We start from the raw sequence: 221,789 nt of genomic DNA on the forward strand, positions 1-221,789 counted from the left end.
GCCCTTGGCGCGGCGGGTCTGGATGAAGAACACGTCGCGGTTGGCGGCGTTGATGTCGCTGCCGACATCGGCCTGCGCCCAGAACCAGCGGTTTTCACCCGGGTCTATGCGCTTTTCGTAGGTGTCGGTGATCCGCGCGATATCGGTCTGTGGCAGCGTGTAGTGCAGGAACGCCGCCACGAACAACCAGAACAGCGCGATCAGCGTCCATTTCACGTATCTCATCGGCGGGCCCTCAGGTGAAATTGGTCAGGTAGAGGATGAGCAGTATAAGCCCGGTGGGCACGATGTAGACGCCCAGGATCAATTTGCGGCGCAGCGACTGGTCGTAATCCTTCAGCCCTTCGCGCACGAATTCCTCCATCTCGCCCTCGCGGCCTTCGTCGTGCCATCGGCTTTCCAGCTTGGCGCGGCGCACGGCACGGGAATAGAGCGACAGCGATACGTAGATCACCGTCAGCACGACAAACCCGATAACCAACAGACGCGCCAGGGCCAGCATCTCGACACCCTCCTCTTGCATCAGGTGACGTCTCGGAGCGGGAAAATCAACCGCGACGTCACCAGCGTTCGGTTTTCCAGCGTCGCGGCGCGGTCGAGACCGCCAGGATCAGCACCGGGCCCCAGATCAGCCCCGCCTTCAGGCCCAGAACCAGGAAATGCCGCGCGCCAGAGCCGGGCAGGACGCCCAGCAAATCCGCAACCTCGGGCGAGCGCCAGAGATAGGACAGCGCAAATCCTGCCGCCGAGAGCAGCCACAGCATGATAGCCGAACCGATACCGAGCGCGACCAGCCCAACCAGCGTTTCGGGAACCAGCCTTTCGCCCAGCCGCGGAACGGCGAGGGCGAGCGCCATCAGGACAAGGGTCGGCAGGGCAAGCTGGGTCAGCACGGGGCGCGGTCTCCGGCCAAGGGGGTGCGGGCGGGCATGGCACAAAGCGGCCCGTCCGCACAAGCCCGGCTAGCCCACCACGTTGAATTCCGGGCCGTAGGGGTAGCCGGTGATGTTCTCGTTGCCGTCCGCGGTGATGATCAGGATGTCGTGTTCGCGGTAACCGCCGGCGCCGGGCCGTCCCTCGGGGATCGTCAGCATCGGCTCCATCGAGATGACCATGCCCGGTTCGAGGACGGTGTCGATATCCTCGCGCAGCTCCAGCCCGGCCTCGCGGCCGTAGTAGTGCGACAGGATGCCGAAACTGTGGCCATAACCGAAGGTCCGGTATTGCAGCAGGTCTCGATCGGCAAGAAAATCGTTGATCCGCGCGGTGATCTCGGCGCAGGTCGCACCGGGTTTCAGCAGACCGATCCCCAATTCGTGCGCCGCCACGTTGGCCTGCCAGATCGCCAGCGAGGCCGGGTCGACATCGTCCAGGAAAAGCGTGCGTTCCAGCGCCGTGTAATACCCCGAGATCATCGGGAAGGTGTTCAGCGACAGGATGTCACCGCGCGACAGCATGCGGCTGGTGACGGGGTTATGGGCGCCATCGGTGTTGATGCCGGACTGGAACCAGACCCAGGTGTCGCGATACTCGGCATCGGGAAAGCGCCTGGCGATCTCCAATTCCATCGCGTCGCGCCCGGCCATGGCGATGTCGATCTCGCGGGCGCCCGGTTCGATCGCGTCGCGGATCGCAAAGCCGCCGATATCGGCCACCTGCGCGCCTTGGCGGATCAGGGCGATCTCGGCCGGCGATTTGTGCATCCTCTGGCGCATCGTCGCCGGCGCGATATCGACGCTGCGAACCGGCGACAGAAACTCGGCCATAAACGCGCTTTGCGCCAGGGTCAGGTGGTCGCCCTCGTATCCGATCGCCCTGCCCTTTCCGGTGACCGAGAGGATCGCGCGCCAGTAATTGTTGCGCTGCCAGTCGGTATAGGTGATCGCATCGCCGGCCGACCGCCGCCAGGGCTGCGCCGCGTCGATCCCGGCGCTGATGGTGACGCAGTCGCCGGCCGTAACGACACAGGCATAGGGCCGCCCGAAGGCGCAGTAGAGAAAACCCGAGTAGTAGGCGACATTGTGCATCGAGGTCAGGACACAGGCGTCCAGCCCCTGCTCGGCGAGGATCGCGCGCAGACCGCGCAACCGTGCCTCGTATTCGGATGCGTCAAATGGCAGGATCCTTTGACCCTGGTGAAAGCGGTGAAACTGGGGACGTTCCATTGAAACCCTCCTTTTCGCGGAGGGTCGGCCAAGGCCCCTTCCCCTACCGCATCGGCAAAGCAAGGTCCCGGCGTTCAGGACGGATGGGGGCTGATAGGTGACGACGCCATCGTCGGCCCCTGTTGGGAATAGAGCCGATCACTGGCGTTTGGCAAGGGGGCGCAGGGTGTTCAGTCTGCCTTGGCCAGCCAGATCTTGTATTGCAAGACGACGCCATCGCGTTGCGCCGCGCGGATCTTGGCCAGGAAAAGGGTGTAGGCGCGGCTGGGGTCGCGATGGTCGTCCCAGTTTTCGCCTGGGGGGTCGGCGCCGAGGATTTCCCAAGACGTGTCGCGCGGCGGTTCGGTAAAGCGACGGGTCGACGCCTCCATCAACGAGATGCCCAGGCCCCGGCCCATCGCGTGACGGGCCAGGGTTTCGGCGTGGCGGGCCTGAAGCCAGGGCGTGCCGGCACCGGTACGGGCCGCCGCGACCCACGCATCCAGCGCGGTTTGCGATGGCAAATCGTCCGGGTCGTCGGGCGCGCCGCTGGCCATCACACCGTCATGCAGATGTATTTGAGTTCGAGATAATCCTCGATCCCGTGATGGCTGCCCTCGCGGCCCAGGCCCGATTGCTTGACCCCGCCGAACGGGGCCACCTCGGTCGAGATGATGCCGGTGTTCACGCCGACGATGCCGTATTCCAGCGCTTCGGCGACCTTGTACACGCGGCTCAGATCCTTGGCGTAGAAATAGGATGCCAGGCCGAAGATGGTGTCATTGGCCATCGCGATGACCTCGTCCTCGTCCTTGAACCGGAACAGCGGTGCCATCGGGCCAAAGGTCTCATCCGTGGCCACGGCCATGTCCTGGGTTGCGCCGGTGATGATGGTCGGCGGCAGGAAGTTGCCCGTGCCCTCCAATGGCTGGCCGCCTCCCAGGATGACCTTGCCGCCCTTGGACAGCGCGTCGGCCACATGTTCCTGCACCTTCTCGATGGCGTCGGCGTTGATCAGCGGGCCCAGGTCGGTCCCGGCTTCCAGCCCGTCGCCGACCTTCATCTTGCCCACCTTCTCGGCCAGCTTGGCTGCGAATGCGTCATAGACAGCGTCCTGAACATAAATGCGGTTCGCGCAGACGCAGGTCTGGCCGTTATTGCGGAACTTGCAGATGATCGCACCCTCGACCGCGGCATCCAGGTCGGCGTCGTCGAAGACGATGAAGGGCGCGTTGCCGCCCAGTTCCATGCTGCATTTCATCACCTGGTCGGCGGCCTGTTTCAGCAGGATGCGGCCCACTTCGGTCGAGCCGGTGAAAGTCAGCTTGCGCACCTTGGGATTTTCGCAGAACTCCTTGCCGATTTCCGAACTGGACGACGACGGCACGACGTTGAACACGCCCGCCGGGATGCCCGCGCGGTCGGCCAACACGGCCAGCGCGATGGCCGACAGCGGCGTTTCCTTGGCGGGCCGGGCGACGAAGGCACAGCCCGCTGCCAGCGCCGGACCGGCTTTGCGGGTGATCATCGCGTTGGGAAAATTCCAGGGCGTGATCGACGCGGCCACGCCCACGGGCTGTTTCAGCACCATGATGCGCTTGTCGCGCTGGTGGCCGGGAATGGTTTCACCGTAGATGCGCTTGGCCTCTTCGGCGAAGAATTCGATGAACGACGCGCCATAGGCGATCTCGCCCTTGGCCTCGGCCAGCGGCTTGCCCTGTTCGGCGGTCATGATCGTGCCCAGGTCGTCCTGGTTGGCCATCATCAGGTCGAACCACTTGCGCAGGATCGCGGCGCGTTCCTTGCCGGTCATCGCGGCCCAGGTCTTTTGCGCGGCACAGGCGGCGTCGATCGCCTTGGCGACCTCGGCGCGGGTCAGGTCGGTGACCTGCGCGATGACATCGCCGCGGGCGGGGTTGGTGACGTCGAATGTCTTTGAGCCCTCGACCCAGGCACCGTTCACATAGGCGCGGGTTTCCAGCAGGCTGGGGTCCTTGAGCAGGCTGGCCAGGTTGGTGGCTTGATCGAGCATCGTGTCTCTCCGGGAATTGCGTGTCTGGCGACAGCCAGAGCTTCTGCTATGGAAATACTGCAGACCCGGAGGGGAGGGAAGCCATGGAACTCGACGACGCCTATGCAAACGCGGCCTACATCCCGGATGCGGACGGGTTTCTCGCCCGTTGGCCGCAAGAGGCGGCGGATTTCCGCGGTCACATGGATGCCGAAGGACGCGCGCGGCTCGGGCTGATCTATGGGCCGTCGCCGCGGCAGGCGCTGGACCTGTTCCTGCCGCAGGATGATCCCGAGGGGCTGCTGATCTTCGTTCACGGCGGGTACTGGCTGCGCTTTGACCGGTCGTTCTGGTCGCATTTCGCGCAAGGGGCATTGGCGCGCGGCTGGGCGGTGGCGATGCCGTCCTACGATCTGTGCCCGGTCGTGCGCATCAGCGACATCACCCGGCAAGTGGCGCGGGCCGTGACGCTGGCCGCCGACATGGTGGCCGGTCCGATCCGGTTGGCGGGCCATTCGGCGGGTGGTCACCTGGTGGCACGGATGCTGGCAAAGGCGATGGTGCCGAAACACGTCTCGCATCGCTTTGCGCATGTGATGCCGATTTCTCCGCTTTCCGATCTGCGCCCTTTCCTCCGCACCTCGATGAACGCCGACCTGCGTCTGGACGAGGTCGAAGCCATCGCGGAAAGCCCGATGATGCAGCACGTTCCCGACATTCCGGTCACGGTCTGGGTCGGGGCCGAAGAGCGCCCGGTCTTCCTCGATCAGGCGCAGTGGTTGGTCAAACGCTGGAACTGTGGTCACCATGTCGCGCCGGGGCGACATCATTTCGATGTGATCGATCCGCTGCGCGACCCGGACAGCGGGATGATCGCCACGCTGCTGGACACGTGAAAAAATCCTCGCCCCGCGCCAAGGATCCGTGCGCGCGCAGCGTCCAACCCGTGTGATGCGCATGGATGCAAGTGACGAATCGCTGGCCAGGGCCGCGGCGCAGGGCGACCGCGCCGCCTTTGCCGCGTTGCTGGACAGGATCTATGATCCCCTGTTCCGGCTGGCCTTTCGTCTGACCGGAAGCCGGGCAGAAGCCGAAGACCTGGTGCAGGACATCTGTTGCACATTGCCGGGCAAACTGGCCGGGTTCCGCGGGCAGGCACGGCTGACAACCTGGCTGTATCGCATCGCGGTCAATGCCGCGCATGACCGGCGCCGACGCTTTGCCAGCCATGCCCGAGCCGCCGACGGCTGGGGCGAATGGGAACTGGATCGCCGCGCCGCCGAGGCCGAAGACGCCGAACGGCTGGACTGGCTGCGCCTGGCGATGGACGCGCTGACCCCGCCCGAGTTGCGCGACACGTTGGTTCTGATGCTCGAAGGGCTGAGCCATGCCGAGATCGGCGCGGTGCTGGGCGTGTCCGAAGGCACGGTCAGCTGGCGCCTTTCCGAAGCCCGAAAGAAACTCCGCGCGATGAAGGAGGCGGTGCTATGACCGACGAATTCGACGATCTCAAGCGCGCGCTGGACGCCGCAGCGCCAAAACCCGACGCAACGCGCAAGGCCGAAACACTGGCCCGCGCGATGGAAAATTTCGACAAGGCCCAAGGAATGGCCAGGCAGGCGCGTCCCACCTCTGATCGCCCCGGTTGGGGTCTTGTCAGAGGAGTAGGACAGATGTTTGCACAAATCGGATCGCGCGGCGCTTTGGTCGCGACAACGGCGGTGGCGGCGCTGGCCATGGTCGCGCTGGTGCCGGCGTTGCGCAATGCCGGACCGGAGATGCCAGGCCTGGCCGTGACCGAAGCCGAAGCGCCCGTCCGGGAATCGGTGGTCGTCGAAGACCTGGCATATGACGGGCTGGCAGACACTTCCCTGTCGCCCGCTCCGGCGCCGACGGCGACACTGCGCAAGGCCGCTCCGGCCGAAAGCGTGCTGCAATCGTCCGACCTGGCCGGCGCGCCAAGCGGCTCCACGTCCTCGGCGGAACCCAGGCTGTGGCCGGATCGCCGGCATGGTTCGCCCGTTGCCGAAGCCGACACCGAGGCGTTTCCTGAGGTCGAACCAAACGGCCTGAAGGTGACGATCGAAGAGCCGGTTTCGACCTTCTCGATCGATGTCGACACCGCGTCGTGGTCGATCATCCGCAACTCGATCGCCAACGGCTTTCTGCCGCCGCGCGACGCCGTGCGGATCGAGGAGATGGTGAACTATTTCCCCTATGCCTATCCCGCGCCGGACGGCGATGTGCCCTTCCGTACCTCGGTCGGCATGAGCGATACCCCCTGGCGCGACGGTACGCGGATCGTCCAGATCGGGCTGCAGGGCGCCATGCCCGCCGAACGTCCACCGCTGAACCTGGTGTTCCTGATCGACACATCGGGCAGCATGGACCAGCCGAACAAGCTGCCTCTGCTCAAGCAAAGCTTTCGCCTGTTGCTGGGCGAGCTGACCGCGCAGGACGAGGTTTCGATCGTCACCTATGCGGGCAGCGCCGGACAGGTCCTTCCGCCCACCAGCGCCGCCGACCGCGACACGATCCTGGCCGCTCTGGACCGGCTGTCGGCTGGTGGCGGGACAGCGGGACAGGAAGGGCTACAGCAGGCCTATGCCACCGCCCGCGGCATGGCCAAAGACGGCGAGGTCAGCCGGGTGATCCTCGCCACCGATGGCGATTTCAACATCGGCATCAGCGACCCCGGCGCGCTGGAGGACTACATCGCCACCGAACGCGACAGCGGCACCTACCTGTCGGTGCTGGGTTTCGGACGTGGCAACCTGGACGATGCGACGATGCAGGCCCTGGCCCAGACCGGCAACGGCATGGCCGCCTATATCGACACGCTGGCCGAGGCGCAGAAGGTGCTGGTGGATCAGTTGACCGGCGCGTTGGTGCCCATCGCCGACGACGTGAAGATCCAGGTGGAATGGAACCCCGCCATGGTCGCCGAATACCGCCTTCTGGGCTACGAGACCCGGGCGCTGCGGCGCGAGGATTTCAACAATGATCGCGTCGACGCCGGTGAGATCGGCGCCGGCCACCAGGTGACCGCGCTTTACGAAATCACGCCGGTCGGGTCGCCTGCGCGCCTGACCGACCCCTTGCGCTATGCCGAAGCCGGGGCCGGGCAAGGTGGTGAGCTGGGCTATCTGCGGCTGCGCTACAAGGCACCGGGCGCAGAGACATCGCAGCTGATCGAAACGCCGATCCTGCCGGATGCCGCACCGCTGCCGGATGCCCGCTTCGCCATGGCAATCGCCGGGTTCGGCCAGATTCTGAGCGGGTCCGAGATGATCGGTGACTGGTCGTTTGGCGATGCGATCGCGCTGGCCTTGCAAGGCCGCGGCGAGGATCCCTATGGCTATCGGCAAGAGGCGATCACATTGATGCGACTGGCGGGCAGTCTTATGCGTTGATCCCCCGGTCGCACCGTCACGATGCGCGCAACAGCCTGGGGATCGCGTCGACCAGCGTGTCGAAAACCAGACGCACACGGGGTGACGTGCGCAATTCGCGATGGGCCACCAGCCAGACCGGAAAGGTGAATTCCTTGATGTCGATCTCGACACGCTGCATGTCGGGGTCGGCATCGCCGAGCCCGCGCGGCACCACGCCAAGCCCCAGGCCGGCGCGCGCCATTTCCCAGTTGACGATGTGGTTGCCGGCGGCGACGGGAAAGCTGCTTGCGGTGACCGGGATCCCGCGTTTGACAAGCGCCTGCATGAACATCGTCTGATCGGCGAAACCGATGAACTGGGCACGACCCAGATCCTCGGCCGTGTCGAACGGGCCCGCGCGGGCGATGTAATCGCGATGCCCGTAAAAGCCGCCCTGATCTTCGGCCACCAGGCGTCCGATCAGGTCGGGCTGGTCGGGACGGGCGTTGCGTATGGCGATGTCGGCTTCTCGGCGCTTGAGATCGCGGATCTCGTTCGACGCGACCACTTCGATCGTGACCCCCGGCGCGGTGTCACGCAGAAGGCGCACCAGACGTGGCATCAGCCACCACGAGTAGATTTCGGAGGCGGTGATCGCGACGTGGCCTTCGACCGACGTCGCCTGCCCGCTGGCGGCCAGCGAGACGCCTGCAGCCGCTTCGCCCATGGCGCGGACATGGCTCAGCAATTCCATTCCGGCATCTGTCAGGCTCAGCCCGCGCCCGACGCGTTCGAACAACGACACGCCCAGCTCGTCCTCGAGCGCGGCCACCTGCCGCCCCAAGGTGGGCTGGGTCATGCCAAGAGCGCGCGCCGCGGCCGACAAAGACCCTTCTTCTGCGGTCACCAGAAAGGCGCGAGCCCGGTTCCAGTCGAATTTCACCGATCTCCAATCCATGCAGATTTGCATAGCACCTCTGGAGATTCGGTCAATGTTCGGGAATCGCCGTATGGCGTATGTCACCCGCATTGCAGGAGAGATGCCATGAAAGCCGCCATTTACACCCGGTACGGGGCGCCCCAATCCGTGTCGGTCAAGGACGTCGCCACCCCCGCGCCGGCACCGGACCAAATCCTGATCCGCGTGCGTGCCAGCACGGTGACCACCGCCGATTGGCGCCTGCGCGCATCGGCCTTTCCGGGTTTGCTGTGGCTGCCGGGGCGGCTGATGACCGGTCTTGTCGCTCCGAAGAACCCGATCCTCGGCCTCGAGGTCGCGGGCGAGATCGTGGCGACCGGGCGAGATGTCACGAGGTTCCATATCGGCCAGCGCGTCTTCGGTTTTACCGGCGGTGGCGCGCATGCCGAATACCTGGCTCTGTCGCAGGATGCCGCTGTTCTTCCGATCCCGACGGGCATGAGCGATGCCGAGGCCGCGGCCTTGCCCTGGGGCGCGGTCGCCGCGCTGGTCTTTTTGCGCGATGTGGCGCGTGTGAAACCGGGACAGGACGTGCTGATCGTCGGGGCATCGGGTGGCGTCGGCGTTTATGCCGTGCAGATCGCCAAGGCGATGGGGGCGACGGTGACTGGTGTGTGCAGCGCCGCCAATGTCGATCTGGTCCGTGACCTGGGTGCCGATACGGTGCTCGATTACCGCAAGACGGACATCAGGGCGGCACGCAACGCCTATGATCTGGTCTTTGATACGGTCGGCGCCACACGCTACCCGAAGATGATCGGCGCACTGCGCAAGAACGGGCTGTTCCTGCCGCTCAATTTCGGCGGGCGCGAATTGTGGCACCTGGTGCTGTCGCGCTTGATCCGCGGACCGCGGATCAAGCTGTTCGTGAACGGCGACAGCGCCGAGGATCTTCGGGCCGTGCTTGCGATGGTCGCAAACGGGCAGCTTCGCCCTGTCGTCGACCGGCACTTCGCTCTGGACGACATCGTTTCTGCCCATGCCTATGTCGAGGCACGGCATCGCAAGGGCGCGGTGATCGTCGACATGGCCCGGGCGGGAGACGCCCGCGCCATCGCCTGAGCCTGTCAGCCGCGTGGCTTGGTGCGGTCGAGATCCGGGCCGATCGGGATGAATTCATCCGCGTCACCGGGTGGTAGACGAAAAGGGCCATGATCCCAATCGGCGCGTTTCCAGGCTTCTTTTGCCTCTTCGATCCGGTCCTTGGATGACGATACGAAGTTCCACCAGATGTAGCGCGGCCCGTTCAGCGTTTCGCCGCCAAGCGCCATAAGCCGCGCGCCCTGCGATCCGGCCCTGACCGAGACCCGGTCTCCGGGGCGGAAAACCATCATGCGGCCGGCGTCGAACGTGTCGCCGGCGATCTCGACCGAGCCCTGTACCACGTAAAGCCCGCGATCCTCGTGATCGTCGGGCAAAGGAAAATGCGCGCCCGGCATCAGAGTGACATCGGAATAGAAAATCTCGGATTGCATGGTGACCGGGCTGGCCTGGCCCCAGCCGGTTCCCAGGATCAACCGCGCGGTCGCGCCTTCGGACTCGATCACCGGCAACGCCGCCTGCTTGTGATGTTCGAAGTCCGGCGCCATGTCTTCGCGATCCTCGGGCAGGGCGACCCAGGTCTGGATGCCGAACAGCTTGTGCCGCGTGGCGCGGGTTTCGGCGCTGGTGCGTTCGGAATGGGTGACGCCGCGCCCGGCCAGCATCCAGTTGACCTCTCCGGGATAGATCATCTGGTGGGTGCCCAGGCTGTCGCGATGCTCGAATTCGCCCTGATACAGGTAGGTCACCGTGCCCAGCCCGATATGCGGATGCGGGCGCACATCGATGCCGCCATCGGTGATGAACTCGGCCGGGCCCATCTGGTCGAAGAAGATGAACGGCCCGACCATCTGGCGTTTCGGCGAAGGCAGGGCGCGCCGCACCTCGAAACCGCCCAGGTCGCGGGCCCGGGGAATGATCAGGGTTTCCACCGCGCCGGTCTCGGGGCAATCGGGCGTATGGGTCGGGTTCCAACTCATGGCAGGGCTCCTGTCTGTCGCACAACGATATAGGATCGCGACGCAAAAAGGCCCCGGAATTCACCGGGGCCTTCGACTCGTCGCGATGTCAGGCGCTTCAGTTGACGGCTTCGGCGTCGACCACGTCTTTGTCCACGGCGGTCGTCGCGGCCTTGGCGATCGCGATCCGGCGCGGTTTCAGCGCCTCGGGAATCTCGCGGACCAGGTCGACATGCAACATGCCGTTTTCATGGGTCGCACCGGTGACGCGGACATGGTCGGCCAGCGCGAACTTGCGCTCGAACGCGCGGGTTGCGATGCCGCGATGCAGGTAGGTCTTGCCGGTCTCTTCCTCGGCCTTGCGGGCCGAGACGACCAGCGCCTGTTCCTTGACCTCGACCGACAGGTCGTCATCCGAGAACCCGGCGACGGCGATCGAGATGCGATAGGCATCGTCGGCGGTCTTTTCGATGTTGTAGGGCGGATAGGTCTGGGTCTGCACGTCGTTGGTCAGCACCCGGTCCATCAGGTCGGCGATCTGGTCGAAGCCGACGGTTGCGCGGTAGAGCGGCGCAAAATCAAGGGTTCGCATGGGTCATCCTCCTAGAAGCGATACCGTTATGTGCGGCGCCTTCCCATCCGGGACAGGCGTCTTGGATCACCGGAACCCTGACAGGCGTCCCGGTGCGAACGATGTGGGGGCGGAGAATCCGGGTTTCAAGACCCGCCGGGGCGGACGAACCGGGCCCCTCCCGATGCGCGTTCGCCGACCGTGATCCGGCGCGCTCCCGCGCCTGGCTGCGGACGCGCCGCATCCCGACGCAAGATGCGCATCAAGGCCGTGACCTGCTCGGGCAGGACCATGCCATAGGCGGTGCGGCGACCCTCGCGAACGTCGCCGACGGCCGAGATCACCGACACGATCCGCAAGCGGTCGTCGATGCGGGCAAAGACCGGCGCGCCGGAAGATCCGAAGGTGACGTCGCAGTCGAAGCCGAACACCCCGCCATGATAGCGGTGGGTGATTTCGCAGGATGGCTCGCGCGACAAGGCCTGGTCGCGGCCCTGGCCATAAGACAGAACGCTGACGCGCGCGCCGTCGGGCAGAGTGTCGGCGACCTGGAACGGATCCGCCTCGGCGCTGAAGATGTCGTGGTCCAGTTGCAACAGCGCGATGTCACGGGCGATCATCGTGCCGGTGTTGCGGCCATCGGAACCGGGTGTGTAGCCATCCGAGACGATCCAGCGGGTTACACGACGGTCGGCGATCTGCTGGCCGTGGTGATACCCGGCGCGGAACCGGATCGCGGTGGCCGGCACCGGTGCCGCGCTGGCCCTGTCGAACAGGCAATGCGCTGCAGTCAGAACGATATCGCGGGCGATCAGCGTACCCGTGCAATAGCCGGTCGGGGTGTCGATGCGGCCCACCGCTTCCCATCCCAGCAACGCCCCGCGCCCATCCAGGACGTCGAAGGCGGTTTGCGACTGGCCCGGTGCCGACCCGGCAGCAAGGCTCAGCCAAACCGCTGCGAGATATGTCAGGGCCGGACGAATTTCGCGCCCGTCTCGTTGCGGTTGCCCGCCTGCATCCGCGCCAGGCCGGGCGCAAGGCCCGCACCCCGTGCCAACGCGCCGCGCAGGTCGCGCAAGGGCGCTTCCAACGCGGTGCCCAGAGAAACCGGCCGGCCGTCGGCTTCGGCCTTGGCGGAAACGACCGATACGATCTGCGGCGTGCCGTCATCGCCAAAGCTGAAAACCGGCGATCCCGAGGCGCCGAAATCCACCGAGCAAGACAGGATGAGCACGCCGTCCTGGCGCGACATCACCTCGCAGGTTTCCTGCAGCGACGGTGCTTCGGACCGGTCGAAGGCATAGGACACGACCCCGACATTGTCGCCCACGTCGGGGCGATGATCGGTGACGAACGGCTTGATGGCATTGTTGCGGATGGGGTGCTGCAGCTCGATCAGGGCGATGTCGTTGCGAACCCGCGAGGCGTCTGGCGGGCCGTTGAAATCATAGGCCGGATGCGAAACAGCGCGGCGAACACGCCGATAGGCGGCGGCGCGGCCATTGCGCCACCCGGCCAGGAACTGGATGTCCTCGGTCGGCACGGCGGCTCCGGTGGCGGGATCGAACAGGCAATGCGCCGCGGTCAATACCAGATCGGGCTCGATCAGGGCTCCGGTGCAAAAGGCCACGCCAGAGATCTCCAGCCGCCCGACCGCTTCCCATCGCCGGCCGTCTTCGCGGCTCTGCATGGAAAACAGGCCTTGCGCCTGTGCCACGCCGCCCCAAAGGACAGCGGCTATCACCAACCAACGCACGTGTTTTTGCTCCGCCACTTCGGTGCCCTTGATAGTCGGAAGTTTCGGCGAAATTGGGGCAAATCGGAAAAGAAATCGTTACGTCACGTCGTTTCCACCAAGGCGCGAGGCTTTGGTCCCCCGGTTGCCCAATCCAAAAGCTCGACCGTGTGCACGATCGGAATCGCCGTGCCCGACCCGATCTGCATCATGCAGCCGATATTGCCGGCCGCGATCACGTCGGGCTGTCTGGCCTCCAGCGTGCGCACCTTGCGGTCCTTCAGCTTGGCGGAAATCTCGGGTTGCATCAGGTTGTAGGTGCCGGCCGACCCGCAGCAAAGATGGCTGTCGGCGGGCTCCACCACCTCGAACCCCGCCTTTTTCAGCAGGTCCTTGGGATAGGTCTTGATCTGCTGGCCGTGTTGCAGCGAACAGGCGGCGTGATAAGCGACCCTGATGCCCTTCGCCGCGCCCTGCGGCAGGTCGAGCTTCATCAGCACCTCGCTTACATCCATCGCGATGTCCGCCACCTTTTTCGCGCCCTCGGCCAGCCCCTCGGCGCGGAACATGTGGCCGTAATCCTTGACCGTCGTGCCGCAACCGCTGGTGTTGATGACGATGGCATCCAGCCCGTCGGCATCCATCTCGCGGTTCCAGGCGCGGATGTTCCTGGCGGCGGTGGCGTGGCTTTCGGCGGTCTTGCCCATGTGATGGGTCAGCGCTCCGCAGCACCCCGCACCCTCGGCCACCACCACTTCGCAGCCGAGCCGCGTCAGCAGCCGGATCGTCGCGTCGTTGATGTCGGTGTTGAGCGCCTTCTGCGCGCAGCCGGTCATCAGCGCCACGCGCATCTTCTTCTCTGCGACCGGAGCGAACGTTTGCGGATCGTCGTTGCGGCTGACCGGTGGAATGCGCTTGGGTGCCATGGCCAGCATCGCGCGCAGCCGCGCATCCGGGATCAGCGGGGCAAAGGGCTTGGCGATCTTCGCCCCCAGCATCGCTACGCGGAACCGGTAGGGATAGGGCAGGATCCGCGCCAGTATCCAGCGCAGGGCCTTGTCGTGCCAGGGCCGGTCGTAATGCTTCTCGATATATTCGCGGGCATGATCGACAAGATGCATGTAATGCACGCCGGACGGGCAGGTCGTCATACAGGCCAGGCAAGACAGGCAGCGGTCGATGTGCTTGACGGTCCTGGCGTCCGGCTTGCGCTCGTTCTCGAGCATGTCCTTGATCAGGTAGATGCGCCCGCGCGGGCTGTCCAACTCGTCGCCCAGAACCTGGTAGGTCGGACAGGTCGCGGTGCAGAACCCGCAATGCACGCAGGTGCGCAAGATCTCGTTCGCCCGCGCAGTGCCCGGATCTTTCAACTGCTCTTCGGTAAAGGTCGTCTGCATGAAAAGCCTCGGTGATTGGGCCTATCGTCGATCAAGCGCGCCGTGGCTCTAAGGCGGGCAGCGCCGGCGATTGGCAAAGAACGAAGGTGCGGGGTCGAGAGGGCATCCGGCTAGGCCATCAGGCCGGGGTTGAGAATGCCGCGCGGGTCGAACCGAGTTCGCAATCCCCGGCCAATGGCGGCGACAGGGGCCGGTTCGGGGTGAAAGACCGCAAGCGCGGCGCGCGCCGCGTCGCTGCCGCGGATCAGCGTGGCATGGCCGTCGAAGGCGCCCAGCCGGGCACGGGCATCGGCGCCGTCCGGCAACTCGGCCCAGATCAACCCGCCGCCCCAATCCAGCAGCAGCGCATCCGCGTTCAACCGGTCACACAGCGCCGGCGCGTCCGACGGCCTACACGAGATCCGCCAGACCGCGCCGTCGCTGCCGTGCATCGGCGCCACGTCGCGCACCCATCGCCAGCCTTCGGCGACCTTCTCCGCATCGGTTTCGACGCGCACTGCCAGATCCGGGAACAACGCTTTGACCTGCTTCGCGCGATAGGCCACCGATTGCTCAAAGCCTTCGATCCGCAGCATCGTCACCGCTGTACCGTCCAGCCCCCGCGGTGTATGCGCCGCGCCGGAAATGTCGAAGGGCGATCCCAGGGCGCGCGCCATCGCCGCGACGGCATCGGCGATCGACAAGCCGTCGATCAGCACGCAGGCCGCAGCATCGGGCTTTGGCAGCACCTTGAGGCTCACCTCGGTCAGCACGCCCAGAGTGCCCCAACTGCCGGTCAGCAGCTTGACCAGGTCGTAGCCGGTGACGTTCTTCATCACCCGGCCGCCGTTCTTCAGCACGGTGCCCTGTCCGTCGACGAACCGCACGCCCAGCATCTGGTCGCGGCAAGCGCCCGACTGGATGCGGCGCGGCCCGCTGACATTGCCGGCCACCACGCCGCCGATCGTCGGCTCGCCCTCGGTGCCCAGCAATCCGCGGTGGTCCATCGGCTCGAAGGGCAGGCGCTGGCCTTCGGCATCCAGCGCCGTTTCCAGTTCGGCCAGCGGCGTGCCGGCCTGCGCCACCACGGTCAGCGCACCGGGTTCATAAAGCGTGATTCCCGACAGCCCGCCGGATTCCAGAACCTCGCCCGCCACCGGCTTGCCGATCCGGCGCGTGCCGCCGCCGCGGATATGCAAGGGGCCCTTGGCGGCCGCGATCATCTCGGCCAGTTCGGCCTCTGTCCCAGGTCTCATGCTTCTTCTCTTTGAAAAATACGCAAATGCGCTCACTCGGCCGCAAGCGCCATCGCGCGGCGGCTTTCGGACGAGGCCAGCGGAAACACCTTGGCCGGATTCAGCAACCATTTCGGGTCGAACACATCCTTGACCGCCATCTGCACTTCGAGGTCCGCGGGCGCGAACTGGTCGATCATCAGGTCGCGTTTTTCGATCCCCACACCGTGTTCGCCGGTCAGACAGCCGCCGACCTCGACGCACAGCTTGAGGATCGCGGCACCGAACGCTTCGCAGGTTTCCAGGTCGCCGGGCTTGTTGGCGTCGAACAGGATCAGCGGGTGCATGTTGCCGTCGCCGGCATGGAACACGTTGGCGACGTCCAGTCCGTACTCCTTCGACATCTCTCCGATGCGTTTGAGCACATGCGGCAGCGAAGAGACCGGGATCGTGCCGTCGAGGCACATGTAGTCGTTGATCTGTCCCATCGCGCCGAAGGCGGATTTCCGCCCCAGCCAGATGCGCCCCGCTTCGTCCGCATCCCGGGCCTCGCGCAGCTCGACCGGATTGTGCCTGCGCGCGATCTGCAGAATCAGTCCCAGCTGTTCATCGATCTCGGCCTCGCTGCCCTCGACTTCGACGATCAAGAGTGCCTCGCACATCGGGTAGCCGGCCTTGGCGAACGCCTCGGTCGCTTCGATGCAGGGACGGTCCATGAATTCGATCGCGACGGGCAGAACGCCCGCCTTGATGATGTCGGCCACGCAGGCGCCTGCGACCTCGTTGTCGTCAAAACCCATCAGCACCGGCCGCGCGCCCTCGGGCTTGCGCAGAATGCGCAGCGTCGCCTCGGTCACCACGCCCAGCTGGCCTTCGGACCCACAGATCAACCCCAGCAGGTCATAGCCGCCCGCATCCAGATGCGCGCCGCCCAGTTCCATCACGGTGCCGTCCATCGTCACCAAGGTGACACCCAGCAGGTTGTTGGTGGTCACGCCGTATTTCAGGCAATGCGCCCCGCCGGAATTCATCGCGATGTTGCCCGCGATGGCGCAGGCCAGTTGCGACGATGGGTCGGGCGCGTAGAAGAAATCGTTCTCTTCGACCGCGCCGGTGACCGACAGGTTGGTGCGCCCGGTCTGCACGCGAATGATGCGGTTGTCGTAATCGGTTTCCAGAACCGCGTTCATGCGCGCCACGCCGAGGATCACCGAATCCGCCGTTGGCAGCGCCCCGCCCGCCAGCGACGTGCCGGACCCGCGCGGCACCACCGGCACGCCTTCCTCGTGGCAGATCTTGAGCACCGCCGCGACCTCTTCGGTCGAGGAGGGCAGCACCGCCGCCAATGGCGGGCACTTGTAGGCGGTTAGCGCGTCGCATTCATAGGCACGCGTCTCGGCTTCGTCGTCGATCACCGCGTCGGCGGGCAGGACGGTGCGCAGGCGGTTCACGATCCTGGCCTTCTTCGACAGGATCCGGGCGTTCGGTTTGGGCATCTGCATCGGGGCATCTCCGCTTAATTGGTAAGATTATATAACCAAAGTACCCATGTGGCGAGTCTTAAACTGCCTCACTTGCCGCGATATCTTGCGCTTTTTCGCGTCGCAGGGCAGGTCGGGGCATGGCCTGGGTCAAGATCATACACATTCTGTGCGTCATGGGTTGGATGACCTCGATTTTCGCGGTTCCCCGCGCGCTGATCTACTGGAAACGCGAATGGGCCCGGCTGGGCGAATTCGGCCCGCTGGGCGACCTGACGATCCGGCTTTACCGGTTCTCTGCCGGGCTCGCGGTGATCGCGGTGCTCACCGGGCTCTGGCTGGGGTGGTGGCTGGGCTGGCCGGGCTGGGTGCATCTGAAACTGGCGCTCGTTGTGGCGCTGGCGGTGCACTACGCCTGGACCGGCCGTCTGGTGCTGCGCGCCCGCAAGGGCGTTTTCGACGAATCCGACCTGTTCCTGCGCATCTTCAACGAGATCAGCGTGATCGGCGCCATCGCCGTGCTCTGGGTCGTCGTCGTGCAGCCGTTCTGAGTCATGACCTGGATCGACCGCCTGTCGCTGTTTTCGCCGCTGGACTATGTCGCCCTCGCGCTGCTTGTCTGCTGCTGGCTGGGCGTGTCCTGGCTGATCGAGCATCCGCCCGGCGCGCGGCCCTCTACCGCGCATCTCATGGCGGATTACCGCCGCGAATGGATGCGGCATTTCCTGACCCGCGATCCGCGGATCTTCGACAGCCAGATCATCGGCAACCTGCGTCAAGGCACGGCATTCTTTGCGTCGGCCTGCATGATCGCCATCGGCGGCGGGGTCGCGCTGCTGGGCAATGCCGAGCGGCTGGCAGGTGTCGCCGGAGATCTGACACTGGACCAGGCACCGATCTTCGTCTGGGAGGTGAAGGTGATCGCGATCCTGCTGCTGACCACCAACGCCTTTCTGAAATTCGTCTGGGCGCACCGGTTGTTCGGCTACGGCGCGGTGCTCATGGCGGCGGTCCCGAATGACCCCAACGATCCGGTCGCCAGGGCGCGGGCAAACAAGGCGGGCGAGATCAACGTGCTGGCGGCCCGCAGCTACAACCGCGGCCTGCGGTCGGTTTATTTCGGCATCGCTGCGATCGCCTGGCTTGCCGGGGCCTGGGTTCTGGTGGTCGCGACGCTGTTTACCCTGTCGGTCGTCTTGCGGCGCGAATTCGGTTCGCATTCCCGCGCCGTCCTGCTGGACGACAGCGACCGCACAAAGCTGTGACCCCGCCGCCGCGCGCCCCGTGCTAGCCTCGCCGCATGAGACAGCTTGCCCTTCTTTTCCTGTGTTTCGGGGTTCCGGCGCTGGCCGATCCCCCGCAGATCACCGCCGCGCAGGCCGATTTCGATGGGTCGAACTGGCGGTTTTCCGTAACGCTGGCCCATCCCGACACCGGCTGGGATCACTATGCCGACGGCTGGCGCATCGAGGATGCCGACGGCGCGATCCTCGGCACGCGGGAATTGCTGCATCCGCATGTCAACGAACAGCCCTTCACCCGCAACCTGACCGGCGTTGCGGTTCCGGGCGATCTGCAGACGGTGTTCATCCGCGCCAAATGCAGTGTCGACGGGTGGTCGGATAGGCGGCTGGAAATCCCGCTTTCGCGCTAGCCCTCAGCGCCGTCCTTCGCGCAGCCAGGCCGCGAGGATCATCGCCGAGGCCAGCAAAAGCGTCAGCCAGGCGGGCAACAGCGGCGTCTGGCGCACGTCCACGGTTTCGAAAGCCTCGCGCGGTGTGATGCCGATCCAGCCGCGACCTGCGGCGGGCCGTCCTTCGGACACCGCGCGGATCGCCGGAACGCCGTCCTCGAGCCGCGGAATACCGCCGCGCAGGCTGTCGATCAGCGGCTCCAGTGCCTCGCCGCTGGCGATGGTCTGTTCGAATTCCCGCGGTGCTGACGGGCCCAGGCCGACCACCGCCGACATCGCATCGTCCGCCAGCCGGTAAAGCCCGATTTCGGGGCCGTCATACACTGTTTCGAACCGGCCCGGGGACACCTCTTCGAGCGTCACGATTTCGGTTTCGCCGTCGGGGCGGGTGACCGTCACCGATCCCGCCTCGTCCGACAGCGACCGGCGGATGATGCGCATGGTCTGGCCGGTCGGTTCGGCCCACAGCGCCTCTTCCTCCAGGTCGGGCTCTTTCATCATCCAATGCGCCAGCCGCCGCAGCAATTCCAGCTGCGGTCCGCCGCCTTCGTAGCCGCGGCTCCAAAGCCAGGCATGGTCGGATGCCAGCAGGGCAACGCGGCCTTCGCCAACGCGGTCCAGGATAAGCAGCGGGCGGTCGTCGATCCCCGACATCACCACGTCGCCATCCCGCGGATCGACCTCGACCTGGCGCAGCCAGCGCCCCCAGCTTTCGGCGCCCAGCAAACCGGCCGTCACGGGGTGCCGCTGGCCCAGATCGGTCACGGCCGGGCGATAGCCCTGTTCGACCACCCGGGCGGTCGGCTCTGCGGGCAGAATGTCGGCAAGCGGAGAGCGGTAAAGCGAGTCCGCGCTTGCGAAATCCGGACCCGCGGCGATCAGCACCGCGCCGCCGTTTTCGACATAGGCGCGCACGTTGTCCAGGTAGATCGCGGGCAGGATGCCGCGGCGCTTGTAGCGGTCGAAGATGATCAGGTCGAAATCCTCGATCTTCTCCAGGAACAGTTCGCGCGTGGGGAAGGCAATCAGCGACAGTTCCGTTACCGGCACACCGTCTTGTTTTTCCGGCGGGCGCAGGATGGTGAAATGCACCAGATCGACCGAGCTGTCGGATTTCAGCAGGTTCCGCCAGGTGCGGCTGCCGGCATGCGGCTCGCCCGAGACCAGCAGCACGCTCAGCCGGTCGCGCACACCGTTGATCTGCACCAGCGCGGTGTTGTTGCGATCGGTCAGTTCGTCCTCGGCCGCCGGGACCGAGAACTGGATCACGTTCAAACCGCCATGCGGCAGGGTGATCGGCAGGTCCATGTCGGCGCCGATGGGCACGGTGAATTGCTGCGGCGTCTCGCCGTCGACCGAAATCAGCAGATCGGTGCTGACCACGCCAGGTGCGGCGCCGTCATCCTCGACCCGGATGGTCAGGGTCACCGGTTCGCCCAGGATGGCGAACGCCGGGGCGTTGCGCACGATCAGGCGGCGGTCCCAGTCGGTCTCGCGCCCGGTCAACAGCAGATGCAGCGGCGCAGGCAGGTTCGGCGCCCGTTCGAGATCGTGAAGCCGACCGTCGGACAGCAGGAAGATACCGGCAATGCGGCCGCTGGGTTCCTCGGCCAGCGCCGAAGACAAGGCGGTCATCAATTGAGTTCCGGCATCGCCGTCGCCATCGCCGACGCTGATCCGGCGCAGTTCGGTATTGGGCCGCGCGGCGATCCGCGCCTCGAGCGCTTCGGCGGCCTGCTGGGTTTCCGCAATGCGGTCGCCCAGTTTCTGCGAAGCACTTTCGTCCACCAGCATCAGCACGATGTCCGACAGCGGTGCGCGGTCCTCGACCTGGTAGGACGGCTGGGTCAGCGCCAGAACCAGCACAAGGCCTGCCAGCGCCCGGAACGCCCAGCCCGGCAGGCCGCGCCACAGCGCCAGCGCCACGCCCAGAAACGCGACGCCCGCAAGCGCCCAGATCGCGGGCCAGGGCAGCAGCGGGTCGAAGATCACCGTTCCGGTCATTGGCCCAACCTGTCTAGCAACGCAGGCACGTGGACCTGGTCGGATTTGTAGTTCCCGGTCAGCACATGCATTACCAGGTTCACGCCGAACCGGTAGGCGATCTCGCGTTGGCGTTCGCCGGTAAAGCCGCGCCCCACGGGCACCAGCGGGTTGCCGCGCTCATCCATCGCCCAGGCCGCGGCCCAGTCGTTGCCGCCGATCACCACCGGGGTGACGTTGTCGTTGAGGTTGCGGAACGGCATGCCCTCGACCAGTTCGGCATCGGGGGGCGCGGCTTCGACCCACACGTCGCGGCCGGTGAAGCGTCCTGGGAAATCCTGCAGCAGATAGAAGGTGCGGGTCAGCACGTGGTCGGCCGGCACCGGTTCCAGCGGCGGGATGTCCAGCGGTGCCGCCAGTGCCTGCAGCTTGCGGCCGTTGGGGCTGGAGGTGCCGAACCCGGCGATATCGGCGTCGCGGGTGTCGAACAGGATCATGCCGCCCGACCGCAGGTAGGTGTTCAGCTTGGCATAAGCCTCGGCCGAGGGCGTGGTCTGCCCGCTGGTGATCGGCCAGTAGAGGAACGGGTAGAAGGCCAGTTCGTCGCGTTCCAGGTCGACGCCTTGCGGGTCTGCCGGTTCGACCGAGGTGCGAAAGAACAGTGTCTCGCTCAGACCGCGCAGACCGGCCTGAGAAAGCGCATCGATGCTGTCATCGCCGGTGATGACGTAGGCCAGAACCACCTCACCCGTGGCGTCGATCGCCTGCTGGTCGGCCTGGGCGGCACCCTCGGTGGGTGCCAAAGCCAGGGCGCCCAGAACGATCGCCGCGGCGCGTGCGCCCCGCAGACGACCGGACAAGGCCAGCGTGGCCAGCACATCGGCCAGCAACAGCGCGATCGCCAGGCCCAGCAACCAGCCCGCCAGCGGTTGTTCCTGCGGGCGCGAGAACCCCTCGATCCGCAGCCGCGACGGCCACACCGCCGGTTCGAACACCATGTCGGGCGTGACGACGTTGCGGGCAAGGCTGCGATCCTCGCCGGAATAGATGCCCGGTCGCAGGTCCGGACCAAGCGTGCCCTCCACCAGTTGCGGGCCCGGCACTCCGGGCAGCGTGCCCGCGTCGCGCAACGTGCCGAAAGCGTCCAGCACCTGTTCCGGTTGCCAAATCGTGCCTTCCAGTTCGTCGGCTTCCGGCGTGGTTACCGCCGACGACACCGCCAGCCGTTCCAGCATCTGCACGAACAGGCCCGACAAGGGCAGGCTGGACCATTCGGCATTCGCGGTGACGTGGAACAGCACGATCTGGCCCAGACCGACCTGTTTGCGCGTGACCAGCGGCGTGCCATCCGCCAACTGCGCGATCACCCGGTCGGCCAGTGTCGGATCGGGTTGCGCCATGACCTGGCTGTTGACCGTGACATCGGCGGGGATGGGCAGTCCGGCGAAGGGGCTATCTTCGGCGAACGGCGCCAGCGCCTTGGGCTCGCCCCAGCTCATCGCGCCGCCGACACTGCGGCCGCCGGCGCGCAGGCGCACGGGCATCAGCGGGTCCTCCTCGGCGCGGCTGACATCCGACGCCGCCAGCCGAGGCCCCGCAAAGCGCAACAGCGTTCCGCCGGCCTCCAGCCAGTCGGTCACCGCCTGCTGTTCCCCGTCGCTCAGCGTGGCGACATCGGCCAGCACGATCACGTCAGGGTTGGCTGGCAGAACATCGCTCAACGCGCCATCCAGCAGTTCGGCGGTCGGGATCAACGCCTTTTCCAGGAAATGCAAAGGCGACAGCAGTTCCAGCCCTTCGCGATTGTCGCGGGCGGCGATCAAGGCCACCTCGCGTCGGCGCAGGCTGTCATCGGGCAGGGTCACTGCCCCGGCGCTGCGGGCGCCTTCGACTTCGAACCGGGTAACGCGGGCGCGCAGTTCCGACGGCAGGCTCAGCTCGACGCTGGCCTGCAGGGCATCGGCTTCGAAGCGCAGCGGCACGCGCGCCAGAACGGCGGGGTTGCCTGCCGGGTCGCGGCCATGCACGGCCAGCGATGCATCCGCCGCCGGGCCCGGGCGCAGGCGGCGGGCGTCAAGAACGATCACGCCATCCTCGACCCGGGCAGGCGACAGCGCGTATTGGGTGCGCGGGCTTTCGAAAATCGTCACCGTGCCCCGATCTTCAAGCACGGCCAGCAGTGCTGCGCGGTCCTCGCGCGCCAGCCCGTCCGAAAGCCAATGCGTGTCGAAACCGCTGTCGGGCAAGGCAGCGATGGCGGCGGCAGTGCGGTCGGCATCGGGCGCCCAGGGTTCGGGCTGGATGCCGGACAGGCGGCTGCGCAAGATGTCGGCGCTCTGGAACTGCGGAGCTTCGGGCGCGGTCAACCGCATCAGCGCCACCGGGCGGCTTTCGCGCGCGGCGCGGGTCAACACCGCGTCCAGCGCGGTTTCCTGTGCGCGCCAGTCACCGGCGCTGGCCCAACTGGCGTCCATCACGATCAGCAGCGGCCCGTCACCAGCGGTGGCATCCTCGGGCTCGGGGTTCAGCACCGGTCCGGCAAGTCCGACGATAACCGCTGCGGCCGCCAGCATCCGCAGAAGCAGCAGCCACCATGGCGTGCGGTCGGTGACCTGTTCATCGTCCTTCAGACCCAGCAGCAGCACGACGCCGGGAAACAATCGTCGGATCGGCGCGGGCGGCACGGCGCGCAGCAGCAGCCACAGGATGGGCAGCGCCAAAAGTCCCAGCAGCAGCCAGGGCGCGGTAAAGCCGATTGTTCCGAACAACGTCATGTGCGTCCGCCCTCCAGCGCCCGGAATATCCATAGCAGGGCGACTTGCGCGCTGTCCGATGTGTGATGACACAGGTATTGCCATCCGGTCGTCTCAGTCAGCGCCCGCAACCGCGCCTTGCGCTCGGCCAGTCGGGCCAGATATCGCTTGCGCAGATCGGCGGCTTTCAGCGTCTCATGGGCGAGCGTGCCGCCGACGCTTTGAAAGATCGTGCGCCCGTCGAAGGGAAAGCTTTCCTCGCTGGGGTCGAGCACCTGCACAATGACACCGCGCACGCCGCGGTCTGCGGCCTTGGTCAGCGCCGCTTCGACAGGACCGATATCGGCAAGGAAATCGGACACGAACATGGCGCGGGCATGGGGCAGCATGCCGCGTGCCTCGGGTTCGGCGTAATCGGCCTCGCCGTCTTCGGAAAACATCTCGGCCAGGCGCAGGGTCTGGATGTCGCCCCGGCGCGGCGGCAGGCGCCATCCGGTCAGGCCCACCCGTTCACCGCCGCGGATCAGCAGGATCGCCGTGGCCAGCGCAATCAGCCGGGCGCGGTCGGCCTTGGTCGGCAGGTTCTTAGACGACGAAAACCGCATCGAGGCGCCCGGATCGACCCAAAGCTGCACGCTTTGGGCCACCTGCCATTCGCGTTCCCGGACAAAGCGGTCATCGCCCTTGGCTGACCGCCGCCAGTCGATCTGGCGATAGCTGTCCCCGGCCCGCAGCGGGCGATATTGCCAGAAATCGTCGCCCAGCCCCGCACGCCGCCGCCCGTGTTCACCCAGCAGGACAGTGCCCGCAAGGTGTTCGGCCCGGGCCAGAAGCGCCGGAAAACGACTGGCTTCATCCTGGGCGCGGGACCGAAGCTGGGCGACGGTGTCGGTCAAGCGGCGGCCTCGCTGGCCGCGAACCCGGCCGCCACTTCGTCGATCAGTTTGCCCAGATTTTCGCCGCGGGCCCGCGACGAGAAGGTCAGCGCCATCCGGTGCACCAGCACCGGCCGCGCCATCGCGATCACGTCCTCGGGCGCGGGAGCCAACCGGCCCTGCAGCATGGCCCGGGCGCGCACGGTCAGCATCAGCGCCTGCGCGGCGCGTGGTCCGGGGCCCCAGGCGACGGTGTCGCGCACGCGCTGGCTGGACGACGGGTCTTCCGGACGGAAGGCGCGCACAAGGTCCAGGATCATTTCGACCACCGCATCGCCCACCGGCATCCGCCTGAGCAACACCTGCGCCTGCATCAGAGTGGTAGGATCGAACACCTGATGGCTGATGTCTTCTTCCACGCCGGTGGTGGCCAACAGGATGTCCTTTTCGGTGCCGCGGTCGGGATAGGGCACGTCGATCTGCACCAGGAACCGGTCCAGCTGCGCTTCGGGAAGCGGGTAGGTGCCCTCCTGTTCGATCGGGTTCTGCGTGGCCAGCACGTGGAATGGCGTGTCCAGCTTGCGGGTCTCGCCGGCCACCGTGACCTGCTTTTCCTGCATTGCCTGCAAAAGCGCCGACTGTGTCCGCGGGCTGGCGCGGTTGATTTCGTCGGCCATCAGCAACTGGCAGAAGATCGGGCCTTCGATGAACTTGAAGGCCCGGCTGCCGTCCTTGCCGGTCTCCAGCACTTCGGAGCCAAGGATATCGGCCGGCATCAGGTCGGGCGTGAATTGGATCCGGTTGCCACGCAGGCCCATGACCGTCGACAGCGTCTCGACCAGCCGTGTCTTGCCCAGGCCGGGAAGGCCGATCAGCAAAGCGTGGCCACCGCACAGCAGTGCCGACAGCGTCAGGTCGACGACGCGTTCCTGGCCGATGAAGCGTTTCGTGATCGAGGCGCGCGCCTCGGCCAGCTTGTCCTCCAGTGCCTCGATGTCGGCAACCAGGTCTTCGGCCATGACGGACCTCCCTTGAATTCTATGTCTTGAGATAGGAGTGTATCGCGCGGTTTGAAATTGGCAAAAGTTATGAGCGCACAAAAATCCGTGACACCGTCCGCCGAAGGGCTTGCCGCATCGGTTCGCGCCGCAGGCAAGAAAGGCCCGCCGCCTGTGCATTTGTGGAATCCCCCGTTTTGCGGCGACCTGGACATGCGGATCGCCCGCGACGGCACGTGGTTCTACCTGGGCACGCCGATCGGGCGGTTCGAACTCGTGCGTTTGTTCTCGTCGATCCTGCGCAAGGACGGCGACCGCTATTTCCTTGTCACACCAGTGGAAAAGGTCGGGATCACGGTGGATGACGCGCCTTTCGTGGCCACGGATTTCACGGTGCAGGGCGCGGGCAAGGAACAGGTTCTGACCTTCACCACCCATGTCGGGGACAGCACCATCGCCGGGGCGGAAAACCCGATCCGCGTCGAACGTGACGCCGAGACCGGCGAGCCATCGCCCTATGTGCATGTCCGCGCCGGGCTGGAGGCGCTGATCGACCGAAAGAGTTTTTATCGCCTGGTCGACCGGGGCGCCCATCACGACGGCTGGTTCGGGGTTTGGTCGTCCGGTGTTTTCTTCCGGATCATCCCGTCGGACGAACTGCCCGATTCCTGACCTGCGACGCCCGGGCGCGTTGATGTCGCATTCCGATTCGCAGATATAAGAGCTGCCTTTGTAACGGAGCCTGCCATGATCCCGCCCCGCCTTGCCCCTGTCGCCTTCGGCTTTCTGGTTTCGGGGTTGATGTCGTTCATCGTGTCGCTGGTCGCCACCCTGCGCGCGGTCGGACTGGCCGACGGGATCATCGGTTTGTGGATCACGGCGTGGCTGGCCGCCTGGGCGGTGGCGTTTCCCACCATTCTGGTCGTCGCGCCGCTGGTCCGCCGATTCGTGGAGCGCAATACGCGAAAACCGGCCTAGCGGCGCTCAGTCGCCCAGCTTGGCGTGGACCTCGTCCAGGTCGATCTCTCCGGTCGGCATCTTGTTCGACGGGTCGTCGAAATCGTATTTGAACAGCTGGAAGTCGCGCCAGTAGATTTCCTTGATCAGATGCATCGACAAGTCGTCGAAGTAGTCTTCGACCGGATGCGCGCGCTTGGGGCCGTGACCTTCGGATTCGTTGAAGCGCGGGATCTTGGCCAGGTCGATCGCGTGTGGCGTTTCAACGGCATCCAGAACCTGCTGCATGCCGTCGTTGAATTGCTCGGTCCAGAAGATCTTGTTGTAGCGGCCGCCGTTGACGATGAAGGTGCTGACATGGCCCGACATGGCCGACCAGTGGATGTCAGGCTCCATCGGGCGGCGCCAGCGGATGGTGTCCCGGGTAAAGAGCAGGAAGCGCCGGAACGACTTGATCTGGTCGAAATCGTCCTTGCCGTCCTCACCGCCCACTTCGATCCCGTATTTCTGGATCAGCAGGGGCACCAGGTTGCCGCGATAGCGCCGCCCGTTGCGCTGGATGCCGCAGATCTTGTCGAAGAAGGATGACAGGATGCGGGTATAGGGGTTGCGCACGCAGGTGAAAGCATAGGTCGTCTGTGTCTTGACGTTGGCCTTGATGGCGTCCTGGCTGTCCTCGCGCGCCCATTTGTGCAGCCCGCTGGTGGCATCGTGGATGTCGCCATCGAAGAACGCGCCATGGTCCGAGTAATAGAGAATTTGACCGATGGTCGAACAGGCGCATTTCGGCACCACCCGATACACCATGCTCTGGCTTTCGGTCATCCATGTGCCCGGGAAACCCATGCCTGCCGCCTCCGAACCCTGCCCGTCTGTTGTTGTATTGCGTCGACGCGCTTTACAAAAAGCAAAGAAAGCCGGTTTATTCAACGCCCGATCGCCACTATCAACATAATCAATCGGGCGAAAATAGGGCCGTTGTTTCCCCTATGGCAAAAATTGCCTTCATCTTGCTGTGCCACAAGGACCCTGACGCCATCATCAAGCAGGCGCAGAGCCTGACCGCCGTCGGCGACTACATGGCGATCCATTTCGACGCCCGCGCCAAGCCCCAGCACTACAAGAAAATCCGCGCCGCGCTGGACGACAACCCCAACGTGGTCTTCGCCCAGAAGCGCATCAAATGCGGCTGGGGCGAATGGAGCCTGGTGCAGGCGACCATCCAGGCGGTCCGCGCCGCGGTCGACGCCTTCCCGCGCGCGACGCATTTCTACATGTTGTCGGGCGACTGCATGGCGATCAAGTCGGCGGAATACGCCCATGAATTCCTGGACCGGCGCGACTGCGACTACATCGAAAGCTTCGACTACTTCCAATCCGACTGGATCAAGACGGGGTGGAAGGAAGAACGCCTGATCTACCGCCACTGGTTCAACGAGCGCACGCAGAAGCGCCGGTTCTACGCGATGTTCGAGATGCAGAAGCGGTTGGGGCTGAAGCGCGCGATCCCGGATGATCTCGAGATCATGATCGGCTCGCAATGGTGGTGTCTGCGACGGCGCACCGTCGAATGGATCCTGGATTTCATCGGCCGCCGCCCGGACGTGATGCGCTTCTTCCGCACCACCTGGATTCCGGACGAGACGTTCTTCCAGACGCTGGTGCGGCATCTTGTGCCCAGCCACGAGATCCAGAGCCGCACGCTGACCTTCCTGATGTTCACCGATTACGGCATGCCGGTGACCTTCTACAACGACCACTACGACCTGCTGCTCAGCCAGGATTTCCTGTTCGCGCGCAAGATCAGCCCCGAGGCGACCGAACTGAAACGCCGCCTTGGCGTGCTGTATTCCTCCGAAGGCGCGCGGTTCCAGATTTCCAACGAAGGCCGGTCGCTGTTCAAGTTCCTGACCCAGAAGGGGCGCATCGGCAGGCGCTTCGCCACGCGCTTCTGGGAAACCGAAAGCACGCTGGGCCGCGAACGGGAATTGCTGATCGTGGTCTGCAAGAAATGGCACGTCGCCAAACGTCTTCTGGACCGCATTCGCCAGATGACCAACATCCCCGCCATCGAATACCTCTTCAACGAGGAAACCTGCCTGCTGCCGGATCTGGGCGGCATCCAGTCGACCATGGGCAAACGTCACCGGCACCGCCGTGCGCTTATGCGGATGCTGTTCGACTATTACGAGACCGACCGCTTGATCGTCTGCATGGACCCGGCGAACCTGGACCTGCTCGAGGATTTCGGCCGCGACCGGTCGGTCACGCGACTTCTCGAGATCGAGTGCCAGTTCAGCGACGACTACCTGATCGGCCATGCGATGCGGGTGGGCCTGGCGGGTGACCGGACGCCGTCGGAAACGATCCAGCGCCTGCTGCCCACGGTGCGCAACGACATGGTGCACGAAAGCGACCGCATCCGTGACGCCGATTTCGCCAATCACAACCGCATGCGCGAAGCCGACACGCCCGAACAGAACGCCAAGGCCATCGCCGCCTTTCTGTCGCTGCCGGAAGACAAGGCGCTGGAGCTTGCCAAGACCGAGTATCTGTTCGCCGATTGATCCGGTTTCCCTTGCCGCCGGTTGCCGCTATGGCTGGAGCGACCGCGACCGGACGGCGACGCGGCGGCGAGTATCGGAACAGGGCGGAGACCATGGCCTACAGCTACGACGACCAGAACATCTTTGCGAAGATCCTGCGCGGCGAAATCCCCAACAGCACGGTGCTGGAAACCGAGCACAGCCTGGCCTTTCGCGACATCCAGCCCCAGGCGCCGACGCATGTGCTGGTGATTCCGAAAGGCCCCTATGTCTGTTTCGACCATTTCGCGCAGGCGGCGTCGGATGCCGAGATCGTCGACTACGTCCGCGCCGTGGGCGAGGTCTGCAAGATGGAAGGGCTGGAAGCGGACGGTTTCCGCCTGATCGCCAATGCCGGCCGCGACGGCGTCCAGGAAGTGCCGCATCTGCACGTCCATATCCTGGCGGGCCGGCCGTTGGGCCGGATGCTGAGCCGCGCCTGACCACATCGTGCGGGCTGGCGCCCGCGCAGGGTTTCTCGGGTTTGGCCCGGGCCAAACCCTGCGGGTGGGCGCCATGCGGCACGCCGTCCCTTGCCCCCGGCGCGGGGCTGTCGCATAACGCGCCAGCGTCCGCACCTGCCCGAAGAGACTGTCATGACCATCGAAGCACCTGAGACCCGGATCGTCGACAGCTACCGCATCGCCTGTGACGGTGGCGAGGGGGCGCTTGGCCACCCGCGCGTCTGGCTGCAGATTCCGCTCGACGAAGGCTGGGTCGAATGCCCCTATTGCGACTGCAAGTTCGTGCACCGCGATTTCGAGGGCAAGGTCTGAAGGCAGCCGCCGGACCGGCGTATTTTCAAAAGAGAAGAAGCGACAGGCTGGCGCAGGGCGGCCGGTCGTGGCACATCTGAACGCGGGTCCGAGGGAGGGAAAGGCATGGCGTTCGGCAAAGGCTGTCATCTGCATCTGATCGACGGGTCGGCCTATATCTTTCGGGCCTACCACGCGCTGCCGCCGCTGACCCGCAAGTCCGACGGCCTGCCGATCGGAGCGGTCAGCGGTTTCTGCAACATGCTGCAGCGCTACATCGACGGCAATTCCGGAGCGGATGCCCCGACCCACGTCGCGGTGGTGTTCGACAAGGGCAGCCACACGTTCCGCAACGAGCTTTTCGAGGACTACAAGGCCAACCGAGAAGCGATGCCCGAGGATCTGCGCCCGCAGATCCCCCTGACCCGGCGCGCGACCGAGGCGTTCAACATCGCCTGCAAGGAAATCGAGGGCTACGAGGCCGACGACATCATCGCGACGCTGGCCTGCCAGGCGCGCGAGGCCGGTGGGCGGGTGACGATCCTGTCGTCGGACAAGGATCTGATGCAGCTGGTGGGCGACGGCGTCGAGATGCTGGACCCGATGAAGAACCGCCGCATCGACCGCGACGGCGTTGTCGAGAAATTCGGCGTGCCGCCGGAACGGGTGGTGGATGTGCAGGCGCTGGCCGGCGACAGCGTCGACAACGTGCCGGGTGCGCCGGGCATCGGGATCAAGACCGCGGCACTGCTGATCAACGAGTTCGGTTCACTCGAGGAATTGCTGGACCGCGCAGAAGAGATCCCCCAGCCCAAGCGGCGCGAGACGCTGACCACGATGCGGGCGCAGATCGAGCTGTCGAAAAAGCTGGTGATGCTCGATTGCGAGACCCCGCTGGACTTTACGCTGGACGATCTGGAGGTGCGCGACCCCGACCCGGACAAGCTGATGCCGTTCCTGGCCGAGATGGAATTCCGCACCCTGACCAAGCGTGTCGCCGAAGCGCTGGGGGTCGAGCCGCCGGCCATTCCCGACACCACGCCCGAGGGCGCCAACCCCGACGACAGCACGGCCGAGGCGCCGCCGATCCGGCCCGAAGCCTACGAGACGGTGCGCGATGCCAGGGCGCTGCAAGATTGGATCGCCCAGGCGCAGGACCGCGGCTGGGTCGCGGTGGACACCGAGACCACCGGGTTGAACGAGATGACCTGCGACCTTGTCGGGATCTCGCTCTGTGTCGAGGTGGGCCGCGCCTGCTATGTCCCGCTGACCCATCGCGCCGCGGCGACGGACGACCTGTTCGGATCGGACGACCTGGCCGACGGTCAGATGAAGCTGGACGAGGCGTTGGCCCTGATCAAGCCGCTGCTCGAGGACCCGGCGGTGATGAAGATCGGCCAGAACATGAAATACGACGCCAAGGTTCTGGCCCGCTACGGCATCGACATCGCGCCGATCGACGACACGATGCTGATGTCCTATGCGATGAATGCCGGGCTGCATGGCCACGGCATGGATACCCTGGCCGAGCGCTATCTGAGCCACACGCCGATCCCGATCAAGGACCTGCTGGGCAGCGGCAAGGCGCAGGTCACGTTCGACCGGGTACCGGTCGACGAGGCCACGCGTTATGCCGCCGAGGATGCCGACATCACGCTGCGGCTTTGGCAGATGTTCAAGCCGCAATTGCACCGCACCCAAGTGACGCGGGTCTACGAAGGGCTGGAGCGTCCGCTGGTTCCGGTTCTGGCGCAGATGGAGAGGGCCGGGATCCGCGTGGACCGTGACGCGCTCAGCCGGATGTCCAACGCGTTCAGCCAGAAGATGGCGGGGCTCGAGGCCGAGATTCACGAACTGGCCGGCGAGACCTTCAATGTCGGCAGCCCCAAGCAACTGGGCGAGATCCTGTTCGACAAGATGGGAATCGAGGGCGGCAAGAAGGGCAAGACCGGCGCCTATGCCACCGGCGCCGACGTGCTCGAAGACCTGGCGACCGAGCATGAATTGCCGCGCAAGGTGCTGGATTGGCGGCAGTTGTCCAAGCTCAAGTCCACTTATACCGATGCGCTGCAGGAACACATCAATCCTGATACACATCGTGTACACACATCGTATTCCATTGCGGGCGCCAATACCGGCCGCCTCGCCTCGACCGATCCGAACTTGCAGAACATCCCCGTGCGCACCGAGGAAGGTCGCCGCATCCGCGAAGCCTTTGTCGCCGAGCCGGGCAAGGTGCTGGTGTCTCTCGACTACAGCCAGATCGAGCTGCGCATCCTGGCGCATATGGCCGGGATCGACGCGCTGAAACAGGCCTTCCGCGAAGGCCACGACATCCACGCCCTGACCGCGTCCGAGATGTTCAACGTGCCGCTGGACCAGATGACGCCGGATGTGCGGCGGCAGGCCAAGGCGATCAATTTCGGGGTGATCTACGGCATTTCCGGCTTTGGACTGGCGCGCAACCTGCGCATCCCGCGGGCCGAGGCGCAGGGTTTCATCGACCGTTATTTCGAACGCTTCCCCGGCATCAAGACCTATATGGATGACACCGTGGCCTTCGCCAAGGAACACGGACATGTCGAAACGCTGTTCGGGCGCAAGATCCACACGCCCGAGATCGGTGCCAAGGGCCCGCGGGCGGGCTTTGCCTGGCGCGCGGCGATCAATGCGCCGATCCAGGGCACTGCGGCCGACATCATCCGCCGCGCGATGATCCGCATGCCCGACGCGATCGACGGCTTGCCGGCCAAGATGCTGCTGCAGGTGCATGACGAATTGCTGTTCGAGGTCGAAACCGGTGCGGTGGACGACCTGATCGGCGTGGCGCGCGACATCATGGAGGGCGCCGCAGACCCGGTGGTCAAGCTGGATGTGCCACTGGTGGTCGATGCCGGGCAGGGGGCGAACTGGGCCGAGGCGCATTGATCGACGCCTTCACCGAAATGCCCAGTTTTCGCCACGGGCGTTTCGCACACCATCCGCAAGCTGGACGCACCCGCAATCCCAACGGCCCGCCATGTTCCGCCGTCTGATTTCCCTTGCCCTTGCCCTGTGCCTGCTGGTCCCGTCACCCGTGGCGGCCGAAGTGCCCCGGGTGCTCCTGATCGGCGACTCCCTTCTGGCCAGTCACAAGGTGTCGGGGCGGTCAGTGGCGCATTACCTGGAACGCTATCTCGAGGCGCCGGTTCGCAACCGGTCGGTTCTGGGTGCCCGCATGATCTACAAGTTGCCGGTCACTGGTGCGCTTGGTCTGTCGATTCCGGCGCAATTCCGCACGGACGAGGATTGGGACATCGTCATCGTGAACGGCGGCGGCAACGATTTGTGGATGGGCTGCGCCTGCCGCCGCTGCGACCGCAAGATGAACCGCCTGATCAGCGAAAGCGGCACGCGCGGCGAAGTGCCCAAACTGCTGGCCCGCATCCACAAGACAGGGGCGCGGATCATCTATGTCGGCTATCTGCGCAGTCCGGGCATCGTCACGCCGATCGAGGCCTGCAAGGATGAAGGCGACGCCTTCGAGGCCCGGATCGCGACGCTGGCAGGCAAGGTGCAAGGGATCGACTACCTGTCGCTGCAGGATCTGGTGCCGCATGGCGATGCCTCGTGGCTGGCGCTGGACGGTGTGCATCCGGCGACCAAGACAAGCCGCGAGATCGCGCGCCGCCTGGCGGACATGATCAAGCCGGTGGACTGACGGCCAAGGCGCATCGGGGCCGACGCAAGACCGCGGCAGGCCACCGACCCGCGACAAGCGGATCGCCGACATCATGTCCTTGGCGGGCCGGGGTCTGCGCCCCAGCCCGTTCCTGGGTCAGCCCACCAGCGGCTGCGGCGACTGCACCAGCCCGTGCCCCACATCCGCCAGGTCGACCGCAGGGGCCAGCCCGGTGCGCGTGGCGGTGGCGCGCAACTGCGCCGTGACCGCTGCGGCGTTGCGCGGACGGCCGGTCTGCGCCTGCGCCTCCCACCACAGGGCGGCGACACCGGCGACATGGGGACAGGCCATCGACGTGCCCCGCAACGGCCTGAGGCCACCGCCGGTCTTGGCCGACACGATCCCGACACCCGGCGCCGCGATCACCGGGTTGGTGTTGGAAAACTCCGCCACGTTCAGCCCGTTCGGCGTCTGACCCAAGGCCCCCACCGAGATCACACCGAAGGCCGCCGCCGGCACCGAGGCACTGACCTCGAATTGCGGGTCGATTTCGCGGCGGCTTTCATTGCCCGCCGCGGCCACGACCACCGTCCCGCCATCGAACGCCGCCTGGGCGCGGAACATGTCCATCAGCGCATCGAACATCCGCAGGTTGGTGCGGTAGCCTTCCAGCGCGATCGAGGTGGCCAGTAGCTCGGGCAGGCCGTCGCGGATCAGGTCTTCGGCGAATCCGGGAAAGTCGAAGCCCAGCGACATCGAGATCACCTGCGAGCCTTCCGAGGCCGCCCACCGCATCGCGTCGAACAGCATGTCGGACGACCCCGACCCGTCATCGCCCAGAACCTTGCCGATCAGCGCCGTCGTGACGCCGCGCGCCACCCCGATCCGCGTCCCGTCCACGTCGCGACCAAAGACCGTGCCGGCGCAGTGGGTGCCGTGGCCGTTGGCATCCTCGATACCCGATCCGGAAAAGTCGCGGGTGATCAGCGACACGCCGGCAAAGGCGGGGTGGTCGGTGTCGATCCCGGTATCCAGCACCGCCACGCGCACCCCCGCGCCGGTGGCCGAAGACGTGTCGGCCCCCACCGCCGTGATGCCCCAGGCCGGCGTGGCGGCCGCAGCATCCGCATCGTCCAGCGGTTCCGGCGCGATCAGCCGTGTCGGCATGACCCGCGCCATGCCCAGGATGCTGGGATCGCGCATGGCAGAGCGCATGTCGGCGGGGCTCATGTCGCCCACTTCCAGCATCGGATCGGGCGGCAGGGATGTGCCGATGGTTTCCTCGCCCAGAATCGCCGGTCCCATCGGACGCCGCCCGGACGGTGACAGCGGCGCGTTCCGCCAGACGGCATTCGCGTCGCGTAAAACAACATACTTGGTCATGAAATCCCCCTTGGTTTGCTCGTCGGCGCCGAAATAAACGCCCAGGGACAGGATACACCCTTGAGTTGCATCACCAGAGGAGTTTTTCGTGAAAACCGCGTAATTCGCGGTGATCAGCCGATCGGCAGGCCGTTTTCGGCAAACAACCGTTTCAGATCGGCTTCGGGGCGCGGCCCCAGATGCCCGATCACTTCCTGGGCGGCCAGGCAGCCCATGCGCCCGGCCGTGGCCATGTCCCGGCCGGTCACCAGCCCATAGAGGAACCCCGCCGCGAACTGGTCGCCCGCGCCGGTGGCGTCGACCGGCACGACCTTGCGCACCGGCACGTCGGTGCGTTCACCGTTGCGAATGATCGTCACCCCGTCGCCCGAACGGGTGCAGACCACCAGCGGGCAGATCGCGGCAACGGCGGCCAGGTCGTCCTCCAGCGTGCCGTTCTCGAACAACGACCGGATCTCGGCCTCGTTGCCGATGACATAGTCCATCTCGTTCTCGATCAGCGCCAGGAAATCGCCGCGGTGGCGTTCCACGCAGAACGGATCGGAAATCGCGATTCCGGTCTTGCCGCCCGCCGCCCGGCAGGCGCGCGCGGCCTTGAGAAACGCGTGTTTTCCCTTGTCCTTGTCGAACAGGTAACCCTCGAGAAAGATCGCTTCGGCCTGCGCTGCGACGGCCTCGGTCACATCGTCGGGGCCCAGTTCGGCCGAGATGCCCAGATAGGTGTTCATCGACCGCTCGCCATCGGGCGAGACAAAGATCATCGACCGCGAGGTCGGCAATTCGCCCCCCGCGACCGGTGCATTCACGAAGTCGATGCCGTCATTGACCATCGCCTCGGCATAGAAACGGCCCAGATCGTCATCGCGCACCCGGCCGATAAAGGCGGTCCGCAGCCCCAGGTTGCCGCCGCCCGCGATGGTGTTGGCGACCGACCCGCCGGGCGTCTGCACCCGGTTGCCCATGGCGTGATACAACGCCTCGCCGCGGTCCTGTTCGACCAGCTGCATGATGCCCTTTTCGATGCCCATTCGGGTCAGAAACGCATCGTCCGCGCGCGCGATCACGTCGACAACGGCATTGCCGATGCCCACCAGCTGATATTTCTTCATTCGGTCTTGTCCTCGAACTGGCACAGGTCGGCGATCAGGCAGGCCTTGCATTTCGGTTTCCGCGCGACGCAGGTGTAGCGGCCGTGCAGGATCAGCCAGTGATGCGCGTGCTGCTGGTAGTCGACGGGGATGTTGTCTTCGATGGCGCGTTCCACCGCGACCACGTCCTTGCCGGGGCAGATGCCGGTGCGGTTGCCGACGCGAAAGATATGCGTGTCGACCGCCTGCGCCGGGTAATGCCACCACATGTTCAGCACCACATTGGCGGTCTTGCGCCCGACGCCGGGCAGGCTTTCCAGCGCGGCGCGCGAATTCGGCACCTCGCCGCCATATTCTTCGACAAGGATGCGGCTCAGCTTGATGACGTTCTTGGCCTTGTTGCGGAACAGGCCGATCGTCTTGATGTGTTCGATGACGCCGTCTTCGCCCAGGGCCAGCATCTTTTCCGGCGTGTCGGCCACCGCGAACAGCCCGCGGGTGGCCTTGTTGACGCCGGCATCGGTGGCCTGCGCCGACAGTGCCACCGCCACCACCAGCGTGTAGGCGTTGACATGCTCCAGCTCGCCCTTGGGTTCGGGCTCGGCTTCGTGGAAGCGGTCAAAGATTCGGCGGATCGTGTGATAATCAAGCTGCTTGGCCATGATCCGCTTTTGCCTCGGCTCTGCGGGATGCGCAACAATCGGGTCGTGCGGTCGCCCGCCCGGCGTTACATTTGCGCCAACAGGAGAGACCCGATGCCCAAGGATGACACCGATAGCTATCATTTCCACGTCATGCGCCGTGCCATCGACCTGATCGACGGGCTGGGCGAACAGGCGACGCTGGACCGACTGGCGGCCGAGATGAACATGAGCCCCGCGCATTTCCAGCGCCTGTTCACCCAATGGGCGGGCGTGTCGCCCAAGCGCTACCAGCAATACCTGACATTGGGCCACGCCAAGGCGCTGTTGCGCGATCGCTTCACCACGCTCGAGACCGCCCATTCCGCCGGCCTGTCCGGCGGCGGGCGGCTGCACGACCTGTTCCTGCGGTGGGAAGCGATGAGCCCCGGCGACTATGCCCGCGAAGGCGCCGGGCTGACGATCTACTGGGGCTGGTTCGAAAGCCCCTTCGGCCCGGCCCTGGTGACCGGCACCGACAAGGGTATCTGCGGTATCGCCTTTGCGTCCGAGACCGGTGAAGAGGCGGCCTTTGACGACCTGATGGGGCGGTGGCCGCGCGCCGCCTTCGTCGAAGACCCGATGCGCCTGCGGCCCTGGGCGCTGACCGCCTTCGGTGTCGAACAGCAGGGCGAGGTGCCGCTGTACCTGATCGGCGCGCCGTTCCAGATCAAGGTCTGGGAGGCGCTGATGCACATCCCGTCGGGCCATGTGACCACCTATTCCGAGATCGCCGAATCCATCGGCAATCCCAGGGCCGTGCGCGCCGTCGGAACCGCGGTCGGGCGCAACCCGATTTCCTACCTGATTCCGTGCCACCGGGCGCTGCGCAAATCCGGCGGTCTTGGCGGCTATCACTGGGGGTTGCCCGTCAAGCGCGCGCTGCTGGCCTGGGAAGCGGCGCGGGCCGAGGCCTGAGCAGGGGGCTTTTCCGGCTATGAGCGATCCTCCGCCGATTTTTCGGGAACTCCCGGGCGGTTTCGTGCATTGTTTTTGAATATCAACCGACAATCCCCCATGAAACGGGGGCAACTAATCATGAGGCAAACCATGATCCGGGCTAAACTTCCCGTTCTTCTTTCCGTCGCCGTGCTGGGCCTTTCGGCCTGTACCACCGGTCCCATGTTCGATCAGAACGATCCCAACCAGCGGGCCAAGACCGGCGCTTTGGTCGGCGCCGCCACCGGCGCGATCGCCGGGCGTATCGTTGGCGGTGACGACAAGGGCGAACGCAACCGCGCCACCGTGGCCGGCGCGCTTGTCGGCGCCGCGGCGGGCGCCGCCATCGGCAACCAGCTGGACAAGCAGGCCGCCGAACTGCGCCAGCAGCTAGGCAACGACGTGTCGGTGCGCAACACCGGCGATCGCCTGATCGTGACCATGCCGCAGGACATCCTGTTCGCGACCGACAGCGCCACGCTTCGTCCCGACCTGGTCGGCGATCTGCGCGACGTCGCCGCCAGCCTGCAGGCCTATCCCAACACCACGGTTCAGGTCATCGGCCACACGGACAACACCGGCGGTGCGGCCTACAATCTCGACCTGTCGCAGCGCCGCGCGCAATCGGTCGCCAACGTGCTGATCGGACAGGGCGTGCCGTCCTTCCGCATCGCCACCTTCGGCCGCGGCGAAGACCAACCCATCGCGTCCAACCTGACGCCGGAAGGCCGCGCGCAGAACCGCCGGGTGGAAATCGTGATCCTGCCCAACGCCTGATCTGCGCATCCGCGCACAGGACATGGGGAAACGCCGCGGGTTGCCGCGGCGTTTTTCCGTTGTAGGTCTTGGCAAACGCAAGACACGGAGTTTCTCATGCCCGCCTACACTCTCGTCGGCCTGTGCGGATCGCTGCGCGCAGGGTCCACCAACCGCCTGCTGCTGAACGAAGCCGCGCGGCTTTTCGACCCCATCCGCTACACCGAAGGCGACCTCCGCCTGCCGCTGATGGATGCCGATCTGCAAGACCGCGACGGAATCCCGGCATCGGTGCAGGCGCTGGCCGATCTGATCGCCGGGGCCGATGCGGTGATCGTGGCCACGCCCGAATACAACAAGGGCATTTCGGGCGTGCTCAAGAACGCGCTCGACTGGATCAGCCGGGTCGACGGCAATCCCTGGCGCGACAAGCCCGTGGCGCTGATGTCGGCTGCGGCGGGCCGCGCCGGGGGCGAGCGTGCGCAGAACATGGCGCGGCTGTGCCTGAACCCGTTTCGTCCGCGCCTGCTGAGCGGACCCGAGGTGTTCATCGCCGCCACCGCCCAGCAATGGGGCGAAGACGGGCGGCTGACCAACGAATTCGGCGCCAAGCTGCTGGGCGAATTGATGGACGGGCTGCGGGCCGAGATCGGGCGGTCGTAGGCTGCCGCTCAAACCCGGTTGGATATCTCGATCAGGTTGCCGTCGGGATCGCGGACATAGAGCGACCGGATCGGTCCGGTCGCCCCGGTCCGGCCCACCGGCCCTTCGATGACCGCGATCCCGGCCTGCGCCAGGTGCGCCTGCCAGTCCTCCAGCGGCGTCTCGCTCAGGAAACACAGATCGGCGCTGCCGGGTGCCGCGTGTCGGGCCCTGGGCTCGAATTCGCGTCCCTGAACATGCAGGTTGATCTTCTGCACGCCGAAAACCAGCGCCCAGCGGGTGCTGCCATCGGCCGGCCGGAACACCTCGGCCCGCATCCCGAGCACGCCGTAGAACGCCGCCGTCGCGTCGATATCGGCGACGGTCAGAACCAGGTGGTCGAGCGACTGGACGGCGGGCGGCAAGACGGCGATACCTCGGGCAGGACAGGAGACGACCGATGCAGGATGCCGCAGCCACCCAGACCCGTCAAACCGACATCCTCGATCCCGCCCGCGCCCGGGCCTTTCAGGTCGCGCTTGGCGATGCCGCCACGATCGACACCGGCGCGCCGCTGCCGCCGTTTTTCCACCAGCTCTATTTCTGGGATCCGCAGCCACCGTCCGGCCTGGGCCGCGACGGGCATCCGAAGGTGGGCGGGCTGATCCCCGATCTGGGCCTGCCGCGACGGATGTGGGCCGGCGGTTCGCTGCGCTTCCACGCCGCCTTGCACGCGGGGCGACCCGCGGAAAAAACCAGCCGCGTAACACAGGTCACCCGCAAGGATGGCCGCACCGGCCCGCTGGGTTTCGTTACCCTGACGCACGAGATCACCCAAGGCGGGACGCTTTGCGTGACCGAACGGCAGGATCTGGTCTATCGCCAGGATCCCGACCCGGCCGCGCCGCGCCCCGTGGCACCGCAGGCCCGCACCGATGAAACCGACCTGGCCCAGGCCGCGTTCACCTCGACCTTGCTGTTCCGCTACTCCGCGCTGACCTTCAACGGCCACCGGATTCACTACGATCTGGACTATTCCCGCGACGTCGAAGGCTATGCCGGTCTTGTGGTCCACGGCCCGCTTCTGGCCCAGCAATTGATGCTGATGGCCGAACGCCAGGGGCCGATCCGAAGCTTTTCGTTTCGGGCCGCCTCGCCGCTGATGCATTTCGAGACCGCCGCGCTGTGCCGGAACGGTGCGGATATGTGGGTGCGCGGCCCGGACGGGCGGCTGGTCATGTCGGCCGAAGTGACGGGCTGAGCGGGTATCAGCAGCCCGTGCCGCGCAGCACCACCTGCACCGTCTTGAACAGGACCTTCAGATCGGTCTTGAAGCTCAGTTCGCGCAGATAGGCCGTGTCGAAATTCGCCCGCTCGGCAAAGCTCGACTCGTTGCGCACCGATACCTGCCAGAACCCGGTGACGCCGGGCCGAAGCGCGTAGTAGGCGGTGCCGGGATAGATGTCCTGTTGATCGAGCATCATCGGGCGCGGCCCGACCAGCGACATGTCGCCCCGCAGCACGTTCCAAAGTTGCGGCAGTTCGTCGATCGACGATTTCCGGATGAACCGGCCGATCGCCGTGATCCGCGGATCTCTCCGCAGCTTCTGGGTACGGTTCCATTCGGCGCGCGCCTCGGGATCGGCGGCCAGATGCGCCTCGAGCAGGCGGTCGGCGTCCTGCACCATGCTGCGCAGCTTGAACATGTCAAAGCTGCGACCACCGCGGCCCACGCGTTTCTGGATGTAGAACGGCGATCGTCCGTCGCGCGCCACCAGGATCGCAACGACGCAGACGACGATCAGGACGGGAAGCGCAGCCAGCAGGACCAGCACGATGTCCAGCGCGCGTTTCAGAAATTCACGATAAAGACCCGATGTCGGAGCGTAGCTCAGCGCGTCGTCGATCAGCTTGTCGAGTTCGGCCGATGGCAGCGGCTGGCGAATATGTAACGTCAAAACGACCTCCCGAAGGACGCATTGCAGCGGGTCACGTGCATGCAGGTCTGGAACCCGAACAACACAAATCTACTGTGTGCAAACCATTGGCTTGCTTCAAAAAATTCTCTGGGTTTGCACCCGCACAGCGTAGTGAGTTGTTTACGTCCGATCAGAACTCAGCAGACTTACCAGTTACCCCTAGGTGAACGCACCAACCCCCCAGTGCCGTGTATCGAAATACGGCAAGATTGTGTCCCACCGACCGACAGATCGGTTATGCGCGTCTGTCTTCGTTCCGTCAATGAGCCGCGCGCGACACAACTTAGGGTAGATTACACCTGTTCGTTCACTGCGTGAATCGTGATGCCGAAGCTGTATTTTTCCCCGTTCGCGGGATATGCGGACAGCTGCGTTTTCGATGCGTCCGGTCCTGGGGCATGCTGCGCTTTGTGACCTGCAAAGGCTGCGGCGATCGCGAAACACAAGAAACAATGTCGACGAGTCAACAGGTTAATTGTTTCCTGAAGGCGAACAAAATTTCGCGTTCGATGCTTTCGGTCGCCGGTCGCATGGAATTGTAGCAATTTTTCCATCTCGCCCTTTCCCACGAACCGCGAATGCGCGAAACAATCGTGCGATGGTTGACTCGCGCGAATTGGTGAATGGATCGGCCCTTTTTTGCGGATATCCCGCGCTGTTCCGCACCTTGTGACGTTGCGTCGGATTTCGCGTAATCGCCGCCGCGGTGACACGTCTAGGACGAATGGCCGTGTTCACGCATTGTATCATTTTGAAACCTTGCGTGAGGCGGTTGTCCGAATTCCGGCGAATTGATGCCACGCGATTGCCATAATTCCGCCGAATCGCGGCAGGATTGGGGCGGATCTCCGCCGAAAGCAGCCCGGGCCGCGCTTTGCGGGCTTGGTTGCGTGGCACGGTGGGGGCGGATATGCCATCGCTCAGTTCCATGACCCGAGGCCGACCATGACGATACACCTGCATCAGCGCGATCTCCCCGCCGGGCTCGATCTCGGGCCGGCCGTGGCGATCGATTGCGAGACCATGGGCCTCGACCCGCAGCGCGACCGGCTGTGCGTGGTGCAGCTGTCGTCCGGCGACGGCGATGCGCATCTGGTGCAGATCGCGCGCGGTCAGACCGAGGCTCCGAACCTGACCCGGCTGCTGACCGACCCGTCGGTCCTCAAGCTGTTCCATTTCGGCCGGTTCGACATCGCCGCGCTCTACCACGCCTTCGGCGCGCTGGCTGCGCCGGTCTACTGCACCAAGATCGCCAGCCGGCTGGTCCGCACCTATACCGACCGCCACGGGCTCAAGGTGCTGACCAGCGAATTGCTGGGCGTCGACATTTCCAAGCAGCAGCAGTCCAGCGATTGGGGGGCCGAGACGCTGACCGAGGCGCAAAAGGAATACGCGGCCTCGGACGTTCTGTATCTGCACCGGCTGCGCATGGCGCTGGACGCCATGCTGGCGCGCGAAGGCCGGACCGACCTGGCGCAGGCCTGCTTCGATTTCCTGCCGGTGCGCGCGCAGCTCGACCTGGCCGGCTGGCCCGAAACCGACATCTTCGCGCATGCCTGACAGCGGGACATCCTGAGCCATGGCGCGTGCCGAAGGGGCCTATTCCAGCTTCATCGCCTGGCTCAAGATCCTGCTGCCGATCGCCGCTCTGGCTCTGTTGTCGACGATCTTTCTGTTTTCCCGCAGCACCGAGCCGGTGTTCAACGTGCCCTTCGCCAGTCAGCTCGAACTGGGTGAAACCGCGCAGGAACAGGTCAGGGCACCATATTTCGCGGGTACGACGCAGCGCGGCGACGTGGTGACGATGACCGCAGAAAGCGCGCGCCCCGTGGACGCCAGGACAATCGAAGCCGATGCCCTGTCGGCCCGGATGGTCCTGGCGGACGGCAGCACCATCGACCTGCGCGCCGACAAGGCCACATTGCGCAACGACAGCCAGAACATACGCCTGCAAGGCGGCGTCGAGGTCGTCAGCAGCACCGGCTACGTGATCGCCACCGAAACGCTGGTCACCGCCATCGACCGGATACACGGCGAAAGCGAAGGGCCGGTGACCGCCACCGGCCCGGCGGGCACGCTGGAAGCCGGGCGCATGGTCATCACCGCCGAAGACGGCGACGCTGACGTGCATTTGCTTTTCACCGAAGGCGTAAAGCTGGTATACGACCCGCAAGATCAAGAGTGACCTTTCGATGACCCGCACCATTTCGCTTGCCTTCGCGCTTTGCGCGTGCACCTCGCTTGCCACGGCACAGGGCGCCCAGGTCGCCTTCGGCACGATGCAGCAGGACACCAGCGCCCCGGTCGAGGTCGTCGCCGACAGCCTGTCGGTCAATCAGAAGGACGGCACCGCGCTCTATTCCGGCAACGTGGTGATCGCGCAGGGCGACATGCGGCTGGCCGCGCCGCGGGTGCTGATCGTCTACGCCGAAGAGGCCGGTCGCATCGAACGGATGGAAGCCACCGGCGGCGTGACCCTGGTCAGCGGCGAAGAGGCGGCCGAAGCCGAGCGTGCCGATTACGACATCGACGACGGCATCGTGGTGATGTCGGGCAACGTGCTCTTGACGCAGGGCGGCAACGCGCTGACGGCGGAACGCATGAATGTCGACCTGGAAAACGGCACGGCGCAGATGTCGGGTCGCGTGCGCACCGTGCTCCAGCCGCAGGACGATGCCGCGCCGGGTGGAAACCGCTGATGGTCCGCCCCCAGCTCAGCGTCACCGAAGGCAGCAGCGGCCTGCGCGTCACCCATCTGCGCAAAAGCTATCGCAAGCGCGTGGTCATCCGCGACGTCACCATGACGCTTGACCGCGGCGAGGTCGTGGCGCTTCTGGGCCCGAACGGGTCGGGCAAGACGACGTCGTTCTACGCCATCGCCGGCCTGGTGAACCCCGATGCCGGCCAAGTCACGATCGACGGCCGCGACGCCACCTTTCTGCCGATGTATCGCCGCGCCCGCCTGGGCATCGGGTACCTGCCGCAGGAAATGTCGATCTTCCGCGGTCTCACGGTCGAGGACAACATCGCCGCGGTGCTGGACATCGCGGTGTCCGACCTGCACCGCCGGCGCGAGCGGCTGGAGGAACTGCTGGGCGAGTTTTCCATCGAACACCTGCGCCGCGCCCCGGCGCTGGCCCTGTCGGGCGGGGAAAGACGCCGCGTGGAAATCGCCCGCTGTCTCGCGGCCGACCCGAAATACCTGTTGCTGGACGAACCCTTCGCGGGTGTCGATCCGATCAGCGTGGGCGATATCCGCCACCTTGTGGCCGATCTCAAGACCCGCGGGATCGGCGTTCTGATCACCGATCACAACGTCCGCGAGACGCTGGAAATCGTCGACCGCGCCTATATCCTGCATGACGGCCAGGTGCTGATGTCCGGCACCCCGGACGAGGTGGTGCGCAACGAAAACGTGCGCCGCGTCTACCTCGGGGACAACTTCCGCATCGGCTGACGCGGATCGGCGTCAATCCTTTCCTGTTTTCCGCGCGGCGCGGCGCCGGTTTCAATTGACAGCATCCCGCCGCTTTCATCAAATAAAGCCATGACGCTCTGCTCTACCGCAGTTCACAGTGCGATTCCCCGCCGTTGGAGGGTTTTTGCGGCGAACGGTCAGACAGACATGTCATTCCCCATCCGGTAAACCAGACAGAAAAGGGTGCAGACCCTTCGTGGTGCCGGGCCATAACAAGAGAAGGATACACCATGCGCTACCAGATCACGGGAAAGCACATCGACATCGGCGAGGCGCTGCAGAGTCACGTGAAGACCGAACTGGGCGAAATGATGAGCAAGTACGCCGGCCGTCCGACCGACGCGACCGTCGTTTTTTCCAAAAGCGCGCATGAATATGTCTGCGAGACCATCGTGCACCTGTCGACCGGGCTGACCGCGTCGGCCAAGGCGCATGCCACCGAGATCTACGCCGCGTTCGAAAGCTGCTGCGAGAAGATGGACAAGCAGTTGCGCCGCTACAAGCGCCGGTTGAAAGACCACCACAAGGAGCGCGTCGAACCGGTTGAAATCACGCAGGGCGCTTCGTATATCCTCGCCGGAGATTCGACGGAAGAGTCCGAACCGGATACGCTTCAACCGATCATCGTGGCCGAGATGGAAACCAAGATCCCCTCGCTCACCGTCGGCGAAGCCGTGATGCAGATGGAGTTGGCAGGCGCACCTGTGCTGGTGTTCCGCAACGAGAAAAAGGACGGTGTGAACGTCGTGTACCGCCGTGAAGACGGCAATATCGGCTGGATCGATCCATAACCTTCCGCGCGAACCGCGCGGTGTGTGAGCAGTAGGCAACGAATGAAGTTTCTGGACATTCTCAAGCCCGAGGCCGTCAAGGTTCTATCGGCCGTATCCAGCAAGAAACGGCTGATGCACGATATTGCCGAACTGGCCGAGGACGCCTACGGGATCACGGCGGAAACCACCGTGGATGCATTGCTCGAACGGGAATCGCTGGGGCCGACCGGTGTCGGTCACGGCGTCGCCCTGCCGCATGCCCGGCTGGCGGACCTGCAGGAAGTCGTGGGCGTGTTCATCCTGCTGGAAAAACCCATCGATTTCGATGCGGTTGACCGGCAACCGGTGGACGTGGTCTTTGCGCTGTTCGCGCCCGAGGATGCCGGCGTCGAACACCTCAAGGCGCTGGCCCTGGTGTCGCGCAACCTGCGCGACGCATCGCTGTGCGCCAAGTTGCGCGCCAATCACGACCCGGCGACGCTGTTCACCATCCTGACCGAAACCGAATCCGTGCGCGCCGCCTGATACGCGGCCCGGACGGATCGGCAGCGAAAGCCCCGTGCAATCGCAGGGCTTTTTCCTGTACGAGTCCTTTGCGATTCACGCCCAGTCGTCGAAACCGAACATCAGGTAATCCCTGCCATAGGCGTCGCGGGCCAGTTTCTCGATCCGATCGTCATAAATCTGGGCCAGGGCATGGGGCGCGGCGATGGGCAACGGTTCGGGATCGGCCGGAGCAGGGTGGCCCACCTGCATGGCCAGTGGCGGCAGATAGGTGGCCATCTCGTCCTCGCGCACGATCATGTCGGGCAGGGTGAATTCGGCAAAGCCCTCGAGAACCTGCGCCTGGCTGGCCCAATGGCCGTCGACCCGCACGCCGGTCTGGTTCGACAGGTTGGCCTTGAGAAAGGCCAGGAACCCCGTGAAAGCCTCGCGATGCGCCGACAGGTCATAGCCGTCGTCCAGGTCGCCCTCGGGGATCGGCAGGTTGTGGGCGCGGCGCAGCGTCTTGCGGATGCCGGCGAACGATCCCTTCCCGGTGCCCAGGATCTTGGTGCAGAACGCGTCATGGGCGCGGGCCACGGGATGCCGGATCACCGTGAACGACCGGTGCCCCGGGCGTTCGCGTTTCCACTGTTTCAACGAGGACTGGTTGAAATCGCGGGTCAGCGCGTCTTCGTCCACGCCGTCCAGCGCCGCCAGCCAGCCGCGCACCGCCGCCTCGGGTCCGGAACGGATCGGCAGGTACAGCAGCGGCGTCTGCGCGGCGGCCAGGTAGGTCGGCACGACCGCCCCGCGGCGCGGTTCGAAATTCGGCGTGCGCGTCAGGTTGAACCGGTCCAGCCGGGACAGCGCGCGGGCCATCTCGTCGGGGTTCGACACCTTTTCGGTGATCGGCTCGGGGTTCTGACGCTTGAGCGCGGAATTCAGGCTGTCCAGCTGCGACCGCGCACCCAGCCATCGCGCCAGCCCGTTCATCACCCCGACATCCTGCAGGTCTTCGTAGGCGACGTAAAAGGCGGTCTGCCCGCTGCGCTGCAATTCGTTCATCAGGAAAACCTGGAATTGCTGCAGCGCCGCCAGGTGTTCCTCGAATTCGCGGGCGTCGAAGCGCACCTTGGCATCCTTGCGCTTGGCGACATTGGTCAGCTTCCATTGCCCGGTGGCCTGCGCGATCTTCCAACTGACATAGCTGTCGGCAGGATTGCGGGTCAGGATGATCTTGGCGGTGCGCTCGTCCTCCAGGATGCGGGGCAGGATGCGCGGATCATGGTCGTGGAAGAACCGGAACCCGCCGATCCCGCCGGGCGTCGCCTTGCGGATCTGGCCCAGCAGGCGCGCCGGGTCGGCGTCGCGTTCGGCCTGGGTGACGCCCAGGATGTCCTCGGACGTGGGATAGCCGATGAAATGCGGGTTGAACGCCTCGCCATGGCAGGTGATGCCGTCAAAGGCGTTCAGGTTCGCCTCGAGAAAATTCGACCCGGTGCGCATCTCAGCGAAGACGACGAAAAGATCGAAACGGTCGGACATCGCGGCTCAGTTCTTGACCAGATAGGGTTTTCGGGGCCGGCCGTTCTGCGCCGGCGGTATCGGATCGACCGGGAAATCACCCATCAGGTAGGGATGCATCCCCTGGTTCTTGAGGTTCTGCAGGAACTGGCCGAACCCGGTCAGGTCCTCCAGTCTGGGGGCCTCGGCCAGGCGGCGCAGGCTCTTCTGGCCGATCTCGTCGATGATGACCTGCAGCGGTTCCATGGGGGATTCGATGAATTCGGCCATTGTCCAGATGCGGATCCGTGCCTTGGTGTCGGGCGACCGCAACTCGTCCAGCATCCGGCTCTCGATCTTCTGCAGCAGTGCCGCCTCGGCGCGGATATCGGCAAAATTGGCGTTCGACTTGAACAGCGGCACCGCCCAGGCGCCCGAGATCACGCTGATCTGCGCGTTGGGGTCGCGCGACATGTGCCAGTTGATCGACGTGGTGTCGCGCGGCCCGTACTGGAAACATTGCCGTTCGCCGCGGGTGTTCCACAACAGGTTGGTCAGAAACGCCTTGGGGTTGGCGTCGCGCAGCTTGGCGTTGTCGGACAACGCGCCGTTCAGCACGGTCTGCCCGCCCGCGAACTCGGCCCGGCCCGGCGCGAAGAGATGGCCGTGCACCTGCGCACCGGTGGCCCGCGTCAGCCAGTCCTCGAAATTCGCGAACAGCTCGGTGAAGCCCTGAAAGACCGAATACTTGCCCGCCGTCACCCCGTTTTCCCAGCCCCAGTTGGGAAAACGGCTTTGCATGTACAGCCCCGATCTGCCCCGGGTCCGGCGTTCGACCGCCTTGGCGAAGATCCGGTCGATCTTGCCGGGGTTCGGCTCCTGCCCGTTCTCGGCGCCGATCTCGTCGCTCAGGAAATGCGTGTAAAGCCGTTCCGCATACGGCCAGATCTTGCGCGCGACGAAACAATCCGACCGGCGCAGCAATTGCAGATGGTCGTCGTAGAAGATGTGCGGCTTGCCCTGGAAGTCGAACTTGGACAGGGTCAGCGACCGGCTTTCGATATTGGTCGAATACAGCCGCGCCAGGGTCTGGAAATAGCTTTCGTCGGGGATCCAGACCTGCCGGAAATAGCGGTCATGCGCCCGGCGGTTGGGATCCTGCAGGATCGCCGAAAGGGTCTGCCGGGTCAGGCACCACCACTGGCTGCCCATATGCGGCACCACGCCCCCGGGGATCTTGCGCCGAATGCCCAGGCGGCGCTGCATGTCGACGAACTTGTCGAACAGGTAGCGGTGCTTGCGCCACGAGAACGGGAAATACAGCGTGAACCGTTCGCGATCCAGACCGCCCACCGTCCAGGGCACGTCCGCGGTGGTGGCGCTTTCGATGAAATCGGTGCGCGGCCGGTCATCCAGATAGGCGATCAGGTCTTCGACCGGACGCAGGGGCAGGCAGGCGCCCGAGGCCAGATAGACATGGCGGACATCCGGGAATTTCTCGAGCATCAGCTCCGACGCGTCCTGGCTGGCGGCGACCAGCCCCCAGGTGCCCCATTCGCAGCGGTGGCGGCGCGAGAACAGCAGGTCCGGCACGTCGCCCAGCCTGCGCACGAAATCCGCGTAAACCGGTTTGGGGACGTTCCTGTCGACATGGATCACCACCGGACAGCCGGCCTTGGACCAGTGCCGCGCCACCTGCTCGGCCCGGCCAAGCGCGGTATGCACCAGCATGATGATGCCCAGGCTCATGCCCAGTTCCCCTTGGACATCAGTCCCAGGATTTCCAGTTGCCGCCAGTTGATGAATTTCTCCGACCACTTGCACCACAGGTCGGGGTTGTCCTTGATGCCCTGCGCATAGGCCAGGTATTCCTTGGATCCGGCGTAATGCTGCTTGCGCTCCAGCTCCTCCTGCGCCTTGACGCTGAAGGTGTCCAGGAACTTGGTATGCAGCAGCAGGCCGCTGGCCTTTTCGCCGCCCCATTCGTCATAGACCAGGTTCAGCCCGCGCGGCAGCAGGTTGTGGGTCGAGCTGACATAGGTATAGCGCCGGTCCCATTTCACCAGCGGGATCTTGTTCAGCGCCGGCGCCGCCTCGGGAAGATCGGTAAAGAACATCCGCGCCCGCGGCCCGCCCTGGATCCACAGGTTGCCGAAGCGCGGGTTCTTCTGGATCGTGTAGTTGCCGGCATCGAACCACGACGCGATTTCCAGCGGGTTCTGTCCGGCCCGGTAGGGCTGCGCATCGATCCGCCCCTTGGGGTACATGTCCAGCAGCATCGCGCTGAACGACTTGATCGAACTGGCATCCAGCCAGTCGGTCAGCGCGCGCAGGGGGCGGGTATCGCAGAACGGGTACAGGAACAGTTCGTCGGGATCGACGGTCAGGCACCAATGGCCATGGCCGTGTTTGCGCAGCAGCCAGTTCATCCAGTCCATGCCGAACCGCGCGCGCTTGTAGCTTGCCGTGGTGGTCCAGACCGACACGTCGGGTTGGCGAGCCAGGTAGTCCAGCGATCCGTCGGTGCTGTCGTTGTCGACAAAGAAGAAGTGGTTGACGCCCATGTCCCGGTAGAATTTCAGGAAATAGGGCAGGCGGACGCCTTCGTTCCGCTGCGTCGAAAACACCAGCAGGTCCGAGGGCCGGACCTTTTCCGTGCGCAGGGCGACCGGATGCAGGTTGCGGCGCTTGCGCAGCGCGCGGATGCGCCACCGCTTGCGCTGAAGCCTCAGCCGGTATGACTGCCAAACGCCCAATCGTGCCCCTCTTGACCGGCGTACCGGTCCAAACCGTTATCGCGGCTATCAGATCAGCGTTAACACGGTGTTGAAGTGCGCGTCCCAGCCGGGTGCCCGAAACCTTGGTGCCGTGCCGCTCTTCCGCCCTTCGCGATGATCGTCAACCAGTCGTTTTATCGTTGTCAGCCAAAGATAGCGGTCCGATACATCAGCGTAAACGGGAATATCTCCCACGATCTCTCGATAGACCTCCAGATCGTTGCACAAAACCGGCACTTCCAGCGCCGCCGCCTCGGCAGGGGGAAAGCCGTAGCCCTCGGCCAGGCTGGGATGCAGCAGACCGGCCGATTCCCGCAAAAGGCCGAAAACATCCATATCCGGGAGGCCGGTCAATTCGTGGATCCGAGGATGGCCGCGGTCCAGCGCGGCAAAGACCGCCGCGTTGTTCCAGCCGCGGTTGCCGATCACCAGCAGATGGGCATCAGGCACCTCGTCCCACAGGTCCAGCAGCAGGGCGTGGTTCTTGCGCGGCTCGATCGTGCCCAGCGTCACGAACCAGGTCTTGCCGGTCCAGGGTCCATCCGGCGGCGGCCCGGCAACCGGCGGGGTCACCCCAAGGGGCGCCACCACCGTTTCGGGCGTCAGGCCCAGCGGGTCCAGATGCGCCGCCAGCCGGTTGCGCGTGTGCTGCGAATTGCAGATCACCAGGTCGCTCAGCGCGCCCGCGCGCCGCAGAAAGCCGCGAAACGGCTCGACCGTGCCGGGTCGCTGGAAATGCGGAAAATCCAGCGGGATCGCGTCATGCACCATCACCGCCACCCGCGCCTTGCGCAGCCGCAGCGCGCTCAGCACCCGTTCGGTCAGGTTGGTATGGCCGGTGTTGATGTAATGCACGCCCTCGGGCAGGTGCCGGGCCAGCATCCGCGACAACCGGACGGCCAGGCAACGGTCCAGGCAGATCCGTCGCAGATCGGCCTCGGCCCGGGCGCGCATCGGGTCCAGCTTCGGCTTGATCCGCGCCAGCCGGTCGGCCGGGCCCCAGCCGCCGCCATCCAGCCGCGCCTTCAGCCCCGCGCAGCCGGCCCGGTCCAGCAGCACGAACCCCAGCGACGTCCGCACCAGCCCGAACAGCGGCGCCGCGCCCTCCAGCAGCCGCGCCAGATAGGCATATTCGACACGGTCCACCCCGGTCTGCACCTGCCCCGCGCGGCTGACCAACCGGGTCAGGTCCAGCAGGCGGGTGGGTTCAGCGATCGTAGGGGCCATGTTTGTGCCAGCGCCAGGCATCCGCGATCATGTCGGGCAGGGTCGACCGCCGCGGCCGCCAGCCCAGTTCCTGCCCGGCCCGCGTCGATCCCGAAACCAGCTTGGTCGCGTCGCCCGGCCGGCGCGCTCCTTCGGTGAACGGCACCGCCCGGTTGGTGACGGCGCGCGAGGCGTCGATCACCTCGCGCACAGAGAAACCGGTGCCGGTGCCCAGGTTGAACACCCGGCTCGGCTGGCCTTCGCGCAGCCAGCGCAGGCCCAGCACATGGGCCTCGACCAGGTCCCAGACGTGCACATAGTCGCGGATGCAGGTGCCGTCGGGCGTGTCGTAATCGGTGCCGTGGATGGTCAGCGCGTCGCGCTGGCCGTCGATCGCCTCGAGCATCACCGGGATCAGGTGCGTTTCCGGGCGGTGGCATTCGCCGACCTCGCCATCGGGGTCTGCGCCGGCGACGTTGAAATAGCGAAAGATCACGTGCCGCAAGCCGAACGCGGCTTCGAAATCATGCAGGATGTTTTCGACCGCGCGCTTGGACGCGCCATAGGCGTTCAGCGGCTCTTGCGGGGTGTCTTCGTCCAGCACCACTGTGTCATGCTCGCCATAGGTGGCGCAGGTCGACGAAAAGACGAAATCCAGGCAGCCCGCGGCGCAGGCCGCCTCGACCAGGGTCAGCGATCCGCAGACATTGTTGCGCCAGTAAAGGCCGGGCTTGGCCATCGCCTCGCCGACCTGGCTGAGCGCGGCGAAATGCATCACCGCCGCCGGCTGCCAGCGTTCGAACACCGCGTCCAGCCGGGCGCGGTCTGCCAGATCGCCCTGTTCGAACGGGCCGAACTTGACCGCCTGTTTCCAGCCGGTGCTCAGATTGTCATAGGTAACGGGCGTGAACCCGGCGGCCACCAGCGCCTTGCAGGCGTGCGAGCCGATATAGCCGGCGCCACCGGTGACCAGGACCGTCGTCACCGGTTCATTCCGCCGCTTTGCGCGCCGCCAAAAGCTCGTGCAGATAGGTTTCGAGGTCGTCGCGCAGGTCGTCCCGCGCCAGGCCGAAGGCCACGGTGGCCTGCAGGAAACCCGCCTTGGACCCGCAATCGAAACGCTGGCCGCGGAAGCGGTAGCCATAGACGCCCTTTTCGGTGCCGATCTCGGCGGCGATGGCGTCGGTCAGCTGGATCTCGCCCCCGGCGCCGGCCTTGATCCTGTTGAGATTGCGCAACACGTTGGGATGCAGGATGTAGCGACCGATCACCGCCAGGTTCGACGGCGCTTCGCCGGTCTTGGGCTTTTCGACCATGCCCTTGACCGACACCATGGCGCCCATGTCCTCGCCGATGTCGAGAATGCCGTAGGCGTTGGTCTTGTCCGAAGGCACCTCCATCGCGGCGACCATGTTGCCGCCGGTCTCGGCATAGGCTTCGACCATCTGCTGCAGACAGGGCTTTTCCGCCGCGATCACATCGTCGGGCAGCATCACCGCAAAGGGTTCGTTGCCGACCAGGCGCCGCGCGCACCACACCGCGTGACCCAGCCCCAGCGCCTTGTGCTGGCGCATATAGGCGATCTCGCCGCTGTCCATGTTGGTCGATTTCAGGATTTCCAGCAGTTCGGTCTTGCCGGCCTTGCGCAGCGTCTGTTCCAGTTGCGGCGCCTCGTCGAAATAATCCTCCAGCGCGCTTTTCCCGCGCGAGGTGACAAAGATGAATTCCTTGATACCGGCGGCGCGGGCTTCGTCGATGGCGTATTGCACCAGCGGTCGGTCGACCAGGGTCATGATTTCCTTCGGCACCGATTTGGTGGCCGGCAGAAAGCGCGTGCCAAGCCCGGCAACCGGAAAGATGGCTTTCGTGACCTTGTTTCTCATTCGGCTGCTCCTTCATCCCCATCGCGTTTTCGCGGTGCGGGGCCGTTTTCCGGCACGATACAGGGTTCGGCCCGTCTCTAAAACGATATTCTCCGGACATTAAGGGGAATTCTCGTCTACATTTGGTCACCGTCGGGCCCTTGCGCCTGCCGCACCGGGGCCGTGCGCGCGATTTCCCGTCGCAACCGCCGGGCGAAAGTGGTCAGGCGCAGCGGCGGGTCCGTCCGGTCGCTGCGGCCCAACAGCCCGCCGGTCTGTTCCCAGACGCCGTCTTCGGTAAAGCGCACCCGGTGACGGCGCGCGGTGGGCGAAAACAGGTAAAGCGACACGATGGCCCCGTCGCGCGCGGCCTGCGCCGCCTCGGCGCGCTTGCGCGTGGCCTGCCAGACGCGCCCGGCGATGACGCGCCGCGGCGCCTCCGGGCGGCCGGGATAGGGGCGGAACGGCTGCGTGGCCTGCGGGATCGGCGGCAGCGGCGCGGGCACGCGGGTCAGGCCGTCGCGCACGCCCTTGCGAAACCGCCGCATCAGCCGCGCCACGTCATCGGCCCCCAGCGGGCCGCGCTGCATCGCCCGCAGGCAACGCATGCGCTGTTCGGCCCGGTGCTTGGCCAGCGCCACCTTGCGCGCGCCCTTGCCGCAATGACGCTCGAGGAAAGCCGCGACCGACGCGCCGATCTCGAACAGGTCGCGCGGGCTGCGGTCGGCGGCGCGCTGCGGGCTTTCGGCAAAGCCGTGATGGACCTGTGCCAACGGCACCAGTGCGGTGGCGCGCCCGGCCTTCGCCAGCCGCAGGTTCAGGTCGGTTTCGTCCAGGTAATAGTGAAACGCCGGGTCGAAGCCGCCGATCGCGGCCAGAACGTCGCGCCGCACGGCCATGTTGGTGCCTTCGGTCTTGACCGCCAGACCGGGTTGGCCGTGCAGCACCGTGGGTTCCGCCGGGTCCAGCTCGACATCGGTCGTGCGCCCGTTGCCGTCCACCATCCGGCCCCGCCACTGAAAGGAAATCCCGTTGCGCCCCAGCACGAAACCACCCGCCGCCGCGACCTGCGGATCGGCGAAAGCCCCCGCCAGGTGGCTGAGCCACAGCGGTTCGGGCACCGCGTCGTCGTCGATGAAGGCCACGATATCGCCCGACGCCTCTGCCACGCCGATGTTGCGCGCGGCCGAGATATTGGCCACGTCGCAGGCCGCCAGCTTGATCGCCGCCGCATCGTCGCGCGCGGCGACCGCTGCGCGGCCCGCCTCGCAGGCCACCACGACCACCTCGAATTCGGGGTAATCCAGTTGCGCCACCGCGGTCAGGCAACGCTGCAACGCCGCCGGGCGGCCCCGGCTGACGATCACCACGCTGACCGGCGGCGCCATCGCTCAGCCGCCCTTCAGCTCCACGCCCGGCGCGTAGGCGATGAAGAAGGGATTGCCGAAACCCGGCTTGCCATAGGCCAGCGGCGTGTGGTCGTCGAAGCGGATCACGTGGCCGCCCGCGCCGGCCAGCACGGCATGGCCGGCGGCGGTGTCCCATTCCATCGTCCGGCCCAGGCGCGGATACAGGTCCGCCTCGCCCGTCGCCACCAGGCAGAATTTCAGCGACGACCCGGCGCTGCGCATGTCCTTGACGGCGTATTGCCCGATATAGTCGTCGGTCGCCTGGTCGCGGTGCGATTTCGACGCCACCACCATCAGCGCGTCGTTGTCGGGCTGGCTGACACCGATCGGCGTGGTCTCGCCCGGCGTCTCGGGGTCGAACGGTCCGGTCTCCTCGACCGACTGGCCGGTCGCGGTGGTGTAGAACATCCGCCCCTTGGCGGGGGCATAGACCACGCCCCGGCGCGGGGCGCCGTCCTCGACCAGCGCGATGTTGACGGTGAAATCGCCGCGGCGGTTGATGAATTCCTTGGTGCCGTCCAGAGGATCGACGATCAGGAAGGTCATCGCCTCGACGCCGTGGCTGTCGGCCTGTTCCTCGGTCACCAGCGCGACATCGGGAAACGCCGCGCGCAGACCGGCCGCGATCAGCGCATCCGCCGCCTCGTCGGCCTCGGTCACCGGGCTGGCGTCGGACTTCACCTTCACGTCGAAATCGTCGGACTCGTAGATCGCCATGATCTTCTCGCCCGCCTCGATCGCCAGTCGGCGCATCACCCGTGTCAGCTCGGAATAATTCACGATAGCGCTCCATCCGCCCGCGCCGCGACGCGGTTCATTGATTTGCAATCCCGCGCCCCTTATGCTGCCGCGAAATCAAAACGGCAAGAAAACTGCCGGTCCCGCGTCATCGGAGCAGTGCGCAGATGTTTCAGACCCACGCCAAGCGGACCCGCCTGGGTTCGGCGCTCTACATCGCCGAACTGGTCTATCACAACACGGTGCGGTCGGTGCGCAAGGCGCATGGCAACGCCTTCATGGCGATCTTCATGAACATGCTGCAGACGATCATCTTCGTCATGGCCTTCTTCTTCATGTTCCAGATCCTCGGCCTGCGCGGCACCGCGCTGCGCGGCGATTTCATGATCTACATCATGACCGGGATCTTCCTCTACATGACCCACACCAAGACCATCGGCGCGGTGATGGGGTCCGAAGGGCCGGCCAGCCCGATGATGCAGCACGCGCCGATGAACACCGCCATCGCCATCGCCGCGGCGATGCTCAGCACGCTCTACATCCAGATCCTGTCGCTGTTCGCCATCCTGTTCGTCTACGACGTCGCCTTCAATCCCTTCGTCATGCAGGAAATCCACGATCCGATCGGCTGCATGGCGATGGTCCTGCTGGCCTGGTTCTCGGGTGCCGGCATCGGCATGGTGTTCCTCGCGCTCAAGCCCTGGTTCCCGACCCCGGTCAGCATCATCTCGACCGTCTACCAGCGCGCCAACATGATCGCCTCGGGCAAGATGTTCGTGGCCAACACGCTGCCGACCTACATGCTGGTGATGTTCGACTGGAACCCGCTGTTCCACACCATCGACCAGTCGCGCGGCTATGCCTTCGTCGACTACAACCCGCGCAACTCGACCTGGGAATATGCCTTCTATGTCGGCGTCGCGCTGATCATGATCGGGTTGATGGGCGAGTTTTACACCCGCAAGCACGCCTCGGCCTCGTGGGGCGCACGGCGCTGAGCCACCGGGCCGCCGCTCAGCCGGAAAAGATCCGCACCAGGATCGGCTGATAGGCCGCGCCCAGCGCGCCCGACCGTTCGCCCAGGCAGCCCTCGTGCACACGGATGGCGTTCAGGCCCTGCTGGTCGATCCGGGCGATCTCGGCCTCGACCATGGCGCGGGCGCGGGTCCGGAAGACCGGCGGCAGCACCCCGTCCAGCACCACGTCCGACACGTCCAGCACCGCCGCCACCGCGACGATGGCCTGCGCCAGCCCGGTCGCCGCGGTCTCCAGCCAGGCGCGCACCTCGGTCTCGCGGTCGAACCACAGCCGCTCCTCGGCGCGCAGGTTGACCGGGCGTCCCAATGCGGCGGCCATCTGCCGTTCCAGCCGATAGATCGACGCCTGGTGGATCAACTGGTGGTCGGGCCGACCGGTATCGCCGACCGGGATGCTGCCGAAGGCGCCGGCATTGCCGCGCCCGCCCTGCATGACCCGGCCGTCCAGCACCACCGCGCCGCCGACAAAGGCCCCCAGGTAGAAATAGGCGAAATCCGTCAGGTCGCGCCCGACGCCGAACATCACCTCGCCCGCCGCGGCGAGGTTGACGTCGTTGCCGACAAAGACCGGCAGGTCGGTAAAGGCGGCAAACGCGTCTTCAAAGGCATGATCGCGCCACAGATCGGCGCTGTCCTTCGGCGCGCCCAGCCCCTCCAGCCAGTTCCAAAGCTCGAACGGCGCGGCCACGCCGATCCCGGCCACGCGCGTCATGTCGGGGCAATGCCCGGCGCCGGCGATTTCATCCAGGCCGTCCCGGACGAAATCGTCGATCGCGATCGGGGTCGGATAGGGGTAGCGGATGACGCTGTCCCAGACCGGTTCGCCCAGCAGGTTCACCAGGGTCAGCTCGGCACTGCGCCGGCCCAGCCGCAGCCCGACCGAATACGCCCCGTCGGCACGCAGCGCATAGGGCACCTGCGGCTTGCCGACCTTGCCCTTGACCGGGTCCAGCCGTTCGACAAAACCGCTTTCTTCCAGGGACCGCAGGATGACCGAGGCGGTCTGCGCCGACACGCCCAGCCCCTTGGCGATGGACGCGCCCGACGACGGCCCCATATTGCGCAGCAGCGTCAGCATCTCGCGTTCGTTGTGGCCGCGCACGTCCGAAGTCGTGCGGCCCATGCCGTTGCCGGACCTATCGCGCCCCAGGGTCATGATGCTGTTCACGGGTCTCTCCCTGATCCGCATTCTAGCCGTATGCGAATAAATAAATCAATCTGATTTAAATATTGACGCAAGGTAAATCTTTGGCCAGCATCAGCATCAGCCGGGTGCCGAGTCGCCCCGGAAAACTGGGAGGAAAACCATGAAAAGACTTCTCGCCGGAACGGCGCTGGCCGTGACCGCTCTGACCGGGGCCGCGCAGGCCGGCAGCCATGCCGTCAGCGCCTGCCTGATCACCAAGACCGACACCAACCCGTTCTTCGTCAAGATGCGCGAAGGCGCCGAGGCCAAGGCGGCCGAACTGGGCATCACGCTCAACAGCTATGCCGGCAAGATCGACGGCGACCACGAAACCCAGGTTGCGGCGATCGAGACCTGCATCGCCAATGGTGCCAAGGGCATCCTGCTGACCGCCTCCGACACCTCGTCCATCGTGCCCGCCGTCCAGCAGGCCCGTGACGCCGGCATCCTGGTCATCGCGCTGGATACGCCGCTCGATCCCATCGATGCCGCCGACATGACCTTTGCCACCGACAATTACCTGGCCGGTCTGCTGATCGGGCAATGGGCCAAGGCGACGCTGGGCGATGCCGCGGCGGATGCCAGGATCGCGACGCTGGACCTCAACGTCAGCCAGCCCACCGTGGACGTGCTGCGCAACCAGGGCTTCCTTGACGGCTTCGGCGTCGACCTGGCCGACCCCAACGTGATCGGTGACGAAACCGATCCGCGTCTGGTCGGCAGCGACGTCACCGACGGCAACGAAGAGGGCGGCCGCCGCGCGATGGAAAACCTGCTGGCCAAGGATCCGACCATCAACGTCGTGCACACCATCAACGAACCCGCCGCCGCCGGCGCCTACGAGGCGCTCAAGGCCGTGGGGCGCGAAAACGACGTGCTGATCGTGTCGGTCGATGGCGGCTGCCCCGGCGTGCAGAACGTCAAGGACGGCGTGATCGGCGCGACCTCGCAGCAATATCCGCTGCTGATGGCGTCGCTGGGCATCGAGGCGATCGCGGCCTGGGCCGCCGACGGCGTCAAGCCGCAGGCGTCCGAGGGCAAGGACTTCTTCGACACCGGCGTCGCGCTGGTCACGGACAAGCCCGCCGAGGGGGTCGAATCGATCGACACCGCCAAGGGCATGGAGCTGTGCTGGGGGTGATCGCACAGACCCGGCGGCTCTGCCGCCGGGCGAACCCTCCGGTGGAGGGTTCGGTGCGATCACGGGCGAAGCCCCGGGGATTGAACCCGGCGGCTCTGCCGCCGGGCGAACCCTCCGGTGGAGGGTCCGGCGCGATCACGGGCGTAGCCGCGGGTGTGAACCCGGCGGCGCAACCCGCGCATCGTTCGATACCGCATCGTCCGACATGATGACCGAAGGGCGGGCCGCCGCCCTTCGGCACGACGCAAGACCAGGCAAGGGGCCGCAAGCATGAGCCAGAGCGACAACTACGAATCCGCCGCCTCGCAGGCCGCGACCGAGGTCGCCTCCTTCGACGAACATCAAAAGGGCCTGCTGGGCAAGTTCCACCACGCCCTGCACGTGACGCCCGCGCTGGTGCCGCTGATCGTGCTGGTCAGCGCCATCGTCATCTTCGGCCTGCTGCTGGGCTCGCGGTTCTTCTCGCCCTTCGCGCTGACGCTGATCCTGCAGCAGGTGCAGATCGTCGGCATCGTCGCCGCCGCGCAGTCGCTGGTGATCCTGACCGCCGGCATCGACCTGTCGGTCGGCGCCATCGCGGTGATCTCGTCGGTGGTGATGGGCCAGTTCACCTTCCGCTACGGCCTGCCGGTGGAAATCTCGGTGCTTTGCGGGCTGGCCTTCGGCACCGCCATCGGCGCGCTGAACGGCTGGCTGGTGGCGGCGATGCGCCTGCCGCCGTTCATCGTCACGCTGGGCATGTGGCAGATCGTGCTGGCGGCGAATTTCCTCTATTCCGCCAACGAAACCATCCGCAGCCAGGACATCGCCGAACAGGCGCCGCTGCTGCAATTCCTGGGCACCAAGTTCAACATCGGCGGCGCCGTGTTCACCTATGGCGTGATCTTCATGGTCGCGCTGGTGCTGGTGCTGGCCTACGTGCTGCGCCACACCGCCTGGGGCCGGCATGTCTATGCCGTCGGCGACGACCCCGAAGCGGCGGAACTGTCCGGCGTCAACGTCAAGGCGACGCTGATTTCCGTCTATGCCATCGCCGGGCTGATCTGCGCCTTCGCCGGCTGGGCGCTGATCGGGCGCATCGGGTCGGTCTCGCCGACCTCGGGCCAGCTTCTGAACATCGAATCGATCACCGCCGTGGTGATCGGGGGCATCTCGCTCTTCGGCGGGCGCGGGTCGATCCTGGGCACCTTCTTCGGCGCGCTGATCGTCGGCGTGTTCACGCTGGGCCTGCGCCTGGCCGGAGCCGACGCGCAATGGACCTTCCTGTTGATCGGCGTGCTCATCATCGCCGCTGTCGCCGTCGACCAGTGGATCCGAAAGGTGGCCGCATGACCCAGCCCATTCTCTCCGCCAAGAACCTGGTCAAGCGCTACGGCCGCGTCACCGCGCTGGACCATTGCGACTTCGAACTGATGCCGGGCGAAATCCTGGCCGTGATCGGCGACAACGGCGCCGGCAAGTCGACGCTGATCAAGGCCGTGTCCGGCGCCGTGATCCCCGACGAAGGCACCGTCGAGCTGGAAGGCAAGCGAGTGAATTTCCGCTCGCCCATCGAGGCCCGCGAGGCCGGCATCGAAACGGTCTACCAGACCCTTGCCATGTCGCCCGCCCTGTCGATCACGGACAACATGTTCATGGGCCGCGAAATCCGCAAACCCGGCTGGCGCGGCCGCATCCTGCGCCAGCTCGACCGCAAGCGGATGGAGGACATCGCGCGCCAGAAACTCTCGGATCTGGGGCTGATGACGATCCAGAACATCAACCAGGCGGTGGAAACCCTGTCCGGCGGCCAACGCCAGGGCGTCGCCGTGGCCCGCGCCGCCGCCTTCGGCTCCAAGGTCATCATCCTCGACGAACCCACAGCCGCGCTGGGCGTCAAGGAAAGCCGCCGGGTGCTGGAACTGATCCAGGACGTCAAGGCGCGCGGCGTGCCGATCATCCTGATCTCGCACAACATGCCGCATGTCTTCGAACTGGCCGACCGCATTCATGTCCATCGGCTGGGAAAACGGCTGTGCGTCATTGACCCCAGGAACCACAGCATGTCTGATGCGGTGGCGTATATGACGGGCGCCAAGCTGCCCGACGGAGTGGAGGGTTGATATGGCGAACGCAGTCGAAACGATGGCCGAGGCCGTTCTGGCGCAACCGGCACAGGGCCGCCGCAGGCTGGTGGCGGTGGTGGGCGCACCGGGCAGCGGCAAAAGCACCTTGGCGGGGCAGTTGCGCTATGCGCTGAGAGAGCGCGGCGAAACCGCGCGCGTGGTGCCGATGGACGGCTTCCACCTCGACAATGCCACGCTGCAGGAACGCGGCCATCTCGACCGCAAGGGCGCCCCCTGGACCTTCGACGTCGCAGGCTTCGTCGATCTGTGCAAACGGCTCAAGACCGACGACCAGGTGACCTTCCCCGAGTTCGACCGCGACACCGACAACGTCATCGCCGATGCCGGCGAAATCGGCCCCGGCGACAGCACCGTGATCGTCGAAGGCAACTACCTGCTCTACGACGAAGACGGCTGGCGCGACCTCGCCCCGCTTTGGGACATGTCGATCCGGCTGATCGTGCCGATGGAAGACCTCGAACGCCGGTTGACCGAACGCTGGACCGGGCTGGGGCTGGATGCCCAGACGACGCGGCAGAAGGTCCTGGGCAACGACCTGCCGAATGCCAAGCTGGTCTATACCCATGCGTTGCCGGCCACGCATGGCCTGCGCCCGCCGGAAACCCAGGCCGCGCAAAACTCTTGAAGAAAGAGTTTTGCAAGAATTTTTCTGAAAATTCTTGCCCGCGCGGGTCGCCACCCGCAGCGCCCGAGCCGCCCGGTGCCGGGCCGGTTCAGCCCTTTCCGGCGGTGTCGATCGCGGCAATGTCGGTCGTGTGCATGGCCGGCATCACCGCCCGCCAGGCGCCGGTCCGGCCCCGGTCATCGGCCGCCACCGGGCCCGCAAACGCCGCGCCGCCACGCATCAGGCATATCCGGTTCCCCGGATATGCGGGTCGTGATGCGGCCTTTTCCTGTCTTGCGCGCCCCGGTCCCTCGTTCGCCGATCGCGCGGCGCCGCGCCGCTCCGCGCTCAGGTCACAACCCGCAGCGTCAGGTTGATCCGCCCGCCCCTGGGCAGCAGCGTGGACGATCCGAACCGGATGCGGTCGACGCCGTGATGGGCCAGCCGCGCCGCGCCGCCCATCACGACCACGTCGCCCGACCGCAGCCACAGCGATTCCGTCGGCCCGCCGCGTTCGACATTGCCCATCCGGAACAGCCCGTCATCGCCCAGCGACACCGACAGGACGGGACAGCCGAAATCGGCCTCGTCGCGGTCCTGGTGCAGTCCCATCCGCGCGCCCTCGCCATACCAGTTGATCAGGCAACATTCGGGATCGCGCGGGCAATCCGCCAGGGCGCGCCACAGCGCCAGCACCGCGTCCGGGATCGGCGGCCAGGCCATGCCCTGCGGATGGCGCTCGGCATAGCGGTATCCCGCCCGGTCGCTGATCCAGCCGAACCGTCCCGCGGCGCTCATCCGGACCGACATCGGCTGGCCGCGCGGCGTGACCTGTTGCACCAGCGGCGCCCGGGCCAGGATTTCGCGCAGCTCGGCCACCAGGTTTTCCTGCGCGGCCCGGTCCAGCGATCCGGGAAAGATCCGGAATCCGCGGCGCTCGATCACCGCGGTCATCGCATGCCCCGTCCGCCGTCAGTGACCGAATGCACGGGTTTTCTCCCCAATTTGCCGCAACAGGTGGATGCAGGCCGCTTGCAGGCCCAAATCGACCTACTTATATACCGTCCGAACGCGCGGGGGCACGCCCCTCGCGCATGTCCAAGAAACAGCGGGGCCGGATGCCGTAACGGGTCCTTCGCCTCGTGACATCGCCTGATGAAGAAAGGGATCGAACCATGGCCAAAGTAATCGGCATCGACCTCGGCACCACCAACTCCTGCGTCGCCATCATGGACGGCGCGCAACCCCGCGTGATCGAAAACTCCGAAGGGGCGCGCACCACGCCCTCGATCGTCGCCTTCACCGACGACGAACGCCTCGTCGGCCAGCCCGCCAAGCGGCAGGCCGTCACCAACCCCGAAAACACCATCTTCGGCGTCAAGCGCCTGATCGGCCGCCGCATCGACGACGCGGCCCTGTCCAAGGACAAGAAGAACCTGCCGTTCACCGTCATCGACGGCGGCAATGGCGACGCCTGGGTCGAATCCAAGGGCGAGAAATACAGCCCCTCGCAGATTTCGGCCTTCATCCTGCAGAAGATGAAGGAAACCGCCGAAAGCTATCTGGGCGAAGAGGTGAAGCAGGCGGTCATCACCGTCCCGGCCTATTTCAACGACGCCCAGCGTCAGGCGACCAAGGACGCCGGCAAGATCGCCGGCCTGGAAGTGCTGCGGATCATCAACGAACCGACCGCCGCCGCGCTGGCCTACGGTCTGGACAAGAAGGAAAGCAAGACGATCGCGGTCTACGACCTCGGCGGCGGCACCTTCGACGTCACCATCCTGGAAATCGACGACGGCCTGTTCGAGGTCAAGTCGACCAACGGCGACACCTTCCTGGGTGGCGAAGATTTCGACATGCGGATCGTCAACTACCTGGCGGACGAGTTCAAGAAAGAGCACTCGGTCGACCTGACCAAGGACAAGATGGCGCTGCAGCGTCTCAAGGAAGCGGCCGAAAAGGCCAAGATCGAACTCAGCTCCAGCTCGCAGACCGAAATCAACCAGCCGTTCATCTCGATGGGTGCCAACGGCCAGCCGCTGCACATGGTGATGAAGCTGACCCGCGCCAAGCTGGAAAGCCTGGTGGGTGATCTCATCAAGGGTTCGATCAAGCCGTGCCAGGCCGCGCTCAAGGATGCCGGCCTGTCGACCTCGGATATCGACGAGGTGGTGCTGGTCGGCGGCATGACCCGCATGCCCAAGGTCATCGAGGAAGTCACCAAGTTCTTCGGCAAGGAACCCCACAAGGGCGTCAACCCGGACGAAGTGGTCGCCATGGGCGCCGCGATCCAGGCCGGCGTGCTGCAGGGCGATGTCAAGGACGTGGTGCTGCTCGACGTGACCCCGCTGTCGCTCGGCATCGAAACCCTGGGCGGCGTCTTCACGCGTCTGATCGACCGCAATACCACGATCCCCACCAAGAAATCCCAGATCTTCTCGACCGCCGAGGACAACCAGTCGGCGGTGACCATCCGGGTCTTCCAGGGCGAACGCGAAATGGCGGCCGACAACAAGATGCTGGGCCAGTTCAATCTCGAAGACATCCCGCCCGCTCCGCGCGGCATGCCGCAGATCGAGGTGACCTTCGACATCGACGCCAACGGCATCGTGTCCGTCGGGGCCAAGGACAAGGGCACCAACAAGGAACAGAAGATCACCATCCAGGCATCCGGCGGCCTGTCGGACGAGGATATCGACAAGATGGTCCGCGAGGCCGAAGAGAACGCCGAGGCCGACAAGGCCCGCCGCGAACTGGTCGAGGCCCGCAACCAGGCCGAAAGCCTGATCCATTCGACCGAGAAATCGGTCGAGGAACACGGCGACAAGGTCGACCCGTCGACCGTCGAGGCGATCGAACTGGCCGTGGCGGCACTCAAGGACGATCTCGAAAAGGACGACGCGACCGCCGAAAAGATCAAGTCGGGCATCCAGAACGTCACCGAGGTCGCGATGCGCCTGGGCGAGGCGATCTACAAGGCCCAGGCCGAGGAGGCCGGCGAAGAACCGGCGGCGGCCGATGCCGCGGGGGCGGCCGACGACGACAGCATCGTCGACGCCGATTTCGAGGATCTCGACGACAACAAGCGGGCCTGAGGCCGGCGTGGAACCGATCGGGGCCGGCCGCTGCGCCGGCCCCATGCGTTCCACCCCAAAGGAGAACGTGAATGTCCAAGCGTGACTATTACGACGTGCTCGGCCTCTCCAAAGGCGCCTCCGCCGAAGAGATCAAGAAAGCCTACCGCGCCAAGGCCAAGGAATTTCACCCCGACCGCAACACCGACAAACCCAACGCCGAGGCCAAGTTCAAGGAGGTGAACGAAGCCTACGACGTGCTCAAGGACGCCGACAAGAAGGCCGCCTATGACCGTTTCGGTCACGCCGCCTTCGATGGTGGCATGGGCGGCGGGCCGCGGCCTGGCCAGGGGGGCTTCGGCGGCGGCAATGCCGATTTCGCCAGCGCCTTTTCCGACGTGTTCGACGATCTGTTCGGCGATTTCATGGGCGGTCGCCAGGGCGGCGGACGCCAGCGCGCCGCGCGCGGCGCCGATCTGCGCTACAACCTGCGCGTGACGCTGGAAGAGGCCTATGCCGGCCTGCAAAAGACCATCAAGGTGCCGACCTCGGTGCAATGCGGGTCGTGCAACGGGTCGGGCGCCGAAGGCGGGGCGGAACCGTCCACCTGTCCGACCTGTTCGGGCATGGGCAAGGTGCGCGCCACCCAGGGCTTCTTCACCGTCGAACGCACCTGCCCGACCTGTTCGGGGCTGGGCCAGATCATCAAGAACCCCTGCAAGACCTGCGGTGGCAACGGCCGGGTCCACAAGGATCGCGCGCTGTCGGTGAACATCCCCCGCGGCGTCGAAACCGGGACCCGCATCCGCCTCGCCGGCGAAGGCGAGGCCGGGATGCGCGGCGGGCCGCCGGGCGATCTCTACATCTTCATCGAGGTCGAGCCGCACAAGATCTTCGAACGCGAAGGCACCGAACTGCATTGCCGCGTTCCGGTCTCGATGGGCGTCGCCGCACTGGGCGGCGATATCGAGGTGCCGACGATGGATGGTGGCCGCTCGCGCGTCAAGATTCCCCCCGGCAGCCAGTCGGGCCGCCAGATGCGTCTGCGCGGCAAGGGCATGCCGGCCCTGCGCGGCGGTGCGGTGGGCGACATGTTCATCGAACTGGCCGTGGAAACGCCGGTCAACCTGACCGCGCGGCAAAAGGAATTGCTGCGCGAATTCGAGGATCTGTCCGAGGACAACAACCCGGAATCGAAAAGCTTCTTCTCCTCGGTGAAAAGCTTCTGGGATTCGATGAAATCCTGACGCGGGCCGCCGCGTCGTTAACCCAAGCTGACGCAGCGTCATCCGGGCCGGTCCGCAAGGGCCGGCCTTTTCGCGGCAATCCGTCCCGAACGCCGTCCGAATCGGACGGATTGCTCGGATCGGGTCCGTTTCCTGCCCGAATCGGTTCGGGCAATCCGTCCTGAAATCGCGGGATTCAGGACGGATTGCCGGCGCCGTTTCTGCCGCTGCGCGCCGCTGCGCCGCGGGTTTCGCCCGGTTAATGCCCTGGGCCGTTGCGCTCAGCTTTCGTTAACCCGGTCTTCATCACCCCTGCGCCACCCTGCCGGACATGACACGGGGACCGCATTTTTCCGACAGCCAGGCGGCGCTGTTCGACTTCGACGAGGCGCGCAAGACCGTCGCTGCCGCGCGCGGCCGACAACCCTCCTACATCCGCGATCACCGCGCCCGCTTGCGCGAACGGTTCCTGGTCGGCGGCGCCGCCGCCCTGCCGGATTACGAATTGCTGGAACTGGTGTTGTTCCGCGCCATCCCGCGCCGCGATGTCAAGCCTCTGGCGCGGCAACTGCTTGAAACCTTTGGGGATTTCAACGGTGTCCTGTCGGCGCCCCGGTCCCGTCTCGAAGACGTGCCGGGCGTGGGCGAGGCTGTCGTCACCGAACTCAAGATCGTCGAGGCCGCGGCGCATCGGCTGGCGCAGTCGCGGGTGCTGGGCCGTCCGGTCATCAGCTCCTGGGATGCGCTGATCGACTATTGCCAGGCCGCGCTTGCCCATGGCGAGATCGAGCAGTTCCGCGTGCTTTATCTCGACCGCAAGAACGTGCTGATCGCCGACGAGGCGCAGGCGCGCGGTACCGTCGATCACGTTCCCGTCTACCCCCGCGAGGTGGTGAAACGGGCGCTGGAACTGAATGCTACCGCCTTGATACTGCTGCACAATCACCCGTCCGGCGATCCGACCCCCAGCCGCGCCGATATCGACATGACCGCCCAGGTCCAGACCGCGGCCGAGGTTTTCGGCATCACGCTGCACGACCATCTCGTCATCGGCCGCGCCGCGACGCTCAGCTTCCGCTCCGAAGGGCTGCTCTGACGGCTCAGCGCACCCAGACTTCGACCCGCCGGTTGACCTGACGGCCCCAGCCGGTGTCGTCGCAGGCCATCGGCATCGCCTCGCCGAAGGCTTCGGTGTGGATGGTGATCTGGTCCGGGTCTGCGTCCTCGGCCGCTTCCAGCACTGCCTCGCGCACCGCCTGCGCGCGTTTGCGGGCGATCTCCAGGTTGGCCTCCGCCGGTCCCTGGCCATCGGAAAACCCAACGAAAACAAGGGTCCGCCCGTCGTAATCCCGCTGCTCCAGCGACCGTGCCAATTGCTGGACGTTCGATCGCGACTGCGCATCCAGCCGCGCCGATCCCGCCTCGAAGCGGAACGATGTGGTCAGCCGCCGCATCGGTTTCAGCGTGGTGACCATGCGCTGCAACTCGGCGAACCCGGCCGGGTCCGCGGCCACCGAGATCGCGTTTGCGAACCGGTCGCCCTGCAGATCGATGGGCACCTCCTCGGGCGCCTGGTCGACAAAGCCGGCGCGCCGGATCACGATCTGCGCGGGGTCGGATCGCGTGTAGGTCAGGAAGTCGCGTGCCAGCGCCGGCAACCTGCGTGCGGGCAGGTAAAGAAACATTGGGGAAGTCAGCGGATAGTCCTCGGTCTTGATGCTGCGCCGCGCCGCCCGCATCTGAAATCCGCAACTCCCTGATAAGACAAGAGATTTCGTGTTTCCCGTCTCCGAGTAGCTGGCCAGCCCGATGCCGAACGGATCGCGCGCCACCGCTCGCGCCAGCCCGGCATTGGTATCGTGCCGCACCACGTCATCGGGCAGCATCAGACCCACGTTGCGCAACAGCCGGTCCTCGATCCCTTGCGCCAGCCCTGAGGCGGCGTCGCGCAGATGCAGCGTGACCGGCGCGTCCGGCCCGCCCAACTCGCGCCAGTTGGTCAGTTGGCCAGACAGGATGCGCGACAGATCGCGCAGCGAAATCGCATCGACCGGGTTGGCTGGCGCCACCACCGGCACCATCGCATCCAGCGCCAGGACCCTGCTGCGATTGACATCGGTCAGGCGCCCCAGCCCCACCTCCTCGGCCAGACGGACCTCCGAGGCGCGGATCTCGCGCAGTGCCATGACGATATCGGCCTCGTCGGCCAACAGATCGGCGAAACCCTCGTCGGTATTGGTCACCCGGAACTGGAACCGACCCACGATCTTTCCGGTTTCGCTATTGGCCAGAACATAGGTGAAATGGGTCTCATCCAGCGTTTTCCGCTCGGTCGTCAGGCCGTTGCGCAGTGCGAAGCCTTCGATCAGCGCCGGCATCAGGACCGATCCGATCGTGGCCGATCCCGAAATCTGCAGTTCCGCCACGAAATCGGTCAGCGACGGGCAGCCGGGCCCTTCGCAGGTCACGCCGGACCCGTCCAGCGTCAGTTCGCCGAATTGCGACCGGATGCGATAGAATTCACCGTCGAAGCCCAGCAACGTCCCGCTGACCTCGATCGCGCCATCGCGCGACCGCAGGGTCACATCCTGAGCGGCCAGGGCCGAACCGAGCGAAAAAAGGAAAAGTGCGGCGAAGACCGCCGCACGCAATACCCGCATGTGAAGCCTGTGAAATCCCGTCTCAGTTGGACGCGATTTTCAGGTCTTCGACAACGTTTTTCAACACCAGAAAATCCCCGACGCCGTCGCAACCGGGCATCTCGAGCGTCAGGTCATGCACCCGCAACCCGTTTTCGCCGCGCAGTTCCAGGGTCTGGGCCTCGACAGTGGTGTCGCAGTTCGCCGCGGTGATCTCGGCCTCGACCGAAACCGCGATTTCGCCGACGCGCTGCGCTGTGCCGGCAGGAAAGCTGTAGATTTCTGCCAGCAGCGCCTCGGGCGCATTGCTCGTTCCCAGCCGGGTCAGAAAGCCGCTTTCGCCGCGCGCGGTGGCGGCCAGGTCGCCGGTGGATGCAGCCCAGACATGGCCTTCGCCGAAATAGTCGGCGCCGAATTCGCGAGCATGAAGCTGCAAACCGGCTTCGCCTTTCCACTGCAGAACGACACGATCGTAGAACGGCAGCGAGCTGACCTCGGCCGTTGCCATCGCACCTTCGCCATCATTGAACGCGGCGATGAAGACAGCCTGTTCGGCCAGCGCGGGGATGCGCAGCGACAAGGTGCCGTCAGGCTGCATCGTGTCGGTGACCATCATGCCGTTATGGTGCAATGTCACCCGTTCGCTGCCGTGGCAGGGTGCCGTGATCGACAGATCGACCTGGGCACCGGCTGTGGCCTGGGCGGTCATCTCGACCGCGCAGGCCAGTGCCTGGGGTTGCGTTTGCGCGGGCAGCGAAGGTTCGATCGGAACGTCGACCGAAGCGGCGGTGGCGACCGGTGTTTCCGGCAAATCCGTCAGCGCGGGTTGTTCCGCCGGCATTTCGGGAACGGCGAGGGCAGTCGAGGTCGGCGTCACCGAGGTGACGGCGAGCGGCGGGGTATTCGTCTGTCCGGCCGAGTCGGATGGCTTGGCCGCCGAGAATTGCATGTAGGCGCCAAGGCCCAACGCCACGGCCAGGGTGCCTGCGGCCAGCGCATATGTCTTGAGGTTTTGCAGCAGAGCCATCCCGCCCTCCGTGACCATCACATCACGGTATCCTGACGGTCAAAGGTGGCGTCGATGGGGCAACGCGTGGGAGTCATTGCGGCGGGTTGCGTGCCGAGTTCACCAGATGTTGTGGTCAGGCCAGGCGGCCGTGGCAATGCTTGAATTTCTTCCCCGATCCGCAGGGGCAGGGATCGTTCCGGCCGGGATTGCCCCAGGTTGCCGGGTCGGTTTCGTCGAAACCGTCGACCAGCGGTTCGGCTACCGCCAGTGCGGCTCCGGCCCCTGCATCTGCCGAAGCCGGTTGCGCGGGTGCATCGGGTGTGGCGGGCCGTGTCGGAGCGGCACCGGCGGCACGCTGCTGCATTGCCGCCTGCTGCTGCGCCAACTTCTGCATCAATGCCTGCTGTTCTTCCTGGGTCATCGGACGGACCTGCGCCAGCTTTTGCGTCACCTCGGCGCGCAGGCTATCCAGCATCGATTCGAACAGCTGGAAGGCTTCGTTCTTGTATTCGTTCAGCGGATCGCGTTGGGCGTATCCGCGGAAGCCCACGACCGAGCGCAGGTGCTCGAGCGTCAGCAGGTGTTCGCGCCACTTGCCATCGATGGTCTGCAGCAGAACCTGCTTTTCGATCTGGCGCATTGTCTCTGGGCCGAATGCCTCGGCCTTTTCGGCCATGTACTTGGCGGTTTCGTCTTCGAGCCGCTCGCGGATCACGTCCTGGTCCACGCCGTCCTCGTCTCCCCAGGCGATGATCGGCAGATCGACGCCCAACTGCTCCATCACGGCGGCGTAGAGCCCCTGCATGTTCCACTGTTCCGCATAGGTCTTGGGCGGCGCGTAGGTGTCGACCAGATCGTCGATCACCTCGTTGCGCATGTCCTCGGTGACCTCGGACAGGTCTTCGGCCTCCATGATCTCGCGGCGCTGTGCAAAGATCACCTTGCGCTGGTCATTCATCACGTCGTCGAACTTGAGCAGCTGCTTGCGGATGTCGAAGTTGCGTCCTTCAACCTTGGCCTGCGCGCGTTCCAGCGACTTGTTCACCCAGGGGTGCACGATCGCCTCGCCTTCCTTCATGCCCAGCGTCGAGAGCACCTTGTCCAGCCGTTCCGAACCGAAGATGCGCATCAGGTCGTCTTCCAGAGACAGGTAGAACGACGATTTTCCCGGGTCGCCCTGGCGGCCCGACCGGCCGCGCAACTGGTTGTCGATCCGGCGGCTTTCGTGGCGTTCGGTGGCCAAGACGAACAGCCCGCCCGCATCCTTGACCGCCTGTTCGTCGGCCTTGTGCGCGTCTTCGATGCGGCGGCGGATTTCCTCGGGGTCGCCTTCGGGGTCGGCGGCGATGGCTTCCATCACCTTGAACTCGACATTGCCACCCAGCTTGATGTCGGTGCCGCGGCCAGCCATGTTCGTGGCGATGGTGATCGCGCCCAGCTTGCCGGCATCGGCGACGATCTGCGCCTCCTGCTCGTGCTGACGGGCATTCAGGACGTTATGCGTGAGCTTGGCGGCGGTCAGCATCTGGCTCAGCATCTCGGATTTCTCGATGGATGTGGTACCCACCAGCACCGGCTGACCGTTGGCATGCGCTTCCTTGATCTTTTCGACGATGGCTTCGTATTTCTCGCGCGCGGTGCGGTAGACGGCGTCGTCCTCGTCGATCCGGGCAACCGGCAGGTTGGTCGGCACCTCGACCACGCCCAGCCCGTAGATCTGCTGGAATTCCTCGGCCTCGGTCGACGCAGTGCCGGTCATGCCGGCCAGTTTTTCATAGAGGCGGAAGTAGTTCTGAAAGGTCACGCTGGCCAGCGTCACGTTCTCGGGCTGGATGTTGCAGCCTTCCTTGGCCTCGATGGCCTGGTGCAGACCGTCCGACAGGCGGCGGCCCGGCATCATGCGGCCGGTGAATTCGTCGATCAGCACCACATCGCCGTCGCGGACGATGTAATCCTTGTCCTTCTGGAACAACTTGTGCGCACGCAGGCCCTGGTTGACGTGGTGCACCACCGTCGTGCTTTCGGGGTCGTACAGCGATTGTCCTTCGGCCAGAAGGCCGCGAGCGTGCAGGTTTTCCTCGAGGAACTCGTTGCCCTCGTCGGTGAAGGTCACGTTGCGGGTCTTTTCGTCCAGCGAATAGTGCTCGTCGGTCAGGTCGGGGATCAGCTTGTCGATCGCGACATACAGCTCGCTTCGGTCCTGCGCCGGGCCCGAGATGATCAGCGGGGTCCGCGCCTCGTCGATCAGGATGCTGTCCACTTCGTCGACGATCGCGAAATGGTGGTCGCGCTGGAACATCTGACTGAGTTCCGACTTCATGTTGTCGCGCAGGTAGTCGAAGCCCAGTTCGTTGTTGGTGGCATAGGTGATGTCGCACGCATAGGCGTCGCGCTTTTCCTGCTCGGGCTGCTGCGGATAGACGACTCCACAAGTCATGCCGAGGGCGCGATAGACCTTGCCCATCCACTCCGCGTCGCGGCGGGCAAGATAGTCGTTCACCGTGACGATATGCACGCCGCGGCCGTTCAGCGCGTTCAGATAGGCCGGGAATGTGGCGACCAGCGTCTTGCCTTCGCCGGTCTTCATCTCGGCGATGTTGCCCTGGTGCAGAAAGATGCCACCCATCAGCTGCACGTCGAAGGCGCGCAGGCCAAGCGCCCGCTTGGCGGCTTCGCGACAATTGGCGAAGGCTTCGGGCAGGATGTCGTCCAGCTTGGCCCCTTCGGCAACCCGCGCCTTGAGTGCTTCGGTCTTGGCGATCAGGCCGGCATCGTCGAACTTCTCGAACTCGGCTTCCAGCGCGTTGATCTTCTCGACCAGCGGGCGGGTGGCCTTGACCTTGCGGTCATTCGGGCTGCCGAACACCTTGCGCGCGATTTTTCCCAGCATCGAGGATTTGCCCCACCTGTTTGTTTGTCTGACGCCGTGCGTCTATGGCTTGCCCGCCGCGCGGTGAGCCCATATGTCAACAGACAGGAACGACCGGCCGCGAAAAGCCTACCGGGGCGATGTAAGGGGCGGGTCAGAGCGTGTCAACGCCGCCCATGTCGCGGCCCCACAGGGAACATCCATTCCATGCAGAAACCCCTCATGACCCTGGCCGCCACGGCGGTCGCACTGGTGCTGGCCCTTCCGGCCGCGGCCCAGGACGAAGCCAATGCCGAAACCGTGGTCGCCACCGTCAACGGGAAAGACATCACCCTGGGCCACCTGATCATCGTGCGCACGGCGCTGCCCGAACAATACCAGCAACTGCCCGATGACGTGCTGTGGGACGGTATTCTGGAGCAGCTGATCCAGCAGGAGGTCATGGCCCAGGATCCGACCGCGGCCGACACCAAGCGCGTGACCCTCGCGCTGGAAAACGAACGCCGGCAATTGCTGGCCGCCGAGGTTGTGGCCAAGCTTGCCGTCGAAGCGGCCAGCGAAGACGCGCTGCGCGCGGCCTACCAGGCGCAGTATGTCGACGCCGAGCAGCCGATGGAGTTCAACGCATCGCATATCCTGGTGGAAACCGAGGACGAGGCCAAGGCGCTGGTCGAGTCGCTGAACGGCGGTGCCGATTTCGCGGAGCTGGCCAAGGAAAAATCCACCGGACCGTCCGGCCCCAACGGCGGTGCGCTTGGCTGGTTCGGCCCCGGCATGATGGTGCCGCCATTCCAGGAAGCCGTCGAAGCGATGGAGCCGGGCACGATCTCGGGGCCGGTTCAGACGCAGTTCGGCTGGCATGTCATCCGCCTGAACGAAACCCGCCAGACCGAGGCGCCGGCGTTTGACGAAGTGCGCGAGCAACTGATCAGCGAAGTCCAGGAAAAGGCGGTTTCGCAACGGATCGAGTCGCTGCTGGGCGCAGCCGAAATCACCAAGACGACGGCGGCCGATACCGACCCGTCGCTGCTCAACAAGGTCGAGCTTCTGGAGGACTAATTGGCCAAGACCTATCAGCGGTCGCCCCTGGCGCCGGACACTTTCCCAGACCTTCCCGTGATAGACGGGCTGCGTCTTGCCACCGCCGAAGCCGGTGTGCGCTATGCCGGCAGACGCGACGTGCTGCTTGCTGTCCTGTCGCCCGGGACGACGATGGCGGGAGTTTTCACCCGCTCGGCGACGCGGTCGGCGAATGTGCTGGATTGCCAGGCCAAGATCGGTGCGGACAGCGATGCGGGCGCGGCGATCGTCGTGAACTCGGGCAATTCCAATGCTTTCACCGGCAAGGCAGGGGATGGGTCGGTCGCGGCGATCTGCCAGGCGGTGGCCGAGCGCACCGGCCTGCCGGCATCGCGCGTCTTCACCTCGTCCACCGGTGTGATCGGCGAACGCCTGCCGCATGACCGCATCATCGCCAAGCTGGATGCGCTGCTGGGTGCGCTGGACCCCGCCAAGATCGACGAGGCCGCACAGGCCATCATGACCACCGACACCTTTCCCAAAGGCGCCTCGGCCACGGTCGAGATCGGCGGCAAGCCGGTCAGGATCGCGGGTATCGCCAAGGGGTCGGGCATGATCGCGCCGGACATGGCGACGATGCTGGTCTACATCTTCACCGATGCAAGGATCGCGCGTGCCGACCTGCAACCCATGCTGAACCGGCTGACCGATCTGACCTTCAACAACATCACCGTGGACAGCGACACGTCGACGTCGGACACGCTGCTGCTGGCGGCCACCGGCGCCTCGGGTGTCGATGTGACCGGTCACGCGGTTTTCGAGGATGCGCTGCATGCGGTGATGCTGGATCTGGCCCATCAGGTGGTGAAGGATGGCGAAGGCGCGACGAAATTCGTCACCGTGCGTGTCACCGGGGCCGCGAGCGATGCCGACGCGCGCGTCCATGCCTTGTCCATCGCGAATTCGCCTCTGATCAAGACCGCGATCGCGGGAGAGGACCCGAATTGGGGCCGCGTCGTGATGGCCATCGGCAAGTCGGGCGCCGCAGCCGATCGCGACACGCTGTCGATCCGGTTCGGCGATATCCTGGTCGCGGAAAACGGTTGGGTGGCAGAGAGTTACAAGGAAGCTGACGGTGCGGCCTACATGAAGAACCAGAGCCTGACGATCCATGCCGATATCGGTCTGGGGCAGGGTCAGGCCACCGTCTGGACATGTGACCTGACCCACGGTTACATCTCGATCAACGCCGATTACCGGTCGTGACATACCGGGCGGACGCCTGGCGTCTGCCCGCTTCGGAGCCTCTCATGAAGACCGTTCTCGTTTCTGCCGTGGCGCTGATCGACCGTGACGGACGCGTGTTGCTGGCGCAACGCCCCGAAGGCAAGTCGATGGCCGGTCTGTGGGAATTTCCCGGCGGCAAGGTCGAGCCGGGCGAAACCCCCGAAGCCGCGCTGATCCGTGAACTGGAAGAAGAACTGGGCATCAACACCTGGGCGTCCTGCCTCGCGCCGCTGACCTTTGCCTCGCACAGTTACGACGATTTCCACCTTCTGATGCCGCTGTTCGCCTGCCGAAAATGGGAAGGAATCCCGCAGTCGCGCGAAGGGCAAAGCCTGTCCTGGGCCCGTGTGGGGGAATTGCGTGACTACCCGATGCCGCCGGCCGATATCCCGCTGATCCCGATCCTGCGCGATTGGCTGTGAGGACCGCGTGTCGCGATCCGAAAAGGCTTGGCCGCCCGTGCCAACCGCGAAGGCCGGTCGCTACGACAAATGTCGACTCGCTTTGTTTACCAATCCGGCCTAACTAAAGGCATGTCATTGACCTGGGGAGGAATTGACATGCTTCGCACCATCGTTCTGGGCAGCTGCGTGTCCGTGCAGGGCTTGTTCGAAAAGTCGCTGCCGGACGGCCGCATTTCGATCCGCGTGGACAACAAGATCTTTACCGGTTTGCCGGTCGCCAAGGCCGCCTGACCCGGCACGCGCTGGCACAAAAAAGGGTGCCGCAGAGGGCACCCTTTCCGGTTCGATTGCGACCGCTTAGTCCAGCGTGCGTTCGACTTCTTCGCGTTCGAAGATTTCGATCACGTCGTCCGGGCGTATGTCGTCGTAGTTCTCGAACGCCATGCCGCATTCCTGGCCGGACTGTACCTCGGCAACCTCGTCCTTGAAGCGCTTGAGCGTCTTCAACGTGCCTTCGTGAATCACGACGTCGTCGCGCAGCAGGCGGACACCGGCCGACCGGCGGGCGACGCCTTCGGTGACGAGGCAGCCGGCGACCTTGCCGACCCCGGTGACCTTGAAGACTTCCTTGATCGTGGCATAGCCGATGAACTTTTCGCGGATTTCGTTCGACAACAGGCCCGAAGCCGCCGCCTTCACGTCGTCCACCAGGTCGTAGATCACGCTGTAATAACGAATCTCGACGCCTTTCTGGTTGGCCACGTCGCGGGCCGCCTTGTTGGCGCGGACGTTGAAGCCGAAGACCGGCGCGCCCGAGGCTTCGGCCAGGCCGACATCGGTTTCGGTGATCGCGCCGACGCCGGAATGAAGCACCCGCACGCGGACCTCGTCGTTGCCGATCTTTTCCATCGCCTGAACGATGGCTTCGGCAGAACCCTGCACGTCCGCCTTGACCAGGATCGGCAGCTCGGAGACGTTTTCGTCTTCCTTGGCCTTGGCCATGAGCTGTTCCAGCGTCGTGGCGGCACCGGCCGCGGCGCGCTTTTCCTTGGCGACATTGGCACGGTACTCGGCGATCTCGCGGGCCTGTGCTTCGGTTTCGGTGACGTTCAGGACGTCGCCGGCCTCGGGTGTGCCGTTCAGGCCCAGAACCTCGACCGGAACCGACGGCCCCGCTTCTTTCACGCGCTCACCCTTGTCGTTGATCAGCGCGCGGACCTTGCCGTACTGTTCGCCCACGACAAAGATGTCGCCCTGGCGCAGCGTGCCGTTCTGCACCAGAACGGTGGCGACGGGGCCGCGGCCGACATCCAGCTGCGCCTCGATCACGGCGCCTTGCGCGGCGCGGTCGGGATTTGCCTTGAGTTCCAGGATTTCCGCTTGCAGCGCGATGGCCTCGAGCAGTTCGTCCAGACCCTGGCCGGTCACTGCCGAAACCTCGACATCCTGCACCTCGCCCGACATCTCTTCGACGATGACTTCGTGCTGAAGCAGGTCGGTGCGGACCTTGGTGGGGTTGGCCGACGGCTTGTCGATCTTGTTGATCGCAACGATCATCGGCACCTTGGCTGCCTTGGCGTGGTTGATCGCCTCGACGGTCTGCGGCATGACCGCGTCATCCGCCGCGACAACCAGCACCACGATATCCGTCACCTGCGCACCACGCGAGCGCATCGAGGTAAAGGCGGCGTGGCCCGGCGTGTCGAGGAAGCTGAGCGTCACGCCATCCTTCGTCTGCACCTGGTAGGCGCCGATATGCTGGGTGATGCCGCCGGCCTCGCCCGCGGTAACCTTGGTGTTGCGGATCGCGTCCAGAAGCGACGTCTTGCCGTGGTCGACATGGCCCATGATCGTGATGACCGGCGGGCGCGGCTTGAGATCCTCGGGCTTGTCCTCGACGGCCGTGATGACGTCTTCGACGTCGGCATCGGACACGCGCGTCACGCGGTGACCGAATTCCTCGATGATCAGTTCCGCGGTGTCGGCGTCGATCGATTGGTTCTGCGTGGCCATGATGCCGTTGTTCATCAGTGACTTGACGACATCGCCCACGCGTTCAGCCATCCGGTTGGCCAGTTCGGCCACGGTGATCGCTTCGGGCAGCTGCACGTCGCGGATGACCTTTTCGCGGTTTTGCTGTCCGCCCATCGCCTTTTGACGGGCGCGCTCCTGTTTGCGCTTCATGGCAGCCAGCGATTTCTGCCGCCCGCCTTCGCCGCCCAGGGCCTGGTTCAGCGTCAACTTGCCCGCCCGGCGACCGCCATCGTCCCGACCACGGGCCGAGCGACCGCGATCCTCGCGTTCGCGTTCGGCCTTGCGGGGTGCGGCTTCCTTCGGTTTGGCCGCAGCGCGAGCCGGCGTCTCTTCGCGTGCCGCGGCTGGCGGAGCGCTGGCGCGCTTGGCCTCTTCTGCGGCCTCGCGGGCCTTGCGTTCGTCTTCCTCGGCCTTGCGCCGCGCGGCTTCTTCGGCCTCGCGTTGCTCGCGCTCTTTCTGTTCCTTCTCGGCGCGCAGGCGCTCGCGCTCTTCGGCACGGGCCTTTTCCTCGGCTTCGCGTTGCGCGGCGTCTTCGGCTTCGCGGGCCTTCGCAGCCTGCAAGGCTTTCAGGCGGCGTTCCATTTCGGCATCCGAAATGCCCGCGGGGCGTTTCGCGCCGGAGGCCGGTGCCGCTGTACCGGATGCAGCCGCGGCCTTGCCCGCAGCGGCGCCCGGTTTCGGGACGACCACGCGCTTGCGCTTGGTTTCCACCACGACGTTCTTGGTCCGGCCATGGCTGAAGCTTTGCTTCACGTTCCCCGAACGGGCGCCACCGCGCAGTCCCAATGTCTTTTTGCCGTCGTTATCGCTCATGTAGTGTCTTTTCCTTTCCGACGGCCCCTGCCGCCGTGATCCGCATCAACCGTTCCGACGCGTATGCCCTTCAAACGTTGGGCTTCCTCTACAACACGCTGCGTGAGTCCGCCAGCGCCAAGCGCGGCGTGTATCACCTTTTGTCGCCCGAAGGCCAGTCCCAGCTCATCGGCGGTCAGCCAGCCGATGTATTTGCCGCCATGGGGCGTGCTCAGCTTCGATTTCCCGCGGCCCGACCCGTCTTCAGCCTGGATCAGCACCCTGGCTTCCTCGCGGTCGAGTTTGGCCTTGACCTTTTCGTAACCGGAAACCGCGTCGCCAGATTTTCGGGCCAGGCTGATCAGGTCCACGACCCGCCTGGCCAGCATCGCTTCGATCCGTTGGACGAGATCCTCGGGAACCGTGACGGTCTGACGCGCGGCCTTCGCGAACAGGCCTTTCGAAGCGGCCTTTTCGAGAATCCCTCGGTCGGCTGTCACATATAGGCCCCGACCTGGCAGTTTACCAGCCACATCCGGGACGATACCACCCTCCGGGCCCATGACAAAGCGGACGAGACCGGTTTTGCCACCGGTCTCTCCAGTCACGATGCAGCGCCGTTCCGGCCCCGTATCGCGATCCTTGTCGTGGCCGCCTCGGGTCATGCCTGTGTTGCTTCCTCGGCTTCTTCCTCGCCTTCCTCGGGCTCGGCCACCAGATCGGCAGGATCGACCCAGCCCAGCATGACGCGGGCGGTCATCACCATGTTCTGCGCCTCTTCCAGGCCGACGTCGAACTTTTCAAGGATGCCGTCATCCTTGACCCGCTCGCCGTCGACCGTGGTCCAGCCGCCGGCCAGTTCCCAATCGGCGCAGGTCGCGAAATCTTCCAGCGTCTTGACCCCGTCCAGGGCCAGGGCCTCGACCATCTGGGGCGTCAGACCCTCGAAGGCGATCAGGCTGTCTTCGGCACCCAGTTCTCGGGCGCGTTCCAGTGCCTTGCGGGCCTGTTCTTCCAGGAATTCGCGGGCGCGGGTCTGCAATTCGTTGGCGGTGTCCTCGTCGACGCCGTCGATGACAAGCAGCTCGTCCATCTCGACATAGGCGACTTCCTCGAGGTTGGTGAAGCCTTCCGACACCAGCAGCTGGGCAAAGAATTCGTCCACGTCCAGCGTTTCCATGAACAGGTTCGTGCGCTCCTCGAATTCCTTCTGGCGGCGCGCCGATTCCTCTTCCTCGGTCATGATGTCGATATCCAGACCGGTCAGCTGCGAGGCCAGGCGCACGTTCTGACCACGGCGGCCGATGGCCAGGCTGAGCTGTTCCTCGGGCACGACGACCTCGATGCGCTCGGCGTCTTCGTCCAGGACGACCTTGGTCACCTCGGCCGGTTGAAGCGCGTTCACCAGGAAAGTCGGGACATCCTCGTTCCACGGGATGATGTCGATCTTTTCGCCCTGCAATTCGTTCACCACCGCCTGAACGCGGCTGCCGCGCATGCCGACGCAGGCGCCGACCGGGTCGATCGAGTTGTCGTAGCTGATGACGCCGATCTTGGCGCGCGAGCCGGGGTCGCGGGCGACGGCCTTGATCTCGATGATGCCGTCGTAGATCTCCGGCACTTCCATCTTGAACAGCTCGGCCATGAATTCTGGTGCAGTGCGCGACAGGAAGATCTGCGGGCCGCGGGCCTCGCGGCGGACGTCCTTGACATAGCAGCGGATGCGGTCGCCGGGGCGATAGCTTTCGCGGCCGATCTTTTCGTTGCGGCGCAGGATCGCTTCGCCGCGGCCGACGTCGACGATGACGTTGCCGTATTCTTCGCGCTTGACGGTGCCGTTGATGATGGTGCCGGCGCGGTCCTTGAATTCCTCGTACTGACGGTCGCGCTCGGCTTCGCGGACTTTCTGCAGGATCACCTGCTTGGCCGATTGCGCGGCGATGCGGCCCAGTTCGACCGGCGGCACTTCTTCGACGAAGGTGTCGCCGACCTTGGGGTCTTCCAGGTACTGCTTGGCCTGCTCGACCGTCATCTCGGCCTGGTAGTTCTCGACAGCGTCATCCTCGACCACGGTACGAACGCGGGTGAAGGTGGCCTTGCCGGTCTTGCGGTCGATCGACACGCGGATGTCCATCTCGGCGCCGTAGCGCGACTTGGCGGCCCGGGCGAGGCTTTCTTCCATCGCCTCGACCACCAGCGCCGGGTCGATCATCTTTTCGCGCGCAACGGCTTCGGCCGTCTGAAGCAGTTCCAGCTGGTTGGCTGATGTAATGGCCATTATTGATCCTCCGCCTCCGAGGGTTCTTCCTCGATTTCGTCATACTTGGTTTCGTCGATGATGCCGGCGGCCTTGCGTTGCCGCAGCATCTCCTTGATCAGGTCATCGGTCAGGACGAGCTTGGCGTCGCTGAGCCAGTCGAAATGCAGGCCGACGGTGCCCTCGTCGATGTTGATCAGAACCTCGTCGCCCTCGACACCGGCAAGCACACCCTTGAAGCGCTTGCGGCCGTCGATCATCTGGCTGGTCTCGATCCGCGCCTCGTAGCCTTCGAACGTGTCGAAATCCTTGAGCCGGGTCAGCGGCCGGTCGATACCCGGGCTGGAAACCTCCAGGTTGTAGGCATCGGTGATCGGGTCTTCGACATCCAGCGTGGCGCTGACCATGGTCGAGATCTCGGCGCATTCGTCCACTTCGATACCACCTTCGGGACGTTCGGCCATGATCTGCAATGTCGGCGTGGCGCCGCCCATCAGCCGAATCCGCACCAGTTCGTATCCCATCCCTTCGATCACGGGGGTCAGGATTTCGGCCAGGCGCTTGTCCATCGCGGTCTTGGCGATCAGGTCGGTCATGGGTCCTCGGAACACAAAAAAACGGGCCAGCGGCCCGTCGGAGATTTCGGTGGGCGCCGGGTGTGGACCCCGACGCGCCGCTGTTGCCACGCATATAGGGATGCGAACGGCGACTCGCAAGCGAAATGTCAGGCCAGGGTTTCGGCCATGTGACGCAGAGCCAGTCGATAGCCGTGGACACCGGCGCCGGCGATGACCGTGTCGGCCCGGTGACTGACATAGGAATGGTGCCGAAACGCTTCGCGTTTGTGAATTTGGCTAATGTGGACTTCGATCACCGGGCCGTCGAACGCGTTCAGCGCATCCAGGATCGCCACCGAGGTATGCGAATAGGCCCCGGGATTGATGACGATGCCTGCCGCCTCCTGGCGCGCCTGCTGAATCCAGTCTACCAACTGGCCTTCCCAGTTCGATTGCTTGGCGGTGACGGTCAGGTCCAGCGTTCGGCCGAATTCGACGCTGTCGGCCTCGACATCAGCGAGGGTCGTCGCGCCGTATATCTCGGGCTGGCGTTGTCCCAACAGGTTCAGGTTCGGCCCGTTCAAGAGCAGGATGGCATGTGGCATGGCGCGCCCCGGATTGTTCGCGCCCTGATTGCCAGCAAAGACGTCCTCTGGAAAGCCCGTCGTCCTCCGAAGTCGTCCGGGCGCGGCATTCCGGGCACGCCGAAACAAGGCGGCGGGATGCGGCCGCGCAGCGGAAATGGCCTCTGATTTGCACCACCGATCCCGTTTTTCCGGGGAAAACGAGCCGGCGTTTCCTCGCGAGAGGGGCTTGACTCGGTGTCCTCGACAACTTTCGGTCGAAGTCTTCGCACTTTTTGCGGACGGTGTGTCGACTTGGTGTCGGTGGTCCGAACTTTTGCCGGTTTTTCGCCGCATGCACGGCACCGGGCATTCGACCTAAAGCTGTATTGCAGGGCAACGATTATCGGAAATTGTGCCCCAGCACAGGCCAGTCGTTTCCGAGCCGGACGATTGTGCAACCACAGCGCGTAAAACGACGGCCGCTGCCCCGAATATGCCGCAATGGGACATTGTGCGACGACGCGTACAAATCCCTTTGTCACCATATTTCCGGCGTAGGCGACTGGCATGTTTGGAGATGTGACGTGTGCGTAAAGGTTGCCGTCGGTTCGGCACGTAAGCGGTCAGAGTATGAGTATTGCCAAATCCTGGTGCGTAAGTCAGCGCGGTGCTTCGGAGCGCGATGCCCTCGCGGTTTCCCGTCCGGACCGCCGCGCTGTTCAGTTCTCCGGTCCCGTGATCCCCGGCCTCGCGGCAGGGACCAAGATCAAGGGTGCTGGGGGCGAAGTCGATGTGGCCGACCTGCGGCCGGGCGACCCGGTTCTGACACGCGACAACGGATATCAAGCCCTTCGGTTCTGCGGTCCGCTGTCCACGACGGCGGCGTTCATGGAAGGTGGTTCTTCCTCGCGTCCGATCCGGGTGCGCGCCGGTGCGCTTGGCTCGGGTCGCCCGGAACGCGACGTGTTGATCAGCCCGATGCAGCGCATTCTGGTTTCCGGCAGCCGGGTCAAGAAGCTGGCCGGCATGTCCGAGATGCTGGTCGCGGCTGGGCATCTGAGCCATCTGAACGGCATCGACCGGGTCGATTCCCCGGCCCCGGCTTTTGTCGCGATCGCGTTCGACCATCATGAACTGGTGATGGCCAACGGCCTGTGGATGGAGAGCCTCAGCGCCGATTGGTGCCACATCGATGCGGTCACAGTCGGCGGCCGGAAGGGTATTGAACGCGATGGGCAGACAGGCGAACAAGACCGGTATTCCCCGAACCGCGAAGCGCGTCGGACCCTGCCCGCGTCACAGGCCCTGATGCTGGCGTAACGACGCGCTTTCCAGTTCGGGCGATGCCGCTTCTCGGGATTTCGTCGGTTCTGGAAAGTGGTGCCCAGGAGAGGACTCGAACCTCCACGGCCGTTAAGCCACTGGTACCTGAAACCAGCGCGTCTACCAATTCCGCCACCTGGGCAGGTGTCGTGAGCAGGGCGTTTACGCGCGCCGCAAGACCGTGTCAATCGCCTTTTTCCGCCGCCATGGCGCGCGGCAATCCAGCACCTTGCCGGTCCTGCCTGGGATGGGTATTCCTGCCGGTAACCTACGGTCCAGGAGGCGGCTCATGTCCAAACTCGTCACGATTTACGGAGGCTCCGGATTCGTCGGGCGCTACATCGCGCGGCGCATGGCGAAACAAGGCTGGCGGGTACGTGTCGCCGTGCGACGCCCCAACGAGGCGCTGTTCGTCCGTCCCTATGGCGTGGTCGGCCAGGTCGAGCCGGTCTTCTGCAACATCCGTGACGACGCCAGCGTGCGGGCCGTCATGCAAGGCGCCGACGCGGTCGTCAATTGCGTCGGCACCTTCGACAAGAGCGGCAAGAACAACTTTGACGCAGTCCAAAACGACGGCGCCGAGCGCATCTCCCGTATCGCGGCGGAACAGGGCATCACGACGATGGTTCACCTTTCGGCGATCGGAGCGGACGCAGACAGCGACAGCGATTACGCGCGCACCAAGGCTCTTGGCGAAGAAAGCGTGCTGCGGCACATGCCGAATGCGATGATTCTGCGGCCATCGGTCGTTTTCGGCCCGGAAGACCAGTTCTTCAACCGCTTCGCCGGCATGGCGGCGATCAGCCCGGTCCTGCCGCTGGTCGGTGCCGATACCCGTTTTCAGCCGGTCTATGTCGACGATGTGGCGCAGGCCGCGGTGTTGGGTGTGACGGGGCAGGCCAAGCATGGGATCTACGAGCTGGGCGGTCCTGACACCAACACGTTCCGCGAACTCATGCAGCAGATGCTGACGGTGATCCGCCGCCGCCGGCTGATCCTGAACATCCCCTTCGGGATCGCCGCGATCATCGGTTCGGTGTCCGATTTCGTCCAGCGGCTGACGTTCGGACTGGTTCCGGCACAGATCACCCGCGACCAGGTGCGTAGCCTTCGCCGCGACAACGTGGTTTCGGACACGGTACAGGGCTTCGCCGATCTCGGCATCGCGCCGGTCGCGCTCGAGGCGATCCTTCCGGACTACCTGTGGCGCTTCCGTCCTTCCGGTCAATATGCGGCAATCAAGGAATCGGCCGAGAACCTGCGTTCGCAATAGGCGCGACCGCCCAAGGCAATCTGTCGTGGCTTATTGAACCTGCCGACGACGCAACTGATCCAGAACCGTTGCGTTGCAGCACCCCGGTGGTGCTGTAACCTGCGGACCCGGGCCTTTCGACAGCCATTCCTCGCAGGCTTCGACCAAAGCGCATGTCCGGCATTTCGTCACCATCTCGGCATAGGTCTCGGGCGCCAGTTGGCGCGACAGGATCGCGTCACCCAGGCTGACACCCATCGTCTTGGCCACGCTGCGGGTCATCCAGAAATGGCGTTCTGCGTCACCGAGAATGGGTCTCATGGCGTGATTTCCTCGATTGCTGATTTCATCGCGGCAAATCGCTTGGCGTTGATGCAGCTCTCCGGTGCGTCGCGCAGTCCCACCGCATCGAGATCGGCCAACCATTTCGAGCAGCCGTCAGGATTCTGACAACCGCGGCATCGCGTGACAATGCGGGACCAATCGTCTTGCGTCATCTGATCGTCTTCCATGGCTTTGACCAGATCAACGCCGGTGGCCTTGGCCATGCGCATCACCAGCCAGTAGTGACGCGACTTCGGGCCTAGCGGGCGCGGAGCGACCTGGCCGCTCATGATGCGGAGCCTCGCAATTCGCGGAACAACTCGGCGTTCCGGCAGTAATCCGGTGTGTCCGCGATGGTTTCGGTGGTTCCGGCCAGAAACGCTTCGCACGCGCAGGGCTGCGCGCAACCGGTGCATCGCAGCACCGCGTCGTCCAGCTCGCCGAAGGTCAATTCGCCTCGCAACATCCGTTCTTCCAGGTCAAGACCGACGGCCTCGGCCATCTGGTCAACGAGTTTTGCGTGGCGTTTCAGTGTCTTGGGCGGTTGCATCCGGCATTCCCCCTCCTGATGGAATGGGCAAAACCTAGCTGCTGGTCGCGAACCTAGCCTTGATGCATATCAATCAGAGCTTTGATGCCACCCGGCGAACGGCCTCGATCCGGGCAGCATTCGGGGGGTGCGAGCCAAGGAAGCGGTTCCCGGGATCGGGCAGGCGGGTAAAGAAAGCGGCACCCCGGACCGGGTCGAAACCGGCCCTGTGCGCGATGACTGTTCCCAGTTCGTCGGCCTCGATCTCGAAATCCTTGGAATAGGTGCGCGCGCCAACCGCGGCCCCCAGGTCCTCGGCGGAACGCACCCCTTGCGCATCGGCTCCGGTCATCGCCGCGATGCCGGAAAAGATCACGGCACCCACTGTCGCATTCTGTCGCTGCCGATCAAGATGCGACAAGATGTGATGGGCCGCTTCGTGCCCCATGACAAAGGCCATTTCGTCGGTGTTGCGGACTGTCGCGATCAGCGCGAGGTTGAAAGCCAGGATCGGCCGGCCGGACCGGTCGACGGTCTGAAAGGCGTTGGGCGGCTGGCCGGGCCGGTCGTCGACGACAATCAGGAAATCGCAGTTCATGCCCCGCGTCCGTGCGCGGCATTCCCGTTCGGCAATCGGTTCGACCCGTTCGACGACTTCGACGAAACCGCGGGCCGCCTGCTGCGCCTGGCTCCGCACCTGCGGGCTTGGCACCGCCGGTGCAGCCACTTGTGTGGGTCGTTGCGGTGCAGGGCCGGTCGTCACGACCACCGGTTCGCAAGCGGCCAGCACCGCTGCAACGGCCATCAAAAGGAATGCGCGCATCTCTCATACCCCGTGCGTGTCGGTGTAACGATAGGGTGCCGAGACGGTCAGGACCAGACCCTTGGCGATCACTTGGCAGTGCGCAGCCGACGCCTATCTGACAGGGTATGAGCAAGGACATCACGGTCATCTACAACGACACCTGCCCGATCTGCGCCCGTGAGGTCGCGGGATACCGCCGCCTGGCCGAAAAGACCGGCGGCGACATCGCCTTTTCGGGTCTGAGCGAAGGGGCTTTCGGCGATTACGGGCTCGATCGCAACAGCGCGGCACGGCGATTTCACGTGGTGGCGGACGGGCGGTTGGTCGGCGGGGTCGAGGCGTTTGCGCTGCTTTGGGACCGCCTGCCGCGGCTGCGCTGGTTGGCCCGGCTGGTCCGGCTGCCGGTCATCGCCCCGTCGGCGCGCCTGGTTTACGACCATGTTCTGGCCCCGGTGCTCTTTGCGCTGCATCGGCGGCGCGAAAGGCTGGGCAAGGCACGTCGCATTGGCTAGGCTACCGGCATGTTCAGCATCGAGCACGAATTCGACGCCACCGTCGTGACCCTTGTGGACGAGGGCGAAACGCCCCTGCAGGAGGACGTGATCGTGTCGTCATTCGAGGAATGCGTGACCGTCGAGCAATACGATCCGCGAACCGACAGCGTGCAGAAGATCACCCTGTCGATCACCCAGATGCGGGATCTTGCCGCCGCGATTTCGCTGCCCGAAGGCGTCTACACCCGCCGCAAGTGATCGGTTTCTTGGCCGGACCATGCGTTCCGCGACATGTGGCCGTGCGCAGGCGTCAAAGCCGGCCGCCCGATACCAAGCGCGCGGGCCCGCAACCTGTGAACGGCCCCCTGGCCCTGGCCGTTCTCGGGCGGGTCGAAAATGCTTTTTGCATCCCGAGAGCGTATCCGCGAGACGAACCAACGCGCGGCGTGACGTGTCAGGCAAACACGGCGCCGGGTTGCGCCAGAAGGCCAAGAACAGGCGATTTCTGCGATCGGCTTGGCATCGGGCGAAAAACCCGCAAGATCGGCGGTTGAATCCCGGCGCTTGCGCGCTGACATAGGGACCAGTGAAACGAGGTGCCCATGCCGCAACCCAACCAAGCCGCGCTGGATTTTCTTCTGACCCGCCGGTCCCGTCCGGCGAAGACGCTGACGGCGCCGGGCCCCGATCGCGAAACGCTCTTGACGCTTTTGACCGCCGCTGCGCGCAGCCCCGACCACGGCAAGCTGGAACCCTGGCGGTTCATCGTGCTGGAACGCGCGGCACTTGGCCGGCTGGCGTCCGCCGCCGAGCAGCGGGCCACCGAGATGGCCCTGGATCCGGATCAGGTAGTCAAGTTGGTCGCGGCCTTCGGCGATAGTCCGCTATGTGTCGCGGTCGTCGAGGTGCAAAAGGAAAGCCCCAAGATCCCGGCGGTCGAGATGACCTATTCCGCCGGTGCGGTCTGCCTTGCGCTGCTGAATGCGGCACTGGCGTCGGGCTGGGGGGCGAACTGGTTGAGCGGTGTCATGGCGCATGACAGGCGTTTCGTCGAAACACATATGGGCCTTGCGCCGAACGAACGGATTGCCGGTTTCATTCATATCGGCACCGAAACCGCCGCGCCGCCTGACCGGCCGCGCCCCGATCTGGACGCCATCACGGAATGGGTTTCGGAATGATCCTGGCGTCGGTCCTGTCGGCCTTGCGGCAGATGAGCGACGGCCGGTTCCAGCGTGTCCTGCTGTTGGGCGTCGGCCTGACCATCGGGCTTTTCGTCGCGATCTACCTGGTATTCGTCACGGCCATCGGCTGGTTCGTCGGCGACAGCGTCAGTCTGCCATGGATCGGCGAGGTCACCTGGGTCGATGATGCGCTCAGCTGGGGCGCGCTGCCGCTCATGCTGGTGTTGTCGGTTTTCCTGATGGTGCCGGTCGCTTCGGCGATCACATCCGTCTTTCTGGACGAGGTGGCGCAAGCGGTCGAGGACCGTCACTATCCCGGCGCCGGCCCGGCGCAGACGGTGCCGCTGGGGGACGCGTTGCGCGATACGGTGGGCTTTCTGGGCACGCTGGTCGTCGCCAACCTGCTGGCGCTGATCCTCTACCTGTTCTTCATCCCCTTCGCGCCGCTGATCTTCTGGGCGCTGAACGGGTTCCTTTTGGGTCGGGAATATTTCACGCTGGCGGCGATGCGCCGTGTCGGCCGTGCTGGCGCCAAGCAATTGCGGCGCCGGCATTTCCTGGCGATCTGGGCTGCTGGTGTCGTGATGGCGCTGCCGCTGAGCGTTCCGCTGCTGAACCTTCTGGTGCCGGTGCTGGGCGCGGCCACGTTCACCCATCTTTTTCACCGGCTGAACGACCGCGTTCAGGTGCCGTAAAGCCAGCGCGAGATATCGGCGACCGTGATCAATCCTGACAGGATGATCCCGGCGATGATCACCCACAGCACCAGCGACACACCGGTCGTGATCCAGGCCTTGCGGCGCAGGTGATGTATCTCGGGCGCACCGGCCTGGGTGCCCGGCACGATTTCGCCGCGGTCGCCCTGGGTGACGACGCGGATGGGAAGAACGACCAGCCATGTCATGAACCAGATGACCGCGAACAGGACCAGCGCCGATGTGATACCCATGGAAATCTCCCTTTTGCGGGATGATAGTTCAGACCTGCTCCAACTCCACCAGGCAACCGTTGAAATCCTTGGGATGCAGAAACAGCACCGGCTTGCCATGGGCGCCGATCTTGGGTTCGCCGCTGCCCAGAACACGGGCGCCGGTGGCCTTGAGGTGGTCGCGTGCCGCAAGGATGTCGTCGACCTCGTAGCAGACGTGATGGATGCCGCCCGACGGGTTCTTTTCCAGGAAACCCTTGATCGGGCTGTCGTCGCCCAGCGGGTAGAGCAGCTCGATCTTGGTGTTTGGCAGTTCGATGAAAACCACCGTCACTCCATGATCGGGTTCATCCTGCGGCGCGCCAACCTTTGCACCGAGCGCGTCGCGATACTGCGCAGACGCGGCCTCGAGGTCGGGCACGGCGATGGCGACATGGTTCAGACGTCCGATCATGAAGGCACTCCTTGCTGCGTTGCGGCGTTTATGGCGTGCCACGCGCTTCCGAACAAGCGGGATGCGGCCATTAACCGCCTGTTCACCTTGCCGCGCCAAAGCTGAACGGGATCCGTATGGGAGGCCAGGATGGACGATTCGGATATCTTTGACACGCTGCCCCGCCCCACCGCCACACGCCCGCTTTTGGGCATGACCGTGCTGGTGGTCGAAGACAGTCGCTATGCCTGCGACGCGATGCGGCTGTTGTGCCTGCGCTCGGGCGCGCGCATTCGTCGGGCCGATTGCCTGCGTTCGGCGCGCCGCCACCTTCAGGTCTACCGCCCGACGGCGGTGGTCGTGGATATGGGGCTGCCGGACGGTTCCGGCGCCGACCTGATTTCCGAGCTTGCCGGCACCACGCCCCGCGTTCCGGCAATCGTCGGAACCAGCGGCGACAGCTTTGCCGAAGACGTGGCGCTCGCTGCGGGCGCGGATGTCTTCTTGGCAAAGCCGATCACGTCGGTCTCGGTGTTCCAGGAGGCGATCATTGCCGCGCTTCCCGCCGATCGGCAACCCAGCGGTGTGCGCCTTGTCAGCGACGATCCGATCCGGCCCGATCCGCTGGCCTATCGCGATGACATGGCCCATGCGGCGGACGTGTTGGGCGACTATGCCGACGACCGGATCGTGCGCTACGTCACGCAATTCATTTCGGGCGTGGCCCGCAGCGCCGGCGATGTGCCGCTTCACGAAGCGGCCGAGGATTTGGCCCATGCCCAAGCGCGCGGCAAGCCGTTGCAGGCCAACCTGGCAAGGGTCGCAGCCATGGTTCAGGATCGCCTGACCGACAAGATCGCGATCTGAAACGCCTCAGGCCAGCAGGCCGGGATCGGAACCCAGGTCGACGCCGGGAAAGACCCGCGTTTCGATCGCGCCGACCGGCAGGCCGAACAGGCCGTGGATCAGCCAGCCCGCGATCGCCCGGACATCCCGTGTGGGCATCAGATCGCGGCGCGCATACAAATCCGCTTCGGCCAGGCCCGGCCATTCGCCGAAGACCCGGCCGCCGCGAATCGCACCTCCCGCCAGCACCATCGCGCCGCCGGTGCCATGATCGGTACCGCCGGTGCCGTTCATGCGGACGGTCCGACCGAATTCCGTCATCGCGATCACGGCGGTGTTTCGCCATGCTCCGTCTCCCATCGTGTCGCGCAATGTCGTCAATGCCGTGACCAACTGCGCCAGGGCTCGTGGCAACGCGCGGTCCTGGGCATCGTGTGTGTCCCAGCCGTTCAACGAAAAGGTGGCGATCCGCGCATCGCCGCGCAGCTGTTGCGCAGCAAAGGCCGCAATCCGCTCTGCGGCCGGTGCCTGGCGCCCCGTCGCCATGTCGGCGCGCAACATGTCCATCATGTCGGCGGTATCGCCCGAAAAGGCGACCGGATCGCCGTCGCTGTCGGCGTTGACGAAGGCTTGCGCCATCGCCTCGGCAAAGGCCGGATCGTCCTGCATCACAAGTTCGGCAAGCCGCAGTGCCTGCGGGCTGAGCGCCAGGTCGACCTCGGGTGTCCATCGCGAAAACGGCGCTGCGCCGGACAGAACGAACATCGGTTCGCGACCAAGCGCATAGGCGGTGCGGGTGCTGACGCCCGGCATTTCGCCGAGCATTCGGTTCAGCCAGCCGTCGCGCGTCAGACCGGATGACAGATCGGCAATCCCGGCCTCCAGTAAATCCTGTCCGTCGAAATGGCTGCGTTTGTCGCGATAGGGCGTCGAAACCGCATGCACGAAGCCCAGCTGACCGGCGGCCCAAAGCGGAAGGAGAGGCGACAAGGCGGTGTGCATCGCGAAGAACCCGTCGAGATCCACGGCGCCGTCTTTTCCGCCAAGGGTCACCGTTCCACGCGCCGAAACAAAATCCGGGTCGCCGTGCGGCATCAAAACGCCCAGCCCGTCCATGCCGCCACGCAGGATGATCACGACCAGGCGCTTTTCTCCCGGAGTGGCGGCCCAAGTCACCGGCGTGACCAGTGGACTGGCGGCCAGCGAACAGCCGATGACGGCAGAGCGGGTCAGAAAGGCGCGGCGCGACAGGCGGGTCGACATGGGTCACATCCTCTGGAAGGCCGGCGAAGCCAGAACAAGCCCGATCCCGTCGGCGCGGCTTTCGGCGGCCTCGGCGGCGAACCGCACAGCGGGCGAAGCGAAGGATCCGAGCGCGGTCTCGACGAAGTCACGGGGATCGGGCAGGGCCGGCACCAGGCGTTCCGGCATGGCGATGGCCCATTGCAGACGCGCGGCCACGCCTTGCGGTGTGATCCAGGCGGAATCCTCTTCCGGAAGTCCGTCGGGTCCGTCCGGTTCCTGCCAGACCTGCCCCATCAAGGCGAGCGGATGAAGGATGGTCAGACGCAGCGGTCGTTCCTTCAGGGCGGCCAACCGCACGGCCGGTGCACCTAGCGCGCGAAGCGCGGAGGCGACGAAATCGAAAGGCGGCTTGACGTTCCGCAGCACCGGCGACCACGCCACCGGATGTGTCAGCAGGGCTTCGTAGACCGTCAGCAAATTCCCGCCGGACCGCTGGTACGCCGCGTCCAGTGCCGCGACCAGCGCGGGATCCGGCTGGTCGGCCACGAAATGCACGGCCAGTTTCGTCGCGATGTGGCGTGCGGTCGCGGGGTGGCGGGCAAGGTCGCGCAGCACCATTTCGATATCCCGGAACCCGGGCTTCGCGCCGCCATAGGATCGTCCCAGCACCGTTTCGGGCCCTGGTTCGGCGAACGCCTTGCGAAAGGTCCGGCCCGATTTCGGGCTCAGCCCCAGACCCGTCAGCAACTTGGCCAGTTCGGTCACGTCGTCCTGAGTGTAAGGCCCGCCCACGCCCAGCGTGTGCAGTTCGAGCACTTCGCGCGCCAGGTTTTCGTTCAGCCCACCCGTGCCGGTTTCCACCGACCGCGCCGAGTTCGGCCCGACAGAACCGGTCTGGTCGAGGTAATGCACCATCAGCGGATGCGTGACCGCCGCAATCAAGAGGTCTTCGAACGACCCGGCGATCCGTGGCCGGATCGCGCTTTCGATATATGGCGACGTTCCGCGGCGGATCACGTTCGACTTTCCCGTCGCGGTGAAATGGTCGGCCCAGAATGCGACCAGCCGTTCGCGCAGGCCTGTCCCGGTCTCGATTCGGCGTGCAAGCATGGCAGCCATCCACGATGCCGAGTCCCGGCGCGCCTGCACATTGATGTCGCGCATCGCCATGCGAGCGGCTTCGCCGATCTCGGTTTCCCGGTTCTGGCGATAGATGCGGGCGTGCTGCATGCGGTCCTGAATGCGCAGGAGAAAGGTATCGAACTCTTCGATCGGAAACCGCTGTGCCATTGCGTCGGGTTCGGTCAACCCGCGCAACACGTCCCGCACCGAGCCCGGTGGCGCTGACCGAGGTGACAGGCCGCAGCCGAACCGGATTTCCGCAAGGGTTGGGTCGAACGACATCTGCGCAGCGCCCGCGATTGGCAACGCCACGAACATAAGCCGAACCGCGCATCTATGCACCGCCCGCGACGCGAACGTGAACGCGCTTGGCGAAAAGGCGCTGTCAGTCCTGCGGGATCACCCGCAAGCCCAGCTCCATCAACTGATCGCTGGTCGGATCGGATGGCGCGTTCATCATCAGGTCTTCGGCGCGCTGGTTCATCGGGAACATGATGACCTCGCGGATGTTGGCGGTGTCGGCCAGCAGCATCACCATCCGGTCGATGCCCGCCGCGCAGCCGCCATGCGGGGGCGCGCCGAAACGGAAGGCGTTGACCATGCCGCCGAACCGCTTGCGAACCTCATCCTCGCCATAGCCGGCCAGTTCGAAGGCCTTGAACATGATCTCGGGCTTGTGGTTCCGGATCGCGCCGGACACCAGTTCGTATCCGTTGCAGGCCAGGTCGTATTGATAGCCCAGAACGCCCAGCGGATCGCCGCTCAGGGCGTCCATGCCGCCTTGGGGCATGGAAAACGGGTTGTGGCTGAAATCGACCGCGCCGGTTTCCTCGTCGGCCTCGTACATCGGGAAATCGACGATCCAGCAGAAGGCGAAACGATCCTTGTCGGTCAGGTTCAGCTCTTCACCGATGGTCACGCGCGCCTTGGCTGCGACGCGTTCGAAACTGGCGGGCTTGCCGCCCAGAAAGAAGGCGGCATCGCCCTTGCCAAGGCCCAGTTGCTGGCGGATCGCCTCGGTGCGTTCGGGGCCGATGTTCTTGGCCAGGGGGCCGGCGGCTTCCATCCCGTCCTCGCCGTCACGCCAGAAGATATAGCCCATCCCCGGCAGGCCCTCTTTCTGGGCGAATGCGTTCATCCGGTCGCAGAACTTGCGCGAGCCGCCGCCGGGCGCCGGAATGGCGCGGATCTCGGTGCCGTCCTGTTCCAGCAGCTTGGCGAAGATCGCAAAGCCCGAGCCGCGGAAATGGTCGGAGACGATCTGCATCTTGATCGGGTTGCGCAGGTCGGGCTTGTCGGTGCCGTACCACAGCGCTGCGTCGGCATAGGAAATCTGCGGCCAGTGCTTGTCGACCGGGCGGCCGCCGCCGAATTCCTCGAACACGCCTTCGATCACCGGCTGGATCGTGTCGAACACGTCCTGCTGGGTGACAAAGCTCATCTCCATGTCGAGCTGGTAGAAATCGGTGGGCGACCGGTCGGCGCGCGGGTCTTCGTCACGGAAGCAGGGCGCGATCTGGAAATACTTGTCGAAGCCCGACACCATGATCAGCTGCTTGAACTGTTGCGGCGCTTGTGGAAGGGCATAGAACTTGCCCGGATGCAGACGGGACGGCACCAGGAAATCGCGCGCGCCTTCGGGGCTGGACGCGGTGATGATCGGCGTCTGGAATTCGCGAAAGCCCTGGCCCCACATCCGCTTGCGGATGGATGCCACCACGTCGGACCGCAGCACCATGTTGCGTTGCATCGCGTCGCGGCGCAGGTCGAGATAGCGATAGCGCAGGCGGGTTTCCTCGGGATAGTCCTGATCGCCGAACACCATCAGCGGCAGTTCGTCGGCAGCGCCCAGAACTTCCATATCGCGGATGAAGACCTCGATCTCGCCCGTCGGCAGTTTGGGATTGACCAGCGATTCATCGCGCGCCTTCACGTTGCCGTCGATCCGGATGCACCATTCGCTGCGCACCTTTTCGACCTGCTTGAAGACCGGGCTGTCGGGGTCGCACAGCACCTGCGTCACCCCGTAGTGGTCGCGCAGGTCGATGAACAGCACGCCGCCATGGTCGCGGATGCGGTGCACCCAGCCGGCAAGGCGCACGGTGTCGCCCACATTGGCTTTGGTCAGCTCGGCGCAGGTATGGCTGCGATAGGCGTGCATGATGGTCTGCCCTCGGAAAATTTGTTTTAAAGTCAGGCGCGGATACACCGCTCCCCGCCCGCGAAGTCAAGTCGCGCCCGACCGATTTGGCGGGAATCACCGCCTCTGATACGATTTCCTGTGCATTGACGCCATGCCAGGCAGCATTCACGGGGGGTGAGTGATGTGGACCGCAACAATGTCGCGCATGCTCGAACGATTGGTCACGATCGGTCGGTTGCGTGTCGTCTATCCGGACGGCACCCGCCGCGACTACGGGCCGGGGGGCGGGATCGAGATCGAGATCGCCATCACCGAGCACCAGACCGTGCAGGCGCTGTGCCTGCGCCCGGTCCTGGCCCTTGGCGAGGCTTACACGGATGGGTCGCTGACCGTGGCCGATGACCGGCTCTACGATTTCCTGACGCTGCTGGTGCGCAACCAGCAGAAAGGCGGCGGGATGCCCGCGTGGTTCCGCGGCTGGCAGGGGCTGCGCAAAGCCGTGCGGCATCTGGTGCAACGCAACACCGACAGCACCGCGCGGCGCAACGTGGCGCATCACTACGACATCTCGGATGATTTCTATCGGCTGTTTCTGGACCGGGACATGCAGTATTCCTGCGCGTATTTCGCGCGGCCCGACATGACGCTGGAACAGGCGCAGGCCGCCAAGAAGGCGCATATCGCCCGCAAGCTGCGGATCGAACCGGGGATGCGGGTGCTGGACATCGGCTGTGGCTGGGGCGGGATGGGGCTGACGCTGGCGGGCGATTTCGGCGCACGGGTCACGGGCGTGACCTTGTCGCGGAACCAGCTGACGACCGCGCAGACCCGGGCGCAGTCCGCGGGATTGGCGGATCGCTGTGATTTCCGCCTGCTGGACTACCGCAAGCTTACCGACCGCTTTGACCGGGTGGTCAGCGTCGGCATGCTGGAACATGTCGGACTGCCGCATTACGATGAATACTTCGACAAGGTGCACAAGGTGCTGGAGCCCGACGGCATCGCGCTGATCCACACGATCGGTCGGGTCGCGCCGCCGTCACCCACCAGCCCGTGGATCGACAAGTACATCTTTCCCGGTGGCTATATTCCGTCGCTTTCCGACCTCGTGCCATCGATCGAACGTGCCCATCTTTGGCAGGCCGATATCGAGGTCCTGCGCGGTCATTACGGCCCGACGCTGAAACACTGGCGCCAGCGTTTCGAGGCGGCGCTGCCGAAGGTGCGCGAAATGTATGATGACCGGTTCATCCGCATGTGGCGGTTCTACCTGGTTGCCTGCGAAATGGCGTTCGAGGAGCAGTGGCAGGTCGTCTACCAGTTTCAGCTGTCGCGCCAGCAGCACGCCGTCCCGGCAACCCGCGACTATCTCTACGGCGATGCGGACAAGACGGCCTTGCAGGCGGCCGAGTAGCGTCGGGCGTTGCCATCCGACCGCGGCGGGTCACTCCACGCGCAGATCGAATCGGCAGGCCGGGTCTCCGGTGGCGGCGCAGGCCACCTCGCGGCAGCGGACACCCGGATGGACCAGCCGGCGATAGAGCGTTTCGAACACCGCCGCGTGCCAGCGGCAAAGCGGTATCGGCGATGACGCGCCGCGGATCAACGGGTTGTCGTGCAGGGCGAACTGCCAGGACGAAAGACGCCGAAACCGCCCCGATCCGGCAAAGGTCCAGGCATGGCGAGCGATGGCGTGCGACAACAGGGCTGCGGCGGCGGCCGGCGGCAAAGCCCGCAGCATCGTTTGCACCGGGGCGGGAATACGGTGGGTCAGGATGTAGTTACCGGTGTGACGCCCCGCCTGAGCCGCGAGCCCGCCCGACCGGGCGCCGAAACGGGCGCGCAGGGCGTCGTGCAGCCGGGCGGCCTGCGCCTCGCAGATCATCGAACCGCCGTCGGGCACGATCACACCGGCCCGGGCAAGAAACGCCGTGGTCGCCGTGACACCCAGCCGTGCTTCGATCACCGGAAGCATCTGCAACACCGCGTTCGGACCGATCAGGCCCGGTTCGCCCGGTGACGGCGCCACGGCAAGGTCGCGCGGCATCTCAGAGGTCGCTCAGCTGTTCGGTTCCGCCCCCGCAGGCCTTGACCGCCGCGTCGCCCGGCATCCGGAACGCGGCGCGTTCCTTCATCTGCGCCTTGACCGCCTCGCGCCGTTCCTTGGCGCGCGCGGCGCGGTCGGCCGCGGCTTCCCAGTCTTCCAGTTGCGCCTCGGCCAGTTGCCGGGTGTCGTCGAAATCGAAGTGCACCGTGTTCTTGGTCTGCGGACCCCAGTACCCGGCCTTGCCCAGGTCGTAGAAGGTGCGCTGCACCCCGGCCTTGAGAAACGCCTTGAGACACCCCAGCAGATAGCGCCGGCGATACCCGGTGCCGCGCCACGGGTAGTGGAACAGCGCCTTGCGCATGTAGAAGCGGCGGTAGTTCTTCATCACCCCGTCCAGCAACTCGCCGCGCGTCATCGCGTCGGGTTTCATGATCGGTGTGACGAAGTTGTACTTGGAGAAATCGAAGATCTCGACCTGGTCCCGCAATTCCTGGAACAACGGCGTGAACGGCCAGGGCGTGTACATCGCCCAGTTGGCCAGGTCGGGCTGCCAATCCCAGGCCATCTGGAAGGTTTCCTCGAGCGTCTCCTCGGTCTCGTTGTCCAGACCCACGATGAACTGCGCCTCGGTAAAGATATCGGCCTCGCGCAGCAGGCGGATCGCGGTCTTGTTCTCGTCGACCTTGGTTTCCTTGTTGAAACGGTCGAGTTTCAGCTGTGCGGCCGCCTCGGTCCCAAGGCTGACATGCACCAGCCCGGCCTTGCGGTAGAATTTCAGCAGATCGCGGTCGCGGTAGATATCGGTGACGCGGGTATTGATGCCCCATTGCACCCGGCGCGGCAGGTCGCGGGCGATCAGTTCTTCGCAGAACTGGATGAACTTCTTGCGGTTGATGGTGGGTTCCTCGTCGGCGAGGATGAAAAAGCCGACGCCGTGGTTCTCAACCAGGTCCTCGATTTCGTCCACCACGGCGATGGGGTCACGCACGCGGTAGTCGCGCCAGAATTTCCATTGCGAACAGAACGAACAGGTGAACGGGCAGCCGCGCGCCATGTTGGGAATGGCCACGCGGGTGCCCAGCGGAATGTAGATGTATTTCTCCCACTCCAGGATCGACCAGTCGGGCTTGATCTTTTCGAGATCCTTGACGGTGCTGGCGGCCTGGGTTGCGACGATGTCGTCGCCGTCGCGAAAAGCCAGCCCGTGGATGCGGCGGCGGTCGGCGGGCCAGCGCCCGTCGCGGATCGCCTCCATCAGGTTGACGAGGATCTCTTCGCCTTCGCCGCGGACGATCACGTCGATCCAGGGGGCTTCGGACAGGACCTGCTTGTACATGAAGGTCGCGTGCACCCCGCCCAACATGCGGATGGCGTCCGGAACTGCCTGCTGAGCAAGGCGCAACACTTCCTCGGCGCGGTAGATCGACGGGGTGATCGCCGTGACGCCGACCACGTCGGGCCGCAACGCGGCAATCTGTCGGCCGAGGTCGTCATCGGCGATATCGTTGGTCATCGCGTCGATGAAATGGATGTCGTCGAACCCCGCCTGGCGCAAGTGCCCGGTCAGGTAGGCCACCCATGCGGGCGGCCAACTGCCGGCGATCTCGGCGCCGCCGGACCTGTAATTCGGGTGGACGAATAAGATGCGCATGGCCGACTCCCTGTTGTAAACTTCAGTTTACAGTCAACACGTCTACTTAACTTGACATAGATCAAATCCGGACGGTTGGTGGCAAAGGCTTGCACGCAGGCAGCGGATGCGTATAACGCCGACAATTTGCGTTTGGGGGTCCGGGCATGCCGAAAAGAACCGATATCAGTTCCATCATGATCATCGGCGCCGGGCCAATCGTCATCGGGCAGGCCTGCGAGTTCGATTATTCCGGTGCCCAGGCCTGCAAGGCGCTGCGGGAAGAAGGGTATCGGGTGATCCTGGTCAACTCGAACCCCGCGACGATCATGACCGATCCCGAACTGGCCGACGCCACCTATATCGAACCGATCACCCCCGAAATCGTCGCCAAGATCATCGCCAAGGAAAAGCCCGACGCGCTTTTGCCGACGATGGGCGGCCAGACCGGCCTGAATACCGCGCTGGCGCTCGAGGAAATGGGCGTGCTGGCGGAGCACGGGGTCGAGATGATCGGCGCCCGGCGCGAAGCCATCGAGATGGCCGAGGACCGCAAGCTGTTCCGCGAGGCCATGGACCGCATCGGGCTCGAGAACCCCAAAGCCACGATCGTTACCGCGCCCAAGCGCGCCGATGGCAAGCGCGACCTGACCGAAGGGCTGCGCATGGCGATGGACGCGCTGGACGATATCGGCCTGCCGGCGATCATCCGCCCGGCCTTTACCCTCGGCGGTACCGGTGGCGGGGTGGCCTACAACCGCGAGGATTACGAATATTACTGCCGCTCGGGTATGGATGCCTCGCCCGTCGGACAGATCCTGATCGACGAGTCGCTGCTGGGCTGGAAGGAATTCGAGATGGAGGTCGTCCGCGACAAGGCGGACAACGCGATCATCGTCTGCGCCATCGAGAACGTCGATCCGATGGGCGTGCATACCGGCGACAGCATCACCGTTGCGCCGGCGCTGACCCTGACGGACAAGGAATACCAGATGATGCGCAACGGCAGCATTGCCGTGCTGCGCGAGATCGGCGTGGAAACGGGCGGATCCAACGTGCAATGGGCGGTGAACCCGGACAATGGCCGCATGGTGGTGATCGAGATGAACCCGCGGGTGTCGCGGTCGTCGGCGCTGGCGTCCAAGGCCACCGGCTTCCCGATCGCCAAGATCGCCGCCAAGCTGGCTGTGGGCTACACGCTGGACGAGTTGGACAACGACATCACCAAGGTCACCCCGGCCAGCTTCGAGCCGACCATCGACTATGTCGTCACCAAGATCCCGCGCTTCGCCTTCGAGAAGTTTCCAGGCAGCCAGCCCAATCTGACCACCGCGATGAAATCGGTGGGCGAGGCGATGGCCATCGGCCGCACGATCCACGAATCGCTGCAAAAGGCGCTGGCCAGCATGGAAACCGGCCTGACCGGGTTCGACGAGGTGACGATCGAAGGCGCGCCCGAGAAATCAGCAGTGGTCAAGGCGCTTTCGGTGGCCACGCCCGACCGGTTGCGCACCATCGCCCAGGCCATGCGTCACGGCCTGAGCGACGACGAAATCCAGGCCGTCACCCATTTCGATCCGTGGTTCCTTGCCCGTATCCGTGAAATCGTCGATGCCGAAGCCCAAGTGCGCAAGGACGGCCTGCCGGTAACCGAGGAAGGGCTGCGCGCGCTCAAGATGATGGGCTTTACCGACGCCCGGCTGGCCAAGTTGACCGGCCGCGACGAAGGGCAGGTGCGACGCGCGCGCCGAAACCTGGGCGTGTCGGCCGTGTTCAAGCGCATCGACACCTGCGCCGCCGAATTCGAGGCGCAGACGCCCTACATGTACTCCACCTACGAAGTGCCGATGATGGGCGAGGTGGAATGCGAAAGCCGGCCGACCACCGCGAAAAAGGTGGTCATTCTCGGCGGCGGGCCGAACCGGATCGGGCAGGGGATCGAGTTCGACTATTGCTGCTGCCACGCCTGCTTTGCGCTGTCGGATGCGGGTTACGAGACCATCATGGTCAACTGCAACCCCGAGACGGTCAGCACCGATTACGACACGTCCGACCGCCTGTATTTCGAGCCGCTGACCTTCGAGCACGTGATGGAAATCCTGAATGTCGAGCAGCAGAAGGGCACGTTGCACGGCGTGATCGTCCAGTTCGGCGGGCAGACGCCGCTGAAGCTGGCCAACGCGCTGCATGACGAGGGCATCCCGATCCTCGGCACCACACCCGATGCCATCGACCTGGCCGAGGACCGCGAGCGGTTCCAGGCGCTGGTCAACAAGCTGGGGCTGAAGCAGCCGAAGAACGGCATCGCCAGCACCGATGCGCAGGCGCTGGCCATCGCGGAACAGATCGGCTTTCCGCTGGTGATCCGCCCGTCCTACGTTCTGGGGGGCCGCGCGATGGAGATCGTCCGCGACATGGCCGGGCTCGAGCGATACATCAACGAAGCGGTGGTCGTGTCCGGCGACAGCCCGGTGCTGCTCGACAGCTACCTGTCCGGCGCGGTGGAACTGGATGTCGATGCGCTGTCGGATGGCGACGCCGTCCATGTCGCCGGCATCATGCAGCATATCGAAGAGGCCGGCGTGCATTCCGGCGACAGCGCCTGTTCCCTGCCGCCCTATTCGCTGGACCCCGCGATCCTGGCCGAGGTCAACCGCCAGACCGAGGCGCTGGCCCGCGCTTTGAACGTGGTCGGCCTGATGAATGTGCAATTCGCGATCAAGGCCAACGAATCTGGAACACCCGAGATCTACCTGATCGAGGTGAACCCCCGTGCCTCACGCACGGTGCCCTTCGTCGCCAAGGCGACCGACAGTGCCATTGCCTCGATCGCCGCGCGGATCATGGCGGGCGAAAAACTTTCGGCTTTCCCGATGCGCCCGCCCTATCCGGAAAACGCCGATTACGACACCGTGCTGCCGCTGGCCGACCCGATGACCTTGGCCGATCCCAACATGCCCTGGTACTCCGTCAAGGAGGCGGTTCTGCCCTTTGCCCGCTTCCCCGGCGTCGACACGATCCTCGGACCGGAAATGCGGTCGACCGGAGAAGTCATGGGCTGGGACCGGTCCTTTCCCCGGGCGTTTCTCAAGGCGCAGATCGGCGCGGGCACCCATCTGCCGACCGAAGGCGCGGTGTTCTTTTCGATCAAGGATGACGACAAGACCCCGCAACTGGTGGAAACCGCACGGACCCTTGTCGAACTGGGCTTTTCCATCGTCGCCACCGGCGGCACGGCGGCGTTCCTCGAAGGTCACGGCATCGCCTGCGAGTTGGTCAAGAAGGTCTATGAAGGCCGCCCGAACGTCACCGACCTGATGAAGGATGGCGGCATCCAGCTGGTGATGAACACCACCGAAGGCGCCGCCGCGGTCGAGGACAGCCGTTCGATCCGGTCGATCGCGCTGTATGACAAGATCCCCTACTACACCACCGCCGCGGGCGCCCATGCCGCCGCGATGGCGATGAAGGCGCGGGAAGAGGGCGAGCTTGTGGTCAAGAGCCTGCAGGCCTGATCCGCGGCCGCAAAGAAAAGAGCCCGCCATCTCTGGCGGGCTTTTGGCTTGACGTGGCGCGGCGTGTCAGAACCGCAGGTTGAACTTGCGCACCAGCATCATGCTGAAACTGCCCTGGTCGCGGCTGCCATCCTTGACGATCGGCGACTCGGCGACGTTGTCGGACAACCGGCTCCAGCCCAGCGTACCCTGCACCGCCCAGGCATCCGAAATGTCGCGGCGTAGGGTCATCTCGATCCCGGCCGATTTCATTCCGGCATCGGCGTCATGAGCGGCCAGCGCGGTCGCCGTGGCCGGTACGGAGAAATAGGTGTCCATGTATTCGCCGTTGGCGAAGGACAGGCGCGGGCCGACACGCAGGGTGGTCTGCGCATCCAGCGGGATGATCGCATCCGCGCCCAGGTCGCCGACCACACCGTCATGGCCCGTCAGGCCCTTGCGTACGGCGGCAAACACCTCGGCGTTTTCCCAGCGATAACTCAGTTTCGCGCCAAGCTCGAACGCGGCGTCGACGTCGTCGATCCCGTCGAGGATCGGGGTGTCGTCCGCAGTGCGTTCACCCACGAAGCGGAACGAAGGCGCGAAGCCGAACCCGGTGCCGCTGCCCGGCTGGATGTTGATCGACCCCAGTTGCAGCGCGCCCAGTGACCCGGTGCCGGTGGGTCCGGTTTCGTACTCGTCCGCGCCTTCGTAGATCGGCGCATAGCGCAAGCCGGCGCCCAGCTCGAAATTCAGGATGCGCTCTTGTGCAGTGGCGAAGGCGGGGGCGAGCGCAAGCAGGGCAGCGGCGGTCGCGATATGGCAGCGCGTCATAGGAGGTCTCCACCTTGCGAACGAAGGGCCGATTCGGCCCTTCGCAATTCGGAACGGTTATCAGGTATATATCTCAACCTTCGGTCGGCGCCAGTGTCAGCGAAGCCAGGCCCAGTGCAAGGTTGACGCCCTGCACGCCCTCGACGCTGACCGGTTGAAGGCCGATCTGCTTGTCCGAGCCGCCGACCAGCGCGTTGGCACCAAGTCCGATCCCCAGCGATGCACCGGCCGAGACGCCGACATAGGTGCCAGCCAGGGCGTTGTCGCCGGGCTTGTTTTCGGCAGTGGTGAACACCACCCAGGTCATGTAGCTTTTCTCGGTCTTGCCGATATCCAGCCCCAGCTTGTCCATCGAGCCGGTATACGCCTCGACCGAACCGTCGGCATGGGTGAATGCGCAGGTCACGCCCTTGGACGACCCCAGGAACATGCCCCAGCCGCCTTCGATTTCGCAATCCAGGGTGCCGATCTGCTGGCCCTGCACTTCGCTGGCGGGCTTCACGGTGTCCATCTTGTCTGCGACGGTCTGCTGAGCCAGCACGGGGATGGCTGTCAAGACGGCCAGGCCGGCGATGATGGTGAGTGTCGGACGGATCATTTCTTCCTCCTCAGGTGGGGCCGGGCTGGACGAGGTAAACAACCAGCCCGGCGCTCTGGTGACGTTTCCTTGCGGTGGCGCACCAAGAACCTGTGGGAACTGTAGAGACGCCGATAGAAACAGGAAAACGAATAATAATTGTCGTTGAGGTGACAAATGCGCATATAAAAGCGATCGTGACGCTGCGCGGTCTTGCGACGATTGTGCCCGATCAACGCGCCTCGGTTTCTGGACGCTAGGCTTCGGCACTGATACATCTCGCGGCGACCGCCCTTCCGGAAAGACCCAGCTCATGTCGAAACCTGTCATCCTGTGCATCCTAGACGGCTGGGGCCTGCGCGAAGACGCGGCCAACAATGCGCCAAAGCTGGCCGACACGCCGACCATGGACGAGTTGACCGCGACTTGCCCGCACGCGGAGTTGATCACCCACGGCCCGGATGTGGGCCTGCCGACCGGCCAGATGGGCAATTCCGAAGTCGGCCACACCAATATCGGGGCGGGGCGTGTGGTGGCGATGGACCTGGGCCAGATTGATCTGGCCATCGAGGACGGCAGTTTCTTCGAAAACGACTCCATCCTCGACTTCGCGGCCAAGGTGAAGGCGGCGGGCGGCACCGCTCATGTCATGGGACTGACCTCGGACGGCGGAGTGCATTCGCATTCCAGCCACGTGCTCGCGGCGGCAAAGGTGTTGACCGATGCGGGACTGCCGGTGTCTTTGCACGCGATCACCGACGGGCGCGACGTGCCTCCGCAATCCGCGGCCGAGCAAGTGGCGGCATTCGAAGCCGCATTGCCGGAAGGCGCCCGGATCGTCACCGTATCGGGACGCTACTATGCCATGGACCGCGACAACCGATGGGAACGCGTCGAACGCGCATATCGCCCCATGGTCGAAGGTTCGGGCGAAACACGCGCCAGCGCCGTGGCCGGGATCGAGGCAAGCTATGACGCCGGGAAAACCGACGAATTCATCGAGCCTTTCGTGATCGGCGACTACAGTGGCATTCAGCCGGGTGACGGTGTCTTTTTCGTGAATTTCCGGGCCGACCGCGCGCGCGAGATCCTTGCCGCGATCGGGGCCCCCGATTTCGACGGGTTCGATCGTGACAGACCGGCGCTCAGCGCGTTGCTGGGCATGGTGGAGTATTCCGACGCCCACAACGCATACATGACGACGGCCTATCCCAAGCGCGAAATCGTCAACACCCTGGGCGAATGGGTGGCCAAGCACGGGTTGCGGCAATACCGGCTGGCCGAGACCGAAAAATACCCGCATGTGACGTTCTTCCTGAACGGCGGGCAGGAAGTGCCGGAAGTGGGCGAGGACCGCTTCATGCCGAAATCTCCCAAGGTCGCGACCTATGATCTGCAGCCCGAAATGAGCGCGCCCGAAGTCACCGAAAAATTCGTGGCCGCAATCGAGGCGGGCTACGACCTGATCGTCACCAACTACGCCAACCCGGATATGGTCGGCCACACCGGCGATCTGGGCGCTGCGATCAAGGCCTGTGAAGCGGTCGACCAGGGCCTCGCGCAAGTGGTCGCCGCGACCAAGAAGGCCGGCGGCGCGCTACTCATCATCGCCGATCATGGCAATTGCGAGACGATGGTCGACCCGGAAACCGGTGGCCCGCACACTGCACATACGACGAACCTCGTGCCGGTGATCCTGTTCGGCGGACCAAAGGGGGCATCGTTGCGCAACGGCAGGCTGGCCGATGTGGCGCCGACGCTGCTGCAGTTGATGGGTTTGCCGAAGCCCGACGAGATGACCGGAGAGAGCCTGATCGCGTGAGACGCCTCGCTCTGGCATTGGGGATTGTGGTTGCAACCGGCGCTCTGGCGGATGGGCGCGCTGCACAGCAGGCCGCGCAGGCCTTGACAGAAGCGGCGCAGAAACTCGAAGCCGCGGACGGCGCGCGCGACCGCGTCAAGGCCCTGACCGAAACCGTGCAGGCCTATGAGGCGGGCCTGGCCGCGATGCGTGAAGGGTTGCGGGCCGCAGCGGTCCGGGAAACCGAACTGAGCCGCCGGCTGGAGGCGCGTGAGGCCGAGGTCGCCGGGCTGTTGGCCGCCCTGTCCGGTCTGGGCGCCGGGGCGTCTGCCGGGTCGCTCCTGCATCCGCAGGGGCCGGTGGGCGCAGCGCGTGCCGGTATGCTCCTGTCGTCGGTGACACCGGGCCTGGCAAGCCAGGCCCAGGCTCTGCGCGCCGACCTCGACGAAGCGCGTGCCTTGCGGCAGATCCAACAGGACGCGGCCGATCAACTCAACGCGGGGCTGTCCGGGGTGCAAACGGCCCGGACCGCGCTTAGCCAGGCGGTGGCCAACCGCACCGATCTGCCACGCAAGTTCACCGAGGACCCGGTGCGCACGGCGATCCTGATCGCGTCGGCCGAAACGCTGGGCAGTTTCGCCCGCGATCTTGACCGGATCGCCCTGGACGAGGTTCCTGTGGACCTCGATGTGCTGGACGACCGCAAAGGCGTTCTGCCCATGCCGGTCCAGGGGGTCGTCCTGCGCGAATTCGACCAGGCCGATGCCGCCGGGGTGCAACGGCCGGGCCTGGTGGTCGCCACCGGGGCACGTGCCTTGGTCACCACACCCGTCGCTGCGACCATCCGCTATCGCGGGCCGCTGCTGGACTACGGGCTGGTCTCGATCCTGGAACCGCAGGCGGGTGTCCTGTTCGTTTTGGCGGGTCTGGAAACCGCGTTCGGCGAGACCGGGCAGGTGCTGCCCGAAGGCGCACCGGTGGGTCTGATGGGCGGGACGGTGCCGGATGCCGACAGCGTGCTTTCACCTTCCGGTGAAAGGGGTGGCGCCGACCGGACGGAAACGCTCTATATAGAAGTCAGAGAAGGCGACGTGCCTGTCGATCCACGCGCGTGGTTCGCAACCGACAAGGGATAACGACAACCATGAAGAAATTCCTGATGGCCGCGATCGGCGGCACTTTGGCGGGGGCGGTCGCCACCACGCAATTCGTGGGGCCGCTGCTGGCGCAGGAAACCAACCGGTCGTCATCGGTCTATGAACAGCTCGACCTGTTCGGCGACATCTTCGAACGCATCCGCGCGCAATACGTCGAAGAAGTCGAGGCGGGCGAACTGATCGAGGCGGCCATCGACGGCATGCTGACTTCGCTGGATCCGCATTCCAGCTATCTGTCGCCCGACGACGCGGCGCAGATGCGCGTGCAGACCCGGGGTGAATTCGGCGGCTTGGGCATCGAGGTCACCCAAGAAGAAGGCTTCGTCAAGGTGGTGTCGCCCATCGACGGCACCCCGGCGATGGAAGCGGGTATCGAAGCGGGCGATTTCATCACCCATGTCGACGGGGAATCGGTGCTGGGCCTGACGCTGGACGAAGCCGTCGACCTGATGCGCGGCCCGGTCGGCTCCGAGATCATCGTGACCGTGGTCCGCGAAGGCGAGGCCGAACCGTTCGACGTGTCGATCATCCGCGACACGATCAAGCTTCAGGCGGTGCGCACCCGGACCGAGGGGCAGACCGTCGTGCTGCGGATCACCACGTTCAACGACCAGACCTATGCCAACCTGTCCGAGGGATTGGCCAAACAGGTCGAAGATGCGGGCGGTATCGACAACGTCAACGGTTTCGTTCTGGACCTGCGCAACAATCCCGGCGGCTTGCTGACGCAGGCTATCCGGGTGTCCGATGCGTTCCTTGAAAAGGGCGAAATCGTCTCGACCCGCGGACGCGACCCGGCGGATGGCGAACGCTACAACGCGACGCCGGGCGATCTGGCCGATGGCAAGCCGATCGTGGTGTTGATCAACGGCGGATCGGCCTCGGCGTCGGAAATCGTCGCAGGCGCCCTGCAGGATCATCGCCGCGCGATCGTCGTGGGCACCAAGTCCTTCGGCAAGGGTTCGGTCCAGACGGTCATGCCACTGCGCGGAGACGGCGCGATGCGCCTGACCACGGCGCGCTATTACACGCCGTCGGGCCGGTCGATCCAGTCGCTGGGGGTCAGCCCCGACATCGTCGTCGAACAGCCCCGCCGGCCCGCCGCCAGCGAAGAGGAAGACGAGGCCACCAATCGTTTGAGCCGCACCGAGGCCGATCTGCGCGGCTCGCTCGACAACGACTCGCTGACCGAGGACGAGATCCGCCAGATCGAGGAAGACCGCGCCAAGGCCGAAGCAGCCGCCAAGCTGCGCGAGGAGGATTATCAGCTGGCCTATGCCATCGATATCCTCAAGGGCCTGTCGGCGCTCGGCCCGAACTGACTGCGCCCGTCGACCGGGTTCAAGGCGCCCCGCTTTCCGGCGGGGCGTTTTCGTTCAACCTGGATCAGCCGCCCGCATTTCGGCCAGCGCGCCTCGGTCCAGCATAACTCCGCGCAGGATGACTGCGGCGGGATCGCGCAAGGTGGCCAGACCCTCAAGCGGGTTGGCGTCCAGCAGAACCAGATCGGCCCGGCGGCCGGGCGCGATGCTGCCGTCCTGGTCCCTAAGGCGGAAGAACCGAGGCGGGGCGACGGTGGCGGTGTAGAGCGCCTCGCGCGGGGTGAGACCGGCAGCGACATAGAGGTCCAGTTCGTCCAGAAGCGAGAACCCGTGGAACAGCTGCGGATTGGCAAAGGACGCGTCCGTGGACGCCAGGATCGGCACGCCCGCCGCATGGGCCAGCGCCAGGGTGCGATGATCGAGCGCGATCGCGGCATCGGCGATGGCGCGCAGGTCGTCGGTCATCGCGTCAAGGCGAAAATCCGGGCCGGCCCAGGCATCGCGCACCGCTTGCGGCAGCATTCTCATGCGCGGACTGTCGGGCGCCGCCTTTCGCCCCGTATAGAAACCCGCCACCACCAAGGTCGGGCTGACATGCATCCCAGCCCGGGCCATCCGTGCAAGCACTGCGCCACACAGCGCGGCATCCCACGTGTCCAACACGATGCGGTTGTGGCCGGTCATCTCGGCGATCATCGCGTCGCGGGGGTTGTCGGCGTCCAGTGCCGTCGCGACCCGGTCGACCATGGCGCGTTCCCGAGGCGAACAGGCCTTTGTGACCCGACCGAAATGCTCGATCCCGTCCTGCCCGGCGTCCAGCGCATCCGACAGCGTGACCCGTTCCGGCACGTGGCCGACCAGCTTCAACCCGGCGCGATGCGCGGCTTCGGCCAAGGCCGCATAGGTCGCGCCGTCGAGCATCGAGTAGGCCTTGACCGCGTCCCAGCCTTCGTCCGCGATCCGCGCCACCACTTGCTGTGCCGCGGTCGGAGTGTCGGCCAGGAACATGCCGGGCCAGGACCCCGGACTGGCGTCGACCCATGCGCCCGACAGGATCAGGCGTGGCCCTACCGTCGCGCCGCTTTCGGTGGCGTCCCTGAGCGCCTGCTGATCGGCGATGGGCCAAAGCGCACCCATGTCGCGCAATCCCGTCACGCCGTTGACGATGGCCATGCGAAACGCGGTTTCGGGTTCGTCCGCGCTGGTGAACAGATGCACATGCGAATCCCACAATCCCGGGATCAGGAATTGCCCCTTGGCGTCATGGATCGCGCTGCCCGGAGCGATATCGTCCAAGGTACCGATCGCGGCGATCGCGCCATCGCTGATGACAACCGAAACCGGGGCCGATACCGCGCCGCGCGCGATATCGACCACCCGCACATCGGACAGGACAAGGGACCGCACGTCCTGGGCCATTGCGCCGGAGGCGATCAGCAAAGCGGCTGGAATGACGCGATACTTCATGCGGCGGCCTTTCGATGCAAAGCTGCGATCTGTCTAGCCGGCGACACGCCGTGCACCATGATCTGGGTCAGGCGCGCCGCCGGTTGACCGGAACCGGCATTGATGCGCCTATATGCGCCGCAACCGGAGACGCCCATGACGCCCGAAGACATCGCCAAGCTGCCCTATCGCCGGAACGTCGGCGTGATGCTGGTCAATGCCCAGGGCCATGCTTTTGTCGGTCAACGCATGGACAGCGACATCCCGGCCTGGCAGATGCCGCAGGGCGGGATCGACAAGGGTGAAGACCCCCGCGCCGCCGCCTTGCGCGAATTGCAGGAGGAAACCGGCGTCACGCCGGATCTCGTCACCGTCGAGGCCGAGACCGAAGGCTGGTTCGCCTACGACCTGCCGCATGACCTGGTCCCGCGTCTTTGGAAGGGCCGCTACAAGGGTCAAGAGCAGAAGTGGTTCCTGTTTCGCTTTCACGGCACCGACGACCAGGTGCGCATCGATGCCGACGACCACCAGGAATTCGCCGCGTGGCGCTGGCTGGCGCCGGACCAGGTGCTGGACCAGATCGTGCCGTTCAAACGTGCGGTCTATGCCCGGGTCATCGACGCCTTCCGGGACCACCTCTGATGCGCTTGCTGGTCGTGGGACTGGCGCTGACCTTGTCGGGCGGCCCGGCCGATGCTCTCAGCTGCATCCGTCCCGACGCGGCGCGGGATTTCCAGCAGGCAGTGGCTTCGGAAGACATCTGGATCGTGGTGAACGGGGTGCTGCGCGTCGATGAAACGCTCTTGCCGCGGACCGATTGGCAACGCCAACAGGACATGCCGCCGCAAACCGACATCCCGGCCAGGCTGACCGGCAAGTCGCTCGGACCGGGCGGGTTCACTCGCGATTTCGACCGTGCCGTGACCTTGCGGGCGCTGTGTTTCGGTCCTTGGTGCGGCGCGGTCGCGGACGGCACCGAATACCTCGCCTTTCTCAAGCGCGAGGGGACCGGATACGTGATGTTCGCCGACCCCTGCGGCGGCAACAGCCATCGCGAACCGACGGACGATCTGCGCCGGACTGTAGCGCACTGTTTTCAGGGCAAGCCCTGCACACCCGCCGAGAGGCGCTAGGCGTCAGCGCAACCGGTTCAGCAGGCGTGGCGAAGCATAGCCATCGGGCGGAAGACCCAGCGAGCGCTGGAACCCGCGCACTGCATCGATGGTCAGCGGCCCGATCTTGCCGTCGATGCCGCGCGTGTCGAAGCCGCGCGCGGTCAGGCGGCGTTGCAACTCCATCCGTTCGTCCAGCGTCAGCGCCCTGTCCTGCGTCGGCCAGCCGCTCCGGATCGGTCCGCCGCCCTTGATCCGGTCGGCCAGGTGGCCCACTCCGATCACGTAGGCATCGGCGGTGTTGTAGCGCTCGATCACCGCGAAATTGCGAAACACGAGGAAGGCCGCACCTTCGTGGCCCGCCGGCAGCAGAACCGATGCGACGCCGTAATCGCGCACCGGCTGGCCGTCGATGCCCAGAACGCCGCGCTGCGCCCAGACCGACGGCATCCGTTCGATCCCGCGATTGGCCTGGGCATAGTCGAACCCCTCGGGCAGCCGCACTTCGACCCCCCAGGGCAGACCCTTGCGCCAGCCGTTCTTGGCCAGGTAGTTCGCGGTCGACGCCAACGCGTCGGCGGGGTCGTCGCCCCAGATGTCGCGCCGCCCGTCGCCGGTGTGATCCACCGCCAGCGACTGGAACGAGGTCGGCATGAACTGGGTGTGTCCCATTGCCCCGGCCCATGATCCCTTCATGGCCTCGGGGGCGGTATGCCCCTGGTCGAGGATTTTCAGCGCGGCATAGAGCTGGCCCTCGAAGAACGACCGCCGTCGCCCGTCATAGGCCAGCGTCGCCATCGACTGGATCACCGGTTTGGACCCCTTGAAGGTGCCATAGGCCGATTCCAGCCCCCAGATCGCCACCACGATTTCCTTGTCGACGCCGTATTGCGCCTCGATCCGGTCCAGCAGCGCGCCGTGCCTGCGCAGGGCGGCCTGGCCGTTGCGGATGCGCGCGTCGGAGGCGGCGGTTTCGAGATAGGTCCAGATGGTCTTGGTGAATTCCGACTGGTTGCGGTCGCGTTCGATCACCTCGGGGTCATAGCGCACGTTCCGGAACGCCCTGTCGAAGGTCGCCGCGCCGATTCCGCGATTCAGCGCCTTGGGCCGGAACTCCGCGATCCAGCGTTCGAATCCGGCCTGCGTCGCCGCCGATACTTGACCGATCTCGGTCGACGAGGCCGCCTGGGGCCGTTTGAAGGGGCGCAAAGAATTGGCCGGCGCAACAACCGTGGTCGGGGTGACCGTATCGGTCGCGGCGACGGACAGGACGGCGGCCGGGCGCGCCACGGGGCGCAGCGACAATTCGACCGCACCGGCCAGTGCGGGGGCCGAAACCAGCAGCGCGGCAATCGCGCCGGTAAGACGGGTCGTGACCATTCCGGAATCCCGATATCTGCTCGTTGTTTTCACGCAGCATAGCGGGTCGCGGCACGATTGCGAAGCGATCAGAACGGCGCCACGCGGCTTCCTGCCGGCATTTCCGTGCCGCGCGCGGCTCTGCGCGTGGGGCCGATCCGTTCGCCGCAATCGAACGCACGGACCCTGCCGCGGATCGAACCGGGTTGATCGATCCTCAGCCCTTGGCGCGTCGCTGCCGCGTCACCTTGCGCTTGGCCTTGACCTCCTTGCGCTTGGCCTTGGCCGCCTTGCGCTGCGGCGGCTTGCCCTTGGCGCCGCCCTTGCCGCGCGGCGTGCCGCGCCCGCGGCGGGCGGGCACGCTGGCATAGGCCTCGTCCTCGATCTCCAGCATCTCGAAGGCGATGCCGCCTGACACCGGTGCCGCCTCGACCAGCTTGACCCTGACACGCATGCCCATCGCGATGATCCGCCCGGTATCGGCGCCCATAAGCGTCCCGGCATCGGCATCGAAATGAAAGTATTCGCGCCCCAGCGTGCTGATCGGCACCAAGCCGTCAGCGCCGGTTTCGTCCAGTTTGACAAACACCCCGAAGCGCGCGATGCCGCTGATCCGCCCGGTGAATTCCGCTCCGACGCGGTCCGACAGGTAGGCGGCCAGGTAACGGTCGGTCGTGTCGCGCTCGGCCATCATCGACCGGCGCTCGGTGTCCGAAATGTGCTGACCGGTGGCCTCGAGCCGCTCGATCTCTTCGTTCGTCAGCCCGTCATCGCCCCAGCCATGCGCGGCGATCAGCGCGCGGTGCACCACCAGGTCGGAATAGCGCCGGATGGGCGAGGTGAAATGCGCGTAGTTCTGCAGGGCCAGCCCGAAATGGCCGAAATTCTTGGGGCTGTAATAGGCCTGCGTCATCGACCGCAGCGTGGCGAAGTGGATCAGTTCCGCATCCTCGGTGCCCTGCGCGTCGTGCAGCAGGCGGTTGAGATGCGCGGTTTTCAGAACCTGCCCCTTGGCCAGGGTCAGTCCGGCCGCTTCGGCGGTGTCGCGCAGGCTTTCCAGCTTGTCCAGCGGCGGTTCTTCGTGAACCCGGTACAGCAGCGGGGTGCGCTTGGCGATCAGCGTCTCGGCGGCGGCGACATTGGCCAGCACCATGAATTCCTCGATCAGCCGGTGGGCATCCAGCCGTTCGGCAAAATCGACCGAGACCACCTTGCCCTCTTCGTCCAGCACCACCTTGCGTTCGGGCAGGTCCAGGTCCAGCGGCTGGCGCCGCTGGCGCGCGGCCTTGAGCGCGGCATAGGCGCCGAAAAGCGGCCGGATCACCGGATCGAGCAGCGGGCCGGTCTTGTCGTTGGGTTGGCCGTCAAAGGCCGCCTGAACCTCTTGATAGTTCAGCGACGCCGGCGACCGCATCAGCCCGCGCAGGAAACGGTGCGACCGCTTGTTGCCGTCTGCGTCGATCACCATGCGGACGGCGATGCAGGGCCGTGGCACGCCTTCGTGCAACGAACACAGATCGCCCGACAGCCGGTCGGGCAGCATCGGCACCACGCGGTCGGGGAAATAGCTGGAATTGCCGCGCTTGCGCGCCTCGCGGTCCAGCGCCGATCCGGGCGTGACGTAATGCGCGACATCGGCGATGGCGACCCAGATCACGAAACCGCCGGGGTTCTTTGGGTCGTCGTCGGGTTCGGCAAAGACCGCATCGTCGTGGTCGCGCGCATCCGAGGGGTCGATTGTGACAAGCGGCATGTCGCGCAAGTCTTCGCGGCCTTTCAGCCCCACCGGTTTCATCGCGTCGGCCTCGGCCAGCACATCCGGCGGGAAATCGTCGGGGATGCCGTGCTGGTGGATGGCGATCAACGACACCGCCCGCGGCGCGGTCGGGTCGCCCAGCCGCAGCACGATGCGCGCGCGCGGCAGACCCATTCGGCCCTTGGGCCCGGCCTGTTCGGCCTCGACCAGCTCGCCCTCCTTCGCGCCCGCGGTGGCATCGGCGGCCACCAGCCATTCCCGGTCCGACCCCTTGTCGATCGGCAGGATGCGCCCGCCCTCGGCGGTCTTGCGAAAGATACCCACCACCTTGCGCGGGCTTTGGCCGATACGGCGGATCAGTCGCGCTTCGTAATTGTGGTCGGCCTCGTGCACCACCTGCACGCGTGCCAGGATGCGATCGCCTTCGCCAAGCGCGGGGTCCGATGCGCGCGGCACCACCAGCACGATGGGCTCCACCCCTTCGCCATGCCATTCCAGCGGCGTGGCGAACAGATCGCCGTTTTCATCCGGCGCCTTGATTTGCAGCACGCTGACTGGCGGCAGGCGGTCGGGGTCGCGATAGGTTTTCTTGCGCTTCTCCAGGTGGCCCTCGTGCTCGAGCTCCTTCAGCACGCGCTTGAGATCGATCCGGGCGGCGCCCTTGATGCCGAAAGCCTTCGCGATGTCGCGCTTCGACGTCAGGGTCGGGTTCGCCTCGATCCAGCCTAGGATGTCGTGTTTGGTGGGTATTCTGCTCATGGTTTCTGCCTATCACGGGCGGGACGGAACGTCACAAAAAACGCCTGTCGCGCGTCATCTCGCCATGCAAAATCCCGGGTGAATGCCGCGATCAGCGACACAGGGGCACGCCGTTTCAAAGATCCGATGCCTCGTCCACATCCGCCAGACTGTCGACCAGGGTCACGGACATCGCGCCGAGGCTGCCCAGGCTATCGGCCAGCGCGTGTTCCGTCGACCAGCGCACGCCGGCGAACAATCCGGCCGGCACGGATCGGGTGCGCTTCAATCCGACCAGCCAATACCCGCCATCCGGCGCCGGGCCGAACACGGCATCGCTGCGCCCGAGCGCGCGGAAGGCGCGGTCGACATGGCCTTTCGTGATGCCGGGGATATCCGCTCCGACGATGCAGACCGGCCCGGGCGGCAGCGACCGGAAGACCCGTGCCATCCGGTCACCCAGATCGCCCGCTCCTTGTGGAATGCGTGGCAGGTGTGCGGGCCAGACGCGGCTGCGCAATCCGTCGGTGTCGGGGCTGACCGCCAGAACCAGGCGCCAGCGCGGATCACCGAGCCTCAGCAACAAACGCCGCACCTGGTGGCGGAACCACCAGGCCGCCGCGACAGGGCCGATGGCGCGCGCCAACCGGGTCTTGACCCGCCCCGGTCGCGGTTGCTTGACCATCACCACCAACCAGCGGGTCACCAGCGCCGTTCCATCCTCTGATGCGGCAAACCCGCGGCTTCGAATGGCGCACCGACCGGGACAAAGCCTTCGCCGGCATAGAGCGCCGTGGCGTCGCGCAGGGCGGTCAGGGTGACGGTCGTGGCACCGGCGCGGCGCGCGGCGGCGACGGCCGCGCGCACCAGGGCGCGGCCGGTGCCGCGGCTGCGCTTGTCCGGCAGCACGCAGAGATGTCCGATTTTAGCCACGGCGCCGTCGATGACCACCCGCGCGGTGCCGACTGCCACGGTCCCGTCCAGCGCCAGCAAATGGATCGCGCCGTCTTCGTCGCCGGGAAATTCGACACTATCCGGCACGCCCAGTTCCTCGACGAAAACCGCGCGGCGCAGCGCGACACAGCGGTCGATCCGCGGTGCGGTTTCGATCCTCATCCGAAATAGTCGCCCAGGATGCGGGTGTAGATCGCCTTGAGCCGGTGGATCTGGTCCACCGAAACGCATTCGTCGACGGCGTGCATGGTCTTGCCGACAAGGCCGAACTCGACCACCGGGCAGTGATCCTTGACAAAGCGGGCGTCCGACGTGCCGCCCGACGTGGACAGCTCCGGCGTGACGTTGGTCTCGCGTTTGACTGCCGCGCCGACCAGATCCGACAACGGTCCCGGCGGCGTCAGAAAGCTTTCACCCGAGATCTTGATCGTGACCGTGGTCGCGGTGCCGTATTCCGCATCCACCTCGGCCGCCGCGACGCGCAACCAGTCCGACAGCGTCGCGCCGGTATGCCGGTCGTTGAAGCGGATATTGACGCAGGCGGTGGTCTTGGCCGGGATCACGTTGGTGGCCGGATTGCCGGTGTCGATCGTGACGATCGCCAGCGTCGAGGGATCGAAATGGTCGGTGCCTTTGTCCAGTTCGTGCGAGGCCAGGCGGTCCATCAGGCGCGCCACGGCGGGCATCGGGTTCAGCGCCCGGTGCGGATAGGCGGAATGGCCCTGCTTGCCGGTCACGGTGAACCACGCGGTCAGCGATCCGCGGCGCCCGATCTTGATCATCTCGCCCATCTTGTTGGGGCAGGTGGGTTCGCCCACCAGGCAGACCGACATCGCCTCGCCCTGTGCGCCCATCCAGTCCAGCAACGCCGCCGTTCCGTCGGTCGCGTCGCCTTCCTCGTCGCCGGTGATGGCCAGGATCACGGCCCCGTCGGGTGGCGTGTCACGCACGAAATCCACCGCCGCGGCGACAAAGGCGGCGACGCCCGATTTCATGTCGGTGGTGCCGCGGCCATACATCATGCCATCCACAATCTGGGCGCCGAACGGGTCGTGTGTCCAGTCCTCGGCCCGCCCGATCGGCACCACGTCGGTATGGCCGTTGAACCCGAAGGTGCGGTCATGACCCTTGGCGCCCCAGCGGGCGAACAGGTTGGAGATCCCGTTCCGGTCGACCCGGGTGCATTCGAAACCGGCAGGTTCCAGCACGGCCCGAAGAACCGCCAGCGCCCCGGCATCGTCCGGCGTGACCGATGGGCAGCGCACAAGCTGCGCGGTCAGGGCGACGGGATCGGTGTCGGGCATGGGTTTCTCCTGCTTTTCGGCATGGCTAACGCGACCGGAAGGGCTTGGCAAATGTGGCAAAAAGGGAACTTCGCCACGGAGTTGCCGCTGCGGAAGCGTTAAATTTGTGTGAATGGGCGACCAAACCCATGATAGGGTTCTGAAAAATACAAAAATGCCCAGAGGCAGGGCGCGCAGTGATCGGTAATCGCAGGTTGGCAGGGGGCATCGCCCCCTTTCCCGCGCGCGTCTGTCCGGGTGGACAAACGAGGCAGGCATGGTCGCGGCATCCGAGCTGACGATAAACGAAGGCGCATCCGCCACGCAGATGGCCAATGCGATCTTCGGTGACGGCGTGACGGTGGTCAGCGCCAGCTATTCCGGTGACAGCCGGTCGTCCGGCATCTACAGCGGCGGCGACAGCACCTCGCCGGGCGTGGTTCCGGGCGACACCGGCGTGATCCTGTCCACCGGCCGAGTGCGCGATTTCACCAACAGTTCGGGCCAATCCAACCAATCGACCAACACCTCGACCAACACGTCCGGTCAATCCAACAATTCGCAATTCAACAGCGCCGCCGGTGCCCGAACCTATGACGCGTCGTTTCTCGATGTCGATTTCATTCCGACCGGAAACGTGATGACGATGCAGTTCGTCTTCAGCTCCGAGGAATATCCCGAATACACCAACTCGCAATTCCAGGACATGATGGCGGTCTGGGTGAATGGCGTGCAGGTGCCGCTTGCGGTGGGGAACGGTGATATCGACCCCGGCAACCTGAACCCCAGCAACAACGAAAACTTCTTCATCGACAACACCGCCGACCAATACAACACCGAGATGGACGGTTTCACCGTCACCATGACGCTGACCATTCCGGTCACTTCAGGCGCGGTCAATTCGATCCGGATCGGCATCGCGGACGTCGCCGACAGCAATTACGACTCCAACCTGCTGATCGCCGGGGATTCGGTACAGACCACGCTGGTCGCGCTGGAAGACAGCGGCACGATCTATCCCAACGGATCGACGACCATAGACGCGCTGGCCAACGACGTGAACGCCACCGGCGGCACGTTGACCGTGACCCATATCAACGGCATTCCCGTGGTGGCGGGATCGACCGTGACGCTGGCCTCGGGTCAGTCGGTCACGCTGAACGGCGACGGCACCTTCACGGTGACGGGCAACGGCGATATCGAGCAGTTCGGGTTCACCTACGAAGTCGCCAGCACGACCGGGCAAACCGATATCGGCATCGTCAACATCGACGCGGTGCCCTGTTTCGTGGCCGGGTCTCTGATCGATACCACGGACGGCCCGCGGTCGGTTCAGACATTGCAAGCCGGTGATCTCGTGATGACCCGCGACAACGGTCCACAGCCCTTGCGCTGGATCGGGCGGCGCACGGTGCCGGCGCGCGGCAATCTCGCTCCGGTCCGGATCGAGGCCGGAGCGCTTGGCGCGCACGGTCCCTTGATGGTGTCACCGCAACACCGCGTGCTGGTCACCGGCGCCTTGGCCGAACTGCTTTACGGCGCGCCCGAAGTTCTGGTCGCGGCCAAACACCTGGTCAACGATCGTTCGATCCGCACGGTGCCCGGCGGCGTGGTGGAATACGTGCACCTGCTGTTCGACCGGCACGAGATCCTTTGCGCAAACGGTCTGGACAGCGAAAGCTTTCTTCCCGGTTCGCAAACCGCCGACCTGTTCGAGCGGGCGGCGCTGGAAGAGATCAAAACGCTGTTTCCGGAACTGGATCCCCGATCGGGTCACGGGTACGGACCGGCGGCCCGGCCGATCCTGACTAGGTCCGAGGCGCGGCTGCTGTGCGGCAAGGCCGCATGAGCTGGATCGCCATAGCCGCAGGCAACACCGCCTGGACCGATCCGCGGCTGTTCGCGCCCGATCTGCCGCCGCGCCCGCGCCTGCTCAGCCGCGGCTCGCTGATGCTGGAAACCCGGCTTTCCCCACATGGCAAACCGCAGACCCTGCTCGCGATGGAGCGATGCCATCCCTGGCCCGGCGCGTTGACCGTGCAGGCGCTGCCTTCGGGCGGTGTGGTGTTGGTGATCCGGCAGGGAGAAACGGTTTTCCACACCGCGCTGGACTATGCGCCGGAGTCGCGGACCGACACGCTGCGGATGACGTTTTCCTGGGACTCCGAGGCGCGTTTTGCCCGCCTGGCCCTGGAACGCCCGGACAGCGACGAAGTCGCGTTGCGCACGATGAAGGCACCGCCGCCCCTGCTGCTGGAAGACGTGGAAACGATGGTCCGGCGGCCGCATAATCGGTCCGTCGATGCCGATGTGGTGTTCTTCGCGTTTTCGGACATCATTGAACCGGTCGGTCCGCAAGCCAGCCTTGTCCCGTCATCGCTGATCGAAACCCCCGATGGCCATCGCCGCCTGGGCGATCTTCGGTGCGGCGACCTGGTGCTGACATATAGCGGCACGGCGGTGCCGGTTCTGCATCGTGTCGAACGGGTGGTTCCCGCGCTTGGCTCGTTCCGACCGATCCGGCTGCGCGCGCCCTATCTGGGTCTGACCCGCGACCTGGTTGTGGCCGCCCATCAGCGCCTTGTGATCGGCGGATCGGATGTCGAATACACCTTCGGACGCGAGGCGGTTCTGGTGCCGGCCTACGCGCTGGCCAACGGCTTTGCCGCGGTCGAGGAAGAAGGCCATATCAGCGTACGCTACGCCCATCTTCTGCTGCCGGGCCACGAGGCGCCCATCGTGTCGGGCGTCGCGGTCGAAAGCCTTTATGCCGGCCGGATACGGCGCAGCGAGGACAGGCTGAAGGACAGCTTGCTGAAGGATTGCCCGCGATCGCTGTTGCCCGAACACGCGCGCAAGGGCCTGCAGGTGCTGCGCCCGTTCGAGGCGATGACCCTGGCCGAAGCGCGCGCGGCCTGATTTCAGTCTTCGAACGGCGTCACCTGCGCCACGATCACGGCGTTTTCCGCCAGAGCGCGGTCCATCAGTTCGGCTTCGTCCGCGTCGATCTCGTGGCCTTGTGCCTCGCGTTCGGCGCGGGTGCCGTAGCCGGTGACATCCAGCGGCGCCATGTCGGCCTGTTTCAGGATCGCCACGGTTTCGCGCACCGCTTCGGCCTCGTCGACGCCGCTGGCATAGCACAGCAGCGCGGCGCCGGTCGCCTTGTCCGGCAGGCCGTCGCCTTTCTTGCGCCCGACTTCCACCAACAGGGTGAAGACGTGCTGTTTCGACTTTTTCTTTTCGGTCATGCCTGTCCCTCGGAACTGTCCTGCCAGCGGGATTTCGCGGCCCAGAGCGACGACAGGATCAGTACCGCTTGCGCCGGGACGAAAATCAGCAGGAAGAACGCGGCGAAAACCCAGAAACCGTCCGGTTGTGCCGTCCGGATCCAGCCGATCAGCAGCGCATAGACCGCGTAGGCGTAGGCACAGACCAGCGCGAAATCCACCATCACCAGCCCCCACGCGGCAAGCCAGCCGGGCCGCTGCCCCCGCGCGATGCGGGTCTTGGCAAGGGTCCGGCTGAGGATCATCAGTCGCGCAGCAACTCGTTGATGCCGGTCTTCGAGCGGGTGCGTTCGTCGACCCGCTTCACGATCACCGCGCAATACAGGTTGATGCCGTTCTTGCTGGGCATCGACCCGGCCACGACCACCGAATAGGGCGGCACTTCGCCATACATGACCTCGCCGGTCTCGCGGTCGACGATCTTGGTCGACTGGCCGATGAAGACGCCCATGCCCAGGACCGAACCTTCGCGCACGATGCAGCCCTCGACCACTTCGGAGCGCGCCCCGATAAAGCAGTTGTCCTCGATGATCGTCGGGCCGGCCTGCATCGGTTCCAGCACGCCGCCGATGCCGACGCCGCCCGACAGGTGCACGTTCTTGCCGATCTGCGCGCAGCTGCCCACCGTGGCCCATGTATCGACCATGGTGCCGCTGTCGACATAGGCGCCGAGGTTCACGAAGGACGGCATCAGGACAACGCCCGGGGCGATATAGGCGGATTTGCGGACCACGCAGCTGGGCACGGCGCGAAAGCCTGCGGCCTTCCACTGGCTGTCGTCCCAGCCCTTGAACTTGCTGTCGACCTTGTCCCACCAGCCGCCGCCCTGCGGACCGCCATCCTGCTGTTCCATGTCCTTGATGCGGAAACCCAGCAGCACCGCCTTCTTGGCCCACTGGTTGACGTGCCACGACCCGTCCGCCTGTTTCTCGGCGACCCGAAGTTTGCCGCTGTCGAGCGCGTTCAGGGTGTTCTCGATCGCCTCGCGGGTCTCGCCCTTGGTTGCGGGGGTGATGGTGTCGCGCGCCTCCCAGGCGGCTTCGATGGCGGTTTCCAGGGCTGCGTTGGACATGGGGCCTCCGTTACGTCAAGTCTGCGCCGCTATAGACCGGCCCATGGGGCGGCGCAATCAATCGAACGCCGGGTCGGGCGCGATATTGCCGCCGCAGACCAGAACGGCGACGCTCTCGCCCGGCTCGGGGCGGTAGGCTCCCGACAGAAGCGCGGCGAGCGCGCAGGCCCCTGCGGGCTCGACAAGCAGCCGGTGTGACTGCCATAGCGCGCGCTGCGCCTCGATGATGGCCGGATCGGTCACGGTGACCACCGCGATATCCTGCGCCCGGGCCAGGTCGAAACAGGCCTGCCCGATCCGCCGCGCGCCAAGCGCGTTGGCGGCGACGCCGGAGACCGGCACATCGACCGGTTCGCCTGCCGTCAGCGCGCGGCCCAAGGTGTTGCAGGTGCCGGGTTCGACCGCCACGACCTTGCGCGCCGTTTGCAGCCATGCCAGCGCGCCGGCGATCAGCCCGCCACCGCCGACGGCGATCAGCACGGTGTCGGCAGTCAGTCCCTGCGCTTCCCATTCCGCCATCACGGTACCCTGTCCGGCGATCGTGGCGGGGGCGTCATAGGCGTGGATCTGCAGCGCGCCCTGTTCCTCGGCCAGCCGTGCCGCCATCTGCGCGGCATCGGCGTATTCGCCCGGAACCACGGTCAGCTCGGCGCCGCTGCGTTCGATCAGGGCGATCTTGGACGGCCCGGCGATCTCGGGCACAAAGATCCGTGCCCGGTGGCCAAGCGCGCGGGCCGCATGCGCCACGGCCGCGCCGTGATTGCCACCCGAGGCCGCCACCACGCCGGCGTCGGGCACCTTGCAAGACAAAAGCGTGTTGAACGCGCCGCGGGGCTTGAAGCTGCCGGTCACCTGCAACTGCTCCAGCTTGAGCGCGACGGGGCGGTCCCAGAGCCCGGCCGACATCAGCACCGGGGTGCGCACGACATGGCCCGCGATGCGGTCGGCGGCGGCGCGGATGTCGGATTTCGTGACCATGTGCGTTCCCCTGCTGGTGGGTGGCTGCCGCAGGCTATAGACAGGCGGAAAGACGAACAAGCTGCCCCCCGAAGGAGGCCCCATGAAAGACGACCGCCGTTCGGCGTTTCGCGACGCGCATACCGACCGTGACACCGCCGCGCATGTCCCGCAAACCCCGCAGACGACAAACCCGTCCTACCGGCTGGCCTTTGCCGATGCCGATTTCCTGTGCCGCGACGAATTGCGTCCCGTTCGCCTGCAACTGGAATTGCTCAAGTTCGATATGCTGCTGGACGAACACCAGATCGCGTCGACCGTCGTGCTGTTCGGGGGTGCACGCATCCCGGCGCCCGCGCACAAGGACAAGGCACGAACCAGGACGTTGGCGGAACTGTCCCATTTCTACGACGAAGCGCGGAAATTCGCGGGACTGATGACGCGCAAGTCGCTGGCGTCCGGCAACCGTGACTTCGTCGTGGTGACCGGCGGCGGGCCGGGCGTGATGGAGGCCGGAAACCGCGGTGCGCAGGAACAGGGCGGCGTGTCGATCGGGTTGAACATCGTTCTGCCGCATGAACAGGCACCGAACGAGTTCGTCACACCCGACCTTGCCTTCAACTTTCACTACTTCGCGATCCGCAAGATGCATTTCCTGATGCGTGCCCGGGCGATCTGCGTATTCCCCGGCGGGTTCGGCACGATGGACGAGCTTTTCGAGTCGCTGACCCTGATCCAGACCGGGCGGATGCGGCGCGTGCCTTTTCTGCTGTTCGGTCGGGAATTCTGGGAACGGATCATCAACTGGGATGCGCTGCGCGACGCGGGCACGATCAGCCCCGAGGATCTCGATCTTTTCCGCTTTGTCGAAACCGCCGACGAAGCGGCCGAAATCATCGAAAACTGGGATCCGGCTCCGGCGCGCGACGACATTCCCGGGCGCTGAAATCAGGCGAACCGGCCGACCGGTCTGCAGGGGCGCACCCTGCCGCCGGCAACGGCGATCCTCCGGGCCAGGGTGGGGCTGTGCATGGCGCGGACCGTGCGGCGGGGCAGACTGTCCTGCCATCGGGGCCGCGCGATCCGCACGGGGCTTGTGTCGCGGGCGGTTTCCCTATCCGCTTCCGGCAGAAAACCGATTGCCGGGGTCACAGTCGCTGCGCGATGCCGACGTCGGGTTGATGCGTTGTCTGAAAAGCCGGTTCTGGCTCGCTTCGAAGCGTCGCGGCAGCCGGTGGCGGCCTTGCACAGGTGGAAAAGGCGGCGGCCCCCGGACTTCCCGGGATCGTCCGATCAGCCCGATTGCGCCGATCCGGCGGCCGTCGCGCGATCGTCGGTTTCGACCCAGCGGGCGATGATGGCGCGGGCGCTGTTTTCATCCAGGGCCTCGACCGCGCGCCGAAGGTCCTTCAAGGCGGTCGCAACTTCGATCTCGGACAGCGAACTTTCCTGTGCGCGCAGGATCTTGGTATGCGGCGTGGTCAGCATGTCGGGCGAGATCAGCAATTCCTCGTGCAGTTTTTCGCCGCGCCGCAGACCGGTAATCTGGATTTCGATATCGCCGTCGGGGTGGTCTTCGTCCTTGACGGTGTAACCGGCGCCTTCGATCATCTGTCGGGCCAGATTGCGGATCGGTACCGGGTCGCCCATGTCGAGCACGAAAAGATCCCCGCCGCGCGCGAAAGAACCGGCCAGCAGCACCAGCCGGGCGGCTTCCGAGATCGTCATGAAGTAACGGGTGACCTGGGGGTCGGTCAGGGTCACGGGACCGCCGCGGGCGATCTGTTCCTCGAAAAGCGGAATGACCGATCCGGATGATCCGAGCACGTTGCCGAAACGCACCATCGAGAACCGCGTGCCCGAAGCGCGCGTGGCCAGGTCCTGCACCACCAGTTCGGCCAGCCGCTTGGATGCACCCATCACGTTCGTCGGCCGCACGGCCTTGTCCGAACTGACCAGGATGAACCGCTCGACCCCGGCATCGCGGGCGACGTCGGCCATCACCTTTGTCCCGAAGACGTTGTTGCGCAATCCCTCGATCGGGTTGTCCTCGACCAGCGGCAGGTGCTTGTAGGCTGCCGCGTGCAGAACGACCTCGACCCCGTGATCGTTCAGCGCGTTGCGCATCTGCGCCTCGTTCAGGACCGATCCGAGCACCGGAACCAGCGCGATGCCTTCGCTGATGTCGCACATTTCCTTGTGGATGTTGTAAAGCGCCAGTTCCGAGTGGTCGACGAGAACCAGCCGTTCGGGTCTGCAGGCGATCAGTTGGCGGCACAGCTCCGAGCCGATAGACCCGCCGGCGCCGGTGATCATGATGCGCCGTCCCGAATAGGCATGGCTGACCGATGGCAGATCGCGTTCCAGCCGGTTCCGCCCCAGCAGGTCGTCCAGCGAAACTGGCGCCACGCGTTTCTTCAACTCGCCCTCGCCGATCAGTTCGGCGAAGGACGGCAAGGCGTGCACTTCGCAACCAATGCTGCGCAGACGGTGCGCGATCCGAGCCAGCGCCGGCTGACTGATCGACGGCATCGCCAGGATCACCCGGTCGATCTGCTTTTCCACGACAAGGTCCTTGATGCGCGACGGCGCATAGACCCGCAGGCCCGACACGACAAGGCTCTGCAGGGTCGGGTTGTCGTCGACGAAGGCCACCGGCTGAATGGCGTCATCATGGCGCAAGGCGGCGATCAACTGCTGCCCTGTCTGTCCCGCCCCATAGACCAGAACCCGCATCCGGGACTGACCGCGTCGATAGATCCGGATCGTCATCTGCCGCAAGGCGATGCGCCATGTCGCGCTGAAGAACAGCAGCACCAGCGAGAAGATGAAGAAGATTCCGCCGGGCAGGGCCAGACCAACCGCGCCGGACGGAATGGCGCCGACCAAGCCTGTGGTCGCGGCGAAAGCCGCGGTGCGGACGATGCCGCGGGTCTCGTAGGCATTCAGCTTGATACGGGGAAGGCCCAGCCACCAGCTGGTCAAGGTGCCGCCGACCACCATCGCCACGAACAGGGGCGCGAGATCGATCAGCGTTTGCGCATCCGCGCGAACCGACGCTTCCAGAGCCAGCGCGGCGATCAGCGCGGCGACGATCGCGATGGCGTCGAAAACGGAAAAAACGGCCTGCTTCTGGTGGCGCGACAACGACGTCACTAATTCGTAGAACACTGTCGTCATCCCCCGACCTTGACTTTTGGGGCCGGTTTCGCCGACGGGCTGTCGGGCGGTTCCGGTTGTATTTGGTTGTGCCACCAATTTGAATAGAAACCATTGTCACGCGTAGCATACCGGTTCTAAGCGCGCGACGCACGGTCACACAAGGGCCGTGTTTCTGCACATGCGAAAAATGGCGGGTTTCCACCGAAAGTCGATTTCTACCGTGCCGCCAAGCTGGCCCTGGATCGAAGAAAACCAGAAAAATTAACGATTTCCCCCCGAATCGCTCGGATACAGCCCGTGTTTTGTGTGACCAAAGCGAAACGGTATCGAATCCCGTGTGCGCGCACGGCGTGACGTTAACGCTCTTCCCCCGGCCGTCCCCCTGCGATAAGGAGCGCGCCAGCCCCGCCACGGTCGTCCGGGGCAATGCATGAAGGAGAGCCGGATGGGCTACAGGATCGTTGTTGCCGGCGCCACGGGCAATGTGGGCCGCGAAATGCTGAACATCCTCGCCGAACGGGAATTTCCCGTCGACGAAATCGCCGCGCTTGCCTCGCGCCGGTCGCTGGGGTCCGAGGTCAGCTTTGGCGACAAGACTCTCAAGACCCAGGACCTGGACACCTTCGACTTTACCGGCTGGGACATCGCGCTGTTCGCCGTGGGATCCGAGGCCACCAAGAAATACGCCCCCAAGGCGGCGAACGCCGGCTGCGTGGTGATCGACAATTCCTCGCTCTACCGCTACGACCCGGACGTCCCGCTGGTGGTGCCCGAAGTCAATGCCGACGCGGTGCTGGGCTACCAGAAGCGCAACATCATCGCGAACCCCAATTGCTCGACCGCGCAGATGGTGGTGGCGCTCAAGCCGTTGCACGACCGCGCCCGGATCAAGCGCGTCGTGGTGTCGACCTACCAGTCGGTGTCGGGCGCCGGCAAGGAAGGCATGGACGAGCTGTGGGACCAGACCAAGGCGGTCTACAACCCGACAGACGACGTCAAGCCGAAGAAATTCCAGAAACAGATCGCCTTCAACGTCATTCCCCATATCGACGTCTTCATGGAAGACGGCTCGACAAAGGAGGAATGGAAGATGGTCGCCGAGACCAAGAAGATCCTCGATCCGGCCATCAAGCTGACGGCGACCTGCGTGCGCGTTCCGGTTTTCGTCGGGCATTCTGAATCGATCAACATCGAGTTCGAGGATTTCCTGGACGAGGACGAGGCGCGCGATATCCTGCGCGAAGCGCCGGGCATCATGGTGATCGACAAGCGCGAAAACGGCGGATACGTGACGCCGATCGAATGCGTCGGAGATTATGCCACGTTCATCAGCCGCATCCGCCAGGACAGCACGGTGGAAAACGGTCTGAACCTGTGGTGCGTGTCCGACAACCTGCGCAAGGGCGCGGCGCTGAATGCGGTGCAGATCGCCGAGGTTCTGGGCCAGAAGGCGCTGCGCAAGGGCTGACGCCGACCAATACGCCTGAAGGGCGCGCGGGGTACTTTCCGGCGCGCCCTTTTTTTGTTCGGGACAATCCACAAATCGTCGCTGGATTGTCCTTGCACTGCCAACATTCCGCCGTCTTCCACTGGCAGCCTGTCCTTACGTCAGCCGAAAATGGCGACAAAAGAACAGCAAAGCCCTTCGAGGAGTGAGAGCAGTGACCGAGAACTTGACAGATATCGCCCGCGCCCGCCGTCTTTTGGCGTTGCGTGTCTTGCAGCAGGATCGCCGCGCACGGCCGGTGCGCATGCCTTTGTTCATGCGTGCGGACTTCGGTCAGCCACCGGCCTCCCACGCGGCCTGAGCGCCGCCCGAATACCGGGTCTCGAGTTTCACGTTCGCGATTTGCGGGCCGGTTCCTTTGGAGCCGGCCCTTTTCTATGCCTCTGGATTCGTTGAAAAAACCAAGTCTTTACATACCACAGCCCCATTTTGGCCGTGTTGCGCGGATAGACTGCCGGGATTGGTAAGGAGTATCGTGTCATGCAGGTTCCGACACAAAGTCCCACCGTGTCGCACGACGGCAAGCCCGCGCCGCTGGATTGCGAGACACTTGCCCTGCTGCGCAGTTTCCTGGCGCCGATCCTGGAAACCGGACGCAGTTGGGACGACATCGCGGATCGCCTTCAGGAAAAGGGCTTTGGCCTTGCTTTCCGGGTCGGGCACCTGGTGCTGACCAATCTCGAAAGCGGCGAAACCCTGTGTACCGCCCGCAGCCTCGGCGTGCCGCTGCGCGAGATTTCCGCGCGCATCGGGCGGCCGCAGATCCGCGCGCATTCGGGCGGGGTATCGGGCGACCTGGCCTGAGTGGTTCAGAACCGTTCGGCGCGCAGGACTTCGCAATCCGTGACGGTCACGATGCCGATCTGCGGTTCGACCACGGCAAAGGCCGACTCGAGCAGTTTGTCCAGCTTGTCCGGCGACACCACGCACACGACCTGGACCAGTCCCGTTCCGCGACCCACCTGGCCTTCGCGGCTCCATTCTCCGGACCGGCCCGAACCGCCCAGAACCGGCAGGATCGTCCAGCCCGAAACGCCGGCCGAAGACAGGGCCTGGGTCAGGCGTTTCTGCATCACGGTTTCGATGATGATCGCGACGCGTTTTGCGGCATGCATCTGCATGGATCAGCCTCCGGTGACGGTCTGCGCCACCGACAGGTAAAGCGGCAGACCAATGGTCAGGTTGAAGGGAAAGGTCACGGCCAGCGACAGGGTCAGGTAGATCGCAGGGTTCGCTTGCGGAACCGCGACCCGCATCGCGGCGGGAACCGCGATATAGGACGCCGACGCGGACAGGGTCATCAGCAGCATGGCGCCGCCCGGCGACAGCCCCAGGACCAGCGCGGCAAGCAGGCCGGCGGCGGCCCCGCAGACCGGCATCACGACACCGAACGCGATCGCGCCGCTGTCCAGCACCTTGGCGCCACTGCGCAGACCGCGCCCCGCGACCAGGCCCATGTCCAGCAGGAACAGGCACAACACGCCCTGGAACGGGCTGACGATAAAGCTTTCGATCCGCGCTAGCCCGTCGGCGCCGGTCAGGATGCCGATGGCGAATGCGCCCAAAAGCAGCACGATGGATCCGTTCAACAGGATTTCCCGCCACAAGTCGCCTTCGACCCGGGTTTCGCCCGATCCGCGCGCGATCAGCCACAATGCGGTCAGAATGGCGGGTGCTTCCATCGCCGCGGCGACGGCGACCATATAGCCCTCGGCGGCGATCCCGGCATCGGACAGGATCGACGTGGCCGCAACGAAGGTCACGATCGAGATCGAACCGTAGTGCCCCGCCACCGCGGCGGCATCGACGCGGCTGATGCCGGACAGCAAACGCAACAGCAAGAAGGCCAGCAGCGGCAGTGCAAAGGACAGCGCCACGCCGGCCAGCAGCGTTGCCCCCAGCCGCAGGTCGAACCCGTTATCGGCGACGCTGACGCCGCCTTTGAAGCCGATGGCGAACAGCAGATAGATCGAAATGCCTTTGGCCACGGCTTCGGGCACCGACAGGTCGGATCGCGCCAGCGCGGCACCAAGCCCCAGCAGAAAGGACAGAACGATGGGCGACAGAAGGTTGTTCAGCGCAAGGTCCAGCATGACGATCGTCCCGTGTTTTCCGGTCCGGCGAAGAACACCACCGCGCCGGGCGCCGTCAACCGCGAAAACCGTTCGCGGACGGGTCAGATCGCGGCAAAACGCCCGTGATCGGGGTCCCAGGCTTCAAGTTCGCCCTCGCCGATATCCATCCACAGACCGTGCAGCGTCAATTCGTGACGGTCGACGGCGTCCCGGATGAACGGAAAGGTCATCAGGTTCTCGATCGAGATCAGCACCGCCTCGCGTTCCAGCGCAGCGGCCTGCCGTTCGGCGGGCAGGTCGGCGATCTTGTCGATCGCGGGGCGCAGGATGTCCATCCATCGCCCGACGAAGCTGGTCTTCTTCTCGAGCTCGGGCGCGCGGCCCTGGCACATGTCCAGGCAGCCTTGCACGCCGCCGCATTGCGAATGCCCGACCACGACCAGATGCGCGACCTTCAGCGCCGTCACCGCGTATTCCACCGCGGCCGAAGTGCCGTGATAGTCGCCGTCGGGCGCGTAGGGCGGCACCAGGTTGGCGATGTTGCGGTGGATGAAGAACTCGCCCTGTTCCGCGCCGAAGATGGACGTGACGTGAACCCGGCTGTCGCAACAGGCGATGACCATGGCACGCGGGCGCTGGCCTTCGTTCGCCAGCCGCCGGAACCAGGCCTGGTTGTCGGCATAGGTCGTGGCCTTCCAACCCTGATAGCGCTGGACCAGATAGGCGGGCAGGGGGCGGATTGTGGTCACGGTTTGGTCCTCGTCGGTCTTTTCCTGCCCGAGTATCGGGAATTGTCGGGAAATTCGAGAGAAAAGACCGGGCAGCCCTAACCAAATCGGAACCCCTTGCCGCGCAATTTCCGCGTCAATGGGGGCGTAGACTTTGGGGTGACTTGTGATCCGCGTAACTTTTCTGGCACCGGCCGAACGGCCGCGCATGGACCCGGGCCAACTGCAGGCACTGTGCGGCGATCTGGGACCGCATGCCGCCGAAGACCTGATCTGCCGCGCGATGGAGGAAATGGCCCATCGTCTGTGCCAGGTCGAAACCCTGGCCCGCAAGGGTCAGCGCGTCGAGCTGCGCAAGGGCTTGCGGGCGCTCGGGGCCATCGCCGACCAGTTGGGCATGACGGGCGTGGCCGCGGTTGCACGCGACGTCGTGCGCTGCATCGACGACGACGATCCGGTCGCCGAGGCCGCGACGCTGGCCCGTCTCGCCCGATCGGGCGAAAGCGCGCTGCATGCGTTGTGCGATCTTCAGGACCTATCCGGTTTATAAGGCTTGCGGCGGCTGGTCCGCCCGATACTGTCGGCGGCAGAAGACCCCGAAAGGAAGTTTCATGCCGTTCACCTTCGCCGATCCCAAAGCCGAGGCACGGCCGCTCTATGTCCTCGAAAGCGAAGAGGTCGCGCTTTGGGCCGCGCAGCAGGACGACGCCACCCGCCGCTGCGTTGAAAGCAACGGCTTCACGGGGGCGCTTGGAACGACGCTCATGATCCCGGGGCCTGACGGCGTGCCCAGGGCGGCGCTGGCCGGCTACGGAACGGCGGCGCAGCGGGCGCGGCAGCGATTTCCGCTCGCCGGCGCTGCGACGCAGTTGGCGCCGGGCACCTACCGGATCGCGCTTGGCGTGCCCGATGACATGCTCGCCAACGAAGCCCTGGGATGGCTGCTGTCCGGATACGGCTTTTCGCGCTATCGCGACAACACGCCAAAGCGCGCCGGTCTGGTCGCGCCCGACGGTATCGACGCCGCGCAGGTCGAAATCCTGGCCCGATCCGAGGCGCTGACGCGTGATCTGGTCAACACGCCGGCCAACGATATGGGCCCCGAAGCGCTCGAGGACGCGGCGATCAAGCTCGGTGCGGAATTCGGCGCCGACGTGTCCGTCACGCGCGGTGACGATCTGCTGGCCGCGAATTTTCCGCTGATCCATGCCGTCGGACGCGCCGCGGCGCAGGCGCCGCGCCTGATCGACATGCGTTGGGGTGAACTGGGGCCGAAACTCACGCTGGTCGGAAAGGGTGTGTGTTTCGATACCGGCGGGCTGAACCTCAAGCCCGTCTCCTCGATGGGGCTGATGAAGAAGGACATGGGCGGAGCGGCGAACGTGCTGGGACTGGCGCGGATGATCATGGCGCTCGGCCTTCAGCTGCGGTTGCGGGTGCTGATCCCGGCGGTGGAAAACAGCGTCTCGGGCAACAGTTTCCGGCCTCAGGATATCCTGCGCTCGCGCAAGGGCCTGACGGTCGAGATCAACAACACCGACGCCGAGGGTCGGCTGGTGCTGGCCGATGCGCTTGCGCTGGCGGACGAGGAAACGCCCGATCTTCTGATCTCGATGGCCACCCTGACCGGCGCGGCGCGGGTCGCCGTCGGGCCGGATCTCGCGCCATTCTTCACGGATGACGACACCCTGGCGATCGAGATCGAGCAGGCCGGCCGCCGGATGGCCGATCCGGTCTGGCGCTTGCCCTTCTGGGAACCCTACGAAGCGCTGATCGAGCCCGGCATCGCCGATCTGGACAACGCGCCATCTGGCGGCATGGCCGGATCGATCACCGCCGCGCTGTTCCTGCGCCGCTTCGTCGAGACCAGCGCGAAATACGCACATTTCGACATCTACGCCTGGCAGCCGACCGCCGCGCCGGGCCGGTCCAAGGGCGGGTTCCTGCAGGGGCCGCGTGCGATCCTCGGTGCGCTGCCCCAGGCGCTCAACCTGTGAGCTTCGACCCCCGGCGCACGCCGGTCAACGACCGGGTCGTCGCCGACTGGCTCGCCGACCGTTTCCCGGATCGCCTGCCGGTCGAACCCGACATGTGCTATGTCGCCCGGCCCGTCATCGACCTGTCGCTTGCCCCGGGTGGGCGTCGGGACCGGCAACTGCTCTACGGGATGCCCTTCGAATTGCTCGAGACCCGAGACGGCCAGGCTTTCGGACTGTGCGCGCCCGCCGACTATGTCGGCTGGGTCGATGTGACCGCCCTCGCACCGGCATCGGACCGGGGCGAACCTACGGATCTCGTCACGTCGCGGCAGACCCATGCCTATGCACAGCCCGATTTCAAATCTCCCGATCGCCTGGCGCTGCCGCATCTTTGCATTCTGGCCTGCGGTGAAAGTCGGGGTCGGTTCACCGAGACCGAGCTTGGCTGGGTGCCGACCGCCCATCTCGTTCAGCACCCCGATCCCGACCCGGTCGCCATCGCCGCGCTGTATCTCGGAACGCCGTATCTGTGGGGCGGCAATTCCTGCTTTGGCATCGATTGTTCCGGCCTGGTCAAGAACGCGCTGATGCATGCCGGCCGGGACGCGCCCGGCGACAGCGACCTGCAACAGGACATTCTGGGCGAAACCCTGCCGCATGGCACGCCGCCCCAACGCGGCGATCTGCTGTTCTGGAAGGGCCATGTCGCCTGGGTGGCCGATCCCGATACGCTGATCCACGCCAACGCACATCACATGGCCGTCGCCTGCGAACCCATCGCCGATGCCATCGCCCGGATCGCCGCGCAGGGCGACGGGCCGGTCACCCGCCACGCCCGCTTGACCTGAGCGCCGTCTCGTCCCTTCATCTTGCCAGGAAAACTCCGGGGGAGTCCGCGCGCCCCGCGCGGACGGGGGCAGCGCCCCCGAAACACCGGCCAACGGGAGCACGCCATGTCCGATCCCTTCTTCCACCCCGTCTCGGGGTTCGAGCTGCCGCGCTTCGCCGGGGTGCCGACCTTCATGCGATTGCCGCATGTCCCGCCGGACCACCCGCGCTTTGCCGAGGTCGAGATCGGCCTTCTCGGCGTGCCCTGGGACAGCGGCACCACCAATCGTCCCGGCCCGCGCCACGGACCGCGCCAGCTGCGCGACGCGTCCACCATGATCCGCGCCCAGCATCCGGTCAGCGGCCTGCGCCCTTTCGAGACCGCGCGCTGTGCCGATCTGGGCGATGTCGGCCCGAACCCTGCCGATATCGGGGACTCGATGCAGCGCATCACCGCGTTCTACGACCGGCTGGTCGGGGCGGGCATCCGGCCGCTGACCGCCGGCGGCGATCACCTGACGTCGCTGCCGGTTCTGCGCGCGCTGGCCAAGGACGGTCCGCTGGGCATGGTGCATTTCGACAGCCATACCGATCTGTTCCATTCCTATTTCGGCGGCACGATGTACACCCACGGCACACCCTTCCGGCGCGCGGTCGAAGAGGGGCTGCTCGATCCCGGGCGGGTGGTCCAGATCGGCATCCGAGGCACGATGTATGACGCCGAAGACCGCGATTTCGCCGCCGCGACCGGCATCCGCATCGTCACCATCGAGGAATTCTTTGACCGTGGCGTCGCCGATGTGATGAAAGAGGCGCGCGAGATCGTGGGCCGGCAGCCGACCTATGTCAGCTATGACATCGATTTCGTCGATCCGACCTTCGCGCCGGGCACGGGCACGCCCGAGGTCGGCGGGCCGAACAGCTTTCAGGCGCTGCAGGTCTGCCGGGAGCTTTGCGGGCTGAACATCGTCGGTGCCGACCTGGTCGAGGTCTCGCCGCCCTTCGACGCCAGCGGCGGCACGGCCTTCCTGGCGGTGTCGATCCTGTTCGAGATGCTCTGCGCGATGTTGCCGCAACCGGGCTGACCAATCCGTCCCGTTTCGGCGCGTTTCGGGACGGATTACTCGACCGCCCGGATCAGCTTGCGTTCCAGCACCCGCAGCACGGTGCGCAGGTCATGCCCACGCTTGAGCACTTGCCCATCCATGCCGACGACCGCGTATTCGCCCTGCCGGTTGCGCAGCTTGGGCCGTTTCTCGATCCGGTAGAGCGGGTTTTCGGCGGTGCGGCGAAAGACCGAGAACACCGCCACGTCGCGCAGGCTGGAGATGCCGTAGTCGCGCCATTCGCCCGCCGCCACCATCCGCCCGTAGAGCGACAGAATCACCGAAAGTTCCGTCCGGTGAAAGGCGACCCTGTCCGCCTGGTGCCGTTGCGGGAAAGGCGTGAGGCTGTTCATGCAATCAGAGTTGCGCCCTTTGTGGGCGAAATCAAGCGCCGCGCCGCGCCGAGCGTTTCCGATCCGCGTCAAACCGGCCCGATTGCTGCAGAAATGCGGCGCATTAGCCACTGTTTCCGACTTGCGGCACCGCAGCGATCCGCGTAATTCCGTCGGCGGGACACCCCTCCCCAACGAGGGGCGCTTATCTGGAAGGGTAGCATGATGGCTATGACCAAACCGGTGTCGCACGATGTCGTGCGCAAACCCACGACGCGGCCGGCCAATCCGCGGTTCTCCTCTGGCCCCTGCGCCAAGATCCCCACCTTTTCGCTGGAAAAACTCGCCGACGCGCCGCTGGGCAGATCGCATCGCGCCGCCGTGGGCAAGGCCAGGCTGAAGGCCGCGATCGACGGCACGCGCGAGATCCTGGGCATCCCCGACGATTACCGCATCGGCATCGTGCCCGCGTCGGATACCGGCGCCGTTGAAATGGCGATGTGGTCGCTGCTGGGCGCGCGCAAGGCGACGATGCTGGCCTGGGAAAGCTTTGGCGCGGGCTGGGTGACCGATGTGGTCAAGCAGCTTAAAATCGACGCCGAGGTCAAGACCGCCGACTACGGCGATATCGTCGACCTGGCATCCGTGGATTTCGACACCGACGTGGTGTTCACCTGGAACGGCACGACGTCTGGTGTGCGGGTGCCCAACGGCGACGCGATTCCGGCCGACCGGGCCGGGCTGACCATCTGCGACGCCACCAGCGCCGCCTTTGCGATGGACCTGCCTTGGGACAAGCTGGATGTGACCACATTCTCCTGGCAGAAGGTGCTGGGCGGCGAGGCGGCGCATGGCATGCTGGTGCTGTCCCCCCGCGCTGTCGAACGTCTGGAAAGCTATACCCCGGCCTGGCCGCTGCCCAAGATCTTCCGCCTGACCAAGGGCGGCAAGCTGATCGAGGGCATCTTCGTCGGCGAGACGATCAACACGCCGTCGATGCTGGCGGTCGAGGATTACCTGGTGGCGCTGGATTGGGCGCGTTCGGTCGGCGGGCTGCAAGGGCTGATCGCCCGGGCAAATGCCAACACCAAGGCCATCGCCGATTTCGTCGAGCTGCACGACTGGATCGATTTCCTGGCGCAGGACCCGGCAACGGTGTCGAATACCAGCGTCTGCCTGAAATTCACCGATCCGCGCATCCACGATGGCGCGGCCTTTGCCAAGGCCGTGGCCAAGCGGTTGGAAGCCGAAGGCGTTGCGCTGGACGTGGGGGCCTATCGCGACGCGCCTCCGGGCCTGCGGATCTGGTGCGGCGGCACGGTGGAAACCGCCGATATCGCGGCGATGCTGCCTTGGCTGGAATGGGCTTTCGCCACCGAGATCGAGGCGCAGACCAAAGCCGCCTGAGCCGATAGGCGGGGTGAACCCCGCCCTACACCCACCTTCACCCACACGCGTAGGGCGGGGTTTACCCCGCCTTACCCCGCAAAATCAAAGGACCACCGACATGGCCCCCAAGGTACTCATCTCCGACGAACTCTCCGAAGCTGCCGTGCAGATCTTCCGCGATCGCGGGATCGATGTGGATTTCATGCCCGAACTGGGCAAGGACAAGGAAAAGCTGGCCGAGATCATCGGCCGGTATGACGGGCTGGCGATCCGCTCGGCCACCAAGGTCACGCCGACGATCCTCGAGAGGGCGGACAACCTCAAGGTCATCGGCCGCGCCGGGATCGGCACCGACAACATCGACAAGGAAGCGGCATCCAAGAAAGGCGTGATCGTGATGAACACGCCGTTCGGCAACATGATCACCACCGCCGAACATGCCATCGCGATGATGTTCGCCGTCGCCCGCCAAATCCCCGAAGCCAGCGTGTCGACCCATGCCGGGAAATGGGAGAAGTCCAAGTTCATGGGGGTCGAGCTGACCGGCAAGACCCTGGGCGTGATCGGGGCCGGCAATATCGGCGGCATCGTCTGCGACCGGGCGCGCGGGCTGAAGATGAAGGTCATCGCCTACGACCCGTTCCTGGGTGAGGAGAAGGCCCAGCAGATGCAGGTCGAGAAGGTCGAACTGGACGATCTGTTGAAGCGCGCCGATTTCATCACGCTGCACGTACCGCTGACCGACCAGACCCGCAACATCCTGTCGGCCGAGAACCTGGCCAAGACCAAGAAGGGCGTGCGCATCATCAACTGCGCCCGCGGCGGTCTGGTGGACGAAGCGGCACTGGCCGAACTGCTGAAATCCGGCCATGTCGCCGGTGCGGCCTTCGACGTGTTTTCCGTAGAACCGGCCAAGGAAAACCCGCTGTTCAACCTGCCCAACGTGGTCTGCACGCCGCATCTGGGTGCCGCCACCACCGAGGCGCAGGAAAACGTCGCGCTGCAGGTGGCCGAGCAGATGGCCGATTACCTGCTGACCGGCGCCGTGCAGAACGCGCTGAACATGCCGTCGGTCACCGCCGAAGAGGCCAAGATCATGGGCCCCTGGATCAAGCTGGCGGATTACCTGGGTGCGTTCATCGGCCAGATGACGGACGAGCCGATCAAGGCGATCAACATCCTTTATGATGGCTACGCCGCCGAAATGAACCTGGCGGCGCTGAACTGTTCGCTGATCGCCGGGATCATGAAACAGGTGAACCCGGACGTGAACATGGTCTCGGCGCCGCTGATCGCCAAGGAGCGCGGGATCAAGATCTCGACCACGAACCAGGCGCAATCGGGCGCGTTCGAGGGCTATATCAAGGTGACGGTTGTCACGGGCAAGCGCGAGCGGTCGATCGCCGGGACGGTGTTCAGCGACGGCAAACCGCGCTTTATCCAGATCAAGGGCATCAATATCGATGCCGAGGTCGGGCGGCACATGGTCTACACCACCAACGAGGACGTGCCGGGCATCATCGGCGCCCTGGGTCAGACGATGGGTGCCAACGGCGTCAATATCGCCAACTTCACCTTGGGCCGGACCGCCGCCAAGGGCGAGGCCATCGCGCTGCTTTACGTCGACGAACCGGTGCCGGGCAAGGCGCTGGATGCGCTCAGGGCGACGGGGCTGTTCCAGCAGGTCAAGTCGCTGGAATTCGACGTCGCCTGAGCGAAACCGGTAAATCGGCCGCCGCCCGGGCGAGGGCGGCGGTTCGTCATCCGCTGGTGTGTTGTTCAGCCGCAGCGCCGGGAAGACCACCATCGGCGTCGGAGCGATGACCGATCCGGCCTTGGCCAGCGTGTTGTCCGGCCCGAGATCGGTTTCACGATGACGCGGAAACCTGCGACAGGACCGCTGTGCGCGCTGAAACGCATCGGTGCTAGGCGGGTTTCCATGCCCGGGGAGTGTCGCGGCAACAAAGCCCGAACACCACTGGCCGGCAGGCCAACCCCTTCATATCTCTTTCCTTTCTGTCGTCACAAGTTGATCCGGCCCTGTCTCTACCCAGCGTCGGGCGCCGTGTCGGATGACACATCTGACCGCTGGACTGCTCAGCCGGTTTCGCGATGCTTTTGTCGCGGTGGTGCGGCCTCGGCGTCGCAGCACATCGCAGTTACAGGCGCGGGCGATTGCCAAGTCGAAGCCGGGCCGTGGGTCGCCGCCGATTGTCGCGAGAGACAAGTGCGATAGAATATGAAAAATCGATTGTTGTTATCTTCGGAATTACGTTGATGAATTTCAAAACCTTCGATCTCAACCTCCTTCGCGTTCTGGATGCGCTGTTGACGACGCATTCGACGACGCAGGCTGCGCGCAAGCTGGGGCTTTCGCAGCCCGCCGTGTCTTCGGCGCTTGCGCGGTTGCGCCTGTCACTTGGCGATCCGTTGTTCGTGCGGCACGGGCGTCGCATCGTGCCCACCGAAAACGCGTTGAGACTGCAGGTTCCGTTGCGCTTGCTGCTGGATGATGCCGAACGGATGCTGTGCGGCACCGGCCATTTCGATGCCGCCAACGCGCAGGACCGGTTTCGCATTGCGGGCAGCGATTTCTTTGCCGAGATGCTGATGCCCGCGCTGGCCGCCGATGTCGCGCGCGAAGCGCCGGGCATCCGCGTGCAACTGGTCGACCTGGTGCCGGAAAACTTCGTCGAAACGCTGGAAAGGCACCAGATCGACCTGGCCTTGCTGCCGCAAACGGTTTTGCCTGCCTGGGTCGACAGCCATGTGCTGTTCCAGTCCAGTTTTGTCGTGATCGCGCGGCGGGGCCACCCGCGGCTGCGCGCTGCGCGCATCACTGCGGGCGACGTGATGCCGTTGGATCTGTTCTGCGACCTCGGGCATGTGCTGTTTTCACCCGAAGGCAAGCTGGAGGGGCCGGGCGACGCGGCGCTGTCGCGCGTCGGACGCGCGCGGCGGGTGGTGATGACGCTTCCGGTGTTTTCCGGCGTCTACAACACCGTCGCGGGCAGCGACACTATCGCCTTGATCCCGCGGCAGTTGGCTGAAAGGGTCGGGGCGCGTGTGGGTCTGGACATCCTGTTGCCGCCGGTTCCGATCGACCCCGCGGTGATCAGCATGGTGTGGCACAAGCGCGCCACGACCAGCCCGGCGCATCGCTGGTTGCGTGACAAGGTCCATAACGCAACGCGCTGTCTCGACGTGCCCGCGGCACGCATGGTGGGATCTCAGGTTGCACAATGAATGACGCGATCTTTGCCATCGGGGACGTGCACGGTCAGTATCGCTATCTGGTCCAGGCGCTGGACTGGATCGCGGCCGATCCAGAGGCCGGCGCGCCGATCGTTTTCATCGGCGACTACATCGACCGGGGGCCGGATAGCCGCGCGGTGGTGGAAAGGCTGATGCGCGGCGCTCCGGAGGACACCGACTGGATTTGTCTTCAGGGCAATCACGACACGCTGCTGCCGCTCTTCGTGTCCGAGGCCGAAGACGACGCGACGCAGACGATCGCGCGACGCTGGTTGAGCAAGGCGATGGGCGGGATGCAAACCCTGGCGAGCTACGGCATCGACCCGAACGCCGACCGGCCGCTTGATGACATCCGGACAGAGGCGCGCGATCGGGTTCCGGTGGATCACGTCATGTGGCTCGACGCGCGTCCGCGGATGCATGTCACGGATGCCCATGTGTTCGTTCATGCCGGAATTCGCCCCGGGATCGCGCTGGACGATCAGGATCCGGAGGACCTGATCTGGATCCGCCGCGATTTCCTGGACGACCCGCGCGATCATGGTCGATTGGTGATCCACGGCCACACGCCGGCGGATATTCCCGAACACTGCGGCAACCGTATCAACGTCGATGGCGGTGCAGGCTACGGAAGGCCGATCTATCCGGTCCTGTTACTGCGCGGCGAGGCCTTTCTGATCGGGCCCCGCGGTCGCGCCGCCCTCTAGCGCGCGCCAGGCGTCGTATTGCGACAGGAACACCTTGCCAGTCAGCGCATCCAGGAAATGCGAGCGTTTCAAGCGGTCCATCACCGGACCCTTGACCTCGCTCAGATGTAGCCGAATACCCAAGTCATCGAGGCGGCGATTGATTTCCTCGAGCGTTTCCAGTGCGCTCATGTCGACCTCGTTCACCGCCGGGAACATCAGCACGACGTGGCGCAGCGCCTTGTCCTTTGCCACGCGGTTCAGAACCAGGTCTTCAAGAAAGCGGGCATTGGCGAAATACAGGCTTTCGTCGACCCGCAGGGTCACCAGGTGCGGCCGGGTGTCGACCTTGTGCCTCAGGATGTTGCGGAAGTGCTGCGTGCCCGGGACAAGGCCGACCTCGGCGACATGCGGGCGGGATGTCTTGTACAGATGCAGGGCGATCGACAACAGCACGCCGGCCGATACGCCAACTTCGACGCCGAAACCCAGGGTCAGGACGATGGTCGCGGCCACAGCAGAAAAATCGATCTTGGAATAGCTCCAGGCCCGCCCCAGGATCGAGAAATCGACCAGGCTGAGCACTGCGACGATGATCGTGGCGGCCAGTGTCGCGGTCGGCAGATAGGTCAGCAGCGGCGTCAGGAACAACGCGGCCAGCGCGATGCCGATGGCGGTGAGGGCGCCGGCCGCCGGGGTTTCCGCCCCGGCGTCGAAATTGACCACCGACCGGGCGAAACCGCCGGTCACCGGATAGCCGCCCGACAACGCCGCTGCCGCGTTCGACGCGCCAAGGCCGATCAGTTCCTGATCGGGATCGATGCGCTGGCGTTTCTTGGCGGCCAGCGTCTGCGCGACCGACACGGATTCGACGAACCCGATGATCGAGATCAGCAGCGCAGACAGGAACAGTTGCTGCCAGAGCATGGGATCGAGGCTGGGCAGGGTCAGTGGCGGCAGCCCCGAAGGCACGGCACCCACGAGTGCGACGCCCGATGCGCCGAGATCCAGCGCATAAGCGGTCAGGGCGGTGGCGGCGACGGCGGCGACCGGCCCGGCCTTGGCCAGCAGATCGGCGAGGCGCGGGCGCAGGCCCAGCGACAACAGCGCCGGTTTCAGCCCCTTGCGGACCCAGAACAGGAAAGCCAGCGTTGCGGCACCCAGTGCCAGCGTGATCGGGTTGGTGTCCGGCAGATGCGCGACCAGCGTGGTGGCGATGTCCACCAACGTGTGACCATGCGCGTCGACGCCGAAGATGTGGCGCAGCTGCGAGGCGGCGATCAGCAGGCCCGATGCGGTGATGAAGCCGGCGATCACCGGATGGCTGAGGAAATTCGCCAATTGTCCCAGCCGCAGGATCCCCATCGCCAGCAGGATCGCGCCCGACAACAGCGCCAGCGTGCCTGCGGCCAGCGCGATCTGGGCGGGATCGGTCAGACCCAGCTTGCCGATGGCGGCGGCGGTCATCAGCGACACCACGGCTACAGGCCCGACGGCCAGCGCGCGCGAAGTGCCGAAGATCGCGTAGGCCACCAGCGGCAGGATCGACGCGTAGAGCCCCATTTCGGGTGGCAGACCTGCCAGCAGCGCGTAGGCCAGCGATTGCGGGATCAGCATGATCGTGACGATCAGCGCCGCCATGCCATCGGACATGGCCGTATCCCACGTATAGCTCTTGCCCCATTGAAGGATCGGAAAGAAACGCGCGAGCCGTTGCATGATCTGCCCCAATTCTGTTCTGTCGGGACAGATATATTCTTTTTATTGAATTTGTGAAGTGGCCAGTCTCACTCGTAGCTCAGCAGCGTCGCCTTGCCGCGGAAGATCACGTAGGACAAAACCGTGTAGCCCATGATCATGGGCAGCACGAACAGCGTGCCGATCAGGATGATGAACAGGCTTTCCGGTGCCGATGCCGCTTCGTAGATCGTCAGTTGTTCCGGGACCACGTAGGGATAAAAGCTGTAAGCCATGCCGAAGAAGCCCAGCACGAACAGGGTGATCGTGGCGACGAACGGGAACCAGGCCCAGCCGTCGTCCTTGGTCGGCAGGTGGCGCAGGGCGTAGGCCAGAAGCGCCACCAGAGCGGCCGAGATCAGGGGCAGCGGCGCCAGCAGGAAAATCTCGGGTACGGAAAACCATTTGTCGAAGATCCGCGGGCTGACGAAGGGCGAGGCGACAGACACCGCGCCAAGGCCCAGCACGACACCCCAGATGCCGCCCTTTGCCCAGCCCACCGCCTTGCGCTGCAGCGCCTTGTCGGTCTTCAGGATCAGCCATGTCGCGCCGATGAAGCTGTAGGCGACGGTCAGGAAGACCGCGGTGATGGCGGCGAAGCCCAACGTGAACCACGTCACCTGCAGCCCCATGATGTAGAGCCCCAGCATGTAACCCTGGCTGAGCGAGGTCATCAGCGACCCGGCAAAGAAGGCACGATTCCAGCTGTCCTTCCAGGGCGCGGGCGCCTTGACCCGAAACTCGAAGGCGACACCGCGCAGGATCAGTCCGATCAGCATCACCGCGACGGGCAGGTAGAGCGCCGTCAGGATCGCGCCGTGGGCGGTGGGAAAGGCCACCAGAAGGATTCCGATGGCCAACACCAACCAGGTTTCGTTGGCGTCCCAAAACGGACCGATCGAGGCGATCATGCGGTCCTTTTCGGCCTCTTCGGCGAAGGGGAACAGCACCCCGACACCAAGGTCGAAGCCGTCGAGGACGACGTAGATCAGGATCGACAGGCCCATCAGGGCAGCAAAGGTCAGCGGCAGCCAGGTGCCGGGATCGCCGAACAGCTCCATCGGTCTACTCCGCCGCCACGGCGACGGGTGCCTGGCCGGACAGTGCGGTCCGCGGCGCGATGTCTTCGCCGCGCGCCGCCTTGCGGGCAAGGTAGAACAGAACCGACACGTAGGCGAACAGCAACAGGGCATAGATGGCCAGGTAGGCGATCAGCGTGGTCAGCACCATCGGTGCGGGCACGGCGGCCACGGCCTGTTCGGTGGTCAGAACGCCCTGCACCAGCCAGGGCTGACGGCCGATTTCCGTCGTGTACCATCCGGCGAGCGTTGCCACCCAGCCCGAAAACGCCATCGGAACGAGCGCCAGCAACAGCGGCTTGGGCAGGTGCTGGACGCCGCCGCGACGCCACATCAGCGCGACCGCGGCCCAGCTGAGCAGCAGCATCGCCATGCCGGTGCCGACCATGATCCGGAAGCTGAAGAAGACCGGCGCGACGGGCGGATGGGTCACGCTGCCATCTTCGGCGACGAAGTCGTTGAGGCCGGGCACCACGCCATCGGCCTTGTGTTTCAGGATCAGCGAGGCGCCGTTGGGGATGCCGATCTCGAAGCGGTTCTCGCGCGCTTCCTCGTCGGGCAGGGCGAACAGCAGCAGCGGAACGTTGCCGCGCGTTTCCCAGTTGCCTTCCATCGCGGCAACCTTCTGCGGCTGGTGTTCCAGCGTGTTGAGGCCGTGGAAATCGCCAGCGACGATCTGTACCGGGATCAGCAGCGCACCCATGACCAGGCCGGTGCGCAGGGTCGCGCGCACGGCGTCCGACCGGTCGCCGATCAGCAGGCGGAAGGCGCTGAGCCCGGCGATCAGGAAGGCGACGGTCAGGCCCGAGGCCAGAAGCATGTGCACAAGGCGGTAGGGCATCGACGGGTTGAAGATGATCGCCCACCAATCGGTAGCGAACGCGACGCCGTCGCGCATTTCGAACCCCGCGGGCGTGTGCATCCACGAATTCAGCACCAGGATCCAGAAGGCCGACATGGTCGTGCCGAAGGCGACCAGGAAAGTGGACAGCGTATGCAGCCAGGACGGCACCCGCGACATGCCGAACAGCATGATGCCCAGAAACACAGCCTCGAGGAAGAAGGCAGTCATCACCTCGTAGGCCAGCAGCGGTCCGGCGATGTTGCCCACGCTTTCCATGAAGCCCGGCCAGTTGGTGCCGAACTGGAACGACATCGTGATGCCGCTGACCACGCCCATGGCGAAGGACAGGGCAAAGACCTTGACCCAGAAACGGTAGGCATCCATCCATTTTGCTGCGCCTGTTGCCTGCCAGCGCAGCTTGAAGAACAGCAACACCCATCCCAGGGCGATGGTGATCGTCGGAAACAGGATGTGGAACGAAATGTTCGCTCCGAACTGAATGCGGGACAACAGCAGCGTGTCCATGGGTCAAACCTCTCTCTCGGCTTGGTCCAAAGATATGTTGCAAATGCAGCATTTCCGCTGCCTGCGACCGGATTTCGCAGGGGTGCTGCCGGCGTCGCGGACGAACGTGACGCCGGTCGGCGCTCGGTTTCTATTGCAGCGCCGACGCGGCCGGTATCAGGCCTTGTCTGACCCTCAAACCACCCAGAGAAACCGCCCCGGCGGCATGTTTCATCTTGGGGTTGCCGGCTGGCGGGGCGGCCTGCCGCAGCAGGATCGCACCCGGCATGGCAGGTCGCGGCTTGCGCACCGCTTGCGGTCCGCTGGTGCCGGGTTCGGGAAACAGCCCGGCGATGAAGGCGGTTTCCGGGCGCGTGGGCCGGGATCGAAGCGGCGCCGTGTCCGTGTCGGGCGTCATGGAAAAGCCGCGATCCATCAGGCGCGCGACGGTCTCGGTGCGTTCCGCCGACGAGGTTGCGCCGAAGACCGTGACGATCAGGTGCCGCCCGCTGCGTCGCGCCGAAGCGGTCAGGTTGTATCCGGCGGCGCGGGTATATCCCGTCTTGATCCCGTCGGCACCGTCATATGCGCCGAGGAACCGGCGGTTGGTGTGGGCGATTTCACGCGTGCCGATCCGGGCGGTGCGCTGGCGGAACAGGGAAAAGAACTCCGGATGGTCCATCGCCAGGCGGCGGCCGAGTTCGGCCATGTCACGCGCGGTCGAGAGATGCCCCGAAGCGGTCAGGCCATGCGGGTTGCGGAACCGGGTTGCGGTCAGCCCCAGACGCCGCGCGGTGTCGTTCATGCGCGCGACGAACGCGGCTTCGGTGCCGCCAATCGCCTCGGCCAGCGCAGTGGCGGCATCGTTGGCCGACCGGATCGCGGTGCCGAGGATCAACGCTTGAACCGTCGTGCGATCCCCGTCCCTGAGATGCAGCGACGATCCACCCTTGGCTGCGGCGCTGGCCGACACGGTGACGGGATCGTTGGCCGCGATGGTGCCGGACTTGAGCGCGTCGAAAGCCAGGTAAAGCGTCATCATCTTTGTCAGCGATGCGGGATGCAGCGGCGTATCGGCATTGTCCGCAGACAGAACCGCGCCGGTCTGGACATCGAGAACCAGATGCGCCTGAGGCGCGGCGGAGACGGCCCAGCCAGTCAGGATCAGCACAGCTGCCGGGAGCATCCGGTGCAGATATCGTAGTCGCGGCACGCCCGCCCTCCGTTCTGGAAGCGGCCCGGTCAGCCGGGCGGAGCAAGGCTTAGCGCGCGTGGCTTACCGTGTGGTGAAGGCGATCAAGACAATTCGCACGATCCGACCGAAAGACAAAAGCCGCCCCGAATGGAGCGGCTCTGCCAGAACGGTATCGAAGGTGGATCAGAAACCCAGGCCTTCGTATTTTTTCTTGAACTTGGACACGCGGCCGCCCTGGTCCATCAGGCGTGTGCCGCCGCCAGTCCACGCGGGATGCACGGTGGGGTCGATATCCAGAACCAGCGTGTCGCCTTCCTTGCCCCAGGTGGTGCGGGTTTCGAAGGTCGTGCCGTCGGTCATCTTGACGGTGACGAGGTGGTAATCGGGATGGATGTCCTTTTTCATCTCGTCTCTCCTTATGCGTCGGCGCCGCTGAGCGGCTTGTAGTTTGCGTCTTCCGCGATCCGGGCCGATTTGCCGCGGCGGGAACGCAGGTAGTAGAGCTTGGCCCGGCGGACGCGGCCGCGGCGGACAACCTCGATATATTCGATGTTGGTGGAATACAGCGGAAACACCCGCTCCACGCCTTCACCGAAGGAAATCTTGCGCACCGTGAACGACCCGGCGATACCCGACCCGTTCTTGCGGCCGATGCAGACGCCTTCGTAGTTCTGGACGCGGGTACGGGCGCCTTCGGTCACCTTGTAGCCGACGCGCACGGTGTCGCCGGCCTTGAAATCGGGAACGGTCTTCCCGAGCGAGGCGATCTGTTCTGCCTCGAGCTGTGCGATCAGATCCATCTGACCATCTCCTGAACTGCTCACGGTTGACCCGTGAAGGGATTTGCCGCCGCAGAGCTCCTGGTCTTCGGCCGGGTCCGCATATGCGCCCGCAGGAGATTCCGTCGCCGTTTCTTGGTTCGCCGTTATCCGCGACTGGGCCGAAGACTGATCGCCCGACAGATGAACGGGCCCGACAGGCTGGGCCAGCGGGCTGGGGCCGTATACTGCCGCGGCGCCGGGCGTTCAAGCGTTTTTCATCTCGCGACGGCCGCGGCACGCGGGCGGAATGGGACTGCGCGGTCGAAGACTTGGCGGATAACCATTTCTTCAATCGTCGGGCTGTATTTCCGAGGTCCCGTGCAAGGAGTCCGTGATGTTCTCGTTTCTCAAATCGTTTCGCTGCCAGTTGTTGATCGGTGGCACGGTGTTGCTTTGCCTGCTATCGGCTGGTTTGTACGTCGCGATGTCCGGGCCGGCCTATCGTGCGCTTCTCGATGCGGCCCAGTTGCGTCAGGACACGTCGCTGCGCGTGCTGGTCGAACGGTTCCGCGATGCCTATGGCGGGATTGCCGTCAAAACGGACGCCGACAACCGCGTCACCGAAGTGACCTGGGCCGCCCTGCCCGACCTGTCGAACCATTCCCTGATCGACCGGGTCGGACAGATTTCCGGCGAAACCGCCACGATATTCGGCTGGGACGACGCGGTCGGCGATTTCGTCCGTCTTTCGACGAACATCAAGAAACCCGACGGCAGCCGCGCCGTGGGCACGTATCTCGGGCGGGAAAACCCGGTTCACACCGCGATGATGCAGCGACGCACCTACCGGGGCGAGGCGGTGATCCTGGGTAAATCCTACCTCACGCAATACCAGCCGATCCTCGACTCGGCCGGCGTGCCGATCGGCATCTTCTACGTCGGCGTCGAACGCTCGCAGATCGATTCGGTGATTGCCACGCTTCGCTTCAACACGCTTGTTTCGGTTGCGATCTGCGTTCTGCTGGCCGTCGTGGCGATCCTGGCGGCGATCCGTTACCTGATGCGGCCCCTGACGGCGCTGGATGCCTCGATTTCGCGAATCAAGGACGGCGATCTGACGGCGACGGTTCCGCACGGGCAGCGCGGCGATGAGATCGGCAGCATCGCACGCAGCGTCGACAGTTTCCGTGCGCAACTGCTCGAAGCCGAAAACGGAGCCGCCGAACGGCGCCGCCAACGGGCCGACCAGGAAGCGGTTGTCCAGGTTCTCAGCCAGGGTCTCGAACGGCTTGCCGCAAAGAACCTGGCGCACAGGCTGGGGGACGACGTCGTCTTTCCGGCGGAATACGAGGCGTTGCGCGCGAACTTCAACGCGGTCGCCGACAGTCTGGCCGCAACTGTGCAGGACATCGCCAGCGCCGCCGACAACGTCACCAACGCCTCGGCAGAGATCGGGGCGATGTCGGATGATCTGTCGCGCCGGGTCGAATCGCAGGCGGCCACACTGGAGGAAACCGCCGCTGCATTGGACCTGCTGACCACAGGCGGCAAACAGATCAGCGATCGCGCCGCCGAGGCCGATGGGCTTGCGCAATCCAGCCGCGCGCTGTCGGAGGAAAGCGGGCGGGGTCTGGAACAGGCCATCGATGCGATTGGCAAGATCCAGGCGGCCTCGGGCCAGATTTACCGGATCGTCGAGGTTATCGAGGATATCGCGTTCCAGACCAATCTTCTTGCGCTGAACGCCGGTGTCGAGGCCGCCCGCGCCGGAGATGCGGGCAAGGGGTTTGCCGTTGTCGCGACCGAAGTGCGCGGCCTGGCCCATCGCGCGTCTGACTCGGCACGTGAGATCAAGTCTCTGGTCCAGTCCACCGTCGACCAGGTGCAGCAGGGCAGCCAACTTGTTCAAGCCACGGGCGGTTCGATCGGATCGGTGCTCGAGCAGGTGTTTTCGCTGGGTGCGTTGATGTCCGAAATCGCCGCCGAGGTGCAGGGCCAGGCCCAGGGCCTGACCGAGCTGAATGTCGGCGTGCGCCAGCTCGATACGGTCACCCAGCAGAACGCGGCGATGGCCAGCCAATCGAGCGCAGCCAGCCGATCCTTGCGGCAGGAAGCCGAGAGACTGAGCGCGATGGTGGCGACGTTCGGTTCGGCGCCGTGGACTGAAAACGAAGCGCAGATACCGCCACTTGTTCGCCGGGATGGTTCCGCGGGATCGGCTGGTCTGCACCGGCGCGCGGCCGGATAACCGCGGGCACGCGGCGGCGGTTGTCAGTCCTCCGCGCCGCCGTTCTTTTCCAGCAGGTCAGGCCGCCTGTCGCGGGTCAGCGCGCGGGCCTGTTCCCGGCGCCAGGCCGAGATCGCGGCGTGGTTGCCCGACAGCAGGATGTCCGGGATAGGCCGGCCGCGCCACGCCGCCGGCCGGGTATATTGCGGATGCTCGAGCAACCCATCGGAAAAGCTTTCCTCCTGGGTCGAGTCGGCGTTTCCCAGAACGCCCGGCAGCAACCGCACGGTCGCGTCCAGCACCGCCTGGGCTGCCAGTTCTCCGCCGGTCAGGACGTAGTCGCCGATGGACAGTTCTTCGATGTCGTAATGGTCGATGACGCGCTGATCCAGGCCTTCGAACCGGCCACATATCATCACGATGCCGGGCGCCGCGGCGAAGCGCCGGGCGGTGGCCTGATCGAATGGCTTGCCGCGCGGAGACAGGTAGACCAGGGGGGCACCGCGCGGCGCACGCCCAAGCGCGGTGTCGACCGCCCGTCCCATGACATCGGCGCGCAGCACCATGCCCGCGCCGCCACCGGCCGGCGTGTCATCGACATTGCGGTGACGCCCTTCGCCGTAATCTCGCAACGCGACAGTCGACAGTTGCCAGACCCCGTCTTTCAGCGCCTTGCCGGTCAACGACAGCCCCAGGATGCCGGGAAACGCCTCGGGGAACAGCGTGATCACCTGCGCCGACCAGGCCCGCGCCAGTTCCGGTACCGCCGACATCAGGTCGCGCGGAACCGCCGAAGCGCGGATCGTCTTGCGACCATGCGATTTCGCCGGGCTATCGGTCATCTGTCGGGCCTTCTCTCTTGCGTCGTGGCTGACCGGGCGATCGCCATGTCCGGCGCTCTCCGACCCGTTCGGGTCGCTTTTCTTTCAGAGGTGGGAAGGGCGTTCATTCGAACGATCCCGCCGGGGGATCGGCGACGATCCGGCCCTTGGCCAGGTCGATGGTCGGGACCGCGGCGATCGTGAACGGCAACAGCACGGTGCGGCTTTGACCCGGCACCAGTATCTCCAGCAGGTCCGAGGCGCCGTGGTTCAGCACCGCCTTGACAGTACCGAGCACCGCCCCGCCGGTATCGACGACCTCGAGCCCGATCAGGTCGGCGTGATAGTATTCGTCGTCGGGCAGCGAGGGAAGGCGTTCGCGCGGGACAAAAAGCCGGACACCCTTGAGGGCATCGGCCTGCTCGCGCGTCGCGACACCGGACAACCGCGCCGCGAAGCCGCCCTTGATCTCGCGGGTGATTTCGACCTCGAAGGTCTTGCTTCCGTCTTCGGTCGACAACGGCGCATAGTCCGCCAAAGCCGCGGGTTCGGCGGTAAAGCTTTTCAGCCGAACCTCGCCTTGGACGCCGAACGCGCCCGCGATGGCGCCGACACAAACCAGTTCAGCCATCCCGACGATCTCCGATCATGCACATTCTGTCTGCCGACCAGGTCCCACCCGCCTGTGCGCAATCCTGAGCGCGCCTGCCGCGTTCCGTGAGCGCGCCGGCCAGAAAGGCCAGCGCGACCAGGAAGGCAAGGCGAAACAGACGGAACATGGGCTGCCCGGGCGATAAGGGGCTTCGGCGACGGGGTGGGCCCGCCGCCGAAGCGCGCAACGCGGCGGTTTATTCCGCTGCGGCGTCTTCCTCGGCCGGGGCTTCCTCGGCCGGCGCCTCGGTGGCCTTCGCGGCCTTCGCCGCCTTGGCTTCGGCGCGTTCCTGCGCCGCCTTGCCCGGGGCGCCTTTCTGCGGGTTGTTGCGTTCCTTCTTCTCGATCACGCCGGCGGCCTCGAGGAAACGCGACACCCGGTCTGTCGGCTGCGCGCCCTGACCCAGCCAGTACTGGATACGCTCGAGGTCCATCTTGACCCGGTCCTCGCTGTCCTTGGGAAGCTGCGGATTGTACGAGCCCAGCTTCTCGATGAAGCGGCCGTCGCGGGGCATGCGGCTATCGGCGGCCACGATGCGATAGAAGGGACGCTTTTTCGAGCCGCCGCGGGCCAGTCTGATCTTCATTGCCATTTGGGTTTCTCCTTTGGATGGCTGGATGTGCGGTGCGCAGGAACTGCACACCTTACGTTTGGTGTTGCTTGTGGTGCTGGATGACTTCCTGAATGACGAAATTCAGGAACTTTGTGGCGAATTCCGGGTCCAGATCGGCCTGGAGCGCCAGGTCCTGTAGCCGCGCGATCTGTTGTTCCTCGCGCGCGGGGTCGGATGGGGGCAGGTCGTGCTGCGCCTTGAGCACGCCAACGGCCTGGGTGTGCTTGAAACGTTCGGCCAGCGTGAACACGAGGATCGCGTCCAGCCGGTCGATGCTGTCCCTGTGGTCGTGCAGCAGCTTGGCCGCGCGGGCGATGGTATCGGGGTCAATCAAGGGCCCAGCCTTTCGGTTTGAAGAGCGGATCGCGGTAATGGGCGATTTCCATGTCGATGCCGTGCGCCAGCTGCGTTCCGCGCAGCGCTTCGGGAGAAGGATGGCGGTAGACCGCGTCGTTGCCATCGACACTGGCGGCGTCGTGGTCCTTTCGCGCGCCCAGCCGTTCGGCCAGCCGGATCGAGTCGAGATCCTTGGGGTCGAGATAGCTGACGGCGCCTTCCCAGCCGCGGTCGTCATAGAAATGCCGGCGCACTCGGTTGGTGGCCTCGAGCGCGAAACCGTTGCCGTGGTGGTTCGGCCAGATGATCCAGGCGATCTCGCGTTCGGGCCATTTGGCGGGGAACCAGCCGCCTGCCATGCCCACGGTTTCGCCGGTCTCGCGCAGGTGGACCATCCACATGCCGAAACCGCGGATTTCCCAATGGCCGATCTCGGCGGCATACAGCATCCAGGTTTCGTAGGCATTCAGCGGCCCACCCATGAATCGCGACCGGTAGGACGCGAAGGTGGCCTTGAAATCGGGGTAGTTCTCGGGTTCGGGTCCGCGCAGCACCAGCCGGGGCGTTTCGAGAACGGGAATGTCGCGATGTCCCATCAGGCGTCCTCCGGGTTCGGGGCGTGGTGTCGGAACACCAGCGTGCCGTCACCCAGCCGCGCCTCGCAGGCACGGTCGCGCTCTGCGCCCGAGCGGTTCATGAGCGCGATGCAACGGGTGTTTTCGGGGTCGACAAAGGATGCGACGCTGGTCCAGCGCAGGTTGTCGAACGTGTAGCTGCGAGCGGCTTCGAGCGCCTCGAGCGCGATACCTTGACCCTCGGCGGTTTCGGTCAGGAAGATTCCCAGCTCGGCTTCGGGATCGTCGTATTCGTAGCCGACCAGGACGAAACCCGCACTGGGTTGGGTCTGCGCATCGATGGTCCAGAGACCGTGGCCATGCAGCATCCACAACGCCGTGTAGCCGGCGAAATCGGTCCAGGCGGCTTCGCGGCTGAAGGGGCCACCCATGTGTTGCGCCCGGTCCGAACACAGGATCTCGGCAAAGGCGTCGAAATCGTAGATGCGCGGACCGCGCAATTGCAGGCGCGGCGTGTCGATCACCGGCACCTTGCCGCCCAGACGGGCGGCGGTCCGGGCTCCGGGGCCGGGTCGGTGCTGTTCGACGGGGGCAGTCATGCGCCGACCTCCACCGGGTCCGGGTGACGGAATATCTGGCCGGGTGTGTCCAGCAGCACGATGTCGCGCTCGTACCGCGCTCCCAGCCGCCGCGCCAGCGCGACGGACCGGGAGTTTTCCGGCACGACCATCGAGATCAGCGGACCCAACCCGTGTTCGCGCCAAGCCCAGCTGCGCACGGCGACGGCGGCTTCGAAAGCATAGCCCTGACCTTCGAACCCGTCGAAAAGCTGCCAGCCCAGTTCCGGTTCCGGCCACATCTCGTGTTCCACGACGCCCACCCGGCCGGCCAGTGCACCGCTTTCGCGGTGTTCGAGCGTGAAAAAGCCGTAGCCGCGCAACGCCCAATGGCCCATCACCGCCAGAAAGGCGCGCCATGCGGCGAAACGGTCGGCGGTGGGTCCGCCCACATAGGCCGAGCGTTCGGAGGACATGAAGGCCAGAACGGCCTCGAAATCCTCTTCGCGCGGGCCGCGCAGGATCAAGCGATCGGTTCGAAGCTCCGGAAAGCGGATGATGGTGCTCATGCCAACGCCTCCGGTCCGGGATGGCGAAACAACATGTCCTCGCCCATCGTGACGTTGTGATAGGTGCGCTCGTAGGTGGCACCCAGCCGCTGGGCCAGCGCGACCGAGCGCGCATTGCCCGGTACGATGTTCGACGTCAGCGTGGTCATGCCCAGATCGTCATAGGCCCAACGGCGGGCGCGGGCCGCGGCCTCGTAGGCGATGCCCCGGCCTTCGAAGCCGTCGAAGACAACCCAGCCGACCTCGGGTTCGGGCCAGCCCTCGGGGTTCCAGATGCCCGACAGACCGACCGGCTGCCCGGTCTCTTTCAAAGTCACGGTGAAATAGCCGTAGCCGTGGATGTGCCAATGCCCGACATTCAGCGCGAACCAGCGCCAGGCATCGCCGCGGTTGTCGTAGGCGCCGAACCCGGCGGCGCGGTCGCGATCCATCAGGAAGGCGATGACCGGTTCGGCATCCTGCGGTTCGGGACCGCGCAGGATCAACCGCTCTGTTTCAAGGCGCGGGGCGTTGGTCAGGGTCATGCCGCGGCCCTTTCCGACAAGACATAGATGTCGCGGGCCACGCCGTCGGGCAGGGTTTCGCGCCGGTCGCGGCGTCCGCCGCAACGCTGCGCAAGCCGGTTTGCCAATGCCCGGGCCGGGGCGTTTTCGTCGCGCATCATGGTTTCGACCCGGGACCAGTTCAGCACGTCGTGCGCCCAGTCGATAACCGCAAGGCTGGCCTCGGTCGCCACACCGGTGCCACGCACCGCCGGCATGAGCCACCATGTCAGCTCGGGGGTCGGCCATCCCTTTGGCAGGTAAAGCCCCGTCCCGCCCTGGAACTGCCCGGTGTTGCGCGCTTCTATGAGAAACATGCCAAAGCCGTGGCGCGCCCAATGGTCGATGTCGCGGCGCAGGATCGCATCCACCTCGGCGGCATCGCGTCCGCCGCGATACCCGCCAACCGTCAGATCCGAGACCGCGTAGAATGCGTCGTAGCAGGCGCGGTCCGCCGATGACGGCACGCGCAGGACAAGACGGTCGGTGGTCAGAAGGTGCGTGGTCATGCATACGCCTCCGAGTTGCCGTCGGCGTCGGGGCGGTGGCGATAAACGACGGTCTCGTCGTGCGTTTCACCATCGGGCAGGGCGGCGTCGGGGTCGTGTTCGGCACCAAGCCGTTCGGCCAGTGCGATGGATCGTCCGTTCGACGGATCGATATAGGAGACCAGCGTGTCGAAGCTGCGGGCCCAGGCCCAGTCAAGCACGGCCACGGCGGCTTCGGTCGCATAGCCCTTGCCTTCGCCATCGGCGAGCAGGGTCCAGCCGATCTCGGGTTCGGGAAAATGCGGCGGTCTGAGAATGCCGACCTGTCCGACAAAGGTGCCGTCACGGGTCTCGATGCCCCAGGCGCCGTGGCCCATCAGGTCCCACATCGCGACCTCGGACGCGAGCCAACGCCACGCCTGCTTGCGCGGGATCGGCCCACCCATGTGCCGCGCCCGGTCGGACGCGAACAGGTCGCACAGCGCATCGAGGTCGGCCATCGTGTGGCCGCGCAGGCGCAGGCGAGGGGTATCGATCACGGGGGCGGGCATGTCAGATCACTTCTTCTTGCCGAACCCCGACAGGCCCGGCGGCAGCGCCGCGCCACCCAGGCCCGGCATCCCGCCGGCGCCGCCCAGTTGCTTGGCCGCGGCTTCCAGCGCCTTGGGGTCCATGCCCTGCGCCATTTCAGGCGGCAGTCCGCCCTTGCCGAACATGCCGCGCATGGCCTGTTTCAGCATTCCGCCTTTGCCCATCTTGCCCATCTTCTTCATCATGTCCGACATCTGCCGCTGCATCTTGAGCAGCTTGTTGAGGTCGGACACTTCCATCCCCGAACCGGCCGCGATGCGTTTCTTGCGGCTGGCCTGCAGGATCTGCGGGTTGGCGCGTTCCACCTTGGTCATGGAGTTGATGAGCGCGATCTGCTGGCGCAGGATCTTGTCGTCGATGCCGGCGCCTTCCATCTGCTTGGCCATCTTCCCCATGCCGGGCATCATCGACATCATGCCCTCCATGCCGCCCATCTTGATCATCTGTTCCAGCTGCATCTTGAGGTCGTTCATGTTGAACTGACCCTTCTGGAAGCGCTTCATCATGCGCTCGGCCTGTTCGGCCTCGAGCGTCTGTTGCGCCTTTTCCACGAGGCTGACGATGTCGCCCATGCCCAGGATGCGTCCGGCGATGCGCTCGGGCTCGAAGGTTTCGAGCGCGTCCATCTTTTCGCCGAGGCCGACGAACTTGATCGGCTTGCCGGTGATCGCGCGCATCGACAGGGCCGCGCCGCCGCGGCCGTCGCCGTCCATGCGCGTCAGCACCACGCCCGAGATGCCGATGCGTTCGTCGAAATTCTCGGCCGTGTGCACCGCGTCCTGGCCGGTCAGGCCATCGACCACCAGCAGCGTTTCGCGCGGATTGACCACGTCGCGCACCGCCTCGACCTGGGCCATCAGCTCGTCGTCGATCGACAGCCGACCGGCGGTGTCCAGCATGTAGACGTCATAGCCGCCCAGCGATGCCTGCGTCTTGGCGCGCTTGGTGATCGTCACCGGATCTTCGCCCTTGACGATGGGCAACGTGTCGACGCCGATCTGCTGGCCGAGGATGGCCAGCTGTTCCATCGCGGCGGGGCGGTTGACGTCCAGCGAGGCCATCAGGACCTTTTTGCCGTCACGTTCCTTGAGCCGCTTGGCCAGCTTGGCGGTCGTCGTCGTCTTGCCGCCGCCCTGCAGGCCGACCATCAGGATCGGTGCAGGCGGATTGTCGATGCGCAGCGCGCCCGGCTCGCCTTCGCCGCGCAACACCTCGATCAGTTCGTCATGGACGATCTTGACCACCTGTTGGCCCGGCGTCACCGATTTGGTCACCGCCTGGCCGGTCGCCTTTTTCTCGACTGCCTTGATGAAGTTGCGCGCGACCGGCAGCGACACGTCGGCCTCGAGCAGGGCGACGCGCACTTCGCGCAGGGCGGTCTTCACATCGTCCTCGGTCAGTGCACCTTGCTTGGTCAGCCGGTCGAACACGCTGCCGAGGCGTTCGGATAGATTCTCAAACATGCCGCGGCCTCCTTCGCCGGTTTCGGGTTCGCCGGTTCAATCTAGGAACCGGCGGCGCAATGCACAAACGCCCCCGTGGGCGCGACGCGCTGACGGAGGGCGATCCCGGGCAGGGCCCATGGGACCGGAAGCGATACACTTCCGGGTGTTGCAGCGCGGGTAGGCGATGTCGCGCCCGGAGTCAAGGATCCGGAATCCAGGATATCGCGGTGCGGGGTGGTTGCGATTGCCCCTTGGCCCCATATCGGGGCTGTGTTTGTCTTTGTCCCGGACGTGTCCACGCGCCGCGGGCGGGCACACAGATTGGAGAACCGATTGGAAAACTGGGACGAGATCAAGACGGCCTACCAGGTCGCGCGGCACGGCACAGTCAGTGGTGCGGCCGAGGTTCTGGGTGTCCACCACGCCACGGTGATCAGGCATATCGACGCTTTGGAGAAACAGCTCGGCGTCAAGTTGTTCCAGCGTCATCCGCGCGGCTATACCGCGACCGAAGCGGGCATCGACCTGCTGCGAGTGGCGCAGACGACCGACGACCAGTTCCAGCAATTGGCCAGCCGCATCCGCGGACGCGGTGCCGAGGTGTCGGGCGATCTGCTGATCACCTCGCTGGTGGCGTTCGCGCCGATGATGGTCGAGGCGCTGGCCAGCTTCCAGAAAGCGCATCCCGACGTCACCGTGCGCTATCTGACCGGCGATCGACTGTTTCGTCTCGAATACGGCGAAGCGCATGTGGCGCTGCGCGCCGGATCGGTGCCGGAGGAGCCGGACAACGTCGTGCAGCCCTTTGCCCGAGAGAAGATCGCGCTATACGCCAGCCGGGCCTATGTCGAGGCACATGGCAAGCCGGACGGCCTGGCGGCGATGGTCGATCACCGGTTCGTCGGTCCCGACAATCTCGAGACGCGGGCGCCGTTCATGCGCTGGCTGATCGCCCATGTTCCGGCCGAGCGCATCACGTTTCGCGCCTCGGATTCGCGCGTGCTGGAGCAGGCGGTTCTGGCCGGTGCCGGGATCGGGTTTTTCAGCGTGCGCGAGGCAGAGCAGTGCCCAGACCTCGTGCAGATCATGCCGCCGCAGGAAGACTGGACCGCACCGCTTTGGCTGGTCACGCATGTCGACCTGCACCGCACCGCCAAGGTCCAGGCCTTCCTGGCCCATCTCAAGGAGCATTCGGCGATCTTCGACTAGCGTTCGTTCGCCGCCGGTTCCGTGAAGATCGGGTCGGGTTCGTCAAGTTCCTGCTGCAGAAACCGTTCGAACGCATCCAGGTTGACCGCCTCGAATTGGCCGAAACTCTGCATCCAGATACTGGCGTCGCGAAGCGCGTCCGGTTCCAGCTTGCACCATTTCACCCGGCCGCGCTTTTCCTGGCTGATCAGTCCGGCGCGCGTGAGGATCGTCAGGTGCTTGGAGATCGCGGCAAGCGACATCTCGAACGGTTCGGCGACGTCTGTTACCGCCATATCGTCCTCGAGCAGCATCGACAGGATCTGCCGGCGTGTCGGATCGGCCAGCGCGGCAAAGACGGTATCGAGATCGCGGCTCATGCTGCGGTTAAGCCGGTATGGCGGAAAAACTCAACCAGTTAGTTGAATAACGGAATTGCCGTGAATTGGCATCAGGCCGCGGCGTACCGATTGCCGCACCTTGGGGAGCGGCGGGGAAAATACATCTTTATCAGATGGTTATGCCCCTGCCTGTGGTGAGCCGCGTCGTATTGACTCGTGCCGACCCGCCGCGTAGCACAGGCCGGAACTCCAAACGGAGCATCTTGGGTGAGCGATCCCGATCTCGACAGCAAGCTGACCGAGCTTGAGCGCAAGATCGAAGCGGCGAAAACCGCGCGCGACGTCACGAAGGCGCACCAGGAGGAGCATTATTCCCAGGCTCAGTTGGCCTGGCGGATGGTGACGGAAATGGTGGCCGGTCTGGGGATCGGCTTTGGCATCGGATACGGGCTGGACGTGCTGTTTGGCACCACACCGTTTCTCATGGTGCTGTTCACATTGCTGGGGATCGCCGCGGGCATCAACGTGATGCTGCGCAGCGCGGCCGAGATCCAGAAGGCGCAAGAGGCCCGGCAGAAGGGCAACGAAGGGGACGCAGATGGCGAGTGACGCGAAAGCCGAAGGTGGTCTTGTCTTTCACCCGATGGATCAGTTCATCGTCGAACCGCTGTTCGGCGACGGTCCGGTGGGCGCGTTTACCATCACCAACGTGACGCTTTGGCTGTTCCTGGCGGTTCTGGCGGTTGCCGGGCTGATGATCGTGGGCACGTCGCGCCGCGCCATCATCCCGTCGCGCAGCCAGTCGATCGCAGAACTGGCCTACGGTTTCGTCCACAAGATGGTCGAGGATGTGGCGGGCAAGGACGGGCTCAAGTTCTTTCCCTACATCATGACGCTGTTCATGTTCATCGTCTTCGCCAACTTCCTGGGCCTGATCCCGATGAGCTTTACCACCACGTCGCATTTCGCGGTGTCGGTCGTGCTGGCACTCGCGGTTTTCCTGACCGTGACCATCGTCGGTTTCGTCAAGAACGGCGCGGCCTTCCTGGGCCTGTTCTGGGTGTCGTCCGCGCCGCTGCCGCTGCGGCCGGTCCTGGCGCTGATCGAGGTGATTTCCTATTTCGTGCGCCCGGTCAGCCATTCCATCCGTCTTGCCGGCAACCTGATGGCCGGTCACGCGGTTCTCAAGGTCTTCGCCGGTTTCGCGGCGATCGCGGCGGTATCGCCGCTGTCGGTCCTGGCGATCACGGCGATCTACGGGCTCGAGGTGCTGGTGGCCTTCATCCAGGCCTATGTCTTCACCATCCTGACCTGCGTGTATCTCAAGGACGCATTGCACCCGCATCACTAGGTTGCGGTGCGCAGATGCTGCGCACCCCACGACAAATCATCAACTTCCAATCGTAAGGAGAATTCACATGGAAGGCGATCTCGCACATATCGGCGCAGGCCTCGCAGCAATCGGTTCCGGCGCTGCCGCCATCGGGGTGGGCAACGTGGCCGGCAACTTCCTGGCCGGCGCTCTGCGCAACCCCTCCGCGGCTGCTTCGCAGACCGCCACCCTGTTCATCGGCATCGCCTTCGCAGAAGCACTGGGCATCTTTGCCTTCCTCGTGTCGCTGCTGCTGATGTTCGCCGTCTAAGACGCGCTACTCTGAATCCTTACGCGCGGGCGGCGCCGTCATAAGACGGCCCGCCCGATGGTGAGACACCCGTCCCAAGGAGGACACCATGGCGACCGAGACAACCGGAGCCGCAGAAGGCGCTGCAACGGCCAGCAGTTGCGTCGATGCCGGTGGCAGCGCCATCGGGATGCCGCAGCTTTGCTTCGACTGGTGGCCGAACCAGATCGTCTGGCTGGTCATCGCGCTGGTGGCGATCTTCTTCATCCTGTCCCGCGTGGCCCTGCCGCGCATCGCGTCGGTCCTTGCCGAACGCCAGGGCACGATCACAAACGATATCACCGCTGCCGAAGAGCTGAAGCAGAAGGCTGCCGATGCGGAAGCGGCGTACAACAAGGCGTTGGCGGACGCACGAACCGAGGCGCAGGCCATCGCGCAAAAGACCCGTGACGAAATCAAGGGCGATCTCGACGATGCGCTGGCCAAGGCCGATGCCGAAATCGCCGCCAAGGCGGCCGAGTCGGAAAAGGCGATCGCCGATATCCGCGCGTCGGCCATGGCCAATGTCGAAATCGTTGCCAAGGACACCGCCGAGGCCATCGTCGCGGCACTTGGTGGAAAGACCGACGCCAAGGCGATCGCCGCCGCCGTCGGCAACCGGATCAAGGGGTGACACGATGCGCAACGTAACCCTACCCGCCATCGCCGCGACCCTGTTCGCCAGCCCCGCGCTGGCCGCCAAGGGGCCGTTCTTTTCGCTGGGCAACACCGATTTCGTGGTGCTTCTGGGTTTCCTGCTGTTCCTTGGCGTGCTGGCCTATTTCAAGGTGCCCGGACTGCTGGGCGGGATGCTGGACAAGCGTGCCGAAGGCATCCGGAACGATCTGGACGAGGCCCGCAAGCTGCGTGAAGAAGCCCAGGCTCTGCTGGCCAGCTACGAGCGCAAATCCCGCGAGGTCCAGGACCAGGCCGGGCGGATCGTGGCTCAGGCCAAGGAGGAGGCCGAGCTGGCGGCGGACCAAGCCCGGGCAGAATTGCAGAAATCCATCGCCCGCCGTCTGGCGGCGGCCGAGGATCAGATCAAGTCGGCCGAAGCGTCTGCCGTTAAGGACGTGCGCGACCGCGCCGCAACCGTGGCTGTGATGGCTGCGCGCGATGTGGTCGCCGCGCAGATGACGGCCAAGGATGCCGGAAAACTGATCGACGACTCGATCGCCGAGGTCGGTGCGCGTCTGAACTGACCGTATTCCCGGTCGCGAATAGGGCCCGGTCGGCTGCGACCGGGCCTTTTTCGTCGCATCGCGCGGCAATCTGATACCGGGCGGCGCAGCAGGGTTTTCTTGCAAACCGCCACAAGATACAGTTGAAGCCAACAACCCGCAGCAGAACATGTGGGAAATCGGGCAAGGGACACTGCGATGGCGCATATCATCGTGATCGGTAACGAAAAGGGCGGCGCGGGCAAATCGACCGTGTCGATGCATGTCGCGACCGCTTTGGCGCGCATGGGTCACAGGGTGGGGGCGCTGGATCTCGACCTGCGCCAGCGCACGCTGGGCCGTTACATGGACAACCGCCGCAATTACCTGGACAAGGCCGGTATCGATTTGCCCAGCCCGTTCTACATGGACCTGCCCTCGGTCGATGAGACGACCCTCGCGCCCGGCGAAAACGCCTATGACCACCGGCTGTCGCGGGCCGTTGCAGATCTCGAGGCGCGCTCGGATTTCGTTCTGATCGATTGCCCGGGCTCGCATACCCGGCTGAGCCAGGTGGCGCATTCGCTGGCCGACACGCTGGTCACACCGCTCAACGACAGTTTCGTCGATTTCGACCTGCTGGCGCGGATCGACAGCGACGGCGACAAGATCCAGGGGCCGTCCGTCTATTCCGAGATGGTCTGGAACGCCCGGCAATTGCGGGCGCAGGCCGGTTTGGCGCCGATCGACTGGGTGGTGCTGCGCAATCGGCTTGGGGCGCAGGCGATGGTCAACAAGGCCAAGATGGAAAAGGCGTTGGAACGGTTGTCCAAGCGCATCGGCTTTCGCATCGCGCCGGGCTTTTCCGAACGGGTGATCTTTCGCGAGTTGTTCCCGCGCGGATTGACGCTGCTGGACCTCAAGGATGTCGGCGTCAAGCAGTTGAACATCTCGAACGTGGCCGCACGTCAGGAATTGCGCGACCTGGTCAAGGCGCTGAAACTGCCCGGCGTGACGGTCAAGTTCTGATCGCGGCCTGCCCGGCTGTTTCGATCCGGCGCAAGAGATCGCGCAGAAGTGCGCGTTCATCCGTGCTCAGCGCCGCAGTCAAGTCACCCTCGTAGCGTTCGGCAACCGCGAACAGATCGTCGTAGACGCGGCGACCATTGGGGGTCAGCGACAGGTTTTCGACCCTGCGATCGGCCTCGTCCCTCTTCCGGGTCAGAAACCGCTGCGCTTCCAGACGTGACACCGCGCGGCTGATCTTTGTCTTGTGAATACCGGCCCGCGCTCCGATCTCGCGCGCGGTCATCGAGCCGTATAGGCCGAGGTGGAACAGAACCCGCCACTCGGTGCGCAGCATTCCGTACCGTTCGCGGTAAACCTTCTGAAATCCGAGGCTCGCCGCCTCGGCGGCCTGGTTCAACCGATACGGCAGAAATTCCTGCAGGTCGAATGCGCCTTTTTCCATCGCGCCCTTGTCCGTTCCGTTGTTAGTTACAAAATCAACTATTACAGACGAACCCAGCGAACAAGGGAGGCCGCGATGAACCGTCAGACCCACCCGACCGGCATGCTGCAGGCGCCGTCGGTCGCCGGCCCGCATGCCGGGTACATGCCCGGCTTCGGCAATGATTTCGAAACCGAGGCGCTGCCCGGCGCCCTGCCGCAGGGCATGAACAGTCCGCAGAAATGCAATTACGGCCTCTATGGGGAACAATTGTCGGGCACGGCCTTTACCGCGCCCAGCCACCAGAACGAACGCACCTGGTGCTACCGCATCCGGCCTTCGGTCAAGCATTCGCATCGGTACGCCAGGACCGATCTGCCCTATTGGAAATCCGCGCCGCATGTCGACCCGGACGTGATCTCTCTGGGCCAGTACCGCTGGGATCCGGTGCCGCATTCCGAACAGCCGCTGACCTGGCTGACCGGCATGCGCACGATGACCACCGCCGGAGACGTCAACATCCAGATCGGCATGGCCAGCCATATCTACCTGGTGACGCAATCGATGCAGGATGCGTATTTCTATTCCGCCGACAGCGAATTGCTGGTGGTCCCACAGGAAGGCCGGCTGCGGTTCTGTACCGAGCTGGGGATCATCGATCTGGAGCCCAAGGAAATCGCCATCCTGCCGCGCGGGCTGCTCTACCGCGTCGAGGTGCTGGAAGGGCCGTGCCGCGGTTTCGTCTGCGAGAATTACGGCCAGAAATTCGAGCTGCCGGGCCGCGGCCCGATCGGCGCCAATTGCATGGCGAACCGGCGCGATTTCAAGACGCCCGTCGCGGCCTTCGAGGATCGCGAGGTGCCGTCCACCGTCACCGTCAAATGGTGCGGCCAGTTTCACGAAACCCGGATTGGGCACAGCCCGCTGGACGTGGTGGCCTGGCATGGCAACTACGCGCCGGTGAAATACGACCTGCGCACCTATTGCCCGGTCGGCGCGATCCTGTTCGACCACCCCGACCCGTCGATCTTCACTGTTCTGACGGCACCGTCAGGCGTGCCGGGCACCGCCAATATCGACTTTGTCCTGTTCCGCGAACGCTGGATGGTGGCCGAGGACACGTTCCGCCCGCCCTGGTACCACAAGAACGTCATGTCCGAGCTGATGGGCAACATCTATGGCCAATACGACGCCAAGCCGCAGGGCTTTGTTCCCGGCGGAATGAGCCTGCACAACATGATGTTGCCGCACGGCCCGGACAAGGGCGCCTTTGAGGGCGCGTCGAATGCCGAACTGGCGCCGCACAAGCTCGATAACACCATGTCCTTCATGTTCGAAACCCGCTTTCCCCAGCACCTGACGCGTTTCGCCGCGCAGGAGGCGCCCCTGCAGGACGACTACATCGATTGCTGGACGGACCTCGAAAAGAAGTTCGACGGCTCGCCGGGCAAAAAGTGATGGACGTCCTCGGTTACCTCTTTGTCGCCTTCCTGTGCCTCGTCTTCGGCGCCATCGGCTATGCTTGGTGGCAGAAATTCGTGCATGATCGACCTGACCGCTATGGCAAGGGCCGGGGCCACGACCTGCGGGGACCCGAACGCGGCCAATGGGATCGGCACGACGAACGATGAGGGGCGGGTAGCGATGATCCTCTATTCCTACTGGCGCTCGACCACGTCGCTGCGGGTTCGCGCGGCGATGAACCTCAAGGGGTTGGATTATGCGATCCGGCCGGTCAACCTGCTGGAGGGCGGGCAAAAGGCGCCGGATTACGTCGCGTTGAACCCGGGCGCGGGGGTGCCGACGCTGGTTCTGGACGACGGCACGGTTCTGACCCAGTCAATGGCGATCCTCGAATGGCTGGACGAGGTCTATCCCGACCCGCCGCTGTTGCCCCGGCATCCGCTGGAACGCGCGCGCGTTCGCGCTGCGGCGGATGTCTTTGCCGCCGATGTGCATCCGGTGAACAACCTGCGCGTTGTCATGCATCTGAAGTCGCTCGGACATGGTCCGGACGCGTGCCGGGACTGGATGCACCACTGGATGATCGCCGGGTTCGCGGCTTTTCAGGCGATGATCCGCCCGGACACGCGGTTCTGCTTTGGCGACAGCGTGACACAGGCCGATCTGTGCCTGGTCGCGCAGATGGTCAACGCGGTGCGGTGGGGTGTCGACATGGCGCCGTTCGCGCGGCTGACCGCCATCGACGCCGCCGCCCGCGCCTTGCCGCCGATCGCCGCCGCTTTGCTCGAAACGCAACCGGACGCCGTTGGACAGGATTGAAAGGAAACACCCATGCCACTTGCCAGAAGCTGGGTCGAAAGCGCCAACGATCCCAAAACCGACTTCCCTCTGAACAATCTCCCCTATGGCGTGTTCTCGAGCACCGGTCTCGACCCGCGGTGCGGCGTCGCGATCGGCGACAGCATTCTCGATTGCCGGGCAGCGGAAGAAGCCGGGCTGATCGACCTGGGGCATGGTCCGGTTTTCGATGTGCCGTTCTGGAACGAAGTGATGGAGCAAGGTCCGGAAGCCTGGGGCGCGTTGCGTGCCCGGCTTACGGCCCTGTTGGGCGCAGACAGCACCGAACGGGACACCGTCGCGCCGCTTTTGGTGCCGATGGAAAAGGTCCGGATGCACATGCCGTTCCTCGTCTCCGAATTCACCGATTTCTACGCTGGCCGCCACCACGCCACCAATGTCGGCACAATGTTCCGGGGCCCGGAAAACGCCCTGCCGCCGAACTGGCTGCACATCCCCATCGGCTATAACGGCAGGGCCTCTTCGGTCGTGGTGTCCGGCACCCCGGTGCGGCGGCCCTGGGGGCAACTGAAAGGGCCGGACGATGCCGCACCCCGCTTCGCCCCCTGCGCGCGTTTCGATCTCGAGCTCGAAATGGGCGCCATCGTCGGCACCGCTTCGGACGGGCCGGTGACGCTGGACGAGGCCGATGCGATGATCTTCGGCTACGTCCTGCTGAACGACTGGTCGGCGCGCGACATCCAGGCCTGGGAATACCAGCCGCTGGGGCCGTTCCAGGCCAAGGCCACCGCCACGACGATCAGCCCCTGGATCGTGACCAGGGCCGCTCTGGAACCGTTCCGTTGCGACACCCCCCCGCGCGAGGTGCCTTTGCTGCCGCACCTGCAGGATACCGGCCCGATGCTCTACGACATCGATCTCGAAATCGACCTCGCCCCGTCCGGCAAGGCGGCTACCACCATCGCGCGCACGAATTACGGCGAGATGTACTATTCCGCGGCTCAGCAACTGGCGCACCACACCACGTCCGGTTGCCCGATGAATGTCGGCGACCTGCTGGGGTCAGGCACGATATCGGGCCCCGAAAAGCACCAGCGCGGCAGCCTGCTGGAATTGAGCTGGGGCGGCAAGGAGCCGATCACGCTGGACAGCGGCGAGACGCGGTCGTTCCTCGAGGATGGCGACACGCTGACGCTGCGCGGCGCGGCACAGGGCGACGGCTATCGCATCGGCTTCGGCGCCTGTGCCGGCACCGTCTTGCCTGCGCTGCAAGATCCTTACGACCGCTGACCCTTCTTCTCTTTCGAAAATACGCAGACGCGCCAATTGCCAAGCGGCGCACCGACCGGAAGGACCGACCATGGACAAAACCTTTGCCTCTGCCGGCGACATGACGGAAAAGACGACAAGCTTCACCGAGATCGGCGCTGGTCTTTACGCCTTCACCGCCCAGGGCGACCCGAATTCCGGGGTGATCGTCGGCGATGAAAGCGTGATGATCGTCGAGGCACAGGCCACGCCGCGGCTGGCGCGCAAGGTGATCGATTGCGTCCGGTCCGTCACCGACAAGCCGATCAGCCACCTGGTGCTGACCCATTACCACGCCGTCCGGGTGCTGGGTGCCTCGGCCTATGGCGCGCCGCAGATCCTGATGTCGGATGCCGCCCGCGCCATGGTGGTCGAACGCGGGCAGGAGGATTGGGACAGCGAATTCGCCCGTTTTCCACGTCTTTTCCAGGGGCACGAGGAAATCCCCGGCCTGACCTGGCCGACAACAACCTTCAGCGGCCGGATGTCGGTCTATCTGGGCAGGCGGCGCGTTGACCTGATGCAACTGGGTCGGGCGCATACAGCGGGCGACATCGTCATCCACGTGCCCGACCAGAACGTGATGTTCACCGGTGACATCGTCGAATACCATTCGGCCTGCTATTGCGGCGACGGCCACTTGCAGGATTGGCCGGGTACGTTGAACAACATCCGCGAGATGCAACCCGACGCCATCGCGCCGGGGCGTGGCGATGCGCTGGTGGGGGCGCAGATGGTGAGCCGGGCGCTGGAAAACACCGCCGATTTCGTGACGTCGACCTACCGGTCGGTCGCACGGATCGCGCAGGGCGGCGGGTCGCTGAAGGAGGCGATGGCAGCCTGCCGGGCAGTCTGCGACCCGAAATTCGCCGACTACGCCATTTACGAGCACTGCCTGCCGTTCAACGTCGCACGGGCCTATGACGAGGCGTTGGGCATCGATACCCCGCGCATCTGGACCGCCGAGCGCGACGCGCAGATGTGGGAGTCGTTGCAGGGATGAAGGGGCCTGATCGTTCCGAACTGATCTTCCGTCTCGTCTTCAGCCTCTGCGGACTGGTGTTGTTGGGCGTGGCGCTGGCGGTGCGCGGCATCCCGCAGGGCCCTGCGCTGTTCGAGGTCGTGGGCGTGGCGGGGCTGTTCTTTGGTGGCACCGCCATCTGGACCATCCGCAAGCTGATGAAGTCGAAAGGCGACTGACATGGCCTACGAATACAAGCCGTTTCCCTATATCCCACCGCCCGGCCTGACCGCTTCGGAACCGCGCCACCCGGCGGCCATCGTCGGCGCAGGGCCGATCGGGCTGGCGCTGGCGATCGACCTCGCGCTGAAGGGCATCCGGGCGGTCGTGCTGGACGACAACGATGTCGTCTCGGTCGGATCGCGCGCGATCTGCTGGGCCAAGCGGACGCTGGAGATCTTCGACCGGCTGGGTGTCGGTGAGCGGATGCTGGCCAAGGGCGTGACCTGGAAGGTCGGGCGGAACTTCCACGGGGCGGACGAAATCTACAACTTCGATCTCTTGCCCGAGCAAGGGCACAAATACCCGGCCTTCATCAACTTGCAGCAATACTACGTCGAGCAATACCTGGTCGAACGCGCGCAGGCGCTAGGCGTTGATCTGCGTTTCAGGAACACGGTCACCGGTCATGTCAGCCGGGACGATCACGTGGCCTTGTCCGTCCAGACGCCGGATGGGTCTTATACGCTCGAAGCGGAGTATCTTTGCGCGTGCGACGGGGCGAAATCCCCTACCCGAGAGAGAATGGGATTGGCCTTCGAAGGCCAGACCTTTGACGAACACTTTCTGATCGTTGATGTCGAGATGCCCGAAAGCCCGTTCGGCACCGACACACCCGAACGCTGGTTCTGGTTCCGCCCGCCGTTTCACCCCGGCCAATCGGCGCTGTTGCACAAGCAGCCCGACAACATCTACCGCATCGATCTGCAGTTGGGACCGGACACCGATCCGGCCGAGGAAGCGACCGAGGAAAAAGTGCTTCCGCGGCTCAAGGCAATCGTCGGCGACAAGCCTTTCAGGCTGGACTGGATGAGCGTCTACAAGTTCCGCTGCGCGCGGTTGGAGCGGTTCCTGCACGGTCGGGTCATCTTCGTCGGAGACAGCGCGCATGTCGTGTCGCCATTTGGCGCGCGTGGCGGAAACGGCGGCATACAAGATGTCGACAACCTTGGCTGGAAGCTGGCTGCAGTGCTTCTGGGCGAGGCAGAGCACACGCTTTTGCAGAGTTACGACGCCGAGCGCGGGTATGCTTCGGACGAGAATATCCTGCACTCTACCCGCGCCACGAATTTCATGACGCCGAAATCACCGGTCGAAGCGATGTTCCGCGACGAAGTTCTGCGCATGGCGCATGACCATTCGTTCGCACGGCGTTTGGTCAATTCCGGACGCCTGTCGCTTCCGTGTTCGCTGGCCGGGTTCGGTCTGCAGACACCCGGTTCCGGGCCGCTTGCCCCGGGACACGCGATGGTGGATGCGCCCCTGACGGACGGTTGGCTGATCGAGAAGGTCCAGGGACGGTTCGTTCTGGTGGGCTTCGGTGAAGTGGCGCTACCGGACGTGCCGGGGCTGGACCGTCTAGGCGTCGGCGCGGTCGCGGGATATCCGTGCGTATCGCCCGAAGGATCGCTTGCGTTCGACCGTTACGGCGCAGGATACGCCTATCTCTTTCGCCCGGATGGCCATATCGCAGCCGTGTTCGACAAGCCGACGCGCGACACCGTCGAACAGGCGTTGAACCGCGCGTTGGGCAAGGTAGACAGGATGGCGGCATGACGCAGGATGACAGGCTTGGCGCCGATGGTGACGCGATCTACGCCGCGCTTGTGGCGGCGCACGCGGGACTGGACGAAGCGGCCAGTCACCGGTTGAACGCGCGGCTCGTGTTGATGCTGGCGAACCATATCGGCCAGGCCAGCGACGTGCTAAGGCTGATCGCCGATGCAAAGGCATATGACGAGGTTGCGGAATGAGCGCCCCCAGGAACCGCCTCAAGGCGCTGTTGGCCGAAGGCCGTACGACCTTTGGTCTTTGGTCGGCATTGGCCGATCCCTACCTGTCCGAGATCGTCGCGCGCGCCGGCTTCGACTGGGTGCTGATCGACGGCGAACACGGGCCATACGATCTCAAGGCGATGATCCAGCAAGCGCAGGTGACCGAACCCTATGCCGCGCCGGTTGTGCGCCTGCCGATGGCCGAACCCTGGCTGATCAAGCAGGTTCTGGACGGCGGCATTCAAAGCCTGCTGATCCCGATGGTGAACTCGGCCGACGAGGCCCGCGCGATCGTCCGTGCGATGCGCTACCCGCCCCATGGTATCCGCGGCATGGGCCATGTGCTGGGCCGTGCGTCGGTCTTCGGCGCCGCGTCGGACTATGTGAATACCGTGCAGGACGAACTGTGCCTGATCGTGCAGATCGAAAGCAGAGCAGGTCTGGCTGCGCTGGACGAGATCTGCGCGGTCGATGGTGTGGACTGTGTCTTTGTCGGACCGGCAGATCTGGCCGCCGATCTGGGCAAGCCGTTCGACGGGCCCGAGATGCGCGAAATCGTCGACACCGCTTTGCGGCGCATCGTCGAACTGGGCAAACCGGCGGGGATCATCGACGTGCCGAACGATTGCATCCAGCGTCACCTGGATTCCGGGGCGACATTCGTCGGCGTCGGCGCCGATGTGGTGATCCTGTCGCAGGTGCTGCGCGATCTGGCAGGGAAATGGAAAGGCCGGGCCAACTGACCCGGCCTTTCGCTCCCGAGTGAGGAAGGTCACTCGGCCGGCACGGCCAAGGCGTCGCGCGGCGTGCCGAAGTGTTGACGGTTGAGCCGGAACACCAGCCAGATTGCGATAACCTGCGCGGCGATGGCAAAGGCGGTGGCGCCCCAATAGGCCACCCCGAACTTCGCGATCATGCCCGAAGCGACCAGACCCTTGTTGACGAAGAAGTGGATCATGACCGACAGGGCCACCGCCGGGCACACCAGCGCGTAGGAACCGGGCGAGGTCTTCGGCCCTGTCACGAAGTCGGTGAAATACCCCTGCGCTTTCAGAACGACGGCACCCAAACCCAGAAAGGCGAGTTGGATCGACAGCAGACGCGTGAGGAAGACCAGCGTCTCGCCATCGCTTGCGTGGACGTCGAAGGTGGTATGCAGCCCGTGGTTCTGGCGCAGGAACATGATGCCCAGCACCGTGACGATCGGAATCACGATCATCAGCGTCGGTCCGGCCTCGCGCGCGGTGCCGTGCTGCAGCATCGAGCTGACGGCGCTTGTCGCGGCAAGGATGGTGTAGAGAATTGCCGTGATGCCCAAGAAGGTCGACACCATCAGGGAAATCCCGACGGTTGCGGGGTTCGTGCTCATTGCCGCTGGCGCAGCGAAACCCACCGCGACCATCGACACGGCGAAAGCCGGCAGAAGCTGGGCAAACGAGTTGTGTGCGGTGACGTCGAAGACACCGCCCTTGGACAGAACCCGGCCAAGAAAGGCACCGATGATCCGAAAGGCCAAAACACCGATCGCGGCAAAGGCGATCATCGCCAGCGGGAACAGGTATTCGACCACCGACCACAGGCCGGGGACAAAGACCAGCCCGACGATGAACATCGCGTTCACCGTCATCGCCAGGGCCAGCGGCATGGCCAGCAGGGTCGATTCCGCGTTGGAGGCGCGCAGGGCGGCATAGCCTTCTGTTTGTTTGAACTGCGCCAGGGCACCGAGATTCCAGGCGAGGGATTTCACGTTGAGAAACGCGAATACGGCGATCCCGATCCAGGCGATGACGATCGCGGACTGCAATGCCGGGCTGCCGGTTGCGAAGGCGCTCATGATGTCCTCGAAGATCGGAACGGGGCGGCCCGGATGCGGCACCCAGAACATCAGGAACATGAAGAAACTAACCGTGATCCCGCCGGCCCCGAGCGAGGCCAGGAAGTAGATCGGCGAATAGCTGTCAGACGGTTTTCGGGATGTGTCAGCCATGGTGGCCTCCATATGTATTCGGTATATGGAATATATAAGCATTCATTTTGTGGAATGTAAACTGCGGCAATCTGGCCTTGGCGATTCACCGGTTGTTAAGGATGTATGTCAGAGGCTTGCGCCATGCGTGTTCCGGCCGTTTTCTGCGCCTTGCTTCTGATGTCCTGCGACGCAGCCGGTCCCGGTTTTCGCGGTGCCGACAAGGTCGTGCGTGAGGTCGACGGATCACGCTTCACCCTGCGCTTCCGTGGCAATCTCGTCGAAGCGATCCGCACAAGCCCCGAATTCCTGCCGCGGTTTCCCGATGTGGCGCGCAAGGCGGCCATTGCCGCCGACACTGCCACGGGCTGCAAGACCGCCTGGGTCGTCGGTGACCCCGCGATGATGACGATCGGACAATCCTGCAACGGGGAAAAGGCTCCGCCGAAACCCAAACGCCGCAAGTCTTATACGTGCGATCTGTTCGACGTGCGCTATTCGCCGGCGTTGGACAGCGGCGCCGGGACGCTGAACTGCACGCTCGACTAGGCGCCGTGCCGTGTAGCTCAATATATTGTGGATAAGGAGGCAGGTTATCCCACATGCTGCGCAAAGGCGTTGACTCGTGGCGGGTCGGGTCGGCACAGTCACCTGCAAACGGGAATCGGGACCAGCCAGCCTTGCGGTTTTCAAAACTCAGACTGACCGGCTTTAAAAGCTTCGTCGATCCGACCGACCTGGTGATCGCGGACGGGCTGACCGGTGTGGTCGGGCCTAACGGATGCGGCAAGTCGAACCTGCTCGAGGCGTTGCGTTGGGTAATGGGCGAAAACCGCCCGACCGCGATGCGCGGCGATGGCATGGAGGACGTGATCTTTGCCGGGGCCGCGTCGCGTCCGGCCCGCAACTTTGCCGAGGTGGCGCTGACGATCGACAACTCGGAACGGCTTGCGCCATCGGGCTTCAACGACCAGGACCAGCTGGAGATCGTGCGGCGCATCACCCGCGATGTCGGTTCGGCCTACAAGACCAATGGCAAGGACGTGCGCGCCCGTGACGTTCAAATGCTGTTCGCCGATGCCGCGACCGGCGCGCATTCGCCCGCGCTTGTCCGGCAGGGACAGATTTCTGAACTGATCAACGCAAAGCCCAAGAACCGCCGCAAGGTGCTGGAAGACGCGGCGGGAATCGGCGGATTGTACCAACGCCGCCACGAAGCCGAACTCAAGCTCAAGAACACCGAAGCCAACCTGTTGCGGGTCGATGACGTCCTGGAACAGCTGGCCGCGCAACTGGCGCAGTTGGAACGGCAGGCCCGACAGGCCGCACGCTATCGTGCGATCGGCGAAGAGCTGCGCCGCGCCGAAGGCCTTTTGCTTTATCGCCGCTGGCGCGAAGCCGACGAGGCGCGGACCGTGGCGCTGGCCAAGCTCAAGGACCGCACCACCGAGGCGGCACAGGCCGAAGCCGCCGCGCGCAAGGCCGAGGCAGTGCGCGAGCAGGCCGAGAGCGTGCTGCCGCCACGTCGCGAAGAAGAGGCCGTCGCCGCCGCGATCCTGCAGCGACTGACGGTGCAGCGCGACACCTTGCAGGAAGAGGAGCAGCGCGCCGCGGACACGATCGACACGCTGACGCGACGGATCGAACAGCTGACGCTCGATATCGATCGCGAGTCGGGTCTCAATCGCGATGCGGGCGAAACGATCCAGCGGCTGGAATGGGAAGCCCAGGAACTGGCCAAGGCCGCCGAAGGCCACGACGATCGTCTGGCGGCCTACGCCGAGGCTGCGCGCGAGGCGGCGGGCGTTCTTCAGGAACGCGAGGCCGACCTGGCCAAATCCACCGAGGATGTCGCGCGCTTGGCCGCACGACATCAATCCGCGCACCGTTACCTGGCCGATTGCCGGAAGACCGTCGAGCGCGGCGAGACCGAAGCCGCAAAGGCGCGTGCCGCCGTTTCCGATGCCGAAGCCCAGCTGAAGCGGTCCGAAACCGCCCTGAAGGAAGCTGCAGCGCGACAGACCGAGGCACAGTCATTGGCGCAGCGGGCCGAAGCGGTTCTGTCCGAGGCCGAAGTCGCCCGGGCCGAAACCCAGGGCAGTGAAGCCGACGCCCGCGCAACCCGGTCCGAGGCCGAAGGCGAGGCGACCGCGCTGAGAGCCGAAGTCGCCGCACTCACAAAGCTCCTCGGGCGCGATTCGGCCGACGGCGGCCAGTTGCTGGATCAGGTGCGCGTGGCGCCGGGCTATGAAAAGGCGCTCGGTGCGGCGCTGGCCGACGATTTGCGCGCGCCGGTTGTCGGTCCGGGCGCGGGATCGGGCTGGATCGACCTGCCGGGCTATGATGACGAACTTTCGCTGCCGGCGGGTGTGGATCGACTGGGCGACCATGTAACCGTGCCGGGGGTGCTGGCGCGCCGGATGGCTCAGATCGGTCTGGTGAATGCCGCCGAGGGCGCGGCGTTGCAGCCTTCGTTGCGCCCCGGCCAGAGACTGGTCAGCCGCGAAGGCGACGTGTGGCGGTGGGACGGGTTTTGTGCCCGGGCCGAAGACGCGCCCTCGGCCGCAGCGCTGCGGCTGGAACAGCGCAACCGGCTTGCGGCGTTGGAGCAGGAACTGGAACGGGCCGAGACCCGCGCGGCGGCTGCACGGGCCGAACATGATGCGCTGGTGCGCCGAATGGCCGAACTGACCGAGGCGGACAAGTCCGCCCGAGCCGCCCGCCGCGAGGCGGATCAGGCCCTGACCGACGCCGCCCGCGCCCATAACCGCGCCGAGGCCGACCGAAACCTGGCCGAAGGAAAGCTGGAAAGCCTGGCGCTGGCCGTGCGGCGGCACGAGGACGAGGCCGCCGTCGCCCGTGCGCAATTGGCCGAGGCCGAAAAGGCGGTTGCGGACCTGGATGATCTCGACGCAGCGCGCGCCGAGGTCGAAGATATCAAGACGACCGTCGAAGCGGCGCGCATGACCATGATGACCAAGCGTTCCGCACACGACGAACTGCGCCGCGAGGGCGAAGCGCGTACCGGTCGGCGCCAGCAGGTCGCCAAGGAATTGTCGGGGTGGCGTCATCGCCTGGAGACAGCCGAAACGCGCGGGCGTGAACTGGCCGAACGCAAGGACGCAACCGAAGCGGAATTGGAAAGCGCGCGGTCCATGCCCGCGCAATTGGCCTCGAAGCGCGAAGAACTGGTTGCCGCGATGACCGCCGCCGACGCCCGGCGCGCGACCGCGGCCGATGCCCTGTCGGTGGCCGAGGGTGCGCTGCGCGAGGCCATAGCAGCGGAACGCGACGCCGAAAGAAAGGCCGGCGAGGCGCGCGAAGCCCGCGCCCGGGCCGAGGCGCTTGCCGAAGCCGCCGCCGAAACCGTCACGCATGCCGCGGAACGGATCTCGGAGGAATTGGAGACGACGCCGCGCAAGCTGCTCGAACAACTCGATACCGATCCGGACCGCATGCCACCCGCCGACCAGATCGAGGCGGATGTCAGCCGGCTCAAGCGCCAGCGCGATGCGTTGGGCGCGGTGAACCTGCGGGCCGAGGAAGACGCCCGCGAGGTTCAGCAGGAACACGACACGCTGCTTTCTGAAAAAACGGACCTGGAAGAAGCCGTGCGCACCCTGCGATCGGGCATCAACAGTCTGAACCGCGAAGGCCGCGAACGGCTGCTGACGGCCTTCGAACAGGTCAACAGCAATTTCACCCTGTTGTTCAAGCACCTGTTCAATGGCGGCGAGGCCAACCTGGTGATGGTCGAAAGCGACGATCCGCTTGAAGCCGGCCTGGAAATCATGTGTCAGCCTCCGGGCAAGAAACTGTCGACCCTGTCGTTGCTGTCGGGCGGCGAACAGACGCTAACCGCGCTTGCGCTGATCTTCGCGGTCTTCCTGGCAAACCCTGCGCCGATCTGCGTGCTCGACGAGGTCGATGCCCCGCTCGACGATGCCAACGTCACCCGTTTCTGCGACATGCTGGACGAGATGTGCCGCCGCACCGACACGCGCTTTCTGATCATCACACACCACGCGGTGACGATGAGCCGGATGGACCGGTTGTTCGGCGTGACGATGCAGGAACAAGGCGTCAGCCAGCTCGTGTCGGTCGATCTCAAGCGCGCCGAGAAGATGGTCGCGTGATCGTGACGGGCATCGCGATGCCCTCCGCGCTAACCTGGCCGGACGGAGGCGCGCTATGATCCGACCCTTGCTGATCCTGGTTACCCTCGCCAACGCGGCCCAGGCGGAATTCGCGCTTCGCGACGGTGACGAATTGATCGGCCAAGAGGCTTTGGATGTCCGCTTGCGCGGCAACATCCTGACCTTCTTCGACGACGGGCAATCCGAATACTATGTCGACGGGCGCTACACCTACACCTATGCCAACGACGGCGGTACGGCGTATGGCTATTGGCGGATCGACGACGGCGGCGCGGTTTGCATCGAATTCGTCAACGGCTTTGCCCGTTGCGATCTCTATGTGACCAACGGTGCGCGCCTGTTCCTTCTCGACGAAGGCGGATCGCGCTTTCCGGTCAGGCCCTGACGCTCGGTGCGGCTGTTTCTGCTGACTGCCCTGACCATGGTGGCCTTTGCCGCCAATTCCCTGCTGAACCGCGCGGCCCTGGCCAGTGGCAGCATCGACGCGGTCGGTTTCGGCGCGATCCGGCTTGTCTCTGGGGCCGTGGCGCTGGTCGTTCTGGTGTTGCTGTTGCGCGGCAATCTGCGGTTGGGCGGACCGGGCAGGGTTCTGGCGATTGCCGGGCTGTTCATCTACATCTTCGGCTTTTCGGCGGCCTACATGTCGCTCGATGCCGGCCTGGGTGCGTTGATCCTGTTCGGCACAACGCAGGTCACCATGTTTGCGGGGTCGCTTTTGGGTGGCGAGCGCCCGCCCGGGCGGCGCTGGATCGGAGCGCTCATCGCCTTCGGCGGACTGGCTTGGCTATTGTGGCCGGGCGAGGACGCGCAGATCAGCGCGATCCACGGTTTCGCCATGTTGCTGGGCGGCGTCGGATGGGGGCTCTACTCGTTGGCGGGGCGCGCGTCGCGCGATCCCTTGGCCTCGACGGCGGCAAATTTCGTGCTGACCGCGCCGCTGGCGCTGGCGGTCGTGCCTTTCCTGCCGGCCCAGTTGGAACCGGTCGCGATGACCGGGGTCGGGATCACCCTCGCCGTCGTGTCCGGGGCCGTCACCTCGGGGTTGGGCTATGCCTTGTGGTATTCGATCCTGCCACGGCTCGATGGCACCGTGGCGGCGGTGGCCCAGTTGACCGTTCCGGTGATCGCGATGGCAGGGGGGATGATCCTGCTGGGCGAGGTTCTGACCGCGCGCTTCGCCGTCGCGGCCATCCTCGTGCTCGGCGGTGTCGCCCTGTCGGTCGTGCGCTGGCCTCAGCTCCAGATCCGTTCCAGGGGATCGTAGCCCAGACCGTCCGACCAGGCGATGTCCGGCAGGGAACCTGGTCGCAGCCGGATGTTCGCGACTTCTTCCCGGCTGAACAGGTGCCGGCTGTGCACGACCCCTTCGGGATCCGGCCAATCGGCCGAGAGCGTCCCCTGTGTGATCCAGCAGCGAAAGAACACCTCGACCTGGTGGAACCCGCGATCGGGATCGTGGAATTCGTTGACCAGGCAAGGTGCGCCCACCGACACGGTCAGACCCGTTTCCTCGTGCACTTCCCGGACCAGGTTCTCCGGCAGGCTCGCGCCGCGCTCGACCCCGCCGCCCGGCGCGCACCACAGATCGGATTGCTTTCCGGGATAGGCATTGACCAGCAAGAGGCGGTTGTCGTGCAGGATCACGGCGCGGACGGCAAGGCGGGGACTGGGCATCGGCAGGCTCCTTTCGCGCTTTCATAGGGCGCCGCGGCGCGGTATCTCAAGCGCCATGCGCCTGGTTCTTGTCCTTGTCCTGTCCCTGACCGGCCTGCCCGCCGCGGCGCAGGACTGCATCGTCATGTTGCACGGTCTGGCGCGGACGCAGTATTCGCTGGCCGTCATGGCGCAGGTCTTCCGCTGGCGCGGATACGAGGTGATCGTGCCGGGCTACCCGTCGACAGAGGCGCGGGTGCAGGAACTGGCCGATGACGTCCTGCCGCGTGCACTGGAGCAATGCGGCGATCGGACGGTGCATTTCGTCACGCATTCGATGGGCGGCATCCTGCTGCGCTTCTGGCTGCGGGACCGGCGGCCGGAGAACCTGGGCCGCGTGGTCATGCTGGCGCCGCCAAACCAGGGCAGCGAACTGGTCGACGAACTGGGTGGATGGGAGATCTTTCGCTGGATCAACGGACCGGCGGGCGCACAGCTCGGCACCGGGCCCGAGGACCTGCCGCGCCTGCTGCCGCCTGTCGATTTCCCGCTGGGTGTGATCGCCGGGACGCAATCGCTGAATCCGGCCTTTTCTGCGATCATACCCGGACTGGACGATGGCAAGGTGTCTGTCCGTTCGACGCGGGTCGCGGGGATGAGCGCTTTCATCGCGATGCCGGTCACCCATACCTTCATCATGCAATCCCCGGCCGTGATGGCCCAGGTCGCGCTTTATCTCGAAGAAGAGCGCTTTGATCGAGACCTCGACTGGACCGAATTCTTCGACGCGGCAGAAATGGCCTGCGAGATCCTGCGCTGTCCCGGAGAAGGCGATGGCAATTGAGCTGACGCTGACCGGCGCGCGGATCTTGCGGCCGCAGGGCTGGGACAGTGGACCGCTGGCCTTTGCCGGCGGCGTGTTCAGCGACGCAGCGCAGGGCCGCGCGGTCGATCTGCACGGCTACGACGTTCTGCCGGGCATCGTGGACCTGCACGGTGACGGGTTCGAGCGGCACATGGCACCGCGGCGGGGGGCCTTGCGGGAAACCGATGCCGGGATGGTTGCGGTGGCTGCCGAACTGGCTGCGAACGGGATCACCACCGCCTTTCTTGCACAGTTCTGGAGTTGGGAAGGCGGCTTGCGCGGCCCGGATTTCGCCGAAACGGTTTTCGCCTCGGTCGCCCGTGTCGCGCCCGGCCTGCCGGTCGATCTACGCCTTCAGATGCGGCTGGAGACGCATTTCGTCGAAAGCTTCGACCGGGCGATGGCGGCGATCCGCGAATTCGGGATCGGTTATGTCGTCTTCAACGATCACCTGCCGCATGACCGCCTGGCGCAAGGCCGCCGCCCGCCGCGTCTGACCGGGCAGGCGTTAAAAAGCGGCCGCAATCCCGAGGACCATCTGGCCTTGATGCAACGCCTGCATGACGCGGGCGGCACCGTGCCAAAGATCCTCGACGGGATTTGTGCTCAGCTTGTCGATGCGGGCATTCGCATCGGCAGCCACGATGACACCGATCGGGCGCGGCGCAACGTCTGGCGGCGACGCGGTGCCGACATCGCGGAATTCCCCGAAACCATGGACGCTGCACAGGCCGCGCGCGATGCCGGCGATGCGGTGATCATGGGTGCGCCCAACGTGGTGCGCGGTGCCAGCCATGCCGGCAAGATCGCAGCGCGTGACGTGATTGCTGCCGGGCTTTGCGATGCGCTGGCCTCGGACTACCATTATCCGTCGCCGTCGCGGGCGGCGCGCCGCTGCGTGGAACTCGGGTTGCTGGACGATGCCGATGCCTGGCGACTGGTGTCGGATGGTCCCGCGCGGGTCTTGGGATTGACCGACCGCGGTCGGCTGCAGCCGGGGCTACGGGCGGATTTCGTGATAGCCGAGCGCGAAACGGGACGCATCGCCGCGACCTTTGCCCAGGGGCAGGTTGCGTTCATGTCCGGCCGTGTCGCAGACCGGTTTCTCATGGGCGACAAAAGCCTTTGAAGGCTTTTGCAAATCTCTTGATCAAGAGATTTGGTCGCGCCCGGTCCGCAGGATGTGATTGACGTGACCCATCTTGCGGCCGGCCTTGATCTCGGCCTTGCCGTACAGATGCAATGCGCAATCGGCCTTGCCGGCAAGATCCGGCACCCTGTCCATGTCGTCCCCGATCAGGTTTTCCATCCGGACATCGGCATAGCGGCCGCCATCGCCCAGTGGCCAGCCCGCCACCGCGCGGATATGCTGTTCGAACTGGTCGACGGTGCAGCCATTCTGCGTCCAATGGCCGGAATTGTGCACCCGCGGTGCGATTTCGTTCACGATCAGCCCCTGCGGCGTCACGAACAACTCCACCCCCATGACGCCCACATAGTCCAGCGCGTTCAGGATGCGCCCGGCCAGCAGAACCGCGTCGGTGCGCTGCGCGGTGCTCAGCCGGGCAGGGACCGTGGTGGTGCGCAGGATGCCACCTTGGTGGACGTTTTCGCCCGGGTCATAGGCCGACACGGTGCCGTCGGCCGCACGGGCGGCGATCACCGACACTTCGTGCGAGAAATCGACGAAGCCTTCAAGGATCGCAGGTGCGCCCTGCATGGTGTCCAGCGCCGCGGCGGCGTCCTTGGCGCTTTGCAGGCGGGCCTGGCCCTTGCCATCATAGCCCAGCCGCCGCGTCTTGAGGATCGACGGTGTGCCGATCTCGGCCAAAGCGACGGCCAGCGTGGCGGCATCGTCGACCGCGGCATAGGGTGCCGTCTGCAGGCCAAGCGAGGTCAGGAAATCCTTTTCCGTCAGACGGTCCTGGCTGATCCGCAGCGCTTCTCGCCCCGGGCGGATCGGTTTGCGGCCTTCCAGAAGGTCCAGCGCGGTCGTGGGGATATTCTCGAATTCGTAGGTGATGACGTCGACCGCATCGGCGAAGTCGGCCAACGCTTGAGCGTCCTCGTAGGTGGCGGTGGTCACCGCGTCGGCGACCTGCCCGGCGGGCGGGTTGGCGCCCGGTTCGTAGATGTGGCAGCGAAAGCCAAGCCGGGATGCCGCCACGGACAGCATCCGGCCCAGTTGGCCACCGCCGAGAATGCCGATCACGGCGCCAGTGCGAAGAGCATGTATCATGGCCGTTCCTTGCCGGGATCGCGCCGACGATGCAAGCGTCAGCTGGCGGTCGGGTCGTGGGGGATCGATGCCGAGAGTGCGGCGCGCCAATCGTCGAGCCGTTTCGCCAGCGCGGGATCGTTGAGCGCCAGGATACCCGCCGCCATCAGGCCCGCATTGGCGGCGCCCGCGGCACCGATCGCCATCGTCGCCACGGGGTAACCGCGTGGCATCTGGACGATGGAATACAGGCTGTCGACGCCGTTCAGCGCCTTGGTCTGGACCGGCACGCCGATCACCGGGACGCGGGTCTTGGACGCCATCATGCCAGGCAGGTGCGCCGCACCGCCGGCCCCGGCAATGATGACCTGCAAGCCGCGTTCGACCGCGGTCTTGCCGTAATCCCAAAGCCGATCCGGTGTACGGTGCGCCGAAACGATGCGGGTTTCGTAGCGCACGCCGAGCGTGTCCAGCATTTCCGCAGCTTCCTGCATCGTCGGCCAGTCCGACTGACTGCCCATGATGATGCCGACCTTCGCGTCTGACATGCGCTCATCCACCTTGTTTCGAGCCGCGGACTATAGTGGATCGCGGCGCGGGGGCAATGGGGCGCTCAGGCGATGATGTCGGGGGTGAGGCGGTCTTCGATCAGCGCGATCAGGTCTTTCAGCCGCAGTTTCTTCTTCTTCAATCGCTGAAGCGTCAGTTGATCGGCCGTGCCGCGTTCCTGCAGCGCACGGATCGCTTCGTCGAGATCGCGGTGTTCGCGCCGGAAGACCTCGAGTTCGACGCGCAGGACCTCGTCTGTTTTCATGGACAGATCGGTGGGTGCGTTCATTCCGGTTCCCGTTTGAGCAAGTCCACAGGCCGTGATCTTAGCAAGGCATGGTTCAAACCGAAAGGGCTTGCAGGTCTTTGGTCGGCTTCCCATATTTTCCGCGTGGATCGCCGGAATCGGGGTCTGCGGACGGTCGCTTTTGGCAAGGACATGTCGATGACAAAACTTACCCTGGGGTCATACCCGCACATGCTCGGGTTCGAGCAACTCGAACGCCTGCTGGAACGCACGGCGAAATCCAGCGAAGGCTACCCGCCGTTCAACATCGAACAAACGTCCGATCATTCCTATCGGATCACGCTGGCCGTGGCCGGGTTTTCCGAAGGCGATCTTTCGATCACCGTCGAGGACCGGCAACTGGTCATCCGTGGTCGTCAGCGCGACGACGGTGCCGACCGGGTGTTCCTGCACCGCGGAATAGCGGCGCGGCAGTTTCAGCGGTCCTTCGTGCTGGCCGATGGCGTCGAGATCGGCGAGGCGGTCATGGAAAACGGTTTGCTGCATATCGACCTGTCGCTCAGCCGGCCGGAAACCGTGGTGCAAACGATCCAGATCAGGAAGGGGTAGGCACATGCATACGAAATACGATCTCAGCCAATTCGACGACGACCGTATCGTTTATGTCCGGTCGGTCGCGGCCAAGGATCTGCCTCAGGACGTGCAGGCGCAACTGGGCGGCGTGAAAACGCTGTATGCGGTGCACAATGCCGATGGCGAACGGCTGGCTTTGGTCAAGGATCGCCGGTTGGCCTTCATGTTGGCCCGCCAGCACGACATGGCGCCGGTCACCGTGCACTGACCGGTTTCCGTCACGGTTGAACCGGGCCCAGCTTCAGCGCGCAACAGCACGTAGACGGCGCCCCTCCCTCGGACACTGGATGGCACCACCCGGCGTATCGAAGCTGACGGGAATGGTCTGGCTGACCGTTCCCCTCGCCCCTATGACCACGTCGAAATGCAGGTGCGGATCGGTCGAATAGCCCGTGTTGCCGGAATACCCGATCAACTGACCGCTTTCGATCTGGTCGCCGGGTGATACCACCGCACCGTTGCGTTGAAGGTGGAAATACCTTGCAAGCGTGCCATCGTCCTGTTCGATCACAACGTAATTGGCGTCATTCTCGAAGTCCCGGCTTGGACCGCCGCTGTCCGACGACTCGACCACCGCAACCGCACGGCCCGATCGGGCCGCGTGAACCGGTGTGCCGACAGGCATGTCGAAATCCACGGCATAGCGATCGTTACCGAAATGCGTGAAACCACCGTCGCAACCCTGCATGATCGCGAAATCCCGTCCGTTCGCATAGGGTAGCCGATACAGTACACGGTCGTCGTGACGCGCGTTGATATCGCCCATGCTCCAGTCGAAGCGGTAGGAATAGGACCACGCGCCGCTGCGAAGGGGCGCCAGTGTCATCAGTTCCACGCGGCTGTCGCCGCGCAGCACGAATGGCCCAGGCGCACCATCGGCGCGTTGCATGTTGCTCAGGTCGAGGTCGATGCTGAGCGTGACGGGCAGATGGGTGAAGCGGTTGATCCCGTAAAGCGTCACTCGGTCGCCATCGCGCTGCGTCTCGACGCAGATCTGGCCGCCTGCGTTGTCACAGGCGATATCGGCCGGGACCGAGATGGGAAAACCAAGAAGAACGGTAAAGAGCAGGGTTCGCAACATGGCGCATCATTCCGCCGTCTTTCCCGGAAAATCAACCGCTTGCCGTGATGGGACCACCGCCGGTGGTCGTGATGCGCCGCACCGCGACCGTCTCAGGTCGCATTCCGCATTGCCGGGCAAGACGGCTTTGCCTACTGCTCCGGATCGGAACGCCGATGGAGGAAGGCATGAACAAGACCGTCGTCAACAGCTGGAACGAATGGGACCCGCTTCGACACGTGATCGTCGGCCGCGCCGATAATTGCCATATCCCGCCCGAGGAACCGGCGCTGGACGCAAAGGTGCCCGAAGACAGCGACATGCGCGGGCAATGGGGCAAGCGCCCGCAAGAAACGATCGACCGCGCCAACGAATTGCTCGACACCTTCGCCGCCCAGTTGCAGGCGCGCGGCATCCGGGTCGACCGCCCGGTGCCCATCGACCATTCCCAACCGGTCACCACGCCGGATTTTCATACCGGCAGCCAGTTCGGCTGCATGCCGCCGCGCGATGTCTTGCTGACGGTGGGTCCGGAGATCCTCGAGGCGACGATGTCGTATCGCTGTCGCTGGTTCGAATACCTGAACTACCGCCCCCTTCTGCAGCGCTACTGGGAGGAAGACCCGAATTTCCGTCACGAGGCCGCACCCAAGCCGCGCCTGACCGATGCCGACTATCACCCCGATTACCTGTCCGAGAAGATCGGCGTCGAGAAGCGGCTGAAATGGGCCGAGGAAAAGCACTTTGTCACAACCGAGGAGGAGCCGCTTTTCGACGCGGCCGACGTGCTGCGTTTCGGTCGGGACCTCGTGGTGCAGCATGGCTTCACCACGAACCTCAAGGGCATCGAATGGCTGCGCCGGCACTTTCCCGATCACCGTGTGCACGCGGTGAACTTTCCGGGGGACCCGTACCCGATCCATATCGACGCGACCTTCACGCCGCTACGCCCCGGGCTGATCCTGAACAACCCGCAGCGCCGGTTGCCAAAGGATCAGCGGGGCATGTTCGAAAAGAACGGGTGGGAGATCGTCGACGCGGCCCAGCCCGCGCACAACGCGCCGCCACCGCTGTGCTATTCGTCGGTCTGGCTGTCGATGAACGTGCTGGTGCTGGACCCGAAAACCGTCTGCGTAGAAAAATCCGAGGTCTACCAGGCCGAGCAGATGGACAAGCTTGGGATGGAGGTCGTGGAGGTCGAGCTGCGCGATGCCTACGCCTTTGGCGGCGGCCTGCATTGCTGCACCGCGGACGTCTACCGCGAGGGCGGGTGCGAGGATTACTTTCCCAACGCGTGAGGCGGGGGATCGGAAACGGAAAACGCCGCGGCTTCAGCCGCGGCGTTTGTCGTCTGGCAGCTCCGTTCACTGCGCGGCGATCAGGCCCATGCTTTCCAGCTTGAGAATGACCTGGTGCGCGCAGTTGTCGACATCCACGTTTTCGGTCTCGACGCGCAGTTCCGGGTTTTCCGGCACGTCATAAGGGTCTGAGATCCCGGTGAATTCCTTGATCTTGCCTTCGCGCGCCAGTTTGTAGAGCCCCTTGCGGTCGCGGCGTTCGCATTCCTCGATGCTGGTCGCGACATGCACTTCGATGAAGGCGCCGAACTGTTCGATCTCTTCACGGACGGCGCGGCGGGTCGTGGCGTAAGGCGCGATGGGTGCGCAGATGGCAATGCCACCGTTCTTGGTGATCTCGGACGCGACATACCCGATGCGGCGGATGTTCAGGTCGCGGTGTTCCTTGGAGAAACCCAACTCCGACGACAGGTTCTTCCGCACGATGTCGCCATCGAGCAGCGTCACCGGGCGGCCGCCCATTTCCATCAGCTTGACCATCAACGCGTTTGCGATGGTCGACTTGCCCGACCCCGAGAAGCCGGTAAAGAAAACGGTAAAGCCCTGCTTGGACCGCGGCGGCCTGGTGCGGCGCAATTCGCGGACCACTTCCGGGAACGAGAACCATTCCGGGATCTCCAGCCCTTCGGAAAGACGGCGCCGCAGCTCTGTGCCGGAGATGTCCAGCACGGTGCAGTCCTCGGGCACTTCGGATACCGGGAAATACTGCGCCTTTTCCTGCACGAAAACCATGTGCTTGAAATCCACCATCTCGAGACCGATTTCGGTCTCGTACTGCTTGAACAGTTCTTGTGCGTCGTAAGGCCCGTAGAAATCCTCGCCCTTGCTGTTCTTGCCCGGGCCGGCGTGGTCGCGGCCGACGATGAAATGCGTGCAGCCGTGGTTCTTGCGGATCAGCCCGTGCCAGACCGCCTCGCGCGGGCCCGCCATGCGCATGGCCAGGTTCAGCAGCGACATGGTGGTGGTCGACGCCGGGTATTTGTCCAATACGGCTTCGTAGCAGCGCACGCGGGTGAAGTGATCGACATCGCCCGGCTTGGTCATGCCGACGACCGGGTGGATCAGAAGGTTGGCCTGGCTTTCCTTGGCGGCGCGGAAGGTCAGTTCCTGGTGCGCGCGGTGCAGCGGGTTGCGGGTCTGAAAGGCGACGACCTTGCGCCAGCCCAGCTTGCGGAAATAGGCGCGCAGTTCGTTGGGGGTATCGCGGCGACCGCGAAAATCGTAGTGGACCGGCTGCTGAATGCCGGTGACCGGACCACCAAGATAGACCTTGCCGGCCGTGTTGTGCAGGTAGTTGACCGCCGGGTGCGCGCTGTCATCGGCACCGAACACCTTCTCGGCTTCGCGTGCCTTGTTGGGCACCCATTTGTCGGTGACCGTCATGGTGGCGAGGATCACGCCTTCCTGGTCGCGCAGGGCGATGTCCTGTCCGATCTCGACTTGGTCGGCGAAGTCTTCCTTGACGTCCAGGGTGATCGGCATCGGCCACAACGTGCCATCGGCCAGGCGCATGTTCTCGACGACGCCGTCGTAATCGGCTTCGGACAAGAACCCCTTGAGCGGGTAGAAGCCGCCGTTCATCAGCAGCTCGAGGTCGCAAATCTGGCGCGGGGTCAGGTCATGGCTGACCAGGTCGGCGGCCTCGACCTTGAGCTTTTGCGCGCTGTCGTAGGAAACGTACAGCTCCGGTATCGGGGCGAGGTAGTTCTGCATCAGTTTGCTCCTGTACTTGAGGGGGGCGAGGCCGCTGGTAGCGCCGGTCAGTTCGGCATGCAGGGCGTCGTATTCGGCGAATTTGCGGGCAAGGAAGCGGTCGGTCAGCCGGGTCTTTTCGGCGGCACCGTGGCTGGTCAGGGCGTAGGTGAACCGCTGTCGGCGGTCCGGGCCGGTCCTGTCGGTGATCTTGACGAACCCTGCGTCGGCGGCGGCGCGCAGATGCGTGTTGAGCCGCCCGAGCGAGATGCCAAGCGCCTTTGCCGTCGCACGCTGCGACGCATCCGGCGCGCCGTCGAGCTGGCGCAGCAGGCGGAAGAGCTGGTCCTCTTCGGGCAGGGAAGATTTGGCCGGCGCGGGTGTCATGGCACGGTCTGCGCAAGTGTGTTCAACTTTGAACGCACTTCACACAGATCGGATCGTCGGAAAACCCCCAAAGTCCGGAACGCGCGATTTGTTGCCGAAAAGCCGCGTTGCACGACTTGCATGGCTGACTGTCTCGGTCGGCCCGTTACATGCGAAACGTCTGCGGCCGGACACGTTCGGCCGTCAGCCTTCGAAACCCCAGCCGTCCGGGGTGAATCCGTGGCGCAGAGCGATGCGCGTGGCGACCTCTTCGCCGAACCAGATGCCCTCGGCGGAAATCACGTGGTCTTGCAGTGTCGCGGCCAGGTAAACGCCGTCCTCATCCTCGACCTCGGAACAGTCATAGCCTTCGTCGTGCAAAGCCGCGACGGCGGCGTCCCAGTTCGCCGCGTCGGATTCGGGCACAAAGAAATAGTCGACATCCGCGATGTCGGGCAGGCCATCCTCGGACAGCGCGCGATAGGTTTCGATTGTTGCTGCCCGCTGCGCGGCGAAATCGTGGTTCGACACGTTATTCCGCCGCCGGGTTTTCGGCGCCGTAGCCCAGCGGCTCGGTTGTCACCTTGCCGGCATCGTCGCCCTGTTCGGCCAGCCAGCGTTCTGCTTCCAGCGCGGCCATGCAGCCCATGCCGGCGCTGGTCACCGCCTGGCGGTACTTGTGGTCGGTCAGGTCGCCCGCAGCGAAAATCCCAGGGATCGAGGTTTCGGTGCTGTCGGGCTTGGTCACGACATAGCCGCCCATGTGGGTTTCCAGCACGTCCTTGACCAATTCGTTGGCCGGGGCGTGACCGATGGCGACGAACACACCGGCGCAGGGAATATCGGTGATCTCGCCCGTCTTCACATGCTTGACGCGCACGCCGGTCACGCCCTTGGGGTTGTCGTCGCCCAACACCTCTTCAAGCTGGTGGAACCAAAGCGGCTCGATTTTGGGATTCTTGAACAGCCGGTCTTGCAGGATCTTCTCTGCGCGCAGCTCGTCCCGGCGGTGGATCAGCGTGACCTTGCTGGCGAAGTTCGTCAGGAACAGAGCCTCTTCCACCGCCGTGTTGCCCCCGCCGATCACGACGATCTCCTTGCCGCGATAGAAGAACCCGTCGCAGGTCGCGCAGGCCGACACGCCGAAACCCTTGAACGCGTCTTCCGACGGCAGGCCCAGCCATTTCGCCCGCGCGCCGGTGGCCAGGATGATCGCATCGGCCGTGTAGACCGTGCCGCTGTCGCCATGTGCCGCGAAGGGGCGGGTGTCGAAATCGATCCTCGTGATGATGTCGCCGATGATCTCGCAGCCCATCGCCTTGGCATGGGCCTCCATACGCACCATCAGGTCAGGGCCCTGCACCTCGGTATCACCCGGCCAGTTCTCGACCTCGGTCGTGGTCGTCAGCTGGCCGCCGGGTTCCAGCCCTTGCACAAGGATCGGGTTCAGCATCGCGCGCGACGCGTAGACGCCCGCCGTATAGCCCGCCGGACCCGAGCCGATGATGAGAACCTTGGTGTGGCGCGTTTCGGACATGGGTCGGCTCCTCTTGGCGGTGTTGCGGGGTCGATATAAAGCCTGTCCGGCGCGGGCAAAAGGCCCGATGCCCAACGTCACGGCAAATGATCGGCGCAACGTGGTCGGCAATCAGCGAAGCGGAAGATTCTTGCGTGAACGCGAAATAATATTGCGCAAACCGGGGTCGGTGCTATAACTTTCGCAGCGAAGCGGGGAAGAAACATGACCGGACACAGGCTTGACGAGATCGACCGAAAGATATTGGCCGAACTTCAGGCAGACGGGCGGATGACCAATGTCGAACTGGCGCGCCGCGTCGGAATTTCGGCGCCGCCCTGTCTGCGGCGGGTGCGCACTCTGGAAGAGCAGGGGTTCATCCGCGGGTATCACGCCGATATCGATCCGCGGTCCTTGGGCTTCGAGGTTCAGGTGTTTGCCATGGTCGGCCTGCAAAGCCAGGCCGAAGCCGATCTGCGCGCCTTCGAGAACCGGTGCCGCGCCTGGTCGCTGGTTCGGGAATGCCACATGCTGAACGGCGAGGTGGATTTCATGCTGAAATGCGTCGCGCCCGACCTGTCGACGTTCCAGAGCTTTCTCACGGGCGATCTGCTGACGGCGCCGAACGTGGCCAGCGTCAAGACGTCGCTGGTGATCCGCGGCGCCAAGGACGAGCCGGGCGTGCCTTTCGACATTCTCGAGGAACGGCTCGGCCGGACGGCCTGACGCTCAGGCGTGCAGGCTTTCCAGTGCGGCCCGTGTCGTGCGTGTCATAGCCAGTTGCCCGAAATCCTCCAACCCTTCGAGATTGGGAAACATCGACAGGAACAGCGCGCGGGTGGCCGCGCTCATGGTCTGGCCGGCACTGTGACCCGGATGGTAGCTTTCCATCTCGATCCCGCCGACCTGCAGGATCGTGTGGCGTTTTAGCATGAGGTGAAAGAGCTGGACGCCGCCGTGGGGCTGAACGCGTAACAACCGGTCGCCGTCCGCAAAATCGGCAACCGGCGCCAGAACGGCATCCTGCCCGATCAGCTCACGCAGTTTTTCGCGCCGCTGCACCATCCGCGCGGCCGGTCCGACCAGCAGGTCGGTGCCCGGACGGCCCAGACCGAACGTGTCGGGGGTGATGCGCGTCAGGTGGGTCAGAATGCTGGCCTCACCGCAATCGCCGGGAACGAAAACGGTCGAACCGATCCACATCACGGGTTCGGACCCGCCGGCGGTTTCGATATAGTCGCCGGGCAGCAGGTCTTCGATCGCCACCGGTCCACGGACGGTCTGAATCAGCGTTCCGCGCGCAAAGGCGGATGTCGCTTCCTCGAAAAGCGGGATGGCCGGGGCGACATGGTTCTGGAACGAGATCGTCAGGTCTGGAAGCAGCGCGGCTGCTTCGTACTTGCGCATGAAATTCGCCGCCCGAGGCTGCGATTCCAGCTCGGCAACGGATCGTGCGTGTTTCGGACCCGGAAAAGGGACATCCAGATTGCGATGGACGCTGGCCATGTGATCACCCCGAAAAGGCTGGTCACATCTTTGCTGGCCCCCACCAACAACGCAGAAGGACGGTTACGGATTACGCGTCCATATTGCGTTCAATCGAACGGCGGCGTCAAAATTGGCCCCGAATGCCGCACATTCGGGTAGCCAATCGGGTTTTTCATTAAGGATTGTCGTCAGCGGGACGACGGTTTCGCCACATTCCGGTTGAGGATGGCGAATCGCGCTTCGTCACGCGCGCTTGAGCGCGACGCGCGGATCGATGCGTTTCGCGACAAAAGCCGCCCGCCGGGCGCCGCGTTGCCAGGGCATGGCGATGTCCGATTCGACCGTGGCGGCCGCGACGATCGACTTGATGAATTTGCGCTGCGTTTTCATTGTCCTGCTCCGTTCAGTCTGGTCCGGGTTCCGCCCGGACCGTTGTTTCACCTATGGAAACTGACTGTGGAATGCGGCGGACTTTTGACAAATTGGGGACAATTCAAGGCGATTTCGCTTGGACGGTCTTACAGCCGGATGACCGAGATCAGGCGTCCATAGTCGGCGGCCTTTTCGTGCGTCGCCCGGCGGTAGGAATAAAAGCGCTCGGCGTCGTTGTAGGTGCAGTGACGGGTCCATTCCGCCCGCACGCCGGCGCTGCGCAGCCGGTGCAGCCCGTAGGCGGGTAGGTCGAAATGCAACCTGTCGTGGCTGCCACCGGCGAAGAACCGGGCGTTGGCGGGGTCTTCGGCCAAGAAGTCGTCGAAGAACTCCGGCCCGACCTCGTAGGCTTGCTGGCTGATTGCAGGGCCGATGACCGCGGTGATAGCCGAGCGCTGCGCCCCGAGTTGTTCCATCGCGTCGATCGTAGCCTCGAGAATCCCCGCCATGGAACCGCGCCATCCGGCATGCGCCGCACCGACCACGCCGTTTTGCGCATCGGCGAACAACACCGGCTGGCAATCGGCGGTCAGGACGGCAAGGGCAAGCCCGGGTGTCGCCGTAACCAGCCCGTCGGCCTTCGGCCGCTCGCCGTTGATCGGCGCCACGAGGCTCAGCACATCGGGGGAATGCACCTGGTGAACCGTCACCAGGTGGTCAGGCGGCACGCCCATCGCATCGGCCACGCGGCCGCGGTTGATCGCCACGATCTCGGATTGGTCGGACGATCCCGGACCGCAATTCAGGCCGGAAAAAACCCCCGAGGACGCGCCGCCCTTGCGGGTAAAGAACCCGTGCCGGACCGTCGAGAGAGCGGCTGAGGTGATGATTTCCAAAGTCATGTCTGCAATCCGGGCGGCAGCGTCGCGCCGGGCGGAAACAGCCCGAGCACCTTGAACACCGAACCCATTTCGTCGGGATGCGTCAACCGGCGATGTGCTGAAACATGCGCGTTCAGCGCCGGGCCGCGCAAACCCCTGGCCAAGGCTTGCGCCCGTTGCGTGATGCCCAGCCGTTCCAGAAAAACGCCTTGGGTGGTCAAACGGGAATGCGCGGCGGGCGACGCTGCGCGGGCCAGCGCCTCGAAATCCACGTGCGCTGTCAGATCGGCCATGCCGGGCGCTGCAAGGGGATTGGCCGGGGCGTGGTTCTGCAGGGCCTGAAGGGTGTCACCAAGGCTGCGCCAGTCGCCGTAGTCGACGATCAGCGCCACACCGCCGCGATCCGCAATTCGCGCGCCGATGGCATGGGCGATGGCGGTTCCGGTGGCGCAGGTCTCGACGATGTCGCCGTCACGGGTATCCTCCACCCGGTGGGACAACGTGGCCAGGTGCGTCGGGTCGGTCAGTCCGACCTGCAGCGCGCCGTCTTGCACTCCGACAACACGTTCCCGCCAGGCCGGTCCGTCGCGGACGAATTGCCGAACGGGCAGCGCATCGAAGAATTCGTTGGCGACCAGGAACAGCGGCATGTCGGGCAGCGTACCGACGGTGTCGTGCCAGCACGGATGGGCCGCATCGAGCGCTGCGGCTTGCGACTTGCGCAAGATCGGCGAGGTTTCCACCAGGTGCAGGCTCATCGCGTCGTGGAAACCCGGCACCGACCGTGTGGCGCGCAATATGTCGGCCATCAGGGTGCCCCGGCCCGGCCCCAGTTCGGCCAGCACAAAGGGCGCGGGCGCGCCCTGGTCCAGCCAGCTTTGCGCGAGGCACAGGCCCAGCAATTCGCCGAACATCTGGCTGATTTCGGGCGCGGTCGTGAAATCGCCGTCTGCGCCCAACGGGTCGCGCGAGGTGTAGTAGCCGTGTTCGGGATGACCCAGGCACTGCGCCATGTACTCGGCCACCGTCACCGGCCCCGAGGCCGCGATCTGGCGTTTCAGCAGATCGAGAAGCGCCGTCATGCGAGAGCGCGCCGCTTTGCCCGGACGACCAGTGCCAGCCCGATCGCGATCATCGGCAGGGTCAGCAATTGGCCCATGGTCAGCCCGTAGCCGCCGACATGCATCGCCAGCCCCAGCGGATTGCCGGGCGACTGGAATTGCGCGTCGGGTTGACGGACGAATTCGACCAGGAAACGGCTGATCCCGTAACCGGCAAAGAACAGGCCCGCCACCAGCCCAGGCTTGCGCAAGGCTCCGGCGCGGAAGGCCAGCCACAGCAGCACGGCACCCAGCAGCAACCCTTCCAGCGCCGCTTCATAAAGTTGCGAAGGGTGGCGCGCGCACAGCGCACCAACCGCTTGCCCGCAATCCTGTGCCAGCGGTCCGGGAAAGATCACGCCCCACGGCGCTTCGGTCGGACGCCCCCAAAGCTCGGCGTTGACGAAATTCGCCAGCCGTCCCAGCAACAGCCCCGGCGGTGTGGCCAGCGCCATCACGTCGGCCGTGGACAGCATCGGGATGCCGTATTTCCGGCAGAACAGAACCGCGGCGACCACGACCCCCAGCAGACCGCCGTGAAAGGCCATGCCGCCCTGCCAGATCGCCAGGATCTCGGCCGGATGCTGCAGGTAGTAGCCGGGCTGGTAGAACAGCACGAAACCCAGCCGACCACCCAGCAGGATACCCAGAATCACCCAGGTCAGCAGGTCTTCGATCTGAGCCGGTGTCATCGGCGCGCGGTTCTCGGGCCACAGGGCTGCGCGCTTGACCGCTGCCACCGCCAGTCGCCAGCCGATCAGGATACCGGCGATATAGGCCAGCGCGTACCAGCGCAGCGCGAATTCCATACCGAAAAGCGCGATGGAAAAGACCTCGGGCGAGAGGTTCGGGAATTGGATGGCGGCCTGCATGCGTCCTGTAGCCCCGGCTTTTCCGACCAAGTCAACCTTGAGCGGTGCCGCTTTGCAGCCCATATAGAAGCGGAATGCAACGGCGGAGTGACCCATGCAAACGCGCAACAAGGTGTTCGAGGATATCTCGCAGCTGATGACCAACGCGATGGGCGTGGCACAGGGCGCCAAGGAAGAAGCCGAGACGGCGATGAAGTCGATGATCGACCGCTGGCTGGCGGACCGGGATTTCGTGACGCGCGAGGAATTCGACGCGGTTCGCGCGATGGCGCAGAAAGCGCGCGAGGAAAACGAAGCGCTGAAGGCGCGGCTCGACGCGCTGGAAAAGACGGCGAAGTAACCGCTTAGCCAGACAGGGCCGCGATGCGATCCAGCGTCGCGGTGCTGATGGCGACGCCTTCGGACGCCGCGCGCGTCCGTTTTGCGCCGCGCCCGTCGCCGGGCAGATGCGCCCCCTCCTGCGCGTGGATCGCGCCCACCAGATCGGTTATGCGCTGCGCGAAGGCGGCGCCATCCGCCGCGCCCGGGTCGATGGCGACGAAGAACTGCCCGGTTCTGGGCGGCCCGCCCTTGGTGCCGGAAAACGGCGAGGCATGGATGCCCAGCGTCGCCCCCGACAGCGCCGCCGCCAGCACCTCGACCAGCAGCGCGACACCCACCCCCTTGTAGCCGCCTGAAGGCGCCATCGAACCTGCAAGCCCGATCTGGGGATCGGTGGTCGGCTTGCCTTCTGGGTCCAGCGCCCAACCTTCGGGGATCGGTTTGCCTTCGCGGGCGTGTTTCATGACCTCGCTTTTCGCGATCGTGCTGGCGGATTGGTCGATCAGCACCGCCACTCCGCCCTGACCATCCGGCACTGCGATCGAGAACGGGTTGGTTCCCACCACCGGCTTGGCGCCGCCGGACGGCGCGATCGAAGCCGGAGCGTTGGTGAACCCCAACCCCACCAGTCCCGCCTGCGCCAGTCGTTGCGTGTGGCAGCCCAGAACCCCGCAATTATAGCTTTTGCGAATCGCCAGTGCCGCGATGCCCTGGTCGCGTGCCAAAGGGATCAGCCGTTCGAACCCGGCGTCGATGGCCGGATGGGCAAAGCCCGTGGCGGCATCGGCCAGCAGGAAGGCCGGGCGCGGTTGTGTGATCGACGGGCGCGCGGTGCCGTCGACCTTGCCGCATTGCACATGTTCACAATAGATCGGGATGTAGGCCAAGCCGTGACTGGCCACGCCGTCGGCCTCGGTCTGGGCGGTGGCGACGGCCAGCGGACGGGCATTCTCGGGGCTGGTCCCGGCGGCCACCAGCGCGTCGAAGGCCAGCGCCTCTATCTTGGCCAGGCTGAGGGTCTTGGTCTCGGTCATCGCGGTTTCCTTTCAGTCATTGTCGGTCAGCCCGGCACCGGCACCCTTTCGGCGCGACTCTTCGGTGGCGGGCGCATAAGTTCGGCCGGCGAAATGCTCCAGCCGATGCCAGTCCGTCGCGGTGGGTTCCGCGCGGGTTCGTGGCGGTTCGGTGTCGCGTGCCGGGGATGCGAGGCAAACCGCGACGCGCGTGGCGTTCGCGATGTCGGTCAGCGATCCGGCGAGCCCGACGCCATCGGTTTGTACCTCTTGCGCGTCGATGGTCAGAGCGACCGGCCGGGCCAGCTTGCGCGCGGCCTGTGCCGCGAAGGGCAGGATCAGCAGGGGTTCGGCGACGCGGCGCAGATGGGTCGGTTCGGTGTCCAAAGATCCGGCGTGATCGGCCAGGGTGACGCCTGCAAAAAACGGGCATATCGCGTCACCGACGGGATGCCATCCGTCGGCGCGCAGTTGCGGCGCCCAATCCGCCGTTGCCGTGCCGTCGAAGCGATCCAGCCAGCGCGCCAGAGCCGCGCAGCCATCGCACCCCGCGCCATGCAGCCAGCGCACCGCGCGCCCGGCTTCGTCGGCCATGGCCCAGTCGTAACCCGCCCCGCGGGCGGCCTTGCGTGCGGTCGCCTCGACTTCACCCAACGACAGGGTCAGGCGCATTCGCATGCCTCGGGATAGACCCACAGATCGGCGTTGTCCGACGCGAGGTCTTCGGGATAGGGCGCGCCGGCATACATGCAGATCCGAACCCAGCGGTCCGACCGCGGATCGAAGCGCGTGGCGCCGAAAAAGGACAGCTTGGCGCGCAGCATGTCGATGGGCATCAGATCGGCGGCAATCGTGTTGTCGCGGATCTCGGCATAGGGCGCAAAACCGGTGATCTGCGCGCGCAGCACGGCGCGGCGGTGTTCGGGATGGACCAGAAGGAAGTCGGCAACCGGTGCGTCCGCTTTCCAGCCCGCCAGATCGGCAAAGGCGCGGGCCGCGTCGCGGGCCGGCGCAAGCGGTTGTTCGTAGTCGGCGATGGGTTCGTCGAACCGTTCGCCCAGCCGCGGTTCCAGCTTTTCCGCCGAGACATACCACGCCCGCGCCTGCTGATCGCGAGCGGACCAGTCCAGATCGAGCGCCCAGCCGAAACAGTTCTGTATCAGGGCGCGCATCTCGGCGACCTTTGTCGCGCCGTCTACCGCCAGACCGGCCTCGGCCACATCCGCCATGCAGTCCGACAACCCGTCGACCAGGTCGGGAAAGGGTTCGAGGATCAGCGATGCGAGCAGTTCCTGGCCTTCCTCCGACAAGGCGCCTTCGCTCCAGCGGATCAAGGCGTCCCACGGCTGGGCCTGATCGAAGACCGCGGGTTGTGCGTGCCCGGTCAGGCGATCGAGATCGTCGTGCAACGCCGCCAGCTTGGCCTGTTGCACCGGGTGATCCGACTGCCAGGTCATGACCATGCTTGCGTTACGCGCCAATAGGTCCCGGAACAGGGATACGGCCTCTGGCGTGGCGGTCTGCAGTGCGCGGATGCGCGCGATCGCCTCTTCCCGGGCCATGATCCAGTTGTTGAACAGAACCGGGTGGTTGACGATGAAAGGCGCCATGCCAAGGCCGGTGGAATTGCCGATACCCAGCCGCAGCGCGAGATCGGGGGCGAGCGTGACAGCCGCCGCACCGCCCTGGGCGCGGGCCATGTGGTTGGCCAGGTCGCGGACGAAGGTGCGGATCAGGTAGACGCTCAGCATCTCGGCCTGGAACGGCGCCTGCAATTCGGGGCGGTCGGCCAGCGCCGCGCGATCCGCAGCACCGAACTTGCCCGAGCCGTAGACCGCCGTGGTGCGCATCAGGTAGCCCACCGCGTCGATTTCCGCCGAATCGGGCTGACACCCCTGCGACAGCGCGCCGACGACGTGATCCCACAAACGCACGGACCGGTTGGCGCGCGACAGGGTCAGTTCGCGTTCGCTGACGCGCCCGGCTTCCTGTAGCGGCACGTTGGCGGACAGTCGGGCGATATCGCCCGCTTGCGGCACGCCGTCGAACAACGCGAAGGTCGCATCCCACGCTTCGGCGATTACCCGGTCCGAACGTTTCTCGGCCGGCAGATCATGGGCGAATGCGACCAGCGAATACGTGCGGTCCGGTCCGGTCGCGGTATAGACGGCGTGACCCACCCCGCGCGCGTCGATATCGAAGACCGGCCGGTCAAAGCGCCAGTCCGCCGCCGCCATCCGCCGGGTCAGCACCCGCATGAAACTCAGTCGGCACTGATGCAGCGACCCCAGCCGGCTCAGTCTCATGACCTGCTCGGGCGGGCGCCGGTCGATTTGGGGCAATCCGTCCTTCATCGCGCCTCCGGTGAAAAGTTCTTTGCGAAAAAGCGGTACCAGTTGCCACCCATGATCGCCGCGACCTCGTCGGCGCTCATGCCGACCGTGCGCAGGCCCTCTTCGATCCGCCCGAAGTCGCGGTTGTCGCGGAACCAGTCCGGCTGCGGCGGGAAGCCCGGCGCATCGGCCGAGCCTTCTCCATAGTCGATCCGCTTGGTCCAGCGACCCACGCGCATCCACTCCACCACGCTGTCGGGCTGATCCTGGCACAGGTCCGAGCCGATGCCGAAATGTCCGATTCCATAGGTTTCGACGCAGCGTGCCACCATCTCGCAGAAGCTGGCCAGCGTGCAGGCGGACTTGTCGCGCAGGTGATGGGGGTACAACGAAAAACCCATCATCCCGCCGTTCTGCGTGACCGCGCGGATCACATCGGCGCGCTTGTTGCGGCGCGCCGGGGCCCAGTCGTGCGGGTTGGCGTGGGTGATGGTGATCGGGCGGGTCGAGATATCCGCCGCCTCGATGGTCGACCGGTCGGCGGAATGGCTCATGTCGACGACGAGGCCCACGCGGTTCATCTCGGCAATGACCTCGCGGCCCATCCGCGTGATGCCGGGGTCTTCGGGTTCGTAGCACCCCGTCGCCAGCAGTGACTGGTTGTTGTAGCTCAGTTGCATGAACCGCGCACCCAGGGTGTGCAGGATTTCCACCAAGCCGATGTCGTCCTCGATCGGGCTGGGATTCTGGAAACCGAAAAAGATCGCCGTACGCCCGCTATTGCGCGCAGCGTCGATGTCGCTGGCCCAGCGGCCCCGGATGATCAGATCGCCGTATTGCTCGAATCGCCGGTTCCAGGCCTCGAGATTCAGCACGGTCTCGCGGAACGTCTCGTGGTAGGCGATGGTGACATGGACCGCGTCGACGCCACCCTCGCGCATCTGGCGAAAGATCTTTTCGGACCAGTTGGCATATTGCAGGGCGTCGATGCGCATCCCGTCCCCCCCCTTCGTCGGATCGCAGCGTGGACCGGAATGCATGGTCCGGTCAAACCCTGCGTCGCGCATCGGCGGTGCATCGGAACGGGACCGGCCAGAAAGGACAGCTCACACCGACAACAGCCGGAAGTTCCCGGCGGGTCGGCCGTGCGGAACGTGCCGGCCCATCGCCCGGGCCAGCGCCAGATTGCTGCCGAAGACCGGCAAGCCCAGCGTTGCCTCGATATCCGGGATCACGTCCAGCGTGCGCAAGTTGGTGCAGGACAGGAACACCGCGTCGACGCCGGATCGCGCGACAGCTTCGGCCGCCGCGCGGATCGACCCCGCCGAGATCCGCACGACGCGCGCTTCCTGCGTCTCGCCAAAGCTGACGGCGTTTGCGACCACAATTCCGGCGGTCTCGAACGCGCGCCGCACCGGCATCGCGATATCGGCTGAATACGGCGACACCAGGCCGATCCGTTGCGCGCCCAGATGCCTGCACGCAGCGATCGCCGCCGTCAGCGGGTCGCACACATGCCTGGTTCGGCAGGCGCCGGATACAAGCGCGGCCACCCGCTCGGCGCCGATCAGCGTGGTGCCGGACGTGCAGGCATAGCCCACCGCATCGAATGCCGCAGCCCTGGGAAACAAGCCGGCGGCATGCGGCAGGTCGCTTTCCATGCGCGCGATGCTGTCCGAGGTAAGATCGTCGCCCGACGGGATGCGCGTAACATGCAGGGTCAGCCCGTTGTTCGGGAACAGCCGCCGGAAGTCCGCTTCGATGGTCTGGTCGGCTTGCAGGACGATCAGGCCCAGCGTGGCGGCAGTGTCGGGGTCATCCAGCGTGTAGGGAAAGCCGGTCATGCGCCGATCACCGGCAAGTCGGCGGGTGCGCGGCGGCTCAGCAATTCCGGGCCATCCGCGCGCAGCACGACATTCTCCTCGTGCACCAGGATGCGGCCCGGCGCGATCTGCACCGAGGGCTCCAGCGTCAGCACCATGCCCTCGCGCAGAACCGTCCGGTCTCTGGGTGTGAAGGACGGCCATTCGGTCAGCGTGATGCCCAGCCCGTGCCCGAGGCGGCCGCCGCAGGCTGTGGCGCCGCGCGTGGCGATGGCATCTGTCAGGACGCGATGGGCGTCGCACGCCAGATGGCCGGGGCGCAATTCCCGCAGCGCGGTTTCGGTGGCTTCGAACAGCACTGCGTGCGCGCGTCTTGCGTCGTCGGCGGCCCGGCCGATCGCCCAGTTTCGGTCGAAGTCGCAGAAGTAGCCATCCCTGACCGCGCCGGTATCCAGCATCAGCACGTCGCCCGGGCGCAGGGGCGTGGCGTCGGCGGGCGAGATGACGTCGCCATAGCCGCCCTGGCCCGCGCCTCCGGCGGTGTAGCTGACCCAATCGGCGCCTTGCGCCAGCAACGCCGCCTGAAAGGTCCGAAACACCGCATCCAGCGTAATGCCCGGCCCGACGAAGTCGGGCACCGTGTCGAACGCCGCATCGGCGATGCTGCAACTGCGGCGGATCGCGGCGATCTCGTTCTCGGACTTGATCTCGCGCACGCGCTGGACGGTATCGGTCGCGTCCACCATTCGGCGCGGGGTCAGCTTGCCGATCAGCGCGTGGTAGTCGGCCAGCGGCATCCGCAGGCTGGTTTCCAGCCCCATCGGCAGCCCGACGGCGCCACGTTCGGGCACCAATGCCGCAAGCGTGTCGGCCAGCAGCGTCACGCCGTCATCCACCGGGTCGGGGGCGTCCCAGGTGCGGATATCGGTAAGCCAGGTCCGTCCCATCAGGTCGGCGCCGATCGTGGGGATCACCGCCACCGGGTCGCCCTCGGCAGGCACCACGATGAACCAGGGGCGCGCCGGGCTTTCCCAGAATCGCGTCAGAAACCCCGTGACGTAATAGATGTCGGCCGCCGCGGTCAGCAGCAGGGCGTCCTGCCCGCGTTCGGCCATGGCGCGCTGCAAGGCGCGGCAACGCCGGCGGAATTCGACCGCCGGAAAGATCAGCGACCGCTCAGCCATCCTCCGGGCCTTCGCTGAGAACCGCCAGCACCCGTGCCTGCGGCCCGATGCCCGGCAGACCGGCGATCAGCGATGCAACTCCCGCCCCGCCCGACGGCGTGGTGTGCAGGCCATGTTCGCGCAAGACGTCGACGCCGCGCGCGGCCTCGGCCTCGGTGATCGTGACGAAGACATCGGCGTCGCGCGACAGCGCCTGCAGCGCCACCACGGATGCGGTTTTGCAGTCCAACCGCCCCATGGCCGATACCGGGCCGCTGGTGGTGACCAGGCGGCCAGCCGCGATGCTCTCGGCCAATGCCGGCGCGGCATCGGGTTCGACCACGACGATCTGCGGTTCGTCACCCCAGACACCGCGTGCATGGGATGCCACGGCGGCCGCCATGCCGCCGACCCCCGCCTGCAACAGGATGTGGCTGGGCGTGTGTGGCATCTGTTCGGCGGCCTCGCGGGCCAGTTGCAGATACCCCTGCATGACGCCAAGCGCGGGCTCCGTGTAGCCGTCCCAAGTGCTGTCCGACAGCAGCGTCCAGCCGTTGTCCGCCGCGGCCTGTTCGGCGGCGGCCATGCTGTCTTCGTAGGTCGCGCCTGCGCGCACCACCTCGGCGCCCTTGCCGCGCAGGCGGTCGGCAAAGGCTTCGGGGACGGTGTCGGCGAGATAGATCACCGCCCGCGCGCCGAAGACCCGCGCGCCGGCGGCGACCGAAAGACCGTGGTTGCCCGCGCTGGCGGCGACGTAACAGCGCCCCGAAAGCGCGCCCTGCGCGGCGGACGCTCCGCCGATGGCCGCGGCGTCCCGCGCAATGACGAAGGCCGCGCCGAGCGCCTTGAAACTGCCCAGACCCATGCGCCGGCTCTCGTCCTTGACATGCAGGGACGCGACCCCGCAGGCGCGGGCGAGTTCGGGCAGATCGCGCAGGGGGGTGGGCCTGTGCGACGGGCACTCGGCAAGCAAGGTGGCCACCGCCGTGGCATCGGTCGCAAGCGGTGCCGCGCCAAGCGGCAGACCGGTTCCACGATACCGGTTGTCGAAGAGTATCGGCACTGTCGCCTCCTCGTGTCCTGCCGATACACGAGACCGGTTTCGCACATCGGGCGCAACCGAAATGACGAACGATCGGGGAAGCAGTGGTGAGCCGTGCAGGATTCGAACCTGCGACCCACTGATTAAAAGTCAGTTGCTCTACCAACTGAGCTAACGGCCCACTGAGGCGCCTATCTAGAAAGTGCGCTTGCGGGGGTCAACCCCGGAAATTCAGGAATCTCGCGGGCTTCTTCCCGCGTCTCTTGCAGAGCACTGGAAAGCGGTCGCGGACAGGCGTATATGCGCGACCATGGCTGCGGACCGCGATACCGGATTGCCCTTCATGAAGATGCACGGGCTGGGCAACGACTTTGTCGTTGTGGATGGACGTGCGCGCGCGGTGACGATGAGCGCCGGGCTGGCGCAGGCGCTGGCCGACCGGCATCGCGGCGTGGGTTTCGACCAGCTCGCGGTGATCGAGCCGGGTCAGGATGCCCATCTGGTGTTCTACAACGCCGACGGGTCGGAATCGGCGGCCTGCGGCAATGCCACGCGCTGCATCGCCCGCCATTTGATGACCGAGACCGGCCGCGACCGTCTGACCCTGACCACCGCACGCGGTGTGCTTGTCTGTGCCGATGCAGGTGACGGGCTGACCTCGGTCAACATGGGGCAGCCGCAGCTGGATTGGGCCGAGATTCCGCTGGCCGAGGACATGGACACGCTCGAGCTTCCGATCGATGGCACGCCTACGGCGACCGGCATGGGCAACCCGCATTGCACGTTTTTCGTGGACGATGCCGAGGCCGTGCCGCTGGACAGTTTCGGCCCGCGGATGGAGCATCACCCGCTGTTTCCCGAACGCACCAATGTGCAGGTCGCCCATCTGATCGGCGACAACCATCTGCGCATGCGGGTCTGGGAACGCGGCACCGGCATCACCCTGGCTTCGGGGTCGTCGTCCTGCGCCACAGCGGTGGCGGCGGCGCGGCGTGGACTGACCGGTCGGCAGGTGACGATCACGCTGGATGGCGGCGACATCGCCGTCGACTGGCGCGACGACGGCGTCTGGATGACCGGGCCGACCACGCATGTCTTTGACGGCGTGCTGACGCCCGGCTGGCTGGCGGACAACGCATGAGCGCGCCCGTCTTCACCACGCTGGGCTGCCGCCTGAACGCCTATGAGACCGAGGCGATGAAGGAACTGGCCCAAGCCGCCGGTCTGGGCGACGCGGTGGTCGTGAACACCTGTGCCGTCACGTCCGAAGCCGTCGCCAAGGCGCGCAAGGAAATCCGCAAGCTGCGGCGCGAGAACCCCGCCGCTCGGGTGATCGTCACCGGCTGCGCGGCGCAGATCGACCCCGACGGGTTCGCCGCGATGGACGAGGTCGACGCGGTCATCGGCAACACCGAGAAAATGGCACCGGACACCTGGGCGCGGCTGGCCAAGGATTTCATCGGCGACACCGAGCGGGTGATGGTCGACGACATCATGTCGGTCACCGAAACCGCCGGCCACCTGATCGACGGGTTCGGGCGGCACCGGGCCTATGTCCAGGTCCAGAACGGTTGCGATCACCGTTGCACCTTCTGCATCATTCCGTATGGCCGGGGCAATTCACGCTCGGTTCCTGCGGGCGTCGTGGTCGACCAGATCAAGCGGCTGGTGCAGCGCGGCTTCAACGAAGTCGTGCTGACGGGGGTCGACCTGACCTCGTGGGGCGCCGATCTGCCCGGGGGGCCGCGGCTGGGCGACCTGGTGATGCGCATTCTGCGGCTGACCGATGTGCCGCGGCTGCGGATCAGTTCCATCGACAGCATCGAGGCGGACGAGAACCTCATGCGGGCCATCGCCACCGAGCCGCGCCTGATGCCGCATCTTCACCTGTCGCTGCAGCACGGCGACGACCTGATCCTCAAGCGGATGAAGCGCCGCCACCTGCGCGACGACGCCATCGCCTTTTGCGACGAGGCGCGGCGGTTGCGCCCCGACATCACCTTCGGCGCCGATGTCATTGCCGGGTTCCCGACCGAGACCGAGGCGGCGTTCGAAAATTCGCTGCGGCTGGTCGAGGAATGTGGCCTGACCTGGCTGCACGTCTTTCCCTATTCCGCCCGCCCCGGCACGCCGGCCGCGCGGATGCCGCAGGTGGACGGACGCGCGATCAAGGCGCGCGCCGCGCGGTTGCGCGCCGCCGGCGACGCCGCTGTCGCCCGACACCTCGCGGCGCAGCAGGGCGTCACGCACCGCATCCTGACCGAAGCGCCCGACATGGGCCGGACCGAACAATTCACCGAGGTGCGCCTGACCACGCCACAGCCCGAGGGCCAGATCGTGACCGCCACGATCACCGGGCAGGATGGTCTCCGGCTGGTGGCATGAGCCGCGCGCCCGCTGGACATTTCGGCGGGTCCTCGGGCAGGGTCGTGCGGCTTCGATCTGCCGGACGACTGCAAGGACGCCATTCATGCCTGCCCCCCTTGACGCAACCACGTTCGGCTCGGTTCTCGACGCGATCGGTCAGACCCCGCTGGTGCGGCTTGACCGGCTGACGCGGCATCACGGGGTCGATGGCACGATCCTGGCCAAGCTCGACTACCTCAATCCCGGGTTTTCCAAGAAGGACCGTGCGGCGCTTGGCATCATCGATGCGGCCGAGGCAGCGGGCGACCTGGCCCCCGGCCAGACCGTCGTCGAACTGACCAGCGGCAACATGGGCACCGGCCTTGCCATCGTCTGTGGGGTGCGGGGCTATCCGTTCGTGGCGGTCATGTCGCGGGGCAATTCGCCGGAACGGGCGCGGATGATGCAAGCCCTCGGCGCCGAGGTGATCCTGGTCGACCAACTGCCGGGCAGCGTGCCGGGGCAGGTGTCGGGCGGTGATCTGGCCGAGGTCGAGCGCGTGGCGCAGGAGATCACGGTGCAGCGCACGGCCTTTCGCGCCGACCAGTTCCAGCGCGCGGGAAATCCGGATGCGCATTTCCACGGGACGGGGCGCGAGATCTGGGAACAGTCCGGCGGCCGCGTCGACGCCTTTTGCGATTTCGTCGGTTCGGGCGGCACGCTGGCCGGCGTCGCGCGCCATCTCAGGGGGCGCAACGCCGCCGTGAAATGTTACCCGATCGAACCCGATGGTGCGGCGGTTCTGTCGGGACAGGGCGCTGCACGTCCCGATCACCCGATCCAGGGCGGCGGTTATGCGATGCCGGACCTGGCGTTCTTCGACGGGCTGGACTGGGACGGCTACCTTGCGGTCAGCGGCGATGCGGCCAAGGCGATGACCCGCGACCTGGCCCGCCTCGAAGGCATCTTTGCGGGTTTCTCCGCGGGTGCCAACGTCGCCGGGGCTGTGGAGTTGCTGCGCACGCGTCATGTCGGCCAGACCGTGGCCGTCATCATTTGCGACTCGGGGCTCAAATACCTGTCGACCGACCTGTTCTGAAGAAAGCGGTTTTCATGCATCCCAACCCGATCTTCCACAAGACGCCCGAGAGCCGCAGCCTGGCCTTTGCCCGCGACCGTGGGTTCGGTGTGTTGGCGGTGTCGTCGGACGGCGCTCCGATGCTGTCGCACATCCCTTTCCTGCTGGCCGAAAGCGGCGGTCACGCGCTGCTGCATCTGGTGCGGTCGAACCCGATTTGCCGGGCTTGCGGCGACGGCATCGCGGCGCGGCTGGATGTGCTGGGGCCCGACGGCTATGTCTCGCCCGACTGGTACGGGGTCGACGACCAGGTGCCGACATGGAACTACGTCGCCGTGCATGTCCTCGGGCGCCTCGTACCCCTGGCGCATGAGCGGATCGAAGAGGTTCTGGAAGCGCAATCAGCGGCTTACGAAAGCCGCCTGCCCAAGGCGCCCTGGACGATGGACAAGATGAGCGCCGAGGCCAAGGCGCGGATGCTGCGGCAGATCCTGCCTTTCCGGTTCGAGATCGAAACCGTCGACGCCACGTGGAAGCTGAACCAGAACAAGGACGATGCGGTGCGTCATCGCGCGGCGGATCACATCCAGGGCTCGATCGGCACCGGTCTGACGGCGTTGCAGGCGCTGATGCGCCACCCGCCGGATCGGGAATGAGGATTTGCGCTTGGAAACGGTTTGGGCCATGACGGAATCATGACACTGGCCATGCGCGCGCTCTGCGTTCATTTCTTCACCGCGACGGGCGCGGTCTTTGCCATGCTGGCGCTGCTTGCCGCGGCACAGGGCCAATGGGCGGTGATGTTCCTGTGGCTGGTCGTGGCCTTCGCCGTGGACGGGGTCGACGGACCGCTGGCGCGCAAATACGACGTCAAGACGAACGCGGCGCGCTTTGACGGGGTGCTGCTGGACCTGATCATCGACTACCTGACCTATGTCTTCATCCCGGCCTTCGCGCTGTTCCAGTCGGGGCTGCTGCCGGGCTGGACGGGCTGGTTCGCCATCTTCGTCATCACCTTCGCCTCGGCGCTGTATTTTGCCGATACCCGTATGAAAACAGAGGATAATTCCTTTCACGGCTTTCCTGGCTGCTGGAACATGGTGGTGATCGTTCTGTTCGCGATCGAGCCCGGGTTCTGGACGATCCTGGGCATCGTCGTGGCCTTGGCGGTGGCGATGTTCCTGCCGCTGAAATTCATCCACCCCGTGCGGACCGAGCGGTGGCGGGCGGTGTCGTTGCCGATGGCGCTGGCCTGGACGTTCTTTGCGGGATGGGCGGCGTGGGTCGAGTTCCATCCGCAAAGCTGGGCGCTTTGGGGGCTGGTGGCCAGCTCGCTCTACCTGCTGTTCGCGGGTATCGTCCAGCAGGTCAGGCCGGTGCGGGGGCAGCCCGGCTTGTAACCCGGTGCGACAATGGGATATAGTGCGTCCAAGACAGGCGGCCCGCAGGCGAGGCCGCTTTTTTCGATGAAAAATCAACGAGGTGGCGCATGTCCTGGACGGATGAGCGGGTCGAGCTTCTCAAGAAGATGTGGGGCGAAGGCCAGTCGGCAAGCCAGATCGCCAAGGAGCTGGGCGGCGTCACGCGCAACGCGGTGATCGGCAAGGTGCACCGTCTGGGCCTGTCGAATCGCGCCGGATCGAGCCCGGCCCCGGCCGAGACCAAGACCAAGGCCAAGCCCGATGCAAAGGCAAAAACCGCTAAAAAACAGGCGGTTAGCCAAGATGACGCGCCGGTGATCGAAACCAAGTCGGCAACCCCGCCGCCCAGCCCGGCGCGCAAGCAGATCATCCCGGCCGGCCAGCCGCTGCCGCCGCAGCCGTCTGCCAACGAGATCAGCCCCGAGGCCCTGGCCCGGGTCAACGAGATCGAGAAAAAAGCCAAGAAAATCGGGCTGATGGACCTGACCGAGCGGACCTGCAAATGGCCCGTGGGCGACCCGGCGACCGAGCATTTCTGGTTCTGCGGCCTGCCGGTGCAACAGGGCAAACCCTATTGTGAAGCGCATGTCGGCGTGGCGTTCCAGCCGATGTCGTCGCGCCGCGACCGGCGCCGTTAACACGCCGCGCGGGGCCGGTTAACGCGGCCCGCAGGCCCCCGAAGGCCCCTTGGACGGGCAGCGATCCGTCTGGTTTTCCCCGAATTCGATACGGATTGGTGCGCCCCGGACGGGGCGCTTTTGCACGCCGTGGGCATCGATCCGTCCTGTTTTTGCCGAGTTCGGGACGGATTGGTCGGCTGGCGGGCCGGAATGTGGGTGACCTTGCGTCAGATCTGGTTAACGGGGGTGTTGCGGCGGGGGTGTGGTGGGTTGCAAACCGCACCCTGCGGCGATCCTTGCGGCGGAGGGGACCGGCGTTCGTGGCGGTGGTGGTCCGGCCCGGCTCTTGCGTCCACCCGATGGCGTGCGGTTGCGGTTGGAGAGTACGGTGCGGGGAATGCTGGAGCGGGGGATTCTGTTCGGATGGCGTGCCATGGGCGCCGCCGCGGAGTTCGGTCCAAGGGCGCTTTGAGCGCTTGGCGGACGTTCGGGTTCAGCCGCGCCAGCGCCGAACCGGGGGGGCGGCGCAGCTTCGGGTCGATCAGCCGTGCTTTATCTTGGCCAATCACATCTTCGATCCGAGCAAAGCACGTGCGTTGACAAAGCGCCGGCCCATCGGGCCGGTCCGGCGCTGGCGCGGCGGGCCTGCGGCCCTCGATTCCGCGCCTTGGGTGCTCTGATCGAACGTCCCCTTCGTCCGCCAAGCCGACCTTGGGTGCCTTCGGGAGACCCGCATGGCCGACATAAAGCGTCAGATGTCCGCTCTGAGCCCGGAGCGGACACCGTTCCTGCGCGGAATAAAGGCCGCAGGCCGCCGCGCATCGCCGGGCCGCCCCCACGGCACGGCGATTTGGCGACACGGGCGCAAAGCTTGGCCGTTGTCCGGACTTGGTTGCCATAAAGTGCCCAATCCCGGCAATCGGTCGCCGCACCGCGGCCCGGCAACGCGCGGCTTGTCACGGTGACGATGAACGTCCGCTTCGTCCGCACAGCGGACGCGCGCGCGGCTGTTGCGGCGCGGCAGATCGCGACAGTCGCCGCGACAGAGGGGGTCGTGGCGGCACGAGTGTTTCGGGGCTTGGTGGGTTGTGAACCCCACCCTACGGGGTTGTCGGGGTTTCGGGCGGGGCTAGTGTGGCGGGCATGGTTTGGAGAACGCTTCCCTTGATGCCGGTGGTGGCGGTGCAGGCGGTCTGGGTCGCGGCGCGGGCGGCGCGGATGCCGGAGGCGGCGGGCGCGCGCGAAGGGCGCGTGGGCGCGGGGCCGGTCCTGCGGCTGCTGGTGGCAGGGGATTCGTCGGCGGCTGGCGTGGGCGTGGCGCATCAGGATGCGGCGCTGCTGGGGCGGCTGGTGGGCGCGTTGGCGCAGGACTTCGCGATTGAATACAGGTTGTGTGCAAGATCGGGCGCGACGGCGGGCGGGGTGGCGGCGCTGCTGCGGGCGCTGCCGGAGCAACGGTTCGACGCGGTGGTGTTCGCGGTCGGTGTGAACGATGCCAAGAACGGCCACCGGCTGGCGCGGTGGCGGGCGGGCTATGGCGCTTTGCTGGACCTCGCGCAGGGGCGGTTCGGGGCGCGGATGGTCTATGCCTCGGGCCTGCCGCCGGTGCAGGATTTCCCGCGCCTGCCGCGGCCGCTGCGCGACGTGATGGGCGTGCGGTTTTCGCGGTTCGACGCGGCGCTGGCGGGGCTGGCGGCCGAGCGGTGCGGCGCCTGCCATCTGCCGATGCGGCTGGACCCGGCGCGGCACCGGCTGGCCGAGGATGGTCTGCATCCCGGACCGTCGGTCTATGCCGCCTGGGGGCAGGGGATCGCGGAACGCATCCTTGCGGATTTCAGCGGGTTGGGGCAGAGGGAGGCGGCCGCCATCCCGGCCGGAGACGCCTTGCCATGACCCAGAACCCGCCCGACCTGCGCCCCGATCTTGCCCGCGCGCATGTGGCCGAGACGCGCCGCGACGGCCAGCCGACCATCGGCATGGTCAGCCTTGGCTGTCCCAAGGCGCTGGTGGACAGCGAGCGCATCCTGACGCGGCTGCGGGCCGAGGGCTATGGCATCTCGGGCGATTACGCGGGCGCCGATGCGGTGATCGTGAATACCTGCGGGTTCCTGGACAGCGCCAAGATGGAGAGCCTGGAGGCGATCGGAGAGGCGCTGCGCGAGAACGGCAAGGTGATCGTCACGGGCTGCCTGGGGGCCGAGCCGGAGGTCATCACCGGGGCGCATCCGACCGTGCGCGCGGTGACCGGGCCGCATCAGTACGAACAGGTGCTGGACGCGGTGCATGGCGTGGTGCCGCCCGCGCCCGATCCGTTCGTCGACCTGCTGCCGGCGCGGGGGGTGAGCCTGACGCCGCGGCATTACAGCTATCTGAAGATTTCCGAGGGCTGCAATCACACCTGCAAGTTCTGCATCATCCCCGACATGCGTGGGAAACTGGTGTCGCGCCCGGCGCGGGCGGTGCTGCGCGAGGCGGAAAAGCTGGTGCAGGCGGGGGTTCGGGAATTGCTGGTGATTTCGCAGGACACCAGCGCCTATGGCACCGACTGGAAGGACCGCGACGACAAGTTCCCGATCACCGCGCTGGCGCGCGACCTGGGGTCGCTGGGGGCCTGGGTGCGGATGCATTACGTCTATCCCTATCCGCATGTGCGGGACATGGTGCCGCTGATGGCCGAGGGGCTGGTGCTGCCTTACCTCGACATCCCGTTCCAGCATGCGCACCCGGATACGCTGCGGCGCATGGCGCGGCCGGCGGCGTCGTCGCGGGTGCTGGACGAGATCGCCGCCTGGCGCGCCGTATGCCCCGAGATCACGCTGCGGTCGACCTTCATCGTGGGCTATCCGGGCGAGACGGAGGCCGAGTTCGAGTATCTGCTGGACTGGCTGGACGCGGCGCAGCTGGACCGGGTGGGGTGCTTTCAATACGAAAACGTCGCGGGCGCGCGGTCGAACGCGCTGCCCGGCCACGTGCCCGAGGAGGTCAAGGCCGAGCGCTGGGCGCGGTTCATGGAAAAGGCGCAGGCGATTTCCGAGGCGAAACTGGCGGCCAAGGTGGGCAGCCGGATGGAGGTGATCGTGGACCTGGTCGAAGAGGATGCCGCCACCTGCCGCACCAAGGCCGACGCGCCAGAGATCGACGGCAACCTGTTCATCGACGAGGGGTTCGAGGGGCTGAACCCCGGCGATATCGTCACCGTCGAGGTGGACGAGGCGGGGGAGTATGACTTGTGGGGGCGGGTTGTGACGGGGTGAAACGCGGTTGGTTCGAGTTCATTCGCAGTTTCCCGGTCGGCGTGATGATCGGGGCCTCAATTGGTATCGCCTACGTCTTTGCGTTAGAAAGCAACTGGAACGAAGCGGTAACAGAGTATGTCCTTTATGGCCTGACTGCGCTTGTAACGCTGGGTGCATCGGCCATCGCGCTGACAACCGCGATTTGGGACTCGGAAAGCAAACGGGACAGGCGGCTGCGCGCGGCAAAAGCCAGTTTGCCCATGGCATTGTCTGAGTTGATGCAGGTTGCTGAGCGGGGCATCCGGCTTTCACTGATGGACACGGCCGTTCTTCGTGACAGTGAAACCGGCCCGAATGTCCGTGCCGAACTGGCCGTTTCCGAAACGTCGCTTGCAACGCTGAAGGAGTGCATTGAAAGCGCGGATGAGACCTCGGCGAAGTGGCTGGTAAATATCGTCGCGCATTATCAGGTCTATGTCTCCCGCATCGACGGGGCCGCGACCGACAGGTCGCTTGGGCGGTCAGAACACAACCGGCAGCATGATGCCGCCAATTGGATTCTCTGGGCATCTATGGTGGCGCATTGCTTTGATTTTGCGCGCGGAGAAGATGTGATCCCGGAGACTATGGATGGCGAGCAACTGGGCCACGGGTTCCTGATGGACCTGTCCGGCAGTCGGCATCATCGGGGGGTCTTGGAGGAGCACAACGACCTAAGAGCCCGCTACGCTCCTTTGAGCGCTGTGGCGCTCTCATTCACCAGGTAGGCCATTCACTGTCCCCCTTTTCACGCTAAGTTGCGCGAGGCGAGGGAGAACGATCTGTGGGGGCGGGTGGTGAAGGGGTGAGGGTGGAGAATTTGGACCGCGGCGAATGGCGGGTTTGAGCCCTTGGCGGATATCCCCCTTGCGCGAATAGCGCCGAAGGCGCCGCGCATCGCCGGGCCGCCCCCCGGCACGGCGATTTGTCACCACCAGCGCAAGGCTCGGGTATTGTCCGCACTTGGCTGACATAAAGCGCCCAATGCCGACGGTTGATCGCCGCACCGCGGCCCGGCAATGCGCGGCTTGTCGCTCTTCTGCCGAAAGACCGCACCGTCCGCACCCCAGTCATTCCAGCGGGGTGGGCTGGCGCGGGGCAGCCCGTTTTGCGGGCGCTGGGGGCGCGGCTCGAATGCAGCGTTTTGCGGGGGTCGGGTCGCTCAGGCGGCCGGGTAGATTTCGACATGGCCTTCCAGCTGGTAGAACTGGCGGCGCATCAGGCGGTCGTCGCGGGCCTTGCGGTATGTGACCGTGACGTCCGAGCGGGTTTCTGTCTTGTATTCCAGGCCCAGCGTGACGCCGGTTTGCGGGGAATGGGACAGCGTCGCTTCGATGCCTTCGGATTTCTGCAGCGTTTCGATGACCGTGTCGCCGATGGCATCGGCGTTGAGGAAGCGCGAGTCGGACCTGACGGGCATGCCGGGGTTGAGAGCGACGTAGTCGGGATCTCCCGCGGGGAAGAGCGTCGCGGTGTCGATGTCGACCAGCCGGACGGAATAGCGGATATCGGCCTGCATCGGCCCCTGGTAGCGGCGCAGCCGCAGGCGGGCGGGCAGCACGACCTGGTAGGCGTGGTCGCGGGGCTGGCCGTCGAAGGTGCAGGTCTTGCTGCGCGAGCCGGTGCCGATCAGGCCGATCTTCTTGATCGTCGCGCTGAGCTTGACGGTCTGGCTGTCGGTGCGGCCGGCCTTGACCGCGACGGTTAGCGCCTTTTCCACCGACGGCGCGACCTGGTAGTCGAAGAACGGCAGGTAGACGGTGACGTCGGCCGGGTGCGGCGGCAGGACCGAGTAGAGGCCGGACAAGCGTTCCCAGAGCGTCAGAACCTGTTGCGCGGCGGGCTGGGCGGCCAGCGCGAAGGCCCGGGCCTTGGCGGTGGGCGTCGCCCTGCCGGGTTCCGAGAGGTCATAGCGCAGGGCGTGCGGCAGGTCGCGCAGGAATGCGGTGGCGTGTTCCATCGCGTCGACGGTTTCGTCGGTCCTGTCGGACAGGATGCGGTGTTCGATGGCCTGTTCGACGGGCGGGCCGGACTGGAACCAGACGCTGCGCACGGAATGCAGGAAATCGAGCCCGTGGATCGCGGCGAGGTCGCGGATGTCTTCGGGGTTGCGGGCGAGGATGCCATCGGGGTCGGGGGCGTCGGCGGGCAGGTCGAGGAAAGGATCGTCGGTCATGGCAATGGTCCCGGTCTTGAATGGGGCCATTCTGCGGGGGCGGCGGCCGCAAGGCAAGATTGCGCGGCAGGGCTGACGGCAACCCGTGCGCGATCATGCGGCGGGCGTGAAGACCATCCAGGTCAGGACATGCGGCGGGGCGACCCGGTACTGCAGGTCGAAGGAGCGGCCCGGGGGCAGGGTGCCGTGCAGGGGGCGGGTGAGGCGCAGGGTGAGCGTGCCGTCGCCGGGCGGGGCGGCCAGCTCGGCGGCGTCGAAGCCGAAGAAGCGGCCGACGGTGGGGAAGAGCGCCTTGAACAGGCTTTCCTTGGCGGAAAAGCACAAGGTCGCCGCGATGGCGGGGTCGGGCAGCGCGGCGAGATGGGCGCGGTCGGCATCGCTGAGCGCGGTCTTGTCGATGGCTTCCAGCGCGCGGCCGGCGGCGATGGATTCGAGATCGAGGCCGGGGGTGGCGTCATCGCGGGGCAGCAGCAGGCAGGCGGCCTGACCGGCGGCATGGCTGATCGAGCCGGACAGGCCCGGCGGCCAGATCGGCGCGCGGCTGGCGGCGGCGGGCACCGGGCGCGGCGCAAAACCGAGCGCCTGTTGCGACAAGCGCGCCAGGCAGCGCCCGGCGAGATATTCGGCCAGCCGCTTGTCGACGGCGCGGTCCAGCCGCGCGGGGCGGTCGACGGCGAGGCGGGCGAACAGCGCCGGGTCGAAGCGGGCGGTGTCGAACCGGGCGCGCAGCAGGACGCCGCCGTGCAGCGGCGCGATGGTGGGGTCGGTCAGGAAACCGCCGGTCAGGCCGGGCAGCGCGGCAAGCCGGTCTTGCGTGGCGGCAAGCAGGTCTGCTGCGGTCGGGGGCTGTCGCGTCATCGGCCGCGATGCGCTCAGCCGTCCAGCAGGAAGGCGCGCAGGCGGTCGGCGACGTCGCGCGGGCATTCCTCGGGCAGGTAATGGCCGCCTTCCAGCGCGGCGCCGGACACGGTGTCGACGCGCCGGCGCCAGAGCGCGAGGCAGTCGAAGCATTCCTCGATCACGCCATGCCCGCCCCAGAGCGCCAGCAGCGGCGCGGCGACCTTGCGGTCGCCATCGGCATCGTCATGGGCCAGGTCGATGCTGGCGGCGGCGCGGTAATCCTCGCACATCGCGTGGACGGTGGCGGGGTCGGACATGTGGGCGATGTATTCGGCCAGCGCGGCATCCGAAAACGGTGCCAGCCCGGCGCGGCCCTGGCCCAGCTTGAAGCGGCAGAACGCCTGCGGGTCGGCGGCGATCATGCGTTCGGGCTGGGGCGCGGGCAGGGTCAGCCAGAACCAGTGCCAGTAGCGGTGGGCGAAGGTTTCGTCGGTGGCGCGGTACATCTCGCGCGTGGGCGCGATGTCGAGCACCGACCAGCGGCGGACCGTTTCGGGGTGGTCCAGGCACAGCCTGTGCGCCACCCGCCCGCCGCGGTCATGGCCGCAGATGTCGAACCGCGCATGGCCCAGATGCGCCATCACCTCGACCATGTCCTGCGCCATGGCGCGCTTGGAATGGGGTGCGTGATCGGGCGCGCTGGGCGGTTTCGACGAGGCGCCGTAGCCGCGCAGATCGGCGATCACCAGGGTGAAGGCGTCCTGCAGCAGCGGCGCCACCCGGTGCCAGAGCACATGGCTTTGCGGATAGCCGTGCAGCAGCAGCAGCGGCGGGCCCGAGCCGCCGGTCACCCCGGCGATTTCTGCGCCGGACGTGGCGATGCGGAAGGGCGCGAAGCCGGGAAAGAAGGTCATCCGTCGGTGTCCTGTCTGCGCCCCGGGGCCGGCCGCGGCTAGGCCTGTTCCTCTTCGAGGTGCATCTTCATGTCGATCAGCACCTGTTGGATCGCCAGCGTTTCCTTGAGCAGGCGCTTGGCTTCGTTGGCCGAGATCACGCCGTCCTCGATCGATTGCTGGTATTCCGCCATCAGCATGGCGAAGCGCTGCGACAGCGCGATCACGTCGGAATTCACGCCGCCGACGCGCGGCGCGTTATCGCGGCGGGATTCGTCGAAATTGAGCGTGATGCCCTTGAGTTCGGACAGGGCGGCGGTGACATGCGGGTAGGAGGCCGCCTCTTCCAGTGCGGCGACGGCATCGACCGGCATGAAGCGGTCGGCATGTTCGGGATAGTCCGAATAATAGCGCCCGAGCGTCGCCTTGGACTTGCCCGTCAATTCGCATGCCGCTTCGATGCCGACATCCTTGACCAGCGCCTCGGTGTGTTTCTTCAGATACCGTCCGACCGTTGACATCCGCTTTCCTCTTGCCCGCGAAACCCGGCGGGGAACCCCCGATGGGATTTCCCATTAATGCCTTGCGCGGGAAATGTCACATACAAACCAGACCGCGAAAACGCGGCTGTAAAGAGTGACCGGCATCCCATCTCCCCAGAACGTGGATGCCGTTGACGCCTAGACGGCGCGTTGTCGGCCCGTGACCCCCGGGGTTCGCCCCAAGGCCAGACAACGCGCCGTGCCTTGCCTAAAGCGCGGCGCTGCGGCAAGAGATGGCGCCATGGCCAAGCTGCACTTTCACTACTCGACCATGAATGCCGGGAAATCGACGCTGCTGTTGCAAGCGGCGCATAACTACGGCGAACGCGGGATGGACACCTATCTGCTGACCGCGGCGCTGGACGACCGGGTGGGCAAGGGCGTGATCGGGTCGCGCATCGGGCTGTCGCGCGAGGCCGATCTGTATTCGGCCGGCGACGACCTGTTCGCGCGGATCGCGGCGCGGCTGGAGGCCGGGCCGGTGGCCTGCGTGTTTGTCGACGAAGCGCAGTTCCTGACGCCCGAGCAGGTCTGGCAGCTGGCCCGCGCGGTCGACGACCTGGACGTGCCGGTGATGGCCTATGGCTTGCGGGTGGATTTCCGCGGCGGGTTGTTTCCGGGCTCGGCGACGCTGCTGGCGCTGGCCGACGTGATGCGCGAGGTGCGCACGATCTGCCATTGCGGGCGCAAGGCGACGATGGTGATCCGCCAGGATGCCGAGGGCCGGGTGCTGCGCGACGGCGCGCAGGTGCAGATCGGCGGCAACGAGACCTATGTCAGCCTGTGCCGGCGGCATTGGCGCCAGGCCGTGGGGGATTGACGGCGGCGGGTTCGCGGGGCTGCGCGGACATGGGCTGTGGCTGCGCACATGTCCGCGGTCCGTTTTTCTTGCGTCTGTGCTATTGCAGCGTCGCCGCGATCGCCTGCACCGTCGCGGCCACGATTTCGTCGGCCTGCCCTTTCGTCAGGCAGAATGGAGGCGCAAACCCCAGGATATCGCCCTGCGGCATGGCCCGTGCGATGACTTTGGCATGTTCGAGCATATGCGCGGCGACACGTGGTCCGACCTTTTCATCCGCGCCGAAGAAGACCGACGCATCGGCGTCCCTGACCAATTCGACGGCGCACAGCATGCCTTCGCCGCGCACTTCGCCGACATGGGGATGCCCCTTCAGGGCGTCGGCCATGGCGGCATTCAGGTAGGCGCCGACCGCGCCTGCCTGGGCGACGAGATCCTGCGCGTCGATGAGTTGCAGGTTGGCGACCCCCGCCGCAGCACTGACGGGATGGGCCGAATACGTCCAGCCATGGCCGATGGGGCCGTTTTCGTCGGTCCCCTGTTCGAGAACGGACCAGAGCTTTTCCGAGATGATCGACCCCGATAGCGGTGCGTATGCCGATGTCAGCCCCTTGGCGATCGTCATGATATCCGGACGCATGCCATAATGGTCCGAGCCGAACATCGACCCCAGGCGTCCGAATCCGGTCACGACTTCGTCGGCGATCAGGAGAATGTCGTGTTTGTCGAGCACGGCTTGTATCGCGGGCCAATAGCCGTCGGGCGGTGGAACGATCCCGCCGGTGCCCAGCACCGGTTCGCCGATGAAAGCCGCGATCGTGTCTGCGCCTTGCGTTTCGATCAGCTGTTCCAGTTCGGTGACGCAATGGGTGACGAAATCCGCTTCGCTCATCGAGCGGTCGGGCCGCCGGAAGTAATAGGGGGCTTGCGTGTGCAGCACCGGGGGCAAGGGCAGATCGAATTTCTTGTGAAAAAGCTCGAGCCCGGTCAGCGATCCCGTCACCAGGCCCGACCCGTGATAACCGCGCCAGCGAGAGATGATCTTTTTCTTCTCGGGCCGTCCCAGGATATTGTTGGCGTACCAGACCAGCTTGATGTTGGTTTCGTTGGCATCCGATCCCGAAAGTCCGAAATAGACCCTGGACATGTGCGATGGCGCACGGTCCAGGATCATCTTGGCCAGGGTGATCGAGGCTTCGGTGCCATGGCCCATATACGCGTGGTAATAGGCCAGTTCCTTGGCCTGTTCCGCGATCGCGTCTGCGATTTCGGAACGCCCGTAGCCGACATTCACGCAATAAAGCCCGGCAAAGGCATCAAGCAGTCGGGTGCCGTCACGGTCCTGGATGTAGCAGCCCGATCCCCCTGTCACGACACGCTGAGGCAGGTTCCCCCGCGCGAATTCGGCGAGATGCGTGGACGGGTGGAAAAAGCTGTCCCGGTCCCATTGATCGAGTTGATCGTTTCTGAGCATCGGCTCTCCCCTTTCGGCATGGACGGCGTGCCGTCCGTCTGTGTGGGTGGAGCTCTGGCTTGCGCGTCGTCGGCCGGTTTCCGGCCCACTCGCAAACGGAGGGCTCCGTTTACTTCAGCAGCAGCGCGCAATGCCTTTATTGCCGAGAGCCCCAGGCTAGTGAACCCGACCGCGAATTGGAAGCGGTCTTCGCCGGTTCCGCAGCCCGGGGCGGGTCGGGCCGGGGCCGGCCATGCGGCGCCGACGGGGCGTCTGCGCCCCTAGCCGCGCTCGACCAGCACCGAGCCCACCGAATAGCCCGCGCCGAACGAGCAGATCACGCCCCTGTCGCCCGGCGACAGGTCGTCGGAATGCTTGGAGAAGGCGATGATCGAGCCCGCCGACGAGGTGTTGGCGTAGTCCTGCAGGATGTTGGGCTGTTCGCCCGGTTCCGGCTCGCGGCCCAGCACCTTGCGGCCGATGAAATCGTTCATCGTCTTGTTGGCCTGGTGCAGCCAGACCCGTTTGAGGTCGTCCGCCGTCCAGCCCGCGTCGGCCATGTGACCGAGGATGTGCGACGACACCATCGGCAGCACCTCCTTGAACACCTTGCGGCCGTTCTGCATGAACTGCATGTCGCGGCGGTCTTCCATCTGGTCGTGGGTGCGGCGCAGGAAGCCCGCGTTGTTGCGGATGTTGTTGGAAAACTCGGTGGCGCAGCGGGTGCCGTGGATGGTGAAATGCGCGCCCTGCGCGTCCTCGGCGCGTTCCACCAGCACCGCGGTGGCGACGTCGCCGAAGATGAAGTGGCAGTCGCGGTCGCGCCATTCCAGGTGGCCGGAACAGATCTCGGGGCTGATGACCAGCGCGCGGCGGACGCTGCCCGACCGCACCATGTCGGCGGCGGCCTGGATGCCGAAGGTGGCCGAGGAACAGGCGACGTTCATGTCGAAGGCAAAGCCGCCCGCGCCCAGCAGTTTCTGGATCTCGATGGCGATGGCGGGGTAGGCGCGTTCGTGGTTCGAGGCGGCGCAGATCACCAGGTCGATCCCGGCACCGTCGCGGCCGGCCATGGCCAGCGCCTTGCGCGCCGCGTCCAGCCCCATCTCGGCCATGATGCCGGGCGCATCGTCGGGACGGACGGGCAGTTTCGGATACATCCGGGTGGGGTCGAGCACGCCGTCCTTGTCCATCACGAACCGCTGTTCGATCCCCGAGGCCGAGACGATGAATTCGGCGCTGGAATGCGCCATCGGCTCGGCCGTGCCCGCGGCGATCGCCCCGGCATGTTCGGCGTTCCACAGATCGGCATAGGCGTTGAAGGCGGCGACCAGTTCGTCATTGGTGATGATCTGGTCGGGGGTGAACACCCCGTGGCCGGTGATCGCTGGCTGAAACATCGAAGTCCTCCGCAGACGTCTTTCCACGAACCGCACGGGGCGGCAAAGGTCAAGCCCGGCCTCGCGTCACCCCCGGCTTCTTCTCTTTCAAAAATACGCAGGCCCGCGGCTGCCGCCTCAGACCGGGTTGGGCAGGGGGGCGCCGTCGAAGAAGGCCACGAGATTGGCCAGCGCCATGCGGCCCATATCCTCGCGCACTTCCAGCGCGGCGGTGCCGAGATGGGGCAGCAGCACGACGTCGTCGCGCGCGATCAGCGCCTCCGGCACTTTTGGTTCGAACTCGTAGACATCGAGCCCCGCGCCGCCGATCCGCCCGGCCTGAAGCGCGGCGATCAGCGCGGCCTCGTCGACCACGTCGCCGCGGGCGATGTTGACCAGCCGGGCATGCGGGCGCATCGCGGCGAAAACCCGCGCGCCGATCAGGTGATGCGTCGCGGCGCCGCCCGGGACGGCGATCACGACGAAATCCACGTGAGGGGCCAGCGCCACCGCGTCGGCGTGCCGGGTCGCCGGGAAATCCAGCGTCTTTTCCGAGCGCGAGGCATAGGCGACCGCCATGCCGAAACCGAAATGGCAGCGCCGCGCGATGGCCTGTCCGATCCGGCCCATGCCGACGATGCCGACGGTCTTGCCGGTCAGGTGCAGGCCCAGCATCTGGGTCGGGTGCCAGCCCTGCCATTGCCCGGCGCGCACCAGCCGTTCGCCCTGGCCGGCGCGGCGGGCGCTCATCAGCATCAGCGTCAGCGCGATATCGGCGGTGGCGTCGGTGACGGCGCCGGGGGTGTTGGTGACGGCGATGCCGGCGGCCCGGGCGGCGGCGACGTCGATATGGTTATAGCCAACGCCGAAATTCGCCAGCAGCCGGGCGCGGGGCTGCGGCACGGCGGCGAAGATGTCGGCGGAGTAGAGATCGCCCAGCGTCGGCAGCACGGCGTCGAAATCGCGCAGCGAGGCGGTCATGTCATCCCGCGACAGCGGCGTGGTCCGGTCCCGCGCGGTGACGTCGAAGCGGGCGCGGGCGGCGTCCATCACGCTGTCGGGAAGCGGGCGGGTGATGAGAAGCCGGGTCAACACAGTCGCGCGCCCAGCGGCGCGTCCTTGTCCGGCACGGCCAGCACCACCGCGCCGGCATCGTCGTGGACGCCCAGCACCAGCACCTCGGACCTGACCGGGCCGATCTGGCGGGGCGGAAAGTTCACCACCGCCAGCACGCGGCGGCCGACCAGGGCGTCGGGCGAGTAATGTTCGGTGATCTGGGCCGAGCTTTTGCGTTCGCCGATCTCGGGGCCGAAATCGACCCACAGCTTGATCGCGGGTTTGCGCGCTTCGGGAAAGGGTTCGGCGCGGGTCACCTGGCCCACGCGGATGTCGACCTTGAGGAAGTCGTCGAAGGTGATCTCAGCCATTCGCAAGGTCTCTGGACCGTTTCGTCGCCGCGGCCACGGTGGCCCGGATCAACGGCGAAAGTCCAGAGGTCGGGTCCATCAGCACGTCGAGCCCGGCCTGGGTGGTGCCGCCCGGCGAGGTCACGTTGCGGCGCAGCTGTTCGGGCGTTTCGTGCGATTGCCGGGCCAGAGCGCCGGCGCCCGCGACGGTTTCGCGGGCCAGCGCCATGGCCAGATCCGGGGCCAGACCCTGCGCCGTGCCGGCGGCGGCCAGGCATTCGATCAGGTGGAAGACATAGGCCGGGCCCGAGCCGGACAGGCCGGTGACGGCGTCCATCTGGCCTTCGTCGGACAGCCGCACCACCGAGCCGACGGCCGAGAGCAGCTGTTCGGCGCCGGCCATGTGTTCTTCGGTCGTCCTGGCGTTGCCGACGATGGCGGTGATGCCCTGGCCCACCGCGGCGGGGGTGTTCGGCATGGCGCGGATGACCGGCGTTTCGGCGCCCAGCATCGTCTCGTAGGTGGCGATCGGAATGCCGGCGGCGACCGACAGGAACAGCGTGTCGCGGTTGCCCAGCGGTTTCAGCACCGGCAGCGCGTCGGCCATGACCTGCGGCTTGACCGCGATCAGCACGACGGCCGGGTCCGGCGGCAGGTCGGCATTGAGGTGGGTGTGCTGGTTGCGGACCCAATCCGAGGGGTTGGGGTCTGTGATCCAGACCGATGAGGCGGGCAGGCCACGGGCCAGCCAGCCTTCGAGCATCGCGCTTCCCATCTTGCCGCAGCCCAGCATGACCAGGCCGCGATGCGCGAGATCGGACGTCTTCATTGTGTCGTTCTGTCCCTGCATTCTTTCCTGTTACGCCGCAGACGCGCGCGGGGCAATGGCTGCGGCGGGCCGGCTGTTCAGGCGCCGGTCCGCCGGGGAAATAGAACGACGGGGCGTGTCGCCAAGGGACTGGCGGAAAATTTCCGGTCAGGCGCGCCCGTAGGCTTCGGCCATCGCGATCTGAAGCGCGTCATGGGGCGATTTTTCGGCCCAGACCATCAGCTGGATCGCGGGGTAATAGCGTTCGGCCGACAGGACGGCGGCGGTGATCATCGTGTCGATCTGTTCCGGCGAGGCGGTCTGGCCGCCCGACAGGACAAGGCCGTACTTGTAGACCATCAGCCGCTGTTTCGCCCAATAGCTGAAGGCGCCCGCCCAGCATTGGTCGTTGATCGCGTTCAGCCCTTCGTAGAGCGCCGGGATGCGGTCCTGCGGCGGTTCCATCTCGAAGGTGCAGATCAGACGCAGGGTTTCGTCGTAATGCGACCAGGCCAGCGTGATCGAGTAGGTGCGCCATTGCCCTTCGATGGCCATCGCGATCTGGTCGTCGGCGATGCGGTCGAAATCCCATTCCTGGACCTCGGCGATGTGTTCGACGATGTCGATGGGATGAAGGTCTTCCGTCAGGTACTGCTCGGAAAGGGCCATGCTGCCACCTCATTGTTTTCCTAGAGACGGAGCGCATCAGCGCCCCAAGCGCTAGGTGCCTGTTCGGGTGTCTGGGGATCATCCCCGAACCCTTATACCAGATATGGTGCCTGTGGGGGGCGCCCCGTGTAAAGCGAAATATTTGCGAAGACCGCAATAAGTTGTGGATCATGTGTGGACAGATGCCAGATCCAGCGTGGCTTCGCGGGGTCAGGATGTCAGCGCATCGCCGAAGCAGGTGGCCAGCACGTCGGGGGCGCTGCTGTCGGGGCCGACGACGAAGCCTTGTTCGGCCAGCACGGTGCCGCGGTCGAGCACGAAGAAGGTCCAAAGGCCCGGCACCATCTCGTGGTCGTGTTCGAAGGTGAAGAGGTTGAGCGCGGTGGCGCCATCGGTCATCCGGGCCGGCCAGCTTTGCGTCGTGGTGCCGGTCGACATCGGCGGATGGGTGACGACGATGTCGGCCTCGATCGGCGCGCTGCCATCGGCGAGCCGGGTGCGCAGACCGAAGCTGAGCCCTGGCCGCATCGGCACGAAGCGGGTGGTGACGTCGATCTGCCGGCCCTGATCGACCAGGTTCATCGTGCCGCTTTCGGTCAGCGGCGCGTCCTGCCGGCCGGTGATCGTGACGTCGCAGATCACGCCGTGGTCGACGAGCCTGAGCGGGTCGGTGACGCGGTTCTGCGCGGCGGCGGCGGCAAACGAAAACACCCCCGCCAGAACGGCGAGGGTGTGAATCGCGATGCGCCGCCGGACCGGCATCAGCCGATCGCCGCCGCCTTCACGTCGTCATCGATGAAGGGCAGGTACTGGGCGAAGTTTTCGGCGAACATGTGGACCAGCTTGGCGGCCTGGGCGTCGTAGGCGGCCCTGTCCTCCCAGGTCTTGCGCGGGTCGAGCAGCAGTTGCGGCACGCCTTCCACCTCGACCGGCACCTCGAAGCCGAAATTCGGATCCTTGCGGAACTCGGCATCGGCCAGCGCGCCGTCGAGCGCGGCATGCAGCAGCGCGCGGGTCGCCTTGATCGGCATCCGCTGGCCGGTGCCGTAGGCGCCGCCGGTCCAGCCGGTATTGACCAGCCAGCAGGTCGCGCCGTGCTTGGCGATCTTGTCGCGCAGGAGCTGGCCGTAGACCTCGGGGCGGCGCGGCATGAACGGCGCGCCGAAGCAGGTGCTGAAGGTCGGTTCCGGTTCGGTCACGCCGCGTTCGGTGCCGGCGACCTTGGAGGTGAAGCCGGACAGGAAGTGATACATCGCCTGCGCGGGCGTCAGCCGGGCGATCGGCGGCAGCACCCCGAAGGCGTCGCAGGTCAGCATGATGATGTTCTTGGGATGCCCGCCAAGCGCGGTTTTCGAGGCATTGGCGATGTAGTGCAGCGGGTAGGCGCAGCGCATGTTCGCGGTCAGGCTGTCATCCTCGAAATCCAGCTCGAAGGTTTCCGGGTCGAAGATCATGTTCTCGATCACGGTGCCGAATTTTTCGGTCGTGGCGTAGATTTCCGGCTCGGCCTCGGGCGAGAGGTTGATCGTCTTGGCATAGCAGCCGCCTTCGAAGTTGAAGGTGCCGCGGTCCGACCAGCCGTGTTCGTCATCGCCGATCAGGGTGCGGTCGGGATCGGCCGACAGCGTGGTCTTGCCGGTGCCCGACAGGCCGAAGAAGACGGCGGTGTCGACCGGGTTGCCGGTGGCGTGGTTGGCCGAGCAATGCATCGCCATGATGCCCTTGGCCGGCAGCAGGTAGTTCAGCAGGGTGAAGACCGATTTCTTGTTCTCGCCGGCATATTCGGTGTTGGCGATCAGGATCAGCTTCTTGTCGAAATTCATCGCGATCACGGTTTCCGACCGGCAGCCGTGCTTTTTCGGGTCGGCCTGGAAGCTGGGGCAGTTGATGATGGTGAAATCGGCGGTGAAACTGTCGAGATCCTCGCGGTCGGGGCGGCGCAGCATGTGGCGGATGAACAGGTTGTGCCAGGCCAGTTCGGAAATCACCCGGACGTCGATGGCATTGGCCGGATCGGCACCGCCGACGAGATCCTGCACGAAATAGTCGCGCCCCTTCATGTGTTCCAGCATGTCGGCATGCAGGGCGTCGAAGCCCTGCGGCGTCATGGGGGCGTTGTTTTCCCACCAGATCGAGTCGGCGACGCTGTCGGTCTTGACGATGAACTTGTCCTTGGGCGAGCGGCCGGTGAACTTGCCGGTGCTGACGAGGAACGCGCCGCCCTTGCCCAGCGTGCCTTCGCCGCGTTTGAGCGCCGCCTCGATCAGCGCCGGCTCCATCAGGTTGTAATAGACATTGCCGAGCCCCTCGATCCCCTGATCTTCGAGCCGGAATTGCGGGTTGACCCGTCCAAATGTCATTTTGTTGCTCCTGTCGCCGCGCTGACATGCGCTTCGTTGTTCGGGATGCCGGACGCAGCCGCCCGTATCGGTCCTTTAACATGTCGATTTTGGCGATGAACAGGACGCATCCGCGCAGTTAGCGCAACCAAGTCGCGGTTAGCGATAGCATCGGCGACCGCTTGCGCGTTCGGCGAGTCCGTTTAGCGGTTCGTTTGCAATATTGCCGTCAAATAAAGCTGGACCGGTTGCCTGATTCGCAGTTTGGGATTGTTGCAAAGCGAAAAATCGCCCATACTCGCGAAAAAACACAGGCAACCAGAGCAGTACAAGGACAGTTCAATGTCTAAAATCGCCCTCGTGGACGATGACAGGAATATCCTGACATCGGTATCGATGACTCTCGAAGCTGAAGGGTTCGAGGTGGAAACCTACAATGACGGCCAGGCCGCATTGGACGCATTCAACAAGAAGATGCCCGACATGGCCGTCTTCGACATCAAGATGCCGCGCATGGATGGCATGGACCTGCTGCAGCGGGTTCGGCAGAAATCCAAGATGCCGGTGATCTTCCTGACCTCGAAGGATGACGAGATCGACGAGGTTCTGGGTCTCCGCATGGGGGCGGACGACTATGTGAAGAAGCCGTTCAGCCAGCGCCTGCTGGTGGAACGCATCCGCGCCCTGCTGCGCCGCCAGGAGGCGATCAGCGGCGATATCGTGGGCGATACCGAGGAAACCAAGCTGATGGTGCGGGGGTCGCTGTCGATGGACCCGCTGCGCCATTCGGTGACCTGGAAGGGCCAGGACGTGTCGCTGACGGTGACCGAATTCCTGCTGCTGCAGGCGCTGGCGCAGCGTCCCGGTTTCGTCAAGTCGCGCGACCAGCTGATGGACGTCGCCTATGACGACCAGGTCTATGTCGACGACCGCACCATCGACAGCCACATCAAGCGGCTGCGCAAGAAGATGCGGTCGGTGGACAACGATTTCTCGGCCATCGAGACGCTTTACGGTATCGGGTATCGTTACAACGAAGAGTGACGATGGCACTGGCCGAGAGGATTTCCCTGCGCAACGACCCGGAGGACAGCCGACGCGACGCCGATGTCGTGCTGGGTGACGATTGGGTGGCGCCCGACCGGATCGTGGAGAAGGAGCTGCGCGACAGCCGTGCGCGGCGCAGCCTTTTTTCCCTGAACCGGTCGCCGCTGACGCGCAAGATCATCACGTTCAACCTGATCGCCCTCAACGTGCTGGTGGCGGGGATCTTCTGGCTGAATTCGGCCCGGGATTCGCTGGCGATCCAGCGCGCCAACGCCATGCAGGCCGAGGTCGAGCTGATCGCGGACGTGTTCGAGACCCAGCTGAGCGTCGGACAGCCGGTCAGCCTGGGCGCGGAACGCGGCCTGGACGTGGGCGCGACGCTGGCCGGGCTGGATCTGCGCGCCGGCACCCAGGTGCTGGTGTTCGACGCCGGCGGGTTCCTGGTGGGCGATGTCCAGGGCAGGCTGCCGCCGCTGATGAAGCTGGGTGGCGAGACCGAGCCGCCGACGGTGATTTCGGATTTCCTCAACTCGGCCTGGCGCAACGTCGCGGGCTTTTTCACGTATTTCGCAACTGGACCGGACCTGGTTCTGGAAGACCGCATCCGCCGCATGATCGAGGCCGGCGACCCGGCGGTCACGCGCGTCGATTCGATGGTCGGCGCCGATGGCCGGACCGAGTTCACCGCGCTTGCACCGGTGCTGCAGGGGGCGTCGATCGTCGGCACGATCGCCATGGTCGCCGAAGCCGAGGAGATCGACGCCGCGGTGCGCGCCGAGCGCGAACGGGTGCTGCAGATGTTCGTGATCGCCACGCTGGTGTCGATCGGGCTGAGCCTGGTGCTGGCATCGACCATCGCGCACCCGATTTCCGACCTGGCCGACGCCGCCGAGATCGGCCGCGACCGCAACCGCCGCAACGTGGCGCCGGGGCGCATCCGCATCCCCGACCTGACGGCGCGGCCCGACGAGATCGGCCGGCTGTCGGGCGCGCTGCGTGGCATGGTGTCGGCGCTGTACGACCGGATCGACGGCAACGAGCAATTCGCGGCCGATGTCGCGCACGAGATCAAGAACCCGCTGGCCAGCCTGCGCTCGGCCGTTGGCAGCCTGCGGATGGTCAAGAAGGAAGAGCACCGCGAAAAGCTGCTGAACGTGATCGAGCACGATGTGCGCCGGCTGGACCGGCTGGTCAGCGACATCTCGAATGCTTCGCGGCTGGACAGCGAGCTGGTCAAGGAAGAAGAGCAGGAGTTCAACCTACTCGAGATGCTGGGCAACCTGGTGCAGTTCCTGGGCGAAGAGGCCAAGGCCAAGGGCGTGGAATTCATCACCGACCTGCCTAAACGGCCGATCCGCATCAACGGGCTGGAGCCGCGCCTGGCGCAGGTCTTCGTCAACCTGATCACCAACGCGATCAGTTTCTGCGAGGATGGCGATGCGATCCGGGTCTGGGCCCGGCGCCGCGAGAACCGGGTGCTGGTCGTGGTCGAGGATACCGGCCCCGGCATCCCCGAAGAGGCGCTGGAGAAGATCTTCAAGCGCTTCTACACCTCGCGGCCCGGTGACGATTTCGGCAACAATTCCGGCCTGGGCCTGGCGATTTCCAAGCAGATCGTCGAGGCGCATGGCGGCGTGATCTGGGCCGAGAACATCCGCCCGACCGAGGCGGATTCGACCTCGGAACCGCTGGGCGCCCGCTTTGTCGTGGGCCTGCCGGTCTGATCCCGATCCATGTCCGACACCCCGTTGATCCTGCACGCCACCGCCGTCGCCGTGCAGGGCCGGGCGCTTTTGATCCGCGGCGCGTCGGGCCGCGGCAAGTCGGGACTGGCGCTGGAGATGATGGCGCGCGGCGCGCAACTGGTGGCCGATGACCGGGTCGTGATCGAGCACGATGGCGCCGGCGGGCTGACGGCGTCGGCCCCCGCGCCGCTGCGGGGCCTGATCGAGGCGCGCGGGCTGGGCCTGCTGGGGGCCGACGCGGTCGAACGCGCGGAGCTGGTCGCGGTGCTGGATCTGGACCATGAAGAGACCGATCGCCTGCCGCCGCAACGCCACACCGTTCTGCTTAACGTGACGCTACCCTTGCTTCACAAATCCGCGTCCCCCACTTTTCCCGCGGCGCTGGTACAATATCTCAGGCGCGATCGGAGAGCGTGACATGGCGCACAAAGCGGCCCCGGGCCAACGCGTTGTGCTGGTGACCGGACCGTCGGGCGCCGGGCGGTCCTCTGCGATCGATGCGCTGGAGGATTGCGGCTATGAGGCGATCGACAACATCCCGCTGAGCCTGATCCCGCGGCTGATCGACGGCCCCGGCGCGCTGGGCCGGCCGCTGGCGCTGGGGATCGATGTGCGCAACCGCGATTTCTCGGCCCGGGCGCTGCTGGACGTCACCGACGCGCTGGCGCTGGACGGGGCGCTGACCGTCGACCTGCTGTATCTCGATTGCGCGCCCGACGTGCTGGCCCGGCGCTATTCCGAGACCCGCCGCCGCCATCCGCTGGCACCGGCCGAGGCGCCGACCGACGGCATCGACCGCGAGTTGCGGCTGCTCGAGGATGTCCGGGCCCGCGCCGATATCCTGATCGACACCACCGAGCTGACGGTGCAGGACCTGCGGGCGGAACTGGAGGGCTGGTTCGGCCGCAGCGAAGGCCCGCGCATGGCGCTGTCGCTGCATTCGTTTTCCTACAAGCGCGGCCTGCCGCACGGCATCGACATGGCGCTGGATTGCCGGTTCCTGCGCAATCCGCATTGGCAACCCGATCTGCGCGGCCTGACCGGGCTTGACGCCCCGGTCGCCGCCTATGTCGCCGCCGACCCGAGGTTCGACGGGTTCCTGGATCGGGTGAGGGCGCTGCTGGACTTCGTGCTGCCGGCGCATCGCGAA

The 221,789-nt window shown here is 65.4% G+C and carries 229 protein-coding genes and 2 tRNA genes (2 of these 231 cut by a window edge); 105 read left to right on the top strand and 126 right to left on the bottom strand.

Annotation, left to right across the window (positions count from 1 at the left end; translation table 11 throughout):
- From KUH32_RS07300 to KUH32_RS07325, 6 genes are all read right to left on the bottom strand, one after another.
- Positions 1 to 225: the 5' end (the start) of a DUF1523 family protein gene (locus KUH32_RS07300; RefSeq protein WP_217777375.1), read on the bottom strand. It extends 387 nt beyond the left edge of the window; the window shows 225 of its 612 coding nt (coding positions 1-225); it begins with the start codon at positions 223 to 225; the stop codon falls past the left edge of the window.
- A 10-nt stretch (positions 226 to 235) separates the two neighbouring features.
- Positions 236 to 502: a hypothetical protein gene (locus KUH32_RS07305; RefSeq protein WP_217778353.1), complete on the bottom strand. Its 267-nt coding sequence runs from the start codon at positions 500 to 502 to the stop codon at positions 236 to 238.
- A gap of 58 nt (positions 503 to 560) precedes the next feature.
- Positions 561 to 893 carry a hypothetical protein gene (locus KUH32_RS07310; protein ID WP_217777376.1) on the bottom strand — a complete coding sequence of 111 codons (333 nt, stop codon included), beginning with the start codon at positions 891 to 893 and terminating at the stop codon, positions 561 to 563.
- A 69-nt stretch (positions 894 to 962) separates the two neighbouring features.
- On the bottom strand, positions 963 to 2,165 hold the full coding sequence (locus KUH32_RS07315) for an aminopeptidase P family protein (RefSeq protein WP_217777377.1): 1,203 nt from the start codon (positions 2,163 to 2,165) through the stop codon (positions 963 to 965).
- Between the two features lie 170 nt (positions 2,166 to 2,335).
- Positions 2,336 to 2,701, bottom strand: coding sequence for a hypothetical protein (locus tag KUH32_RS07320; RefSeq protein ID WP_217777378.1), 366 nt, complete (start codon positions 2,699 to 2,701; stop codon positions 2,336 to 2,338).
- Positions 2,701 to 4,176: an NAD-dependent succinate-semialdehyde dehydrogenase gene (locus KUH32_RS07325; protein WP_217777379.1), complete on the bottom strand. Its 1,476-nt coding sequence runs from the start codon at positions 4,174 to 4,176 to the stop codon at positions 2,701 to 2,703. Before KUH32_RS07325 ends, KUH32_RS07320 begins: the two co-directional genes overlap by 1 nt.
- A gap of 83 nt (positions 4,177 to 4,259) precedes the next feature.
- Here KUH32_RS07325 and KUH32_RS07330 point away from each other — a divergent pair, with 83 nt between their 5' ends.
- The 3 genes from KUH32_RS07330 to KUH32_RS07340 all read left to right on the top strand — a co-directional run bounded on the left by KUH32_RS07330 (position 4,260) and on the right by KUH32_RS07340 (position 7,568).
- Positions 4,260 to 5,051, top strand: coding sequence for an alpha/beta hydrolase (locus tag KUH32_RS07330; protein WP_217777380.1), 792 nt, complete (start codon positions 4,260 to 4,262; stop codon positions 5,049 to 5,051).
- A 61-nt stretch (positions 5,052 to 5,112) separates the two neighbouring features.
- Entirely contained in the window at positions 5,113 to 5,646 is a 534-nt protein-coding gene (locus tag KUH32_RS07335; RefSeq protein ID WP_217777381.1) for an RNA polymerase sigma factor, read from the top strand.
- Entirely contained in the window at positions 5,643 to 7,568 is a 1,926-nt protein-coding gene (locus KUH32_RS07340; protein ID WP_217777382.1) for a vWA domain-containing protein, read from the top strand. The genes KUH32_RS07335 and KUH32_RS07340 overlap by 4 nt, the downstream gene beginning before the upstream one ends.
- A gap of 16 nt (positions 7,569 to 7,584) precedes the next feature.
- On the opposite strand, the gene KUH32_RS07345 is transcribed toward KUH32_RS07340, so the two are convergent.
- Positions 7,585 to 8,487, bottom strand: a complete 903-nt coding sequence (locus tag KUH32_RS07345; RefSeq protein WP_217777383.1) for a LysR family transcriptional regulator — start codon at positions 8,485 to 8,487, stop codon at positions 7,585 to 7,587.
- Between the two features lie 87 nt (positions 8,488 to 8,574).
- On the opposite strand from KUH32_RS07345, the gene KUH32_RS07350 reads away from it, so the two are divergent.
- On the top strand, positions 8,575 to 9,570 hold the full coding sequence (locus tag KUH32_RS07350) for an NAD(P)-dependent alcohol dehydrogenase (RefSeq protein ID WP_217777384.1): 996 nt from the start codon (positions 8,575 to 8,577) through the stop codon (positions 9,568 to 9,570).
- Between the two features lie 5 nt (positions 9,571 to 9,575).
- Here the strand turns inward: KUH32_RS07350 and KUH32_RS07355 are convergent, their stop codons facing one another.
- The 7 genes from KUH32_RS07355 to KUH32_RS07385 form a co-directional block, all read right to left on the bottom strand.
- Positions 9,576 to 10,529, bottom strand: a complete 954-nt coding sequence (locus KUH32_RS07355; protein ID WP_217777385.1) for a pirin family protein — start codon at positions 10,527 to 10,529, stop codon at positions 9,576 to 9,578.
- A gap of 97 nt (positions 10,530 to 10,626) precedes the next feature.
- Positions 10,627 to 11,100 (bottom strand): Hsp20 family protein, encoded by a 474-nt coding sequence (locus tag KUH32_RS07360; protein ID WP_217777386.1) that lies wholly within the window; start codon positions 11,098 to 11,100, stop codon positions 10,627 to 10,629.
- Between the two features lie 125 nt (positions 11,101 to 11,225).
- Positions 11,226 to 11,954 (bottom strand): trypsin-like serine peptidase, encoded by a 729-nt coding sequence (locus tag KUH32_RS07365; RefSeq protein ID WP_254899005.1) that lies wholly within the window; start codon positions 11,952 to 11,954, stop codon positions 11,226 to 11,228.
- Positions 11,955 to 12,046: 92 nt separating this feature from the next.
- Positions 12,047 to 12,769, bottom strand: coding sequence for a trypsin-like serine peptidase (locus KUH32_RS07370; RefSeq protein WP_217778356.1), 723 nt, complete (start codon positions 12,767 to 12,769; stop codon positions 12,047 to 12,049).
- A 149-nt stretch (positions 12,770 to 12,918) separates the two neighbouring features.
- Entirely contained in the window at positions 12,919 to 14,211 is a 1,293-nt protein-coding gene (glcF, locus tag KUH32_RS07375; RefSeq protein ID WP_217777387.1) for a glycolate oxidase subunit GlcF, read from the bottom strand.
- Between the two features lie 110 nt (positions 14,212 to 14,321).
- Entirely contained in the window at positions 14,322 to 15,446 is a 1,125-nt protein-coding gene (locus tag KUH32_RS07380; RefSeq protein ID WP_217777388.1) for an FAD-binding protein, read from the bottom strand.
- 32 nt (positions 15,447 to 15,478) lie between these two features.
- Positions 15,479 to 16,927 carry an FAD-linked oxidase C-terminal domain-containing protein gene (locus tag KUH32_RS07385; protein WP_217777389.1) on the bottom strand — a complete coding sequence of 483 codons (1,449 nt, stop codon included), beginning with the start codon at positions 16,925 to 16,927 and terminating at the stop codon, positions 15,479 to 15,481.
- A 119-nt stretch (positions 16,928 to 17,046) separates the two neighbouring features.
- Here KUH32_RS07385 and KUH32_RS07390 point away from each other — a divergent pair, with 119 nt between their 5' ends.
- Genes KUH32_RS07390 through KUH32_RS07400 form a run of 3 tightly spaced genes read left to right on the top strand, consistent with a single transcriptional unit; the run spans position 17,047 to position 18,560 of the window.
- The gene (locus KUH32_RS07390; RefSeq protein WP_217777390.1) at positions 17,047 to 17,457 is read left to right on the top strand and encodes a CopD family protein; all 411 of its coding nucleotides are present in this window, start codon (positions 17,047 to 17,049) and stop codon (positions 17,455 to 17,457) included.
- Between the two features lie 3 nt (positions 17,458 to 17,460).
- Entirely contained in the window at positions 17,461 to 18,171 is a 711-nt protein-coding gene (locus KUH32_RS07395) for a DUF599 domain-containing protein (RefSeq protein ID WP_217777391.1), read from the top strand.
- A gap of 35 nt (positions 18,172 to 18,206) precedes the next feature.
- Complete coding sequence (locus KUH32_RS07400) at positions 18,207 to 18,560, top strand: hypothetical protein (RefSeq protein ID WP_217777392.1); 354 nt, start codon at positions 18,207 to 18,209, stop codon at positions 18,558 to 18,560.
- 3 nt (positions 18,561 to 18,563) lie between these two features.
- Here KUH32_RS07400 and KUH32_RS07405 read toward each other — a convergent pair whose 3' ends face one another.
- From KUH32_RS07405 to KUH32_RS07420, 4 genes are read right to left on the bottom strand one after another with little or no spacing between them, the layout of a single operon-like run.
- A complete protein-coding gene (locus KUH32_RS07405) occupies positions 18,564 to 20,603 on the bottom strand; it encodes a glutamine amidotransferase (RefSeq protein WP_217777393.1) in 2,040 nt (679 codons plus the stop codon).
- Complete coding sequence (locus KUH32_RS07410) at positions 20,600 to 23,356, bottom strand: DUF4159 domain-containing protein (RefSeq protein ID WP_217777394.1); 2,757 nt, start codon at positions 23,354 to 23,356, stop codon at positions 20,600 to 20,602. The genes KUH32_RS07405 and KUH32_RS07410 overlap by 4 nt, the downstream gene beginning before the upstream one ends.
- The gene (locus KUH32_RS07415) at positions 23,353 to 24,231 is read right to left on the bottom strand and encodes a DUF58 domain-containing protein (RefSeq protein WP_217777395.1); all 879 of its coding nucleotides are present in this window, start codon (positions 24,229 to 24,231) and stop codon (positions 23,353 to 23,355) included. Before KUH32_RS07415 ends, KUH32_RS07410 begins: the two co-directional genes overlap by 4 nt.
- Positions 24,228 to 25,229 carry an AAA family ATPase gene (locus KUH32_RS07420; RefSeq protein WP_217777396.1) on the bottom strand — a complete coding sequence of 334 codons (1,002 nt, stop codon included), beginning with the start codon at positions 25,227 to 25,229 and terminating at the stop codon, positions 24,228 to 24,230. Before KUH32_RS07420 ends, KUH32_RS07415 begins: the two co-directional genes overlap by 4 nt.
- Before the next feature lie 69 nt (positions 25,230 to 25,298).
- On the opposite strand from KUH32_RS07420, the gene KUH32_RS07425 reads away from it, so the two are divergent.
- On the top strand, positions 25,299 to 25,880 hold the full coding sequence (locus tag KUH32_RS07425) for a DUF1285 domain-containing protein (protein ID WP_217777397.1): 582 nt from the start codon (positions 25,299 to 25,301) through the stop codon (positions 25,878 to 25,880).
- A gap of 75 nt (positions 25,881 to 25,955) precedes the next feature.
- A complete protein-coding gene (locus KUH32_RS07430; RefSeq protein ID WP_217777398.1) occupies positions 25,956 to 26,186 on the top strand; it encodes a DUF2798 domain-containing protein in 231 nt (76 codons plus the stop codon).
- Positions 26,187 to 26,192: 6 nt separating this feature from the next.
- Here the strand turns inward: KUH32_RS07430 and KUH32_RS07435 are convergent, their stop codons facing one another.
- Complete coding sequence (locus KUH32_RS07435; RefSeq protein WP_217777399.1) at positions 26,193 to 27,011, bottom strand: sulfotransferase family protein; 819 nt, start codon at positions 27,009 to 27,011, stop codon at positions 26,193 to 26,195.
- A gap of 143 nt (positions 27,012 to 27,154) precedes the next feature.
- On the opposite strand from KUH32_RS07435, the gene KUH32_RS07440 reads away from it, so the two are divergent.
- From KUH32_RS07440 to KUH32_RS07460, 5 genes are all read left to right on the top strand, one after another.
- On the top strand, positions 27,155 to 28,732 hold the full coding sequence (locus KUH32_RS07440; RefSeq protein WP_217777400.1) for a DUF5928 domain-containing protein: 1,578 nt from the start codon (positions 27,155 to 27,157) through the stop codon (positions 28,730 to 28,732).
- Between the two features lie 92 nt (positions 28,733 to 28,824).
- Positions 28,825 to 29,193, top strand: coding sequence for a histidine triad nucleotide-binding protein (locus KUH32_RS07445; protein ID WP_217777401.1), 369 nt, complete (start codon positions 28,825 to 28,827; stop codon positions 29,191 to 29,193).
- Between the two features lie 153 nt (positions 29,194 to 29,346).
- Positions 29,347 to 29,526 carry a zinc-finger domain-containing protein gene (locus tag KUH32_RS07450; RefSeq protein WP_217777402.1) on the top strand — a complete coding sequence of 60 codons (180 nt, stop codon included), beginning with the start codon at positions 29,347 to 29,349 and terminating at the stop codon, positions 29,524 to 29,526.
- A gap of 105 nt (positions 29,527 to 29,631) precedes the next feature.
- A complete protein-coding gene (polA, locus tag KUH32_RS07455) occupies positions 29,632 to 32,433 on the top strand; it encodes a DNA polymerase I (protein ID WP_217777403.1) in 2,802 nt (933 codons plus the stop codon).
- A 91-nt stretch (positions 32,434 to 32,524) separates the two neighbouring features.
- A complete protein-coding gene (locus KUH32_RS07460; RefSeq protein WP_217777404.1) occupies positions 32,525 to 33,205 on the top strand; it encodes an SGNH/GDSL hydrolase family protein in 681 nt (226 codons plus the stop codon).
- Between the two features lie 117 nt (positions 33,206 to 33,322).
- On the opposite strand, the gene KUH32_RS07465 is transcribed toward KUH32_RS07460, so the two are convergent.
- The 3 genes from KUH32_RS07465 to nth all read right to left on the bottom strand — a co-directional run bounded on the left by KUH32_RS07465 (position 33,323) and on the right by nth (position 36,299).
- Positions 33,323 to 34,549, bottom strand: a complete 1,227-nt coding sequence (locus KUH32_RS07465) for a S8 family peptidase (RefSeq protein WP_217777405.1) — start codon at positions 34,547 to 34,549, stop codon at positions 33,323 to 33,325.
- A 113-nt stretch (positions 34,550 to 34,662) separates the two neighbouring features.
- Positions 34,663 to 35,658, bottom strand: a complete 996-nt coding sequence (locus KUH32_RS07470) for an adenosine kinase (protein WP_217777406.1) — start codon at positions 35,656 to 35,658, stop codon at positions 34,663 to 34,665.
- Positions 35,655 to 36,299, bottom strand: coding sequence for an endonuclease III (nth, locus tag KUH32_RS07475; RefSeq protein WP_217777407.1), 645 nt, complete (start codon positions 36,297 to 36,299; stop codon positions 35,655 to 35,657). Before nth ends, KUH32_RS07470 begins: the two co-directional genes overlap by 4 nt.
- Positions 36,300 to 36,392: 93 nt before the next feature.
- Between nth and KUH32_RS07480 the strand changes: the two genes are divergently transcribed.
- The 3 genes from KUH32_RS07480 to KUH32_RS07490 all read left to right on the top strand — a co-directional run bounded on the left by KUH32_RS07480 (position 36,393) and on the right by KUH32_RS07490 (position 38,675).
- A complete protein-coding gene (locus tag KUH32_RS07480; protein ID WP_217777408.1) occupies positions 36,393 to 37,235 on the top strand; it encodes a methylated-DNA--[protein]-cysteine S-methyltransferase in 843 nt (280 codons plus the stop codon).
- A gap of 132 nt (positions 37,236 to 37,367) precedes the next feature.
- Positions 37,368 to 38,033 (top strand): YiaD family glycine zipper/OmpA-like lipoprotein, encoded by a 666-nt coding sequence (locus KUH32_RS07485; protein WP_217777409.1) that lies wholly within the window; start codon positions 37,368 to 37,370, stop codon positions 38,031 to 38,033.
- 96 nt (positions 38,034 to 38,129) lie between these two features.
- Complete coding sequence (locus KUH32_RS07490; RefSeq protein ID WP_217777410.1) at positions 38,130 to 38,675, top strand: NADPH-dependent FMN reductase; 546 nt, start codon at positions 38,130 to 38,132, stop codon at positions 38,673 to 38,675.
- A gap of 8 nt (positions 38,676 to 38,683) precedes the next feature.
- On the opposite strand, the gene KUH32_RS07495 is transcribed toward KUH32_RS07490, so the two are convergent.
- Positions 38,684 to 39,079 carry a VOC family protein gene (locus KUH32_RS07495; protein WP_217777411.1) on the bottom strand — a complete coding sequence of 132 codons (396 nt, stop codon included), beginning with the start codon at positions 39,077 to 39,079 and terminating at the stop codon, positions 38,684 to 38,686.
- A gap of 35 nt (positions 39,080 to 39,114) precedes the next feature.
- Here KUH32_RS07495 and KUH32_RS07500 point away from each other — a divergent pair, with 35 nt between their 5' ends.
- On the top strand, positions 39,115 to 39,915 hold the full coding sequence (locus KUH32_RS07500; protein ID WP_217777412.1) for an HTD2 family dehydratase: 801 nt from the start codon (positions 39,115 to 39,117) through the stop codon (positions 39,913 to 39,915).
- Positions 39,916 to 39,922: 7 nt separating this feature from the next.
- Here the strand turns inward: KUH32_RS07500 and KUH32_RS07505 are convergent, their stop codons facing one another.
- Positions 39,923 to 40,612, bottom strand: a complete 690-nt coding sequence (locus KUH32_RS07505; RefSeq protein ID WP_217777413.1) for a sugar transferase — start codon at positions 40,610 to 40,612, stop codon at positions 39,923 to 39,925.
- A gap of 314 nt (positions 40,613 to 40,926) precedes the next feature.
- Complete coding sequence (locus KUH32_RS07510) at positions 40,927 to 41,187, bottom strand: hypothetical protein (protein WP_217777414.1); 261 nt, start codon at positions 41,185 to 41,187, stop codon at positions 40,927 to 40,929.
- Positions 41,188 to 41,578: 391 nt separating this feature from the next.
- Between KUH32_RS07510 and KUH32_RS07515 the strand changes: the two genes are divergently transcribed.
- The 6 genes from KUH32_RS07515 (at position 41,579) to KUH32_RS07540 (ending at position 45,409) form a co-directional block, all read left to right on the top strand.
- Complete coding sequence (locus KUH32_RS07515) at positions 41,579 to 42,193, top strand: ribonuclease D (protein ID WP_217777415.1); 615 nt, start codon at positions 41,579 to 41,581, stop codon at positions 42,191 to 42,193.
- A gap of 19 nt (positions 42,194 to 42,212) precedes the next feature.
- On the top strand, positions 42,213 to 42,818 hold the full coding sequence (gene lptC / locus KUH32_RS07520) for an LPS export ABC transporter periplasmic protein LptC (RefSeq protein ID WP_217777416.1): 606 nt from the start codon (positions 42,213 to 42,215) through the stop codon (positions 42,816 to 42,818).
- 7 nt (positions 42,819 to 42,825) lie between these two features.
- Positions 42,826 to 43,332 (top strand): lipopolysaccharide transport periplasmic protein LptA, encoded by a 507-nt coding sequence (gene lptA, locus KUH32_RS07525; protein WP_217777417.1) that lies wholly within the window; start codon positions 42,826 to 42,828, stop codon positions 43,330 to 43,332.
- Positions 43,332 to 44,090, top strand: coding sequence for an LPS export ABC transporter ATP-binding protein (gene lptB, locus KUH32_RS07530; RefSeq protein ID WP_217777418.1), 759 nt, complete (start codon positions 43,332 to 43,334; stop codon positions 44,088 to 44,090). Before lptA ends, lptB begins: the two co-directional genes overlap by 1 nt.
- Positions 44,091 to 44,341: 251 nt before the next feature.
- Positions 44,342 to 44,902 (top strand): ribosome hibernation-promoting factor, HPF/YfiA family, encoded by a 561-nt coding sequence (gene hpf, locus KUH32_RS07535; RefSeq protein ID WP_217777419.1) that lies wholly within the window; start codon positions 44,342 to 44,344, stop codon positions 44,900 to 44,902.
- 42 nt (positions 44,903 to 44,944) lie between these two features.
- Positions 44,945 to 45,409 carry a PTS sugar transporter subunit IIA gene (locus KUH32_RS07540; RefSeq protein WP_217777420.1) on the top strand — a complete coding sequence of 155 codons (465 nt, stop codon included), beginning with the start codon at positions 44,945 to 44,947 and terminating at the stop codon, positions 45,407 to 45,409.
- Between the two features lie 75 nt (positions 45,410 to 45,484).
- Here the strand turns inward: KUH32_RS07540 and KUH32_RS07545 are convergent, their stop codons facing one another.
- The 8 genes from KUH32_RS07545 to cysQ all read right to left on the bottom strand — a co-directional run bounded on the left by KUH32_RS07545 (position 45,485) and on the right by cysQ (position 54,907).
- On the bottom strand, positions 45,485 to 46,915 hold the full coding sequence (locus tag KUH32_RS07545; protein WP_217777421.1) for a nodulation protein NodH: 1,431 nt from the start codon (positions 46,913 to 46,915) through the stop codon (positions 45,485 to 45,487).
- Between the two features lie 6 nt (positions 46,916 to 46,921).
- Positions 46,922 to 48,622, bottom strand: coding sequence for a DUF5927 domain-containing protein (locus KUH32_RS07550; protein WP_217777422.1), 1,701 nt, complete (start codon positions 48,620 to 48,622; stop codon positions 46,922 to 46,924).
- On the bottom strand, positions 48,619 to 49,629 hold the full coding sequence (locus KUH32_RS07555; RefSeq protein ID WP_217777423.1) for a glycosyltransferase family 2 protein: 1,011 nt from the start codon (positions 49,627 to 49,629) through the stop codon (positions 48,619 to 48,621). Before KUH32_RS07555 ends, KUH32_RS07550 begins: the two co-directional genes overlap by 4 nt.
- Positions 49,630 to 49,677: 48 nt before the next feature.
- Positions 49,678 to 50,877, bottom strand: coding sequence for a glycosyltransferase family 4 protein (locus KUH32_RS07560; RefSeq protein WP_217777424.1), 1,200 nt, complete (start codon positions 50,875 to 50,877; stop codon positions 49,678 to 49,680).
- Positions 50,858 to 51,841, bottom strand: coding sequence for a UDP-glucose 4-epimerase GalE (gene galE / locus KUH32_RS07565; protein WP_217777425.1), 984 nt, complete (start codon positions 51,839 to 51,841; stop codon positions 50,858 to 50,860). The genes KUH32_RS07560 and galE overlap by 20 nt, the downstream gene beginning before the upstream one ends.
- 4 nt (positions 51,842 to 51,845) lie before the next feature.
- Entirely contained in the window at positions 51,846 to 52,739 is an 894-nt protein-coding gene (galU, locus tag KUH32_RS07570) for a UTP--glucose-1-phosphate uridylyltransferase GalU (protein ID WP_217777426.1), read from the bottom strand.
- 116 nt (positions 52,740 to 52,855) lie between these two features.
- Positions 52,856 to 54,106 (bottom strand): glycosyltransferase family 2 protein, encoded by a 1,251-nt coding sequence (locus KUH32_RS07575; RefSeq protein ID WP_217777427.1) that lies wholly within the window; start codon positions 54,104 to 54,106, stop codon positions 52,856 to 52,858.
- 3 nt (positions 54,107 to 54,109) lie between these two features.
- Positions 54,110 to 54,907 (bottom strand): 3'(2'),5'-bisphosphate nucleotidase CysQ, encoded by a 798-nt coding sequence (gene cysQ, locus KUH32_RS07580; RefSeq protein WP_217777428.1) that lies wholly within the window; start codon positions 54,905 to 54,907, stop codon positions 54,110 to 54,112.
- A 125-nt stretch (positions 54,908 to 55,032) separates the two neighbouring features.
- Here cysQ and KUH32_RS07585 point away from each other — a divergent pair, with 125 nt between their 5' ends.
- A complete protein-coding gene (locus tag KUH32_RS07585; protein ID WP_217777429.1) occupies positions 55,033 to 55,863 on the top strand; it encodes an ABC transporter permease in 831 nt (276 codons plus the stop codon).
- A gap of 16 nt (positions 55,864 to 55,879) precedes the next feature.
- Here the strand turns inward: KUH32_RS07585 and KUH32_RS07590 are convergent, their stop codons facing one another.
- Positions 55,880 to 57,070 carry an ROK family protein gene (locus KUH32_RS07590; protein ID WP_217777430.1) on the bottom strand — a complete coding sequence of 397 codons (1,191 nt, stop codon included), beginning with the start codon at positions 57,068 to 57,070 and terminating at the stop codon, positions 55,880 to 55,882.
- A gap of 139 nt (positions 57,071 to 57,209) precedes the next feature.
- Here KUH32_RS07590 and KUH32_RS07595 point away from each other — a divergent pair, with 139 nt between their 5' ends.
- The 4 genes from KUH32_RS07595 (at position 57,210) to KUH32_RS07610 (ending at position 60,980) form a co-directional block, all read left to right on the top strand.
- Complete coding sequence (locus tag KUH32_RS07595) at positions 57,210 to 58,229, top strand: sugar ABC transporter substrate-binding protein (protein WP_217777431.1); 1,020 nt, start codon at positions 57,210 to 57,212, stop codon at positions 58,227 to 58,229.
- A 270-nt stretch (positions 58,230 to 58,499) separates the two neighbouring features.
- Positions 58,500 to 59,561: an ABC transporter permease gene (locus KUH32_RS07600; protein WP_217777432.1), complete on the top strand. Its 1,062-nt coding sequence runs from the start codon at positions 58,500 to 58,502 to the stop codon at positions 59,559 to 59,561.
- The gene (locus KUH32_RS07605; protein ID WP_217777433.1) at positions 59,558 to 60,331 is read left to right on the top strand and encodes an ATP-binding cassette domain-containing protein; all 774 of its coding nucleotides are present in this window, start codon (positions 59,558 to 59,560) and stop codon (positions 60,329 to 60,331) included. Before KUH32_RS07600 ends, KUH32_RS07605 begins: the two co-directional genes overlap by 4 nt.
- A gap of 1 nt (position 60,332) precedes the next feature.
- Positions 60,333 to 60,980, top strand: coding sequence for a nucleoside/nucleotide kinase family protein (locus KUH32_RS07610; RefSeq protein ID WP_217777434.1), 648 nt, complete (start codon positions 60,333 to 60,335; stop codon positions 60,978 to 60,980).
- 88 nt (positions 60,981 to 61,068) lie between these two features.
- On the opposite strand, the gene KUH32_RS18560 is transcribed toward KUH32_RS07610, so the two are convergent.
- Complete coding sequence (locus KUH32_RS18560) at positions 61,069 to 61,200, bottom strand: hypothetical protein (protein ID WP_284438319.1); 132 nt, start codon at positions 61,198 to 61,200, stop codon at positions 61,069 to 61,071.
- A 107-nt stretch (positions 61,201 to 61,307) separates the two neighbouring features.
- Positions 61,308 to 61,913 (bottom strand): alpha-ketoglutarate-dependent dioxygenase AlkB family protein, encoded by a 606-nt coding sequence (locus KUH32_RS07615; protein ID WP_217777435.1) that lies wholly within the window; start codon positions 61,911 to 61,913, stop codon positions 61,308 to 61,310.
- Positions 61,914 to 62,134: 221 nt separating this feature from the next.
- Between KUH32_RS07615 and dnaK the strand changes: the two genes are divergently transcribed.
- The 3 genes from dnaK (at position 62,135) to radC (ending at position 66,355) form a co-directional block, all read left to right on the top strand.
- On the top strand, positions 62,135 to 64,054 hold the full coding sequence (dnaK, locus tag KUH32_RS07620) for a molecular chaperone DnaK (protein ID WP_217777436.1): 1,920 nt from the start codon (positions 62,135 to 62,137) through the stop codon (positions 64,052 to 64,054).
- Between the two features lie 71 nt (positions 64,055 to 64,125).
- Entirely contained in the window at positions 64,126 to 65,280 is a 1,155-nt protein-coding gene (gene dnaJ / locus KUH32_RS07625) for a molecular chaperone DnaJ (RefSeq protein WP_217777437.1), read from the top strand.
- Positions 65,281 to 65,590: 310 nt separating this feature from the next.
- Entirely contained in the window at positions 65,591 to 66,355 is a 765-nt protein-coding gene (gene radC, locus KUH32_RS07630; protein ID WP_217777438.1) for a RadC family protein, read from the top strand.
- A gap of 4 nt (positions 66,356 to 66,359) precedes the next feature.
- Here the strand turns inward: radC and KUH32_RS07635 are convergent, their stop codons facing one another.
- The 3 genes from KUH32_RS07635 to secA form a co-directional block, all read right to left on the bottom strand.
- On the bottom strand, positions 66,360 to 67,919 hold the full coding sequence (locus KUH32_RS07635) for a substrate-binding domain-containing protein (protein ID WP_217777439.1): 1,560 nt from the start codon (positions 67,917 to 67,919) through the stop codon (positions 66,360 to 66,362).
- Between the two features lie 22 nt (positions 67,920 to 67,941).
- Complete coding sequence (locus KUH32_RS07640; protein ID WP_217777440.1) at positions 67,942 to 68,925, bottom strand: translocase; 984 nt, start codon at positions 68,923 to 68,925, stop codon at positions 67,942 to 67,944.
- 115 nt (positions 68,926 to 69,040) lie between these two features.
- Positions 69,041 to 71,797: a preprotein translocase subunit SecA gene (gene secA, locus KUH32_RS07645; protein ID WP_217777441.1), complete on the bottom strand. Its 2,757-nt coding sequence runs from the start codon at positions 71,795 to 71,797 to the stop codon at positions 69,041 to 69,043.
- A 186-nt stretch (positions 71,798 to 71,983) separates the two neighbouring features.
- Between secA and KUH32_RS07650 the strand changes: the two genes are divergently transcribed.
- The 4 genes from KUH32_RS07650 (at position 71,984) to KUH32_RS18565 (ending at position 74,778) form a co-directional block, all read left to right on the top strand.
- Positions 71,984 to 72,835, top strand: coding sequence for a peptidylprolyl isomerase (locus tag KUH32_RS07650; protein WP_217777442.1), 852 nt, complete (start codon positions 71,984 to 71,986; stop codon positions 72,833 to 72,835).
- A complete protein-coding gene (gene argJ, locus KUH32_RS07655; protein WP_217777443.1) occupies positions 72,836 to 74,062 on the top strand; it encodes a bifunctional glutamate N-acetyltransferase/amino-acid acetyltransferase ArgJ in 1,227 nt (408 codons plus the stop codon). It begins immediately after the preceding gene.
- A gap of 44 nt (positions 74,063 to 74,106) precedes the next feature.
- A complete protein-coding gene (gene mutT / locus KUH32_RS07660) occupies positions 74,107 to 74,505 on the top strand; it encodes an 8-oxo-dGTP diphosphatase MutT (RefSeq protein ID WP_217777444.1) in 399 nt (132 codons plus the stop codon).
- A 138-nt stretch (positions 74,506 to 74,643) separates the two neighbouring features.
- Positions 74,644 to 74,778 carry a hypothetical protein gene (locus KUH32_RS18565; RefSeq protein ID WP_284438320.1) on the top strand — a complete coding sequence of 45 codons (135 nt, stop codon included), beginning with the start codon at positions 74,644 to 74,646 and terminating at the stop codon, positions 74,776 to 74,778.
- A 66-nt stretch (positions 74,779 to 74,844) separates the two neighbouring features.
- On the opposite strand, the gene infB is transcribed toward KUH32_RS18565, so the two are convergent.
- From infB to aroQ, 5 genes are all read right to left on the bottom strand, one after another.
- Complete coding sequence (infB, locus tag KUH32_RS07665) at positions 74,845 to 77,334, bottom strand: translation initiation factor IF-2 (RefSeq protein WP_217777445.1); 2,490 nt, start codon at positions 77,332 to 77,334, stop codon at positions 74,845 to 74,847.
- Positions 77,331 to 77,978, bottom strand: coding sequence for an RNA-binding protein (locus KUH32_RS07670; protein ID WP_217777446.1), 648 nt, complete (start codon positions 77,976 to 77,978; stop codon positions 77,331 to 77,333). The genes infB and KUH32_RS07670 overlap by 4 nt, the downstream gene beginning before the upstream one ends.
- Positions 77,975 to 79,591 (bottom strand): transcription termination factor NusA, encoded by a 1,617-nt coding sequence (nusA, locus tag KUH32_RS07675; RefSeq protein ID WP_217777447.1) that lies wholly within the window; start codon positions 79,589 to 79,591, stop codon positions 77,975 to 77,977. The genes KUH32_RS07670 and nusA overlap by 4 nt, the downstream gene beginning before the upstream one ends.
- Positions 79,591 to 80,166, bottom strand: coding sequence for a ribosome maturation factor RimP (rimP, locus tag KUH32_RS07680; RefSeq protein ID WP_217777448.1), 576 nt, complete (start codon positions 80,164 to 80,166; stop codon positions 79,591 to 79,593). Before rimP ends, nusA begins: the two co-directional genes overlap by 1 nt.
- 128 nt (positions 80,167 to 80,294) lie before the next feature.
- Entirely contained in the window at positions 80,295 to 80,732 is a 438-nt protein-coding gene (gene aroQ / locus KUH32_RS07685; RefSeq protein WP_217777449.1) for a type II 3-dehydroquinate dehydratase, read from the bottom strand.
- Between the two features lie 558 nt (positions 80,733 to 81,290).
- Between aroQ and KUH32_RS07690 the strand changes: the two genes are divergently transcribed.
- Entirely contained in the window at positions 81,291 to 82,013 is a 723-nt protein-coding gene (locus KUH32_RS07690; protein ID WP_217777450.1) for a Hint domain-containing protein, read from the top strand.
- Positions 82,014 to 82,071: 58 nt separating this feature from the next.
- Here the strand turns inward: KUH32_RS07690 and KUH32_RS07695 are convergent.
- Positions 82,072 to 82,158, bottom strand: a tRNA-Leu gene (locus KUH32_RS07695).
- A gap of 147 nt (positions 82,159 to 82,305) precedes the next feature.
- Between KUH32_RS07695 and KUH32_RS07700 the strand changes: the two genes are divergently transcribed.
- Entirely contained in the window at positions 82,306 to 83,289 is a 984-nt protein-coding gene (locus KUH32_RS07700; protein ID WP_217777451.1) for a complex I NDUFA9 subunit family protein, read from the top strand.
- A gap of 30 nt (positions 83,290 to 83,319) precedes the next feature.
- On the opposite strand, the gene KUH32_RS07705 is transcribed toward KUH32_RS07700, so the two are convergent.
- The 4 genes from KUH32_RS07705 to KUH32_RS07720 form a co-directional block, all read right to left on the bottom strand.
- Entirely contained in the window at positions 83,320 to 83,589 is a 270-nt protein-coding gene (locus KUH32_RS07705; RefSeq protein ID WP_217777452.1) for a DUF6455 family protein, read from the bottom strand.
- Entirely contained in the window at positions 83,586 to 83,882 is a 297-nt protein-coding gene (locus KUH32_RS07710) for a DUF6455 family protein (protein WP_217777453.1), read from the bottom strand. Before KUH32_RS07710 ends, KUH32_RS07705 begins: the two co-directional genes overlap by 4 nt.
- Complete coding sequence (locus KUH32_RS07715; RefSeq protein ID WP_217777454.1) at positions 83,879 to 84,142, bottom strand: DUF6455 family protein; 264 nt, start codon at positions 84,140 to 84,142, stop codon at positions 83,879 to 83,881. Before KUH32_RS07715 ends, KUH32_RS07710 begins: the two co-directional genes overlap by 4 nt.
- 73 nt (positions 84,143 to 84,215) lie before the next feature.
- Positions 84,216 to 84,944, bottom strand: a complete 729-nt coding sequence (locus KUH32_RS07720) for a M48 family metallopeptidase (protein WP_217777455.1) — start codon at positions 84,942 to 84,944, stop codon at positions 84,216 to 84,218.
- A 107-nt stretch (positions 84,945 to 85,051) separates the two neighbouring features.
- On the opposite strand from KUH32_RS07720, the gene KUH32_RS07725 reads away from it, so the two are divergent.
- The 4 genes from KUH32_RS07725 (at position 85,052) to KUH32_RS07740 (ending at position 87,299) form a co-directional block, all read left to right on the top strand.
- The gene (locus tag KUH32_RS07725; RefSeq protein WP_217777456.1) at positions 85,052 to 85,438 is read left to right on the top strand and encodes a thiol-disulfide oxidoreductase DCC family protein; all 387 of its coding nucleotides are present in this window, start codon (positions 85,052 to 85,054) and stop codon (positions 85,436 to 85,438) included.
- A gap of 9 nt (positions 85,439 to 85,447) precedes the next feature.
- Positions 85,448 to 85,678, top strand: coding sequence for a DUF8831 family protein (locus KUH32_RS07730; protein WP_217777457.1), 231 nt, complete (start codon positions 85,448 to 85,450; stop codon positions 85,676 to 85,678).
- Positions 85,679 to 86,022: 344 nt separating this feature from the next.
- Positions 86,023 to 86,601 carry a nitroreductase family protein gene (locus tag KUH32_RS07735; protein ID WP_217777458.1) on the top strand — a complete coding sequence of 193 codons (579 nt, stop codon included), beginning with the start codon at positions 86,023 to 86,025 and terminating at the stop codon, positions 86,599 to 86,601.
- Complete coding sequence (locus KUH32_RS07740; protein WP_217777459.1) at positions 86,598 to 87,299, top strand: EI24 domain-containing protein; 702 nt, start codon at positions 86,598 to 86,600, stop codon at positions 87,297 to 87,299. Before KUH32_RS07735 ends, KUH32_RS07740 begins: the two co-directional genes overlap by 4 nt.
- Here KUH32_RS07740 and KUH32_RS07745 read toward each other — a convergent pair.
- On the bottom strand, positions 87,287 to 87,553 hold the full coding sequence (locus tag KUH32_RS07745; RefSeq protein ID WP_217777460.1) for a DUF1467 family protein: 267 nt from the start codon (positions 87,551 to 87,553) through the stop codon (positions 87,287 to 87,289). The genes KUH32_RS07740 and KUH32_RS07745 overlap by 13 nt on opposite strands.
- Positions 87,554 to 87,581: 28 nt before the next feature.
- Positions 87,582 to 87,986 carry a methylmalonyl-CoA epimerase gene (gene mce / locus KUH32_RS07750; RefSeq protein WP_217777461.1) on the bottom strand — a complete coding sequence of 135 codons (405 nt, stop codon included), beginning with the start codon at positions 87,984 to 87,986 and terminating at the stop codon, positions 87,582 to 87,584.
- Between the two features lie 129 nt (positions 87,987 to 88,115).
- On the opposite strand from mce, the gene KUH32_RS07755 reads away from it, so the two are divergent.
- The gene (locus KUH32_RS07755; protein ID WP_217777462.1) at positions 88,116 to 88,832 is read left to right on the top strand and encodes a response regulator; all 717 of its coding nucleotides are present in this window, start codon (positions 88,116 to 88,118) and stop codon (positions 88,830 to 88,832) included.
- 6 nt (positions 88,833 to 88,838) lie between these two features.
- Here KUH32_RS07755 and KUH32_RS07760 read toward each other — a convergent pair whose 3' ends face one another.
- The 3 genes from KUH32_RS07760 to aspS all read right to left on the bottom strand — a co-directional run bounded on the left by KUH32_RS07760 (position 88,839) and on the right by aspS (position 93,339).
- On the bottom strand, positions 88,839 to 90,074 hold the full coding sequence (locus tag KUH32_RS07760) for a DUF1501 domain-containing protein (protein ID WP_217777463.1): 1,236 nt from the start codon (positions 90,072 to 90,074) through the stop codon (positions 88,839 to 88,841).
- Between the two features lie 3 nt (positions 90,075 to 90,077).
- Entirely contained in the window at positions 90,078 to 91,460 is a 1,383-nt protein-coding gene (locus KUH32_RS07765) for a DUF1800 domain-containing protein (protein WP_217777464.1), read from the bottom strand.
- 103 nt (positions 91,461 to 91,563) lie between these two features.
- The gene (aspS, locus tag KUH32_RS07770; protein WP_217777465.1) at positions 91,564 to 93,339 is read right to left on the bottom strand and encodes an aspartate--tRNA ligase; all 1,776 of its coding nucleotides are present in this window, start codon (positions 93,337 to 93,339) and stop codon (positions 91,564 to 91,566) included.
- A gap of 163 nt (positions 93,340 to 93,502) precedes the next feature.
- Between aspS and KUH32_RS07775 the strand changes: the two genes are divergently transcribed.
- Positions 93,503 to 94,735, top strand: a complete 1,233-nt coding sequence (locus KUH32_RS07775; RefSeq protein ID WP_217777466.1) for an SAM-dependent methyltransferase — start codon at positions 93,503 to 93,505, stop codon at positions 94,733 to 94,735.
- 30 nt (positions 94,736 to 94,765) lie between these two features.
- Here the strand turns inward: KUH32_RS07775 and bchJ are convergent, their stop codons facing one another.
- Positions 94,766 to 95,368 (bottom strand): bacteriochlorophyll 4-vinyl reductase, encoded by a 603-nt coding sequence (gene bchJ / locus KUH32_RS07780; RefSeq protein ID WP_217777467.1) that lies wholly within the window; start codon positions 95,366 to 95,368, stop codon positions 94,766 to 94,768.
- Between the two features lies 1 nt (position 95,369).
- Positions 95,370 to 97,019 (bottom strand): magnesium-protoporphyrin IX monomethyl ester anaerobic oxidative cyclase, encoded by a 1,650-nt coding sequence (bchE, locus tag KUH32_RS07785; RefSeq protein ID WP_217777468.1) that lies wholly within the window; start codon positions 97,017 to 97,019, stop codon positions 95,370 to 95,372.
- A 146-nt stretch (positions 97,020 to 97,165) separates the two neighbouring features.
- Between bchE and carB the strand changes: the two genes are divergently transcribed.
- On the top strand, positions 97,166 to 100,513 hold the full coding sequence (carB, locus tag KUH32_RS07790; protein WP_217777469.1) for a carbamoyl-phosphate synthase large subunit: 3,348 nt from the start codon (positions 97,166 to 97,168) through the stop codon (positions 100,511 to 100,513).
- A gap of 66 nt (positions 100,514 to 100,579) precedes the next feature.
- On the opposite strand, the gene KUH32_RS07795 is transcribed toward carB, so the two are convergent.
- Together KUH32_RS07795 and KUH32_RS07800 are read right to left on the bottom strand one after the other, a co-directional pair.
- A complete protein-coding gene (locus KUH32_RS07795; RefSeq protein ID WP_217777470.1) occupies positions 100,580 to 101,326 on the bottom strand; it encodes a MipA/OmpV family protein in 747 nt (248 codons plus the stop codon).
- Positions 101,327 to 101,399: 73 nt separating this feature from the next.
- Entirely contained in the window at positions 101,400 to 101,924 is a 525-nt protein-coding gene (locus KUH32_RS07800) for a DUF992 domain-containing protein (protein WP_217777471.1), read from the bottom strand.
- 292 nt (positions 101,925 to 102,216) lie between these two features.
- On the opposite strand from KUH32_RS07800, the gene gpmI reads away from it, so the two are divergent.
- The 3 genes from gpmI to KUH32_RS07815 are packed head-to-tail and all read left to right on the top strand — an operon-like array spanning position 102,217 to position 106,183.
- Positions 102,217 to 103,725, top strand: coding sequence for a 2,3-bisphosphoglycerate-independent phosphoglycerate mutase (gpmI, locus tag KUH32_RS07805; protein ID WP_217777472.1), 1,509 nt, complete (start codon positions 102,217 to 102,219; stop codon positions 103,723 to 103,725).
- Positions 103,722 to 104,840: a murein hydrolase activator EnvC family protein gene (locus KUH32_RS07810; RefSeq protein ID WP_217777473.1), complete on the top strand. Its 1,119-nt coding sequence runs from the start codon at positions 103,722 to 103,724 to the stop codon at positions 104,838 to 104,840. The genes gpmI and KUH32_RS07810 overlap by 4 nt, the downstream gene beginning before the upstream one ends.
- A gap of 8 nt (positions 104,841 to 104,848) precedes the next feature.
- The gene (locus tag KUH32_RS07815) at positions 104,849 to 106,183 is read left to right on the top strand and encodes a S41 family peptidase (RefSeq protein ID WP_217777474.1); all 1,335 of its coding nucleotides are present in this window, start codon (positions 104,849 to 104,851) and stop codon (positions 106,181 to 106,183) included.
- A gap of 54 nt (positions 106,184 to 106,237) precedes the next feature.
- Here the strand turns inward: KUH32_RS07815 and KUH32_RS07820 are convergent, their stop codons facing one another.
- The gene (locus KUH32_RS07820; protein WP_217777475.1) at positions 106,238 to 107,650 is read right to left on the bottom strand and encodes an amidohydrolase family protein; all 1,413 of its coding nucleotides are present in this window, start codon (positions 107,648 to 107,650) and stop codon (positions 106,238 to 106,240) included.
- Positions 107,651 to 107,785: 135 nt separating this feature from the next.
- Between KUH32_RS07820 and KUH32_RS07825 the strand changes: the two genes are divergently transcribed.
- Together KUH32_RS07825 and KUH32_RS07830 are read left to right on the top strand one after the other, a co-directional pair.
- Complete coding sequence (locus tag KUH32_RS07825; RefSeq protein WP_217777476.1) at positions 107,786 to 108,271, top strand: RNA pyrophosphohydrolase; 486 nt, start codon at positions 107,786 to 107,788, stop codon at positions 108,269 to 108,271.
- On the top strand, positions 108,271 to 108,762 hold the full coding sequence (locus tag KUH32_RS07830; RefSeq protein ID WP_217777477.1) for a hypothetical protein: 492 nt from the start codon (positions 108,271 to 108,273) through the stop codon (positions 108,760 to 108,762). Before KUH32_RS07825 ends, KUH32_RS07830 begins: the two co-directional genes overlap by 1 nt.
- A 3-nt stretch (positions 108,763 to 108,765) precedes the next feature.
- Here the strand turns inward: KUH32_RS07830 and KUH32_RS07835 are convergent, their stop codons facing one another.
- The 5 genes from KUH32_RS07835 to dapE all read right to left on the bottom strand — a co-directional run bounded on the left by KUH32_RS07835 (position 108,766) and on the right by dapE (position 114,852).
- On the bottom strand, positions 108,766 to 110,121 hold the full coding sequence (locus KUH32_RS07835) for a lytic murein transglycosylase (RefSeq protein WP_217777478.1): 1,356 nt from the start codon (positions 110,119 to 110,121) through the stop codon (positions 108,766 to 108,768).
- 196 nt (positions 110,122 to 110,317) lie between these two features.
- A complete protein-coding gene (gene rnr / locus KUH32_RS07840; protein WP_217777479.1) occupies positions 110,318 to 112,615 on the bottom strand; it encodes a ribonuclease R in 2,298 nt (765 codons plus the stop codon).
- 115 nt (positions 112,616 to 112,730) lie between these two features.
- Positions 112,731 to 113,300, bottom strand: coding sequence for a TIGR04282 family arsenosugar biosynthesis glycosyltransferase (locus KUH32_RS07845; RefSeq protein ID WP_217777480.1), 570 nt, complete (start codon positions 113,298 to 113,300; stop codon positions 112,731 to 112,733).
- Positions 113,297 to 113,710, bottom strand: coding sequence for a GNAT family N-acetyltransferase (locus tag KUH32_RS07850; protein ID WP_217777481.1), 414 nt, complete (start codon positions 113,708 to 113,710; stop codon positions 113,297 to 113,299). Before KUH32_RS07850 ends, KUH32_RS07845 begins: the two co-directional genes overlap by 4 nt.
- Entirely contained in the window at positions 113,707 to 114,852 is a 1,146-nt protein-coding gene (gene dapE / locus KUH32_RS07855; protein ID WP_217777482.1) for a succinyl-diaminopimelate desuccinylase, read from the bottom strand. The genes KUH32_RS07850 and dapE overlap by 4 nt, the downstream gene beginning before the upstream one ends.
- Positions 114,853 to 115,108: 256 nt before the next feature.
- On the opposite strand from dapE, the gene KUH32_RS07860 reads away from it, so the two are divergent.
- Both KUH32_RS07860 and KUH32_RS07865 read left to right on the top strand, forming a co-directional pair.
- A complete protein-coding gene (locus KUH32_RS07860) occupies positions 115,109 to 116,680 on the top strand; it encodes a Hint domain-containing protein (protein WP_217777483.1) in 1,572 nt (523 codons plus the stop codon).
- Positions 116,677 to 117,750, top strand: coding sequence for a Hint domain-containing protein (locus KUH32_RS07865; protein ID WP_217777484.1), 1,074 nt, complete (start codon positions 116,677 to 116,679; stop codon positions 117,748 to 117,750). Before KUH32_RS07860 ends, KUH32_RS07865 begins: the two co-directional genes overlap by 4 nt.
- 2 nt (positions 117,751 to 117,752) lie before the next feature.
- On the opposite strand, the gene KUH32_RS07870 is transcribed toward KUH32_RS07865, so the two are convergent.
- The 4 genes from KUH32_RS07870 to KUH32_RS07885 are packed head-to-tail and all read right to left on the bottom strand — an operon-like array spanning position 117,753 to position 120,168.
- The gene (locus KUH32_RS07870) at positions 117,753 to 118,079 is read right to left on the bottom strand and encodes a DUF8846 family protein (protein ID WP_217777485.1); all 327 of its coding nucleotides are present in this window, start codon (positions 118,077 to 118,079) and stop codon (positions 117,753 to 117,755) included.
- Positions 118,076 to 118,363, bottom strand: coding sequence for a hypothetical protein (locus KUH32_RS07875; protein ID WP_217777486.1), 288 nt, complete (start codon positions 118,361 to 118,363; stop codon positions 118,076 to 118,078). The genes KUH32_RS07870 and KUH32_RS07875 overlap by 4 nt, the downstream gene beginning before the upstream one ends.
- On the bottom strand, positions 118,363 to 119,190 hold the full coding sequence (gene dapD, locus KUH32_RS07880) for a 2,3,4,5-tetrahydropyridine-2,6-dicarboxylate N-succinyltransferase (RefSeq protein ID WP_217777487.1): 828 nt from the start codon (positions 119,188 to 119,190) through the stop codon (positions 118,363 to 118,365). Before dapD ends, KUH32_RS07875 begins: the two co-directional genes overlap by 1 nt.
- Before the next feature lie 57 nt (positions 119,191 to 119,247).
- Complete coding sequence (locus tag KUH32_RS07885) at positions 119,248 to 120,168, bottom strand: threonine/serine dehydratase (RefSeq protein WP_217777488.1); 921 nt, start codon at positions 120,166 to 120,168, stop codon at positions 119,248 to 119,250.
- A gap of 82 nt (positions 120,169 to 120,250) precedes the next feature.
- Here KUH32_RS07885 and KUH32_RS07890 point away from each other — a divergent pair, with 82 nt between their 5' ends.
- Positions 120,251 to 121,093, top strand: coding sequence for an LOG family protein (locus tag KUH32_RS07890; protein WP_217777489.1), 843 nt, complete (start codon positions 120,251 to 120,253; stop codon positions 121,091 to 121,093).
- Between the two features lie 347 nt (positions 121,094 to 121,440).
- On the opposite strand, the gene KUH32_RS07895 is transcribed toward KUH32_RS07890, so the two are convergent.
- Positions 121,441 to 123,327: a nucleoside-diphosphate sugar epimerase/dehydratase gene (locus tag KUH32_RS07895; RefSeq protein WP_217777490.1), complete on the bottom strand. Its 1,887-nt coding sequence runs from the start codon at positions 123,325 to 123,327 to the stop codon at positions 121,441 to 121,443.
- 427 nt (positions 123,328 to 123,754) lie between these two features.
- On the opposite strand from KUH32_RS07895, the gene KUH32_RS07900 reads away from it, so the two are divergent.
- Positions 123,755 to 124,777, top strand: a complete 1,023-nt coding sequence (locus KUH32_RS07900) for an aspartate-semialdehyde dehydrogenase (RefSeq protein ID WP_217777491.1) — start codon at positions 123,755 to 123,757, stop codon at positions 124,775 to 124,777.
- 519 nt (positions 124,778 to 125,296) lie between these two features.
- Positions 125,297 to 125,620: a hypothetical protein gene (locus KUH32_RS07905; protein ID WP_217777492.1), complete on the top strand. Its 324-nt coding sequence runs from the start codon at positions 125,297 to 125,299 to the stop codon at positions 125,618 to 125,620.
- 5 nt (positions 125,621 to 125,625) lie between these two features.
- Here KUH32_RS07905 and KUH32_RS07910 read toward each other — a convergent pair whose 3' ends face one another.
- The 3 genes from KUH32_RS07910 to KUH32_RS07920 form a co-directional block, all read right to left on the bottom strand.
- The gene (locus KUH32_RS07910; protein ID WP_217777493.1) at positions 125,626 to 125,937 is read right to left on the bottom strand and encodes a P-II family nitrogen regulator; all 312 of its coding nucleotides are present in this window, start codon (positions 125,935 to 125,937) and stop codon (positions 125,626 to 125,628) included.
- A 3-nt stretch (positions 125,938 to 125,940) separates the two neighbouring features.
- Positions 125,941 to 126,909: a sodium-dependent bicarbonate transport family permease gene (locus KUH32_RS07915; RefSeq protein ID WP_217777494.1), complete on the bottom strand. Its 969-nt coding sequence runs from the start codon at positions 126,907 to 126,909 to the stop codon at positions 125,941 to 125,943.
- An 83-nt stretch (positions 126,910 to 126,992) separates the two neighbouring features.
- On the bottom strand, positions 126,993 to 127,640 hold the full coding sequence (locus tag KUH32_RS07920) for a carbonic anhydrase (protein WP_217777495.1): 648 nt from the start codon (positions 127,638 to 127,640) through the stop codon (positions 126,993 to 126,995).
- A gap of 187 nt (positions 127,641 to 127,827) precedes the next feature.
- On the opposite strand from KUH32_RS07920, the gene KUH32_RS07925 reads away from it, so the two are divergent.
- The 4 genes from KUH32_RS07925 (at position 127,828) to speB (ending at position 131,511) form a co-directional block, all read left to right on the top strand.
- Positions 127,828 to 128,169, top strand: coding sequence for a hypothetical protein (locus tag KUH32_RS07925; protein ID WP_217777496.1), 342 nt, complete (start codon positions 127,828 to 127,830; stop codon positions 128,167 to 128,169).
- Between the two features lie 61 nt (positions 128,170 to 128,230).
- Complete coding sequence (locus KUH32_RS07930; RefSeq protein WP_217777497.1) at positions 128,231 to 129,616, top strand: leucyl aminopeptidase family protein; 1,386 nt, start codon at positions 128,231 to 128,233, stop codon at positions 129,614 to 129,616.
- Positions 129,613 to 130,446, top strand: a complete 834-nt coding sequence (locus KUH32_RS07935) for a C40 family peptidase (RefSeq protein ID WP_348541097.1) — start codon at positions 129,613 to 129,615, stop codon at positions 130,444 to 130,446. Before KUH32_RS07930 ends, KUH32_RS07935 begins: the two co-directional genes overlap by 4 nt.
- 105 nt (positions 130,447 to 130,551) lie before the next feature.
- Positions 130,552 to 131,511, top strand: a complete 960-nt coding sequence (speB, locus tag KUH32_RS07940) for an agmatinase (RefSeq protein WP_217777498.1) — start codon at positions 130,552 to 130,554, stop codon at positions 131,509 to 131,511.
- A 35-nt stretch (positions 131,512 to 131,546) separates the two neighbouring features.
- Here speB and KUH32_RS07945 read toward each other — a convergent pair whose 3' ends face one another.
- Positions 131,547 to 131,885, bottom strand: a complete 339-nt coding sequence (locus KUH32_RS07945; RefSeq protein WP_217777499.1) for a DUF2794 domain-containing protein — start codon at positions 131,883 to 131,885, stop codon at positions 131,547 to 131,549.
- A 204-nt stretch (positions 131,886 to 132,089) separates the two neighbouring features.
- On the opposite strand from KUH32_RS07945, the gene KUH32_RS07950 reads away from it, so the two are divergent.
- From KUH32_RS07950 to KUH32_RS07965, 4 genes are all read left to right on the top strand, one after another.
- Positions 132,090 to 133,271: a phosphoserine transaminase gene (locus KUH32_RS07950; RefSeq protein WP_217777500.1), complete on the top strand. Its 1,182-nt coding sequence runs from the start codon at positions 132,090 to 132,092 to the stop codon at positions 133,269 to 133,271.
- 100 nt (positions 133,272 to 133,371) lie between these two features.
- Positions 133,372 to 134,967: a phosphoglycerate dehydrogenase gene (gene serA / locus KUH32_RS07955; protein WP_217777501.1), complete on the top strand. Its 1,596-nt coding sequence runs from the start codon at positions 133,372 to 133,374 to the stop codon at positions 134,965 to 134,967.
- A gap of 563 nt (positions 134,968 to 135,530) precedes the next feature.
- Entirely contained in the window at positions 135,531 to 136,499 is a 969-nt protein-coding gene (locus KUH32_RS07960) for a LysR family transcriptional regulator (RefSeq protein WP_217777502.1), read from the top strand.
- Positions 136,496 to 137,215, top strand: a complete 720-nt coding sequence (locus KUH32_RS07965; RefSeq protein WP_217777503.1) for a metallophosphoesterase — start codon at positions 136,496 to 136,498, stop codon at positions 137,213 to 137,215. The genes KUH32_RS07960 and KUH32_RS07965 overlap by 4 nt, the downstream gene beginning before the upstream one ends.
- Here the strand turns inward: KUH32_RS07965 and KUH32_RS07970 are convergent.
- The 6 genes from KUH32_RS07970 to rplS all read right to left on the bottom strand — a co-directional run bounded on the left by KUH32_RS07970 (position 137,162) and on the right by rplS (position 143,353).
- A complete protein-coding gene (locus KUH32_RS07970; RefSeq protein ID WP_217777504.1) occupies positions 137,162 to 138,913 on the bottom strand; it encodes a SulP family inorganic anion transporter in 1,752 nt (583 codons plus the stop codon). The two genes, KUH32_RS07965 and KUH32_RS07970, sit on opposite strands and share 54 nt — an antisense overlap.
- Positions 138,914 to 138,981: 68 nt before the next feature.
- Positions 138,982 to 139,992 (bottom strand): cytochrome d ubiquinol oxidase subunit II, encoded by a 1,011-nt coding sequence (locus KUH32_RS07975; protein ID WP_217777505.1) that lies wholly within the window; start codon positions 139,990 to 139,992, stop codon positions 138,982 to 138,984.
- 4 nt (positions 139,993 to 139,996) lie between these two features.
- On the bottom strand, positions 139,997 to 141,379 hold the full coding sequence (locus KUH32_RS07980; protein WP_217777506.1) for a cytochrome ubiquinol oxidase subunit I: 1,383 nt from the start codon (positions 141,377 to 141,379) through the stop codon (positions 139,997 to 139,999).
- Positions 141,380 to 141,509: 130 nt separating this feature from the next.
- The gene (locus tag KUH32_RS07985) at positions 141,510 to 142,571 is read right to left on the bottom strand and encodes a D-alanyl-D-alanine carboxypeptidase family protein (protein ID WP_217777507.1); all 1,062 of its coding nucleotides are present in this window, start codon (positions 142,569 to 142,571) and stop codon (positions 141,510 to 141,512) included.
- A gap of 165 nt (positions 142,572 to 142,736) precedes the next feature.
- Entirely contained in the window at positions 142,737 to 142,958 is a 222-nt protein-coding gene (gene rpmE, locus KUH32_RS07990; protein ID WP_217777508.1) for a 50S ribosomal protein L31, read from the bottom strand.
- Between the two features lie 11 nt (positions 142,959 to 142,969).
- Complete coding sequence (gene rplS / locus KUH32_RS07995) at positions 142,970 to 143,353, bottom strand: 50S ribosomal protein L19 (protein WP_217777509.1); 384 nt, start codon at positions 143,351 to 143,353, stop codon at positions 142,970 to 142,972.
- A 355-nt stretch (positions 143,354 to 143,708) separates the two neighbouring features.
- Between rplS and KUH32_RS08000 the strand changes: the two genes are divergently transcribed.
- Positions 143,709 to 145,562 (top strand): methyl-accepting chemotaxis protein, encoded by a 1,854-nt coding sequence (locus KUH32_RS08000; protein ID WP_217777510.1) that lies wholly within the window; start codon positions 143,709 to 143,711, stop codon positions 145,560 to 145,562.
- A gap of 23 nt (positions 145,563 to 145,585) precedes the next feature.
- Here KUH32_RS08000 and trmD read toward each other — a convergent pair whose 3' ends face one another.
- The 11 genes from trmD to ffh form a co-directional block, all read right to left on the bottom strand.
- Positions 145,586 to 146,383: a tRNA (guanosine(37)-N1)-methyltransferase TrmD gene (gene trmD, locus KUH32_RS08005; RefSeq protein ID WP_217777511.1), complete on the bottom strand. Its 798-nt coding sequence runs from the start codon at positions 146,381 to 146,383 to the stop codon at positions 145,586 to 145,588.
- A 103-nt stretch (positions 146,384 to 146,486) separates the two neighbouring features.
- The gene (gene rimM, locus KUH32_RS08010) at positions 146,487 to 146,993 is read right to left on the bottom strand and encodes a ribosome maturation factor RimM (RefSeq protein ID WP_217777512.1); all 507 of its coding nucleotides are present in this window, start codon (positions 146,991 to 146,993) and stop codon (positions 146,487 to 146,489) included.
- A gap of 217 nt (positions 146,994 to 147,210) precedes the next feature.
- Entirely contained in the window at positions 147,211 to 147,606 is a 396-nt protein-coding gene (gene rpsP / locus KUH32_RS08015) for a 30S ribosomal protein S16 (protein ID WP_217777513.1), read from the bottom strand.
- A gap of 52 nt (positions 147,607 to 147,658) precedes the next feature.
- Complete coding sequence (locus KUH32_RS08020) at positions 147,659 to 147,961, bottom strand: chorismate mutase (protein ID WP_254899006.1); 303 nt, start codon at positions 147,959 to 147,961, stop codon at positions 147,659 to 147,661.
- A complete protein-coding gene (locus KUH32_RS08025) occupies positions 147,954 to 148,559 on the bottom strand; it encodes a GNAT family N-acetyltransferase (protein ID WP_217777514.1) in 606 nt (201 codons plus the stop codon). The genes KUH32_RS08020 and KUH32_RS08025 overlap by 8 nt, the downstream gene beginning before the upstream one ends.
- The gene (locus KUH32_RS08030; RefSeq protein WP_217777515.1) at positions 148,559 to 149,137 is read right to left on the bottom strand and encodes a GNAT family N-acetyltransferase; all 579 of its coding nucleotides are present in this window, start codon (positions 149,135 to 149,137) and stop codon (positions 148,559 to 148,561) included. The genes KUH32_RS08025 and KUH32_RS08030 overlap by 1 nt, the downstream gene beginning before the upstream one ends.
- Positions 149,134 to 149,664: a GNAT family N-acetyltransferase gene (locus tag KUH32_RS08035; protein WP_217777516.1), complete on the bottom strand. Its 531-nt coding sequence runs from the start codon at positions 149,662 to 149,664 to the stop codon at positions 149,134 to 149,136. The genes KUH32_RS08030 and KUH32_RS08035 overlap by 4 nt, the downstream gene beginning before the upstream one ends.
- Positions 149,661 to 150,188, bottom strand: a complete 528-nt coding sequence (locus tag KUH32_RS08040) for a GNAT family N-acetyltransferase (protein ID WP_217777517.1) — start codon at positions 150,186 to 150,188, stop codon at positions 149,661 to 149,663. Before KUH32_RS08040 ends, KUH32_RS08035 begins: the two co-directional genes overlap by 4 nt.
- Positions 150,185 to 150,715 (bottom strand): GNAT family N-acetyltransferase, encoded by a 531-nt coding sequence (locus tag KUH32_RS08045; RefSeq protein WP_217777518.1) that lies wholly within the window; start codon positions 150,713 to 150,715, stop codon positions 150,185 to 150,187. The genes KUH32_RS08040 and KUH32_RS08045 overlap by 4 nt, the downstream gene beginning before the upstream one ends.
- On the bottom strand, positions 150,712 to 151,245 hold the full coding sequence (locus KUH32_RS08050) for a GNAT family N-acetyltransferase (RefSeq protein WP_217777519.1): 534 nt from the start codon (positions 151,243 to 151,245) through the stop codon (positions 150,712 to 150,714). The genes KUH32_RS08045 and KUH32_RS08050 overlap by 4 nt, the downstream gene beginning before the upstream one ends.
- A gap of 6 nt (positions 151,246 to 151,251) precedes the next feature.
- Positions 151,252 to 152,748, bottom strand: coding sequence for a signal recognition particle protein (ffh, locus tag KUH32_RS08055; RefSeq protein ID WP_217777520.1), 1,497 nt, complete (start codon positions 152,746 to 152,748; stop codon positions 151,252 to 151,254).
- A gap of 315 nt (positions 152,749 to 153,063) precedes the next feature.
- Here ffh and KUH32_RS08060 point away from each other — a divergent pair, with 315 nt between their 5' ends.
- Positions 153,064 to 153,939: a LysR family transcriptional regulator gene (locus KUH32_RS08060; protein WP_217777521.1), complete on the top strand. Its 876-nt coding sequence runs from the start codon at positions 153,064 to 153,066 to the stop codon at positions 153,937 to 153,939.
- Here KUH32_RS08060 and KUH32_RS08065 read toward each other — a convergent pair.
- Positions 153,936 to 154,298, bottom strand: a complete 363-nt coding sequence (locus KUH32_RS08065; protein WP_217777522.1) for an ArsR/SmtB family transcription factor — start codon at positions 154,296 to 154,298, stop codon at positions 153,936 to 153,938. The two genes, KUH32_RS08060 and KUH32_RS08065, sit on opposite strands and share 4 nt — an antisense overlap.
- Before the next feature lie 228 nt (positions 154,299 to 154,526).
- Here KUH32_RS08065 and KUH32_RS08070 point away from each other — a divergent pair, with 228 nt between their 5' ends.
- From KUH32_RS08070 to KUH32_RS08095, 6 genes are all read left to right on the top strand, one after another.
- Entirely contained in the window at positions 154,527 to 154,868 is a 342-nt protein-coding gene (locus tag KUH32_RS08070) for an AtpZ/AtpI family protein (protein ID WP_217777523.1), read from the top strand.
- The gene (locus tag KUH32_RS08075) at positions 154,858 to 155,610 is read left to right on the top strand and encodes a F0F1 ATP synthase subunit A (RefSeq protein WP_217777524.1); all 753 of its coding nucleotides are present in this window, start codon (positions 154,858 to 154,860) and stop codon (positions 155,608 to 155,610) included. Before KUH32_RS08070 ends, KUH32_RS08075 begins: the two co-directional genes overlap by 11 nt.
- A 67-nt stretch (positions 155,611 to 155,677) precedes the next feature.
- Positions 155,678 to 155,902 (top strand): F0F1 ATP synthase subunit C, encoded by a 225-nt coding sequence (locus KUH32_RS08080; RefSeq protein WP_005981269.1) that lies wholly within the window; start codon positions 155,678 to 155,680, stop codon positions 155,900 to 155,902.
- Positions 155,903 to 155,990: 88 nt separating this feature from the next.
- On the top strand, positions 155,991 to 156,554 hold the full coding sequence (locus KUH32_RS08085) for a F0F1 ATP synthase subunit B' (RefSeq protein ID WP_217777525.1): 564 nt from the start codon (positions 155,991 to 155,993) through the stop codon (positions 156,552 to 156,554).
- A 4-nt stretch (positions 156,555 to 156,558) separates the two neighbouring features.
- The gene (locus KUH32_RS08090; RefSeq protein ID WP_217777526.1) at positions 156,559 to 157,122 is read left to right on the top strand and encodes a F0F1 ATP synthase subunit B; all 564 of its coding nucleotides are present in this window, start codon (positions 156,559 to 156,561) and stop codon (positions 157,120 to 157,122) included.
- Positions 157,123 to 157,299: 177 nt separating this feature from the next.
- Positions 157,300 to 158,109 (top strand): division plane positioning ATPase MipZ, encoded by an 810-nt coding sequence (locus tag KUH32_RS08095; RefSeq protein WP_217777527.1) that lies wholly within the window; start codon positions 157,300 to 157,302, stop codon positions 158,107 to 158,109.
- On the opposite strand, the gene KUH32_RS08100 is transcribed toward KUH32_RS08095, so the two are convergent.
- Positions 158,099 to 158,551, bottom strand: a complete 453-nt coding sequence (locus tag KUH32_RS08100) for a MarR family winged helix-turn-helix transcriptional regulator (protein ID WP_217777528.1) — start codon at positions 158,549 to 158,551, stop codon at positions 158,099 to 158,101. The two genes, KUH32_RS08095 and KUH32_RS08100, sit on opposite strands and share 11 nt — an antisense overlap.
- Before the next feature lie 75 nt (positions 158,552 to 158,626).
- On the opposite strand from KUH32_RS08100, the gene hmgA reads away from it, so the two are divergent.
- The 9 genes from hmgA to KUH32_RS08145 all read left to right on the top strand — a co-directional run bounded on the left by hmgA (position 158,627) and on the right by KUH32_RS08145 (position 165,858).
- Complete coding sequence (gene hmgA, locus KUH32_RS08105; RefSeq protein ID WP_217777529.1) at positions 158,627 to 159,988, top strand: homogentisate 1,2-dioxygenase; 1,362 nt, start codon at positions 158,627 to 158,629, stop codon at positions 159,986 to 159,988.
- Positions 159,988 to 160,161: a hypothetical protein gene (locus KUH32_RS08110; protein ID WP_217777530.1), complete on the top strand. Its 174-nt coding sequence runs from the start codon at positions 159,988 to 159,990 to the stop codon at positions 160,159 to 160,161. Before hmgA ends, KUH32_RS08110 begins: the two co-directional genes overlap by 1 nt.
- Positions 160,162 to 160,174: 13 nt before the next feature.
- Positions 160,175 to 160,813, top strand: coding sequence for a maleylacetoacetate isomerase (gene maiA / locus KUH32_RS08115; protein ID WP_217777531.1), 639 nt, complete (start codon positions 160,175 to 160,177; stop codon positions 160,811 to 160,813).
- 12 nt (positions 160,814 to 160,825) lie between these two features.
- Positions 160,826 to 162,082: a fumarylacetoacetase gene (gene fahA, locus KUH32_RS08120; protein ID WP_217777532.1), complete on the top strand. Its 1,257-nt coding sequence runs from the start codon at positions 160,826 to 160,828 to the stop codon at positions 162,080 to 162,082.
- Between the two features lie 70 nt (positions 162,083 to 162,152).
- Positions 162,153 to 163,103, top strand: a complete 951-nt coding sequence (locus KUH32_RS08125; RefSeq protein WP_217777533.1) for an MBL fold metallo-hydrolase — start codon at positions 162,153 to 162,155, stop codon at positions 163,101 to 163,103.
- On the top strand, positions 163,100 to 163,300 hold the full coding sequence (locus KUH32_RS08130; RefSeq protein ID WP_217777534.1) for a hypothetical protein: 201 nt from the start codon (positions 163,100 to 163,102) through the stop codon (positions 163,298 to 163,300). The genes KUH32_RS08125 and KUH32_RS08130 overlap by 4 nt, the downstream gene beginning before the upstream one ends.
- A 1-nt stretch (position 163,301) precedes the next feature.
- The gene (locus KUH32_RS08135; RefSeq protein ID WP_217777535.1) at positions 163,302 to 164,897 is read left to right on the top strand and encodes an FAD-dependent oxidoreductase; all 1,596 of its coding nucleotides are present in this window, start codon (positions 163,302 to 163,304) and stop codon (positions 164,895 to 164,897) included.
- Positions 164,894 to 165,094 (top strand): DUF2783 domain-containing protein, encoded by a 201-nt coding sequence (locus tag KUH32_RS08140; RefSeq protein WP_217777536.1) that lies wholly within the window; start codon positions 164,894 to 164,896, stop codon positions 165,092 to 165,094. Before KUH32_RS08135 ends, KUH32_RS08140 begins: the two co-directional genes overlap by 4 nt.
- Positions 165,091 to 165,858 carry an HpcH/HpaI aldolase family protein gene (locus tag KUH32_RS08145; protein ID WP_217777537.1) on the top strand — a complete coding sequence of 256 codons (768 nt, stop codon included), beginning with the start codon at positions 165,091 to 165,093 and terminating at the stop codon, positions 165,856 to 165,858. Before KUH32_RS08140 ends, KUH32_RS08145 begins: the two co-directional genes overlap by 4 nt.
- A gap of 29 nt (positions 165,859 to 165,887) precedes the next feature.
- On the opposite strand, the gene KUH32_RS08150 is transcribed toward KUH32_RS08145, so the two are convergent.
- The gene (locus tag KUH32_RS08150; protein ID WP_217777538.1) at positions 165,888 to 167,102 is read right to left on the bottom strand and encodes a TsoY family (seleno)protein; all 1,215 of its coding nucleotides are present in this window, start codon (positions 167,100 to 167,102) and stop codon (positions 165,888 to 165,890) included.
- Between the two features lie 123 nt (positions 167,103 to 167,225).
- Here KUH32_RS08150 and KUH32_RS08155 point away from each other — a divergent pair, with 123 nt between their 5' ends.
- The 4 genes from KUH32_RS08155 to KUH32_RS08170 all read left to right on the top strand — a co-directional run bounded on the left by KUH32_RS08155 (position 167,226) and on the right by KUH32_RS08170 (position 172,502).
- On the top strand, positions 167,226 to 167,630 hold the full coding sequence (locus KUH32_RS08155; RefSeq protein WP_217777539.1) for a hypothetical protein: 405 nt from the start codon (positions 167,226 to 167,228) through the stop codon (positions 167,628 to 167,630).
- A gap of 131 nt (positions 167,631 to 167,761) precedes the next feature.
- A complete protein-coding gene (locus tag KUH32_RS08160; protein WP_217777540.1) occupies positions 167,762 to 171,217 on the top strand; it encodes a chromosome segregation SMC family protein in 3,456 nt (1,151 codons plus the stop codon).
- A 55-nt stretch (positions 171,218 to 171,272) separates the two neighbouring features.
- Positions 171,273 to 171,623 carry a hypothetical protein gene (locus KUH32_RS08165; protein WP_217777541.1) on the top strand — a complete coding sequence of 117 codons (351 nt, stop codon included), beginning with the start codon at positions 171,273 to 171,275 and terminating at the stop codon, positions 171,621 to 171,623.
- Positions 171,624 to 171,629: 6 nt separating this feature from the next.
- Positions 171,630 to 172,502: a DMT family transporter gene (locus tag KUH32_RS08170; protein WP_217777542.1), complete on the top strand. Its 873-nt coding sequence runs from the start codon at positions 171,630 to 171,632 to the stop codon at positions 172,500 to 172,502.
- On the opposite strand, the gene KUH32_RS08175 is transcribed toward KUH32_RS08170, so the two are convergent.
- A complete protein-coding gene (locus KUH32_RS08175; RefSeq protein WP_217777543.1) occupies positions 172,472 to 172,912 on the bottom strand; it encodes an NUDIX domain-containing protein in 441 nt (146 codons plus the stop codon). The two genes, KUH32_RS08170 and KUH32_RS08175, sit on opposite strands and share 31 nt — an antisense overlap.
- A 55-nt stretch (positions 172,913 to 172,967) precedes the next feature.
- Between KUH32_RS08175 and KUH32_RS08180 the strand changes: the two genes are divergently transcribed.
- Complete coding sequence (locus KUH32_RS08180) at positions 172,968 to 173,735, top strand: esterase/lipase family protein (RefSeq protein WP_217777544.1); 768 nt, start codon at positions 172,968 to 172,970, stop codon at positions 173,733 to 173,735.
- The gene (locus KUH32_RS08185) at positions 173,725 to 174,885 is read left to right on the top strand and encodes an alpha-D-ribose 1-methylphosphonate 5-triphosphate diphosphatase (protein ID WP_217777545.1); all 1,161 of its coding nucleotides are present in this window, start codon (positions 173,725 to 173,727) and stop codon (positions 174,883 to 174,885) included. The genes KUH32_RS08180 and KUH32_RS08185 overlap by 11 nt, the downstream gene beginning before the upstream one ends.
- 21 nt (positions 174,886 to 174,906) lie before the next feature.
- On the opposite strand, the gene KUH32_RS08190 is transcribed toward KUH32_RS08185, so the two are convergent.
- From KUH32_RS08190 to KUH32_RS08200, 3 genes are all read right to left on the bottom strand, one after another.
- The gene (locus KUH32_RS08190) at positions 174,907 to 175,995 is read right to left on the bottom strand and encodes a 5-(carboxyamino)imidazole ribonucleotide synthase (RefSeq protein ID WP_217777546.1); all 1,089 of its coding nucleotides are present in this window, start codon (positions 175,993 to 175,995) and stop codon (positions 174,907 to 174,909) included.
- Between the two features lie 38 nt (positions 175,996 to 176,033).
- The gene (gene purE / locus KUH32_RS08195; RefSeq protein WP_217777547.1) at positions 176,034 to 176,522 is read right to left on the bottom strand and encodes a 5-(carboxyamino)imidazole ribonucleotide mutase; all 489 of its coding nucleotides are present in this window, start codon (positions 176,520 to 176,522) and stop codon (positions 176,034 to 176,036) included.
- 65 nt (positions 176,523 to 176,587) lie between these two features.
- Positions 176,588 to 176,812 (bottom strand): YdcH family protein, encoded by a 225-nt coding sequence (locus KUH32_RS08200; RefSeq protein WP_217777548.1) that lies wholly within the window; start codon positions 176,810 to 176,812, stop codon positions 176,588 to 176,590.
- Between the two features lie 156 nt (positions 176,813 to 176,968).
- Here KUH32_RS08200 and KUH32_RS08205 point away from each other — a divergent pair, with 156 nt between their 5' ends.
- Positions 176,969 to 177,379: an Hsp20 family protein gene (locus tag KUH32_RS08205; protein WP_217777549.1), complete on the top strand. Its 411-nt coding sequence runs from the start codon at positions 176,969 to 176,971 to the stop codon at positions 177,377 to 177,379.
- A 4-nt stretch (positions 177,380 to 177,383) separates the two neighbouring features.
- On the top strand, positions 177,384 to 177,611 hold the full coding sequence (locus tag KUH32_RS08210; protein WP_217777550.1) for a DUF1150 family protein: 228 nt from the start codon (positions 177,384 to 177,386) through the stop codon (positions 177,609 to 177,611).
- Positions 177,612 to 177,644: 33 nt separating this feature from the next.
- Here KUH32_RS08210 and KUH32_RS18570 read toward each other — a convergent pair whose 3' ends face one another.
- Positions 177,645 to 178,484 carry a M23 family metallopeptidase gene (locus tag KUH32_RS18570; protein WP_217777551.1) on the bottom strand — a complete coding sequence of 280 codons (840 nt, stop codon included), beginning with the start codon at positions 178,482 to 178,484 and terminating at the stop codon, positions 177,645 to 177,647.
- 167 nt (positions 178,485 to 178,651) lie between these two features.
- Here KUH32_RS18570 and KUH32_RS08220 point away from each other — a divergent pair, with 167 nt between their 5' ends.
- Positions 178,652 to 179,761 carry a serine/threonine protein kinase gene (locus KUH32_RS08220; RefSeq protein ID WP_217777552.1) on the top strand — a complete coding sequence of 370 codons (1,110 nt, stop codon included), beginning with the start codon at positions 178,652 to 178,654 and terminating at the stop codon, positions 179,759 to 179,761.
- 66 nt (positions 179,762 to 179,827) lie between these two features.
- Here the strand turns inward: KUH32_RS08220 and KUH32_RS08225 are convergent, their stop codons facing one another.
- The 3 genes from KUH32_RS08225 to trxB all read right to left on the bottom strand — a co-directional run bounded on the left by KUH32_RS08225 (position 179,828) and on the right by trxB (position 183,416).
- A complete protein-coding gene (locus KUH32_RS08225) occupies positions 179,828 to 181,900 on the bottom strand; it encodes a bifunctional sulfate adenylyltransferase/adenylylsulfate kinase (protein WP_217777553.1) in 2,073 nt (690 codons plus the stop codon).
- A 183-nt stretch (positions 181,901 to 182,083) separates the two neighbouring features.
- Complete coding sequence (locus KUH32_RS08230; RefSeq protein ID WP_217777554.1) at positions 182,084 to 182,410, bottom strand: ribonuclease E inhibitor RraB; 327 nt, start codon at positions 182,408 to 182,410, stop codon at positions 182,084 to 182,086.
- 1 nt (position 182,411) lies between these two features.
- Positions 182,412 to 183,416: a thioredoxin-disulfide reductase gene (gene trxB, locus KUH32_RS08235; RefSeq protein WP_217777555.1), complete on the bottom strand. Its 1,005-nt coding sequence runs from the start codon at positions 183,414 to 183,416 to the stop codon at positions 182,412 to 182,414.
- A gap of 204 nt (positions 183,417 to 183,620) precedes the next feature.
- Between trxB and KUH32_RS08240 the strand changes: the two genes are divergently transcribed.
- Entirely contained in the window at positions 183,621 to 184,121 is a 501-nt protein-coding gene (locus tag KUH32_RS08240) for an Lrp/AsnC family transcriptional regulator (protein ID WP_217777556.1), read from the top strand.
- 3 nt (positions 184,122 to 184,124) lie between these two features.
- Here KUH32_RS08240 and KUH32_RS08245 read toward each other — a convergent pair whose 3' ends face one another.
- The 5 genes from KUH32_RS08245 to lgt form a co-directional block, all read right to left on the bottom strand.
- Positions 184,125 to 184,802: a Hint domain-containing protein gene (locus KUH32_RS08245; RefSeq protein ID WP_217777557.1), complete on the bottom strand. Its 678-nt coding sequence runs from the start codon at positions 184,800 to 184,802 to the stop codon at positions 184,125 to 184,127.
- A 324-nt stretch (positions 184,803 to 185,126) separates the two neighbouring features.
- Positions 185,127 to 185,273 carry a hypothetical protein gene (locus tag KUH32_RS08250; RefSeq protein WP_217777558.1) on the bottom strand — a complete coding sequence of 49 codons (147 nt, stop codon included), beginning with the start codon at positions 185,271 to 185,273 and terminating at the stop codon, positions 185,127 to 185,129.
- Between the two features lie 128 nt (positions 185,274 to 185,401).
- The gene (gene pgeF, locus KUH32_RS08255) at positions 185,402 to 186,157 is read right to left on the bottom strand and encodes a peptidoglycan editing factor PgeF (protein ID WP_217777559.1); all 756 of its coding nucleotides are present in this window, start codon (positions 186,155 to 186,157) and stop codon (positions 185,402 to 185,404) included.
- Entirely contained in the window at positions 186,154 to 187,218 is a 1,065-nt protein-coding gene (locus KUH32_RS08260) for a class I SAM-dependent methyltransferase (protein WP_217777560.1), read from the bottom strand. Before KUH32_RS08260 ends, pgeF begins: the two co-directional genes overlap by 4 nt.
- Positions 187,215 to 188,108, bottom strand: a complete 894-nt coding sequence (gene lgt, locus KUH32_RS08265) for a prolipoprotein diacylglyceryl transferase (protein WP_217777561.1) — start codon at positions 188,106 to 188,108, stop codon at positions 187,215 to 187,217. The genes KUH32_RS08260 and lgt overlap by 4 nt, the downstream gene beginning before the upstream one ends.
- A 94-nt stretch (positions 188,109 to 188,202) precedes the next feature.
- Between lgt and KUH32_RS08270 the strand changes: the two genes are divergently transcribed.
- Entirely contained in the window at positions 188,203 to 188,448 is a 246-nt protein-coding gene (locus tag KUH32_RS08270; protein WP_217777562.1) for an accessory factor UbiK family protein, read from the top strand.
- Positions 188,449 to 188,452: 4 nt separating this feature from the next.
- Here the strand turns inward: KUH32_RS08270 and KUH32_RS08275 are convergent, their stop codons facing one another.
- From KUH32_RS08275 to KUH32_RS08310, 8 genes are all read right to left on the bottom strand, one after another.
- Positions 188,453 to 189,463, bottom strand: coding sequence for an Ldh family oxidoreductase (locus KUH32_RS08275; RefSeq protein WP_217777563.1), 1,011 nt, complete (start codon positions 189,461 to 189,463; stop codon positions 188,453 to 188,455).
- Positions 189,464 to 189,475: 12 nt separating this feature from the next.
- Entirely contained in the window at positions 189,476 to 190,114 is a 639-nt protein-coding gene (locus KUH32_RS08280) for a DUF3726 domain-containing protein (RefSeq protein ID WP_217777564.1), read from the bottom strand.
- Positions 190,105 to 191,748, bottom strand: coding sequence for a hypothetical protein (locus KUH32_RS08285; protein WP_254899007.1), 1,644 nt, complete (start codon positions 191,746 to 191,748; stop codon positions 190,105 to 190,107). Before KUH32_RS08285 ends, KUH32_RS08280 begins: the two co-directional genes overlap by 10 nt.
- A gap of 44 nt (positions 191,749 to 191,792) precedes the next feature.
- Positions 191,793 to 192,770, bottom strand: coding sequence for a membrane dipeptidase (locus KUH32_RS08290; protein ID WP_217777566.1), 978 nt, complete (start codon positions 192,768 to 192,770; stop codon positions 191,793 to 191,795).
- A gap of 111 nt (positions 192,771 to 192,881) precedes the next feature.
- Entirely contained in the window at positions 192,882 to 193,619 is a 738-nt protein-coding gene (locus KUH32_RS08295) for a maleate cis-trans isomerase family protein (protein WP_217777567.1), read from the bottom strand.
- Positions 193,616 to 194,782, bottom strand: a complete 1,167-nt coding sequence (locus tag KUH32_RS08300; RefSeq protein ID WP_217777568.1) for a M24 family metallopeptidase — start codon at positions 194,780 to 194,782, stop codon at positions 193,616 to 193,618. The genes KUH32_RS08295 and KUH32_RS08300 overlap by 4 nt, the downstream gene beginning before the upstream one ends.
- Positions 194,775 to 195,824: a pyridoxal-phosphate dependent enzyme gene (locus KUH32_RS08305; RefSeq protein ID WP_217777569.1), complete on the bottom strand. Its 1,050-nt coding sequence runs from the start codon at positions 195,822 to 195,824 to the stop codon at positions 194,775 to 194,777. Before KUH32_RS08305 ends, KUH32_RS08300 begins: the two co-directional genes overlap by 8 nt.
- 84 nt (positions 195,825 to 195,908) lie before the next feature.
- A tRNA-Lys gene (locus tag KUH32_RS08310) sits at positions 195,909 to 195,984 on the bottom strand.
- A gap of 129 nt (positions 195,985 to 196,113) precedes the next feature.
- Between KUH32_RS08310 and dapF the strand changes: the two genes are divergently transcribed.
- The 9 genes from dapF (at position 196,114) to KUH32_RS08355 (ending at position 205,271) form a co-directional block, all read left to right on the top strand.
- A complete protein-coding gene (dapF, locus tag KUH32_RS08315) occupies positions 196,114 to 196,944 on the top strand; it encodes a diaminopimelate epimerase (RefSeq protein WP_217777570.1) in 831 nt (276 codons plus the stop codon).
- Positions 196,941 to 198,188 (top strand): tRNA (N(6)-L-threonylcarbamoyladenosine(37)-C(2))-methylthiotransferase MtaB, encoded by a 1,248-nt coding sequence (mtaB, locus tag KUH32_RS08320; RefSeq protein ID WP_217777571.1) that lies wholly within the window; start codon positions 196,941 to 196,943, stop codon positions 198,186 to 198,188. The genes dapF and mtaB overlap by 4 nt, the downstream gene beginning before the upstream one ends.
- An 85-nt stretch (positions 198,189 to 198,273) precedes the next feature.
- Positions 198,274 to 199,248 (top strand): PLP-dependent cysteine synthase family protein, encoded by a 975-nt coding sequence (locus tag KUH32_RS08325; RefSeq protein ID WP_217777572.1) that lies wholly within the window; start codon positions 198,274 to 198,276, stop codon positions 199,246 to 199,248.
- A gap of 14 nt (positions 199,249 to 199,262) precedes the next feature.
- Positions 199,263 to 199,883, top strand: a complete 621-nt coding sequence (locus KUH32_RS08330) for an FMN-binding negative transcriptional regulator (RefSeq protein WP_217777573.1) — start codon at positions 199,263 to 199,265, stop codon at positions 199,881 to 199,883.
- 39 nt (positions 199,884 to 199,922) lie between these two features.
- A complete protein-coding gene (locus tag KUH32_RS08335; protein WP_217777574.1) occupies positions 199,923 to 200,627 on the top strand; it encodes a CDP-alcohol phosphatidyltransferase family protein in 705 nt (234 codons plus the stop codon).
- A gap of 89 nt (positions 200,628 to 200,716) precedes the next feature.
- A complete protein-coding gene (locus KUH32_RS08340; RefSeq protein ID WP_217777575.1) occupies positions 200,717 to 201,286 on the top strand; it encodes a GcrA family cell cycle regulator in 570 nt (189 codons plus the stop codon).
- A gap of 1,125 nt (positions 201,287 to 202,411) precedes the next feature.
- On the top strand, positions 202,412 to 203,161 hold the full coding sequence (locus KUH32_RS08345) for an SGNH/GDSL hydrolase family protein (protein ID WP_217777576.1): 750 nt from the start codon (positions 202,412 to 202,414) through the stop codon (positions 203,159 to 203,161).
- The gene (gene rimO / locus KUH32_RS08350) at positions 203,158 to 204,522 is read left to right on the top strand and encodes a 30S ribosomal protein S12 methylthiotransferase RimO (protein ID WP_217777577.1); all 1,365 of its coding nucleotides are present in this window, start codon (positions 203,158 to 203,160) and stop codon (positions 204,520 to 204,522) included. Before KUH32_RS08345 ends, rimO begins: the two co-directional genes overlap by 4 nt.
- Positions 204,519 to 205,271 carry a hypothetical protein gene (locus tag KUH32_RS08355; protein WP_217777578.1) on the top strand — a complete coding sequence of 251 codons (753 nt, stop codon included), beginning with the start codon at positions 204,519 to 204,521 and terminating at the stop codon, positions 205,269 to 205,271. Before rimO ends, KUH32_RS08355 begins: the two co-directional genes overlap by 4 nt.
- 434 nt (positions 205,272 to 205,705) lie before the next feature.
- Here KUH32_RS08355 and KUH32_RS08360 read toward each other — a convergent pair whose 3' ends face one another.
- From KUH32_RS08360 to KUH32_RS08375, 4 genes are all read right to left on the bottom strand, one after another.
- A complete protein-coding gene (locus tag KUH32_RS08360) occupies positions 205,706 to 206,719 on the bottom strand; it encodes a hypothetical protein (protein ID WP_217777579.1) in 1,014 nt (337 codons plus the stop codon).
- A 93-nt stretch (positions 206,720 to 206,812) separates the two neighbouring features.
- Positions 206,813 to 207,577: a 4'-phosphopantetheinyl transferase family protein gene (locus KUH32_RS08365; RefSeq protein ID WP_217777580.1), complete on the bottom strand. Its 765-nt coding sequence runs from the start codon at positions 207,575 to 207,577 to the stop codon at positions 206,813 to 206,815.
- Positions 207,578 to 207,591: 14 nt separating this feature from the next.
- Complete coding sequence (locus KUH32_RS08370; RefSeq protein ID WP_217777581.1) at positions 207,592 to 208,473, bottom strand: alpha/beta fold hydrolase; 882 nt, start codon at positions 208,471 to 208,473, stop codon at positions 207,592 to 207,594.
- Positions 208,474 to 208,511: 38 nt separating this feature from the next.
- A complete protein-coding gene (locus KUH32_RS08375) occupies positions 208,512 to 208,973 on the bottom strand; it encodes a hypothetical protein (RefSeq protein WP_217777582.1) in 462 nt (153 codons plus the stop codon).
- Between the two features lie 262 nt (positions 208,974 to 209,235).
- On the opposite strand from KUH32_RS08375, the gene KUH32_RS08380 reads away from it, so the two are divergent.
- Positions 209,236 to 209,814, top strand: a complete 579-nt coding sequence (locus KUH32_RS08380) for a thymidine kinase (RefSeq protein ID WP_217777583.1) — start codon at positions 209,236 to 209,238, stop codon at positions 209,812 to 209,814.
- 79 nt (positions 209,815 to 209,893) lie between these two features.
- On the opposite strand, the gene KUH32_RS08385 is transcribed toward KUH32_RS08380, so the two are convergent.
- From KUH32_RS08385 to KUH32_RS08420, 8 genes are all read right to left on the bottom strand, one after another.
- Positions 209,894 to 211,267 (bottom strand): aspartate aminotransferase family protein, encoded by a 1,374-nt coding sequence (locus KUH32_RS08385; protein ID WP_217777584.1) that lies wholly within the window; start codon positions 211,265 to 211,267, stop codon positions 209,894 to 209,896.
- Positions 211,268 to 211,527: 260 nt separating this feature from the next.
- The gene (locus KUH32_RS08390) at positions 211,528 to 212,646 is read right to left on the bottom strand and encodes a beta-ketoacyl-ACP synthase III (RefSeq protein WP_217777585.1); all 1,119 of its coding nucleotides are present in this window, start codon (positions 212,644 to 212,646) and stop codon (positions 211,528 to 211,530) included.
- A 117-nt stretch (positions 212,647 to 212,763) separates the two neighbouring features.
- Positions 212,764 to 213,717, bottom strand: coding sequence for a 2-hydroxyacid dehydrogenase (locus tag KUH32_RS08395; protein ID WP_217777586.1), 954 nt, complete (start codon positions 213,715 to 213,717; stop codon positions 212,764 to 212,766).
- Complete coding sequence (locus KUH32_RS08400) at positions 213,714 to 214,052, bottom strand: tRNA-binding protein (RefSeq protein ID WP_217777587.1); 339 nt, start codon at positions 214,050 to 214,052, stop codon at positions 213,714 to 213,716. Before KUH32_RS08400 ends, KUH32_RS08395 begins: the two co-directional genes overlap by 4 nt.
- On the bottom strand, positions 214,045 to 214,860 hold the full coding sequence (gene proC / locus KUH32_RS08405) for a pyrroline-5-carboxylate reductase (RefSeq protein ID WP_217777588.1): 816 nt from the start codon (positions 214,858 to 214,860) through the stop codon (positions 214,045 to 214,047). The genes KUH32_RS08400 and proC overlap by 8 nt, the downstream gene beginning before the upstream one ends.
- A gap of 147 nt (positions 214,861 to 215,007) precedes the next feature.
- Positions 215,008 to 215,508, bottom strand: a complete 501-nt coding sequence (locus tag KUH32_RS08410; RefSeq protein ID WP_217777589.1) for a type III secretion system chaperone family protein — start codon at positions 215,506 to 215,508, stop codon at positions 215,008 to 215,010.
- Between the two features lie 210 nt (positions 215,509 to 215,718).
- Positions 215,719 to 216,270 (bottom strand): DUF3859 domain-containing protein, encoded by a 552-nt coding sequence (locus tag KUH32_RS08415; protein WP_217777590.1) that lies wholly within the window; start codon positions 216,268 to 216,270, stop codon positions 215,719 to 215,721.
- Complete coding sequence (locus KUH32_RS08420) at positions 216,270 to 217,868, bottom strand: phosphoenolpyruvate carboxykinase (RefSeq protein WP_217777591.1); 1,599 nt, start codon at positions 217,866 to 217,868, stop codon at positions 216,270 to 216,272. The genes KUH32_RS08415 and KUH32_RS08420 overlap by 1 nt, the downstream gene beginning before the upstream one ends.
- A 321-nt stretch (positions 217,869 to 218,189) precedes the next feature.
- Here KUH32_RS08420 and KUH32_RS08425 point away from each other — a divergent pair, with 321 nt between their 5' ends.
- The 4 genes in view from KUH32_RS08425 to rapZ are tightly spaced (at most 9 nt apart) and all read left to right on the top strand, a layout consistent with a single transcriptional unit that may run on beyond the window.
- Entirely contained in the window at positions 218,190 to 218,891 is a 702-nt protein-coding gene (locus KUH32_RS08425) for a response regulator transcription factor (protein WP_217777592.1), read from the top strand.
- Positions 218,892 to 218,893: 2 nt separating this feature from the next.
- Complete coding sequence (locus KUH32_RS08430) at positions 218,894 to 220,618, top strand: sensor histidine kinase (protein WP_217777593.1); 1,725 nt, start codon at positions 218,894 to 218,896, stop codon at positions 220,616 to 220,618.
- Positions 220,619 to 220,627: 9 nt separating this feature from the next.
- Positions 220,628 to 221,056, top strand: a complete 429-nt coding sequence (locus KUH32_RS08435) for an HPr kinase/phosphorylase (protein WP_217777594.1) — start codon at positions 220,628 to 220,630, stop codon at positions 221,054 to 221,056.
- A 1-nt stretch (position 221,057) separates the two neighbouring features.
- Positions 221,058 to 221,789 carry the 5' portion of an RNase adapter RapZ gene (rapZ, locus tag KUH32_RS08440; protein ID WP_217777595.1) on the top strand. Its footprint extends 207 nt past the window's final position, so the window shows 732 of its 939 coding nt (coding positions 1-732); the start codon lies at positions 221,058 to 221,060; its stop codon lies off the right edge, out of view.

Origin of the sequence: Thalassococcus arenae (genome assembly GCF_019104745.1) — a bacterium.
Lineage (GTDB): Bacteria > Pseudomonadota > Alphaproteobacteria > Rhodobacterales > Rhodobacteraceae > Thalassococcus_B > Thalassococcus_B arenae.

Bases quoted from the DNA above. Each gene is read 5' to 3' on its own strand.
- KUH32_RS07305 (WP_217778353.1), bottom strand. From the start codon at position 502: ATGCTGGCCCTGGCGCGTCTGTTGGTTATCGGGTTTGTCGTGCTGACG.
- KUH32_RS07315 (WP_217777377.1), bottom strand. From the start codon at position 2,165: ATGGAACGTCCCCAGTTTCACCGCTTTCACCAGGGTCAAAGGATCCTG.
- KUH32_RS07320 (WP_217777378.1), bottom strand. From the start codon at position 2,701: ATGGCCAGCGGCGCGCCCGACGACCCGGACGATTTGCCATCGCAAACC.
- KUH32_RS07325 (WP_217777379.1), bottom strand. From the start codon at position 4,176: ATGCTCGATCAAGCCACCAACCTGGCCAGCCTGCTCAAGGACCCCAGC.
- KUH32_RS07330 (WP_217777380.1), top strand. From the start codon at position 4,260: ATGGAACTCGACGACGCCTATGCAAACGCGGCCTACATCCCGGATGCG.
- KUH32_RS07335 (WP_217777381.1), top strand. From the start codon at position 5,113: ATGGATGCAAGTGACGAATCGCTGGCCAGGGCCGCGGCGCAGGGCGAC.
- KUH32_RS07340 (WP_217777382.1), top strand. From the start codon at position 5,643: ATGACCGACGAATTCGACGATCTCAAGCGCGCGCTGGACGCCGCAGCG.
- KUH32_RS07345 (WP_217777383.1), bottom strand. From the start codon at position 8,487: ATGGATTGGAGATCGGTGAAATTCGACTGGAACCGGGCTCGCGCCTTT.
- KUH32_RS07350 (WP_217777384.1), top strand. From the start codon at position 8,575: ATGAAAGCCGCCATTTACACCCGGTACGGGGCGCCCCAATCCGTGTCG.
- KUH32_RS07355 (WP_217777385.1), bottom strand. From the start codon at position 10,529: ATGAGTTGGAACCCGACCCATACGCCCGATTGCCCCGAGACCGGCGCG.
- KUH32_RS07360 (WP_217777386.1), bottom strand. From the start codon at position 11,100: ATGCGAACCCTTGATTTTGCGCCGCTCTACCGCGCAACCGTCGGCTTC.
- KUH32_RS07370 (WP_217778356.1), bottom strand. From the start codon at position 12,769: ATGCAGAGCCGCGAAGACGGCCGGCGATGGGAAGCGGTCGGGCGGCTG.
- glcF (WP_217777387.1), bottom strand. From the start codon at position 14,211: ATGCAGACGACCTTTACCGAAGAGCAGTTGAAAGATCCGGGCACTGCG.
- KUH32_RS07380 (WP_217777388.1), bottom strand. From the start codon at position 15,446: ATGAGACCTGGGACAGAGGCCGAACTGGCCGAGATGATCGCGGCCGCC.
- KUH32_RS07385 (WP_217777389.1), bottom strand. From the start codon at position 16,927: ATGCAGATGCCCAAACCGAACGCCCGGATCCTGTCGAAGAAGGCCAGG.
- KUH32_RS07390 (WP_217777390.1), top strand. From the start codon at position 17,047: ATGGCCTGGGTCAAGATCATACACATTCTGTGCGTCATGGGTTGGATG.
- KUH32_RS07395 (WP_217777391.1), top strand. From the start codon at position 17,461: ATGACCTGGATCGACCGCCTGTCGCTGTTTTCGCCGCTGGACTATGTC.
- KUH32_RS07400 (WP_217777392.1), top strand. From the start codon at position 18,207: ATGAGACAGCTTGCCCTTCTTTTCCTGTGTTTCGGGGTTCCGGCGCTG.
- KUH32_RS07405 (WP_217777393.1), bottom strand. From the start codon at position 20,603: ATGACCGGAACGGTGATCTTCGACCCGCTGCTGCCCTGGCCCGCGATC.
- KUH32_RS07410 (WP_217777394.1), bottom strand. From the start codon at position 23,356: ATGACGTTGTTCGGAACAATCGGCTTTACCGCGCCCTGGCTGCTGCTG.
- KUH32_RS07420 (WP_217777396.1), bottom strand. From the start codon at position 25,229: ATGGCCGAAGACCTGGTTGCCGACATCGAGGCACTGGAGGACAAGCTG.
- KUH32_RS07425 (WP_217777397.1), top strand. From the start codon at position 25,299: ATGAGCGCACAAAAATCCGTGACACCGTCCGCCGAAGGGCTTGCCGCA.
- KUH32_RS07430 (WP_217777398.1), top strand. From the start codon at position 25,956: ATGATCCCGCCCCGCCTTGCCCCTGTCGCCTTCGGCTTTCTGGTTTCG.
- KUH32_RS07435 (WP_217777399.1), bottom strand. From the start codon at position 27,011: ATGGGTTTCCCGGGCACATGGATGACCGAAAGCCAGAGCATGGTGTAT.
- KUH32_RS07440 (WP_217777400.1), top strand. From the start codon at position 27,155: ATGGCAAAAATTGCCTTCATCTTGCTGTGCCACAAGGACCCTGACGCC.
- KUH32_RS07445 (WP_217777401.1), top strand. From the start codon at position 28,825: ATGGCCTACAGCTACGACGACCAGAACATCTTTGCGAAGATCCTGCGC.
- KUH32_RS07450 (WP_217777402.1), top strand. From the start codon at position 29,347: ATGACCATCGAAGCACCTGAGACCCGGATCGTCGACAGCTACCGCATC.
- polA (WP_217777403.1), top strand. From the start codon at position 29,632: ATGGCGTTCGGCAAAGGCTGTCATCTGCATCTGATCGACGGGTCGGCC.
- KUH32_RS07460 (WP_217777404.1), top strand. From the start codon at position 32,525: ATGTTCCGCCGTCTGATTTCCCTTGCCCTTGCCCTGTGCCTGCTGGTC.
- KUH32_RS07465 (WP_217777405.1), bottom strand. From the start codon at position 34,549: ATGACCAAGTATGTTGTTTTACGCGACGCGAATGCCGTCTGGCGGAAC.
- KUH32_RS07470 (WP_217777406.1), bottom strand. From the start codon at position 35,658: ATGAAGAAATATCAGCTGGTGGGCATCGGCAATGCCGTTGTCGACGTG.
- nth (WP_217777407.1), bottom strand. From the start codon at position 36,299: ATGGCCAAGCAGCTTGATTATCACACGATCCGCCGAATCTTTGACCGC.
- KUH32_RS07480 (WP_217777408.1), top strand. From the start codon at position 36,393: ATGCCCAAGGATGACACCGATAGCTATCATTTCCACGTCATGCGCCGT.
- KUH32_RS07485 (WP_217777409.1), top strand. From the start codon at position 37,368: ATGATCCGGGCTAAACTTCCCGTTCTTCTTTCCGTCGCCGTGCTGGGC.
- KUH32_RS07490 (WP_217777410.1), top strand. From the start codon at position 38,130: ATGCCCGCCTACACTCTCGTCGGCCTGTGCGGATCGCTGCGCGCAGGG.
- KUH32_RS07500 (WP_217777412.1), top strand. From the start codon at position 39,115: ATGCAGGATGCCGCAGCCACCCAGACCCGTCAAACCGACATCCTCGAT.
- KUH32_RS07510 (WP_217777414.1), bottom strand. From the start codon at position 41,187: ATGGAAAAATTGCTACAATTCCATGCGACCGGCGACCGAAAGCATCGA.
- KUH32_RS07515 (WP_217777415.1), top strand. From the start codon at position 41,579: ATGACGATACACCTGCATCAGCGCGATCTCCCCGCCGGGCTCGATCTC.
- lptC (WP_217777416.1), top strand. From the start codon at position 42,213: ATGGCGCGTGCCGAAGGGGCCTATTCCAGCTTCATCGCCTGGCTCAAG.
- lptA (WP_217777417.1), top strand. From the start codon at position 42,826: ATGACCCGCACCATTTCGCTTGCCTTCGCGCTTTGCGCGTGCACCTCG.
- lptB (WP_217777418.1), top strand. From the start codon at position 43,332: ATGGTCCGCCCCCAGCTCAGCGTCACCGAAGGCAGCAGCGGCCTGCGC.
- hpf (WP_217777419.1), top strand. From the start codon at position 44,342: ATGCGCTACCAGATCACGGGAAAGCACATCGACATCGGCGAGGCGCTG.
- KUH32_RS07540 (WP_217777420.1), top strand. From the start codon at position 44,945: ATGAAGTTTCTGGACATTCTCAAGCCCGAGGCCGTCAAGGTTCTATCG.
- KUH32_RS07545 (WP_217777421.1), bottom strand. From the start codon at position 46,915: ATGTCCGACCGTTTCGATCTTTTCGTCGTCTTCGCTGAGATGCGCACC.
- KUH32_RS07550 (WP_217777422.1), bottom strand. From the start codon at position 48,622: ATGAGCCTGGGCATCATCATGCTGGTGCATACCGCGCTTGGCCGGGCC.
- KUH32_RS07560 (WP_217777424.1), bottom strand. From the start codon at position 50,877: ATGGCCCCTACGATCGCTGAACCCACCCGCCTGCTGGACCTGACCCGG.
- galU (WP_217777426.1), bottom strand. From the start codon at position 52,739: ATGAGAAACAAGGTCACGAAAGCCATCTTTCCGGTTGCCGGGCTTGGC.
- KUH32_RS07575 (WP_217777427.1), bottom strand. From the start codon at position 54,106: ATGGCGCCGCCGGTCAGCGTGGTGATCGTCAGCCGGGGCCGCCCGGCG.
- KUH32_RS07585 (WP_217777429.1), top strand. From the start codon at position 55,033: ATGTTTCAGACCCACGCCAAGCGGACCCGCCTGGGTTCGGCGCTCTAC.
- KUH32_RS07595 (WP_217777431.1), top strand. From the start codon at position 57,210: ATGAAAAGACTTCTCGCCGGAACGGCGCTGGCCGTGACCGCTCTGACC.
- KUH32_RS07600 (WP_217777432.1), top strand. From the start codon at position 58,500: ATGAGCCAGAGCGACAACTACGAATCCGCCGCCTCGCAGGCCGCGACC.
- KUH32_RS07605 (WP_217777433.1), top strand. From the start codon at position 59,558: ATGACCCAGCCCATTCTCTCCGCCAAGAACCTGGTCAAGCGCTACGGC.
- KUH32_RS07610 (WP_217777434.1), top strand. From the start codon at position 60,333: ATGGCGAACGCAGTCGAAACGATGGCCGAGGCCGTTCTGGCGCAACCG.
- KUH32_RS18560 (WP_284438319.1), bottom strand. From the start codon at position 61,200: ATGCGTGGCGGCGCGGCGTTTGCGGGCCCGGTGGCGGCCGATGACCGG.
- KUH32_RS07615 (WP_217777435.1), bottom strand. From the start codon at position 61,913: ATGACCGCGGTGATCGAGCGCCGCGGATTCCGGATCTTTCCCGGATCG.
- dnaK (WP_217777436.1), top strand. From the start codon at position 62,135: ATGGCCAAAGTAATCGGCATCGACCTCGGCACCACCAACTCCTGCGTC.
- dnaJ (WP_217777437.1), top strand. From the start codon at position 64,126: ATGTCCAAGCGTGACTATTACGACGTGCTCGGCCTCTCCAAAGGCGCC.
- radC (WP_217777438.1), top strand. From the start codon at position 65,591: ATGACACGGGGACCGCATTTTTCCGACAGCCAGGCGGCGCTGTTCGAC.
- KUH32_RS07635 (WP_217777439.1), bottom strand. From the start codon at position 67,919: ATGCGGGTATTGCGTGCGGCGGTCTTCGCCGCACTTTTCCTTTTTTCG.
- KUH32_RS07640 (WP_217777440.1), bottom strand. From the start codon at position 68,925: ATGGCTCTGCTGCAAAACCTCAAGACATATGCGCTGGCCGCAGGCACC.
- secA (WP_217777441.1), bottom strand. From the start codon at position 71,797: ATGCTGGGAAAAATCGCGCGCAAGGTGTTCGGCAGCCCGAATGACCGC.
- KUH32_RS07650 (WP_217777442.1), top strand. From the start codon at position 71,984: ATGCAGAAACCCCTCATGACCCTGGCCGCCACGGCGGTCGCACTGGTG.
- mutT (WP_217777444.1), top strand. From the start codon at position 74,107: ATGAAGACCGTTCTCGTTTCTGCCGTGGCGCTGATCGACCGTGACGGA.
- KUH32_RS18565 (WP_284438320.1), top strand. From the start codon at position 74,644: ATGCTTCGCACCATCGTTCTGGGCAGCTGCGTGTCCGTGCAGGGCTTG.
- infB (WP_217777445.1), bottom strand. From the start codon at position 77,334: ATGAGCGATAACGACGGCAAAAAGACATTGGGACTGCGCGGTGGCGCC.
- KUH32_RS07670 (WP_217777446.1), bottom strand. From the start codon at position 77,978: ATGACCCGAGGCGGCCACGACAAGGATCGCGATACGGGGCCGGAACGG.
- nusA (WP_217777447.1), bottom strand. From the start codon at position 79,591: ATGGCCATTACATCAGCCAACCAGCTGGAACTGCTTCAGACGGCCGAA.
- rimP (WP_217777448.1), bottom strand. From the start codon at position 80,166: ATGACCGACCTGATCGCCAAGACCGCGATGGACAAGCGCCTGGCCGAA.
- aroQ (WP_217777449.1), bottom strand. From the start codon at position 80,732: ATGCCACATGCCATCCTGCTCTTGAACGGGCCGAACCTGAACCTGTTG.
- KUH32_RS07700 (WP_217777451.1), top strand. From the start codon at position 82,306: ATGTCCAAACTCGTCACGATTTACGGAGGCTCCGGATTCGTCGGGCGC.
- KUH32_RS07705 (WP_217777452.1), bottom strand. From the start codon at position 83,589: ATGAGACCCATTCTCGGTGACGCAGAACGCCATTTCTGGATGACCCGC.
- KUH32_RS07710 (WP_217777453.1), bottom strand. From the start codon at position 83,882: ATGAGCGGCCAGGTCGCTCCGCGCCCGCTAGGCCCGAAGTCGCGTCAC.
- KUH32_RS07715 (WP_217777454.1), bottom strand. From the start codon at position 84,142: ATGCAACCGCCCAAGACACTGAAACGCCACGCAAAACTCGTTGACCAG.
- KUH32_RS07720 (WP_217777455.1), bottom strand. From the start codon at position 84,944: ATGCGCGCATTCCTTTTGATGGCCGTTGCAGCGGTGCTGGCCGCTTGC.
- KUH32_RS07725 (WP_217777456.1), top strand. From the start codon at position 85,052: ATGAGCAAGGACATCACGGTCATCTACAACGACACCTGCCCGATCTGC.
- KUH32_RS07730 (WP_217777457.1), top strand. From the start codon at position 85,448: ATGTTCAGCATCGAGCACGAATTCGACGCCACCGTCGTGACCCTTGTG.
- KUH32_RS07735 (WP_217777458.1), top strand. From the start codon at position 86,023: ATGCCGCAACCCAACCAAGCCGCGCTGGATTTTCTTCTGACCCGCCGG.
- KUH32_RS07740 (WP_217777459.1), top strand. From the start codon at position 86,598: ATGATCCTGGCGTCGGTCCTGTCGGCCTTGCGGCAGATGAGCGACGGC.
- KUH32_RS07745 (WP_217777460.1), bottom strand. From the start codon at position 87,553: ATGGGTATCACATCGGCGCTGGTCCTGTTCGCGGTCATCTGGTTCATG.
- mce (WP_217777461.1), bottom strand. From the start codon at position 87,986: ATGATCGGACGTCTGAACCATGTCGCCATCGCCGTGCCCGACCTCGAG.
- KUH32_RS07755 (WP_217777462.1), top strand. From the start codon at position 88,116: ATGGACGATTCGGATATCTTTGACACGCTGCCCCGCCCCACCGCCACA.
- KUH32_RS07760 (WP_217777463.1), bottom strand. From the start codon at position 90,074: ATGTCGACCCGCCTGTCGCGCCGCGCCTTTCTGACCCGCTCTGCCGTC.
- KUH32_RS07765 (WP_217777464.1), bottom strand. From the start codon at position 91,460: ATGTCGTTCGACCCAACCCTTGCGGAAATCCGGTTCGGCTGCGGCCTG.
- aspS (WP_217777465.1), bottom strand. From the start codon at position 93,339: ATGCACGCCTATCGCAGCCATACCTGCGCCGAGCTGACCAAAGCCAAT.
- KUH32_RS07775 (WP_217777466.1), top strand. From the start codon at position 93,503: ATGTGGACCGCAACAATGTCGCGCATGCTCGAACGATTGGTCACGATC.
- bchJ (WP_217777467.1), bottom strand. From the start codon at position 95,368: ATGCCGCGCGACCTTGCCGTGGCGCCGTCACCGGGCGAACCGGGCCTG.
- bchE (WP_217777468.1), bottom strand. From the start codon at position 97,019: ATGCGCATCTTATTCGTCCACCCGAATTACAGGTCCGGCGGCGCCGAG.
- carB (WP_217777469.1), top strand. From the start codon at position 97,166: ATGCCGAAAAGAACCGATATCAGTTCCATCATGATCATCGGCGCCGGG.
- KUH32_RS07795 (WP_217777470.1), bottom strand. From the start codon at position 101,326: ATGACGCGCTGCCATATCGCGACCGCCGCTGCCCTGCTTGCGCTCGCC.
- KUH32_RS07800 (WP_217777471.1), bottom strand. From the start codon at position 101,924: ATGATCCGTCCGACACTCACCATCATCGCCGGCCTGGCCGTCTTGACA.
- gpmI (WP_217777472.1), top strand. From the start codon at position 102,217: ATGTCGAAACCTGTCATCCTGTGCATCCTAGACGGCTGGGGCCTGCGC.
- KUH32_RS07815 (WP_217777474.1), top strand. From the start codon at position 104,849: ATGAAGAAATTCCTGATGGCCGCGATCGGCGGCACTTTGGCGGGGGCG.
- KUH32_RS07820 (WP_217777475.1), bottom strand. From the start codon at position 107,650: ATGAAGTATCGCGTCATTCCAGCCGCTTTGCTGATCGCCTCCGGCGCA.
- KUH32_RS07825 (WP_217777476.1), top strand. From the start codon at position 107,786: ATGACGCCCGAAGACATCGCCAAGCTGCCCTATCGCCGGAACGTCGGC.
- KUH32_RS07830 (WP_217777477.1), top strand. From the start codon at position 108,271: ATGCGCTTGCTGGTCGTGGGACTGGCGCTGACCTTGTCGGGCGGCCCG.
- KUH32_RS07835 (WP_217777478.1), bottom strand. From the start codon at position 110,121: ATGGTCACGACCCGTCTTACCGGCGCGATTGCCGCGCTGCTGGTTTCG.
- rnr (WP_217777479.1), bottom strand. From the start codon at position 112,615: ATGAGCAGAATACCCACCAAACACGACATCCTAGGCTGGATCGAGGCG.
- KUH32_RS07850 (WP_217777481.1), bottom strand. From the start codon at position 113,710: ATGAGGATCGAAACCGCACCGCGGATCGACCGCTGTGTCGCGCTGCGC.
- dapE (WP_217777482.1), bottom strand. From the start codon at position 114,852: ATGCCCGACACCGATCCCGTCGCCCTGACCGCGCAGCTTGTGCGCTGC.
- KUH32_RS07860 (WP_217777483.1), top strand. From the start codon at position 115,109: ATGGTCGCGGCATCCGAGCTGACGATAAACGAAGGCGCATCCGCCACG.
- KUH32_RS07865 (WP_217777484.1), top strand. From the start codon at position 116,677: ATGAGCTGGATCGCCATAGCCGCAGGCAACACCGCCTGGACCGATCCG.
- KUH32_RS07870 (WP_217777485.1), bottom strand. From the start codon at position 118,079: ATGACCGAAAAGAAAAAGTCGAAACAGCACGTCTTCACCCTGTTGGTG.
- KUH32_RS07875 (WP_217777486.1), bottom strand. From the start codon at position 118,363: ATGATCCTCAGCCGGACCCTTGCCAAGACCCGCATCGCGCGGGGGCAG.
- dapD (WP_217777487.1), bottom strand. From the start codon at position 119,190: ATGTCCAACGCAGCCCTGGAAACCGCCATCGAAGCCGCCTGGGAGGCG.
- KUH32_RS07885 (WP_217777488.1), bottom strand. From the start codon at position 120,168: ATGGTCACGAAATCCGACATCCGCGCCGCCGCCGACCGCATCGCGGGC.
- KUH32_RS07890 (WP_217777489.1), top strand. From the start codon at position 120,251: ATGAAAGACGACCGCCGTTCGGCGTTTCGCGACGCGCATACCGACCGT.
- KUH32_RS07895 (WP_217777490.1), bottom strand. From the start codon at position 123,327: ATGACGACAGTGTTCTACGAATTAGTGACGTCGTTGTCGCGCCACCAG.
- KUH32_RS07900 (WP_217777491.1), top strand. From the start codon at position 123,755: ATGGGCTACAGGATCGTTGTTGCCGGCGCCACGGGCAATGTGGGCCGC.
- KUH32_RS07905 (WP_217777492.1), top strand. From the start codon at position 125,297: ATGCAGGTTCCGACACAAAGTCCCACCGTGTCGCACGACGGCAAGCCC.
- KUH32_RS07910 (WP_217777493.1), bottom strand. From the start codon at position 125,937: ATGCAGATGCATGCCGCAAAACGCGTCGCGATCATCATCGAAACCGTG.
- KUH32_RS07915 (WP_217777494.1), bottom strand. From the start codon at position 126,909: ATGCTGGACCTTGCGCTGAACAACCTTCTGTCGCCCATCGTTCTGTCC.
- KUH32_RS07925 (WP_217777496.1), top strand. From the start codon at position 127,828: ATGGACCCGGGCCAACTGCAGGCACTGTGCGGCGATCTGGGACCGCAT.
- KUH32_RS07930 (WP_217777497.1), top strand. From the start codon at position 128,231: ATGCCGTTCACCTTCGCCGATCCCAAAGCCGAGGCACGGCCGCTCTAT.
- speB (WP_217777498.1), top strand. From the start codon at position 130,552: ATGTCCGATCCCTTCTTCCACCCCGTCTCGGGGTTCGAGCTGCCGCGC.
- KUH32_RS07945 (WP_217777499.1), bottom strand. From the start codon at position 131,885: ATGAACAGCCTCACGCCTTTCCCGCAACGGCACCAGGCGGACAGGGTC.
- KUH32_RS07950 (WP_217777500.1), top strand. From the start codon at position 132,090: ATGGCTATGACCAAACCGGTGTCGCACGATGTCGTGCGCAAACCCACG.
- serA (WP_217777501.1), top strand. From the start codon at position 133,372: ATGGCCCCCAAGGTACTCATCTCCGACGAACTCTCCGAAGCTGCCGTG.
- KUH32_RS07960 (WP_217777502.1), top strand. From the start codon at position 135,531: ATGAATTTCAAAACCTTCGATCTCAACCTCCTTCGCGTTCTGGATGCG.
- KUH32_RS07965 (WP_217777503.1), top strand. From the start codon at position 136,496: ATGAATGACGCGATCTTTGCCATCGGGGACGTGCACGGTCAGTATCGC.
- KUH32_RS07970 (WP_217777504.1), bottom strand. From the start codon at position 138,913: ATGCAACGGCTCGCGCGTTTCTTTCCGATCCTTCAATGGGGCAAGAGC.
- KUH32_RS07975 (WP_217777505.1), bottom strand. From the start codon at position 139,992: ATGGAGCTGTTCGGCGATCCCGGCACCTGGCTGCCGCTGACCTTTGCT.
- KUH32_RS07980 (WP_217777506.1), bottom strand. From the start codon at position 141,379: ATGGACACGCTGCTGTTGTCCCGCATTCAGTTCGGAGCGAACATTTCG.
- rpmE (WP_217777508.1), bottom strand. From the start codon at position 142,958: ATGAAAAAGGACATCCATCCCGATTACCACCTCGTCACCGTCAAGATG.
- rplS (WP_217777509.1), bottom strand. From the start codon at position 143,353: ATGGATCTGATCGCACAGCTCGAGGCAGAACAGATCGCCTCGCTCGGG.
- KUH32_RS08000 (WP_217777510.1), top strand. From the start codon at position 143,709: ATGTTCTCGTTTCTCAAATCGTTTCGCTGCCAGTTGTTGATCGGTGGC.
- trmD (WP_217777511.1), bottom strand. From the start codon at position 146,383: ATGACCGATAGCCCGGCGAAATCGCATGGTCGCAAGACGATCCGCGCT.
- rimM (WP_217777512.1), bottom strand. From the start codon at position 146,993: ATGGCTGAACTGGTTTGTGTCGGCGCCATCGCGGGCGCGTTCGGCGTC.
- rpsP (WP_217777513.1), bottom strand. From the start codon at position 147,606: ATGGCAATGAAGATCAGACTGGCCCGCGGCGGCTCGAAAAAGCGTCCC.
- KUH32_RS08025 (WP_217777514.1), bottom strand. From the start codon at position 148,559: ATGGGACATCGCGACATTCCCGTTCTCGAAACGCCCCGGCTGGTGCTG.
- KUH32_RS08030 (WP_217777515.1), bottom strand. From the start codon at position 149,137: ATGACTGCCCCCGTCGAACAGCACCGACCCGGCCCCGGAGCCCGGACC.
- KUH32_RS08035 (WP_217777516.1), bottom strand. From the start codon at position 149,664: ATGAGCACCATCATCCGCTTTCCGGAGCTTCGAACCGATCGCTTGATC.
- KUH32_RS08040 (WP_217777517.1), bottom strand. From the start codon at position 150,188: ATGACCCTGACCAACGCCCCGCGCCTTGAAACAGAGCGGTTGATCCTG.
- KUH32_RS08045 (WP_217777518.1), bottom strand. From the start codon at position 150,715: ATGACCACGCACCTTCTGACCACCGACCGTCTTGTCCTGCGCGTGCCG.
- KUH32_RS08050 (WP_217777519.1), bottom strand. From the start codon at position 151,245: ATGCCCGCCCCCGTGATCGATACCCCTCGCCTGCGCCTGCGCGGCCAC.
- ffh (WP_217777520.1), bottom strand. From the start codon at position 152,748: ATGTTTGAGAATCTATCCGAACGCCTCGGCAGCGTGTTCGACCGGCTG.
- KUH32_RS08065 (WP_217777522.1), bottom strand. From the start codon at position 154,298: ATGAGCCGCGATCTCGATACCGTCTTTGCCGCGCTGGCCGATCCGACA.
- KUH32_RS08075 (WP_217777524.1), top strand. From the start codon at position 154,858: ATGGCGAGTGACGCGAAAGCCGAAGGTGGTCTTGTCTTTCACCCGATG.
- KUH32_RS08080 (WP_005981269.1), top strand. From the start codon at position 155,678: ATGGAAGGCGATCTCGCACATATCGGCGCAGGCCTCGCAGCAATCGGT.
- KUH32_RS08085 (WP_217777525.1), top strand. From the start codon at position 155,991: ATGGCGACCGAGACAACCGGAGCCGCAGAAGGCGCTGCAACGGCCAGC.
- KUH32_RS08090 (WP_217777526.1), top strand. From the start codon at position 156,559: ATGCGCAACGTAACCCTACCCGCCATCGCCGCGACCCTGTTCGCCAGC.
- KUH32_RS08095 (WP_217777527.1), top strand. From the start codon at position 157,300: ATGGCGCATATCATCGTGATCGGTAACGAAAAGGGCGGCGCGGGCAAA.
- KUH32_RS08100 (WP_217777528.1), bottom strand. From the start codon at position 158,551: ATGGAAAAAGGCGCATTCGACCTGCAGGAATTTCTGCCGTATCGGTTG.
- hmgA (WP_217777529.1), top strand. From the start codon at position 158,627: ATGAACCGTCAGACCCACCCGACCGGCATGCTGCAGGCGCCGTCGGTC.
- KUH32_RS08110 (WP_217777530.1), top strand. From the start codon at position 159,988: ATGGACGTCCTCGGTTACCTCTTTGTCGCCTTCCTGTGCCTCGTCTTC.
- maiA (WP_217777531.1), top strand. From the start codon at position 160,175: ATGATCCTCTATTCCTACTGGCGCTCGACCACGTCGCTGCGGGTTCGC.
- fahA (WP_217777532.1), top strand. From the start codon at position 160,826: ATGCCACTTGCCAGAAGCTGGGTCGAAAGCGCCAACGATCCCAAAACC.
- KUH32_RS08125 (WP_217777533.1), top strand. From the start codon at position 162,153: ATGGACAAAACCTTTGCCTCTGCCGGCGACATGACGGAAAAGACGACA.
- KUH32_RS08130 (WP_217777534.1), top strand. From the start codon at position 163,100: ATGAAGGGGCCTGATCGTTCCGAACTGATCTTCCGTCTCGTCTTCAGC.
- KUH32_RS08135 (WP_217777535.1), top strand. From the start codon at position 163,302: ATGGCCTACGAATACAAGCCGTTTCCCTATATCCCACCGCCCGGCCTG.
- KUH32_RS08140 (WP_217777536.1), top strand. From the start codon at position 164,894: ATGACGCAGGATGACAGGCTTGGCGCCGATGGTGACGCGATCTACGCC.
- KUH32_RS08145 (WP_217777537.1), top strand. From the start codon at position 165,091: ATGAGCGCCCCCAGGAACCGCCTCAAGGCGCTGTTGGCCGAAGGCCGT.
- KUH32_RS08150 (WP_217777538.1), bottom strand. From the start codon at position 167,102: ATGGCTGACACATCCCGAAAACCGTCTGACAGCTATTCGCCGATCTAC.
- KUH32_RS08155 (WP_217777539.1), top strand. From the start codon at position 167,226: ATGCGTGTTCCGGCCGTTTTCTGCGCCTTGCTTCTGATGTCCTGCGAC.
- KUH32_RS08165 (WP_217777541.1), top strand. From the start codon at position 171,273: ATGATCCGACCCTTGCTGATCCTGGTTACCCTCGCCAACGCGGCCCAG.
- KUH32_RS08175 (WP_217777543.1), bottom strand. From the start codon at position 172,912: ATGCCCAGTCCCCGCCTTGCCGTCCGCGCCGTGATCCTGCACGACAAC.
- KUH32_RS08180 (WP_217777544.1), top strand. From the start codon at position 172,968: ATGCGCCTGGTTCTTGTCCTTGTCCTGTCCCTGACCGGCCTGCCCGCC.
- KUH32_RS08185 (WP_217777545.1), top strand. From the start codon at position 173,725: ATGGCAATTGAGCTGACGCTGACCGGCGCGCGGATCTTGCGGCCGCAG.
- KUH32_RS08190 (WP_217777546.1), bottom strand. From the start codon at position 175,995: ATGATACATGCTCTTCGCACTGGCGCCGTGATCGGCATTCTCGGCGGT.
- purE (WP_217777547.1), bottom strand. From the start codon at position 176,522: ATGTCAGACGCGAAGGTCGGCATCATCATGGGCAGTCAGTCGGACTGG.
- KUH32_RS08200 (WP_217777548.1), bottom strand. From the start codon at position 176,812: ATGAACGCACCCACCGATCTGTCCATGAAAACAGACGAGGTCCTGCGC.
- KUH32_RS08205 (WP_217777549.1), top strand. From the start codon at position 176,969: ATGACAAAACTTACCCTGGGGTCATACCCGCACATGCTCGGGTTCGAG.
- KUH32_RS08210 (WP_217777550.1), top strand. From the start codon at position 177,384: ATGCATACGAAATACGATCTCAGCCAATTCGACGACGACCGTATCGTT.
- KUH32_RS18570 (WP_217777551.1), bottom strand. From the start codon at position 178,484: ATGTTGCGAACCCTGCTCTTTACCGTTCTTCTTGGTTTTCCCATCTCG.
- KUH32_RS08220 (WP_217777552.1), top strand. From the start codon at position 178,652: ATGAACAAGACCGTCGTCAACAGCTGGAACGAATGGGACCCGCTTCGA.
- KUH32_RS08225 (WP_217777553.1), bottom strand. From the start codon at position 181,900: ATGACACCCGCGCCGGCCAAATCTTCCCTGCCCGAAGAGGACCAGCTC.
- trxB (WP_217777555.1), bottom strand. From the start codon at position 183,416: ATGTCCGAAACGCGCCACACCAAGGTTCTCATCATCGGCTCGGGTCCG.
- KUH32_RS08240 (WP_217777556.1), top strand. From the start codon at position 183,621: ATGACCGGACACAGGCTTGACGAGATCGACCGAAAGATATTGGCCGAA.
- KUH32_RS08245 (WP_217777557.1), bottom strand. From the start codon at position 184,802: ATGCGCAAGTACGAAGCAGCCGCGCTGCTTCCAGACCTGACGATCTCG.
- KUH32_RS08250 (WP_217777558.1), bottom strand. From the start codon at position 185,273: ATGAAAACGCAGCGCAAATTCATCAAGTCGATCGTCGCGGCCGCCACG.
- pgeF (WP_217777559.1), bottom strand. From the start codon at position 186,157: ATGACTTTGGAAATCATCACCTCAGCCGCTCTCTCGACGGTCCGGCAC.
- KUH32_RS08260 (WP_217777560.1), bottom strand. From the start codon at position 187,218: ATGACGGCGCTTCTCGATCTGCTGAAACGCCAGATCGCGGCCTCGGGG.
- lgt (WP_217777561.1), bottom strand. From the start codon at position 188,108: ATGCAGGCCGCCATCCAATTCCCGAACCTCTCGCCCGAGGTCTTTTCC.
- KUH32_RS08270 (WP_217777562.1), top strand. From the start codon at position 188,203: ATGCAAACGCGCAACAAGGTGTTCGAGGATATCTCGCAGCTGATGACC.
- KUH32_RS08275 (WP_217777563.1), bottom strand. From the start codon at position 189,463: ATGACCGAGACCAAGACCCTCAGCCTGGCCAAGATAGAGGCGCTGGCC.
- KUH32_RS08280 (WP_217777564.1), bottom strand. From the start codon at position 190,114: ATGCGCCTGACCCTGTCGTTGGGTGAAGTCGAGGCGACCGCACGCAAG.
- KUH32_RS08285 (WP_254899007.1), bottom strand. From the start codon at position 191,748: ATGAGACTGAGCCGGCTGGGGTCGCTGCATCAGTGCCGACTGAGTTTC.
- KUH32_RS08290 (WP_217777566.1), bottom strand. From the start codon at position 192,770: ATGCGCATCGACGCCCTGCAATATGCCAACTGGTCCGAAAAGATCTTT.
- KUH32_RS08295 (WP_217777567.1), bottom strand. From the start codon at position 193,619: ATGACCGGCTTTCCCTACACGCTGGATGACCCCGACACTGCCGCCACG.
- KUH32_RS08300 (WP_217777568.1), bottom strand. From the start codon at position 194,782: ATGGCTGAGCGGTCGCTGATCTTTCCGGCGGTCGAATTCCGCCGGCGT.
- dapF (WP_217777570.1), top strand. From the start codon at position 196,114: ATGGCTGCGGACCGCGATACCGGATTGCCCTTCATGAAGATGCACGGG.
- mtaB (WP_217777571.1), top strand. From the start codon at position 196,941: ATGAGCGCGCCCGTCTTCACCACGCTGGGCTGCCGCCTGAACGCCTAT.
- KUH32_RS08325 (WP_217777572.1), top strand. From the start codon at position 198,274: ATGCCTGCCCCCCTTGACGCAACCACGTTCGGCTCGGTTCTCGACGCG.
- KUH32_RS08330 (WP_217777573.1), top strand. From the start codon at position 199,263: ATGCATCCCAACCCGATCTTCCACAAGACGCCCGAGAGCCGCAGCCTG.
- KUH32_RS08335 (WP_217777574.1), top strand. From the start codon at position 199,923: ATGACACTGGCCATGCGCGCGCTCTGCGTTCATTTCTTCACCGCGACG.
- KUH32_RS08340 (WP_217777575.1), top strand. From the start codon at position 200,717: ATGTCCTGGACGGATGAGCGGGTCGAGCTTCTCAAGAAGATGTGGGGC.
- KUH32_RS08345 (WP_217777576.1), top strand. From the start codon at position 202,412: ATGGTTTGGAGAACGCTTCCCTTGATGCCGGTGGTGGCGGTGCAGGCG.
- rimO (WP_217777577.1), top strand. From the start codon at position 203,158: ATGACCCAGAACCCGCCCGACCTGCGCCCCGATCTTGCCCGCGCGCAT.
- KUH32_RS08360 (WP_217777579.1), bottom strand. From the start codon at position 206,719: ATGACCGACGATCCTTTCCTCGACCTGCCCGCCGACGCCCCCGACCCC.
- KUH32_RS08365 (WP_217777580.1), bottom strand. From the start codon at position 207,577: ATGACGCGACAGCCCCCGACCGCAGCAGACCTGCTTGCCGCCACGCAA.
- KUH32_RS08370 (WP_217777581.1), bottom strand. From the start codon at position 208,473: ATGACCTTCTTTCCCGGCTTCGCGCCCTTCCGCATCGCCACGTCCGGC.
- KUH32_RS08375 (WP_217777582.1), bottom strand. From the start codon at position 208,973: ATGTCAACGGTCGGACGGTATCTGAAGAAACACACCGAGGCGCTGGTC.
- KUH32_RS08380 (WP_217777583.1), top strand. From the start codon at position 209,236: ATGGCCAAGCTGCACTTTCACTACTCGACCATGAATGCCGGGAAATCG.
- KUH32_RS08385 (WP_217777584.1), bottom strand. From the start codon at position 211,267: ATGCTCAGAAACGATCAACTCGATCAATGGGACCGGGACAGCTTTTTC.
- KUH32_RS08390 (WP_217777585.1), bottom strand. From the start codon at position 212,646: ATGTTTCAGCCAGCGATCACCGGCCACGGGGTGTTCACCCCCGACCAG.
- KUH32_RS08400 (WP_217777587.1), bottom strand. From the start codon at position 214,052: ATGGCTGAGATCACCTTCGACGACTTCCTCAAGGTCGACATCCGCGTG.
- proC (WP_217777588.1), bottom strand. From the start codon at position 214,860: ATGAAGACGTCCGATCTCGCGCATCGCGGCCTGGTCATGCTGGGCTGC.
- KUH32_RS08410 (WP_217777589.1), bottom strand. From the start codon at position 215,508: ATGGCCCTTTCCGAGCAGTACCTGACGGAAGACCTTCATCCCATCGAC.
- KUH32_RS08415 (WP_217777590.1), bottom strand. From the start codon at position 216,270: ATGCCGGTCCGGCGGCGCATCGCGATTCACACCCTCGCCGTTCTGGCG.
- KUH32_RS08420 (WP_217777591.1), bottom strand. From the start codon at position 217,868: ATGACATTTGGACGGGTCAACCCGCAATTCCGGCTCGAAGATCAGGGG.
- KUH32_RS08425 (WP_217777592.1), top strand. From the start codon at position 218,190: ATGTCTAAAATCGCCCTCGTGGACGATGACAGGAATATCCTGACATCG.
- KUH32_RS08430 (WP_217777593.1), top strand. From the start codon at position 218,894: ATGGCACTGGCCGAGAGGATTTCCCTGCGCAACGACCCGGAGGACAGC.
- KUH32_RS08435 (WP_217777594.1), top strand. From the start codon at position 220,628: ATGTCCGACACCCCGTTGATCCTGCACGCCACCGCCGTCGCCGTGCAG.